Source organism: Bacillus sp. V3B (assembly GCF_024494465.1).
Taxonomy (GTDB): domain Bacteria; phylum Bacillota; class Bacilli; order Bacillales; family Cytobacillaceae; genus Bacillus_BD.
The window spans coordinates 1-230,686 of record NZ_JAETXM010000003.1 but is presented as its reverse complement, the minus strand read 5'-3'; the positions used below and the strand labels follow the sequence as shown (position 1 = coordinate 230,686).

Annotated in this window: 220 protein-coding genes, 4 pseudogenes and 1 riboswitch (1 of these 225 cut by a window edge); of the genes and pseudogenes, 58 read left to right on the top strand and 166 right to left on the bottom strand. The window is 38.0% G+C overall.

Going from position 1 to position 230,686, the window contains the following annotated elements:
- Nucleotides 1-514 carry the 3' portion of a zinc-ribbon domain-containing protein gene (locus JMM81_RS06950; protein WP_256240809.1) on the top strand. 1,007 nt of this gene lie to the left of the window's left edge, so only the last 514 of its 1,521 coding nucleotides appear in the window; its start codon lies beyond the left edge, outside the window; it ends in the stop codon at nucleotides 512-514.
- Nucleotides 515-695: 181 nt separating this feature from the next.
- Here JMM81_RS06950 and JMM81_RS06945 read toward each other — a convergent pair whose 3' ends face one another.
- The 5 genes from JMM81_RS06945 to JMM81_RS06925 form a co-directional block, all read right to left on the bottom strand.
- The gene (locus tag JMM81_RS06945) at nucleotides 696-1,820 is read right to left on the bottom strand and encodes a hypothetical protein (RefSeq protein ID WP_256240806.1); all 1,125 of its coding nucleotides are present in this window, start codon (nucleotides 1,818-1,820) and stop codon (nucleotides 696-698) included.
- Nucleotides 1,810-3,450, bottom strand: a complete 1,641-nt coding sequence (locus tag JMM81_RS06940) for a helicase-associated domain-containing protein (protein WP_256240805.1) — start codon at nucleotides 3,448-3,450, stop codon at nucleotides 1,810-1,812. Before JMM81_RS06940 ends, JMM81_RS06945 begins: the two co-directional genes overlap by 11 nt.
- Nucleotides 3,451-3,462: 12 nt before the next feature.
- On the bottom strand, nucleotides 3,463-4,020 hold the full coding sequence (locus tag JMM81_RS06935) for a metal-dependent hydrolase (protein WP_256240804.1): 558 nt from the start codon (nucleotides 4,018-4,020) through the stop codon (nucleotides 3,463-3,465).
- Between the two features lie 175 nt (nucleotides 4,021-4,195).
- Nucleotides 4,196-4,837 carry a hypothetical protein gene (locus tag JMM81_RS06930; protein WP_256240803.1) on the bottom strand — a complete coding sequence of 214 codons (642 nt, stop codon included), beginning with the start codon at nucleotides 4,835-4,837 and terminating at the stop codon, nucleotides 4,196-4,198.
- Between the two features lie 195 nt (nucleotides 4,838-5,032).
- Nucleotides 5,033-5,944 (bottom strand): recombinase family protein, encoded by a 912-nt coding sequence (locus tag JMM81_RS06925; protein WP_256240802.1) that lies wholly within the window; start codon nucleotides 5,942-5,944, stop codon nucleotides 5,033-5,035.
- A gap of 79 nt (nucleotides 5,945-6,023) precedes the next feature.
- Here JMM81_RS06925 and JMM81_RS06920 point away from each other — a divergent pair, with 79 nt between their 5' ends.
- Together JMM81_RS06920 and JMM81_RS06915 are read left to right on the top strand one after the other, a co-directional pair.
- The gene (locus tag JMM81_RS06920; protein ID WP_256240801.1) at nucleotides 6,024-6,320 is read left to right on the top strand and encodes a transposase; all 297 of its coding nucleotides are present in this window, start codon (nucleotides 6,024-6,026) and stop codon (nucleotides 6,318-6,320) included.
- Complete coding sequence (locus JMM81_RS06915; RefSeq protein WP_256240865.1) at nucleotides 6,271-6,489, top strand: hypothetical protein; 219 nt, start codon at nucleotides 6,271-6,273, stop codon at nucleotides 6,487-6,489. Before JMM81_RS06920 ends, JMM81_RS06915 begins: the two co-directional genes overlap by 50 nt.
- A 44-nt stretch (nucleotides 6,490-6,533) precedes the next feature.
- Here JMM81_RS06915 and JMM81_RS06910 read toward each other — a convergent pair whose 3' ends face one another.
- From JMM81_RS06910 to JMM81_RS06880, 7 genes are all read right to left on the bottom strand, one after another.
- On the bottom strand, nucleotides 6,534-7,250 hold the full coding sequence (locus JMM81_RS06910; RefSeq protein WP_256240800.1) for a hypothetical protein: 717 nt from the start codon (nucleotides 7,248-7,250) through the stop codon (nucleotides 6,534-6,536).
- 204 nt (nucleotides 7,251-7,454) lie between these two features.
- Entirely contained in the window at nucleotides 7,455-8,588 is a 1,134-nt protein-coding gene (locus JMM81_RS06905) for a PDDEXK family nuclease (protein WP_256240799.1), read from the bottom strand.
- Nucleotides 8,589-8,612: 24 nt separating this feature from the next.
- Complete coding sequence (locus JMM81_RS06900) at nucleotides 8,613-9,005, bottom strand: hypothetical protein (RefSeq protein ID WP_256240798.1); 393 nt, start codon at nucleotides 9,003-9,005, stop codon at nucleotides 8,613-8,615.
- A gap of 205 nt (nucleotides 9,006-9,210) precedes the next feature.
- Nucleotides 9,211-10,743 carry a YifB family Mg chelatase-like AAA ATPase gene (locus JMM81_RS06895; protein WP_256240797.1) on the bottom strand — a complete coding sequence of 511 codons (1,533 nt, stop codon included), beginning with the start codon at nucleotides 10,741-10,743 and terminating at the stop codon, nucleotides 9,211-9,213.
- A gap of 52 nt (nucleotides 10,744-10,795) precedes the next feature.
- Nucleotides 10,796-11,371, bottom strand: coding sequence for a transposase (locus JMM81_RS06890; protein ID WP_256240796.1), 576 nt, complete (start codon nucleotides 11,369-11,371; stop codon nucleotides 10,796-10,798).
- Between the two features lie 707 nt (nucleotides 11,372-12,078).
- Nucleotides 12,079-12,702 carry a transposase gene (locus tag JMM81_RS06885; RefSeq protein WP_256240795.1) on the bottom strand — a complete coding sequence of 208 codons (624 nt, stop codon included), beginning with the start codon at nucleotides 12,700-12,702 and terminating at the stop codon, nucleotides 12,079-12,081.
- Entirely contained in the window at nucleotides 12,703-14,244 is a 1,542-nt protein-coding gene (locus JMM81_RS06880; RefSeq protein ID WP_256240794.1) for a YifB family Mg chelatase-like AAA ATPase, read from the bottom strand. It lies immediately after the preceding gene.
- Between the two features lie 603 nt (nucleotides 14,245-14,847).
- Here JMM81_RS06880 and JMM81_RS06875 point away from each other — a divergent pair.
- Entirely contained in the window at nucleotides 14,848-16,557 is a 1,710-nt protein-coding gene (locus JMM81_RS06875; protein ID WP_256240793.1) for a hypothetical protein, read from the top strand.
- Nucleotides 16,558-16,794: 237 nt separating this feature from the next.
- Here JMM81_RS06875 and tnpC (JMM81_RS23285) read toward each other — a convergent pair.
- Nucleotides 16,795-17,659 (bottom strand): annotated as a pseudogene (gene tnpC, locus JMM81_RS23285) (IS66 family transposase); the annotation flags it as partial.
- Nucleotides 17,660-18,036: 377 nt separating this feature from the next.
- Here tnpC (JMM81_RS23285) and JMM81_RS06855 point away from each other — a divergent pair.
- Nucleotides 18,037-18,477 (top strand): hypothetical protein, encoded by a 441-nt coding sequence (locus JMM81_RS06855; RefSeq protein ID WP_256240791.1) that lies wholly within the window; start codon nucleotides 18,037-18,039, stop codon nucleotides 18,475-18,477.
- Nucleotides 18,478-20,079: 1,602 nt separating this feature from the next.
- Here the strand turns inward: JMM81_RS06855 and JMM81_RS06850 are convergent.
- Entirely contained in the window at nucleotides 20,080-20,856 is a 777-nt protein-coding gene (locus JMM81_RS06850; RefSeq protein ID WP_256240790.1) for a DUF3800 domain-containing protein, read from the bottom strand.
- 1,215 nt (nucleotides 20,857-22,071) lie between these two features.
- On the opposite strand from JMM81_RS06850, the gene JMM81_RS06845 reads away from it, so the two are divergent.
- Both JMM81_RS06845 and JMM81_RS06840 read left to right on the top strand, forming a co-directional pair.
- Nucleotides 22,072-22,671, top strand: coding sequence for a competence protein ComK (locus tag JMM81_RS06845; RefSeq protein WP_256240789.1), 600 nt, complete (start codon nucleotides 22,072-22,074; stop codon nucleotides 22,669-22,671).
- 67 nt (nucleotides 22,672-22,738) lie between these two features.
- Nucleotides 22,739-22,978 (top strand): hypothetical protein, encoded by a 240-nt coding sequence (locus JMM81_RS06840; RefSeq protein ID WP_256240788.1) that lies wholly within the window; start codon nucleotides 22,739-22,741, stop codon nucleotides 22,976-22,978.
- A gap of 452 nt (nucleotides 22,979-23,430) precedes the next feature.
- Here JMM81_RS06840 and JMM81_RS06835 read toward each other — a convergent pair whose 3' ends face one another.
- From JMM81_RS06835 to JMM81_RS06820, 5 genes and pseudogenes are all read right to left on the bottom strand, one after another.
- A complete protein-coding gene (locus JMM81_RS06835; RefSeq protein ID WP_256240787.1) occupies nucleotides 23,431-23,592 on the bottom strand; it encodes a LytR family transcriptional regulator in 162 nt (53 codons plus the stop codon).
- Nucleotides 23,593-23,855: 263 nt separating this feature from the next.
- Nucleotides 23,856-23,969: a YwzD family small protein gene (locus JMM81_RS23280; protein ID WP_483862172.1), complete on the bottom strand. Its 114-nt coding sequence runs from the start codon at nucleotides 23,967-23,969 to the stop codon at nucleotides 23,856-23,858.
- 206 nt (nucleotides 23,970-24,175) lie between these two features.
- Nucleotides 24,176-24,529 (bottom strand): annotated as a pseudogene (locus tag JMM81_RS06830) (VanZ family protein).
- A gap of 319 nt (nucleotides 24,530-24,848) precedes the next feature.
- On the bottom strand, nucleotides 24,849-25,814 hold the full coding sequence (locus tag JMM81_RS06825; RefSeq protein ID WP_256240786.1) for a tyrosine-type recombinase/integrase: 966 nt from the start codon (nucleotides 25,812-25,814) through the stop codon (nucleotides 24,849-24,851).
- Nucleotides 25,811-27,070 carry a site-specific integrase gene (locus JMM81_RS06820; RefSeq protein ID WP_256240784.1) on the bottom strand — a complete coding sequence of 420 codons (1,260 nt, stop codon included), beginning with the start codon at nucleotides 27,068-27,070 and terminating at the stop codon, nucleotides 25,811-25,813. The genes JMM81_RS06825 and JMM81_RS06820 overlap by 4 nt, the downstream gene beginning before the upstream one ends.
- 320 nt (nucleotides 27,071-27,390) lie before the next feature.
- Here JMM81_RS06820 and tnpC (JMM81_RS06815) point away from each other — a divergent pair.
- The 4 genes and pseudogenes from tnpC (JMM81_RS06815) to JMM81_RS06795 all read left to right on the top strand — a co-directional run bounded on the left by tnpC (JMM81_RS06815) (nucleotide 27,391) and on the right by JMM81_RS06795 (nucleotide 32,310).
- Nucleotides 27,391-28,962 (top strand): annotated as a pseudogene (gene tnpC, locus JMM81_RS06815) (IS66 family transposase).
- A gap of 453 nt (nucleotides 28,963-29,415) precedes the next feature.
- Nucleotides 29,416-31,356 carry a right-handed parallel beta-helix repeat-containing protein gene (locus tag JMM81_RS06805; protein ID WP_256240783.1) on the top strand — a complete coding sequence of 647 codons (1,941 nt, stop codon included), beginning with the start codon at nucleotides 29,416-29,418 and terminating at the stop codon, nucleotides 31,354-31,356.
- Nucleotides 31,357-31,563: 207 nt separating this feature from the next.
- The gene (locus tag JMM81_RS06800) at nucleotides 31,564-32,031 is read left to right on the top strand and encodes a transposase family protein (RefSeq protein WP_256240782.1); all 468 of its coding nucleotides are present in this window, start codon (nucleotides 31,564-31,566) and stop codon (nucleotides 32,029-32,031) included.
- A 42-nt stretch (nucleotides 32,032-32,073) separates the two neighbouring features.
- Entirely contained in the window at nucleotides 32,074-32,310 is a 237-nt protein-coding gene (locus tag JMM81_RS06795) for a transposase (protein WP_256240781.1), read from the top strand.
- Between the two features lie 416 nt (nucleotides 32,311-32,726).
- Here the strand turns inward: JMM81_RS06795 and JMM81_RS06790 are convergent, their stop codons facing one another.
- From JMM81_RS06790 to JMM81_RS06715, 16 genes are all read right to left on the bottom strand, one after another.
- Nucleotides 32,727-33,893 carry a nucleotide sugar dehydrogenase gene (locus JMM81_RS06790; RefSeq protein WP_256240780.1) on the bottom strand — a complete coding sequence of 389 codons (1,167 nt, stop codon included), beginning with the start codon at nucleotides 33,891-33,893 and terminating at the stop codon, nucleotides 32,727-32,729.
- Nucleotides 33,894-34,223: 330 nt separating this feature from the next.
- Nucleotides 34,224-35,441: a lipopolysaccharide biosynthesis protein gene (locus tag JMM81_RS06785; RefSeq protein WP_256240779.1), complete on the bottom strand. Its 1,218-nt coding sequence runs from the start codon at nucleotides 35,439-35,441 to the stop codon at nucleotides 34,224-34,226.
- A gap of 33 nt (nucleotides 35,442-35,474) precedes the next feature.
- On the bottom strand, nucleotides 35,475-36,761 hold the full coding sequence (locus tag JMM81_RS06780) for a hypothetical protein (RefSeq protein WP_256240778.1): 1,287 nt from the start codon (nucleotides 36,759-36,761) through the stop codon (nucleotides 35,475-35,477).
- 211 nt (nucleotides 36,762-36,972) lie between these two features.
- Nucleotides 36,973-38,136, bottom strand: coding sequence for a glycosyltransferase family 4 protein (locus tag JMM81_RS06775; RefSeq protein ID WP_256240777.1), 1,164 nt, complete (start codon nucleotides 38,134-38,136; stop codon nucleotides 36,973-36,975).
- A gap of 2 nt (nucleotides 38,137-38,138) precedes the next feature.
- Nucleotides 38,139-39,344, bottom strand: coding sequence for a glycosyltransferase (locus tag JMM81_RS06770; protein ID WP_256240776.1), 1,206 nt, complete (start codon nucleotides 39,342-39,344; stop codon nucleotides 38,139-38,141).
- On the bottom strand, nucleotides 39,344-40,471 hold the full coding sequence (wecB, locus tag JMM81_RS06765; RefSeq protein ID WP_256240775.1) for a non-hydrolyzing UDP-N-acetylglucosamine 2-epimerase: 1,128 nt from the start codon (nucleotides 40,469-40,471) through the stop codon (nucleotides 39,344-39,346). Before wecB (JMM81_RS06765) ends, JMM81_RS06770 begins: the two co-directional genes overlap by 1 nt.
- Before the next feature lie 3 nt (nucleotides 40,472-40,474).
- Entirely contained in the window at nucleotides 40,475-41,587 is a 1,113-nt protein-coding gene (locus JMM81_RS06760; RefSeq protein WP_256240861.1) for a capsular polysaccharide biosynthesis protein CapF, read from the bottom strand.
- A gap of 14 nt (nucleotides 41,588-41,601) precedes the next feature.
- A complete protein-coding gene (locus JMM81_RS06755) occupies nucleotides 41,602-42,639 on the bottom strand; it encodes a polysaccharide biosynthesis protein (RefSeq protein WP_256240774.1) in 1,038 nt (345 codons plus the stop codon).
- The gene (locus JMM81_RS06750; RefSeq protein ID WP_256240773.1) at nucleotides 42,632-43,876 is read right to left on the bottom strand and encodes a glycosyltransferase family 4 protein; all 1,245 of its coding nucleotides are present in this window, start codon (nucleotides 43,874-43,876) and stop codon (nucleotides 42,632-42,634) included. The genes JMM81_RS06755 and JMM81_RS06750 overlap by 8 nt, the downstream gene beginning before the upstream one ends.
- Before the next feature lie 21 nt (nucleotides 43,877-43,897).
- Nucleotides 43,898-44,755, bottom strand: a complete 858-nt coding sequence (locus tag JMM81_RS06745) for an NAD-dependent epimerase/dehydratase family protein (protein WP_256240772.1) — start codon at nucleotides 44,753-44,755, stop codon at nucleotides 43,898-43,900.
- A complete protein-coding gene (locus JMM81_RS06740) occupies nucleotides 44,752-45,387 on the bottom strand; it encodes a sugar transferase (protein WP_256240771.1) in 636 nt (211 codons plus the stop codon). The genes JMM81_RS06745 and JMM81_RS06740 overlap by 4 nt, the downstream gene beginning before the upstream one ends.
- Nucleotides 45,388-45,546: 159 nt before the next feature.
- Nucleotides 45,547-45,933: a PglD-related sugar-binding protein gene (locus tag JMM81_RS06735; RefSeq protein ID WP_256240770.1), complete on the bottom strand. Its 387-nt coding sequence runs from the start codon at nucleotides 45,931-45,933 to the stop codon at nucleotides 45,547-45,549.
- A 227-nt stretch (nucleotides 45,934-46,160) separates the two neighbouring features.
- A complete protein-coding gene (locus JMM81_RS06730; RefSeq protein WP_256240769.1) occupies nucleotides 46,161-47,987 on the bottom strand; it encodes a polysaccharide biosynthesis protein in 1,827 nt (608 codons plus the stop codon).
- Between the two features lie 428 nt (nucleotides 47,988-48,415).
- Nucleotides 48,416-49,183 carry a tyrosine-protein phosphatase gene (locus JMM81_RS06725; protein WP_256240767.1) on the bottom strand — a complete coding sequence of 256 codons (768 nt, stop codon included), beginning with the start codon at nucleotides 49,181-49,183 and terminating at the stop codon, nucleotides 48,416-48,418.
- A 96-nt stretch (nucleotides 49,184-49,279) separates the two neighbouring features.
- Entirely contained in the window at nucleotides 49,280-49,984 is a 705-nt protein-coding gene (locus JMM81_RS06720; protein WP_256240766.1) for a CpsD/CapB family tyrosine-protein kinase, read from the bottom strand.
- A complete protein-coding gene (locus JMM81_RS06715) occupies nucleotides 49,974-50,720 on the bottom strand; it encodes a YveK family protein (protein ID WP_256240765.1) in 747 nt (248 codons plus the stop codon). Before JMM81_RS06715 ends, JMM81_RS06720 begins: the two co-directional genes overlap by 11 nt.
- Nucleotides 50,721-51,055: 335 nt before the next feature.
- Here JMM81_RS06715 and JMM81_RS06710 point away from each other — a divergent pair, with 335 nt between their 5' ends.
- A complete protein-coding gene (locus JMM81_RS06710) occupies nucleotides 51,056-51,847 on the top strand; it encodes an SGNH/GDSL hydrolase family protein (RefSeq protein WP_256240764.1) in 792 nt (263 codons plus the stop codon).
- Between the two features lie 343 nt (nucleotides 51,848-52,190).
- Here the strand turns inward: JMM81_RS06710 and JMM81_RS06705 are convergent, their stop codons facing one another.
- Nucleotides 52,191-53,255 carry a radical SAM/SPASM domain-containing protein gene (locus JMM81_RS06705; protein WP_256240763.1) on the bottom strand — a complete coding sequence of 355 codons (1,065 nt, stop codon included), beginning with the start codon at nucleotides 53,253-53,255 and terminating at the stop codon, nucleotides 52,191-52,193.
- 13 nt (nucleotides 53,256-53,268) lie between these two features.
- A complete protein-coding gene (locus JMM81_RS06700; RefSeq protein WP_256240762.1) occupies nucleotides 53,269-54,123 on the bottom strand; it encodes a hypothetical protein in 855 nt (284 codons plus the stop codon).
- A gap of 202 nt (nucleotides 54,124-54,325) precedes the next feature.
- Here JMM81_RS06700 and JMM81_RS06695 point away from each other — a divergent pair, with 202 nt between their 5' ends.
- A complete protein-coding gene (locus JMM81_RS06695; protein ID WP_256240761.1) occupies nucleotides 54,326-54,694 on the top strand; it encodes a hypothetical protein in 369 nt (122 codons plus the stop codon).
- Nucleotides 54,695-55,002: 308 nt separating this feature from the next.
- Here the strand turns inward: JMM81_RS06695 and galU are convergent, their stop codons facing one another.
- From galU to JMM81_RS06680, 3 genes are all read right to left on the bottom strand, one after another.
- The gene (gene galU / locus JMM81_RS06690; RefSeq protein ID WP_256240760.1) at nucleotides 55,003-55,881 is read right to left on the bottom strand and encodes a UTP--glucose-1-phosphate uridylyltransferase GalU; all 879 of its coding nucleotides are present in this window, start codon (nucleotides 55,879-55,881) and stop codon (nucleotides 55,003-55,005) included.
- Nucleotides 55,882-56,094: 213 nt separating this feature from the next.
- Complete coding sequence (locus JMM81_RS06685; RefSeq protein WP_256240759.1) at nucleotides 56,095-58,101, bottom strand: penicillin-binding transpeptidase domain-containing protein; 2,007 nt, start codon at nucleotides 58,099-58,101, stop codon at nucleotides 56,095-56,097.
- Between the two features lie 214 nt (nucleotides 58,102-58,315).
- Entirely contained in the window at nucleotides 58,316-58,468 is a 153-nt protein-coding gene (locus JMM81_RS06680; protein ID WP_256240758.1) for a YwzD family small protein, read from the bottom strand.
- Between the two features lie 243 nt (nucleotides 58,469-58,711).
- Here JMM81_RS06680 and JMM81_RS06675 point away from each other — a divergent pair, with 243 nt between their 5' ends.
- Nucleotides 58,712-59,794, top strand: coding sequence for a C40 family peptidase (locus tag JMM81_RS06675; protein WP_256240757.1), 1,083 nt, complete (start codon nucleotides 58,712-58,714; stop codon nucleotides 59,792-59,794).
- A 171-nt stretch (nucleotides 59,795-59,965) separates the two neighbouring features.
- Here JMM81_RS06675 and JMM81_RS06670 read toward each other — a convergent pair whose 3' ends face one another.
- Together JMM81_RS06670 and JMM81_RS06665 are read right to left on the bottom strand one after the other, a co-directional pair.
- Nucleotides 59,966-61,168, bottom strand: coding sequence for an efflux RND transporter periplasmic adaptor subunit (locus JMM81_RS06670; RefSeq protein WP_256240756.1), 1,203 nt, complete (start codon nucleotides 61,166-61,168; stop codon nucleotides 59,966-59,968).
- 18 nt (nucleotides 61,169-61,186) lie between these two features.
- Nucleotides 61,187-61,846, bottom strand: a complete 660-nt coding sequence (locus tag JMM81_RS06665) for a hypothetical protein (RefSeq protein ID WP_256240755.1) — start codon at nucleotides 61,844-61,846, stop codon at nucleotides 61,187-61,189.
- A gap of 324 nt (nucleotides 61,847-62,170) precedes the next feature.
- On the opposite strand from JMM81_RS06665, the gene JMM81_RS06660 reads away from it, so the two are divergent.
- Nucleotides 62,171-63,787, top strand: coding sequence for an SWIM zinc finger family protein (locus tag JMM81_RS06660; protein WP_256240754.1), 1,617 nt, complete (start codon nucleotides 62,171-62,173; stop codon nucleotides 63,785-63,787).
- On the top strand, nucleotides 63,780-66,599 hold the full coding sequence (locus JMM81_RS06655; protein WP_256240753.1) for a DEAD/DEAH box helicase: 2,820 nt from the start codon (nucleotides 63,780-63,782) through the stop codon (nucleotides 66,597-66,599). Before JMM81_RS06660 ends, JMM81_RS06655 begins: the two co-directional genes overlap by 8 nt.
- 134 nt (nucleotides 66,600-66,733) lie before the next feature.
- On the opposite strand, the gene JMM81_RS06650 is transcribed toward JMM81_RS06655, so the two are convergent.
- Nucleotides 66,734-67,135: a hypothetical protein gene (locus JMM81_RS06650; RefSeq protein WP_256240752.1), complete on the bottom strand. Its 402-nt coding sequence runs from the start codon at nucleotides 67,133-67,135 to the stop codon at nucleotides 66,734-66,736.
- A 472-nt stretch (nucleotides 67,136-67,607) separates the two neighbouring features.
- Here JMM81_RS06650 and JMM81_RS06645 point away from each other — a divergent pair, with 472 nt between their 5' ends.
- Entirely contained in the window at nucleotides 67,608-68,618 is a 1,011-nt protein-coding gene (locus tag JMM81_RS06645) for a DUF1646 family protein (protein WP_256240751.1), read from the top strand.
- Nucleotides 68,619-68,828: 210 nt separating this feature from the next.
- On the opposite strand, the gene JMM81_RS06640 is transcribed toward JMM81_RS06645, so the two are convergent.
- Both JMM81_RS06640 and ssb read right to left on the bottom strand, forming a co-directional pair.
- Nucleotides 68,829-69,053 carry a hypothetical protein gene (locus JMM81_RS06640; protein ID WP_256240750.1) on the bottom strand — a complete coding sequence of 75 codons (225 nt, stop codon included), beginning with the start codon at nucleotides 69,051-69,053 and terminating at the stop codon, nucleotides 68,829-68,831.
- A complete protein-coding gene (gene ssb, locus JMM81_RS06635) occupies nucleotides 69,050-69,442 on the bottom strand; it encodes a single-stranded DNA-binding protein (RefSeq protein ID WP_256240749.1) in 393 nt (130 codons plus the stop codon). The genes JMM81_RS06640 and ssb overlap by 4 nt, the downstream gene beginning before the upstream one ends.
- A 267-nt stretch (nucleotides 69,443-69,709) precedes the next feature.
- Here ssb and JMM81_RS06630 point away from each other — a divergent pair, with 267 nt between their 5' ends.
- Both JMM81_RS06630 and JMM81_RS06625 read left to right on the top strand, forming a co-directional pair.
- Nucleotides 69,710-70,192 carry a YwpF-like family protein gene (locus tag JMM81_RS06630; RefSeq protein ID WP_256240748.1) on the top strand — a complete coding sequence of 161 codons (483 nt, stop codon included), beginning with the start codon at nucleotides 69,710-69,712 and terminating at the stop codon, nucleotides 70,190-70,192.
- A 247-nt stretch (nucleotides 70,193-70,439) separates the two neighbouring features.
- Nucleotides 70,440-70,682 carry a hypothetical protein gene (locus JMM81_RS06625; protein WP_256240747.1) on the top strand — a complete coding sequence of 81 codons (243 nt, stop codon included), beginning with the start codon at nucleotides 70,440-70,442 and terminating at the stop codon, nucleotides 70,680-70,682.
- A 134-nt stretch (nucleotides 70,683-70,816) separates the two neighbouring features.
- Here JMM81_RS06625 and JMM81_RS06620 read toward each other — a convergent pair whose 3' ends face one another.
- From JMM81_RS06620 to spoIIQ, 8 genes are all read right to left on the bottom strand, one after another.
- A complete protein-coding gene (locus JMM81_RS06620; RefSeq protein WP_256240746.1) occupies nucleotides 70,817-71,155 on the bottom strand; it encodes a hypothetical protein in 339 nt (112 codons plus the stop codon).
- Nucleotides 71,156-71,364: 209 nt separating this feature from the next.
- Nucleotides 71,365-71,796: a 3-hydroxyacyl-ACP dehydratase FabZ gene (fabZ, locus tag JMM81_RS06615; RefSeq protein ID WP_256240745.1), complete on the bottom strand. Its 432-nt coding sequence runs from the start codon at nucleotides 71,794-71,796 to the stop codon at nucleotides 71,365-71,367.
- A gap of 94 nt (nucleotides 71,797-71,890) precedes the next feature.
- Nucleotides 71,891-72,166, bottom strand: a complete 276-nt coding sequence (locus JMM81_RS06610; RefSeq protein WP_256240744.1) for a DNA-directed RNA polymerase subunit beta — start codon at nucleotides 72,164-72,166, stop codon at nucleotides 71,891-71,893.
- 15 nt (nucleotides 72,167-72,181) lie between these two features.
- Complete coding sequence (locus JMM81_RS06605) at nucleotides 72,182-73,009, bottom strand: flagellar hook-basal body protein (RefSeq protein WP_256240743.1); 828 nt, start codon at nucleotides 73,007-73,009, stop codon at nucleotides 72,182-72,184.
- Nucleotides 73,010-73,108: 99 nt separating this feature from the next.
- Nucleotides 73,109-73,933, bottom strand: a complete 825-nt coding sequence (locus tag JMM81_RS06600) for a flagellar hook-basal body protein (RefSeq protein WP_256240742.1) — start codon at nucleotides 73,931-73,933, stop codon at nucleotides 73,109-73,111.
- A gap of 287 nt (nucleotides 73,934-74,220) precedes the next feature.
- The gene (gene mreB, locus JMM81_RS06595; protein WP_256240741.1) at nucleotides 74,221-75,222 is read right to left on the bottom strand and encodes a rod shape-determining protein; all 1,002 of its coding nucleotides are present in this window, start codon (nucleotides 75,220-75,222) and stop codon (nucleotides 74,221-74,223) included.
- A gap of 446 nt (nucleotides 75,223-75,668) precedes the next feature.
- The gene (gene spoIIID / locus JMM81_RS06590; RefSeq protein WP_256240740.1) at nucleotides 75,669-75,941 is read right to left on the bottom strand and encodes a sporulation transcriptional regulator SpoIIID; all 273 of its coding nucleotides are present in this window, start codon (nucleotides 75,939-75,941) and stop codon (nucleotides 75,669-75,671) included.
- Nucleotides 75,942-76,446: 505 nt separating this feature from the next.
- Complete coding sequence (gene spoIIQ, locus JMM81_RS06585; protein WP_256240739.1) at nucleotides 76,447-77,349, bottom strand: stage II sporulation protein SpoIIQ; 903 nt, start codon at nucleotides 77,347-77,349, stop codon at nucleotides 76,447-76,449.
- A gap of 321 nt (nucleotides 77,350-77,670) precedes the next feature.
- On the opposite strand from spoIIQ, the gene JMM81_RS06580 reads away from it, so the two are divergent.
- Nucleotides 77,671-78,114 (top strand): VanZ family protein, encoded by a 444-nt coding sequence (locus tag JMM81_RS06580; RefSeq protein WP_309143475.1) that lies wholly within the window; start codon nucleotides 77,671-77,673, stop codon nucleotides 78,112-78,114.
- Nucleotides 78,115-78,614: 500 nt separating this feature from the next.
- Here JMM81_RS06580 and spoIID read toward each other — a convergent pair whose 3' ends face one another.
- The 44 genes and pseudogenes from spoIID to JMM81_RS06360 form a co-directional block, all read right to left on the bottom strand.
- A complete protein-coding gene (spoIID, locus tag JMM81_RS06575; protein WP_256240738.1) occupies nucleotides 78,615-79,643 on the bottom strand; it encodes a stage II sporulation protein D in 1,029 nt (342 codons plus the stop codon).
- A 593-nt stretch (nucleotides 79,644-80,236) separates the two neighbouring features.
- The gene (gene murA / locus JMM81_RS06570) at nucleotides 80,237-81,550 is read right to left on the bottom strand and encodes a UDP-N-acetylglucosamine 1-carboxyvinyltransferase (RefSeq protein ID WP_256240737.1); all 1,314 of its coding nucleotides are present in this window, start codon (nucleotides 81,548-81,550) and stop codon (nucleotides 80,237-80,239) included.
- Nucleotides 81,551-81,581: 31 nt separating this feature from the next.
- Nucleotides 81,582-82,304: a YwmB family TATA-box binding protein gene (locus JMM81_RS06565; RefSeq protein WP_256240735.1), complete on the bottom strand. Its 723-nt coding sequence runs from the start codon at nucleotides 82,302-82,304 to the stop codon at nucleotides 81,582-81,584.
- A gap of 350 nt (nucleotides 82,305-82,654) precedes the next feature.
- Nucleotides 82,655-82,891: a DUF1146 family protein gene (locus JMM81_RS06560; protein WP_256240859.1), complete on the bottom strand. Its 237-nt coding sequence runs from the start codon at nucleotides 82,889-82,891 to the stop codon at nucleotides 82,655-82,657.
- A gap of 231 nt (nucleotides 82,892-83,122) precedes the next feature.
- Nucleotides 83,123-84,637, bottom strand: a complete 1,515-nt coding sequence (gene nuoN / locus JMM81_RS06555; protein ID WP_256240734.1) for an NADH-quinone oxidoreductase subunit NuoN — start codon at nucleotides 84,635-84,637, stop codon at nucleotides 83,123-83,125.
- A 6-nt stretch (nucleotides 84,638-84,643) separates the two neighbouring features.
- On the bottom strand, nucleotides 84,644-86,152 hold the full coding sequence (locus tag JMM81_RS06550) for an NADH-quinone oxidoreductase subunit M (RefSeq protein WP_256240733.1): 1,509 nt from the start codon (nucleotides 86,150-86,152) through the stop codon (nucleotides 84,644-84,646).
- Nucleotides 86,152-88,017 (bottom strand): NADH-quinone oxidoreductase subunit L, encoded by a 1,866-nt coding sequence (gene nuoL, locus JMM81_RS06545; protein ID WP_256240732.1) that lies wholly within the window; start codon nucleotides 88,015-88,017, stop codon nucleotides 86,152-86,154. The genes JMM81_RS06550 and nuoL overlap by 1 nt, the downstream gene beginning before the upstream one ends.
- 189 nt (nucleotides 88,018-88,206) lie before the next feature.
- Complete coding sequence (nuoK, locus tag JMM81_RS06540) at nucleotides 88,207-88,521, bottom strand: NADH-quinone oxidoreductase subunit NuoK (RefSeq protein WP_256240731.1); 315 nt, start codon at nucleotides 88,519-88,521, stop codon at nucleotides 88,207-88,209.
- Nucleotides 88,521-89,033, bottom strand: a complete 513-nt coding sequence (locus JMM81_RS06535) for an NADH-quinone oxidoreductase subunit J (protein WP_256240857.1) — start codon at nucleotides 89,031-89,033, stop codon at nucleotides 88,521-88,523. Before JMM81_RS06535 ends, nuoK begins: the two co-directional genes overlap by 1 nt.
- Nucleotides 89,033-89,452: an NADH-quinone oxidoreductase subunit NuoI gene (gene nuoI / locus JMM81_RS06530; RefSeq protein WP_256240730.1), complete on the bottom strand. Its 420-nt coding sequence runs from the start codon at nucleotides 89,450-89,452 to the stop codon at nucleotides 89,033-89,035. Before nuoI ends, JMM81_RS06535 begins: the two co-directional genes overlap by 1 nt.
- Before the next feature lie 120 nt (nucleotides 89,453-89,572).
- The gene (gene nuoH, locus JMM81_RS06525) at nucleotides 89,573-90,580 is read right to left on the bottom strand and encodes an NADH-quinone oxidoreductase subunit NuoH (RefSeq protein WP_256240729.1); all 1,008 of its coding nucleotides are present in this window, start codon (nucleotides 90,578-90,580) and stop codon (nucleotides 89,573-89,575) included.
- On the bottom strand, nucleotides 90,580-91,680 hold the full coding sequence (locus JMM81_RS06520; protein ID WP_256240727.1) for an NADH-quinone oxidoreductase subunit D: 1,101 nt from the start codon (nucleotides 91,678-91,680) through the stop codon (nucleotides 90,580-90,582). Before JMM81_RS06520 ends, nuoH begins: the two co-directional genes overlap by 1 nt.
- A 3-nt stretch (nucleotides 91,681-91,683) precedes the next feature.
- Nucleotides 91,684-92,394 (bottom strand): annotated as a pseudogene (locus JMM81_RS06515) (NADH-quinone oxidoreductase subunit C); the annotation flags it as partial.
- An 18-nt stretch (nucleotides 92,395-92,412) separates the two neighbouring features.
- The gene (locus JMM81_RS06510) at nucleotides 92,413-92,925 is read right to left on the bottom strand and encodes a NuoB/complex I 20 kDa subunit family protein (RefSeq protein ID WP_256240726.1); all 513 of its coding nucleotides are present in this window, start codon (nucleotides 92,923-92,925) and stop codon (nucleotides 92,413-92,415) included.
- Nucleotides 92,916-93,290 (bottom strand): NADH-quinone oxidoreductase subunit A, encoded by a 375-nt coding sequence (locus JMM81_RS06505; protein ID WP_256240725.1) that lies wholly within the window; start codon nucleotides 93,288-93,290, stop codon nucleotides 92,916-92,918. The genes JMM81_RS06510 and JMM81_RS06505 overlap by 10 nt, the downstream gene beginning before the upstream one ends.
- Nucleotides 93,291-93,831: 541 nt before the next feature.
- The gene (locus JMM81_RS06500; RefSeq protein ID WP_256240724.1) at nucleotides 93,832-94,239 is read right to left on the bottom strand and encodes a F0F1 ATP synthase subunit epsilon; all 408 of its coding nucleotides are present in this window, start codon (nucleotides 94,237-94,239) and stop codon (nucleotides 93,832-93,834) included.
- Between the two features lie 22 nt (nucleotides 94,240-94,261).
- Nucleotides 94,262-95,674: a F0F1 ATP synthase subunit beta gene (gene atpD / locus JMM81_RS06495; RefSeq protein WP_256240723.1), complete on the bottom strand. Its 1,413-nt coding sequence runs from the start codon at nucleotides 95,672-95,674 to the stop codon at nucleotides 94,262-94,264.
- A gap of 75 nt (nucleotides 95,675-95,749) precedes the next feature.
- Nucleotides 95,750-96,607, bottom strand: a complete 858-nt coding sequence (locus JMM81_RS06490) for a F0F1 ATP synthase subunit gamma (RefSeq protein WP_256240722.1) — start codon at nucleotides 96,605-96,607, stop codon at nucleotides 95,750-95,752.
- Between the two features lie 132 nt (nucleotides 96,608-96,739).
- Nucleotides 96,740-98,248 carry a F0F1 ATP synthase subunit alpha gene (atpA, locus tag JMM81_RS06485; RefSeq protein WP_256240721.1) on the bottom strand — a complete coding sequence of 503 codons (1,509 nt, stop codon included), beginning with the start codon at nucleotides 98,246-98,248 and terminating at the stop codon, nucleotides 96,740-96,742.
- Nucleotides 98,249-98,271: 23 nt separating this feature from the next.
- On the bottom strand, nucleotides 98,272-98,808 hold the full coding sequence (locus JMM81_RS06480; protein ID WP_256240720.1) for a F0F1 ATP synthase subunit delta: 537 nt from the start codon (nucleotides 98,806-98,808) through the stop codon (nucleotides 98,272-98,274).
- Nucleotides 98,805-99,329, bottom strand: a complete 525-nt coding sequence (locus JMM81_RS06475) for a F0F1 ATP synthase subunit B (RefSeq protein ID WP_256240719.1) — start codon at nucleotides 99,327-99,329, stop codon at nucleotides 98,805-98,807. The genes JMM81_RS06480 and JMM81_RS06475 overlap by 4 nt, the downstream gene beginning before the upstream one ends.
- Before the next feature lie 201 nt (nucleotides 99,330-99,530).
- Nucleotides 99,531-99,743 (bottom strand): F0F1 ATP synthase subunit C, encoded by a 213-nt coding sequence (gene atpE, locus JMM81_RS06470; protein ID WP_126408150.1) that lies wholly within the window; start codon nucleotides 99,741-99,743, stop codon nucleotides 99,531-99,533.
- Between the two features lie 66 nt (nucleotides 99,744-99,809).
- Nucleotides 99,810-100,520, bottom strand: coding sequence for a F0F1 ATP synthase subunit A (gene atpB, locus JMM81_RS06465; RefSeq protein WP_256240718.1), 711 nt, complete (start codon nucleotides 100,518-100,520; stop codon nucleotides 99,810-99,812).
- Between the two features lie 23 nt (nucleotides 100,521-100,543).
- Entirely contained in the window at nucleotides 100,544-100,918 is a 375-nt protein-coding gene (locus JMM81_RS06460) for an ATP synthase subunit I (protein WP_256240717.1), read from the bottom strand.
- A gap of 531 nt (nucleotides 100,919-101,449) precedes the next feature.
- Nucleotides 101,450-103,675, bottom strand: a complete 2,226-nt coding sequence (locus JMM81_RS06455) for a S8 family serine peptidase (RefSeq protein WP_305367739.1) — start codon at nucleotides 103,673-103,675, stop codon at nucleotides 101,450-101,452.
- 334 nt (nucleotides 103,676-104,009) lie between these two features.
- Nucleotides 104,010-105,152: a non-hydrolyzing UDP-N-acetylglucosamine 2-epimerase gene (gene wecB / locus JMM81_RS06450; protein WP_309143474.1), complete on the bottom strand. Its 1,143-nt coding sequence runs from the start codon at nucleotides 105,150-105,152 to the stop codon at nucleotides 104,010-104,012.
- Nucleotides 105,153-105,356: 204 nt separating this feature from the next.
- Entirely contained in the window at nucleotides 105,357-105,986 is a 630-nt protein-coding gene (upp, locus tag JMM81_RS06445) for a uracil phosphoribosyltransferase (protein WP_256240716.1), read from the bottom strand.
- 233 nt (nucleotides 105,987-106,219) lie between these two features.
- Complete coding sequence (locus JMM81_RS06440; RefSeq protein ID WP_256240715.1) at nucleotides 106,220-107,461, bottom strand: serine hydroxymethyltransferase; 1,242 nt, start codon at nucleotides 107,459-107,461, stop codon at nucleotides 106,220-106,222.
- A gap of 145 nt (nucleotides 107,462-107,606) precedes the next feature.
- Nucleotides 107,607-108,176: a TIGR01440 family protein gene (locus tag JMM81_RS06435; RefSeq protein WP_256240714.1), complete on the bottom strand. Its 570-nt coding sequence runs from the start codon at nucleotides 108,174-108,176 to the stop codon at nucleotides 107,607-107,609.
- A gap of 143 nt (nucleotides 108,177-108,319) precedes the next feature.
- The gene (gene rpiB / locus JMM81_RS06430; protein WP_256240713.1) at nucleotides 108,320-108,760 is read right to left on the bottom strand and encodes a ribose 5-phosphate isomerase B; all 441 of its coding nucleotides are present in this window, start codon (nucleotides 108,758-108,760) and stop codon (nucleotides 108,320-108,322) included.
- Between the two features lie 208 nt (nucleotides 108,761-108,968).
- Nucleotides 108,969-109,415, bottom strand: a complete 447-nt coding sequence (locus tag JMM81_RS06425; protein ID WP_256240712.1) for a low molecular weight protein arginine phosphatase — start codon at nucleotides 109,413-109,415, stop codon at nucleotides 108,969-108,971.
- 188 nt (nucleotides 109,416-109,603) lie between these two features.
- Nucleotides 109,604-110,158 carry a manganese efflux pump MntP gene (locus JMM81_RS06420; protein ID WP_256240711.1) on the bottom strand — a complete coding sequence of 185 codons (555 nt, stop codon included), beginning with the start codon at nucleotides 110,156-110,158 and terminating at the stop codon, nucleotides 109,604-109,606.
- A 229-nt stretch (nucleotides 110,159-110,387) separates the two neighbouring features.
- The gene (locus tag JMM81_RS06415) at nucleotides 110,388-111,431 is read right to left on the bottom strand and encodes an L-threonylcarbamoyladenylate synthase (protein WP_256240854.1); all 1,044 of its coding nucleotides are present in this window, start codon (nucleotides 111,429-111,431) and stop codon (nucleotides 110,388-110,390) included.
- A 153-nt stretch (nucleotides 111,432-111,584) separates the two neighbouring features.
- Nucleotides 111,585-112,028, bottom strand: coding sequence for a GNAT family N-acetyltransferase (locus tag JMM81_RS06410; protein WP_256240710.1), 444 nt, complete (start codon nucleotides 112,026-112,028; stop codon nucleotides 111,585-111,587).
- A gap of 175 nt (nucleotides 112,029-112,203) precedes the next feature.
- Entirely contained in the window at nucleotides 112,204-113,205 is a 1,002-nt protein-coding gene (gene spoIIR, locus JMM81_RS06405) for a stage II sporulation protein R (protein ID WP_256240709.1), read from the bottom strand.
- Between the two features lie 195 nt (nucleotides 113,206-113,400).
- Nucleotides 113,401-114,291, bottom strand: coding sequence for a peptide chain release factor N(5)-glutamine methyltransferase (gene prmC / locus JMM81_RS06400; RefSeq protein ID WP_256240708.1), 891 nt, complete (start codon nucleotides 114,289-114,291; stop codon nucleotides 113,401-113,403).
- A gap of 3 nt (nucleotides 114,292-114,294) precedes the next feature.
- Nucleotides 114,295-115,365: a peptide chain release factor 1 gene (prfA, locus tag JMM81_RS06395; protein ID WP_256240852.1), complete on the bottom strand. Its 1,071-nt coding sequence runs from the start codon at nucleotides 115,363-115,365 to the stop codon at nucleotides 114,295-114,297.
- Between the two features lie 98 nt (nucleotides 115,366-115,463).
- Nucleotides 115,464-115,664 carry a 50S ribosomal protein L31 gene (gene rpmE, locus JMM81_RS06390; protein WP_256240707.1) on the bottom strand — a complete coding sequence of 67 codons (201 nt, stop codon included), beginning with the start codon at nucleotides 115,662-115,664 and terminating at the stop codon, nucleotides 115,464-115,466.
- A gap of 141 nt (nucleotides 115,665-115,805) precedes the next feature.
- Complete coding sequence (rho, locus tag JMM81_RS06385; RefSeq protein WP_305367731.1) at nucleotides 115,806-117,071, bottom strand: transcription termination factor Rho; 1,266 nt, start codon at nucleotides 117,069-117,071, stop codon at nucleotides 115,806-115,808.
- A 381-nt stretch (nucleotides 117,072-117,452) separates the two neighbouring features.
- Nucleotides 117,453-118,415 (bottom strand): class II fructose-bisphosphatase, encoded by a 963-nt coding sequence (gene glpX, locus JMM81_RS06380; protein WP_256240706.1) that lies wholly within the window; start codon nucleotides 118,413-118,415, stop codon nucleotides 117,453-117,455.
- 42 nt (nucleotides 118,416-118,457) lie between these two features.
- Complete coding sequence (locus tag JMM81_RS06375; protein WP_256240705.1) at nucleotides 118,458-119,744, bottom strand: UDP-N-acetylglucosamine 1-carboxyvinyltransferase; 1,287 nt, start codon at nucleotides 119,742-119,744, stop codon at nucleotides 118,458-118,460.
- 518 nt (nucleotides 119,745-120,262) lie between these two features.
- A complete protein-coding gene (gene fsa / locus JMM81_RS06370) occupies nucleotides 120,263-120,907 on the bottom strand; it encodes a fructose-6-phosphate aldolase (RefSeq protein ID WP_256240703.1) in 645 nt (214 codons plus the stop codon).
- Nucleotides 120,908-121,106: 199 nt separating this feature from the next.
- On the bottom strand, nucleotides 121,107-121,964 hold the full coding sequence (locus JMM81_RS06365) for a class II fructose-bisphosphate aldolase (RefSeq protein WP_256240702.1): 858 nt from the start codon (nucleotides 121,962-121,964) through the stop codon (nucleotides 121,107-121,109).
- A gap of 309 nt (nucleotides 121,965-122,273) precedes the next feature.
- On the bottom strand, nucleotides 122,274-122,651 hold the full coding sequence (locus JMM81_RS06360; RefSeq protein ID WP_256240850.1) for a response regulator: 378 nt from the start codon (nucleotides 122,649-122,651) through the stop codon (nucleotides 122,274-122,276).
- 193 nt (nucleotides 122,652-122,844) lie between these two features.
- On the opposite strand from JMM81_RS06360, the gene JMM81_RS06355 reads away from it, so the two are divergent.
- Nucleotides 122,845-123,366, top strand: coding sequence for a DUF2529 domain-containing protein (locus JMM81_RS06355; RefSeq protein WP_375162354.1), 522 nt, complete (start codon nucleotides 122,845-122,847; stop codon nucleotides 123,364-123,366).
- Between the two features lie 69 nt (nucleotides 123,367-123,435).
- Here JMM81_RS06355 and JMM81_RS06350 read toward each other — a convergent pair whose 3' ends face one another.
- The 10 genes from JMM81_RS06350 to JMM81_RS06305 all read right to left on the bottom strand — a co-directional run bounded on the left by JMM81_RS06350 (nucleotide 123,436) and on the right by JMM81_RS06305 (nucleotide 138,367).
- Nucleotides 123,436-125,043, bottom strand: coding sequence for a CTP synthase (locus JMM81_RS06350; protein WP_256240698.1), 1,608 nt, complete (start codon nucleotides 125,041-125,043; stop codon nucleotides 123,436-123,438).
- 304 nt (nucleotides 125,044-125,347) lie between these two features.
- Entirely contained in the window at nucleotides 125,348-125,944 is a 597-nt protein-coding gene (gene rpoE, locus JMM81_RS06345; RefSeq protein WP_305367729.1) for a DNA-directed RNA polymerase subunit delta, read from the bottom strand.
- A gap of 175 nt (nucleotides 125,945-126,119) precedes the next feature.
- The gene (locus JMM81_RS06340) at nucleotides 126,120-126,329 is read right to left on the bottom strand and encodes a hypothetical protein (RefSeq protein WP_256240697.1); all 210 of its coding nucleotides are present in this window, start codon (nucleotides 126,327-126,329) and stop codon (nucleotides 126,120-126,122) included.
- 647 nt (nucleotides 126,330-126,976) lie between these two features.
- Complete coding sequence (gene icmF / locus JMM81_RS06335) at nucleotides 126,977-130,231, bottom strand: fused isobutyryl-CoA mutase/GTPase IcmF (protein ID WP_256240696.1); 3,255 nt, start codon at nucleotides 130,229-130,231, stop codon at nucleotides 126,977-126,979.
- Nucleotides 130,209-130,877: a TetR/AcrR family transcriptional regulator gene (locus JMM81_RS06330; protein WP_256240695.1), complete on the bottom strand. Its 669-nt coding sequence runs from the start codon at nucleotides 130,875-130,877 to the stop codon at nucleotides 130,209-130,211. The genes icmF and JMM81_RS06330 overlap by 23 nt, the downstream gene beginning before the upstream one ends.
- Nucleotides 130,878-131,080: 203 nt before the next feature.
- Nucleotides 131,081-132,214 carry an acyl-CoA dehydrogenase gene (locus JMM81_RS06325; protein WP_256240693.1) on the bottom strand — a complete coding sequence of 378 codons (1,134 nt, stop codon included), beginning with the start codon at nucleotides 132,212-132,214 and terminating at the stop codon, nucleotides 131,081-131,083.
- A gap of 160 nt (nucleotides 132,215-132,374) precedes the next feature.
- On the bottom strand, nucleotides 132,375-133,505 hold the full coding sequence (locus JMM81_RS06320) for an acyl-CoA dehydrogenase (protein ID WP_256240692.1): 1,131 nt from the start codon (nucleotides 133,503-133,505) through the stop codon (nucleotides 132,375-132,377).
- A 110-nt stretch (nucleotides 133,506-133,615) separates the two neighbouring features.
- Nucleotides 133,616-134,461: a 3-hydroxybutyryl-CoA dehydrogenase gene (locus tag JMM81_RS06315; protein WP_305367738.1), complete on the bottom strand. Its 846-nt coding sequence runs from the start codon at nucleotides 134,459-134,461 to the stop codon at nucleotides 133,616-133,618.
- Nucleotides 134,462-134,602: 141 nt separating this feature from the next.
- The gene (locus JMM81_RS06310) at nucleotides 134,603-135,787 is read right to left on the bottom strand and encodes an acetyl-CoA C-acetyltransferase (RefSeq protein WP_256240690.1); all 1,185 of its coding nucleotides are present in this window, start codon (nucleotides 135,785-135,787) and stop codon (nucleotides 134,603-134,605) included.
- Between the two features lie 468 nt (nucleotides 135,788-136,255).
- Nucleotides 136,256-138,367, bottom strand: a complete 2,112-nt coding sequence (locus tag JMM81_RS06305) for a (Fe-S)-binding protein (RefSeq protein ID WP_256240689.1) — start codon at nucleotides 138,365-138,367, stop codon at nucleotides 136,256-136,258.
- Between the two features lie 219 nt (nucleotides 138,368-138,586).
- Here JMM81_RS06305 and cls point away from each other — a divergent pair, with 219 nt between their 5' ends.
- Both cls and uvsE read left to right on the top strand, forming a co-directional pair.
- Nucleotides 138,587-139,789: a cardiolipin synthase gene (cls, locus tag JMM81_RS06300; protein WP_305367728.1), complete on the top strand. Its 1,203-nt coding sequence runs from the start codon at nucleotides 138,587-138,589 to the stop codon at nucleotides 139,787-139,789.
- A 215-nt stretch (nucleotides 139,790-140,004) separates the two neighbouring features.
- Nucleotides 140,005-140,997, top strand: coding sequence for a UV DNA damage repair endonuclease UvsE (gene uvsE / locus JMM81_RS06295; RefSeq protein WP_256240688.1), 993 nt, complete (start codon nucleotides 140,005-140,007; stop codon nucleotides 140,995-140,997).
- A gap of 37 nt (nucleotides 140,998-141,034) precedes the next feature.
- On the opposite strand, the gene argS is transcribed toward uvsE, so the two are convergent.
- The 4 genes from argS to speE form a co-directional block, all read right to left on the bottom strand.
- Nucleotides 141,035-142,705, bottom strand: coding sequence for an arginine--tRNA ligase (argS, locus tag JMM81_RS06290; protein ID WP_256240687.1), 1,671 nt, complete (start codon nucleotides 142,703-142,705; stop codon nucleotides 141,035-141,037).
- Complete coding sequence (locus JMM81_RS06285; RefSeq protein WP_256240686.1) at nucleotides 142,702-143,151, bottom strand: YwiB family protein; 450 nt, start codon at nucleotides 143,149-143,151, stop codon at nucleotides 142,702-142,704. Before JMM81_RS06285 ends, argS begins: the two co-directional genes overlap by 4 nt.
- Before the next feature lie 138 nt (nucleotides 143,152-143,289).
- A complete protein-coding gene (speB, locus tag JMM81_RS06280) occupies nucleotides 143,290-144,162 on the bottom strand; it encodes an agmatinase (protein WP_256240685.1) in 873 nt (290 codons plus the stop codon).
- Between the two features lie 134 nt (nucleotides 144,163-144,296).
- Complete coding sequence (gene speE / locus JMM81_RS06275) at nucleotides 144,297-145,124, bottom strand: spermidine synthase (RefSeq protein ID WP_305367726.1); 828 nt, start codon at nucleotides 145,122-145,124, stop codon at nucleotides 144,297-144,299.
- Between the two features lie 234 nt (nucleotides 145,125-145,358).
- Between speE and JMM81_RS06270 the strand changes: the two genes are divergently transcribed.
- A complete protein-coding gene (locus JMM81_RS06270) occupies nucleotides 145,359-147,443 on the top strand; it encodes a transglycosylase domain-containing protein (protein ID WP_256240684.1) in 2,085 nt (694 codons plus the stop codon).
- A 238-nt stretch (nucleotides 147,444-147,681) separates the two neighbouring features.
- Here the strand turns inward: JMM81_RS06270 and JMM81_RS06265 are convergent, their stop codons facing one another.
- Both JMM81_RS06265 and JMM81_RS06260 read right to left on the bottom strand, forming a co-directional pair.
- Complete coding sequence (locus JMM81_RS06265) at nucleotides 147,682-148,191, bottom strand: YwhD family protein (RefSeq protein WP_256240683.1); 510 nt, start codon at nucleotides 148,189-148,191, stop codon at nucleotides 147,682-147,684.
- Nucleotides 148,192-148,220: 29 nt separating this feature from the next.
- The gene (locus JMM81_RS06260; RefSeq protein WP_256240682.1) at nucleotides 148,221-148,877 is read right to left on the bottom strand and encodes a site-2 protease family protein; all 657 of its coding nucleotides are present in this window, start codon (nucleotides 148,875-148,877) and stop codon (nucleotides 148,221-148,223) included.
- A 200-nt stretch (nucleotides 148,878-149,077) separates the two neighbouring features.
- Here JMM81_RS06260 and JMM81_RS06255 point away from each other — a divergent pair, with 200 nt between their 5' ends.
- Nucleotides 149,078-149,263: a 2-hydroxymuconate tautomerase gene (locus JMM81_RS06255; protein ID WP_256240681.1), complete on the top strand. Its 186-nt coding sequence runs from the start codon at nucleotides 149,078-149,080 to the stop codon at nucleotides 149,261-149,263.
- Nucleotides 149,264-149,387: 124 nt separating this feature from the next.
- Here the strand turns inward: JMM81_RS06255 and JMM81_RS06250 are convergent, their stop codons facing one another.
- The 3 genes from JMM81_RS06250 to JMM81_RS06240 all read right to left on the bottom strand — a co-directional run bounded on the left by JMM81_RS06250 (nucleotide 149,388) and on the right by JMM81_RS06240 (nucleotide 151,742).
- Nucleotides 149,388-149,897 (bottom strand): YwgA family protein, encoded by a 510-nt coding sequence (locus JMM81_RS06250; RefSeq protein WP_256240680.1) that lies wholly within the window; start codon nucleotides 149,895-149,897, stop codon nucleotides 149,388-149,390.
- A gap of 41 nt (nucleotides 149,898-149,938) precedes the next feature.
- Complete coding sequence (locus JMM81_RS06245; RefSeq protein ID WP_256240679.1) at nucleotides 149,939-151,249, bottom strand: HD domain-containing protein; 1,311 nt, start codon at nucleotides 151,247-151,249, stop codon at nucleotides 149,939-149,941.
- Nucleotides 151,250-151,517: 268 nt separating this feature from the next.
- Nucleotides 151,518-151,742: a YuzB family protein gene (locus tag JMM81_RS06240; RefSeq protein ID WP_256240678.1), complete on the bottom strand. Its 225-nt coding sequence runs from the start codon at nucleotides 151,740-151,742 to the stop codon at nucleotides 151,518-151,520.
- A 320-nt stretch (nucleotides 151,743-152,062) separates the two neighbouring features.
- Here JMM81_RS06240 and JMM81_RS06235 point away from each other — a divergent pair, with 320 nt between their 5' ends.
- Nucleotides 152,063-152,818, top strand: coding sequence for an RsfA family transcriptional regulator (locus JMM81_RS06235; protein ID WP_256240677.1), 756 nt, complete (start codon nucleotides 152,063-152,065; stop codon nucleotides 152,816-152,818).
- A gap of 525 nt (nucleotides 152,819-153,343) precedes the next feature.
- On the opposite strand, the gene lipL is transcribed toward JMM81_RS06235, so the two are convergent.
- Together lipL and pta are read right to left on the bottom strand one after the other, a co-directional pair.
- Nucleotides 153,344-154,189 (bottom strand): octanoyl-[GcvH]:protein N-octanoyltransferase, encoded by an 846-nt coding sequence (gene lipL, locus JMM81_RS06230; RefSeq protein WP_256240676.1) that lies wholly within the window; start codon nucleotides 154,187-154,189, stop codon nucleotides 153,344-153,346.
- 365 nt (nucleotides 154,190-154,554) lie between these two features.
- Entirely contained in the window at nucleotides 154,555-155,532 is a 978-nt protein-coding gene (gene pta / locus JMM81_RS06225; protein ID WP_256240675.1) for a phosphate acetyltransferase, read from the bottom strand.
- 286 nt (nucleotides 155,533-155,818) lie between these two features.
- On the opposite strand from pta, the gene hemQ reads away from it, so the two are divergent.
- The gene (gene hemQ / locus JMM81_RS06220) at nucleotides 155,819-156,565 is read left to right on the top strand and encodes a hydrogen peroxide-dependent heme synthase (RefSeq protein WP_256240674.1); all 747 of its coding nucleotides are present in this window, start codon (nucleotides 155,819-155,821) and stop codon (nucleotides 156,563-156,565) included.
- 345 nt (nucleotides 156,566-156,910) lie between these two features.
- Nucleotides 156,911-157,420, top strand: a complete 510-nt coding sequence (gerQ, locus tag JMM81_RS06215; protein WP_256240673.1) for a spore coat protein GerQ — start codon at nucleotides 156,911-156,913, stop codon at nucleotides 157,418-157,420.
- Nucleotides 157,421-157,480: 60 nt separating this feature from the next.
- Here gerQ and JMM81_RS06210 read toward each other — a convergent pair whose 3' ends face one another.
- Together JMM81_RS06210 and JMM81_RS06205 are read right to left on the bottom strand one after the other, a co-directional pair.
- Nucleotides 157,481-157,852 carry a DUF423 domain-containing protein gene (locus JMM81_RS06210; RefSeq protein ID WP_256240672.1) on the bottom strand — a complete coding sequence of 124 codons (372 nt, stop codon included), beginning with the start codon at nucleotides 157,850-157,852 and terminating at the stop codon, nucleotides 157,481-157,483.
- Between the two features lie 131 nt (nucleotides 157,853-157,983).
- Complete coding sequence (locus tag JMM81_RS06205; protein ID WP_256240671.1) at nucleotides 157,984-158,271, bottom strand: YwdI family protein; 288 nt, start codon at nucleotides 158,269-158,271, stop codon at nucleotides 157,984-157,986.
- 385 nt (nucleotides 158,272-158,656) lie between these two features.
- Here JMM81_RS06205 and JMM81_RS06200 point away from each other — a divergent pair, with 385 nt between their 5' ends.
- The 6 genes from JMM81_RS06200 to JMM81_RS06175 all read left to right on the top strand — a co-directional run bounded on the left by JMM81_RS06200 (nucleotide 158,657) and on the right by JMM81_RS06175 (nucleotide 162,449).
- Nucleotides 158,657-158,851, top strand: a complete 195-nt coding sequence (locus tag JMM81_RS06200; protein ID WP_256240670.1) for a hypothetical protein — start codon at nucleotides 158,657-158,659, stop codon at nucleotides 158,849-158,851.
- Between the two features lie 262 nt (nucleotides 158,852-159,113).
- Entirely contained in the window at nucleotides 159,114-160,484 is a 1,371-nt protein-coding gene (locus tag JMM81_RS06195; protein ID WP_256240669.1) for a sensor histidine kinase, read from the top strand.
- Nucleotide 160,485: 1 nt separating this feature from the next.
- Nucleotides 160,486-161,163, top strand: a complete 678-nt coding sequence (locus JMM81_RS06190) for a response regulator transcription factor (RefSeq protein WP_256240668.1) — start codon at nucleotides 160,486-160,488, stop codon at nucleotides 161,161-161,163.
- Nucleotides 161,164-161,234: 71 nt separating this feature from the next.
- On the top strand, nucleotides 161,235-161,513 hold the full coding sequence (locus tag JMM81_RS06185) for a hypothetical protein (protein WP_256240667.1): 279 nt from the start codon (nucleotides 161,235-161,237) through the stop codon (nucleotides 161,511-161,513).
- Nucleotides 161,514-161,900: 387 nt separating this feature from the next.
- Nucleotides 161,901-162,074, top strand: coding sequence for a NusG domain II-containing protein (locus JMM81_RS06180; RefSeq protein WP_256240665.1), 174 nt, complete (start codon nucleotides 161,901-161,903; stop codon nucleotides 162,072-162,074).
- 114 nt (nucleotides 162,075-162,188) lie between these two features.
- Complete coding sequence (locus tag JMM81_RS06175) at nucleotides 162,189-162,449, top strand: hypothetical protein (protein ID WP_256240664.1); 261 nt, start codon at nucleotides 162,189-162,191, stop codon at nucleotides 162,447-162,449.
- A 316-nt stretch (nucleotides 162,450-162,765) separates the two neighbouring features.
- Here the strand turns inward: JMM81_RS06175 and JMM81_RS06170 are convergent, their stop codons facing one another.
- From JMM81_RS06170 to spoIIP, 11 genes are all read right to left on the bottom strand, one after another.
- On the bottom strand, nucleotides 162,766-162,897 hold the full coding sequence (locus tag JMM81_RS06170) for a hypothetical protein (protein WP_256240663.1): 132 nt from the start codon (nucleotides 162,895-162,897) through the stop codon (nucleotides 162,766-162,768).
- A 12-nt stretch (nucleotides 162,898-162,909) separates the two neighbouring features.
- Nucleotides 162,910-165,324: a heavy metal translocating P-type ATPase gene (locus tag JMM81_RS06165; protein ID WP_256240662.1), complete on the bottom strand. Its 2,415-nt coding sequence runs from the start codon at nucleotides 165,322-165,324 to the stop codon at nucleotides 162,910-162,912.
- A gap of 77 nt (nucleotides 165,325-165,401) precedes the next feature.
- Nucleotides 165,402-165,608, bottom strand: coding sequence for a copper chaperone CopZ (gene copZ / locus JMM81_RS06160; protein ID WP_256240661.1), 207 nt, complete (start codon nucleotides 165,606-165,608; stop codon nucleotides 165,402-165,404).
- Between the two features lie 14 nt (nucleotides 165,609-165,622).
- Nucleotides 165,623-165,964 (bottom strand): metal-sensitive transcriptional regulator, encoded by a 342-nt coding sequence (locus JMM81_RS06155; protein WP_256240659.1) that lies wholly within the window; start codon nucleotides 165,962-165,964, stop codon nucleotides 165,623-165,625.
- 262 nt (nucleotides 165,965-166,226) lie between these two features.
- Nucleotides 166,227-166,862, bottom strand: a complete 636-nt coding sequence (locus JMM81_RS06150; RefSeq protein WP_256240658.1) for a YdhK family protein — start codon at nucleotides 166,860-166,862, stop codon at nucleotides 166,227-166,229.
- 199 nt (nucleotides 166,863-167,061) lie between these two features.
- Nucleotides 167,062-167,397, bottom strand: a complete 336-nt coding sequence (locus JMM81_RS06145; protein WP_256240657.1) for a hypothetical protein — start codon at nucleotides 167,395-167,397, stop codon at nucleotides 167,062-167,064.
- A 37-nt stretch (nucleotides 167,398-167,434) separates the two neighbouring features.
- A complete protein-coding gene (locus JMM81_RS06140; protein WP_256240656.1) occupies nucleotides 167,435-167,686 on the bottom strand; it encodes an SHOCT domain-containing protein in 252 nt (83 codons plus the stop codon).
- 157 nt (nucleotides 167,687-167,843) lie between these two features.
- Nucleotides 167,844-168,083, bottom strand: a complete 240-nt coding sequence (locus JMM81_RS06135) for a hypothetical protein (RefSeq protein ID WP_256240655.1) — start codon at nucleotides 168,081-168,083, stop codon at nucleotides 167,844-167,846.
- 10 nt (nucleotides 168,084-168,093) lie between these two features.
- On the bottom strand, nucleotides 168,094-168,777 hold the full coding sequence (locus JMM81_RS06130; RefSeq protein WP_256240654.1) for a response regulator transcription factor: 684 nt from the start codon (nucleotides 168,775-168,777) through the stop codon (nucleotides 168,094-168,096).
- 28 nt (nucleotides 168,778-168,805) lie between these two features.
- Nucleotides 168,806-170,170, bottom strand: coding sequence for a sensor histidine kinase (locus tag JMM81_RS22880; RefSeq protein WP_256240653.1), 1,365 nt, complete (start codon nucleotides 170,168-170,170; stop codon nucleotides 168,806-168,808).
- Between the two features lie 282 nt (nucleotides 170,171-170,452).
- Entirely contained in the window at nucleotides 170,453-171,616 is a 1,164-nt protein-coding gene (gene spoIIP / locus JMM81_RS06120) for a stage II sporulation protein P (protein ID WP_256240652.1), read from the bottom strand.
- Between the two features lie 390 nt (nucleotides 171,617-172,006).
- Here spoIIP and JMM81_RS06115 point away from each other — a divergent pair, with 390 nt between their 5' ends.
- Genes JMM81_RS06115 through JMM81_RS06105 form a run of 3 tightly spaced genes read left to right on the top strand, consistent with a single transcriptional unit; the run spans nucleotide 172,007 to nucleotide 175,266 of the window.
- Nucleotides 172,007-172,867, top strand: a complete 861-nt coding sequence (locus JMM81_RS06115; protein WP_256240651.1) for a putative selenate ABC transporter substrate-binding protein — start codon at nucleotides 172,007-172,009, stop codon at nucleotides 172,865-172,867.
- A 13-nt stretch (nucleotides 172,868-172,880) separates the two neighbouring features.
- Complete coding sequence (locus JMM81_RS06110; protein ID WP_256240650.1) at nucleotides 172,881-173,648, top strand: phosphonate ABC transporter ATP-binding protein; 768 nt, start codon at nucleotides 172,881-172,883, stop codon at nucleotides 173,646-173,648.
- Nucleotides 173,635-175,266 (top strand): PhnE/PtxC family ABC transporter permease, encoded by a 1,632-nt coding sequence (locus JMM81_RS06105; RefSeq protein WP_256240649.1) that lies wholly within the window; start codon nucleotides 173,635-173,637, stop codon nucleotides 175,264-175,266. The genes JMM81_RS06110 and JMM81_RS06105 overlap by 14 nt, the downstream gene beginning before the upstream one ends.
- An 83-nt stretch (nucleotides 175,267-175,349) precedes the next feature.
- On the opposite strand, the gene JMM81_RS06100 is transcribed toward JMM81_RS06105, so the two are convergent.
- The 11 genes from JMM81_RS06100 to JMM81_RS06050 form a co-directional block, all read right to left on the bottom strand.
- Complete coding sequence (locus JMM81_RS06100) at nucleotides 175,350-176,369, bottom strand: thiazole biosynthesis adenylyltransferase ThiF (protein ID WP_256240648.1); 1,020 nt, start codon at nucleotides 176,367-176,369, stop codon at nucleotides 175,350-175,352.
- Complete coding sequence (gene moaD / locus JMM81_RS06095; RefSeq protein WP_256240647.1) at nucleotides 176,370-176,603, bottom strand: molybdopterin converting factor subunit 1; 234 nt, start codon at nucleotides 176,601-176,603, stop codon at nucleotides 176,370-176,372.
- Nucleotides 176,596-177,060: a molybdenum cofactor biosynthesis protein MoaE gene (locus tag JMM81_RS06090; RefSeq protein WP_256240646.1), complete on the bottom strand. Its 465-nt coding sequence runs from the start codon at nucleotides 177,058-177,060 to the stop codon at nucleotides 176,596-176,598. The genes moaD and JMM81_RS06090 overlap by 8 nt, the downstream gene beginning before the upstream one ends.
- A gap of 21 nt (nucleotides 177,061-177,081) precedes the next feature.
- Entirely contained in the window at nucleotides 177,082-179,007 is a 1,926-nt protein-coding gene (locus JMM81_RS06085) for a molybdopterin biosynthesis protein (RefSeq protein WP_256240645.1), read from the bottom strand.
- A gap of 9 nt (nucleotides 179,008-179,016) precedes the next feature.
- Nucleotides 179,017-180,246 (bottom strand): molybdopterin molybdotransferase MoeA, encoded by a 1,230-nt coding sequence (locus JMM81_RS06080; protein ID WP_256240644.1) that lies wholly within the window; start codon nucleotides 180,244-180,246, stop codon nucleotides 179,017-179,019.
- Nucleotides 180,243-180,857: a molybdenum cofactor guanylyltransferase gene (gene mobA / locus JMM81_RS06075; protein ID WP_256240643.1), complete on the bottom strand. Its 615-nt coding sequence runs from the start codon at nucleotides 180,855-180,857 to the stop codon at nucleotides 180,243-180,245. The genes JMM81_RS06080 and mobA overlap by 4 nt, the downstream gene beginning before the upstream one ends.
- An 11-nt stretch (nucleotides 180,858-180,868) precedes the next feature.
- Complete coding sequence (locus JMM81_RS06070) at nucleotides 180,869-181,672, bottom strand: formate dehydrogenase accessory protein FdhE (RefSeq protein WP_256240642.1); 804 nt, start codon at nucleotides 181,670-181,672, stop codon at nucleotides 180,869-180,871.
- 231 nt (nucleotides 181,673-181,903) lie between these two features.
- Entirely contained in the window at nucleotides 181,904-182,602 is a 699-nt protein-coding gene (locus JMM81_RS06065; RefSeq protein ID WP_256240641.1) for a formate dehydrogenase subunit gamma, read from the bottom strand.
- Complete coding sequence (locus JMM81_RS06060) at nucleotides 182,595-183,416, bottom strand: 4Fe-4S dicluster domain-containing protein (RefSeq protein WP_256240640.1); 822 nt, start codon at nucleotides 183,414-183,416, stop codon at nucleotides 182,595-182,597. The genes JMM81_RS06065 and JMM81_RS06060 overlap by 8 nt, the downstream gene beginning before the upstream one ends.
- A gap of 2 nt (nucleotides 183,417-183,418) precedes the next feature.
- The gene (gene fdnG / locus JMM81_RS06055; protein ID WP_483862171.1) at nucleotides 183,419-186,349 is read right to left on the bottom strand and encodes a formate dehydrogenase-N subunit alpha; all 2,931 of its coding nucleotides are present in this window, start codon (nucleotides 186,347-186,349) and stop codon (nucleotides 183,419-183,421) included.
- A gap of 203 nt (nucleotides 186,350-186,552) precedes the next feature.
- Nucleotides 186,553-187,674, bottom strand: a complete 1,122-nt coding sequence (locus JMM81_RS06050) for an RNA-guided endonuclease InsQ/TnpB family protein (RefSeq protein ID WP_256240637.1) — start codon at nucleotides 187,672-187,674, stop codon at nucleotides 186,553-186,555.
- 92 nt (nucleotides 187,675-187,766) lie between these two features.
- On the opposite strand from JMM81_RS06050, the gene JMM81_RS06045 reads away from it, so the two are divergent.
- Nucleotides 187,767-187,934 (top strand): ribbon-helix-helix domain-containing protein, encoded by a 168-nt coding sequence (locus JMM81_RS06045; protein WP_256240636.1) that lies wholly within the window; start codon nucleotides 187,767-187,769, stop codon nucleotides 187,932-187,934.
- 90 nt (nucleotides 187,935-188,024) lie between these two features.
- On the opposite strand, the gene fdhD is transcribed toward JMM81_RS06045, so the two are convergent.
- Nucleotides 188,025-188,804 carry a formate dehydrogenase accessory sulfurtransferase FdhD gene (gene fdhD, locus JMM81_RS06040; RefSeq protein ID WP_256240635.1) on the bottom strand — a complete coding sequence of 260 codons (780 nt, stop codon included), beginning with the start codon at nucleotides 188,802-188,804 and terminating at the stop codon, nucleotides 188,025-188,027.
- 715 nt (nucleotides 188,805-189,519) lie between these two features.
- Between fdhD and JMM81_RS06035 the strand changes: the two genes are divergently transcribed.
- From JMM81_RS06035 to bshB2, 3 genes are all read left to right on the top strand, one after another.
- Entirely contained in the window at nucleotides 189,520-190,518 is a 999-nt protein-coding gene (locus JMM81_RS06035) for an NADPH:quinone oxidoreductase family protein (protein ID WP_256240634.1), read from the top strand.
- Between the two features lie 168 nt (nucleotides 190,519-190,686).
- On the top strand, nucleotides 190,687-191,034 hold the full coding sequence (locus JMM81_RS06030) for a YojF family protein (RefSeq protein WP_256240632.1): 348 nt from the start codon (nucleotides 190,687-190,689) through the stop codon (nucleotides 191,032-191,034).
- A gap of 99 nt (nucleotides 191,035-191,133) precedes the next feature.
- The gene (gene bshB2, locus JMM81_RS06025) at nucleotides 191,134-191,802 is read left to right on the top strand and encodes a bacillithiol biosynthesis deacetylase BshB2 (RefSeq protein ID WP_256240846.1); all 669 of its coding nucleotides are present in this window, start codon (nucleotides 191,134-191,136) and stop codon (nucleotides 191,800-191,802) included.
- A gap of 81 nt (nucleotides 191,803-191,883) precedes the next feature.
- On the opposite strand, the gene JMM81_RS06020 is transcribed toward bshB2, so the two are convergent.
- The 6 genes from JMM81_RS06020 to JMM81_RS05995 all read right to left on the bottom strand — a co-directional run bounded on the left by JMM81_RS06020 (nucleotide 191,884) and on the right by JMM81_RS05995 (nucleotide 196,749).
- Entirely contained in the window at nucleotides 191,884-192,153 is a 270-nt protein-coding gene (locus tag JMM81_RS06020) for a hypothetical protein (RefSeq protein ID WP_256240631.1), read from the bottom strand.
- Between the two features lie 356 nt (nucleotides 192,154-192,509).
- Nucleotides 192,510-193,607, bottom strand: coding sequence for a PRK06851 family protein (locus tag JMM81_RS06015; protein WP_256240630.1), 1,098 nt, complete (start codon nucleotides 193,605-193,607; stop codon nucleotides 192,510-192,512).
- Nucleotides 193,608-193,768: 161 nt separating this feature from the next.
- Entirely contained in the window at nucleotides 193,769-194,668 is a 900-nt protein-coding gene (locus JMM81_RS06010; protein ID WP_256240628.1) for an NAD(P)/FAD-dependent oxidoreductase, read from the bottom strand.
- Between the two features lie 135 nt (nucleotides 194,669-194,803).
- Nucleotides 194,804-195,265, bottom strand: coding sequence for a threonine/serine exporter family protein (locus JMM81_RS06005; protein WP_256240844.1), 462 nt, complete (start codon nucleotides 195,263-195,265; stop codon nucleotides 194,804-194,806).
- A 48-nt stretch (nucleotides 195,266-195,313) separates the two neighbouring features.
- Nucleotides 195,314-196,060 (bottom strand): threonine/serine exporter family protein, encoded by a 747-nt coding sequence (locus JMM81_RS06000; protein WP_256240843.1) that lies wholly within the window; start codon nucleotides 196,058-196,060, stop codon nucleotides 195,314-195,316.
- A 125-nt stretch (nucleotides 196,061-196,185) separates the two neighbouring features.
- Nucleotides 196,186-196,749, bottom strand: a complete 564-nt coding sequence (locus tag JMM81_RS05995; protein ID WP_256240627.1) for an FAD-dependent oxidoreductase — start codon at nucleotides 196,747-196,749, stop codon at nucleotides 196,186-196,188.
- Between the two features lie 253 nt (nucleotides 196,750-197,002).
- On the opposite strand from JMM81_RS05995, the gene pepT reads away from it, so the two are divergent.
- Nucleotides 197,003-198,253, top strand: a complete 1,251-nt coding sequence (gene pepT, locus JMM81_RS05990) for a peptidase T (protein ID WP_256240626.1) — start codon at nucleotides 197,003-197,005, stop codon at nucleotides 198,251-198,253.
- A 111-nt stretch (nucleotides 198,254-198,364) separates the two neighbouring features.
- Here the strand turns inward: pepT and JMM81_RS05985 are convergent, their stop codons facing one another.
- From JMM81_RS05985 to JMM81_RS05970, 4 genes are all read right to left on the bottom strand, one after another.
- Nucleotides 198,365-199,009, bottom strand: coding sequence for a hypothetical protein (locus tag JMM81_RS05985; protein WP_256240625.1), 645 nt, complete (start codon nucleotides 199,007-199,009; stop codon nucleotides 198,365-198,367).
- Nucleotides 199,010-199,389: 380 nt separating this feature from the next.
- Nucleotides 199,390-199,917 (bottom strand): Gx transporter family protein, encoded by a 528-nt coding sequence (locus JMM81_RS05980; protein ID WP_256240624.1) that lies wholly within the window; start codon nucleotides 199,915-199,917, stop codon nucleotides 199,390-199,392.
- 167 nt (nucleotides 199,918-200,084) lie between these two features.
- Complete coding sequence (locus JMM81_RS05975) at nucleotides 200,085-200,516, bottom strand: NusG domain II-containing protein (RefSeq protein ID WP_256240623.1); 432 nt, start codon at nucleotides 200,514-200,516, stop codon at nucleotides 200,085-200,087.
- Nucleotides 200,517-200,607: 91 nt separating this feature from the next.
- Nucleotides 200,608-202,455, bottom strand: coding sequence for an FAD-dependent oxidoreductase (locus JMM81_RS05970; RefSeq protein ID WP_256240622.1), 1,848 nt, complete (start codon nucleotides 202,453-202,455; stop codon nucleotides 200,608-200,610).
- 546 nt (nucleotides 202,456-203,001) lie between these two features.
- Between JMM81_RS05970 and JMM81_RS05965 the strand changes: the two genes are divergently transcribed.
- Genes JMM81_RS05965 through JMM81_RS05945 form a run of 5 tightly spaced genes read left to right on the top strand, consistent with a single transcriptional unit; the run spans nucleotide 203,002 to nucleotide 207,516 of the window.
- Nucleotides 203,002-204,081 carry an FAD:protein FMN transferase gene (locus tag JMM81_RS05965; RefSeq protein ID WP_256240842.1) on the top strand — a complete coding sequence of 360 codons (1,080 nt, stop codon included), beginning with the start codon at nucleotides 203,002-203,004 and terminating at the stop codon, nucleotides 204,079-204,081.
- Between the two features lie 16 nt (nucleotides 204,082-204,097).
- Nucleotides 204,098-205,036 carry a 1,4-dihydroxy-2-naphthoate polyprenyltransferase gene (gene menA / locus JMM81_RS05960; RefSeq protein WP_256240621.1) on the top strand — a complete coding sequence of 313 codons (939 nt, stop codon included), beginning with the start codon at nucleotides 204,098-204,100 and terminating at the stop codon, nucleotides 205,034-205,036.
- Between the two features lie 13 nt (nucleotides 205,037-205,049).
- On the top strand, nucleotides 205,050-205,862 hold the full coding sequence (locus JMM81_RS05955; RefSeq protein WP_256240620.1) for an energy-coupling factor transporter ATPase: 813 nt from the start codon (nucleotides 205,050-205,052) through the stop codon (nucleotides 205,860-205,862).
- Nucleotides 205,853-206,710, top strand: coding sequence for an energy-coupling factor transporter ATPase (locus tag JMM81_RS05950; protein ID WP_256240619.1), 858 nt, complete (start codon nucleotides 205,853-205,855; stop codon nucleotides 206,708-206,710). Before JMM81_RS05955 ends, JMM81_RS05950 begins: the two co-directional genes overlap by 10 nt.
- Nucleotides 206,707-207,516: an energy-coupling factor transporter transmembrane component T family protein gene (locus JMM81_RS05945; protein WP_256240618.1), complete on the top strand. Its 810-nt coding sequence runs from the start codon at nucleotides 206,707-206,709 to the stop codon at nucleotides 207,514-207,516. Before JMM81_RS05950 ends, JMM81_RS05945 begins: the two co-directional genes overlap by 4 nt.
- A gap of 173 nt (nucleotides 207,517-207,689) precedes the next feature.
- Here JMM81_RS05945 and gltC read toward each other — a convergent pair whose 3' ends face one another.
- On the bottom strand, nucleotides 207,690-208,595 hold the full coding sequence (gene gltC, locus JMM81_RS05940; protein WP_256240617.1) for a glutamate biosynthesis transcriptional regulator GltC: 906 nt from the start codon (nucleotides 208,593-208,595) through the stop codon (nucleotides 207,690-207,692).
- A 266-nt stretch (nucleotides 208,596-208,861) separates the two neighbouring features.
- Between gltC and gdhA the strand changes: the two genes are divergently transcribed.
- Nucleotides 208,862-210,241 carry an NADP-specific glutamate dehydrogenase gene (gene gdhA, locus JMM81_RS05935; protein WP_375162351.1) on the top strand — a complete coding sequence of 460 codons (1,380 nt, stop codon included), beginning with the start codon at nucleotides 208,862-208,864 and terminating at the stop codon, nucleotides 210,239-210,241.
- 216 nt (nucleotides 210,242-210,457) lie between these two features.
- Here gdhA and JMM81_RS05930 read toward each other — a convergent pair whose 3' ends face one another.
- From JMM81_RS05930 to JMM81_RS05920, 3 genes are all read right to left on the bottom strand, one after another.
- On the bottom strand, nucleotides 210,458-211,105 hold the full coding sequence (locus tag JMM81_RS05930; protein ID WP_256240615.1) for a hypothetical protein: 648 nt from the start codon (nucleotides 211,103-211,105) through the stop codon (nucleotides 210,458-210,460).
- Nucleotides 211,106-211,116: 11 nt separating this feature from the next.
- Nucleotides 211,117-212,310 carry a ParM/StbA family protein gene (locus tag JMM81_RS05925; protein ID WP_256240614.1) on the bottom strand — a complete coding sequence of 398 codons (1,194 nt, stop codon included), beginning with the start codon at nucleotides 212,308-212,310 and terminating at the stop codon, nucleotides 211,117-211,119.
- 655 nt (nucleotides 212,311-212,965) lie between these two features.
- The gene (locus JMM81_RS05920) at nucleotides 212,966-214,132 is read right to left on the bottom strand and encodes a pyridoxal phosphate-dependent aminotransferase (protein WP_256240613.1); all 1,167 of its coding nucleotides are present in this window, start codon (nucleotides 214,130-214,132) and stop codon (nucleotides 212,966-212,968) included.
- 229 nt (nucleotides 214,133-214,361) lie between these two features.
- Here JMM81_RS05920 and JMM81_RS05915 point away from each other — a divergent pair, with 229 nt between their 5' ends.
- The 5 genes from JMM81_RS05915 to JMM81_RS05895 all read left to right on the top strand — a co-directional run bounded on the left by JMM81_RS05915 (nucleotide 214,362) and on the right by JMM81_RS05895 (nucleotide 219,408).
- On the top strand, nucleotides 214,362-215,141 hold the full coding sequence (locus tag JMM81_RS05915) for a carbon-nitrogen family hydrolase (RefSeq protein WP_256240612.1): 780 nt from the start codon (nucleotides 214,362-214,364) through the stop codon (nucleotides 215,139-215,141).
- Nucleotides 215,142-215,292: 151 nt separating this feature from the next.
- A riboswitch (SAM riboswitch) is annotated at nucleotides 215,293-215,398 on the top strand.
- A gap of 116 nt (nucleotides 215,399-215,514) precedes the next feature.
- Nucleotides 215,515-216,528, top strand: a complete 1,014-nt coding sequence (locus JMM81_RS05910; RefSeq protein WP_256240611.1) for a methionine ABC transporter ATP-binding protein — start codon at nucleotides 215,515-215,517, stop codon at nucleotides 216,526-216,528.
- Nucleotides 216,518-217,189: a methionine ABC transporter permease gene (locus JMM81_RS05905; protein WP_256240610.1), complete on the top strand. Its 672-nt coding sequence runs from the start codon at nucleotides 216,518-216,520 to the stop codon at nucleotides 217,187-217,189. Before JMM81_RS05910 ends, JMM81_RS05905 begins: the two co-directional genes overlap by 11 nt.
- Nucleotides 217,190-217,240: 51 nt before the next feature.
- Nucleotides 217,241-218,080, top strand: coding sequence for a MetQ/NlpA family ABC transporter substrate-binding protein (locus JMM81_RS05900; RefSeq protein WP_256240609.1), 840 nt, complete (start codon nucleotides 217,241-217,243; stop codon nucleotides 218,078-218,080).
- 227 nt (nucleotides 218,081-218,307) lie between these two features.
- Nucleotides 218,308-219,408, top strand: coding sequence for an iron-containing alcohol dehydrogenase family protein (locus JMM81_RS05895; RefSeq protein ID WP_256240608.1), 1,101 nt, complete (start codon nucleotides 218,308-218,310; stop codon nucleotides 219,406-219,408).
- Between the two features lie 70 nt (nucleotides 219,409-219,478).
- Here JMM81_RS05895 and JMM81_RS05890 read toward each other — a convergent pair whose 3' ends face one another.
- Genes JMM81_RS05890 through JMM81_RS05880 form a run of 3 tightly spaced genes read right to left on the bottom strand, consistent with a single transcriptional unit; the run spans nucleotide 219,479 to nucleotide 221,403 of the window.
- On the bottom strand, nucleotides 219,479-219,901 hold the full coding sequence (locus JMM81_RS05890; RefSeq protein ID WP_256240607.1) for a DoxX family protein: 423 nt from the start codon (nucleotides 219,899-219,901) through the stop codon (nucleotides 219,479-219,481).
- Between the two features lie 60 nt (nucleotides 219,902-219,961).
- A complete protein-coding gene (locus tag JMM81_RS05885) occupies nucleotides 219,962-220,744 on the bottom strand; it encodes a dioxygenase family protein (protein WP_256240606.1) in 783 nt (260 codons plus the stop codon).
- Nucleotides 220,745-220,758: 14 nt separating this feature from the next.
- Entirely contained in the window at nucleotides 220,759-221,403 is a 645-nt protein-coding gene (locus JMM81_RS05880) for an alpha/beta hydrolase (protein ID WP_256240605.1), read from the bottom strand.
- A 151-nt stretch (nucleotides 221,404-221,554) separates the two neighbouring features.
- Here JMM81_RS05880 and JMM81_RS05875 point away from each other — a divergent pair, with 151 nt between their 5' ends.
- Nucleotides 221,555-222,094, top strand: a complete 540-nt coding sequence (locus JMM81_RS05875; RefSeq protein WP_256240604.1) for a helix-turn-helix domain-containing protein — start codon at nucleotides 221,555-221,557, stop codon at nucleotides 222,092-222,094.
- 98 nt (nucleotides 222,095-222,192) lie between these two features.
- On the opposite strand, the gene JMM81_RS05870 is transcribed toward JMM81_RS05875, so the two are convergent.
- The gene (locus tag JMM81_RS05870; protein WP_256240603.1) at nucleotides 222,193-222,675 is read right to left on the bottom strand and encodes an alpha/beta hydrolase; all 483 of its coding nucleotides are present in this window, start codon (nucleotides 222,673-222,675) and stop codon (nucleotides 222,193-222,195) included.
- An 87-nt stretch (nucleotides 222,676-222,762) separates the two neighbouring features.
- Here JMM81_RS05870 and JMM81_RS05865 point away from each other — a divergent pair, with 87 nt between their 5' ends.
- Complete coding sequence (locus tag JMM81_RS05865; protein ID WP_256240601.1) at nucleotides 222,763-223,494, top strand: alpha/beta fold hydrolase; 732 nt, start codon at nucleotides 222,763-222,765, stop codon at nucleotides 223,492-223,494.
- A gap of 101 nt (nucleotides 223,495-223,595) precedes the next feature.
- On the opposite strand, the gene phaC is transcribed toward JMM81_RS05865, so the two are convergent.
- The 3 genes from phaC to JMM81_RS05850 form a co-directional block, all read right to left on the bottom strand.
- Nucleotides 223,596-224,696 (bottom strand): class III poly(R)-hydroxyalkanoic acid synthase subunit PhaC, encoded by a 1,101-nt coding sequence (phaC, locus tag JMM81_RS05860; protein WP_375162353.1) that lies wholly within the window; start codon nucleotides 224,694-224,696, stop codon nucleotides 223,596-223,598.
- Between the two features lie 80 nt (nucleotides 224,697-224,776).
- Complete coding sequence (gene phbB / locus JMM81_RS05855; RefSeq protein ID WP_256240599.1) at nucleotides 224,777-225,520, bottom strand: acetoacetyl-CoA reductase; 744 nt, start codon at nucleotides 225,518-225,520, stop codon at nucleotides 224,777-224,779.
- 54 nt (nucleotides 225,521-225,574) lie between these two features.
- A complete protein-coding gene (locus JMM81_RS05850; RefSeq protein ID WP_256240598.1) occupies nucleotides 225,575-226,042 on the bottom strand; it encodes a hypothetical protein in 468 nt (155 codons plus the stop codon).
- A 174-nt stretch (nucleotides 226,043-226,216) separates the two neighbouring features.
- Between JMM81_RS05850 and phaQ the strand changes: the two genes are divergently transcribed.
- The 3 genes from phaQ (at nucleotide 226,217) to fabG (ending at nucleotide 228,134) form a co-directional block, all read left to right on the top strand.
- Nucleotides 226,217-226,651 carry a poly-beta-hydroxybutyrate-responsive repressor gene (gene phaQ, locus JMM81_RS05845; protein ID WP_256240597.1) on the top strand — a complete coding sequence of 145 codons (435 nt, stop codon included), beginning with the start codon at nucleotides 226,217-226,219 and terminating at the stop codon, nucleotides 226,649-226,651.
- A 74-nt stretch (nucleotides 226,652-226,725) separates the two neighbouring features.
- Complete coding sequence (locus JMM81_RS05840) at nucleotides 226,726-227,244, top strand: hypothetical protein (protein ID WP_256240596.1); 519 nt, start codon at nucleotides 226,726-226,728, stop codon at nucleotides 227,242-227,244.
- A 155-nt stretch (nucleotides 227,245-227,399) separates the two neighbouring features.
- Nucleotides 227,400-228,134 carry a 3-oxoacyl-ACP reductase FabG gene (gene fabG, locus JMM81_RS05835; RefSeq protein ID WP_256240595.1) on the top strand — a complete coding sequence of 245 codons (735 nt, stop codon included), beginning with the start codon at nucleotides 227,400-227,402 and terminating at the stop codon, nucleotides 228,132-228,134.
- Nucleotides 228,135-228,293: 159 nt separating this feature from the next.
- Here fabG and JMM81_RS05830 read toward each other — a convergent pair whose 3' ends face one another.
- Nucleotides 228,294-229,490, bottom strand: coding sequence for an acetyl-CoA C-acetyltransferase (locus JMM81_RS05830; protein WP_305367724.1), 1,197 nt, complete (start codon nucleotides 229,488-229,490; stop codon nucleotides 228,294-228,296).
- 436 nt (nucleotides 229,491-229,926) lie between these two features.
- Nucleotides 229,927-230,661 (bottom strand): Crp/Fnr family transcriptional regulator, encoded by a 735-nt coding sequence (locus JMM81_RS05825; RefSeq protein WP_256240593.1) that lies wholly within the window; start codon nucleotides 230,659-230,661, stop codon nucleotides 229,927-229,929.
- Between the last annotated feature and the right edge of the window lie 25 nt (nucleotides 230,662-230,686).

Sequence of the window (230,686 nt, the reverse complement as noted above, 5' to 3'; positions counted from 1 at the left end):
AACATACGATTATATAATTAATTGGAGGACTAGCAAAGGTGAAAATTGCCCTTATTGCGCAGGGAAAAGGGTGAACGAAACCAATTGCCTTGCTACAACACACCCACATCTTTTGAAAGAATGGGATCATGAAAAAAATAAAGAACTAGGACTTACACCTTTTAATGTGACAAAAGGTCAGCACGATAAAGTTTGGTGGATATGTGAGAGAGGTCATAGTCACGATGCTCTCATTTACAGTCGTACAGCTGGAAGAAAGTGTCGTTATTGCTATGAGGAATATGGTCGCTTTAAACCGAGAAAGGTAAAAAAGGAAAAATCATTGGCTGTTAAAAAAACTGAGATAGCTAAACAATGGCATCCTACTGAAAACGGTGATGTTCGTCCTGATGAAGTGGGGCCGTATGCAAGGGAAGAATATATTTGGCATTGTGAGAACGGCCATAAATGGTCTCAAGCACCCAACAGTAGAAGAAGTGCCAAGTGTAGATACTGTAAAAAGAATTCATTATAGATTTAATTCCAAGATAATTGTCTGCTTGTTGGATTCAAGTATTGTTCTTGACGATGTGTTGCAAGATGAAGAGGATATTCCTCATAGCTTTTCTTATTATTAGAATTCACTAAAAAATAAACCCACCAAGTATCCGTATAGAATCCTATGCATTAACTCGGTGGGTTGCTTTGATTGCTCTTTATACTTCTTCTCTTAATTTATCAATTGCGGCTTTAAGTTCATAATTAACTACATCTGGAATGAATGAAGCACATCCCGTCAGAGTATAATGAAACTCTTGTAAAACCTTTTTATTTTTTATTACCTGCCCCAGCTCAATGTCAAACACCAAAAAATAATGAGAATCTTTCATTCTACATACTGGCAATAGTTCAAACAGTATAAAAGGATCATAATGATAAGGTACAAAGATTTCAAATGAAGCAGATACTAACAGTGCTTCTTGATTCCATAAAGGATGAACTTGCTTTTTAGCAAGATACCAGCCCTCCGGCATCAATTGTACATATGTTTTTCCCGATTCCTTATGAACCTGTATTAAGCCTAATTGCCTTGATAGGTCAAATTCTATAGCTGTGTCTGAAATGACAATCATATCAACCCATTCATCAGGACTTTGTTGGTATTTGGAGATTTTTTGTAAAAACAAAATGCCTCTACTTCCAACTTGCGTCTCATAAAAGGTTTCTAAAACCTTGTCTATTGTTTGCTTTTTCCATTTTGTATAAGCAGATACATTAAGTTCATAGAGATTTTTAGTTTTCTTGATCAATCCATAATTAACTAAAGTATTAATTACTTTCCAAACTGTTTCCTTGTCCATGATTAACTTTTCTGTCAAAAGGCGAACATTACGATCATTTTTTCTCTGGGTTAATTTCACATTCTGTTCTCTTTCAAAGTAATTAAGTAATAAAACACATTTCAAGAAAAAGCTATGGTTAGTAACTTCACTAATTGATGAAAAGGTTTTAACAAACATCGACCTTGACCACTGGATTAAACAATCTTTCAAATCATCTGGAAGCTCTCCCTCAACAAGTATTCCATAATCATTAAATAACTGTGCTTGTTCATCATTAATTGGCTTTTGAATATGTGTAAAAAGTAGTAAATCATTTATTGTCTTTTCACCAAAGCTTTGTATTACACGATGAAACTTTTTTGAATCTTGATAAAATGCTGCGATATCCTTAGCAATCCATGTCTTCGTGGCACCCTTAAATGGTTCGATTCTTAGCTTATCCAATATTTCATTTAACTGTTCTTGGCTTAATTGCGAAAGGGCTTCTTTATGATTCAAAAAACTCACCCCTATCCACTAACTCCTCAAATGTAAGAATTCGATAATGAAATCCATAATTGATAAGTCTTCGTCTTCTTTTGGAATAATGTCTTTCCTCATCCGTATTTAATGAAACGAGTGAATACAATACAGCATCTTCTTTCCACTCTTCTGCCGGCAGTAATTTCCCCAGCCGGAGATATTCTTCCCTTACAGACCCTTGCTGATGGGATAAGGCAATCATCACTTCAACCATGGAAAGTGGCATATTTTCAATAAGTTTTGAGGATGTTATTAATTTATCAATCTCTCTACTGTTAAATGAACTTATAAGGTATTTTTGCTTTTCTTCACCTAACTGATTCGTCAATGTATCTATTTCAATTAGTTCACTACATGCTGTTGTAACCTCATTGAAATAAGAAACAACCAATAATCTTTTTGCTTTCTCTTTTTTTAATAAAATGGATAGCGCCTTATATTTGTTAGAATTTAAAGTATCCGGATTTACTTTCTTATTATGATCTCTAGCTATATATTCACGCCACTCATCTGGTGGTAAAGGCATTTTAACTTCTACGCACCTCACTGGAACTTGGTATCCTCGGTTTACCAGGGTTCGATGCAGTACTTCGTACCATCTTGGCCCAATTAATGCTAAAACAAGATGGCCATTGCCATCAGATCTTGCAAGAGTTGATGCTAAAGCTAATTTATTTGTTGCTTGAATATCTGCTGTTCTTTCATGCGTTGGCGTTGGAAGTTTATGAGCATCATCATATATCACAAAACCAAAGCCCTCCAAATCCTCTACGTGATCAGCAAGATTTTCATATGTTCCAATTGTAATTGGTTTTAAGCTTTTGTCTTCCTTACTAAAGATTGTAATATTGCTCTCAGATAGGTCTGTCTTTTCAATGAGTTCACTTTTCCACTTCTCTGCCCTATGTTTATCTTCGACAATTATTAGTGTTGATGTTTTTAGTGCCTCAATAATTTTAATTCCGACTAGGATCTTTCCTGAGTTCGGTGGCATAATTATCGTTCCACCACCTCCACCTTGGTGGTTAAAAGTTAAATACGACTCAACTGCAGCATGCTGGTAATCCAATAGTTGAAGGTTTATGCTGGTAATATCTAATTCCTCTCCAACTTCATATACAATATCTTTTGCAAATAATTCATGCTCAAAGAGTAGTTTCTTAACCTCTTTTCTGTACCTAGCTTTAAACAATAAAGTCTTCGGATCCGGATGACCTACGATTTTACTTTGAATTCCCTCAATGGCTTTAATTTCGCTTATTAACTCTTCCGTTCTTGCCTGTAATTGCAAACGATCATCATCCATGGAAAATTGTAATGCTCCAAAATGGTTCATATTCTTTTTAATAGTCTCTTTTAACGAATCTGGTACTACATTTTGAGATTGTTGCTCTAAGAAGTGAGTAATATAGTCTACTTCTACCCCTTTTGCTTTTGCAGTCCATAACGCGTATGGGGTTAAAGCATATGTATGAACTTGCTCGGGTGCTTGAATTAAATCTGCGAATTCAATTAATTCCTGACCGACTTCTCCTTTTTCATCTAAACCTTCCAACAAATAAATATTCCTGCTGTCAGGATGAATGACCAACGGTTTTCTATACACTTCACCACTTCCTCATTTAGATATTGTCTTTAGGTAATCCATTAATATATGAATAATCCAAGAGACTAACTCTACTGTTGATTGGATCAAATAGGTGTAGAGCTTTCCGAATACAAACACAAAATAGAATAATAGAAAAGTAAAAATGTAGAGTAATATGTCCTCTGTAAAACTACCTGTTTTGTATGTAAAGGGGAGATTCGGACGGACTGGTTTAAATGGGGCAAGAATAGGAATGCTTCGTACTGAAAATAAGTCTCCGATTAAATGAAACAGGTACCCTAATGAAATGCCAACTGTTAAGAAAGATGGGTAGATCAAAAAAACAAATGATACAAGCATCCATGCAAATAAACTATATGTAACACCGCGATGTCCATATCTTTGTTTAACATATTTAGAAAGACCAAAGGATCTACGACCGATGAACGATCGCGGTTCATCGATATCCGGCAGCAAGCTACCAAAACATATCCCAATTACATAGCCAATATGAAAAGGATAATTTAACATAATTGACAAACCAGCACCTGCTGTTAACGAGCTTACGATATGTGTTTTATAACGCAATATAACCAAGCTCCCCATATGATTTTATTTAATAGATATGCTTGGTTATTTATGGATATAACTTTTCACCTATGAAAACATAAATAAAAGCCCATCACCTATAACGGCAATGAGCAATCTGATTATTTCATATCCCCTCTAATAAGAAAAAACGCATCGTTTCACATTTTATATTTTATTGAATGTCATCTGGATAGTGATAATGGACAAAATTATATTCTTTTAAAATCCTTATCGGAATGTAGATATTTATTTTACCATTATCATCTTCGTAGGTTGTGAATGGTATCATTTCTTCATGAATTAACTCAACTAATCTTGTTAAATCTTTAATACATATCCATTCAGTGATAATTTTTTTCTCCTTATCTACATACCCAAACAGGAAGTGTGAAGCTGCCTGTAGCTTAAAAATTTCACCTTTTACTGTGTTAGGATTTCCCACCCCAAAATTAACATCTTTGAAGCATCGATACTTATCATCTCTCCACTTTTCTTGAACATAACTTTCGCAACCTTGCTTCGAAAACTGTGGGAAAGCTTTAGATGATTTTTTGACAATAAAGTCAATTGCACGTTTTCCATCCAGCCTTTTTAGTTGAGGACAAGCATCATCACGATAAATAGCTGTTGGTACAATTTCTAATTCACTTACTTCTTTTACATTAAATAGGACAGGATACACACTTTGTTTAGCTAATTCATGACCCAAGTCTGCTAATTCACAATTCTTTTTGAACTGTTCATCGCTTGATAATAGCTTTTTAATTTCGTTATTTCCTCTGTTTGTTTCATTATTTTCTTTATTTTTATCCATGCAAATGTCTCCTTCCGGTGAACAGAAAAAAGCCGTCACCTTCAGGATGGAGAGCTGCCTGAAAGGTGACAGCTCTCCGTCAACCATATATTATTAAACACTATATGGTATGTTCGATAGAACAGAGATATGACAAAATAAATAATTTATTTTAAAAACGATCTCGATACCCTAACTCTTTAATCGTAGTTATAATCACTTTTTCTTCTTACGAGGCATTCCTTTCTTCCTCAATCGCCATGCCATCTTTTCATTTCCAGTAGCTGTCAGCTTCTTGCCAAACTTCAAATCGTAGACAACCCTACCATCTGGGTGAATAACTCCTTTTTCAACAATTCGGCTGAAAATATCCTGTCGAAATTCTATCCGCTCTTTGTCTGGCTTAAACTCCTGAATGCCTTCTAATTCATCCAAAAACCATTCTAAGTCTTTTTCTGCTTCGAAGCATTTTTGCTCTTTATCTTCAAATTCATATATTTGATTTTGTAACTCCACAATCTGGTCCGCTATAGTCTTCATCTGATTTGGATCGCCACCATGCTTTTCACCATCCTCTACCGCATCGTAGAGCTGATAATATAATTGCTGCATCTCTTCCTTAACTTGTTCTATCCTCTTCCGTTCGTTGTCATCAGGGGCATGGGCTTTGAGTGCTTGTTTAATATTATCCCTAAAACCATCTTCCTTTCTCATTTCTTGTAAAAGTGCTATGAAAGTGTGTTCAATTGATGTTTCTCTAAATCCACGGACTTCACACGTTTCTTCAACATATTTTTTCTCAGCAGTTCTGCAGCGCCAGTAATGAACCCCACCTTTTGAACTTCTTACATGAATAACTGGTGCTCCACATTCAGAGCAATGAAATATGTTAAAAAACTCTTGGCGATCGTGAGGCCTTTTTTTACTTTCTTTTCTATTCTCACTCCGATTGTTCATAATTTGTTGAGCCGCTTCCCAATCTTCCCGACTCACGATTGCTGGATGGTGATCCCTTATTGTGTATTGAGGAAGTTCACCTCTGTTTTCAGTCATTTTCCCGGCTAACGTATCTGTGACATAATATCGCTGGTACACAAAGTCCCCACAGTATATCGGGTTAGTAATCATGCTATCCCTCTCTGTTAGCATAGATGTCGTAGGATACTTTAGTGTTATAGTTAAGTAAATAACACGGAGGTCGATCAATATGACAGAGAGAAATAGAGTACGATATTCGCAGGAACAAAAAGAAGCGATTGTCAAACGTATGATGCCACCAAATAACGAATCAGTGGGACAAATTTCGAAAGAAGAAGGCATCACAGAAGTGACGTTGTACAAGTGGCGTAAGGAAGCACGTGCAGCTGGTGTGGCAACGCCTGGCAATGGACAAACAAGCGACAAATGGAACAGTCAAGATAAGTTTTTAATCGTGATAGAGACGTTCGCGATGAATGAAACGGAACTGGCTGAGTATTGTCGCAAAAAGGGACTGTATCGTTGAACAGATTGAGGAGTGGCGAACGGTATGCCTTCAGGCAAATGGTCAAGTATTTGATCAACCGAAGCAGTTAAAAGGCTCGTTGAAGGAAGAACAGAAATTCTATAGGCTAATTGTTGCTTCAATATTAACTATTTCTGCAGCTAACTTCATATTAGTAAAACAGAGCTAATTAATACACAACCAAAAACTAATAAATTAAGTATTATAATGCTGTTATTTAGGTGAACCATTTTTTTCGCGTTCTATTATGATACCAATACAATCATAAATAAACTCTCGTAAATCAGATGAGATTTTTTCTGAGAATTCATCAATTGAATATAACCAAGATCCGTTTTCTGCTATTAGTTCCTGGATCCGGCTAACATTATCTTTAACATTGCTTAATTTTGGTTCCATTGGGACGCGAATTGAAATGTTTGCATCCACTTCTCCTGAATTTTTATCTGCGTATATATTGGCTCCACCAGCAATTCTATGAATCCACTCATACCGATAGTTTTTTAGATCATAAATAAATTCCCCATGTTTTTCGTAAAAATAGCTAAATGGGTAATGCTTTATTTGAATAGCTTCTTGAAACTTCTGATAATAAAAGCTTTTTGGAATGTCCTTTTTTAAGGAAAAGTAATCGGCTAGCCAGAGTTTAACTACATCAAGAACCGCCTGTGAGTAAAATATCATGCTTGTAGAATGATACCTAGCAGGGACAACATCAGTTGATCCAATTTGACGCCCTTTAGGCAATTTACTTATTTCCATTTTTGCATACTCTACAATAGATACATATTCGAAAATATTTCTCCAATTAGACCAAGGTTCAATATTATTAATTGAATCCTCAGTTTCCCCATAAGAAAGTTTTTCTAAGTACTTTAAATCTTCATTCAATAAATAAATACCTTCTAATTGAGGAGGTAAAATCACCATTACAAAAACACCTCTTTTTTGATAATTTTAACGCTAACTCAGTGGCTTGCTTTATTGCCCCTATTCACTTTTTCTTCTTACGAGCTTTTCATTTCATCCTAAACCGCTAAGTTCTATTGTCATTTCCAACAGCAGTCACTTGAAAAAGGCAATATTTACTCATAGAACACGATAAAAAATTTCTTATCCCCATTCCTATTTACACTAAAACAAACTAAGCTGTTCTGTATTACTTGTTGTTTCGACCTTTTTATGTTTACAACGAGGACACCATGTACCACTTTTAATGTTATTAGCATTTGCCTTCCAAGTGTGCCCGCTAGAACATTCCCATAATAAATGAGTACGACTATTTATATACTCTTTTGAAAGACATCTACCTCCACGTTCTTTAGCAATGGAATGCATATCTTCGATTTTAAGTCTTCGCTTTTTTCCGTTTTCCTTTTTAACACATATCTCACACCAAGTACCTTGTTTAACCATGTCCGGGGCAGCATCCCACTCATGCCCCTTTGTACACCGCCATCTTAGCTTCGTTCTATTATTAATATACGCGATCGAAAGGCATAACCCGTTTCTTTCTCTAGCAATTTGATCCATTTCTTCTATTGTTAGTTTATGGCTTCCATTACAAGTGGGACACCATTGTCCGCTCTTAACATCATTAGGACGCATTTCCCATTGATGCCCGAATTCACATTCCCATACTAGCTTTGTTTTATTATTATGATATCGTTTAGAAAGCAATTTTCCACTTCTAGCTTTAGCAAGATCTGAAAGTTCTTTTATCATGGGTGACTTTCGATAAAATCTCTTAAAATGAAAATCTTTCACTTCGACAATTGGTTTAATACCAACATCATTTAGCTTATTAAAAATAAAGGTTACTAGTTCAGTGTCGTCTGTGATGGTATAGGGAACGACAATCAATTTAATTCCTTTTTCATTACATAGATGATGTTTCTGTTCATCATACTTTTTTCTTTTTAAGAACTCATCATATGTTCTATGAAAAAACTCTATGTATTCATAATGCTGAACGCCATTATATTCGAATGCTACTTCTAACTCACTGTTATATCCATCCAACTCCAACCCATTTAACACTTTCTTCGTGCTCTTGAACCGTTTGCCTGTAAGCTGTTCTAGTATATACCGGCATTTATTTTCATTAAGGTAAAAATGACAATGAGGACACCAATGACCATTTTTCACGTCATTAGCTTTCATATCAAATGTATGTTCATTTGCACATTCCCAGGTAAGCTTTTGGTGAGCATGAATGTATTGATCAGATAGACACTTACCACCTTTTGAGACTGCAATTTCTCTCATTTCTTCAATTGTATTCCTTCTTTTCTATGCACCTCTAAGCCGGCCACAAATAGAACAAAAGCCTCCATTATTAATAGACCGTTTTACTCCTGAATACGATGCTGTAAAATAATGGCCTTTGTCACAAATCCATTCAAGCGGAGTCATATTATTCACATACTCTGTAGAAATACATTTACCATCATACTTTGCTGCCAACTCATACATTTGTTCTATGCTTTTTTTCACGTTTCCTGAGCACTTTTTACACCATTGACCGTATCTAACCTTTGCTGGAACAGCTTCCCATCTATGACCTTCTGAACATTCCCATTCTAGTTTGGTTTGGCTGTTCACATATTGTTCTGATAAACACTTTCCTCCACGTGACGAAGCTAGTAAATGCATATCTTCAATAGTTAGTTTTTTGTTTGCCAAAAGATTCACCCCATAGTCTCCACTTGCTAGTGTTAATTGTACATAATAACCTTTAGCTTTCAAAATTCGTGGTCAGACCCTCACTCAGTTAAAGTTTAAAGCGATAAAGTATGAAGTTAATGCAGAGGGTAAATGCGCTCTGTCTTTTCTAAATATAAAAGTAGAAGGTCATAGCCAGACAATATATCCATCTTACATTTGATTCTTATCCTTTCCCTATCTTCATCTGTTCTTTGTTATGATTCTCACGTCTTAAGGTGATCGCTTTCCAAATCGATTCATCCGTTATCTCTTCACGGTCCGATAAATCAGATATGGTCCTTGCAAGACGTATCATTTTAATTTCAACACGATTACTCCATTTCTGTTTGGACGAGATTTGCCTGATCATATTTCGCTGGTTTTCTTTCAATGGACTTGTTGCTGACAACTTTTCAAATGAAACCTTAGCATTGCAAATTTGTTCTTGATACCGTTCATATTGTCTTTTCCTTGCTCCTTCTACCCTATTGCGGATTTCATCGGATGATGGTCGTGATTGAGAGGATTGATCAAGATTAACTGATTTTAAAGAAAGCAGAATATCGATTCGATCATGGATCGGCCCTGAAATTCTATTTCTATACGACTGGATTTGTTTTGGAGTACAAGTACAGTAATGAGTATTGGAACCAAGAAACCCACAAGGGCATGGATTCATTGCAGCAATGAGAATAAAAGCAGCAGGATACTTAACAGTAGAATGTACTCGACTAATGGTAATCTTCCCCGTTTCAAGCGGTTGTCTTAACATATCCAATGTCTTCTTTGGAAACTCCGCCATTTCATCAAGAAACAAAACTCCCCGATGGGCAAGTGATATCTCCCCAGGTTTTGGATAAGAACCACCACCAATAATGGCAACAGAAGAAGCAGAATGATGTGGGTGACGATAAGGGGGCATTTGTGGCGAAACGAGGGTTTCTTGAGCCAACTGATATAAGCTAATCACTTCAAGCTGCACTTCCTTTGTCAAAGGAGGAAAAATAGAAGGAAACGTTTCGGCCAACAGACTTTTTCCACAGCCGGGTGGACCACTCATTAATACATTATGTTCCCCAGCAGCAGCGATTTCCAATGCCTGCTTTGCTTGTTCATGACCAATGACTTCACTAAAATCTTTTTGATACTCATATGTTTTAGGTACTAGATCGATAGCTAGTGATGGAATAGGAAGTGACAACAACATTTGTCCAGCTAAATGTTGTAGAACATCATTGATATGCCGAACAACGATACATTCCAGATCTTCCAGCATGTCTAATGGAAGCAATGGATCATAGGGTACATAAACCTTCTTAAATCCTAGAGCTTTAGCTGCAATTAGTGCCGGTAACATTCCTTCTATCTTCTCTATGGTGCCATCCAACGACAAAGCCCCGATAAACACCGTATCTTCAGGGATCTTTTCTTTCAGCTCACCTGTTTCTTTCAACACCCCAATCGCCATTGCCAAGTCAAAGAACGGTCCATTTTTCTTTTGCTCCGGTGGCGATAAGTTCACAACAATTTTCTGATCGGTTACATCACAATCCAGATTCCTTATGGCAGACAGCACTCTCTCCTTTGATTCCTTCACAGAGGCATCCGGCAAGCCCACAATCACCATTGACTCCTTTCCTGGTGAAATATGTACCTCGACCTGTACTCGATATCCTTCTAAACCTTTTAGACCAATACTCAAAATTTTGACTGTCAAAGTAAGACCTCCATTCATTGCATGATAAAACTGTCATCTCATTCGACTCCAATTATCTTTCTATATTTTCCATTGATTCTATTAGATTAGCTGAGGAACCTCTTTCAACATATTTACGATAGTTTTCTTTTTGTGGATTGGGAAAATAGGATAGTATTTTATGAGTGGTTACATGGGGATTTGTTTCATTAAAAATATAGGCAACATAACTACTCCAACGATAATTCTCAGCGGATTTTACCATTTTCGCATCAACTGGATTTAAGTGGATATATCTGCTAACTTCTAATTGATAATCTACCGTATCAATGAGTTCTGATCCATAACGGCCTTGAAAAACATGTCCAACTAGTCGATGCCGTTTATTAAAATACATGGCATATCTAGAATTAAGCATTTTCATTATATGCATGGTATGATGATTGATGGTTTCCAATTGGAGATGAATGTGGTTTGTCATGAGGCAATAAGAATGGAGGGTAAAAGGGAAATAGAATCGAACTTCTTCTATTAGTTCTAAGTAGGCCTTTCGATCACTATTATCGTAAAATAGGGCAGCACGTCGATTGCCTCGATTCGTAATATGATACATGGCACCTGGAAACCAAACACGAAGCCGTCTTGCCAATTTTCTTCACTTCTTTCTATATCTATATTTGTTCATGTTCATACTAACAATATTCTACACGATTCGCTATTTTCCTTCTTCCTAAGGAATGGTTTTTATAAAAAACGAAGATATATTCCCTTAGCACGAATGATCCTTACCTTTTTAATCTGCTAGGACAGAGGCCTGTCCCTCAAAAGAAAATGCAGAGAGCGGTTTACTCTCTGCTTTGCTTTCGCACTTTATCACTTTACACTTTAGCTGAGTGGGGGTCTGACCCAGATTTTTACAATCTCTATAATTATCCGACCTATATAAAGTAGAATCATTACTATCTTCATGTATTTTTACAATCAAATTATTGCAGAATGCTATTAAAATGGAGTGCAACCATTCACAGTAGAGTTCTAATTCTATTTCATCTACTAAAGCTGAATGAACAATTCTATTTCTGATTCTATAAAGTCGTGATAACAAATTTTTATAATTAATTTCAAGCAAAGAGATAAACCGCTCCCTCTTATGGTTATTTTTGAACATCTCCATGAATGTGTTAATACGATAAATTAAATATTCATCGGGGCGTCACAGTGACGCAGACTAATGGTGAAGTTGTTCGGTTAACGCTTCATTCTGTTTAATAGCTTTATCTAGCTTTTCCGAAAGATCTTTGTTTTGTTAATTCGTATGAGCCAGTTGCTCTTCAAGCAGTAGAACAATATCTTCTATCAGGTGCTACTACACAATTCTGCGACTTCCAACATAGCTCGAGTGGTCCCTGTGCGTAGATCTATGGTTGTACCTGACGGACCAAATACACTTCTACAGTACTTGTCCCTTTTTTGCTCCATTGTCCCCATATAATAATCGAGTATGCTGTTCAAGTTCATAAACTTTGGTGGTATATAACAAGAGCTCTTGTACAAATAATAGCTACTCCAAGGATAATGTTCTGGCAGTTTGACCATTTTTGCTTCAAATGGATTCAAATGAATGTAGCGGCTTACTTCAAGCATTCCCTCTTTATCCTCAATGATTTTGTCATAAAACCTCTTTTCAAACACATGACCAGTTAAGCAGTATTTTGTATTATAATACCTTGAATAACGTCGATTGATGAAGGCCATCACGTTTGAGATTGATACGTCTTTTGATCGTAATTGTAGATGGAAATGATTCGTCATTAAACAATAGGAGGCTATTTCGAAGGGAATCTTTTCATGAAGTTGATTTAAAATATGGAGAAATGCCTTAAAATCTTCAAAACCCCAGAAAAGTGGATCTCTACGATTCCCACGACAAACAATATGATAGTAGCGATTCGGAATCCAAACTCTTTTCTTACGCGGCATTTATGTTTCCCTCGCTATCACTTGTTGTTTAGGCTTCCCCATTCTCCTTAACGTCATCGCTTCCCAAATAGAAGCGTCAGTAATTTGTTTTTCTTCAGCTAGATCTGATATCGTTCTTGCTAGTCGAATAATTTTGATTTGGACTCGGTTGCTCCAGTTTTCTTTTGACGCTAGTGTCATCAGCAGCTTTTGCTGTTGATCAGTTAAAGGACTTGTTTGAATGATCGTGTCAAAGGGAACTTTTGCATTGGTAATTTCAGACTGATAGCGTTGATATTGGTACTGACGCGCCTTTTCTACCCTTTTCCGGACATCTAGTGAGTTTTCTCGGGACTTTATCGATTGATCTAAATGGACAGATTGGAGTGATAACAGAATATCAATTCGATCATAAATAGGTCCTGACAATCGATTTCGATAGGTTTGAATTTGCTTCCCAGAACATGTACAGTAATGATTATTTGAACCATAGTGCCCACATGGACATGGGTTCATTGCACCAAGGAGAATAAAGGATGATGGATAAGTGACAGTGGAATGTGCTCTACTAATGGTCACTTTTCCTGTTTCTAATGGTTGACGCAGCATATCCAGTGTCTTTTTGGTAAACTCAGCAATCTCATCTAGGAATAGTACCCCTTTATGTGCTAATGAGATTTCTCCCGGTCTAGGATTAGAGCCACCACCAATGATGGCAACAGAGGATGCAGAATGATGGGGATGTCTAAATGGGACCGTCTGAGTAAGCCTGCCATTCTCCCCTGCAAGTTGGTATAAGCTGAGGACTTCTAATTGTGCTTGATTGCTAATAGTTGGTAAGATAGATGGGAAGGTTTCAGCTAGCATGCTTTTGCCACAGCCTGGTGGACCACTCATAAGAACATTATGTTCACCGGCAGCCGCAATTTCTAATGCACGTTTTGCTTGATCATGACCAATCACATGAGAAAAATCTTTTTGATGATGGGGTTCGGTGAATAGTGATGGTTGTTGTTCGGTAGGTTTGTGTTGTTGTAGGAAAGAGAGCTGTTCTTGACCATCTAGATGTTGAACCACTTCTTCAATATGATGAACGAGAATACATTCGATGTCTTGGAACATATGTATTGGGATGGATGGATCATAAGGAAGATAGACTCGATGGAGGCCGAGTACTTTTGCCGAAATGAGAGCTGGCAGCATCCCTTCTACTTTTACAATGGTGCCATCTAAAGATAGTGCTCCCATAAAGGCTGTTTCTGTTCGAATGTCCTCATGGATCACGTTCAGTTCTTTAAGGGTAGCAATGGCGATCGCTAGGTCAAAGATCGGGCCGTTTTTCTTTTGTTCGGATGGGGATAAGTTCACGACAACCTTTTGGTCTGTGACATCGACAGCGAAATGACTAATGGCTGATAGGACTCGTTCTCTCGATTCCTTGACTGATGCATCAGGCAGTCCAACAATCACCATCGATTCTGTGCCTGACGAGATTTTGACTTCTACTTGCACCCGATAGCCTTCAAGTCCTTTTAGTCCAATACTTGAAACTTTTACGGTCATAAAAAACCACCTATTCTATTGTTTATTTTGCCATGTTGGATTGAAAAAATGGTGATGATCGTGCGAAAAACAGAAATATAATAGGGGGAAATACCTTTGTGGAAAGAGGGATTAAAGTGAAATACTTTGATCCTTTTATTATTTTCGACAAGAAGTTCCTAAATCCTTCAAAGAGCATAAAAAAGTTTTGGTGTTGAAATAAAAAGGACCTGCACTTCTACCCTCACAGGTCCGTATTGATACCATTATTCTTTTGGAAATAAATTCGAATATCCACATGTGAAACATCTTTGTGAAACAAGACTTTTCGAGACTTTTCGGGGCGTACCAGGCACCGATCCTAATAGCAATGGAGCGTATATTTGTCATATAATGGCGATAGTATGAATCTTCTGTGTTTAATAACATTACCTAACTATTCACTAAATCTGTATTTTGTGAATAGTTGTAGAACCGCAAATAAAAAGGAGAAATGAAATGATTAAGTAGTTCACTTTCGATGGAGAAAAAATTTCCCCAAACTCCCTGATTTTTCTTTTATAATGATAAAAAAGATGTTTTAGGGGGTAAAAAATGAAACCAAAAGGAGTTGTCTTTACTTTATTGTTTTTGGCTGTATTACTTAGTGGTGGGCTTTATTTCTATTTTGGAAGCGAAACAAAAACAGCCAATAAAATTGACACTTTGGAAGAACACAAAATCATGCAGGAACTCGTTCGTTATGATATGGCAGATTCATTGCTAAAAGATCCAAAAGAACTCGATATCTCTTATAACTCAGTTGAGTTTGAGAATTTACAAGATGATATTTATATTGCAGAGTTTTTGGTGAATGGAGAATATAAAGGAAAACAGTTCACATGGAGGGTGTGGAAAAACACGCAGGAGGAACCGATTTGGGCATATTCCTCGAGAGAATGTGTTAGTGGCTGTCCGGATTCAGAAGTATTTTCTACTAAAGATGAGATGAAAACATTTATGGAACTGCATTGGCTCAAAATGGAGCATAATCGTCTTGTTGATGAGTGTAAGTGTTCTAATGTCGCAATAAAACAACCTGATCTTCCAATAATTGAAGCAACAGATGAAACAAAAGATTATATAAAAGGTGTAAGAGGGCAGGAAGATATACATAGTGCCGAAGAACAGCGTCAAATGATCGATGATAGTATAGAGCTTATCGAAGAAGTCGCAGTTGAGTTACAAATTAATTTATTAAATGAAGAAGCATACACTTACTTCCTAAAGGATTTGTCACGTTATCTACACTTTCACCTAATGAGATATGATGAAGTAGTAAAAACCTATGGAATACACTCTGATGAAATGATTGCTTTAAATAATGAAGCTGAAGTTTATCAATATGACGAGGGTGGCTCTTATGTAGGCATTCTTTCAAATATTGATTATTATGACTATCCGGTAGGTTTTGAAAAAGAACAAAGTGCATATAAAGAACTTCTAGTACATGTATACCGTCTTTATCAATTTTCATGGCTTCATGCCCTTTATCATGACTCAACAAACGAATTCTTAAATGATATTGATACCGAAAAGAAAGCAATTAAATCTGTATATAACAATAATAAATCAATATTTGAAAAATATAATTTAAACAAGTCGTTATTCAATTTTGAAAGTAAAACAAAAGAAATAGAAGAATATGCAATAGAGAAAGAACCAAATACTGAAAAAGAAATACAGAAAAATGAGGATACAGAAGAAGAAACTGATGAAAGTAAAGCTGAAAAACCTGTAGCAGCATGTGGAAACGGTGAAGCATTATTTACAAGATCACTTAATTCACATTCAATCACTGTTCACGCCGATAACGCCAATTTTAGTAATCTTCAAGGCGGTTATGCCGGTGGAAATGAAGGTGACAGAATCGCTGATGGAACTTTTTCGCTTTGTGTTGATTCAACGCAAAAACTATCCATCCCAGTAATGAGCTTCAACTTAGAAAGAGATCATATGGTATATGCTTTAGGTGGAGACGCAGGTCTTTTTGTTATTGAGGAATACGGTACATCAAACGGTAATGTCGCATATCTCTATACCTTTAATGAAGGACTACTCCATTCAGTTAATCTTGAAACTGGTAAACAAGGAGTATTCACTGGAACAAAGCTAAAAAATTCTGGACCGGGAATGTATCAGTATATGTATTATGATAATTCAACATTTAGCTATTTTCTTTATGAAATAAAAATTACTAGGACTCAGGCTAGCGTTGTTCAGTATGCTGAAATGGCTGATCGAACAATCTACGATCAATTTACCCAAGATCCAAATTATATTTATACACCTTAAGATAAACGCTCACTGATTTTCAGTGGGCTTTTTCTTGTATTGAAGATGAAGTTGAAGTGTAAATCCTTTTTCTTAAATCGAATTAAAAACAGATTGATTTTAAAAAATCTACTCCATGAAAAGTAAAATTAAGTAAAAAGTAAACCCGAATTATAAAAAGTAAGCGCACCTTTCCGGTACGCATGACAAATAGCCGTATATCATGATTTTTTTAATCGAATATACGGCTTATCTCATTTATTTGCTACATTCGGCCTGAATCATTTTGGACCAGGGCATGTATTGATCTAAAATTTCTGGGTTTTGATGGACGCCAAGATTCGGTAGATCCGTCAAAAGTTTCTTTATGTATTCGTAGAAATCAACGCCGTTACTTTTGGCTGTTTCTACAATACTCAAACAAATGGCGTTCGCTTTTGCACCGACTTCACTGACGGAAAAGAGCCAATTTTTTCTGCCTAAAACGTTGGGACGGAGGGCATTTTCAGCTGGATTATTATCAATCTCAATGCGACCATCATGCAAGAACGCTTTCAAACCATTTGCTCTATTCAGTGTGTATTCAGCTGCTTTTGCGATGGAATTTTTTCCAAAAAACGGCGATGTTTCGACCCATTCAAGAAACTTCTCTACGATCGGCTTCGAATATTTTTGGCGTTTTTTTCTTCATTTGCTCGGAGACAAATGCTTAAATTGCCTTTCCAGTCGATATAACTCATCGCAATAGTTCACACCGATTTGGCCATTTTTACTATCCACTTTCAGCCAATAACGGCGAACATGAGCCCAACAATTAGCGAAAGTAACTCCTTCTAATTTGTCATAGGCAGAATAACCATCACAAACAATGGTTCCGGTATAACCGTCGGTGAAATGCTCAAGGACAGATCGAGGAGCTTTGAAACAAAATAATCGTCGGTCCTTGGCAGGGTACACTTCGAAAGAGCCAATTGTAGGCATTCGATTGACCAGATTTACCATCGGAGCGATTAATAATTTTTGCATACGTTTCATCGACATGCAAAATGGATTTTGCCATCATCAACACTTTCATTCGTTCGTAAATAGGTAACAGCCAATCGTGCGATGCACGAATGACCCAGGGTTTAAAAAATGGTGATAGTCGTGTGAATATAGGGAGCAGTGCCTTTGTGGGAAGGGAGATGCAAGTTAAATACTTTGATCCTTTTATTATTTTCGACAAGAAGTTCCTAAATCCTTCAAAGAGCATAAAAAAGTTTTGGCGTTGAAATAAAAAGGACCTGCACTTCTACCCTCACAGGTCCGTATTGATACCAATATTCTTTTGGAAATAAACTCGAATATCCACATGTGAAACATCTTTGTGAAACAAGACTTTTCGGGGCGTACCAGGCACCGATCCTATGGAAACTGCCTTTCCTCCTAATCATTATACAGAGTATTTATCCGAAGATGAGGGTTATATTTTTTTAGGAACAATTAAGGAGGTGCGTAGTTGTGAACTTTAAACAAGAAATTGAATTCTACGGTGAAGACCTTCAAGATTTTGAAATGAGTCCCTTTGAAATGATTGAGACATTCCATAGAAGAACATTATTACACCATCATTATCATGAGTTAACAGCTGAGGAAAAGGCATTACTGAAGGAGAAAGATCAGTTTCTTTTAAAAGCAGCTACTAAAGTATACGAACACTTGAAAAAAATTTACGATTTTGAAAATACGAAGCCATTGGAAGAATGGTGGTGGCATCTGGACAAAGTGGTTAACCACCAGCTCTCTGTCGATTTGGACCAAGGAATTGTAGATCAACCATCATTTCTTTCAACAACTGTAGAGTTTAAATCGAAAGAAGCCTATGATCTTTTTCTCGATTGGTCACGTGATAAGCAGATTGTTATCCAAAAAAAAAGGAATGGAGATCAAAAAATTATATAACCTTTATAAGCAAACAGACCCGTTAAGCCTTTATCTTAACGGGTCTTCTGTATATGGACGCATATGTTTTCATTTTACTGTTTTCCTTTCTTTCAGTAGAAGAGGAGAATCAATATCATTATCTCTGCAATAGCTATATTTCCCTCGAGTAATCTAATTTTTGCAAAAGAAGGTATCCTCTCCTTTTCCTTATTATGACCATCTTGTTTAATGTATTTTACGTTTGACCTACCTTCCATAATAAAACCTGAATTTATATTTGTCTGCTTTTCAGATCACACACAGGAACCCAAATTATATTCCCCCTCGGGACATACCAGGCACGAAACCCCATGGATGGTGTCATCAAAACCGTAGTGGACCCTACCCTTCCCGTGAAATATTGTTGTGAAACAAGATTTTTCGGGGCGTACCAGGCACCGATCCAAGTGGCCTATATAACAATGGCAATTGTGAAATTAAGAAGCAGGGTGGATTAGAAACAGTTGAATTAGTGTCACTTTCTGAACTTAAAACCTTCAAAAAAACTACCGAATTCCCCCAATCTGATGATTTTCTGTTTGCTGATACATATTAATTGAATTAAAGTCGATAAACAGAAGAATTGAATGGGAGAAGTAGGAGAGAGTTAGGTTGGAGTGTTACGATCGTTGTATATTCCACATATATGATAAAAATCCTGCAAGCGGATCAAAAAAACGAGAAGAAAATATCGAGTGTTTGCAATGACAAAAACTATTATTATGCCTATAAACCTTCCCTGGAACATCTTGTGAAACAAGATGTTCCAGGGGTCACTGTGGTACGAAATCTAAGCTATCATCTAGTAAATCCTTCTTTAATGGCTATGGGATATGCTTACTGACCCCATAGCCTTCTTTCGATTAACTTGCGATTTCTCCATGTTATATTTTCAGATACATTTCTCGCCTCTTCTTGAGCAATCGTACTTAAATGGTTAATAAAAGCTCACTTTTTTTCGTCCAGAGTGCTGATATTTTCTTTTTCAAAGTAGACCCCATGATTCGAGTTAGATAAAAAACTATATATAAAATTATATCTAACTAAAAAACACTATATATTGTATCTATCCTGCATTTTTTATCTTTATATAATGGTGTTTTTGCAATTTTGAACATTATGCGAGATAGATAGATAGATAGATAGATAGATAGATAGATAGATAGAAAAAGCGCAAAAAAATAGGACCACTACCTAATGAGGTAATGAGCTTTAGGAGACGTGTTTCTTCTATAATATAGAATATTAAAAAAGGACCATTCAGGTAGAATGATCCTTCCGTTTCAAAAAGATTGGATAGTGCAGGTGACCAAGGTTATTCAACCTTGCATGAAATTAATCATGAGTGCAAGTGCACTACACCCCTCAATCCTTTACTTCTATCTTTATTCAAAGATGTTGAATTTATACCTAAAAAGAAAAAAAGGGGTTGCTTAATGCAGACAACGAAAAGTGCCCCCCACCGAAGTGAGAATAACTTCTCCATGAAACTAATCATGTGTGTTTCCACAATGCCCCTCAATCCCTTTCAAAATGAATTATACTATTCTTGTTATCGTTTGTAAACAGAAAAGTACCACATTATGGCATAACTTTTATTCCAAATCTATCTTGTTTTAAGAGACCACCGTCATACCTTGTTCTTCTAAGAGTCTGGTATATATTGAAACGATGCTTCTTTTTATTCAGTGCTTTACGAGCAAAATTGTTAGGAACGAAATCCGCAATTTGAAGACCTGGGTCATTTTCTGTTTTTCCGGGAAATTCAATTTCACCTAGTCTTTTTTGCATTGCAAATGGATTTACATACATAGATCCCATTGCTTTTACATGATTGTAGTGCATCCGAACTTTTGAATCTGGATCTTCATCACGAGATTCATAAAAAACATAACCTTTTCCGTCTACTTCTGATAAATACTTGCAGTAGTTTTCCAAAATGATTTGCATTGCAATAAGATAATTATGGGTTACAATATCTTCACTAAAATGCGATTGCAAATCATCCATCTTAACTACAGCACCAATTACTTTACATGGGATAGACTTAATAATCCCATCTAAACCATTATAAAGTTGGCGAGAATAGTTCCCTCTTCTAAACCTTTGAAACTCAGTCTTAATGCTTGATATGTTATTTCTTGCATTCTGAGCTGCCCTTACATCCTTTTCATGTAAAACAATATCAGTAGGAGATTGGTAGTCACTCCATATTTGTTCTTTAAGTTGGTTTAAGCGGGGCTTTAAATGATTTTCAACATCGCTTTCTTTTATGATAATACCTGCTAGACAAAAAACACGATTTGAGCCATTATCGTGACTTTCACTTTCATCAAGATAAAGATAATACCTTTCCATTTATATTTCCTCTACTTTCTCGTACCAATTTTACATTTGTACATCACATATTAAATATAGTTTAACATAATTCTGGAATATCTTAGTGTACTATTTCTTATGGTTGATAGAATTACAATAAAGAAAACCCACTAAGTAGCAATACGGTAAACTCCATACGCTAACTCAGTGGGTTATTTTATTCTCTCTATTCACTTTTTCTTTTTACGTGGCTTGCCTTTCTTCCTCAACAGCCATGCCATCGTATCATTCCCGGTAGCTGTCAGCTGGATTCCAAACTTTAAATCATAAACAATCCTTCCATCTGGATACACGGTTCCCTTCTCAACAATCCTGCTGAAAATATCTGGCCGGAATTCAATCCGTTCCTTTTCAGGTTTAAATCCCTGAATCTCTTTTAATTCTTCGAGAAACCACGCAAGCTCTTTTTCCAGTTTAACGCTCTGCTGTTCTCAATCCTCAAATTCAAAAATCTGATTTTGCAGCAACACAATCTGATCCGTTATCTCCTTTATTTGGTTAGGATTGAGTGGGGGTATGCTTACTGACCCGGATTTTTAGAAGCCAGAACGATTGAAGAATATTGGAGGATGACAAGGATCGCTGCTTATCGAAATAATCGAGAAAAGGAAAAGGATCAAATGCTATCGACCTCAATCTAAGCCCTTAAGCAGCTAGTCAATAAACTAAAAAACAAGAAGGTTTTAAATCCAATCGCTTATTACTGCGGAATCCTAAATAAAAAGTTTACAGATCTCTATTTCGAGGAGTTATTTGAGATGGAATCTGACTTTCGACAGGAAAACGAATAAGAAATTCCCAGTAATTGAGAAATAGTCCATAATAGTATTTTAGTTCTAAAAAAGTTCAATATATAGACACTTTTATAGATCTATAATACTAGTATATGTGCTATAATTCAGATTGTGAATGTTTTAACATTAAAAGGGTATTACACGAAATGAAGAGGTTGATCGGTAAGGACAACAGATAAAAGACGCTGCTGGGAACAAACAAAACGTAATCACCTTTATGTTAATCCTTATTTTGTAACCGCTATCAATTTTCAGCTTACTATCCATATAAGTTCCAGCAATCAGCCTTGTAAGATTGTATGTCCAATTTTTATGATCTGCTATTTCCATTTCAAAAAGTGAAAATCCAACTATTTACTGGGATAAAACCTAAATTTAAAAGAAGATCGGAGATTGAAAAATGAAAATGTTAAAGACTTATCTTATCACCCCACAAACATCAGCACTTTTTTCTTACTTTCACAACGGCTATGAGTATTCACAAGTTCTAGAGCGAAAAAAGACCTTTCTTGTCAGTCAATCCCCCGAGAAGATCGTTAAAGAGTCTTTCTTTTATGCTGGACGTGACCTCAATGGAGCAACTAAATCAGCTCGTAGAATCTTAAAAAAGAGATATAAGCTTCCTATCGCATTATCCCCACAAAAGAACATTGTCTTAATCAAGTGTAAATCAACCAATCAAAAAGGAATCGTCTGGATCGTCAGCTCCCACATCGATGATATCCAGTGCTATGAAAACAGACAAACCATCGTCCATATCATAGATGGTCATTCACTTACCGTTGATATGAAAACTCATAAACTCCAAACAACACGAACTGAAGCTACGTTCTTACGTGAAACCCTGTTAGAACGAGAAAGCTTCGAAACGGAAAAAAAGATGACCTTTTTATACGAAAAAGACACCGGAATCACGCTTGTGCAGGAAGAAGGCCATTTGAACTATACCGTAAAAAGGAAAGAAGAAGAAGATATAGAAGAGTTAGAGTTAGAGAAATAACGGATCATGATCAATACTTTCATACATATAAGGCTTGTAAGCTCATCAAAAAGGGGGACATTCCGAAATGACCAACTACTTATCAAATTATGTATCAAGAGAAGTTATACAGCTAGTAAATGATGTTGGAGATGAGATCGAATTCGAAATAGTCCGTTATCATGATCACTATTCTGTAACGGCAACGATTTGTCAGGAGGAACCACCCTTTAAAGATTGCATAGCTTTTGGCAAAGATCGCTTTACGAAAAACAGAGCAATGAAAAAGGCACTAGACGATCTTTATATGCAAGCTTATCCCAATTGACATGCTAAACTAATACATATCTAGTGTAGGACGACAATAAAAGCAGTGAGGGGAGACAAACCTATTCGTTTCCCCTCACTGCTTTTATTCCTTTATTTTCATAAAACAACGTCTTCTATCAAATACCACTACCTAATTCTACAAATTTCGACACAAATCAGGTGGTCACAGTGGTTGACCAAAGAAACTAATTTCTGCAGCAAAAGAGGCAACGATTCCTGAAATCAAAAGCTTTATAAAGCATTTATATAGTAATCTTCAAGCCATTCTCTCATCTATTCACCGGGGCGTGCCTGGCACCAATCCTCGAGCTAATTCCCTATGATAAGTTGCTTTGATCATGAGCTTACTTCATGAACTTACTTCGCAATATATCGGGTGGTCACAGTGATGCAGACTAAATTATCACTTTTACTTTTATGATCGATCTCTTGTAAAAACTTCAATAAAAACTAAAGCTCACTTTGTTGCTTTAACAATTGTTGTTTACGCTTATTTATATACTTATTAAGGATTCTCTGTATTTCCTCTAATTTATCAATCGAATGAATATCTTGCAGAATATATCTCACCGTCTTCTTTAAAGACTTAGGTAATTGATCAAAAATATTCAATAGCTAACTCCTCCTATACGATACTTTATTATAAAATGAAAACTCCCTACTATTAAACAGGTATTTCCTGTAACTATAATAGAATTTATGTTCTTATATTTTTTAAAAATGGTAAAGGGATCTGTTGTTGTATGTTCATTTTCTGTGCTGTTAAACACGGTGGAGGAATTAAGATTTGAAGAAAAGGAATCAGAAATAGGATCTCCTAATTCCTTCTAAGCATAACACCTATTTACTACAATCATTATACAGAGATATTAAATTTACTTATCAGAACTCTTTAACATAGACTTTAGTTTAATAGATAGATCCTTTACTAATTGTTCTACCGTCATGCCTTGTTCTTTCTCTCCTTTTTCATAGGCTTCAGAGAGAATTTCAAGAAAAGAATAGTTTTATATCCATCTCCTTTCTGTTCATTTACTTGGTCCTGCTTATTTAAAAAGCAAAAGAATACAAAAACACACCCAAGCTACATAGCTCAATGGGTGTTTCTACTTTTCATTATCATGCTAATAATCAAATACACGCCAACACCAATACTCGCCCCAGCACTATCAATGAGCACATCATTAAGCTGAGCTCATTTGCCAGAAACAACTACCTGATGAATTTCATCAGATACAGCATAAAGAACACAAATTAATAAAAACAGTCCTACAACACTTCAATAACCATGTATTTCACTTCTCCTCAAAGTGTTTATCATAAGTAAACCAAGCAACAAATAAGTAAAGAAATGTGCATTCTTCCTTACAATGTGATTGAAGCTTCCTATATCAAACCCCTTATTAGTATTAACTTTTTCAACCGATTTAACAATAACCTCTGCTATTCCTGTACTCAGCTCATTGGATTCTGTAGCTGGTTGATGGGATAGATAAAAGATTACCATCATCCAAAGAATAACAGCTACCCAAGAAAAAATTTTATACATTTATTAGTTCCTTTTATTTAATCTTATAATAAAGTGATGCCACCGAACTCCTTTTTTCTATTCATTCGTGAAACCTATTGTGAAACAAGATTTTTCGGGCCGTGCCTGGCACCAAATCTAAATAACACCGATGTCTTGAAAAGTTTTAACCTCAATCTTTATCAGTGGAATTTCAAGCTGATTGATAGAGTAATCTAAGAGCAAATTCAAAGAATCCTTGTTAGACTGTATTGTATTTTCACTAAGATTTCTATGTCTTGGCATGAATTCAGTCAGATATTTCCGCACATATTCAAAAAACTTCATAGAAGCACCTCTATTAATCATACGATACCTCCGGTATTAAAGAATTGAATTTATTCCAATCAAAATTTCTGTTCTTTCTCAAATTTTCCGGAAGCAGATGGATGTAGTAGTAAGTGCTTTGAAATTCAACATGTCCCATAAATGAACTAAGATATGGTAAAAGTGCGGTTACATCCTCTCCTGCATCGAACCATTTCATTATGATTCTGGTAGCATAATTATGGCGGAAATCATATACCCTTGGAGATGTTCCTGTTTTTTTATCGAGTCCTGCCTCTTTCCAATATTTTTTGAGTTGGTTTGATATCCATCTTCTCCTATGGCTGTCTTTTACTGACATATGGAAAAACCATTGTCTGTTAGGATATAGTTTATCGGCTAGCTTATCATATTTCCTACATAATTCATTTAAACTTTCCGTCATACTAATCAGACGATCCCTTTTAGTCTTTGAATTGTGAATAAAAATAGTTCCAGTATCTAGATTGATATCAGATCTCCTAAGATCCCGGAGTTCATTAGGACGAAGTCCGCACCCGTAAGCCACCCTAAAAAATACCGGTACTGTATATTCGGTAAACGGTGTACGGTTATTAGGTTTAATATTATCTATGGTGCGGAAGAAAGTTATTACTTCCTCATCAGCAAATATATACGGTGTATAGGGTTCATAGCTTCCAATTAAATCAGAAGGTATTATATATGATTCCTTTCCAGAAAAGTTCATGTACTTTCCTAACTGCCGAATTGTAATCAGCCTGTGCTTATGCATGTTTACACTTTCTGTTTCCCTTCTCATAGCCCATTCCATAACCAGTTCTTTTGTTAAAGTATCCATATTAGGGTATTTCAATGAGCAGAACTGATCAAAGTCGTAAAGTTCAGAAGAATAGGAATAACGGTTATAGCCCATAGATTCCCTGAACTTAAACATATTTGTAATTACAGTAGAAAACTTACTTGTATATTCATAATTCATGATAATCCCTCTTTTAAGACAGGAATATCATCCAAACCAAGGCAGCATTTCCTCATATTTTCTATATTATATGATAGATAGCTTTTAGTAGATTCTGTATTTGTATGACCTAGAAACTCAGCTATGACAGGCAGTGGAGTATATTCTTGGGACATCCACGAACCCACGCTCCTTCGTAATGCATGAAACGACTTGCCAGTGTTCTCGAAATTTTCTCCCATCTTGGTAAGATATCTTTTCAACATGGTATTACCAGACGAATGCCCTTCGAGCCTTGTGTAGGGAGGGAGATTTCTCAGGAATATCCAGTCTTCATCAACATTTGGTCTACCATTCAATATATAATCTGCCAATGCATTGCCGGCAAAAACGCTCAACGGCAATACCAAGGTATTTCCTGTTTTCACTTGTTTCAACTTTATATCATTATTAATCCAGTCTATATCACGTAACTTTAGATTGTAGATATCAGAGGACCGTAGTCCTGTGTAAACAGCAAGAGTAATAATAGCATAGTCACGTTTACCATTTCTGGTTGAAGTATCAATCGATGCGAGTATGTTGGAAATCTCGTCTTGCGAAAAATGTGGGAGTACTGGTTTTCGCCTTCCCGCCGGTTTTAGCATCTCGAAATCCATTTTTAGGTTTATATGTCCTTCTGCATTTAGAAAAGCAAACAATCTTTTTAGCATCAGTATATCCTTATCAATACTATCTTTTTTATTTTTAGCATCAGATAAAAATTCCTCTATACAGGTACGATTAATATCTGTAATATTTAAAACTCTATTTTCCTCCAAATATAACCAAAACTGTCTACTGTTTAACTCATACCTCATTAATGATCGGTGTGACATATGATTTGATAGACCCTGTAAAAATTCTTTGTGAAGCATTTTATAGCATTTAGGAATATACTTATCGTATTTTCTGTGTCTACCTCTGCGTACTAACATACCGAATTGATATAACTCTTCACATAAATCCACTGTATTTTGCATATACAGAAACCGGTCCTGTGATAGTTCACGGACATCAAATCTGGCTTTTTGTATATTAAGCCAATCATATAGTTTTTCTGATGAATACATTTCCTCTTCATCAAGTAATCGTATACTACCTGAGAATGCCCTTCTTATCATTAAAATTCTGTTATAAATAGTACTAGGATAATAATTAAGCTTTTTCATTTCATCCTCAAATAGCGTAATAAAATCACCTATTGAAATTTTGTTTTGGGGATTATAAATATCCATTTAAAATTACCTCTCTTCCAATGTGATTTTCAGGATAATCCTGATACCATACATTTTCCTAAAGAGGTATTTAATATTTATTATTCCGATCAATCTCAACATCATTATTAATAAATGTGTTAGCAGGGAATCAAAAGTCGGAATATTTTTTTAGTCGGAATAAGGCTCCTTGAAGGGTTATCGATCCAGCAGCCAAAGGCGATTCAACGATCATCAAAAGGGGTGTTCTAAATTCGTTAAGCCACTAATTTTATCTTTATTCCGTTGTTCGAACTAGTTATAATAAAAAGAACGAAACCGAACGAAAAGTGGTGAATGATGTGGCGAACGCTTCTTCTATGAATGAAAATCAAAACGAGAAATTAATTCGGCTACTCGAAGAGCAATTGGCTCATTCGAATCAACAAAACAAAAACTTATCAAAACAGATTGAAGCGTTAACCGATCAAGTACGCCATTTAACTAAGCTTTTATATGGATCAAAAACTGAAAAAACGAAATATAACGCACCAGAAGGACAAGGTTCATTATTTGATGATGACCCGTCTTTTAGCGAATCTGAGCACACAGAAGAACAAAGCCAACAGAAAATTTCTTACACTGTTGTACGAACTATTCAAAAGAAAAAACGAAATGATTCATTACGTGACGATATTGAAATAGAAGCAATTCACTATTATCCGGAAAATACGCTATGTGAATGTTGCCAAGGACAAATGATTGAAATTGGCAGTACAATCGTACGTGAAGAGGCCGAATTTATTCCTGCAAAAATGAAGAAAGTTCAACACATTGAACACGCTCTTGAATGTAAAAATTGCAAAAGCGATGCATTTCAAAAAGCACAAATTAAACGAGGTAAAGCACCACAACCTCCTATTCAACGTAGCATCGCAAGTCCTAGCGTACTTGCCAAAGTAATGTATGATAAACTTTCACAATACCTTCCACTTTACCGTCAGGTTAAGGAATGGGATCGTTATGGCCTGAATACCAATGATAAGAACCTTTCGAATTGGGTCATTCGTGCATCACACGATTGGCTATTGCCTATTTACGAACGAATGAAGCATTTGATGATGGCTAAATCGCTTTTACATGTCGACGAAACATATGGACAAATTATCAACCGATCCGATGGGAAATCCGGTCAAACCAATGCCTATAATTGGGTATATCGAAGTGTGCCAAGCCAAGGGCCCATAATGACGCTCTTTCAAAGCTCATTATCACGGGCTCGATCTGTCCTTGAAAGTTTCATAGAAGGCTTTTCTGGTACGATTGTTTGTGATGGCTATTCTGCCTATGATAAGTTGGAAGGTGTTACCTTCGCAAATTGTTGGGCGCATGTTCGTCGTTATTGGCTGAAAGCAGACAGCAAAAATGGGAGAATAGGTGTGAGCTATTGTGACGATTTATATCGACTTGAAAGGAAATTTAAACATTTGTCTCCGAGTAAACGAAGAAAAAAACGTCAAAAATACTCGAAGCCAATTGTAGATAAATTCCTTTAATGGGTTGAAACATCACCATTCTACGGAAAAAATGCCCTTGCGAAAGCAGCTGAATACACATTGAACAGGACAAATGGACTCAAAACATTCTTGAATGATGGGCGCATTGAAATTGATAATAATCCAGCCGAAAATGCCATCCGTCCCAACGTTCTAGGAAGAAAAAATTGGCTTTTTAGTGTTAGTGAAGCCGGTGCAAAAGCGAACGCCATTTGTTTGAGTATTGCAGAAACAGCCAAAAGTAACGGCGTTGATTTCTACGAATACATAAAGAAACTTTTCACGGATCTACCGAATCTCAGCATACATCAAAATCCTGAAATTTTAAATCAATACATGCCCTGGTCAAAAAAGATTCAGCTGGAATGTAGCAAATAAATGAAAATAGCCGTATTTTCGATTAAAAAAATCAGGAAATACGGCTATTTGTGATGCGTACCGGAAAGGTGCGCTTTTTTATAATTCGGGCTTACGTTTGATTTTAGCTATTATACTAATAAAAATCTATTAAAAATACAAACGGAGAACCACTCATTTACTCAACTGATTGGCCCTCCTGTTTTCTTTTTATACGGCTTTCAGTACTAGAGGGACGGCTCCACTTTCCCTCATTATGCTACAATATCAACATAGTTTGGGTAGTCAAATAATGTTCGAGAAATATAATTTCAATATCTATAGGTAGAACTAATTGGCTAGTAGTAGTATAATTTATATATATAAGAAAATTGTTCCTTTATTTTGGGTGCTAGATTGTAGTGACTTCTTTATACCCAATTGGACGACTTTTTGTTTTTTATGCCCTCAAAGGCTATGTAGGAGGAATATTCTTTGAAACGAAGAAATTTTTTACGAAATTTTTTTCTTGTTATTTTCGCTTTCACTTTTGGCTATACAGTTAAAAGAGAAGCTAACAATATGGTATTACAACGAATCGATTCAGGGTCGGTCACTGAACAAATTAAGTTTTTAAACGAACAGTTGGCGGATATTTCAATAAACGTAAAATCAAAAGGTGTAAAAGGTGATGGAATAACAGATGATACAGAGGCAATACAATCTGTTTTAGATTTAGCAAAATCTTTAGAAAGTGCAACAATATATTTACCGAAATCAACCTATATAGTAAGTACGTTGTCTCTTTCGTCAGCTAATAACATTAGGATTGTTTCCAATGGTGCAACGATTAAACAAAATAACTCATCAGAAGATGGCCTTATCTCAATATCATCATGTAATAACATTGAGATAAGTGGACTAAAATTAGAGGGCACAAACACAGCAATTAAAACTAAAACAGGCTATGAATATCATGGAATACGCATAAACAATTGTAATTTTATTACTATTCAGGATTGTGAAATTTACAATATGTCAAGTGGTGGCATTTTAGCAACTGACTCAAGTTATGTAAAAGTGATGAATAATTACTTACACGGAAACTTAGATATGTTTGATATTGCCTATGGTTATGCAGTCCCTAATGTTTCCTTAGAAGGTTTCTGGGCAGATAAAAACATTTGCCATAGTGCTAACAGATATGGGATTTATGTACAAGGATATGGAAAAAATATCAATATTACTGATAATCACATTAAAGATAAACACGAATACGGTATTTTAATTTATAGAATGGATTCGGTAAAAATTGGCGGGAATGTTTGGGAGAATGTTATCATTACGGATAATATTATTGAAAATATATCCGATAACCCTGATACTTCATTAACATATAGAAGTGGTATGGGTATTTATTTACAAACTGCTACAAAAGTTGTATGTAATAATAATGTTCTAAGAAATGTTCTTCAAAACAGAAAAGAAACACCTATTAACAGAACACTAGCACCAGGAGCAATTTCGATCGGTGGTAGTAGAGAGGTTACATGTGTAGGTAATTTGATTGATGGCAGTGGAGTAGATGGTATTGATATTGTCAACGTTGAATTTGAAAGCAAAGGGACAACGGTTGCTGACAATACTATTATTGGAATAAAGCAAGTAGGTATTTACTTAAATGGTGGTAATAATGTTGGAATTACAGGAAATGTAATAAACGGTGATAATGGAAAAACAGGAATTATAGCTAGTTCTGTTACTGCTATCAATAGTACACAGATAGTCATTTCAAACAACAATATTACCAAAGGATTTAATACTGGCATTACGATTGTTAAAGGTAGTGGTACTGTTATAAATGATGTAATTGTTACAAACAACTTAATTACTGATGTACTTTATCAGTTTATTAATGCGAGCGATACAAACGATTTAATAATAGCTAATAACCTTTTAAAAGCATTAACAAAAAGTCCTAACACTACTTCATACGGTATTGTATCAAGTGTTTGTACGAATGTTAATATTAATGGAAATGTCCTAGTTGGTACAGATACCTATAAGATAGGCAGAGGTATTGGTGTAACGAATTCCACCAATGGGTTGATTACTAATAATATTATTAATAAATGTGCTGATACTTTTTATGCACTTTATACAGATGGAAATACAGATGTATTTATTTACAGTAATAAAACAGATCGTCAACAGCTACCAATGTTTGGTGAACATTTAATCGGAAATGATACTGGTAGTGATACCGCTATTAAGGTTATGTATCAAACGACTATTCCTAATGAGTCAGTCGGTTATTGCGCTGTTGGTTCAATATGCCATAACCTATCCCCAGTTGCAGGTGGTAGTGCAGGTTGGATATGTGTATCTAGCGGGACTCCGGGAACGTGGAAAACATTTGGAACAATACAAGCATAATTCACTTTTGGAAGAAACAGTGGCATACCTAAATGTTACTTTTACTAATATACTCTCCTTCTATTCTAGATTTCTAGATTGTGATTGTATGACACAAATTTATTTTTCCAGTTTGTAACCGTCAAGTAGAAATGGTTCTTACGGGAACTTGGGGAGAGACTAATTTTATATTAGACTGATATAATAAAAAGAAAAGGAGTAATTAACATGATCTCCATTTCTTGGTCTCCCCCAGATCCTAATTTTGAACTGCTACATGTTTCTGCCTCTAATGACTCTTTACTTCTAACAGTGAAGAGCATACAGACTTCTTCATCTTGTCCCGTATGCTCAAAGCTAAGTTCTCGTATACACAGCCAATATACACGTAAAGTTCAAGATCTTCCTATTAGTGATAAATCTGTTGGACTGTTAATCCTGACAAAAAGATGGTTTTGTGATCAACCAGATTGCCAAGTTAAAATCTTTACAGAGCGATATGATTGGCTTACATCAAATGGCCGACGTACTGCAAGGACGGAAGAAGTTCTTCGTAAGATAGCTTTTTCAACTAGTTGCCTTTCAGCTGAAAAAGTGGCCAGATCAGCACATATCCCGGTTAGCCACGATACATTATTAGCTTTAGTTCAGCATACTGATATTGAATTGGGGGTATCTCCCTTTTGTGGGTCTTGATGACTTTGCATTTTCTAAAGGTCATACCTACGGCACACTCATTTGCGATCTTCAATTTTACAATGGTTAAAAAAACAACTATCCAGTAAGAAAAATCCCTTTTACTATTATGCTTTTAGACTTCGAAGTGATTTTCAGGCTGTAAAAAATGCATTGATATTGCCATACAGTAATGGCCTGCTTGAAGGACAAGTTAATCGACTAAAGACAATAAAACGGATAACTTATGGTCGCTCTGGATTGAAATTATTAGAAAAGAGAGTTCTATATAGATTGTAATTATTATATTAAAAAAGTAACGATCAGACTAATTACTAGTACATAAATCTTTTCATCAAAATAGCGTAAGAACCATTTCTACTTGACGGTTACAACCAGAACCTGTTCGAGTAGCTGACATTCGAAAAAAACAGAAAAGACATCCAAATCATAAAGAACCATTCTGTAAAGTCCTATTATCGAATAAACTATATCTCTTTATTGACGGTTACATCAAGATTTAACGTATGAAGAAAGATAGGGGATAATGAGAAGAACAAAAAGGATCCAGAGCCTTTCAACTTTGAACCCTCAGTAAAATCCGAATTTATATTGTCTGCTTTTGAGATCACAACGCACTAGTGACCACAATTGCCAATTAATAGTATATCCATCAGACATATTGTATCTCTATTTTTTAACCCATATATACGATATTAATCCCTACTAAACAAATCCCTTGTATACACCTTATCTTCTACTTCTCTTAAATCATCTGATAATCGATTTGCCACGATCACATCTGAAACTTTCTTAAACTCTTCAAAGTCATTAATTACTCTAGAATTATAGAATTTCTCTTCATGGAGTGCTGGCTCATATACAACAACTTCAATACCCTTCGCTTTAATACGCTTCATAACTCCTTGAATGGCTGATTGTCTAAAGTTATCAGAGTTCATTTTCATGGTAAGCCTATAAATACCTACTATCTGAGGATTCCTTTTTATTATCATTTCGGCAATATGATCTTTTCTCGTTCTGTTTGTATCAACAATTGCTGTCATAATATTATTAGGGACATCCGCATAATTGGCTAATAATTGCTTCGTATCTTTAGGCAGACAGTAGCCACCATATCCAAAAGAAGGATTATTGTAATGATTACCTATTCGTGGATCAAGCCCAACTCCATCGATTATTTGTTTAGCATCTAATCCTCTTACCTCTGCGTACGAATCTAACTCATTGAAAAAGGCGACTCTCATCGCTAGATAAGTATTAGCAAATAGTTTAATAGCTTCCGCTTCTGTTGAATTCGTAAACAAAACATCTATACTTTCTTTTAAAGCACCTTCTACTAATAAATTTGCAAATACTCTAGCTCTATCTGATTGCTCACCAACAACAATTCTTGAAGGATACAAGTTATCATAAAGTGCTTTTCCTTCTCTTAAAAACTCTGGTGAAAAAATAATATTATCTGTTTCAAACTTCTCCCTTACCTTCCCTGTATAACCAACCGGAACTGTTGATTTAATCACCATTATAGCTTCTGGATTAATAGATAAAACATTGGCAATCACAGCTTCAACTGTTCTTGTATTAAAATAGTTTTTTTCCGGATCATAGTTTGTTGGAGTCGAAATGATGACATATTCTGCATCCTTAAATGCTTTATAATTATCCGTAGTTGCAGTTAAATTTAGTTCTTTTGCTGCTAAGAACTCTTCAATCTCATTATCTGTAATAGGAGATTTTCTATTATTAATCATATCTACTTTTTCTTGAATAATATCAAGCGCTATTACCTCATTATGTTGGGCTAGTAAGATTGCATTAGATAGGCCCACATAACCAGTTCCTGCAATTGTAATTTTCATTTGATTCTTCCCTCTTCCAGTCTAAAACTTAAACTTATAATATTCTTTAAGGCATTTTACAAACTAACAATCAATCCCTACTTTCCTACTGGAACTTAATTTGAAATCAATTTATTTGTTGAAAATTAATTATTTATACAGAATACCCTAACATCCTATCGTTTCAATTCCATATTAAACTTCCTTTAATCTCATAACAAAGGAGCTCTTTAGAGATTTTCACTGTAGAATTCCATTCCTAAAAAACTTGTTCATCCAACATAATATAAAAAAGTCTGGTAGTGACGGTAGCCCAGTGAAACCATTTGTGTAACAAATTTTTTTGGGTGGTCAAATTTTATGATTAGCATCTACTCTATATAAAGTTACTATTACAACAAATACCATCAGTAAAATTCTAAATAAATTTGCTATTAAAATAGCATAACAAAAACCAATAAGTTCATAATGGATCATCCCAAAGTAACCTAATACTAAGTATAGCAGAAAGTATATACTTTGAATTATAAGTTGCCATTTTGCATCACAGTATCTTAATAAAGATGGCTGGATTGTATTTCCTAAAATAAAGAGAATAGCAGCTAGATTAGCAACATAAAAATAGGGCAATGCACTATTAATAACTGTGGGATAAAGGACTCCTGTTATAGGAATTCCTATTAAAAGTACTATCATATATATAAAAAAAGAAAACAAGGTAAAAATACCTGTACGTTTGCAAAATTGCCTAATTGTCATTTGTCCTTCTTTTATATAGTACGTAAGTAAAACTCCTGCAATTGGATTCAGTATAATTCCAGCCGTTTTCCCTAAAAACGATGCAACAGTATACATAGAAACTTGTTCAGCTCCTAAAAATGGATAAATATAAAAACGATCCATATACATCATTATATTAGTTAAAACTGCAGCAAGCATGATGAGACTGAATTTATTTAAACTTCTTTTAAAAAGAGATGTGATTTGAAATTTATCATGGACAATCTTTGAAGAATAATAAATATATATACATGCAAATAGTTCTCCAAAAATAAAAATAAATACCCATAAATCAGTATATTTTGTAATAATTATCCCAACTATATATCCTAAGAATCCCCAAATATTTGAGTAGAGTATTTTTTTATAATTTATTATTATTCTAAAGCTAGCAGAGTAATAAGAACGAAATAATATTAATATTGTTATAATAATACAACCAATAACAGTTATATCAATCCTTTTTAATAAAATAATTGATAAACCGCCTGTAATAAAAGCTCCAACTAATAAAACTCCTAAAAATATAGGATTATAATCTCCGTTTATTCCTTTCTTATCATACTCTGACTGAAGTAATATTCTAGTATTATTCAAAGAATTCCCAATAGAAACTCCTACAGCATTGACAATACCCATAAAAGTCAATATTAATCCATATTCCGAAATTGTAAATTTTAAAGCCAAATAGGGGTAAGCTAAGATTTGTACTGCAAGTGTTAGAATTAAAGAAGCAATAATATTTAATAGAGAATCCTTAAAAATACCTTTTCTAAAAGAAAACTGCATACTTTAACCTCATTTATAAACTTAATAGAGTACCTAATGATGAATATTCGAGTTTTCTTTACCTATACTAGAATTAAAGAAAAGGAGTAAAATAATCATTAAGCCTATTCCGCCCGTAAGAAATGCTGTAAGAAGGGAATTGTCATTTATTACAAACATCATGTAACTGAAAGAGGCTACTACGAGGTAGGTAGGTACTCTCCTTGTTAGCGAGTCAATCATATAGAGAATAAGTGCGAATAAAACAGCAAAAAAAGCCATAGTGATGAATCCACCATTTGAGTATGCATCTGAGAATATTCCAGTATTAGAGTTTGAAACTACATCTTGATAATACATGGCAATCACAAATGGAACAGGCTGGTCAAATGGGCTCTCAATAGAAAAGATTTTCCCAATAATCCCGTCTGCAAAAAGCATCTTATCTCTATCTACAAAAAATTCATAATACTGGTATTGTATTTGAGCTGGTACAAAAATCATTCTAAAAGGAATACTATTCAAAAGAGTGTTTGAAATATTAAAAACATCTAAAATATAGGACACTATAACTATTCCAGTAAAACTGAAGGTGAAATCACGCTCAAATTTATTTCTTTTCATAACGATCGCAACCATGATTAACATACCTATAGAAAACAAATATGCTTTAAAACCAAAACTTAAATATAATAGTAATTGAAGAACTAACACAAATAGTAGTTTCCATTTCTTTTTTCTATAAAGAAAATATGCGAAAAAGAATGGGCAAAGTACTTTTGCACTCCAGTTTAATAAATATCCCAATATTCCAGAAAAACTAGCTTCAGAACGAATTTTATAAATTGAACTAAGGTCTAGTGCGCGTAAATCTATACCACCTCGTTGAATTATCATGAATACCGTAATTAATATATATATTATAAAAATAATATTTAATAACATATTTGGAGATTTAATTTCTTCAACAATATTTACTGGTTTTAGTTTTAAAAATAAAGCTACAATTAAAGAAGATAAAACTATAAAAGTCGTGTATACTAGACTTTGATTATTCAACCAATAATAGGACAGTGTCGGGATTACTAAAAATAATATGAATATTAAATATAAATATGTTGATGGCCTTGACTTGTCTTTTGGAAAAAGCATTATTATTATAATTAAATATAATAACGATATCCAAAAACCCACAATATTTATATCCAGGGTCAAACCTGTATAATTATATACTGGAGAGATCCTAAAAATATAAACAAATTCTATTACAATTTTATAAATTAATATATATATAAATAATGTGTAACCACTTATTTTACTTTCATTAAATCTTTTTAACATTTGAAATTCTGTTCCTCCCTTCTTATAAGCTTTTCACTACTGTTCAAATTGATTCATGTATATTTGATAAGAGGAACTTATTAAATAAAGTCGAACTAATATTAAATCTATCTCATTAAAACTCTTACTAGAAAGTCTTTTACATTTGAGTATACTTCCATACCTTATCCAACTTTTTAATTACAATCTATATAGACAATCAAAGTATACTCTATTTGTCTTGCAAGCTTTGTTTTGCAATATTTTCATATGAAAATCTATTCATTCCAAAGACTTCTGCACTTTTTTTCATACTAATATACAATGATCGATCATTAAGAATTTCATTAATGCTTTTTTTTATTTCATCTACAGAATCATTATATAAAAATTTACAATTCCCACCAACATCAACATGAGTAGTCCCTTTCCAATATTTAAATATACATGGTAGGCCTGTTCCAACTGCTTGTTCCCATAAAACTGAGTGTCTTCCTGAAAATACTGCTAAATCTGCTGAAGAAAAATATTTATAACTGTCATCTGTAGAAATCCATCCAGTATAAATTATTTTTTCACCATCAATTAAAGTATTAAATTCATCATTCATCTCATTAGATACAGAACCGAAAATAATAAGTTTAACATTGCTTTTTTCAATTTCCTTTACTGCTTTCATTAAAAGTAACGTTTGCTTTTTAGCTGTATCAATCTTTCCACCAGTAATTATTAAAAAATCATCTGGTTTTATTAAAAATTTCTCCCTTATTTCATTATTAGTTGTATTTCTATTACTATCATTAACTTTTTCATCATCTGCACCTAAAACTAACAATTCAATTTTTTTTTCAGGTAGTTTATAAACATCTTTTAGAAAGTTGACTCTTGCAGGTAAAACACCATAAAATTTACTCGTATATGGTTCAATTATCTCTCCACAACGTTTCCAAATAATACCGTGTAGGATTTTTTTCGAAAGCCAATTTGTTGCACTGTTAGAAAAATCAGCATGATTATCTACGTAAACTTTTATAGTTGAATTTTGTTTTAAATACTTAACAACATCTTTGATATCCAAAAATTGCACACCATGAACAAATAAAATATCAGGTTCTTCCTTACATATTGTTTCATATAAATTTTTATATCTCTTAAATTTTGATTGTACGGTTGAACCATATTTTGATTCAAGTCTAATAGTTTTTATACCATATTCATTATAGTATGTGGACCTTCTGTCAATATCTAAATTTCCTTTTTCATTCCATATATATTGTGATGTAATAACACTAACCTCATATCCAATTTTTTTGTGATACTTTGGAAGCAAATTATCCTGATAAGACCAATTATCTGTTACAGGCCCACAAAGGCATATATGTGTAATTTTTTTCATGCTTAATCAACTACCTCATTGTATAAATTTATATAATCTCCAAATCTATCATGTTTGCTATATAAACGTCTTGTACGTTCTAAACACCTATTAGAATAATTTAATTTGCCTTTATCCTTCACTAATTTAATTCTCTCAATTAATTCATCTAAATTACCTTTTCCAACTATAAAACCACAATCTTCATCAACAGTTTCAATACTACCACCAGTATTAAAGGTAATAACAGGAGTTCCACAGGCAAGTGCTTCAACATTTACTAACCCCATTACCTCCTCTACAGTAGGATTCACAAAAACATCTACTAATGAATATATTTCTGCCAACTCTTTAGTACTATCCGTTCGAGTTATACCAATAATATTACTAGGTAAATTATTTACTTGTTTTTCTGTCAACCCTACTAAGACTATTACTTCATCATCTGGTATTCTTGATGATAAATCTAAAAAATACTTATAGCCCTTTCTCATTCCCCAATTAGTTGCAACACCTAGAATAATGAACTTGTTTTGTAATCCAAATTCCTCTCTAAAGTTACTATTAGTTGGTTTAAAAACGTCAAGATCAATTCCGTTATTTATTACTTTCACTGGGTACTCTTCTAAAAATGATTCTTTTACTAAATTTGCAAGCCATTTTGAAGGAGTGACTATAGTCATGTTTTTAAGTCCAGTAAATAGTTCTTTTTTATTTAAAAAATTCTTTTTTGAGTTATCTAATAATGCACTTGCTGGATATTGACTTTTTTGCGGACAATTATAACACCCCGTTTTCCATTTTTCACAACCAACATAATCAAAATGTGAACAATGACCTGTAAACGCCCAACAATCATGTAAAGTCCATATTACTGGTTTATTGACTTTCCTTAAATAAGCAAATAATAATTCTATATTTATATAATACCCATGAATATTATGCAAATGTATGATATCAGGGTTTAACTCATCAATTTTATTAATAAAATCCATTGTTGCTTTTCCAGATCCGAATCCATGTCTATCTAGGAGTCTAGATTTTGCTACATGAATGTAGTTGTCCATATTACTGCCAATTTTTATAACTGTATCACATTCTCTTGCTGTACCTCTTCCATAGGCTATATATCCTTCATGTCCCTCGCTCTTAAGAATCTTATCTATATCTGTGGCAATTCTTCCTGTACTGCCAACGCCACAAACAGAGTTTATTTGTAAAACTCTCACTAACGTTTCCCCCATACAACTCTGTTAACATAATCTGTATATGATAAAATAATTCTTAATACTTTATCCGATACATTAGGTATACTATAGTCTCCAACAACCCTTAATGTAGCTTTCTCTTGTGTTTCTAGAATTTCTAGCCCCTGTAATATTCTTTCTTTCTTTAAACCAACCATCATCGCTGATGCTTCCTCCATCGCTTCTGGTCTTTCGTGAGCTTGTCTTATATTTAGAGCTTTAAATCCTAGAATTGATGATTCTTCGCTTATCGTTCCACTATCACTAAGTACGGCTTTTGCTTTAACTTGTAGTTTTACATAATCATTAAATCCTAAAGGTTTCATTGTTTTCACCAAAGGGTTAAACTCTATTCCTTTAGCATTAATCATATTTCTAGTTCTGGGATGGGTACTTACAATTACAGGCATATTGTATTTTTTAGCAACCGCATTTAAACTATCAACTAAATCTAGGAAATTGGTTTCCGAATTGATATTTTCTTCTCGGTGAGCTGATACTACAAAATATTTTCCTTCTTCAAGTTCCAATCTCTCTAATACATCTGATTTCTCAATGTCATCTTTTCTAGAATTGAGGACTTCAAACATTGGGCTTCCTGTTTTAATAATTCTATCTGCCGGCAGCCCTTCTCTTAACAAATATTCTCTTGCAATATCACTATAAGTTAAATTAATATCAGCTGTATGATCAACAATTTTTCTGTTGGTTTCTTCTGGTACTCTTTGATCAAAACATCTATTGCCTGCTTCCATATGAAAAATAGGAATATGCCCTCTCTTAGCTGCGATAGCACATAAACAGCTATTAGTATCTCCAAGCACCAAAAAGGCATCTGGTTTTACTTCTTCCATAATAGGGTCTATTTTAACTAAGATATTACCAATGGTTTCTACTGCAGTTCCAGTAGCTGCGTTAAGAAAGTAATCTGGTTTCTTTAAATTAAAGTCTTTAAAAAACACTTCATTTAATTCATAATCATAATTCTGACCCGTATGAACAAGAACATGTTCCACAGACTCTGATTCTTCTAATTTATTAATAACTGCTGACAATCTTATAATCTCTGGTCTGGTACCAACGACTGTCATAACTTTTAATTTTCTCATAAATTATACCTCCAAGAAATAAGTATCAGGCTTTTCTGGATCAAAACATTCATTTGCCCACATTACTGTTACAAGATCATTCTCTCCTACATTTACAATGGAGTGTGTATATCCAGTAGGTATATCTACAACCTGTAACTTTTCTCCACTTACTCTATATTCAATAATTTCTTCAGTATCTATCTTTCTAAATCGAATTAAACCTTCTCCGCTCACTACTAAGAACTTTTCATTTTTAGTGTGGTGCCAATGGTTCCCTTTTGTGATCCTGGGTTTTGATACATTTACAGAAACTTGCCCTCTTTCAGGCGTCCTCATAAATTCTGTAAAAGACCCTCTATGATCACAATTCATTTTAAGATCATAAGAAAACTGATCTTCCGGTAAAAAGCTTAAATACGTACTATAAAGCTTTTTAGTTAAAGTATCTTCCATATTAGGAATACTTAAATTTATTCTGCTTTCTTTGAAGCTTTTTATAAGGTCAGCTAATTTTCCAAGTTTAATTGTATGTGATACAGGTACAACACAATAGTCATCCTCCTGCATAGTCGGATTACCCTCTAGAGCTCTTAAGAACTCCTCTAATAAATCATCTATATAACAAAGGTTAAGTTCTGCATCAGGATTGTTAATCTGTATATCTAAGTCTCTAGCTATATTATGACAGTAAGTAGCCACCACTGTATTATAGTTAGGTTTGCTCCACTTTCCAAATAAGTTTGGTAGTCTATACACATAAACTTTTACATCAGTTTCTTTATAATAGTTGAATAATAAATCCTCTCCTGCCTTTTTACTTCTCCCGTAAGGATTATCCTTTTCTGCTTGAATAGAGGAAGTAACAAGAACAGGGGCTTTATTACCATGTTTCTTTAACAGTTCTAGTAATTGAGAGGTTAAACCAAAATTGCCTTCCATAAATTCATTTTCATCTTTCGGTCTGTTTACCCCAGCTAAATGAAATACAAAGTCACATTCTTTTGTATACTTTTCAAGAAGTGAAGGATCACTTTCTCTAGTAAACTCAAGGATATCATTATACCCTTTATTTTTAAGCTCAGCTATAAGGTTTTTTCCTACAAAACCTTTCGCTCCTGTAACAAGAATATTCATCATCCAATTCCCCTTTAGTTCATTACGTGAATCTTTTTATTCCATTCCTTAAGCTCTTTTTGAACATAATCTAGCTCAAGTAATTTCTCTTTAATTTCTTCAACTGTTAGGATTTGTGTATTATCCGAATTATATTCTTCTATGGTAGTAAGCTTTTGATCTCCCTCTGCAAAATACTTATCATAGTTAAGATCTCTTTGATCCGCAGGAACTCTATAGAATTCACCTAAGTCTTCTGCACCTACATATTCTTCCTTAGTAAGAAGAGTTTCATAACGTTTTTCTCCATGACGTGTTCCAATAATTTTAATTTCATTATCTGCATTAAATAATTCCTTTACAGCTTGAGCAAGGTCGCCAATTGTACTAGCCGGAGATTTTTGAACCATGACATCTCCTGCCTCAGCATTGTGAAAAGCAAATACGACTAGCTCAACTGCCTCTTCTAAACTCATAAGAAATCTTGTCATATTTGGATCAGTTACTGTTAGAGGTTGTCCCCCTTTAATCTGGTCAATAAATAGTGGAATAACCGATCCACGTGAGGCCATCACATTACCATATCTTGTACCACAAATAAGTGTTCTATCTGGATCAACAGTTTTAGATTTAGCAACAAAAACCTTTTCCATCATTGCTTTTGAAATTCCCATTGCATTGATTGGATATGCTGCCTTATCAGTTGAGAGACAAATTACTTTTTCTACTCCATAATCAATAGCAGCTGTTAATACATTATCAGTACCCAATATATTCGTTTTGACCGCTTCTAAAGGAAAGAATTCACAAGATGGTACTTGTTTTAATGCAGCTGCATGGAAAATGTAATCTACTCCGTGCATAGCGTTTTTAACACTTGCTAAATCCCTTACATCTCCAAGATAAAATTTAAGTTTATCATTTTTATAAAGCTTTCTCATATCTTCTTGTTTTTTTTCATCACGTGAGAAAATTCGAACTTCTTTTATATCAGTATCTAGAAATCTCTTCATAACTGCATTACCAAAGGAACCTGTGCCACCTGTAATTAATAGTGTCTTATTTTTAAACAATTTGTTTCGCCTCCAAATTTAAGTTATCTCTAAAGTTTACATCCATTCTGTTCAATAGTTCTTCTTTATTAAAGTTTTTATCATAGTAACTTCTAGAATTAAAACCTAATTGTTTTAATTCTTTACTAGATTTAGAAGATAGTTCAATAATAATCTCAGAAAGTTTTTGTGCATCACCAGCAGGACTAGATAAACCTGCATTTGACTCTTTTATTATTTGATTTGTTTCACCTTCAGCAGAAGCAATAATTGGAATTCCACATGCCATATAAGATTGGAGTTTTGCAGGGATTGTCATTGCAAATAATGGACCATCTGTTAAGCATAAAAAAGCAGAATCGCAAGCAGCCATAAATTCTGGAATCCTGTTTGCAGGCTGTTTTGGAATAAAATTAAACATATCCTGTACATTATTTGAATTAACCATTTCAACTAAAGTTTCCTTATATCTTCCATCTCCAACTATATTAAAGCGAATATTTCTATTTAGTTGCTTCTCTTTTATTAGTACAGCTACTTTCGGTAAAATATCTAAACCTTGTGCATTACCAATATTACCAGCAAATACGATATTAAAAGCATCATCATTTGGAATTTCTTTAATACACTTTTTCTCTAATGGTATATAAAAGTCTTCAGCATATTGCGGCCAATATTCTATTACTTCTCTCGGCACATTACGATTTTCTATTGAATCTACAAAACTATTTGAAGTTGCAAAAATTTTAGTACACCGTGCATAGATATAATCAACCATTTTGCCAATAGCACCAATAATATGTTTATTAGTTATCCCTGTTATTATTTCAACATTTTCAGGCCAAAGATCTTGCACGTATAAATAACACGGAATACTTCTTTTTTTCGCATACCATACACCCGGTAAGGCTTGTGTCATTGGCGATACTTCAAAGATAAAAACATAATCAGCTTTTATTTTCGTAAATAGGTTCCAAAAGAAACCAGAAGCTACAAAAGATAAATAGTTTAAAGCAAGCATTATTGAATTATTCCCTCTTGGAATAAGAGGAATTCTAATAATCTCTATACCTTTATACATTTCTTTTCTTTTCTTAAACAGTCCATACCCATCGTAATAATTACCCTGTGGGTAATTTGGAATTCCTGTTATAACTGTTACTTTATATCCCCTTTTAACCCATTCAGTACAAATATCATTAATGCGGAATTGCTCAGGGTAAAAGTATTGCGCTATAACTAAAATGTGTTTTTTCAACTCCATTGCCTCCTTTCGTCTTTATTTTTCCGTCAATTCAATTGTTTTCCGTAAATCCCTTATTTGGTAATTTTCCTTATAGTTACTAATACTTTTTTCATAAACCAAATTGCCGAACACCTTATTAATCAGTCCTAACTTCAAACCTATAACCTTTAATATTGGATTGAACAACTTTGTAAGTATTATTTTCTTACCATGCACATCAGCAATCAATTTGACCATTTCACTTGTCTTAACATACTCACTATTTTGCGGGAAAAATAAACCACTTTCTTCATTGTCAATCATAAGTCTAATAAATTCACAAAGATTATCTATATGAAGCATACTACGCTCATTATCAACATCAGGAAACACAGGTAATTTCTGAGCTACTTTTGCAAGTTTTGGATAATTCCCTTTAGATCCCTTTCCATAAATCATTGGAGGTCTCACAATAGCTACCTTAAATTGATTACTTTCTAGAGATTTTATCCCTTCCTCTGCTTGAAGCTTACTATTACCATAAAAATTACTCGGTGTAGGTACTGTGTTTTTATCAATAACTCTTTTTCCACTGTTGCTATCCCCATAAACAATGATGCTGCTCAAAAAAATGAACTGCTTCACACCTTCAGCTTTAGCCTTCTCAGCAGCCTCAATTGTCAGGTCACGATTTACTTTATAATATAAATCTTCCATCTTCGGATCCGATGAGACATGAGCTATGCCAGCTACGTGTAAAACAACTTCATACTTAGAAAAATCTTTTTCCTTCCATGTATCATTTCGCATACTAATTAAATCTACCAGGTACTTATTAGGGTAATTCCCTAACCATTTTTCAAAGCTTGTACCAACATAACTATTTATTCCGGTAATTAATATATTTTTCACTTCGTTAACTTCTCCTTAGTACCAGTGATTTGTTTCTTTACCATTTTTCCAGTCCCACCTTCAACAACGCCATCACTCTTAGCAATACTCACGATAGTCCCAAAGAAGCACTTAACATCCATCAAAAAACTAATTTTCTCAACGTACTCCCCATCTAACTTTGCTTTAATCTCAATCGGAAGTTCATCTCTACCATTTATCTGTGCCCAACCTGTAAGCCCAGGCGGTACATCATTCGCACCATACTTATCACGTTCTGCTATCAGATCATACTGATTCCATAATGCTGGCCTTGGGCCGATAATACTCATCTCTCCAACAAAAATATTCCAAATTTGTGGTAGCTCGTCTAGAGATGTCTTTCTCAGAAACTTACCTACTTTAGTGATGTACTGTTCTGGATTATCCAATAAATGTGTTGGTGTATCTTTCGGTGTATCTATTCTCATTGTTCGAAACTTTAATATATTAAAATGAGTTTTATTAATTCCTACCCTTTTTTGTTTGAAGAGAATAGGGCCTTTTGAATCTAACTTAATTGCTATAATTAAAATAAAAAATATCGGTGACAATACAATAAGTCCAGTCAAGGAAAGAACAATATCTATTAATCTTTTTATTTTTAAATACATTTTTCTCACACTCCAACCTCAAAACTATATCCTTCTAATTGCTTTTTATTCGAATAAACCATCCCAGCATCAACTTTTTTAAGTCGCTCCACTCTGCAACCCGCTTTAACAATCGCACCAGAATTGATATGTGAGCCCTCACTGACAAAACTGTCGTGATCAACTAACGTTCCTTCCTATACTAATGATGCATCCCTTCTCTATTATTGCGTTGGTATTAACAACCGCCTTTGCACAAACTATGGAACCTATTTCAATCCTTGCTAACGGGCTTATATAAGCTGTAGGGTGGATCAACACTGGGAATTGGAAGCCTGCATCAATTAATTTCACAATATATCTCATTCTCTGCTTATTGTTACCAAAAGCAACAAAGGCATATGAATAATCATTAGAATATTTCTTAAAATCCTCGCATTTGCCAATAGCTATCTCTGAGTTGTCATCTAAAAAATCTACTCTGTCAAAGTCCCCCATTGCCACTGCAGTCTCTTTAACCACTCTCCCATGACCACCACCACCTAATATAAGTAAGTTTTTATTCATAGTATCCAACTCCATTTTTCATTCAAATACTTTTTTAGTCGTTTAGTACTTTACTGGAGTGTCAACTCCAACCAACTACTAACCCACTAAACACTTATTCCATCTAATCCATATACCCATATTATGTTCTCAATTCAATCTTTAAAGTTGAGAAGTTAGTTAGTTCCTAATTGGTTCGAAAAAACTTTCTAACCCACTAATCACTAACTAACTATCCCCTGTTCAAATCATATACTACTCACTAGCGCTTTCTTCTCGCTAAACTTCGTATTAGCAATCTCAACCAAAGTCTCCTTCAACTCAACCGGATCCTTATCAGGCAAAGTCTCTATAACCTCATAAAGTTCTTGTTTCCCCATCGGTACAGCCTTCCCGATAAAAATCTTCGGAAACACTTGCTTATTCTGAACCTCATTATCGTTCAACAACTCTTCAAACAACTTCTCCCCAGGTCGAATCCCAGAAAACTTAATCCCGATCTCTTCTATTGTATAACCCGAAAGCGTAATAAGGTTCTTCGCCAAATCGACAATCTTAACAGGCTCACCCATATCCAACACAAACACCTCACCACCACGAGCCAACGCCCCAGCCTGAATCACCAGCCTCGAAGCCTCAGGGATCGTCATGAAGTATCTAGTCATCTCAGGATCCGTAACTGTCACAGGACCACCTGCCTGAATCTGCTTCTTGAACAGTGGAATCACACTCCCGCGACTCCCAAGCACATTCCCAAACCGGACCGCGACAAACTTCGTCTTACTTTCCTTCGCCAAATTCTGAATCACCATCTCAGCAAACCGCTTCGTTGCCCCCATCACATTCGGAGGATTCACCGCCTTATCCGTCGAAACAAGAACAAAATTCTTCACGCCAAACGCATCCGCAGCCTCAGCCACATTCCTCGTCCCAAAAATATTGTTCTTCACAGCCTCCGCAGGATTATACTCCATCAATGGAACATGCTTATGTGCCGCCGCATGATATACAACATCTGGCTTATATTTAGACATAATATCAAAGATACGACCACGATCCTGAACGTCTGCAATAAGGGGAATGATTTCAAACTCTTCCATATACGTCTTTCTTAACTCCATATCAATACTATAAATACTATTCTCTCCATGACCTAAAAGAAGTAACTTTTCTGGAGAGAACCGAGCAATCTGCCGACAGATCTCCGAACCAATTGATCCACCTGCACCTGTCACAAGCACTGTTTTCCCGGTCAATTTATTCGAAATCGAGCTTATATCCAACTCAATTGGCTCACGACCAAGCAAATCTTTTACTTCCACATCTCGTATTTGACTAACCGACACTTTTCCTGTCACAAGGTCTTCGATCATTGGCATAATCTTTGTCTTTGCCTTCGTCTTGGCACATTCCTCATAAATCTTTTTCATTTCTTGCTTTTCCAACGACGGAATCGCAATCACGATATTATCAATCTTGCACTCTTCGACAATACGAGGAATATCCTGACTATTCCCTTTTACATCGATCCCATATATCTGTAACTTATACTTATTCGGATCATCATCGACAAACGCGATTGGACATAGGTCAGTATCATTATTTTTCAACAGTTGTCTCGCCACCATTGTCCCTGCTGAACCTGCACCGACAATCAGTGTGCGTTTTTTCTTAGGGTTTGGTGAAATGATTCGATCCCGGAAAATCCTCCACGAGAATCGCGATCCACCAATTAAGATGACATGCAGCATCCATGTAATCCCTAAAACGCGAAAATAAATATCCTGAGTCACAGCAAGTTGAACAACTGCCGTCATAATGATTGACAGTGTAACAGCCTTTACAATGGATGTTAACTCCCCAACACTTGCATACGCCCATGCTTTTCGATAAAGGCCATAAATAGAAGCAAATAAATGATGGCAGACTAATAAGGTGATCGAACTGATCCATAGCATCGGTACGGTGTAAAAGTTCATATAAGGGTTTAACACAAGGTATCCGACAAAAATCGCAAATAAAACAATAATTGAATCCAAGATAACTAATAGCGGAACACGCCTTTTATAACTCACTCGCAACCCCTTCTTTGACTTTATTTTGATAAACATAAAATTAGTATTTAATGAGAGAATACATCTACTGATATGTTCTCTCATTAAATACTAACTACTAGTTGGATAGCTGGTTAGGTAGTTAGGTTTTTCCTGTCCAACTAATCACTAACCAACTAACTAAAAACTAAACAGGCATTTAACCCACCCTCACATCACGCTCCTGACAACGGGTGTCTAAGGACCTATAACTTTAGTCCCACAGCGTAACCGAGTGCCTCCATGGATAACGGACAGGAGGCATCGCCGAATGCTATCCAATTGGTTTGAAGGAATAATATATGCGAAGGTGTCAGACACCACAACAAAATATCAATTCTCAAAATAGATTCTACTATTCATGGCTTTTTAGATAAAAAGTATTTGGCGGTGCCAGGCACCATTATGTGCTAGAAAAGCCCTAAAAATTTCTTTCGTTGGACCTTTTCTGGTATCTCTTTATAGACGTTTTTATTTTCTACAAGCAACTCCGCATTCTCCCTAAACAAATAAACCATATCCAGCCCATAACTCTTCTCGATCTGCTCCATCGCCTCGACCATTTTAAAGGTGCGATTACGAACATTGTGGGCATCTGACGCAATAAAATGTGTGAGATTGGCTTCAATTAACTGACGAGAAAACTTCTTAATGTTTTTCCCGAAATAGCCGCACACACTTCCTGCTGTTACTTGTGTTAATGCTCCATTATTCACAAACTTATAGAGAAGATCAGGGTTTTCGTTGATTTCTTGGTTTCTTTCTGGATGGACAATAATTGGAATAAGTCCTTCTGTCTGAAGCTCATATAACAATCTTTCTGCGTAGCGTGGCACACTTCCTGATGGAAATTCAATAAAAAGATAAGAAGATTCTGCTAGAGGAAGTATTTTTCCCCCAGATAGATAGTCTGTAATGATTTCGCCATAAATCCGGTTTTCTTGACCAGGCAAAATCGTCAGCGGGATTCCTTCATTTTCAAGGTATTTATTCAAATGGGATACATGCTCCAAAATGGCTCGTTTTTCATTTTCATATTGATTATTTTTATGATGAGGGGTAGCAATGATTGTATGGATCCCCTCACGAACTGCTTCTTTCGCCATTAGCATTGAATCTTCGATGTTTTTTGCGCCGTCGTCAATTCCCGGCAATATATGACAATGGATATCAATCATTCTACTCACCTCTATCATTCTTATTTTTCCAATAAATCACAATAATAACAATAACATGCTAATCCTAATTGGTAAACATTTCGACAACAAAACATCCTATTTTTCACCATAATAATAGTATTGATCAGAGTTTTGCATTTTCTTATTATTTAAGACAACCCCGATGATATGGCTTTTCGCTGCATCTAATAGTTCTTTCGCCTTCACGACTTGTTCTGCCTCTGCCTTACCGCTACCTACTACTAGAATCACACCATCACATTTACTCGCTAATACTTGACCATCTGTCACAGCTAATAATGGCGGGGCATCAAAGAGGACCATGTCGAATTCTTCGACTACTTCTTTCATGAAATGCTCCATTGCTTTGGAACCTAATAGTTCAGCAGGATTTGGCGGGATCGGGCCACTTGTTAATATATAGAGATTCTTTTCGACCGATTCCTTTACCACTCCGCCTAACTCTGATTGTCTTGTTAGAACATTTGTTAATCCAAATGTATTCATTAAATTAAACGTATAATGAACGGTTGGCTTTCGTAAATCAGCGTCTACAAGGAGGACCTTTTTCCCTTGTTGGGCAAAGACAACCGCCAGATTGGCAACCGTTGTTGATTTCCCTTCACCAGGACCTGATGATGTCACAACCATTGTCTTGAATTCTTGATCAACAGATGAGAACTGGATATTCGTTCTGATCGTTCGATATTGCTCAGAAATAGGTGACTTTGGATCATTGTTTGTAATCAAACTACGTTTCAGCTCAATTGCTTTCTTTTTTGTCTTCTTATTAAGAGCCAAGTGACTCACCCCTTACTTTTGCATGTGTCGCTTTCCCTGATCTTCCTGTCATATTGGCCGAAGACTCAATTGTTGCGATCGCACCTAAGACAGGTAATCCTAATAATTTTTCAATATCTTGTTCATCTTTCACCGTGTTATCCAAATACTCTAACAAGAACGCAACACCGACACCTGCCATTAAACCAACAACAAGAGCGATGGCAATGTTTAATAATGGCTGTGGCTTAATGGGTGATTGGTTTTCTCCCACTGTTGCTTGGGCTAAAATATTTACGTTATCAATGTTCATGAGTGTCACGATCTCTTTTTGAAACACTTCTGCTGTTGTATTGGCAATGTCTGCTGCCATTTGTGGGTTTGGATCTTGAACAACTAGGTTAACTACTTGAGAGTTTTGCTCACTTGAAACAGTGATTTTTTGATTTAGTTGCGCCGCTGTCAAATCACTTCCTAATTGATCGGCGACTTTATCTAAAATCGCTGAGCTTTTAATAATGACGTTATACGTGTTAATTAATTGCAGGTTTGTTTGAACTGAGTTCGTATTGTATTCTGTCTGCTCATTTTTTGCTTGGTTTACTAAGAGTTGGGTTGAAGATTGATAAATTGGGGTGATGATAAAAAAGCTAACAATCCCACTAATGATTACAGCGATTGCTATGATGATGACGATCAAGCTCATTCGTTTCCTTAACGTCTGAAATAGTTCTTTAAGACTAATTGTTTCTTCCATTTTGTCCTCCTAAATGATGGTGAGAGTCACTAGTATATGATTGTCTATTTCAGACATCTGAAATAGACTCATACGATCCTTTGCAGTCATATATGAATCTTGTATACTACTTTCTCATTTTTTTGCAATGAAAACAGTATAATTATAGCATAGGTTATTGCCTTTTTTGTCTAATACTGACATAATTTTAATAAATAACTCGTTTTTTGTTGGAACTCACTTCTTTATTAAACTATGATTCAGCCTAAATGTGAAGGGTAAATTACAAAATGGAACTTATTGCAAGGGAGTTTTATGGAAATAGTCAACTATGAAAAAAGACGGAGGAACTTGATATGAAAACATTGATAAGGCTTACAAGCGTGACATTAGTTCTAGCTTGTGTGGCACTTTTATTTTTCGGTCAAATTCATTGGAATGAAAAGACCGATGTTACTGCTATAAATGATTCCACGCAGGATAAGGCACAAGAGAATAAAGCTACTAATCCTGCTCTATTAGACCATTTACTAGGCTATACAGTGAATTGGCCGGCTGAAAGTGTGGATACGTTCCAAGCGAAGGTGGCAGACGGGAAGACTTTCAACATTGCCTTCTTAGGTTCGAATTCCTTAGGAGAGGGTGAATCGTCTTGGCCGCAACTGGTGAAAGGTGCATTAGAGGAAACGTATGGCGATCATATTGAAGTCACTACTTATCGTTATAACCTTACTTCTCATGAGTATACAAACCAAAATCTACAAGATGAGCTTATTGAGGCTCAACCTGATCTTGTCCTTTTCGAGCCTTTTACGTTAAAGGATAATGGGCTTGTGACGATTGATGATTCTTTAAGGAATGTGTCTTCTGTGATGGAGGCGGTTGAAGAGGAATATCCTGATTCTGTGTTTATTTTGCAGCCGCCACATCCATTGTATAATGCAACGTATTATCCGATTCAGGTAGGAGAGTTAAAGAAGTATGCGGAAGCCCAGGGAATTGTTTATTTGAATCATTGGGAGGCTTGGCCAGATCCTGCTACAGAAGAGATTAAAGAGTATTTAGAAGAAGATTCCTCACAGCCGAGTGCGAAAGGACATGAGTTATGGGCTGAGGTTGTGATTGATTATCTGATTGCTGGGGAATGACAGTGAAAAATACAGTTTTATAGGTGCTGGTCGTGCACCTCAGTTCTCAAAACATTAAGATATCAATGTTTCAAGGCTCTCGAACCTTTTGGTTTGGGGGTCTTTTTTTTGCCTAAAAAGTGCTATTGCCTACATTTTGACCACGAAAATATTTAGCTTCTCATTTAAATAAGCTAATCGCAGTAGAGATTGGTCGTTTATGGTGAACACAATGTTTTAATTTTCAGTCGGATCTCTATATACTAAGTTCTCTTCTATTTAGCCTATACTCCACTTTTTAAGTAAAGCAAGGGTGTTTCTTCATTGAAATAAAAAAGAAATAAAAAAAAGCCTTCCTCTATCATCAAATGGAAGGCGGGAGGCTTACATTGTCTTTTGTATTATAGTGATGCATCAACCATTCAGAAAACAGGACATCCGCAATCTTTTCTTGATGATGATTGCGGATTACCTGACGAACTTTTGGGTCCTTATATAGGCGAAAACAAGCTTGGCATTGATGGGCATACATATCCTCCCATTCAATTTCAGGGTCATGTTCCGCCGCCCAGGCTAATATTTTTTCTGGACCCTCTATTTTGATCCATCTCTTTAAAAAATCTGATTCAGCCTCATTATCTGCTTTGTTTATTTTTGTATCGCGTATATTTCCTAATTTTAATTCTGGAATTTTCCGCATTCCTATACCGCAACACGCAGCAATATTCCCATCTGCCAATATGGTGGTAGTTGATAATACACTATCACATCCTTTGGTGACAGCTAAATTTTTTCTATTTGTAGTTAAACCAAGGGGATATTTATATGATGGTCTTGTCGATATGGGCATCCAAGGACTTTCTATAATATTAATAATGCCATATGGATAATTGTTAATCGCATATTTGAAAATTGCATGGTCTTCAACTACTGATTTAGAAATCGATCTATCTTGAAAAATTTCAACCATGATCGTCGCGGGCATATTATATTCAACTGCAGCAAGTGTAGCATTCATAACATTGTCTAGCGGAACAAACCTAGTATGTTGATCTCCGGTACTAAAATTTATTTCTGACAACCCTGCATCTTGTAATTCGCTTATCATCTTTCGAGCTAAATCAATTGTTTTCCCCCAATGGGCGTTTGTGACTAGTCGTACAGGCAAATTCAGCTCTACTGCTTTCTTTATTCCAGCAATGAGTGCTCTTTTATTAAGCGTTGCCTCTCCACCTGTAAATACGATTAATCTATAATCGAGTTCGGCAGCCTGTTCGATAACGGAGTGAACCTCATCTAAAGAGAGGCGTGTTTTAATATGGGGACTGCTTAGCGTTCCACAATTTTCACATTGTGCAGTACATTGATAAGTTAAAAGAATTGAGAGAGTCTTCATTTCCGGGATGGGCTGTAGATTGAAGTTTTCCAATGTTTCATCACCTCTACTTCATTAAAGATTTATAAATTAAATTTGTAGTAATTTTCAAATCTTGTCTTGTAAGACCTCCCCACTCAACAGTGCTTATTCTAGGAACGGTTGGTGCGAATCTAAGTGAGGCGACAGGTGGTGAGAACCTAAGCGAGGCAACAGGCGGCGAGAACCTCACCGAGACAACAGGCGGTGAGAACCTCACCGAGACAACAGGCTGAGTCATCGTTGCCGATACAGAAATTATTTGTTCTGGACCAGGATGCACAATTTTAACATGAAAAGCGACAACTACTGTGGCAGCTACTGCTGCAACTGCTACTGCTACAAGGGGGACTAAACCTGATTGTGGGCCTGGGCCAGGACCTGGTACTCCATACGGTCCTGGTCCTGGCACTGGTGCTCCGTACGGTCCTGGTCCGGAACCTGGTATTTGTCTACCATCTCGAGCTTCCTTCATTGCTGGTGGTAAAGGTAGACTTTTTCCTAAATCACTAACGGTTAATATTGCATTGATTGTATCTACATATTGACTTGTTTGGTCGAATAATTCCATTGCTTTTTTATGTCTATTATAAAAGGATAAACTGGTTGCCTTTTGTAACTTATCATTAATATTTATTTTATAATCTTCACTCCAAGTCAAAAAATCCCGATCCTTTAACAAATTAAACATCAATAAATTTTCATCGCTTATTTTACCAAAAGATATTGGTTTAGGTGTACCTCGATAAAATTCGTGCAATAGGGTATTCGTTGTATCGCTTATAAATTTGGTTTGAAATTCTGGAGAGTTATTCAACTTATCAAACAATGCTGATTTTACATTGTTCATCCAATCATAATTTAAAATCAGTGATTGATCCATAAATCCTCCATTCAAAGTTATTTTCTTTATTTAACGGGACCCTTAATAAAAGTATTCGAATAAGAAATTTAATATGACAGTTAGCTTGAGTAGGTGAGAGAGTAAGAAGATACTTGGTCGTTAATTTAAGGTCATATTGCTCATTGTAAGCATATATTGGTTTAGATAAGACCATTTATTTAGACTGGAGGTTTGGTATGTTATGAATCATTATATGGAATGGAATCAGCAGCAACATTCTCAGTCTCCCAATTATAATTCGACTCCGTACAATTCAAATTCAAGCCCAGCAACCTATTACCCGCCACATGCCACTAGGCAGCAAAATGCAAATCAAGATGCTGAGGCCTTGAGACTCGCCATTGCGAACTGGAGTGCTTTCCTAAACAGGGTAGCAATGGACCCAAAATTAGCCGTGCAAGTAGTATCATTAATGAACGCAGGGGATGTAACACAGCTAAACGCACTAATCGTTCAATTAGGTTTAGAAGGTCATTGCTATTTCACTCAACATGGATTTTGTTGTAAGGCTGCTGGAAAAACTGTTTGTATGAGAATAACAATTTCATAGAGAAACCCGTACGACCACCATGTTTCACCTACCTACTATTGAATTCGGTAAGAGTACTGAGATTTCACAAGATTCCAAAATAAAAACATACCGTGGTCCGCAATTAAGATGATTAATGGTGGATTGCTTTTAAAACATTCAACAAGGGGGAAAAGTCACTCTAACCTCTTGTTTATTTTGTATGCAGGCATCAAAAATTGACAACTCAAGAAATGGGTAACTAAAATGAGTGTTCTCTCCATTTAATATATCAATTAAAGATAGAGAAAGACGGACGGTGCCATTACTGACACCATCCGTCTTTTTTGTTATTCTTGTGCGTTATCTAATTTCTTTGCCATGAATCGTAATAAATCTTCTCGTAAGTCTTCGTGTTGAAGAGCGAATTCGATCGTGGTTTCGATGAAGCCTAGTTTTTCTCCTACGTCGTATCGGTTTCCTTCGAATTCCAGTGCGAATACGCGCTGGATGGCGTTTAGTTGTTGAATCGCATCGGTCAGTTGGATTTCTCCACCGGCTCCGACTTCTTGTTTGTCTAGGAACAGGAAGATCTCTGGTGTGAAGATGTATCTTCCGATGATCGCTAGGTTGGATGGTGCTGTTCCTTTTGCTGGCTTCTCGACGAAGTTCCGTACTTGGTAGCTACGTCCATAGCTTTCGAGTGGGTCAATGACTCCGTAACGATGGGTTTCGGTTTCGGGAACTCTTTGGACGCCGATGGCAGATGAAAGGGTTTGGTTGTATTGGTCTATTAGTTGTTTGAGACACGGTGTTTCGGCTTGGACGATGTCGTCTCCTAGCAGGACGGCGAATGGTTCGTTACCGATGAATTTGCGTGCGCACCAGACAGCATGTCCGAGTCCTTTTGGTTCTTTTTGACGGATGTAGTGGATATCGACCATGTTGGAGATGTTTTGGATTTCTTCGAGCATCTCGTATTTTTCTTTGCTCATGAGGTTTTGTTCGAGTTCTACGGCATGGTCGAAGTGGTCTTCGATGGATCGTTTGCCTTTTCCGGTTACGATGATGATGTCTTCGATGCCGGATTCGATGGCTTCTTCGACGATGTATTGGATGGTTGGTTTGTCGACGATGGGTAGCATTTCTTTTGGCATGGCTTTTGTTGCTGGTAGGAATCGTGTGCCGAGTCCCGCTGCCGGGATGATGGCTTTTCTTACTTTTTTCAAGTTGATCTCTCCTTGGGTCTGTTTTTTTCTGTAGTTTACCATACCTTGTGGGTGCCAGGCATCTGGTTTGGTTCTTCGGTTTTTTGTATGGATTAGAATGATCTTTTTCTTTTTTATTCTATTTAGTGCTGAACGAGGAGCCAGGCACCGGTTTCTGCACTATCCGTTTGTGCTGTGGAATACCAGGTACCTGGTCTTTGCTCGTTCTGGTTTTTATTGTTGTTGGAATACATTTTTTACTTTTTCGACTACGAATGTTGAGCCGCCTTTGTCTTGGACCTCTTCTACCATCATTGAGATGAGGAGGGATGGGTTTTCGGTGTTGTAGGCGACGAACCAGCCGTTTTCGTTTCCTCTTTCTCCTTGTTTCTCTTTCAGTTCCGCGGTACCTGTTTTCCCCGCTAACGGAAGGCCTTCGATTTTAGCTTTGTTCGCTGTTCCTCGTGGATCATTGACGACTTTTTGTAGCATCGTATTGATTTTGCTTGCTTGCTCCGCACTCATCACGTTTTCCTTCCACGGTTTTCCTTTCTCGCCTTCAAGAAATAAAGTCGGTGTGAGGAGTGTTCCTTCATTGATAAAAGGTGTGTATGTTGCTGCGAGATGCAGGATGTTCATTTCAGTCTCTGCTTGGCCATAGCCGGAATTCGCTACAAGGAGTTCGCTATCCATTGAACCGGTTACCGATGATTCTAGTGGATAAGGATACGGAATCTCTTCTTCAAACCCAAAGCCTTTTAGACCATTGATGAAGGCATCCTTCCCGAGTGCGAGTGCTGCTTGGGCAAAGTAAATATTGTCTGAATAGAGTAAGGCTTTTTCCAAATCAACCGCTGTTTTTGGATCGGTCACTCTTGTGACATAGTAGTTGCCCCATGAAGAATCCTTTCGCCATTTCAGACCATCGACTTGAATCGTCGTTTGGTCATCAATGGCTCCCTCACTTAAGCCAATGGATGCGGTGAGTGGTTTAATGACCGACCCTGGTGCATAGCTGGCTGAAAAACGATTGAGGAGCGGTTTTTGCGGGTCTTCTTCCAAAGCTGCCCACACATCGGCTGTTGCGCCTAACGATAAAATATTCGGATCAAAGCTCGGGGCACTCACCAAGCCCAATGTTTCACCTGTTTGCGGATGGATAGCTGCCGCTGTTCCTGCTTGATCGGCTAATTCTTGTTGCAGCTTCGTTTGGATGTTCATATCAATCGTGAGTTGAACATTTTCACCATGTACGACTTCTTTTTCAGCCAATACTTCTGCTGTATGATCTTCTTTGTTCACCGTAATTTTTACTCCGTTTTTCCCTTTTAACCGTTCATCTAATACTTGCTCCAGGCCTCTTTTTCCGATACGGTCTGTGCTGCTATAACCCTTATCCTTTCGGGCTTCGAGTTCTTCCGCTGTGATCGGTCCGACATAACCGACTAAATGGGCGCCCGTCTCTTTATACGGATAGACTCTTGCTGGTATTTGTCTTGATTGAACAGCATCCAACTCTGTTACACTTGCAACGAGTTCCTGTTCCTCAAGCGGTAGTTTTTTTATCGGAACAAATAGATCGGGTTGTACCCATGAGGCATCAAGCGCTTGATTGATGCTTTCCGTACTAATCTCAAGAAGGTCTGATACTTTCTCGATGATCGCCTCTTTTTGATCGCCTAACCCACTAGGGACGATTCCAACTTCGTACACATTGCCGTTTAAGGCCATCCCCTTTCCGCTTCGGTCTTGAATCTCGCCTCTTTTCGCAGGAATGGCGGAAAGGCCGATGGTGTCTCCTTGTTCGAGTTGTGGGAATATGTAGGTTGTATTCCAATCCAGATACCAATTCTCACCGTCATCTTGCGTTTCTTTTTTGAGGGTAGCCTGATGATCAAAGGTGATGGGTCCTGCTAGACTGTCCATTTCAGCGGAAAACGGGTAGCTCACTGTTTCCCCTTCTACTTTTTCTTCGTCTTCTGGCTTCTCAAACTCAACGCTTAGTTTACTGATTTGTAGATCCTTGTATATTTTCTCATAACGATTGACAAATTCTTCTTTTGTAACGGTTTCTTGTGCTGTTGAGGTTAAAAGTCCGTACATGTCTTCGAATTTTTGTTCATTCCAAAGCTTTATGTATTGGGATAGTCGATCTGACGGCTGTGATTCATTGTTACAGCCTGCTAATAATCCAATAAATAATAATAGTATACCGATGAATCTAATGTGACTTTTTTTCATTTTTGCTGAACGCCTCCTCTTCTCTATTTTATCATGGCCCATGAATATATCCAGAAATCTGGTAGAATTTGTTTGGAAATTCATTGGGATTCACAAATCATGACGGTAAGAGTGTTTTCTGCATTAAAAATGCCACTTTCGATTTGAAGTGGCCAACGGAGGTGTAGCTTATTTTTTTGTCTGTCGTTTCTATCAGATTAGGTTGCCCTATACATTATTTTGCTGAGAGGATGCTGCGCAATTCAACTTCCATGTCTTGAATGATGTCTTTTGTTGAGACTTCTTTCTCCATCTCACCTTTTTCATACATCTTTTCTAATAAGTTTTTGAACAATCTTTTTTGTTTATAATCTTGTTCCTCCATCATGCTCACCTTTCTTTTAAAGACATAATAATCAAATATATGGGTAGCGTTTGTCAATTTATGTCGTATTTTATCTGCCGTTTATTGGTAATTGTCATTTCACGCATGTACTTATTTTACTCATTATCTAGTAATAATGCAATATGTGTCAAAATGTTCTAACTTCTTCCAAAATAATTGTTTTTTAGTAGATATATTATGATAGAATGTGAGTATACTATGCGAATTTTAGGAGTGAATGGTTATATGAAAAAAACAGTTGCAACGCTCGCCACTGCAGCGATCTTGTCTGCTACCTTCTCGACAACTGCATCCGCGGACACACACAAGGTTCAAAAAGGAGATACACTTTCTCAACTTGCGAAAAAGTATAATACAACTGTTAATCATTTGAAAAAGTGGAATCAACTTTCTTCGGATCGGATCTTTATCAGTCAAACCCTTACCGTCACGAATCCAGAAGATGAATCTACACCACCTTCATCAACGACTTCAACCGATATCACTACCGTAACACCTATAACACAAGTAGCAACTGCTACAACGGTTACAAAAACGTATAAGGTTGTTTCAGGGGATACACTGATTGGAATAGCCAATAAACATGGAATCTCACTTACTGAATTGAGAAGTTGGAATAGTATAGAAGGTCATTTAATCTATCCTGGCCAGGTATTTCATGTATCGAAACCATCTAATACTAGCTCACAACCGGCGATTACGACTCCTTCTCTAACAGAGAATGCAACCGCTACCGAATATGTGATTAAAAGTGGGGATACATTAAGTAAAATTGGAAGTACGTACGGATTAACGGTCCAACAATTAAAATCATACAATAACTTGACATCGGATTTGATTTTCCCAGGTCAAAAGCTGAAGCTTAAGGCACAGGCCGGTAGCACTCAGGTTTCCAGCAGCAAGCAACTTAATGTTGTTCAGACGTCTGCTCCCGCTGAAGTTTCTCCTGCGATTACGTCGGTTGTGAATGTAGCAAAAGGTTTGGTTGGTACTCCGTATGTATGGGGTGGGACAACGACAGCTGGATTTGATTGTAGTGGCTTTATTTATTATGTGTTTAATCAAGCAGGGAAATCGATGAGTCGCTATTCTTCGCAAGGATATTATGATCGTTCCTTTGATGTGAGTAACCCACAGGTTGGAGATCTTGTATTTTTTGAGAATACATATAAGCAAGGGATTTCTCATCTTGGCGTGTATCTTGGTAATAATCAATTTGTTCACGCTGGTTCAGATGGGGTTGAGGTGAATACTTTGGATAATTCTTATTGGGGTAAACATTTCGAGAGCTTTAAGCGTTTTTATTAAGTGACAGAATGAAGGCAGGACAACCTTGTGGGGTGTTCTGTTTTTTTGTGCTTGTTTGGGTGTTGAGTGGGATGCTTTTTGCTTTTTTATGAAACTTTGATCTGAATGAGGAGCCAGGCACCGGTTTCAAATCAAAAACCGTGCTCGGCACGGTTTTCGCGGTTTTGGCTTTTAGAAGGATAGGAATCCTTTTCCTAGTTGTTTGAGCATTTCTTTTTTTCTCATATTCTTATACATGCCTCGTTCCCATTGTTTGATTTTTAATGGGGTGTAGAAGGTGGGTTTTCCTTTTCCGTAGAGCAGTGTTTTCTGTGAGATGATTTCTCCTGGCTCTAGGCCTGCTTCGATTTGCTTCGTGTTGCTGACTTGTAAACCTGTTGTGACTTCGCGTTTTTCTATTTTTCCTTTATGCAGGATATAGAGTTGATTCTTTTTATTTGTTTTCTTGATGCTTTCCTTCGGGACCGTGATAGCGTTCGCGATCTCGTTCGTAATAATAGTGACGTCTACATGTGTCCCGTGTGCCATTCTGTCGATTGGTTCATCGAGAACAACGGTGAATGGGTACTGGCTTTCACTTGCGACTGCTGGTTCCTTTTCAGGGAACAAGGAGACTTCCTGGATCGCTCCTTTGTAGGTTTGATTACGATTTTTCAAAGAGATGATGACGTTCATTCTCGGTTGTATTAAGGCTTGTTCGTTTTCTGTGAGCACGCCTTTCACTCTGTTTTCCGTTGAGGCAATCGTGATGATCGGATTGGAAAGATCGTGGTTGATTTCTTTCACGAATCCGTTGATGTCACTAATGGCTTGGAGGTATGGGAGTCTTTCGTCAATTGAACTCATTTGGTTATCATATTTCTCGATTTCGCTTTCTAAGCGATGCATTTCGGCTTCTGTTTGATAAAGATCGATTTCAACGGCGACTTCCCTTGTTGGCGATGCCAGTTCCTCATTCAGAAGTGACAAGGATAGGTTTGACTGAAGGTCGATGAGATTGTCCCATTTGGCTTGGAGCCCGTCTAGCTGTTGCTGTAAGCTGTCCCTTTCCGATTGTAGTTTGCGGATGGCTTCTTCATAGGAATCGGTTGAATAGAAGAATAGGGATTTCCCTAACCCGACTGCATCTCCTTTTTCGACCGAAAATCCGGCAAAGCTTCCTTTGCTATGGTCATAGTAAATATGTTGTTCTTCTAGTGGCTCTGTGACCCCATCGGTTTGTATCGTTTCCATGATCGTTTGTTCTTTTGCACTTGTCCATTTTTCGACATAGACGGATCTTGCCACTGGACTGTCTTCTTTGAAAATCAGATAGAAATTGGTGATGACAAGCAAGACGGCAACGACGATTGTGATTGTAGATATCCATTTCAACTTCAGCTTGACCATCCCCTATAATAATTTTTCAAGATCCATGATCGCTAGAAATACGGTGATCACTAGGATGATGAGATTAAATCCAATGACGATCAGTGTGGCTTGTTTTGCTGTTTTTTCGGCTAACACTTTTATGTATTTGATTTGCAGAACGATGGCCCAGATTTTAAAGATCGTGATTTCGGTTAAAAGCTGCAAGATGATGTCGTTGGATGTAAGGGATTGGCCAATGGCTCCGAGTGAAAATGGATTCGAGATTTCTGGCAATCCAATCAAAATCGCAAATGGGATCGTGATGATGGTTTCGATCAATAGGATCGTTAAGATGAAACTTTGCACGACGATGTATTTCTTCCATTCAATATCTGAGATGGCCCAGAAGAATACGGAAGGGATCGTGATGGTTGTGATCGCAACAAGTATCGACCAGATGATTTGACCGCCTGCAAATAAGCTTTTTGCGGCTTCGAATTCTGTGCTTGATGTGGTGTTAAGTTCTTTTGATAAGAGTTCGTTTCCGATGCCGTAGTAGGCGGTTATGGTTGATAGGAGAAAGGTTAGGAATAAGAGCAGGAAGAGTTTTTTCCAGAATCCTCCTATGTATTCGGCTTTTATGAGTTGGTGTGCCGTTATATAGGGTTCTCTCAGTCCTTTAAAAAGCCGCACTTCGTACATGTCGATCGATCCCCCAATGAGTTTTATAATCTATTAAATGTATTAAATTATCTTTCTATTAAGTTTATTTTAACTCATTCACGGGAGTGTCACCATATATTTAGTCGAAGGTTGGATGAAAAAATTGGGATATAATGTTAAAGTACGGATATAGACCGATTATGGATACCGTTTTTTTGTTTTTTTGCTGGTTTTTTGGAGCCTAACATCCTATTTGTCCGTTCAAAATAAAAGCCTCCAGTTAACAAACTGTCCGGGGGAATTTACTCTCACCCCAAAACACATGTATAATAAAAGAATATGTTTTTTTGGGGGGAATGGATTTTGGGTCTGATTCCAGAGAGTTACGTCGAACCATTGCAATGGTTTTCGGAGCAAACAAAGGACTCACTGAAGTCTGAATCACCTGCAGATGCGCAGATTGTACAAAAGGGGTTACTCCTCTACCGACAAGGATCGGTTTCACAAATAAAGCTTGAACACAATGCCATTTCGGCAGTCGTTCAAGATGTCACACCTGTAAACGTCACACTGGATTTAAGCCTTCCTTATTTGAGCGAATGTTCCTGTCCCATCGAAGGAATGTGTCGTCATCAAATGGCAGCCTTTTTTCAAATCCTTTCCTATGATAGCAGTGTGTCTAACTGGGTAGACGACTGGCGCAAGCCGTTACGTGAACAAGAACAAACCAAAACGCTCCATATTCAACGGGCGAAAGATTTACTCCAATCAACTGGACACTTAAAACCAGACTACACGAACTGGACAGAAGCCTTCCGCTTGAGCTTTGATGCCATTATGAAGGAGGACGGGCAGCCAAAACCGTATCAGATTGGTGAACGCTTTGCCCTCTATACTCGTCGCTTAAAAGCCGGGGCACCTTTTGAACAAGAATGGAAAAGTCTCTATTTACTCGTGGCTGCTGTCGTTACGTTTGAGGAAATGCTCGAACTCAGCCTTGAGCTTGAACATAATGAAGACACGATCAATCGTTATTATCGTTATTTATATACAGATCTACTAGAAGATATCGAAAACTTGTCTTCCAAACTGGCGGTTCAATCCCTGCCGTTTGCCTTTGATGATTTTATCGAACAGTTAAAAGATGATACATTTGAACTGCTGCGGATCCATTTTGTCCTTGAATATGACCGTACCCATTTATTTCGCCTCTTGTGGACCGGTTTATTTAAAAAGAAAAACTGGCGTGAGGAAGCAAAAGAAACGTTCGCTGCTATGCCAACTAAGAATCGACCTACCACCGTTGGTCTCATTCACCTACATCTATTACTTCGGGAAGATGAAAAGGCACTCGCACTCATCCACAAATGTGATGAAGAGATCTCGCCGTACTTTTTTTATTGGCTAAAAATTCTCGCCTCGCATAAAGAGTGGAAGCGAATGGAACCCTATGTCATCGAAGCGATTTCCCGGATCAAAGTGTATTTGAGCTCGTACAATGATTATTATGCGTGCAGGGAATTCATGAAACTCGTCACCCAAGCCATCACACCTTTTTGTGTGGAAACGAACCGGCTTGACTTATATGAAAAAGCACTCTTTCAAATGCTTCCATATAGTTTCCATGACTATGAGTTCTTTCTTTTTGAGAAAAAAGAATATGATAAATGGTTGGAGCTGCAAACCTATGCAAGCTTTAACTTTGAGTCGATTTCAAATGACCGAATTAAATTGCTGAAATCAGAGGCACCGCACATCTTACTCCCGCTTTATCATCAAGCCGTTCAAGCGGATATCGAAGGGAAAAACCGGGAACATTATCGTCTCGCTGTTCGTAAGTTAAAGAAATTACGAACGCTTTATAAAAAAATGAAACGCATGGACGACTGGAATTCGTTTCTTGACGCACTTTTAACCCGGACAAAGCGGCTTCGTGCCTTCCATGAAGAATGTAAAAGGGGAAAACTGATCGATGCTTAAAACAAGATATATCAAAATTAAAGTAACTGATTTAGATGAAGACCGTTATTTCCTTCTGGCACAGGATGAAGAAGAACGGGTTTATCCCCCTTCTGTTTGGCAGTATCTTCTTTTTAACCATCATCAAGAAAGTTATTTCGGCACCATGGTTCAGACGGAAAACATTGAAGGACTAGAGGGCATTGTGTTGAACGGTTGGCAGCTTTCGACCCTTTTTGCTCAATCCCAATTTAACCGCATGATTGATTGGGATTGGGATGAAACGGCCCAACTTTGTCTTGCCTCTGCCCATACCGTCCATGATGCGATCGTCGAAAAAGAATGGATGCCTGACTTCACCTCTTGGGAACAGGATGAATTCCGTTGGATTTTGCCTGATCGTGTGTTGGATGAGTTTAACCCTTCTTTCTGGGAACAAGAAGACGTTCTTACGTTTATGCGAAAATGGTTTAATCGTTCACTTGATGGCTACATGAATCAAAATCAGGCACTAAAAGCCAAATTTGGTGAAAAACTGAAGACGCTTCGTGATGCAACGATTGCCCCCCATCAACTGGCTGCTTTTTTCGATGAAGAAAGTTTCCGGGAGTGGATCGGGATTATTGAAAGCAAGGTTCCGTTTACACTTGGACTAAAGCTTGAGGAACCAGCAGAAGCGGATGATGTATGGGAGCTTTCTATTTTTCTGCGTGACAAAAAAAAGCCGGACCTTGTTGTCGATCGGGAGGATGAAGCGAATTTCCCTCGTGGTTGGCGTCCTTTTATTGATGGTATCGAACACGAACAACAGCGTTGGGTTCGTCTTTTCCCATGGCTTGCGGTCTCAGAGGAGCACAAGGGTTTAACTAACAAATTAACCGAAGAGGAAGCCTGGTTATTCCTAACCGATGCGAGTGAAACCTTGTTGGCACTTGGAGTCGATATTCTCTTGCCTTCTTGGTGGCAAGCAATGAAGAGTGCAAGCTTGAAAGTGAAGGCAAAGGTAAAAGGAAACTCACAAAATCACCGTCCATCCTTTGTTGGCTTACAGGCAATGCTTGATTATGACTGGCGCTTTTCGATGAATGGAGTGGATTTGTCAGAAGATGAATTCAGTCAGCTTGTCGAGGAGAAACGGCGTCTTGTCTATATTCGGGGGCGTTGGGTTAAGCTGGATCCACAATTTATTCAGCACATTCAAGCGTTAATGAAGAAAGCGGAAGAAGAAGGATTACAAGTTCGGGATATCCTTGAACAGGAGCTGTTTGCTGCAGAAGAGACGGGGAACGATGATCTTGAGAACCCGAAGGCTTTTGCGAAAATCCAAATTGAGTTGAACCGAAATTGGAAGCAAATGGTCAAAGGCTTACGTGACCTGAAACAACTTCCACTTGAAACGGTGCCTGACACGTTCCAAGGTGAGCTCCGTCCGTATCAACAGCTTGGGATGAGTTGGCTCTTATTCTTACGGAGGTACGGATTTGGTGGCTGCCTTGCTGATGATATGGGGCTTGGAAAAACGGTACAGTTGATTTCTTATCTATTGCAGGTAAAAGAAGCAGAAAAACCGGAAGGGCCTGCGCTGATTATTTGTCCGACGTCTGTCCTCGGCAACTGGCAAAAGGAATTAGAGCGGTTCGCACCTGATTTAGCCGTTCATCTTCATTATGGATCGAACCGTTTGAAAGGTGAGAAGTTTACGGAAAAAGTAGCTACAGCCGATGTCGTGTTAACTTCCTATGGGCTAACTCCGCTTGATCTTGATGAGTTTGAGTCACTTATCTGGAGTTCGATTGCGATTGATGAAGCACAAAACATCAAAAATTCAGGAACAAAGCAATCGCGGGCTGTCCGAAAGCTGAAAGGCTTGCACCATATTGCTTTGACGGGTACGCCGATGGAAAACCGATTAACGGAGCTTTGGTCGATTTTTGATTTTACAAACCATGGCTATCTTGGGAGTCTTGGTCAGTTTCAAAAGCGGTTTGTGTTGCCGATTGAACGAGATGATGAGAAGGATCGCATCCATCAGCTTCAAGCACTGATTCGTCCATTTTTGTTGAGACGAACGAAAAAGGATGAGGATGTGGCCTTGAATTTACCGGATAAGCTGGAGCAAAAGGAATATTGCCCACTGACCGCTGAGCAGGCTTCGCTTTATGAACAGCTTGTTCAAGATACATTAGCAGATATTGACAAGTTATCTTCTTTTGAGCGAAAGGGTCTTATTTTACAGATGCTGAGCCGTTTGAAACAGTTGTGTAACCATCCTGCCCTTTATTTAAAAGAAGAACAGCCTTCTTCTTTAATTGAACGGTCGGCTAAGCTTGAGAAGCTTCAGGAGCTTGTTAGTTCGGTGATCGATCAAGATGAGAGTTGCTTGATCTTCACGCAATATATTGGCATGGGACAGATGATTCAAACGATGATCCAAGAAGAATTTGGGCTTGACGTACCTTTCTTAAATGGCAGTGTCCCAAAGCAACAGCGTGATGGAATGATTACTCGCTTCCAGAATCGAGAATTCCCTATTTTCCTCCTATCCTTGAAAGCAGGCGGAACAGGGCTTAATTTAACGGCTGCGAATCATGTGATCCATTATGATCGCTGGTGGAATCCTGCTGTTGAGAATCAAGCAACGGACCGTGCTTATCGTATCGGACAAAAACGGTTTGTACATGTGCATAAGCTGATTTGTACGGGCACGCTAGAAGAAAAAATTGATTTGATGCTTGATAAAAAACAAGCATTGAATGATGAAGTGATCCAAAGCGATAGCTGGATCACCGAACTATCGACCGATGAACTCAAAGACTTAGTATTGTTACGGTAAACCGGGACTAGAAAAATGAACACACGCGTTTCCATACAGCGTGAATAGAAAGAAGACTTCTCGTTAAGACGGGAGAAATGGTGTCAGGTACCGCAAAAGGACAGTTGTCCAGTTGTCGTGCCCGACACCATTTTTTAGTGACGAACGAGTTCATACGGTTTCTTTGGTTCTTTGATGGCTTTATTCATCTGTTTCGGTGGTTGTTGGTAGAGAAAGGTCACTTTTTCTCCTTGTTTTAATAAGAAATAATTAAGGATACGGCTCGATCTGTTTTCACAACAGTCTGTATTATATTCTTTCACGCTCATGAACGCTGGCGAATGGACTGTACAATTAATGGCTTTATGCGTGTTGTTTTCTATGACAAGAAAGGTATGAACGGTCCCTCGATTCAGTTTTATTTCTTCAAATGTATCTTTGTATTTCACAAGCTGTAGTGCATCAAAGAAGCTTAGAGTTTGTTCCAGATAGATTCCCTGCCTCTTCCCTTTCTTTCCTTTGTAGTGCAAAGAATAGTACTCTTGTTTTTTATTCAAGTAGATTCCCCCAGTTTGAAATTGTAGGCTCTATTTTCTAACAATCAATCGTCTACAATTTGTCAAATAATAATGATTCGTCTGTTGCAACACTAATTGTTCTCCCTCTCTCTTTCAAAATCCTTTCTATCTTCTCCCTTTTCATAAAACTGTCATAAATATTGAAGTGTATTATTTTAGCCTATGTAAACGTTTTCAATTTTAGCGTGATTCCTGTAGGGTTTCCTGCGTTTCTTTCCTAAATGAAAAAATCTTAGCGAGTATGATTTTTTTCCTCATGTGATATTAATTACAATCATGAATGTTCTCTGTTTACCATACTATTTTAATAGCCACCTTTATTAATATATACAATATTGCAATCTATTGATATTTACACCAGGCTCATGTTAATGCCCCACACTTCTTAGGCACGGTTCAGGCAATCGTCATTAACATAGCTCCTACAAAACACAGAAAAGGACTTGGTAAAGTGATTGGATTGTTTATTATTTTAATTTTGGTCTTATTTTTACCCTTTACGGTGAAAAAGATCGAACACAATTTGGAAGTCTTCTTATTTATCATGGGGATTGCGGCCGCTACTGTCAGCGGCATGATGAGTGACCGTCTTATTGCCAAGGCTGTTTCCGATCCCATTACGATTACGTTAGCGGTTTTGGTTGCGGGCTTAGTCACGAAATGGGCGCATCATCCGTTAGAAAGAGCGATCTTAGCAACGAGCAAAGCGTTGACGCCTCGAATTTTTCTTGCTTTAATGGTGATTTTTTTAGGACTAGCTTCTAGTATTATTACAGCCATTATTGCAGCGATTATTCTTGTGTTGATTGTCAATGTGCTGCCACTTGAGCGGCAATCTGAAATTCACTTTACGGTTTTGGCGTGTTTCTCGATTGGTCTTGGGGCTGCCTTAACACCCATTGGTGAACCCCTTTCAACGATTGTCGTCAGTAGAACGGATCAAGACTTCGACTATTTATTTGACTTAATTGGGATTGAGGTCACCTTTACGGTTATTGTGCTAGGCTTACTTTCGATGTTTTTGGTTAAAACAAGGACGGGTTCCAATCGTTTGGGCTCCAAACAACCGGCAGAGACCTATAGTGAAATTATCATTCGTGCAGCTAAAATTTACTTATTTGTGATGGGGTTGACCTTCCTCGGGAATGGATTTAGCCCGCTAATTGAGACATATATTCTTGGCCTAAGACCGGAGCTCTTGTATTGGATCAATATGATTTCGTCTGTATTGGATAATGCGACACTTGCAGCTGCTGAAGTGAGCCCATCGATGGATCGGGATACGATTCGTGCGATTTTACTGGGTCTTCTGATCGCGGGCGGCATGTTGATTCCAGGAAATATCCCTAATATTATTGCAGCCGGGAAGTTAAATATTACGAGTAAAGAATGGGCCGTTTTTGGTCTCCCCATCGGAACCATCGCCATGACCGTATTCTTTGTGATCTTGTTTATCTTTTAAATAGCCAAGCTTCTCTTTTCGTGTAGGACAAAATAAAGAGGACTTCCAGATAAAATCCCTTTCCTAAAGGATATTTATGCAGGATTTAAAAAAGCCGGCGGGGGGATCCGTCGGCTTTTTGTTTGGAGAAAAGAACGGGGAAGCTTTTGATTTTAGCTAAAGAGGGAATAATGGAAGGTATTACAATTATATTCAGAAGAAACGGTTTTACTATATATATAGCTTTCCTTTCTTGCTATTTTTCGAATGCGGATCACTTTTACATAAGAAGGACATGGGGAGTGGTTCCTGTTGTGTTGTTTGTTGGAGCGTCTCTTCTACTTGACTCATCTGATGACTCAAACGATCCACCTTTTGAATGAGCTTTCCTTGGATTCGAATCATATCCGCAAGAAGCAGCTCGAAGTTTTGTTCCTTGCTCTTGGATGTCGTCATCTGTTCTGTACTGTGACGGGTTCATGATTTTGTATGATCGATTCGAGATGTTGGGCATGTTCTTCAGGTCGCTTTGTATCAATGAATCTGACTGTTTCTGCTACAACTTCTGTCATATAAACCCTGCGTCCTTCTTGATTATCATAATGACGTGTATGAATTTTCCCAGTGATTCCAATTAGTGACCCTTTACGGCAATATTGAACCGTATTCTCGGCTGTTTTTTTCCAAAGGGTACATTGAACAAAATCAGCTCCGATCTCACCTTGTTGATTACGATACTGGCGATTCACCGCTAGCGTAACATTTGTAACCGATGTGCCTTCAGGTGTTAGCCGCAATTCCGGGTCTTTTGTCAACCTGCCGACAAGTGTGACTTGATTGATCATAATGGCTTCTCCTTTCATTTGATGGCCTTATCATACCTTACGAAACAATCGAAAGTAAAATGAGCAAAAGTCCATTTTCGAAGGGCATACTTTTCAAAAAACAACCTTTTTCCCAGTCAATTTTGATATTTATGGTCACTTTCAAGAGAAAAATTCATTTTTTATGATATTCACTATTTTTTTTGCTTTTTGTAAACCCGATTCCCGCTATCACTGTGTTATAATTTTTAATGAATGTACAAAAAAAGAATAACGGGAGGTTGATCGATGAAAACGTTTAAGCTCATCTCGTTGCAGGTTGTCGAAAAATGTGGACTGATCGATATCAAACTAGAAGATGGCCTCGTTATTAATAAAGAAGATGAAAGTCAAACATGGTTACTAGAAGCTTCTGTCTCTACCACGTATGAAAGTTATTTCCAATCACTCCTAGATGCGGGAAACGATGTTACTTTACAAGTGATTATTTCTCAAAAAGAGAATGATCCCGCCTACTTCCAAGCAACACCACTACTGATCAAAAAATTAAGCGAAGATCATATGAGTTTACTTTTCAGGGGGAACATTAATCGCTCCAACAATTACCCCGAGCTTTTGTTAATCAATCTGATTAACCAAGGTTTGTCCGGACCCGATCTTTTAGCTCAATTCAAAGAGAAAATGATTACAAAACCAATCTTATCACCTGTTACAGATCTTCCGAACGAGAAAGCCCATGCAGGTCGCAGACCGTCTTTAGACATGGGATGATAGTGAGGTCAGATTATCCCACGGTTTCTGCTAGAATAAACTGATTTTTCAATCTTCTATTATATTCCCTTATTTGAATACAGCTAGGGAGCTGTCCTAAAAGCAGAGGTGTCAGGCACCTTATGGGACAGCTCCTCTTTTTGTTCTGTCCAGCCTATCGATTTAAGGCATCACGCATGTTTTTTTTTGCATATGGAAACGATATACAGTGATTGGTCACGTTAATCGATTAGAAAGGAAGATGTCCATGAAGAGAAAATGGTTTCTGATGCTAGCGAGTCTATTCTTATCTACAACGATTGTTGCTGGCTGTAATGCTGAGGGGGATCCTGCACCTCCTGTTGACGAAGATATCAGGGTGAAAGATCCATTCCAGAAGGCAGACGAGATAGAAGAAGATGGCGAACAGAGAAGTGAGGCTGAGGAAAACAGAGACGAAGAAATGGAAGAAGATTTTGAGGAAACGGTTGAAGACTTAGAGCATGAATAAATGATGAACCTGTAAAAGATTTTTTTTATAAAAAAAGGATAGATGGAGCAGAACTTCTTTGCTCTTTCTATCCTTTTTGCTTATTTAATGTAATAGAAGATTACATATGGATTTGTCGGAAAAAATGTATGTGATTATCTATCTTTGTTGTCTTCGTCATTCCTGTCAACTTCATCTTCGATTATCTCTTCTTGCGGTGTATTGTCATCAACCGCCGGATCATCATCGTTGTTAAGATTAATATCATTGTTCTCATCATCACCTAGGCCATTATTGTCATTGTTGTCAATGATATCTCCATCATTGCCATTGCCATCCATGAGACCTCCATTGTTGTCACCGACGTTTCCATCGTTTTCCTCAATGTTCAAATCATCTTCCGGAGGAGGGTCTTGTTCGTCATTGTTACAACCGCCTAACAACATGAGTGATAACACAGACCCACCAATTAATGCTAAAAGCTTTTTGTTCAATTTAAAAACTCCTTCCATAAAGTGTATTGGTAAGACCCTTCTATTGGTCTTTTGTTAGGTTACCCAAATCGATACCAAACTTGCATCATTTTTAACTAAAATTGTGTAAAAATCTATTTTTTTTACTATATCGTCTGTTATATGTTATTTTTCATCAAAAAAAGAACTCGGTCATGGACCAGAGCTCTTTGTATTCTGTATGTTTCGTATTAGTTTGCATCGCCTAGGGCAAACATAATTTCTGCTTCACAGGCTAATTCACCATCAACTGTCGCTATTGCTTTTCCTTTGCCAAATGATCCCCGTAATCGAACCATTTCCACTTCTAGTCGCAATTGATCACCTGGTCTTACTTGTCTTTTGAAACGGCAGTTATCGATCCCCGCGAAAAAGGCCAACTTGCCTTTGTTTTCTTCTTTCTTCAGCATCGCTACCCCACCCACTTGGGCTAGAGCTTCGACAATTAACACGCCTGGCATAACAGGATAATCTGGAAAATGGCCGTTGAAAAACTCTTCATTGGCTGTTACATTCTTAATCCCAACTGCTCTTTTTCCTTCTTCCACTTCCACTATGCGATCGACTAACAAGAAAGGATAACGATGTGGCAGAATTTCTTTAATTTGCGTAATATCTAACATAACTAAATAACCTCCAAATGGTCAGGGGCTGAGCCTCTTTCGTTGAACGTCGTTACGACCTGTCCCCTGTTTATTTAACATAGGGGTTTTTCCCCTATTCCTTACCTACTAACTTAATAATATGTGTCCAAGTTGACTTTTGCAAAATGTCACTTGTATTTCCATTTCCGAGGACTCCGTATCCGACTGCTGCTCCTGTCAAAGCACTTAAGCTGATCAGTAGCATCACAATTAAGACACGTAGCCAAATAGGGATTAACCTCAAACGGATCCCTTTCCATTTTGTGACCACCGATTGTTCCTTCTCTTCCTTTGCCTCTAGCTTCTTTTGCGCCTGTATAGCTTCACGGCTATTTTCGTTTACAGCCATTCTTTTTTTCCCCTTTTAGCGAATTCCATTGATTAGACCCATCATCTGATCAGCAAGATTGATCGAGCGTGATTGAAATTGATAGGAGCGCTGAGCACTGATCAAGTCTGTCATTTCTTTTGATAATTCTACATTGGATTGCTCAAGTGCACCTTGTTGAATCGAAATTTGATTTCGCAATGCTCCATCCAAATCCGTCACAACGTCCTCTCCTCCCACATCTTCCGGAAGACTGAGTCGATTATTTCCTTCTTGCTCTAAAAATTGTGGCTTATTAGCAAGCGTTACACCAAGATTAATGGTTTGCTGTTGACCATCATCCATCTGAATGACCATGCTTCCAGTCTCTGTTATTTGATATTCCTTAACTTGTCCATTTATATAAATCGGATTATTATTTTCATCTAATACCGAATCGCCATTGCTTGTGACAAGCATCATTTCATTTGGTGAAAGGGGGGATAAATAAAAAGCCCCATCTCTTGTGTATTGAATCTCAGAACCATCTGGATGATCAACAAGAACACGATACAATTGTCCTTCTGCTGTAAAAGCTGTATCAAGTTCCCGGTTTGTTGTTTTTAAACTGCCTTGTGTTAAAACCATTTGAATTTGACCAAGCTTGGCACCTGAACCTTGACGAATGCCATTTGGCGTTAATCGGCCGATTTCACTGTTAGCATCACTCTGGTTATTAAATTGCTGAACAAGCAAGTCTGTAAACGTCGCTTCTCTCCGCTTAAAACCGGTTGTCTCTACGTTTGCTATATTGTGTCCCATCACGTCCATTTGCTTTTGCAATTGGGTTAACGTATTGGTCGCTGTAAGCATTGTTCTATTCATTATTTTCCTCCCACTTCGGAGTTTTCAATCATTGGATTGATGTGTATGATCCTCATTTAAGTTTCGTGATAGACATGTGATTCTTAGTCCAATGATGAATTAGCCAATTCTTCCGACTTCATTGACTGTCTTTTGCAGGCTTGTGTCATAGGCCTGCAATACCTTTTGGTTGGCTTCGAAAGCTCGATAAGCTGTCATCATTTCCGTCATGGTTTGTGAGGCATCCACATTCGATTGCTCGAGGAAGCCTTGTTGCAGTTTAAACTGGACGCCATTCGTGTTATAAGCATCCGCAAGAGCACCTGCTTCAGACCGGAAGAGTCCGTCGCCTTCCTTCACCATCGACATGGAGTCTTCTGAATAGCCGATCCCCAGTCTCGCCGTTTCACCCGCACTGCCGGTTAAATAGCCCTCTTCGTTGATTGAAAATTGATCATTGGTGAGTTGAATCCGATTGCCTTCTTGATCCAGAATGTACATGCCACTGGCTGTCGTTACATAACCCGCTCCATCTAGTGTGAAGTTTCCATTCCGGGTATAGCGCGGTTCACCATCAACGTTTTCTACTGTAAAAAAGACTGAACCGGCTACTCCTGTTTCAGGATCAGCTGGAAGATTGATATCTAATAAAGCCACATCCGTTTTCAAATCTGTTTGTTTTATGTCTCCTTGACGAAACAGAGGAATGGCTTCTTGCATATATACACCTGTATTTAGAGAGCCAATGGTTTTTTGAACGGTTCTAGGTAAGCCATTTTCCCCTGCATCCATCCTTTGCAGCAACATCTCTGGAAAGGCACGAAGGGAGGCTTGGTCTCCTTTAAAGCCTGGTGTATTGATATTGGCCATATTATTTGATAACATTTCGGTTTTACGCTGTTGAGTCAGCATTCCCGAAGCGGCCGTATAAAAACCTCTTAACATGATTCCACCTCTGTTTTCCACTATTCTAATGAAAATCGTAAATTTATTTATTTTTTGCTATATGTCAACTTTTTATAATACTCCACCTTCTATTATAAGTAAAAATATGAAAATATACAGTAAGTTTTTAAAGGAAAGTCCTTACATTCCCTAAGAAAACTACCTAAAGGGATGCCCGCCTTTTTTCAATATATATCGATCTTTTTCCTTTTAGCCTCAAATAAAGGTAATCTCCATGTAAAAAAAGCCTGTTGAAAGAGCGCGTTCTCTTTGCAACAAGCCTCGTTTTAATTTAATCTTCTTCTTGGTAATCGATCAATATTATCGAGCATAATACCCGTTCCGATCGCAACACAATCCATTGGGCTTTCTGCTACTAATACTGGTACTTTTAACTCTTCAGCAAGAAGCTGGTCAATGCCATGAAGCAATGCCCCACCGCCTGTTAAAATGACACCACGATCAATAATGTCAGCAGAAAGTTCAGGTGGTGTGCGTTCTAACACGCTTTTCGCTGCCTGTGTAATAACGGTAACGGATTCACGAAGCGCTTTCTCCACTTCAACCGATGACACGGAAATTGTGCGTGGAAGTCCTGAAACCATATCACGACCTCTAATATCCATTTCTTCTTGTCTTCCCTCAGGAAAAACCGTTCCAATCGTTATTTTAATATTTTCAGCCGTTCTCTCTCCGATTAAAAGCTTATATTGTTTTTTAATATAAGAAAGAATTTCAGCATCGAACTTATCTCCAGCCATTTTGATCGAATTGGCGGTTACAATGTCTCCCATTGATAAAACAGCTACATCTGTCGTTCCGCCACCGATGTCTACCACCATATTTCCACTTGGTTGGAAGATGTCCATTCCTGCTCCGATTGCCGCAACCTTTGGTTCTTCTTCTAGATAGATTTTCTTACCGCCACTTTTCTCAGCTGCTTCTTTAATAGCCTTTTGCTCAACGCTTGTAATATTCGTTGGGCAACAAATGAGAATACGTGGTTTTGAAAGAAACCCTTTTACATTTAGCTTGTTGATAAAATACTTGAGCATCGATTCGGTCACATCAAAATCAGCGATGACCCCGTCCTTTAACGGGCGAATCGCCACAATGTTCCCTGGTGTCCGTCCAACCATTCGACGCGCTTCTTCTCCTACTGCTAATACTCGGTTTGTATTTTTGTCAATCGCCACAACGGATGGTTCATTCAATACAATCCCACGGCCTTTTACATGAATTAATACGTTAGCTGTTCCTAAGTCTATTCCGATATCCCTTGCGAACATTCTGAGCTTTTCCTCCTTGTGGTATTGGCCGGATGCTTTTATTTTATCTCGTCAACATGCATGACTTTCGATTGACGTAAATGATCTTTCCCTATGCATTTAAACGATCGATGTCAGCACCGGTGTTCCTGGTTTTATTCGGATTCCCTGATGCTCTATGTGTACGGCTGATGTTAACCTTTTTCTATACATCTTTCAACGAATGATTAGCATCGCCTAACAACTTCTTTGTATTTTTCCTCGAACCAAGTTCTTTCCCAATTGCTTATTCTATCATATTTACAGACAACAAGGTACTTTTTATCTAGAAATCCTGTGGTTTTTTGTGCGGATTTGTCTAATTTTCTTGTTTTGTCAAAAATAAAACATATACACCTCTTTATACATACATAAGAGACCCTTTTTCCACCTCATCATCATACACATAATCGAATAAAAAAAACCGGTTATTTCACCGGCTCTTCTTCGAACTCTTCTTTTTTATACTTTAGTTTGGTTGCTTCTCCTCCCCGTAGATGGCGGATGGATTTATGATAATCTAATATTTCCTTTACTTCGTTAGCAAGCTCTGCATTAATTTCAGGAAGTCTTTCCGTTAGATCTTTATGGACTGTACTTTTGGATACGCCAAACTCCTTCGCAATCACGCGAACTGTTTTCTTCGTCTCCACGATATACTTCCCAATCTTGATAGTTCTCTCTTTGATGTAATCGTGCACACCACTCGCCCTCCCCAATTTGGATGTGAGAAGTGTGAAATGAGACTCGTTTTTTAGTTCGTGAATTATTGGATATCCGCATGATCTAATGGGCTTCATACGGCAGAAAGCAATGGCTTTCTGAAATTACAATGAATAAACAGGTTCTAGAGCTATATCTATGTTCATCACAAACGACTCATCACCTCAAACACTCTCTTTGTAAGGTTTGTAACAGTTTATTAGCTTGAATTGAGGAATATGCACAAATTAAATAATTGAGTCAAAAAACTGGGAATATTTTTACGATATGTGATGAAACACCGTTTGCTTGAATACGAGGTAAATGGCTTTGCTAGAAAATCCTTTTTCTACTTTAAAGGCATTTAATGTACGAGAGGATTAAGTTATTCACGGGGTAAAACGCATGCTGAGCATACAAAAGGCCATTTGTAACCATCATCATGCTTACAAATAAAAAAGGTGTCAGGCACCAAATTGGGTGCCTGACACCTTTTTTTACACTTTATGCATCTTGATTTTCTGTATTGTTTGTTTCTTTGTCTTTGCTATCATCGGCTGGTGTCTCTTCTTCAGTAGATTCTTCTTCTGTAGAATCCGTATCTTCCTTCATAGAGTCCTCTTCCTCTGTAGCTTCTTCTTCACTTACACCGTTATCTGCTGATTCTTCTTTCGAATCTGCAGCTTCTGTCGTTTCTGTACCTTCAGCTTCTATATCGCTTAACGGTTTATCTAAATAGCTTTCAGGATTCACAGGTACACCATTTTTACGAATTTCAAAATGAACATGCGTGCCTGCTCCTTCATTAAATTGGCTTTGTCCAGCTGTAGCAAGAGCTTGCCCTTGCTCAATTTCATCGCCGATTTCCACTTTCATGTCCTTGATTGATGAGTAATGTGTGATCACATTATCTTCGTGCTCAATCTCGATGACATTTCCTAGAAGTGAATCTTCTTGGACTTTTATAACGGTACCACTCAATGCTGCAACAACATCAAATGCGTCGCTTTCTTCTACCGTAATATCAATTCCTGTATTTGGATGATATTGGTTTTTGTAAACGACAAGAGCCGCTTCTTGTTCTTCTGCCTTAGCATTATCATCATAGAATTTCTTTTGAATTACTGCATTGTCGCGATCTTTTCCGTTTAGGGGAAGGACCACACTTTCCATTGAACGGTTTACTTCAACTGCTGGTTCTTTGAAATCATCACCTGGGACATCGATTGCACTGTAGTCGAACTCGTCAGAATCGATTGCATTGTCCGTGCTGCTGTTTTGGTACCATAGAACCGCGGTTAGAATAAGGGCTGCACTCGCAATATAAACAGCTGGAAATACCCAACGCTTTTTGAAAAAGCGTTTTAACTTTGAACCTCGAGAAGGTTGTTTTTCTTCCTCTCTCATTTATCATCACCTCAGCAATCATTCTGATCAAATTGCTGAGATTATATACCTTTTTTTAAAAAAATTTTTACTGCTTATTTTTCGACAAAACGTTTATAATTATTCATAATTATGATAAAAACATTTTCTGACCCTATTTTTCTATCATCCTTCCCCACATCAAGCGGTTCTGTTCGACTAGTAACACAGTGGATTCTACTAGGGAATAGGGGGAGAAATGGTTCGGGTCTTAACCTTTCCGCATCATCTATAAAGCGCTTTGTCGAACTTTTTTAGGAAAAATCCTTTTTACTAGAAAAAAACGTTCATCATAGAAAGAAGGTGATTACGATATCCATAGTCAAACTAGTGTTACGGTTACTCCCCTTCTTTTATATGATCGCCATTTGGATCATGTCCAGCAGGCCTGCTAATGCGTTAGTAGAGTTGCCAGATTTAGATTGGGATGCCTTTATCAAAGAATCGCTCCATTTAGTAGAGTTTGCGATTCTTTATGTGCTACTTGTGCTTGCTTTGTTAACGGTGAGGGGGCTTTCGCCTACACTGAATCTTGTTTGTCTCCTTATCGCTTCGTTATATGGGATCATAGATGAGATTCATCAATCCTTTGTTCCTTACCGTTCCGCCACGATGATTGATGTCGTCAAAGATATTATAGGTGTGCTCGTCGCTTCTTGGGTTGTATATGGTGCTTATCAAAACAAGCGTTTCCCAAAGCTCGGAAAACAGTTGCAGAAATTAGAAGCTGCTTCAAAAAGAAAATAAACCCCCCATGTAAACTAGATCGCTTTGCACATATAAGGGACAGTTCCACTTCGCTATTAGCGGTGCGGAACTGTCCCTCGTATTTATCATTTTAGGCGAGAAGACTCCCACTTCAATTTTGTGAAGGGCAATGCCCAAAAATAAGTGGGAGATGAATCGTCTTTTTGCGTAGCGAAACATGTGTTTGTGTGGTATAATATACCTGTACAAGTTGTTCTTTGAAAACTGAAGATAGGAGGTTCTAGCAGGAAAAACGTCTGCTAGGTAAAATCTTCAACGTTCTTTCGTCCCACACGTACCGAAGTTGCTAATCCTTAGCTAAAGTAGGACGTGTGGCGAGCCAACGTACAAGTTTGCATGACCGGCAGGAGGCTAAATTAGTCGTTTGTACTGCTAACCGTCGGTGCGACGGGGCTAGCCTGCTCAATATCTGTTCGATAGAACGGAGTTCGCAGGAATCCCCCACTTCAAATTTCATCAGAAATTAAGTGGTGGGTAGTTCAATTCTTCGCTGTTATCGTTGTGATAAACGGATCTGAATTGGTGATCTCAATCCCTTGATAATAGTACTGAACGATGTCTTGATATTTCTTTCCTTCTTCAGCCATTCCATTTGCTCCGTATTGACTCATCCCGACCCCATGACCATAGCCTCTCGTTGTAATCACAATATTATTTCCCTTGCGTTCCCATGTAAAATCGGTTGACATCAACTCTAATTTTTCACGAATATCTTTCCCTGTTACTTCTTTTCCATTAATATTTACTTTTCCCACTCGTTTACCAGCGGTCCGTTCGGTTATCTGCCCAATTGTTTCATCATTTGGTAGCTTCACACCTAGTTTTGCTTCGAACTCTTTAATCGGGATTACTTTTTGACCTATAAATTTAGGAGACTGTTTATCCCACGGACTTTCAACACTCTTTAAATAAGGAAGAGGATTTAACCAAATGGCTTCTGAGTTTTCTGTAAAACCATTACTTGTCGAGAAAAAAGTGGCATCAATCGGTGTACCTTCATACGTCAAAATTTGACCTTCTGTTTCCTGAACGGCTTCTTTAATTTTTTCGATTTTCCAACTATAATCAGGTCCCCAAATTTCCTTCAATTCTTCATCACTTTTATACACTTGATAAAACTCCGTATCCGCTACATTCGCATCCTTTGGAAGATCTAGTTTCTGATCACTCATCATCTGCTTCACAATATATGTTCGGGCTGTTAGGGATTGCGCTTTTAAAGCTTCTTTTGCAAAATCAGCTGGCATTTCTGACGCGACAACGCCCCTCACATATTCTTCAAGAGCTAGCTTCTCGACATCTTGTTTCTCGGTCCGGTAGACGGCCACCTCCATGGATAGAGATCCTGTAGCATTACCGTCAGACTTTGAATTTGATTCTTCCACTTTCTCGCCCAGCTTTCCGATTACTTTTTCTTCACCAAATGGGAGTACAAGTATCGTTGGAATCATCAGTGTGACAATGAATAGTAGTGCCCCTAGTAGTACGACCGGTTTGAATTTCTTCATGATTATCCTCCATACTGAATGAAATATGCCCTGTTAAACGATCCGGTTGGTTTCTGATTCCAAAAAGATACGCTACGACGGTAAGAATAATGGCTCTCCTACATTCATGAACGCTTGTCAGCCAGATCTGTTTTCTACCTGTCATTGTTGATTCGAGTCATGATCCGGCGACCTTCCTTTCACGCAAAAATCTATTACTCAATTCATTCATATGGAATTGGACAAGCGTTTATGACAAAAATTCTACCCTTGTATATTTTTCGTATAAAAGGAAAAGATAGATATGGCGGAGAAATAGTTGGATTAAATGGTGGGAGTTGGAAGTTTTTTAAAAAAATTTCTTTCACAAATCATGTTGCTATTTGCTCGAAAGGATCAGTAAGGGATAAATGGGTTTATGATCGAAAGCGGGGAATTTATGGTCGATAATCGGGATGTATCGACGAAAATGGCTACTGTATATGTGAAATTCTCGATTGATCAATGATTCGACACAAAGCGATAATCATTCAGAAGAGCCTAAAGCGAAGGAATTGTTTTTTTACATGAAAAAACCGCATTTGGCTGAACATGCGGTCTTTTACAATATGTTTTTAAGCATTAAGATCAGAGACATACGGCTGTTCGTATGAAGCATCTTCAACCTCTTCTTGAACTCTTTCGATATCCGCACCAAGAGAAGCTAATTTCTCATGGAAATTGACATACCCACGATCTAAATGCTTTAATTCAGTGACACGTGTAATCCCATCGGCTACAAGACCTGAAAGGATTAACGCAGCTGCCGCACGAAGATCGGTTGCAGCGACTTCTGCACCTTGTATATCAGATGGTCCGTTTATGATAACCGAACGACCTTCAATTTTAATATCCGCATTCATCCGACGGAATTCTTCCGCATGCATAAAACGGTTTTCGAATACGGTTTCTGTAATCATCGATGTCCCTTTTGCCTGAAGCATGAGAGCCATCATTTGTGATTGCATATCTGTCGGGAATCCAGGATGTGGCATTGTTTTAATATCAACCGCTTTTAAATCCTTTGAACCAATGACACGAAGCCCGTCTTCTTCTTCAAGGACCTTAACACCCATCTCTTCCATTTTTGCGACAAGAGAGGTTAAATGTTCCGGTACTGCTCCTTTGACAAGCACGTCCCCACCTGTAATGGCAGCAGCTACCATAAATGTACCGGCTTCGATTCGATCAGGGATGATATGGTGTTCCGTTCCAAATAAAACAGCCACACCTTCAATTTTGATCGTTCCTGTACCAGCACCTTTTACTTTTGCACCCATCTTATTAAGGAAATTCGCTAAATCTACAATCTCAGGTTCTTTTGCTACGTTATCGATAACCGTCGTTCCTTTTGCAAGAACGGCTGCCATCATGATATTTTCTGTTGCACCAACACTTGGGAAATCCAAATAAATTTTAGCTCCATGTAAGCGTCCATTTTGTGCTTCGGCCTCAATAAACCCATTTCCTACTTTCACTACTGCACCCATGGCCTCAAAGCCTTTTAAGTGCTGATCAATCGGACGAGATCCAATTGCACAACCGCCTGGTAATGCTACTCTCGCACGGCCATTTCTTGCTAATAGTGAGCCCATCACTAAAACAGATGCTCTCATTTTGCGTACATATTCAAATGGTGCCTCTACCTTTAACTCTTTTGATGCATCCACGATTACACAATTATCTTTGAATGCCACCTCGGCATTTAAGAAACGTAAAACTTCATTGATAGTATATACATCGGAGAGCGTAGGCACATCTCGAATGATACTTTTCCCATCACTTGCTAACAGTGTTGCGGCGATAACAGGTAAAACAGCGTTTTTTGCCCCCTCTACTTTAACGGTTCCGCTTAACCTTTTTCCGCCACGGACGATGATATTATCCAAAGTATTCCCCTCCGCGTCCATTTTCTTTATATTAATATTCAATCGTAATGATTGGTGTGCCAACTACAAGGGTAGTTTCACCGCCCAATCCTTGTTTTCTAACGCCAAGTTGCAAATTCATTTCTTCTGTCGGTCCTTTAATCATCCCAGCAAACAGCGGTGAATAGGCTGTTGTAGCGATAAAGGTATTCTCTTCTAACGTTTCAATTTCCTGAGCTTGAAAAGCCTTTAATAAGTCTTTTACCCTGCTAGGCAAAGCCTTATTCATCTTATCACCGAATTCGCTATATACACAAGAGAAAATAGTAGGTTTTCCATGAAATACGTCGTTTATTTTTTCAAAAACAGAGGCTTGAAGTAATTCCTTTGTTTCCTCACCCCAACCTTCTCCCAAAACCTCGTAAATCATATAGGTTTGAGCTTGGTTTTCTGTCTTCGTGGAAATAATACGAATGGTTTCACTTACACCCTTTTCCATTGGAGAAAAGGCTGTCGTTTCCCATTTTTCTTCGTCTTCTGTTATTTCCCAGTCCCACTCAGGAAACTGTTCCATTAATTGATCTACTTTCTGTTCAATTTGAACGGTTTCCAGCTTTTCCCTTGCATGTAAAGACCATTCATTGATGATCATATTCTCATGTTCTAAAATAGAAGCCATTTCAAATAGATCAGGTGACTCTTTAGCACTCGCTATATTCAGTAGGATGCAACCAACCACCGATAAACTTAGTAATACGTATAAGATCTTTTTCATTGTATACTCCACTCCCCTTATTACCATTGTTACCAAGGGAGGAAGTAACATACTTATGAATTATCGTCACTTTTTGACATTCGGCATTGCAAAAAATGAATGATAATAGATCTATGTATCATTTATTTTTTGTGGTCTTCGTAAACTTTTCTATATCTTATCTAAGGTGTCCATCGTACTTAACTTTACGTTAAGTAATCGGGTATCTCCTAATTTATACTTTCTGCCCATAGTAATCAGAACTTTCTGTATTCTGATTTCGAAAAAACAGATTCCATACCTTATTGAATTCTACTAAAAAATGCCCAACTTGGGAACATGTACGAAGACCTAAGTTTTTACCATTTTTCCTAATCCATGATAAATGGGAGTTGCTGAGACCATACTAAATAATCAAGAAAAAAGTTACTCACAATCGATCCAATGACAATCGATAATAAGATATACAGCAACCTTGCTTGAAAGACCCGATTTACACGTAATAATTTTTCGAAATTTAGTGCTTGTAATGCCCACCACGCAACCGCAATAAAGGCAAGATGTGAGATGATACTTAATAATGCCTGTTGTCCATATCCCGCTAAAATAGTATTCTCCCTCCTTTTCCTGAAAAGCTGTTAGTCATTTGATCCATTTCGTTTCTAATAGAAAACAAAGGTGTCCTTCTTATTAAACGAATGAGAGGAGCAAAAGGTTTCAAATGTTACATAATTATGTCAAATATATTTCAAAGAACTTCAAAGAAAGAGCAATGTCTCAGATTCTCTACACTAAAAAAGAAGGAGCAATGTCCTACTCCTTCTTAGTATAGCAATCCTTTACCGTAAAAAGTCCCCAAATTCGTAAAACTGTGCTTGTAAAAAGTCAAATGCGATGTTGGGAAAAATTCCGAGTAAAACCGTAGCTACTGCACAGACCCCAATCACGATGCCCGTCCCTACAGGAATTTTGATCGGATCTTTCACCTTCGCTTTTCGGAAAAACATTTGAACCATAATTCCAAAATAAAATACGTAAGAAATGACTGTCGTCGCAATCATCACCGACACTAGAACATAGTTCGCCTGTTCACGTACCAAGGCTCCTGTAATAATATTTAACTTACCGATAAAGCCGGCCGTACCTGGAATTCCGGCAAGAGATAAGATCATTACAGCCATTGCTACAGCGAGTATCGGAGCTCGGGTGTAAAGTCCCGAAAAATGACTAGAATCCTCTGAATCCGACTTTTCTGTTAACGTTTGAATAATCGCAAAGGCTCCCAAATTCATGAACAAGTAGGCGATTAAATAAAACCATAAGGAATCAAACATGAACAGTGAAAGCGAAGCAATCGCTACCAAAATATAACCCGCATGGGCGATGCTTGAGTAAGCAAAAAGCCGTTTCATATTCTTCTGTTGTAACGCAACAACATTCCCGACCACCATTGTCACACCTGCGATAAAGGCGATCGTATCCTCCATCGTTAATAAAATAGAGGTTGAGTTCGGCCCATCTGTCACAGCGTTGGCAAAAATGGACAGCATGACTCGAACAAGAAGGACAAAGCCCGCTATTTTCGAAACGACGCTTAAAAAGGCGGTAACAGGTGTTGGTGCACCTTCGTACACATCAGGTGCCCACATATGGAATGGAGCAGCGGCAATTTTAAACGATAAACCAACGAAAATCATAAGAAAACTAATAACAAGTAAATAAACCGATTGAGAATCATTTAGGGCCAGTAGTATTTCACGCATCGCAGCGATATTGGTCGTACCGGTTAAACCGTATACATAGCTCACCCCAAATAATGTGATCGCTGTTGAGATGCTGCCGTTCACCACATATTTCATTGCGGCCTCATTGGATCTACGATTTTCCTTCCGTAAACCAGCTAAAATATAGGAAGAAAGGGATAGAAGCTCAAGCCCTACGTATAACGTAATCAAGTCCCCACTTGACGTCACGATCATGGCTCCTAAAAGAGCCGTCAAAAACAGATAGAAAAACTCACTTCTATATTCTGTCAAACCTTCCTTCGGTTCATAGCTGATCGCAAGTAGCATCACCAGCGCCGCACCAACGAGTAAAATCAATTTAAATGCTTTGGCAAAGCTATCAAGCCTAAAAGTATCGAATAAAATAGTTGTTACAGGATAATCAAGCAATCCGATTAACGACACAATCGCAGCCAAAATACCCGCAAAACCAATCCAACCAAGGATTTTTCTTTTTAGACCTTTTGGCATAAATAAATCAAGTAACGTCATAACGGTTGCGACCCCAAGGATGATGAACTCCGGCATCATGATTCCCCATTCAAACGATAACAATGTTTCAAGATCCATCCTTCATCACCCTCCTATCCTAAGCATCATCAGATCAATCGTTGCTTGTAACGGTTCACCTAGTACCTGAGGATATACACCAATCAAAACGATTAACCCTGTTAATACAAGTGCTGGAATATATTCAACCTTACGAAGGTCGCTCACTCCAGTCCACTCAGGTTTTGCTTTTCCATACGTAATCCCAAGTACCTTTGTAAGAATATACACAGCCGTCATAATAATTCCCATTGTCCCGACTGCAGCGAGCACCGGCATTTCTTCAAACAAACCAAGGAAAGCCATAAACTCACTAATGAAACCTGACATTCCTGGTAATCCGAGCATTGCCATGGCTGCGACCAAGAAGAACCCTGACGTAACAGGCATGACCTTTGCCATTCCACCAAGCTCTGGAATCTTGGTTGTTGCGGTTCGTTCGTAAAGCACCCCCACAAGGAAGAAAAACAAAGCGGAAATTAATCCGTGTGATACGACTTGAAACATCGCTCCTTGTATGCCTGCTTCATTTAAGGAACCTAACCCCATCAACACAATTCCCATATGTGAAATCGAGGAATACGCAAGCACCATCTTGAAATCTTTCTGGTTTAACGCAAGATAGGCGCCGTACAATAAATTAATGACCCCAAGAAAGGCTAGAAAAGGTGCAAAGTCTTGAAAAGGTTCAGGGAAAATACCTAGTCCAAAGCGGATTAACCCATAGGCACCAATTTTTAATAGGATTCCTGAGTGAAGCATAACAATGGCTGGCGGAGCCTCGACGTGAACTCGTACCATCCATCTATGCAATGGAAAAGTTGGTAGCTTAATCCCAAAGGCAATAAACAAGGCGATAAACAGTCCATACTTCAGCTGCTCAGAAATCCCTGATACAAGATCTGGATGATCGCTTGTCATAATCGCTTGTAATGCTTCAATATTGGATGTTCCTGTTCGAGCAAACAAGACGATGATAACAATGAGAAGGATCGCTGAACCTAAGCCATTATAAATTAAGAAACTATATGCTGCTTTCTCCCTTTCCAGATACCCCCATTTTCCAATTAAGAAAAAGGTAGAAACGAGTGTCAGTTCAAAGAAAAGGAAAAACAAAATCAAGTTTTCAGCTGCAAATACTCCAAGCATTCCGATCTCAAGAAGCAAAAACAGGATGAAATAGCCTTTCCATTCTTGCTTGATCTGAATCGAAGCAATGGAAGCAAGTGTAGCAATGATCGCCGTCAACACGATCATCAAGAGTGATAAACCATCGACACCCAATTCATATTGAATCGAAAATAAATCTCCGTATTGAATCGGGTTTTTAAAGGAAATCCAGTTAAGCTGCTCATCCCATTTTGTCAAACTAGCACCTGAACGATATTGGAAAAAGGCGCTTAATGAAAGGACAAGAGCAGGTAATGTCGCAAATAATCCGATCCCTTTCAGCCAATACTCCTTCGTTTTTGGCATACATAGTAAGACCAATATTCCTAAAAGAGGGGAGAAAACTAAGATAGATAGTAGATTCATTATAAATACCCCCCTGTTAAGGCATAAATGACAACAAGTAAGGCTAAACCAACAAAGGCAACCATTCCATACATCTGTATTTGCCCATTTTGCAGTGTTGATCCTAGTTTGGCTAAACCTTTTACCGTAATGGTAATCATTTTGGCCGTTCCTTCCACAAGGAACCATTCAATAAACTGAAGAAAGAGGATGAACACCCTTGTCACATATACGACCGTATACTGATAAAACTCGTCAATATAGTACTTATTGTATAAAACGTTATAGGCGAGTGGCATTTTGCTTGATAGCCAGTCACGTGATAACGATCGTTTTCCGTACATAAGCCAGGCGAGATAAATACCGAGCAAGGAAAGAACCGTCACGACAATCATGATCCAAACAGGACCTTCAACATGGCCAGATCCTAATGAACTCGTGCCTTCTGTCAACCAATCTCCCAAAAATGTTCCAAACCATGGTGTTTGCATATAGCCTGCTACAACGGCTAACACAGCCAACACGATCATCGGTAACATCATAATGGACGGTGATTCATGAACATCCTTCACTTCTCCTCTTGTCTCTCCTGTAAAAATCATGAAGAATAAGCGGAACATATAGAAGGCGGTTAAGAAAGCCGTGATCACTGCTAATGTGAATAGTACAGGATGTCCGGCATTCCAAGTACTAATGAGGATTTCCTCTTTACTAAAAAATCCTGAAAGCAGTGGAACCCCGCTTATCGCCATTGTCCCGATTAAAAAGAGAAGACTTGTCATCGGTAATTTCTTCCGCAGTCCGCCCAATTTCTCGATATCCTGCATCTGAACGGCATGGATGACGCTTCCTGCCGCTAAGAATAAGAGTGCTTTAAAGAAGGCATGTGTCGTTAAATGGAAGACTCCTGCGACATAACCAGCAGACCCAAGGGCAAGCATCATGTAACCAAGCTGGCTTACCGTTGAATAGGCCAACACTCGTTTAATATCTGTTTGAACAAGCGCAATACTAGCTGCAAAAATCGCCGTAATCGCCCCGACAATGGCAATGGTCAGAAGCGCTGTTTCACTTGCTGCAAAGAGCGGAAATAATGAAGCGACTAAATAAACACCCGCTGCCACCATTGTTGCGGCATGAATCAATGCTGATACAGGTGTGGGACCTTCCATCGCATCAGGTAGCCATGTGTGAAGTGGAAATTGACCTGATTTCCCCATTGCCCCAATAAAAATCAGAATCGCAATTAAAGTAATCATTCCCCCCGAAATCACACCTTGATCAACAGCCTGAAAAATTTCGTCGTATTCAAAGCTACCGACTTGCCAGAATAATAGAAGGATCCCAATGAATAAGCCAACATCACCAATTCGAGTCATAATGAAGGCTTTTTTTGCGGCCTGTTTGGCCTCTTCATGGTAAAAATAAAACCCAATTAATAAGAAGGAACCGACTCCAACTAGTTCCCAGAAAATATAGGTTTGCAATAAATTCGGCGAGAGTACAAGACCAAGCATCGCGAAGGTGAATAAGCCTAAATAGGCATAGTACACCGAAAATCGGTCTTCTCCTTTCATATAGCCTGCCGAATACGTATGTACAAGAAAGCTGACAAGCGATACGATAACTAACATTAATGCGTTTAATTGATTGACTTCAAATCCGGCGGTTAATTCTATTTCTCCTATGTTCAACCAAACGGCTTCCGCCTTATAGGTTGGAGCCGTAAGTCGCTCAACTAACACAATTAATGAATAGACAAGAGAAGCCAATGTTAAGAAAATAGCAATCTTGAAACTTGCCTCTTTTAACCGCTTCCCGAAAACGATTAGAACGAGAAACGATAATAGCGGAAATAGCGGTATGATCCATGCGCTCTCCATCAATTTTTGACCCCCCTTTTTGAACGTGGTCTGAGGTGTTAACCTAAGTTAATCTATATTTGACCTTTTATAAAATGATGAAGCTTCCTACTTTTACAGCTATCGTAAATAGCCTAATAGGATATTTAATGGTTTCTATTATTCATATCAAACCTTTTCTCACATAGTTGAATCTTTCGTATTTCATCACACTCAATGCTTCATCGTATCCATTTCGTCTATATTGACTGTTTTACGATTACGATATAAGGCGATCAAAATCGCTAATCCAATAGCAGCTTCTGCGGCTGCTACCGCCATCCCAAACAGGGCAAATATTTGACCATCAATCGATGGCGCTATCCCCAATTTACTAAAAGCCACAAAATTAATATTCACTGCATTTAACATTAACTCAATCGAGATTAACACAATCACCATATTTCGCTTTGTTAAGGCACCGTACAAGCCAATGCAAAATAGGATTAAGGCGAGAGCAAGATAGGCAGAAATCGGAACGGAATTCATTATTTATCTACCTCCTCTTCTTCATCCTTTTTCGCTAGTATAATCGCTCCAATCAAGGCCACTAACAGGATCACCGATGTTAATTCAAAGGGAATGATATATTTTGCATAAAGGGCCATCCCGATTTGTTCTGTATTGTTCTCATGAAGCGTTTGTGCCATTTGTGGAAAATCAAGGTTGTAAATTCCTACATAAACAACTGCAGCAAACCCTGCAACACCGAGGAAAAGAATGAGTCTTTTTCCCCAACCGTCTCGCTTCTCTTCGCTATCATCGTGACGCGTTAACATGATGCCAAAAAGCATGATAATGGTGATGGCACCTGAATAGATGAGAATTTGGACAATGGCGAGAAATTCGGCAGACAAAAGAATATAAATTCCTGCGATACTAATAAAAGTTGCGACTAAGGCCAAGACCATGTGAATGACCTTCGTCAAATTTAATAAGAGTACACCGCCTGTTACCGCGATTAAGGCCAGTAATAAGAAGGCGATAAATTCTCCAGACATCATGGCTTATTCACCTGCCGAATATTCTCATCATTTTCATCCAGCCATTCGAGATTTTTGAAAAGATCGTCACGACTATAGGTTGCTAATTCAAAGTTATTGGTCATGATAATCGCCTCAGTCGGACAAACCTCTGTACATAAATCACATAAGATACAAATTTCGAAGTTAATATCATAGGTGTCGATCACTTTTCCTTTTTTTGCCGGATCGGGATGTTTTTTCCCAATCAATTGAATGCAGTCTGTTGGACAAATATTAGCACATTGGTTACAGACGATACACTTTTCCGGATAAAATTTTTGTATCCCACGAAATCGATCTGGAAGTGGTAGCGGCTCATCTGGGTATTTATAAGTTACTTTTTCTCGTGCCAGATTTTTCAGCGTATATTTTAAACCTTTCAGTAATCCAAGCATCTTATCACCTCTTGATTTCCTCATTTACAATCCAGGAAAAACAGTAAAGTTCTATTCCTCTAAATCATTCACAATGGATTTCTTCTTTTACACATTCGTTCGACTAGAAACGGTTCGCTCTTACAAAAAGTTGAATAACTCTTTCAGGATGGCCGTTAAGAAAATATTGGCTAAGGAAACAGGTAACAGGACCTTCCAACCGAACTCCATTAATTGATCGGCACGAACACGTGGAAAGGTAGCACGCATCCAAAGTAAAACAAACACAACAACGCTAAACTTCAAGGAGAACCATACCGCACCTGGAATAAAGCCAAGGAAAGGTAATGGCATCCAACCACCTAAGAACAACACCGTAATTAAAGCAGACATCGCAAACATATACACATATTCGGTAAGCATGAAGAAGGCAAATCGAAAGCCGGAGTATTCGACATAATAGCCTGCTACTAACTCAGATTCTGATTCCGGAAGGTCAAATGGGATCCTGTTCAATTCAGCAACCGCCGCGATAAAGAAGACGATAAAAGCGATTGGCTGAAGGACAATAAACCAAACCTTTTCCTGTGCTAGGACAATATCGTTCAAATTCAAACTTCCTGTTAATAAAATGACTCCCACTACTGACATGACAAGGGGGATCTCGTATGAAATCATTTGTGCTGCGCCCCGCATGGCTCCAAGCAGAGCATATTTATTATTGGATGCCCAGCCTGCTGTCACAATTGCTAACGTTGTCAAACCTGAAATTGCGATATAGTACAGCAGTCCAACGCTAATGTCTGCAAATTGAAAGTGCTCCGTAAAGGGAATAACAGCCAGTACCATAAAGGCTGGAGCAAAAGCCAGGATCGGTGCCAGAATAAATAATGGACGATCCGCAAGTTTTGGGATCGTGTCTTCCTTTAGTAAAAGCTTCAGTACATCGGTTACCGTCTGTAATAGCCCCCATGAGCCTCCTACCTGATCTGGACCTTTGCGAAGCTGGATAAATCCTAGTACTTTTCGTTCGGCCAAAATGACATAGGTCACAAACCCTAGTACGACAAAAAGAAAGAGGACAGCCAATAAAAAGAAGTACCCAAAATGAAGAAGACTTGGGCTCGCATGTAAAAGATCATTGATCATTATCCATCGACCTCCCCGAGGACAATATCAATAGCCCCCAAAATGACGATTAAGTTTGATATATTCTCACCTACTAATAGTTTAGGGAGAATCTGAAGGTTATAGAATGATGGCCGCCTAAATTTCAGTCGATACGGTTCTTTTTTTCCATCGCTCGCAATATAGCAACCTATTTCTCCCCTCGGAGACTCAATTCGGACGTATGCTTCCCCTTTTGGTGCCTTAATGATTTTTGGCACTTTGGCTAGGATCGGTCCGTCGTTTGGAGTTTGTTCCACTGCTTGTTCCAAGATTTTCAATGACTCTTCGATTTCAGCAAATCGAACTTGATAGCGGGCCCAGGCATCACCACTTTTTTGAACAGGAATATCAAAATCGAAACGATTATAAATCGAATAGGGTTCATTTTTACGTAAATCCCATTTGACTCCCGTGCAGCGAAGGTTGGCTCCACTTAATGAATATTCGAGAGCTTCTTCTTTTGTGTAGGTTCCAACATCTTTTACCCGGCTAAGAAAAATTTCATTTCCTGTTACGAGTTCATGGTAGCCTTCGAGCTGTTCTCTCATATAAGGAACGAATTCTTTTACTTTTTCGACCCAGCCTTCAGGGGCATCCCATTTGACTCCTCCAACACGCATATAGTTGAAGGTTAGCCGTCCACCCGAAATTTCATTTAAGAGATTAATGATCATTTCGCGGTCACGGAAAGCATAGAGGAATGGGCTTGTCGCTCCAAGGTCTAATAAAAAGGTTCCCCACCAGACGAGGTGGCTGGCAATGCGCCCTAGCTCCATTGTGATGATACGTAAATATTCCGCTCGCTCAGGTATTTCTGTGTCCATCATTGTTTCTACTGCATGACAAAGGACATAATTGTTTGTCATGGCCGCCAGATAATCCATTCGGTCTGTATACGGAATGATTTGTGTATACTGAAGATTTTCGGCTAATTTTTCGGTTCCACGATGTAAATAACCAATGACCGGTTTCGCTTCTCGAATGATTTCTCCATCGATTTTTAACACAATTCGGAATACTCCGTGTGTACTTGGATGTTGAGGTCCAACGTTTAATAGCATTTCCTCTGTCCTTAACATCGCCTATACCTCCACATCATAAGGTTCATAATCTTTTCTGAGAGGGTGACCAATCCAATCATCCCCCAGCATAATCCGATAGAGGCTCGGGTGCCCACTAAACCTAATTCCTAATAAGTCGTATGCTTCACATTCGGGCCAATTTGCTCCAGCCCAAAGTGGCGCAAGGGAGTCAATTTCAGGTTGATCCCGATCTATTTTCACTTTAATGGCAAGGGACTGTTGGTTTATATAGGAGTATAGATGTACGTATACTTCCATATGTGTTTCAAAGTCCGTACCATGTAGTTCTGATAGGTAATCAAATTGGAGTTGCTCATTGTATTTGAGAAATTGAGCTACTTTATAGTAAGCTTTCCTTTTGATGACAAGAGTCGGTACGTCTTTTGAAAGACTATTAATATAGTAGTCTTCTATTACTTCTCGCCCTATATGTTCTTCGATGACTTTCATATATTTGTCTAAGTATGGTTGATTGACAGATGGTTTTTGTTCTTTGGCTTCTGGTTCAGCGGCTTTTCCACTTGCTGCCGTCGCTTTGGCCTTTGCTGCTGCGGCGGCCTTTGCTTTTGCTGCTGCTGCTGCTTTTTGTTTCGCTAGGTCATCGGACGGGGCCGATTCTCCTTCAGCCTTTTCGGCTGCTTTCTTTTTCGCTAATGCGGCGGCTTTTGCCTTCGCTGCTGCTGCCGCTTTTTGTTTCGCTAGGTCTGTATCCTTTTCATCGCTCATTTGTTACATCACCCTCTTCCCGGTTTTTGCTTCATAACGGATTTTCTCTCTCAATTTATTTACTCCATAAATAAGCGCGGCCGGATTTGGTGGGCAACCAGGTATGTATACATCAACAGGGACAATTTGATCGACCCCTTTTACTACTGAATATGATTTCACATAGGGACCACCTGCTGTTGCACAAGATCCCATCGCAATGACCCATTTCGGTTCAGGCATTTGATCGTACAAACGGCGTACAATAGGTGCCATTTTTTTCGTTACCGTTCCAGAAACAATCATGACATCAGAGTGCCGTGGTGAGGTCCGAAAAATCGTACCAAAGCGGTCGAAGTCATAGTGTGCTCCACCAACCCCCATCATTTCAATCGCACAACAGGCAAGACCAAAAGTCATTGGCCATAGGGAATTGCTTCGTGCCCAGCCTTTGATTTGCTCGAGTGTTGCTACAAATACGTTGCGTCTCAATTCTTCCATTTCCTCTGGGGAAATATTCTCTACCTTTAACTCCATTTCAACACCTTCTTTTTCCATGCGTATATGAGTCCAATGATCAGCATGACAACAAAGATCAACATTTCGATTAGGGCGAAGATTCCGAGTTTTTCGTATGCAACAGCCCAAGGATATAAAAATACTGTTTCAACATCAAAAATAACAAACATGAGGGCGAAAATATAATAGCGAATATGAAATTGTACCCGTGAATCACTAAATGGCTCAATTCCACTTTCATAGGTTGTATATTTTGTATCGTAAGGCTTATGTGGTCTCAATAATTTTCCCAGAAATAATGCCACAATTGGTAGCAATACCCCTAGACATAGAAATATAAATACAATCAAGTAGTTATTCTGATATAAATTCATTAAATCCATGTCTCATCCCCCTTTGTTATCTGAAAATTTTATATAAGTAAAATTTTGTAATCGATATCATTATAGCACTGTTATATTTTGCTGTCGACCAAGCTATCTTGTATTATTAGATTACTTTAACAAAGCCTTATAAAAGGAGAATTTTTTGATACACGAGGGGGTCACCAGAAGCCATTCCCTCTTATTAAACGGTATTCAAAAATTTTGTTTTCATACCCTTATGTTCACTTTCTATATGAATAGCGTATGAAAAAATGAGGTTCGTTGAAGATGTATGAGCTACTCTTTCAATTTATGAATCATCTTCTCCTCCATTGAAGACCCTTTTCGATAGAAATAAACAAAACCCTTCTTTTTTTCAGTGAATTTTATTAAATTAGGAGTTTATTTTGATATTTCCCGGGAAAATAGTCGAAATTAAGCGGAATATCTGCATATCCTAAAAGAATATTTATGGTTTTCGATAGGCTATCCCTATTTTTCTCCAAAATAAAAAGCACCCTACTTCGTCATTTCAACAAAGTGAGGTGCTCTTCTTCTATTAAAAGTCTTTATTTGAAACAGTGATACGGTTGATGGCACGTCTTAGTGCTAATTCAGCTCTTCTGAGATCAATATTATCTTTCTTTTGCTCTTGAAGGCGTTGCTCTGCACGTTCCTTCGCTTTCAAAGCACGTTCTTTATCAATCTCGTCAGATGTTTCAGCAGCTTGTGCTAAAATCGTTACTTGGTCCGGGCGAACCTCTAACATTCCGCCAGTTACCGCTACGAAATCCGTTTTACCCCCATTTTTCAGACGAACAGCTCCGATTTTTAATGGGGCAACCATTGGGATATGGCCAGGTAGAATTCCAAGCTCACCGCTTTGAGCCTTCGTACTAATCATCTCTACATCTGACTCATAAACCGGGCCATCGGGAGTAACAACATTGACTTTAACCGTCTTCATTTTTTACCCTCCTGGTCCGAAATTATACCTCTACACCCATGCTTTTCGCTTTTTCAATAACATCTTCAATTCTACCAACAAGACGGAAAGCATCTTCTGGAAGATGATCATATTTACCGTCAAGAATTTCCTTGAAGCCTTTAACCGTTTCTTTAACCGGAACATAAGATCCAGGTTGTCCAGTAAACTGTTCAGCTACGTGGAAGTTTTGTGATAAGAAGTTCTGAATACGACGTGCACGTGCTACAGTAAGCTTATCCTCATCAGAAAGCTCATCCATACCTAGCATGGCAATGATATCTTGAAGTTCTCTGTACTTCTGTAATGTTTGTTGTACTTGACGAGAAACCTCATAATGCTCTTCTCCAACAATCTCCGGTGCTAATGCACGAGATGTTGAAGCCAGTGGATCCACCGCAGGGTAAATACCCATTTCAGATAATTTACGCTCAAGGTTTGTTGTTGCATCTAAGTGAGCGAAAGTTGTTGCCGGAGCCGGATCTGTATAGTCATCGGCTGGAACATAAATTGCTTGAATAGAAGTAACAGAACCTTTGTTAGTTGATGTAATCCGTTCTTGTAATCTACCCATTTCCGTTGCAAGAGTTGGTTGGTAACCAACGGCAGATGGCATACGGCCAAGTAACGCGGAAACCTCTGAACCTGCTTGTGTGAAACGGAAAATGTTATCGATAAAGAATAACACGTCTTGTCCTTGTTCATCACGGAAATATTCCGCCATTGTCAAACCAGTTAGTGCAACACGCATACGTGCTCCAGGTGGCTCGTTCATCTGACCGAATACCATCGCTGTTTTCTTGATAACGCCAGAGTCTGACATTTCATAGTAAAGGTCATTCCCTTCACGAGTACGCTCACCAACACCAGCGAACACAGAAATACCACCATGCTCTTGGGCGATATTATTAATCAATTCTTGGATAAGGACGGTTTTACCTACTCCCGCACCACCAAATAGACCAATTTTTCCACCTTTAATATATGGAGCAAGAAGGTCTACGACTTTAATTCCTGTTTCAAGGATTTCTACTTCTGTTGATAACTGTTCAAAAGTTGGGGCTTCTCTATGAATGGAGTCATGGCGAATCCCTTCAGGAAGTGCTGCATCGAGGTCGATTGATTCTCCTAATACATTAAATACACGACCAAGTGTTACATCACCTACAGGAACAGAAATCGGTGCACCTGTATCGATCACTTCAACACCACGAGTTAGTCCGTCAGATGAAGACATCGCAATCGTACGAACTGCATCATCACCTAAATGAAGGGCAACTTCAAGTGTTAAGTTGATCTCAACATTATTTTCGCTACTTGCGATTACCAATGCGTTATTGATCTGTGGAAGCTGACCGCTTTCAAACTTAACGTCAACAACTGGACCCATAACTTGAATAACGCGTCCTTTGTTCATCTTTTTCCCTCCTACCGTTCTATTAAAACTTGAGGCATAGAGATTTTGATTATCTCTAAAGCCTCCTTTATTTTCTTATTCGAGAGCGGCAGCTCCGCCTACGATTTCTGTTATTTCTTGTGTAATAGCAGCTTGACGTGCTCGGTTGTAACTCAAACTTAACGAATTAATAATATCATTTGCGTTATCCGTAGCACTCTTCATTGCTGTCATTCGAGCAGCATGTTCACTTGCTTTACTTTCTAAAACAGCTCCATAAATCAAGCTTTCAGCATATTGAGGCAGCAATACTTCCAATATTTCTTCAGCAGATGGTTCGAACTCGTAAGAAGTCAGTTTTGTAGAAGACCCCATATCTGAAAATGGAAGCAGCTTTTTCTCGGTCACATCATACTTAATCGCATTGACGTAATGACTGTAATAAACATAAAGCTCATCAAATGTCCCATCGGAAAACATGCTAACTGCTTTATTCGTAAAATCCTTTATATCAGAAAAGGAAGGTTGGTCATGAAGGCCAATAATATCTAGAATGACATTCATTCCTCTTTTAGCAAAAAAGTCTCGACCTACACGACCAAGTGCAATAATCGCATATTCATCATTTGATTGATGACGCTTTTGAATCGTTTGGTTCACTTGGCGTAGTACGTTACTGTTATAGGAGCCTGCTAGTCCACGATCTCCTGTAATAACAATGTAGCCAGTCTTCTTTACTGGTCGAGATTTTAACATAGGGTGATTTGCATCCCCAGAGCTAAGTGCTACAGAGGTTGTAACTTCCTGAATCTTTTCCATATAAGGTACAAAAGATTTAGCATTTAGTTCGGCACGGCTCATTTTTGCTGCCGAAACCATTTGCATCGCTTTTGTAATTTTACCCATATTTTTCGTTGAATTAATTCTTTGTTTTATGTCGCGTAAAGATGCCACAGAATCTCACCACCCTTGATCAACCTTTATCAGGTTGCATTTCTTATCATAGTGTCAGAAAGTATAACTTTCCTGAACTTAGATAACTGTCCAGCTCCAGGCACCTGGAGCTTTTCGTATAACGAATTACTTTTATTCTGAAACCGCGAAAGTCTTTTTAAACTCGTTAATCGCAGCTGCGAAGTCATCGTCAGAAGGTAGTTCTTTCGTTGTTACAATATGATCTAACAATTCTTTATGGTTAGTATCTAACCAAGCAAAATAGTCAGATTCAAAACGACGGATGTCACGAACTGGAATATCATCTAAGAAACCGCGAGTTAAGGCATAAAGAATCGCCACTTGCTTTTCTACTTTTATTGGTTTGTTCAAATCTTGCTTCAGTACTTCAACCGTACGAGCACCACGGTCTAACTTTGCTTTTGTAGACGCATCAAGGTCTGATCCGAATTGAGCAAACGACTCAAGCTCACGGAATGATGCAAGGTCAAGACGAAGTGTTCCAGCAACCTTCTTCATCGCCTTAATTTGCGCAGATCCACCAACACGGGATACCGATAAACCAGCATTGATCGCTGGACGCACACCAGAGAAGAATAAGTCTGATTGCAAGAAGATTTGTCCATCCGTAATCGAAATTACGTTTGTTGGGATATATGCAGAAACGTCCCCTGCTTGTGTTTCAATAAACGGAAGCGCTGTGATTGAACCAGCACCTTTAGCATCACTTAATTTTGCTGCACGTTCTAATAGACGGGAGTGCAAGTAGAATACATCCCCTGGATAGGCTTCACGACCTGGAGGACGACGAAGTAGTAATGATAATTCACGGTAAGCAGATGCTTGTTTTGTTAAATCATCATACACAATTAAAACGTGTTTGCCGTTATACATGAATTCTTCACCCATGGAAACGCCGGCATATGGAGCTAAGTATAACATTGGAGCTGGTTGTGATGCAGATGCAGTGACAACGATTGTATAATCTAATGCTCCAAATTTACGTAATGTTTCTACTGCGCCACGTACAGTTGATTCTTTTTGTCCGATCGCAACATAGATACAGACCATGTCTTGATCTTTTTGATTGATAATCGTATCGATCGCAACAGATGTTTTACCTGTTTGACGGTCACCGATAATTAATTCACGTTGACCACGTCCAATCGGCACAAGAGCATCAATGGCTTTAATACCTGTTTGTAATGGTTCATGAACGGATTTACGATCCATAACACCTGATGCTGGATTTTCAATCGGACGAGTTTTTGTTGTGTTAATAGGACCTAACCCATCAACAGGTTGTCCAAGTGGATTTACAACACGACCAATCAGTTCATCACCGACTGGAACTTCCATAATACGACCTGTACGACGAACTTCATCGCCTTCACGGATATCTGTATATGGTCCTAAAATAATAATACCAACGTTATTTTCTTCCAGGTTTTGAGCTAAACCCATAACGCCATTTGAAAATTCAAGGAGTTCTCCAGCCATGGCATTATCGAGACCATGAGCACGAGCGATACCATCACCAATTGAGATAACCGTACCTACATCACTCACTTTAATTTCCGATTGATAATTTTCAATCTGCTTTTTTATCAGCGCACTGATTTCTTCAGCTTTGATGCTCATGAATTTCACCCCTATCTACGAACTTAACTTAACAATTGACGTTCCATACGCTCGAGTTTGCCTTGGAGGCTACCATCATAAATGCGGTTTCCGATACGGAGTTTAATTCCGCCGAGCAAATTGGAATCGACTATATTTTCAATACGAAGAGATTTTTTTCCTGTTTTAGCGGCAAATACGGAAGAAATAGCTTGACTCTCCTCATCTGTTAACGGACGCACAGAAGTCACTTTTGCATCAGCAATTCCTCTTTCAATATTAGCCAATTCAATAAATTGATCTGCCACATGAACAATTTGATCTTCTCTGTGGCGTTCAACTAGTAGTATAAGTGTATTTTGCAAGTATGGATTGACGGTTGAAAAAGCCTGCTTAATAAGCTTCTTTTTCTCCCCCATTATAATTTTTTGAGATTTTAATACTGCGTCTAACTCTTTATTTTCGCTTACTACTTCTCTCACTACACGAATCTCATCTTCCAATTGATTAAGAAGCTTTTGTTCTTTCGCAAGTTGGAAAAGAGCGAATGCGTAGCGATTAGCAACTGCAGAAACACTCATCGCTTTTCTCCTACCTCTTGAATATAATCGTTAATTAGCTTCTGTTGGTCTTTCTCATTTAATTCTTTTTCAATCACTTTAGAAGCAATCAACACAGATAGTGAAGATACTTGTTCGCGAATAGCCGTAACAGCTTTTTCTTTTTGCTGCTCAATTTCAACCTTCGCATTTTCTTTTAAGCGTACTGCTTCAGAACGTGCAGTCGTAATAATTTCTTCACGCTGTACATCGCCTTGCTTTTTCGCATTCTCAACTAATTCTTGAGCCTCTGTACGAGCTTGTTTTAAAAGGTTACGTTGTTCTTCTAATAATTGAGCCGCTTCTTTACGACTTTTCTCAGCACTTTCGATTTCGCTAGCGATTAATTCTTCACGTTGTTTCATGATGCCCATTAATGGACCCCAAGCGAATTTTTTCACCAACCACATTAAGATAATGAACATCAAAAGTTGGAATACAACGTCTCCACTGTTAAATCCACTATGTGCGGCTGCACCTAATACTAGACTATTTGTTAACACCCTCGATTCACTCCCTTCAAGAGTCTGCCACTGCATATGAGTAACGAAGTTCTTCTATGGAAATTTCGAATTATAAACAATAAAAAAATAGAACCTTATAAAGTAATGCTTTCTTTCAATGATTGTTTCCAATCTGTGAATAAAGGAAAGGCGAAGGTACATGTATATATCTTCGCCATTTCTAACGACCTTTAACAGTTATTAACCACCAATAACCATGAACGCGATAACAACCGCGATAATAGGAATCGCTTCAACTAACGCAACCCCGATAAACATTGTTGTTTGAAGCATACCTCTTGCTTCTGGTTGACGGGCAATCCCCTCAACTGTACGAGATACGATAAGACCATTACCAATACCAGCACCTAGTGCCGCTAAACCAATTGCTATTGCTGCTGCTATAACACCCATTATAAATTTCCTCCTTTAATGTGTATAAAAAGTAAATTGTTTTTGTCCATAATGAACAAGGTATATTTAATGGTCTGAATTCACTTTATGTGATAGATAAACCATTGTTAACATGGTAAAAATAAATGCCTGGATGGCACCAATAAAGACTGAAAATCCTTGCCATACAAGTGTTGGAAGAATCGCTGCGATATGACCCCAAAATCCTGTTGCCAAACCACCTGCTAAAAGCCCAAGCAAGATTTCTCCTGCAAAAATATTACCGTAAAGACGAAGACCTAACGTTAATGTATTTGCAAATTCTTCAATGATCTTAATTGGAAACATAAACCAAAATGGTTTGAAGAATTCTTTCCCGTATGCTCCAACGCCTCTAAGTTTGACGCCATAATAATGTGAAAGTCCAACAACCATGGCAGCTAAACTTAGTGTAACAGCAGGGTCAGCTGTTGGTGATTTCCACCATAGTACTCCATCATATGTTACGGCAAATGGAAGCCCTAACATATTAGAAACAAAGACATACATCATAATGGTGATTCCTAGTACATGGAATCGGCCGCCTTCTTTCCAATCCATGTTACTATTAACAATACCCTTGACAAAGTCCATAACCCATTCCATAAAGTTTTGCATTCCGGATGGATACATAGCCAATTGTCTAGTAGAAACGGCTGCAATGATAAATACAATTAAACTTGCAACTGTAATCATCAACACATTCGATAAATTAAAATTCAACCCTAGAAACTCATACATAGGAGCTTCATGATTCATCAGTTTTCACCTCTCTTCCCCCGCTATTTATGTAAATGAAAAAGTTGAAAAAAACTATCTATCATAATGACAATATAGGATGTCATTAATCCAATAACCACACTTATAAGATGGAAATACTCGGGATATTCTAAAGAAAGCATCACTGCAAAGATTGCTGCCGCTATTCTGGATAAAAATCCTAGCGATCGCATTTTCCCGCCCTTTTCCACCACATCTCCAAATTGATCTGTTTTTCTAACTAACAGCCATAAATTAAAAAGGCTTAGGCTTGTACCAAGTATAAGTCCTAAAAAAATTGATTGATAAGATGTGAAACCCCAACCAATTGCATAAACAGCTAACAAATTAACTATGTATTTACGTGATCGGATAAAGATCATGTTATATTCCGACATACCTGTATATTCTCCTATGCTGAATTGTTGGGTCGTATGAATGTGCCCCTCACCTCATTATGGCTAATCATGAACAATCATGGTTTCGCTTTATTAAGATGACCGAATGCTAGAGAATAGCAGACATGATTTGAAATGGTAATATTTTCACATAGGAAGACATTCCTTTAACCTTCAAAATGCTCCATTGTAAACATAAAAATATTGTTACCTCAAAACACTATTTTTATTATAATCAAAAATCGCATTATTTTACAAGCACTTATAACGATTAAAGCATCGTTAGCTTAATTGAATGAAAATAATATAGCGGACTGGAGGAATATATAATAGTATTTTATTGAACTGAAAGAGGTGGTTCATTTGCTCTTGGAAGCCCTCCCATTTTACCCTTTGTAAGCATACAATAGCCATTTATCTATGTCAATGTGTTAACACGCAATTTTTTTTCAATTTTGACTTCGTTCACACTTTTTTCACATTTTTCGCTATATTAACCATCGTTAACTTATTTATTATTGTCGTATTTTGTCATTTTCTACTTGTTTCGATTTGAAGATACGTTTCAATCCAGTCTTCTTGTCCCGCTTTTCTAGCAAATACCTTTGCTACATACAATCCGTCCGTTGGAAGCTTATCCTCAGATATCTCTTGTTGAATGAGGCCTTTATCTATATTTCTTTTCCAATCTATAAATTGTATGAATTGATACGTATCGACATCAAAGAGGGCAATTCCAAACTCATCTGCCCCTCCCGGTAGATACACTTCATAGCGAAAGGTTCCTTTTTCATCCCCAGCTCCAAAGTCAAACCCCATGACTCGTGGATAATCTGGTTCTTCTAACACAAATAAATACGGAACTTGAATGTTTTTTCCATCACTACGAATCGTTAGCATGCCATCTTGTATTTTCTTCTTAAAGATTTTTGGGTCAGCCGACATACTTATTGTAACATCTCTTTTTTCTCCTGCCCTTAGTAAAGAAGACATTGGTATATCCCAATTTATTCCTGGTTCCTGTTTTGGATTCTCAAACGTGAGTTTCTTTGTTTTTGAAGTTGTATTTTCAACTGTTACAATCGCTTCATGTTCATGGATACGATCTGAAAACTGAAACTTGCCAAACTGTAAAGAAGCTGGGTACACCAACACTTCTGCTTCAATTGACTCCTTTAATTGTATTCTTCCAGCTCCTTGCTCATATGTTTTGTAGTATTTTCCTTCTTTGTTGCGAAGGGGCTTCGCATAGTTCATAAGAGCCGCTTTGATTTTTTCCGGACCCCATTCTGGATGTGCTTGTTTAATTAGCGCACACGCACCTGCCACATGGGGGGATGACATACTTGTACCTTGAAGTGAAAGATATCCTCTTGGAACGGTGCTCGTGATCGCTACACCTGGTGCAAGGATGTCGGGCTTGATTTCCCAAGTGGATGTAACAGGTCCTCTTGAACTAAAGTCAGCGAGAATATCTTTTTCTTCTATTATTAGAGTCTTTACCTGTGTAACTCCTTTGTCTATTTTCTTTTTCAGTTTTTCTCCTTCTTTTTTTGTCATACTCATGACAGGAATGGTGCTCGTTTGATCAAGGTTTCCTCTAAAGGGTCCACTTGTATTATTATAAATGATTACGGCTATTGCACCTGCGCTCTTTGCGTTATTTACTTTTTCTGAAAAAGTAAGTTCGCCTCGTTCAATTAAGGCAATTTTCCCCTGAACGTTTTTTAGTTGCTCCACTTTTCCAATACCACCGTTCTTCAGTTCGTACGTTCGATCTAAATCCCATTCGACTGAGCCTTGTAAAGGTTCTAATCGAATCCTTTCACCACCTATTTCAATATAAGGGATTTTCATCGTTGGGGTCGAGGCACCTACTGAAATGGCTTTAGAAGCCGTTCCAGGTGTACCAACGGTCCAGATGTTTGGCCCAGAATTTCCAGATGATGTGACAGCTGTGATCCCATGGTCAACCGCATTATTGAGCGCTACACTTAACGGCAAATCAGGTCCGTTCACATTATTTCCAAGTGATAAATTTAGTATATCTACCTTGTCGTCGATGGCTTGATCGATTGCTTCAATCACCTGCTCTGTTGTGCCTGCTCCTCCTGGACCTAGGGCACGGTAAGCTAAAATGGTGGCTTCTGGTGCTACTCCTTTCATGCGACCATTCGCCGCGATAACACCAGCCACATGGGTCCCATGTAGAGTATTCACGCCGTTTACATCATTTGTCTCCATTGGGTCGCCATCCCCATCGACGACATCATATCCACCTCCATAACTTTTTCGTAAATCCTCGTGACGATAATCGATGCCTGTATCAATTACCCCTATTTTGATGCCTTTCCCTGTTAAACGTCTGTTTTGTTTGTCAAATATTCCTCTTACTTGTTCACCGCCAATAATTTTGATGTTATCCCCTTGCTGATAGGTGGTAGCGGAAACTTTATAATGGTTCACGACTGATAGTTTTGAAATCGGCTCTTCTTTTGCTAGCTGTTCCAGACTTTTTTGAGATCCTATGGCCGAGAAACCGTTTAACGCATATTTAAAAGTTTTCCGTAGTTGAATATGGGGATATTTTTGCAGTAGATGGAGGATTTCATCTTCTGTAAGTTCTTGGTTGATCATAAAAATAGCGATTTGTTCTGAATATTGATCCAATGCTGGTAGCGGAGGTATGTTAGAAGATGGTCTTGCCGTGACTGCTTGTGTAGTAAAAAGGAAAAATAACAATAACATTATGCTCATTTTTTTCACAGATAGCCCTCCTTTTTTTATAGGATTTGCTTATGAAGGAGTTTGTATGCGGTAGAGGGGGACCCCGATAAAAAAACGACCTATTTAAACATTTCTCTTATTCCTTTCATTAATTTTTCCTTTAGAGCTTTATGAAGGACTTTTTTTCTTGAGACCCTATCTGATTTTGCCCTTTAAAGCCTTTTTAGATGAAAAAAGCTGAATGTAACCAATAAAAATGCACATGAGAGTTCATATATGAACTCTCATGTGCATTGCTTTGATATGTAATTGTTTGCACTTTTGATGTGAACCCGTTACAAATGCAGCTGGTTTTTCAACTAACCTACTTGTATTCGTCCGGACGTTGATCGGTTTGATTAAAATGAAAGCGGATGGCTTCACAAATTCGACGGGAGGCCTCTCCATCTCCGTATGGGTTTGCGGCTTTAGTCATTCTTTCATATTCATTCGAATTGGTCAGTAATTCTTTTGCTAGTGAATAAATCGTTTCTTCTTCGATTCCAGCGAGTTTTAATGTACCTGCTTCGATTCCCTCTGGTCTTTCCGTTGTATCTCGCAGGACGAGGACTGGAACACCGAGAGATGGCGCTTCTTCTTGCACACCGCCTGAATCCGTTAAGATGAGATGGGCTCTGCTAGCGAAGTTATGAAAATCAATAACATCAAGCGGCTCGATTAATTGAATACGCGAGTCATTTCCGAGAATTTCATCGGCTACTTCTCTTACCGCTGGATTCATATGGACTGGATAAACAACTTTAATATCACTATGTTCTTCAACAATCCGTTTAATCGCACGGAACATATTTCTCATCGGTTCACCTAAGTTTTCACGACGATGGGCCGTTAGTAGAATTAACCGGTCGTCTCCAACCGAATCTAGAACTTCATGACTATATTCTTCTTTAACGGTTGTTTTCAAGGCATCAATGGCTGTATTTCCAGTAATGAAAATACGGTCTTTTTGTTTATTTTCCTGAATGAGATTATCAGCTGACTTTGAAGTTGGTGAAAAATGCAGATCCGCTATCACACCTGTTAGTTGGCGATTCATCTCCTCTGGAAACGGCGAATATTTATTCCATGTTCGAAGACCTGCTTCTACATGACCGACAGTAATTTGATTATAGAAGGCTGCAAGACTAGCTACAAAGGTTGTCGATGTATCACCATGAACTAACACGATATCTGGTTTTACTTCTTTCATGACTTTATCCAGTCCTTCAAGTGCACGTGTGGTCACACCGATTAAGGTTTGTCGATCCTTCATAATATTTAAGTCATAGTCAGGAACAATCTCAAAAATGCTTAATACTTGATCAAGCATTTGTCGGTGTTGAGCCGTTACGGTTACGATGGATTCAAAATGCTCAGGGTGTTTTTGCAATTCGAGTACGAGCGGAGCCATTTTGATTGCTTCTGGTCTTGTCCCAAAAATGGTCATCACTTTTATTGGGCGATTCACTAATAACACCCTCTCTTTATCTTATTAAAAATTGGCTGACGTCAACATTCCTCCGTCAAGCCACTTCCGCTTTTCGTTTATCCAGCTCCTGTGGCTAGGGACTCGAGGTCTTAAGCTGTTTCGGATGTGAAGGTTAAAAAACAACCTTCCCCCCGAACCATCTTAAGCATGTCGTCCCTGGGCGAGCCACTTCCGCTTTTCGTTTTACTTCGTGCCAAATAAGCGGTCACCGGCGTCGCCTAGACCTGGAATGATATAGCCGTGATCATTTAATTTCTCATCAAGAGCAGCGATATAAATATCGACATCAGGATGAGCTTCTTTTAATGCTTCTACGCCTTCTGGAGCAGCAATCAAGCACATGAACTTAATGCTTTTCCCACCGCGACTCTTTAACGAGTTAATCGCTGCAATCGCAGACCCTCCTGTCGCAAGCATTGGATCTACCACAATGAAGTCTCTTTCTTCTACATCGCTTGGAAGTTTCACATAATATTCAACGGGTGTTAATGTCTCTGGATCGCGATATAAACCGACATGCCCTACTTTTGCCGCCGGAATTAATTTTAGAACCCCATCAACCATACCGATTCCTGCACGCAAGATCGGAACAATCCCGATTTTCTTACCAGAAAGCACTTTTGACTTTGTTACGGTTACCGGTGTTTCAATTTCAATTTCTTCTAAAGACATGTCACGAGTAATTTCGAAAGCCATCAAAGTAGCCACTTCGTCAACCAATTCTCTGAATTCCTTTGTCCCTGTATTCTTTTGTCGAATATATGTAAGTTTATGCTGAATAAGTGGATGATCAAAAACAAATACTTTTGCCACTAGAATCGCTCCTTTATGAAGGCTATCTAATTTGTAAAATCATAGCCTATTTTCACTTCGTCTCATTTTACAGAAAAAAAACGCTAAGAGCAACTCGATCGGTAAAGTGTAAAAATGAAGAAAAGTGGAGACGCCGTGATCAGCTGCGAAATGCTTAAGGCGTGACTTCTTCATCTACAAGTAAAAGGTCCGATCAAAAAAGAAGCTGACCCATGAGGCCAGCATTCTATTTATTAATACTCTGGATACAAAGAGAACTTGCTTGTTAGATCTTCAACACGTTGTGCTGCTTCTTTTAACTTCGCTTCATCCTCATGATTTTTCAAAGTAAAACCAATAATGGATGCAATTTCGTTCATTTCTTCCGCTCCGAAGCCGCGAGAAGTAACAGCCGCCGTTCCGATACGAACACCACTTGTGACAAATGGTTTTTCTGGATCATAAGGAATCGTATTTTTATTTACCGTGATGCCCACTTCATCAAGCACTTTCTCAGCTACTTTACCTGTTAAACCAAGAGAGCGAACATCCACTAATAATAGATGATTGTCTGTTCCGCCAGAAACAAGTTCTAATCCTTCTTTTTGTAATCCTTCTGCTAATTGTTTTGCATTTGCGATGATATTCTTCGCATATTCTTTAAAGCTATCTTCTTGAACTTCACCAAGAGCCACTGCTTTTGCTGCAATTACATGCATCAATGGGCCACCTTGAATTCCAGGGAAAATAGACTTGTCAATTTTCTTTGCAAACTCTTCTTTACATAGGATCATACCACCACGTGGACCACGTAATGTTTTATGCGTAGTCGTTGTCACGAAATCAGCATAAGGAACTGGATTTTGATGTTGACCAGCTGCAACAAGACCAGCGATATGGGCCATATCAACCATTAAATAAGCTCCTACTTCATCAGCGATTTCACGGAACTTTTTGAAGTCAATCTCACGAGGATAGGCACTTGCACCAGCAACGATCAATTTTGGTTTATGTTCACGTGCTTTCTCTAATACATCCTCGTAATTAATACGCTGACCTTCTTTATCCACACCATAATCAACAAAATTGTATTGAACGCCACTAAAGTTTACTGGGCTACCATGCGTTAAGTGACCACCATGAGAAAGGTTCATTCCTAAAACAGTGTCACCTGGCTCTAAAATCGTAAAATAAACAGCCATATTCGCTTGAGCACCAGAGTGAGGTTGTACATTGACGTGCTCAGCACCAAAGATTTCCTTCGCGCGATCACGAGCAATATCTTCAACGATATCTACATATTCGCAGCCACCATAATAGCGCTTTGCTGGATATCCTTCAGCATATTTATTGGTTAAAACGGAACCTTGTGCTTCCATAACGGCTTCGCTCACAAAGTTTTCCGATGCAATGAGTTCGATTTTTGAACGTTGACGACCAAGCTCTTGTTGTATCGCTTGGTAAACTTTCCCATCCTGCTGAGCTACGTGTTTCATTAATATCCTCCTCTTTCAATCCCGAAAAAATTTATACTTATTAAAAATAATCACTATTTCAATCTTAACACGTTTTACAAGAACAATGAATAAACATTCTTAAAAAAACTGTTAATTCTACTTTTTTCGACTTATTTCACTTGTCCTAATAGCAAGATTGATTGAATTTTGTCACTTCATACACTGCCCGCTCGCCACCAATTAGTTTCGACCGCACTTTAGCCATTGTCACATGAGCCTTTCCAATCGAATGGGTAGACGTACGAATCGGAACAGCTACATGTTTTAAGTGCATCCCAATCAAGGTGTCACCAATATCAATCCCTGCGTCTGCTTTAATAAATTCCACCACAACAGGATCGACCATATGTTCAAAAGCATAGGTAGCCATCGCACCACCTGCTTTACGGACAGGCACTACCGATACGATTTCCAGAAAATATTTTTCAGCTGTTTCTCTTTCCACTACTAATGCTCGATTTAAATGTTCACAGCATTGAAAAGCAAGAGCCACACCATAATCCTTATGAAATTTCTGCAGCTCTGTAAACAGAACTTCGGCTACCTCACTGGTACCAGATGTTCCAATTTTCCCACCACACACTTCACTTGTACTACAGCCTATGACAAGAACATGCTGCTTTCCTAATCCTGCTTGCTGCCCAAACTCAGTAAGAATTTGGGCTGTTTGTTCTTTAATGGTGTTTGTATTCATTTAAACATCTCCCTTTAGTCTTACAGATGTTTATCATGGTTACTCGTAGAATGGAATCTTTACCATTCATACAATTAAAATATGTACATCATTGTTTCTCATAGACTCTTGTATATTTTCTCGTAAACCTTTCAAGCTTATCCCTATTTACTTTCATACTCCGTTATTTTTCCAACTCGGTTTGCGTGACGTCCGCCTTCAAATTCACTTGTTAACCATATTTGCGCAATTTCTCGTGCGAGACCCGGTCCAATGACACGCTCTCCCATAGCAAGAATATTGCTATCATTATGTTCACGCGTTACTTTAGCGGTGAAACAATCATGTACAAGGGCACAACGGATTCCCTGTACTTTATTGGCTGCGATACTCATGCCAATGCCTGTCCCACAAATCAAGATTCCTCTATCAAATTCGCCACTTGCTACCTTTTCCGCTACTGGTAAAGCATAATCAGGATAGTCTACAGACTCGCCACATTCACAGCCAAAGTCTTGATATTCCATTCCTAATTCATCCATTAGTTTTTTGATTTCTTCACGAATGTTCACGCCGCCATGATCTGATGCAATTGCTATTTTCATAAAATAACCCCCCATTATTGAGTATCATTTGACCTTATCTTTATATTGCCATATTCACAGCGAATAAAAAAGACTTCTTCATTCTTCTAAAAAAATAATAATCAGTGTCCCATAAAAAACACAGACATCTGTACGATATCTGCGCTTACATACTATTCTTATATCTTAAATCTTGCAATCGTACGTTTTAACTTTTCAGCTTGTTCTTTTATGTATTTTCCTTTAATCTTTCCACTATTTTTTCAATAGCCTCCTTGATTTCAGAAAAAGCGGCTCGATACATGTCTTCTGATCCACCGAATGGATCGGCAATATCTTGATTCCCATTTAATTGGGCAAATTCCTTTAGTGTAAACGTTTTAAGGTGAGCGTTTGGAAATCTGTTCATGACTGCTGATTTATGTCCTAGTGTCATGGTTAAGATATAATCAGCCCCCTCTACCAGCTTGTCCGTTAACATCGAAGATTGATGATCATGAGGGATCGCTTGCTTATCCAGTACCTTTTTCGCATTCGTTGAAGCGGCACTCCCATTTTCAGCATAGATTCCTGCAGAACAAACCTCAATTCCTGGAAGCTCCATACTTTTGAGTAATGCTTCCGCCATCGGACTTCTACACGTATTGCCCGTACAAACAAATAAAACACGAGTCATTTAAAACATCTCCCTTTATTTCATTATATGATAATTTAAGCTAGTTCCATAGACATCGTTTGAATCTTTTTCTAATTTTTACAACTTGAAATCACTTCTTCTAAAATACGAATGGAAAGAAGCAGGCACTACCTTCTACTCCTAAAAAAACACCCATTAACAGGTGTCTTTTAACTTAATTACTTAGGTTAGAGCGGGAATAGTAACTTAATCCCAAAGAAAAGCAGTATCGCTCCGCCAAATACTTCACTATATTTGCCAAGCAATGCATGAACTCTTCGTCCAATCATGAGTCCAAGCCAAGATAAAAGGGTCGCACCTGCTCCAAAGCAAATAAGGACAAGAACGGTTTGTGCGCCATATATACCTAAAGATAATCCAACAGAGAAGCTATCAAGGCTGACACTTAGCGCAAAAACAAATAGGCCGTATCCAACTGGTGTCATTAGGCTCCCTTCCTGTTTTCCGAGGCTTGACCATATCATTTGCACGCCTAGTATTAGCAATAGAGCCCCACCGATATATGCAGCAATATGGCCAAATTGTTCCGATAAAAATCGACCCGCAATGATTCCAAAGAGCGGCATAAAAATATGAAAGATTCCGATCGTTACTCCAATTTTGAAAACTTGTCTTAGACCTAGCCTATACATCCCCATTCCTAAACTAATAGAAAAGGCATCCATTCCAAGTGCAAAGGCCATTATAATAATTGTGACGATTTCCCCAATGACTTCAGGCATCTTGATTCCCCCTCGGACGTGCTATTTCAACTTATGCATGTCCGAAGGTTTTTAGAAGCACTCATTTACGCGATACTTTCCCATTTAATATTAACTAACGGATACCTCTCTGATTTTTACGGATAACTTGAAAATCAGCTATCTTTCAAAAAAATACCAGGAACACGTCTGTTTCCTGGTCCAATCTTACATCTCAACAACTCTTAATTGAGACTTTCCCTTAAAAAAGTTATCCTTTTATCACTCGTTGACCTGCAGCTTTTAACAAACGATTCATAATGGCATTTCCTACCCCTTCATTTGGAAACATTTCACTATAAATAAGATCGACTTCTTGCTTATCAAAACTTCGTAATGCTTCATAAATCGAACTGGCCACCGTCTCGAGATATCTACGTTCCCCACATACGAAAACATAATCCGCATCATAGTAGGATTCATTTTCTTTTGTTGTCAGAACCCCTACCTTTAGACCTTCCTTCTTCCGCTCACGAATCAATGACTGAATCTGCTCCTTCGTCCCCTCTACAAGAGAGAGCGGCGCATCTGGTGCATAGTGTCGATATTTCATCCCAGGTGATTTTGGCGCTTCCGTTGCATCCGTTAATGCAGGGTCAGAATGGACCTCACCGATAACGGCTTCCATCTGCTCTTTCGTCACTCCACCTGGACGAAGAATGACCGGAATACTCGCTGTACAATCAATGACAGTCGATTCCACTCCAACACCTGTCGCTCCGCCGTCCACAATCCCAGCGATTCTTCCGTCTAGGTCTTCCTTTACATGACTCGCCGTTGTTGGGCTCGGCTTACCTGAACGATTCGCACTTGGTGCAGCAATCGGCAGCCCGCATCTTTTCAAAATCGCCATCGCAACCGGATGATCTGGCATTCTGACGGCAACAGTTTTCAATCCAGCTGTTGCTTTTTTGGAAAGAGAACCTTTTTTATAATTAAAAATAACCGTCAATGGTCCCGGCCAAAAATGATCCATTAATGTTTGAGCTTTATCTGAGACACGCTCAACAAATTCATCCAGTTGACTTTGTTGAGCAATATGGACAATTAAAGGATTATCACTCGGTCTTCCTTTTGCGACAAATATTTTCTCAACAGCTTGATCACTTTTCGCATTTCCTCCAAGGCCGTAAACTGTTTCAGTCGGAAAAGCAACGACCTCATTTTCTCTTAAAAGATCAGCAGCCTGTTTAATTTGTGGATTGTTTTCCAGACTATCCACAACTTTATCCACCGACCAATAATTTGTGTTCATCATCTTCCACCTTCAAAAGTTCTAAAATATGTTGTCCATTAAGCTATTTTCCTTTGAAAGTATAAAAGAAGATCATTCACAACTCAAGTCTTATCCACAAATTGTGGACAATAAAGTTGATTTTGTGGATAACTTTGTGGATATTCACAAAAATCAGAAAGTTAACTTCAAAAATTCAGAGTTATCCACAGTAAGAATATGTTGGACATGTTCAGATTGGCAAAGAACATTTGGTAAGTCTGTTTTATTTACTTGTTGAAAACCAAGAAGCTCGACTAGTTTCATCGCTCCTAATTTGTTTGTAGCCATAAAAATCTCTTTCATCCCTTTATCTTTTGCTAATAAGAACATTTGCTCAAACAATAGGAATAAATCGTTTTCTGAAGCTTGAGTCGTCATCACAAGAGAACGTAATAGACCCACGTCACCAAATGGCTCCATGCCGATGGTAGCTTCTATTCTCCCACTCTCATCCTCCATAATTAAAAAGGAATCAATCGTTTCCGCTATACCATCTGTATTTAACCCTACCTGTTTTAAAAAAGCCACTAAGCTTTGTGTATCTTCAATCTCTGCACGACGAATAACTGAGTTCATTTTCCTTCCCCCTATTTTCAACTATTAATCTATGAATATGAAAAGATAGAGAAAGTAGAACCTGATTTTCCTTTATTTTTACGGTTGGAGTAAAATGGAGTTACGTTTCACTTAGCCGACCCGGAATAAAATAAGGAAGAAGAGGTCACTTTCTACCTTCTTCTTCCCTATTCGTTTAACCAAATATTTCATCCCATATTTCTTTTATAAAAAATTTTACTTCTACAGGCCCTTCGTCTTCTTTTATATAAACGGGAGGTTGTTCTATTTTCTGATTAGCTACCTGTTTTTTATTGCTTTCTTTAACTGCCTCTACTGATTCCTTTTGTTCCTCTGCTTCCTTTTCTTCTACCTCTTCAAACCCTTCACTTACTGCCACTGTCTCTTGTTCATTGCCTTCTTCAACCGTCTCTACTGGTTCCCTTTGTTCCTCTGCTTCCTTTTCTTCTGCCTCTTCAAACCCTTCACTTACTGCCACTGTCTCTTGTTCATTGCTTTCTTCAATCGTCTCTACTGATTCCTTTTGTTCCTCTGCTTCCTTTTCTTCTGCCTCTTCGAATCCTTCTTCACTTACTGCCACTGTCTCTTGTTCATTGCTTTCTTCAACCGTCTCTACTGGTTCCCTTTGTTCCTCTGCTTCCTTTTCCTCTGCCTCATCAAATCCTTCACTTACTGCCACACCGTTTGAGAAATCAAGGAAGCATAGAGGTGGGAATAAGACGCACCACCAATTTGCACCTACTCCTTCTCCAAGCGTAATGAGAATAGCTTCATACTCACCGGCAGGGTATAAAAACTGTCCATATAACTTAGTCGGGAATTCTACTTTTCCAAACTCAACTTTCACTGTTTGGTTTACGTTTTCTTTTTCAAGAACTTGTTCTGCAATCTGTTGAAGCTCTGGTAAGCCAGATTGCATGATCTTTTTTGCTTTTTCTTTTGACGCGATAGCTGAAACCCATTTGGTAATTTCTTTATTCACTTCATCTCTAACCAACCTTTTGATTTCTTGATCTTGCACACTATCACTGTTGGCCAGTATTCGAAGGCGAATCGCATCATTTGGTATAATAAGCGCGTCATTCGCGGTTACTTCATTTTTAGGAATATATAAGCTGAAAATAGTACCGATTGATAGGAATAATAAATAAATGATTGCTAGATATTGCCTTTTCATCTCTGACACCGTCCCTTCACTAACCCATTGTGGACACAATGCCAGGTTTTTAAACTAGTAAAAATAAAAAATATGAATTTAACAAGAGCAAACGGAAGATCAGGTGCACCCTATCCCCGAAATAAGTGGATTTATCATTAATAAATGATAAAAAAAAGGTCCATTTACGGTGCCTGGCACCGCAGATGGACACTTTTAGCTATTCTGTCTTTTTGCGGTGTCAGGCACCGATCCTATTGTGGCGAAGACGATGCGGTCTTTGCCATTAATATCGTAGACGGTTTCTATTTTGGCGGTTGGTAATGCCTGCTGCAGTAGACCTGTGACGGCTTCGCTTTGTCCAGCACCGACCTCAAAGCCAACGAGCGCTTTTTCCTTTAAAACGAAAGGAAGCTCTTCTGCTAGCCTTCGATACAAATCAAGTCCATCTTCTCCAGCAAAAAGGGCCCCATGTGGTTCATGATCTGTGACGACGACAGACATACTCCTCTTGTCTTCAAGCGGGATATAAGGTGGATTAGAGATCACTACAGCAAATTTTTTCCCTTTCTCTAGAAAAGGCTGTAGTAAATCTCCTGTTTCAAATTGAACATCTGCAGAAAGGTGTGCAGCATTTTCAGAAGCCACTCTAAGAGCAGCTTCCGAAATATCACTTGCTGTTACGTTAAGCTGGGGTCTCTCCAATTTAAGTGTTAACGCAATCGCACCGCTTCCTGTTCCAACATCAACTACATCCACAACCTCATTCTTCCCAAATAACTCTTCGATACGTTGTATAGCTCCCAATACAAGCTCCTCTGTTTCAGGACGTGGAATCAACACATGTTCATTTACAGCAAACGACCTCCCGTAAAACTCTTCAAACCCCATGATATACTGAACAGGCTTCCCTTCAGCATGAAGAATGACAGCGTCTTGAAAGCGAAAGAACACATCCTGATCAAGCTCCTCACGCAAATTCGCTAGTAACGTCGAACGATCCATATGTAAGAAAAAACGCAGCAATAGTTCTCCAGCGTTTTCATCACGTTTATGCTCACTAAAAAAAGAAGAAGCCCATTGAAGAGCTTCGTACACTTTACCCATTGCTTAATCCTCTGCACTTTCCAAGTTACTTGACTGCTCTTCCATAATAAGAGCATTAACCACATCATCAAGCTTTCCTTGCAGGATTTGATCCAGTTTCTGAATCGTTAAACCAATACGGTGGTCTGTTACACGATTTTGTGGGAAATTATAAGTTCGAATACGTTCTGAACGGTCACCCGTTCCAACTGCCGATTTTCGTTGTTGATCAACCTCTGCCTGTGCTTCCCGTTGAAACTTATCATACACACGGGCACGAAGAACCTTCATCGCTTTTGCTTTATTTTTGATTTGTGACTTCTCATCTTGACAAGAAACAACCGTACCTGTTGGTAAATGTGTAAGACGAACCGCTGACATGGTCGTGTTTACACTTTGTCCACCTGGTCCGCTTGAGGCAAACGTATCGACACGGATATCCTTTTCATGAATCTCAATTTCTACTTCCTCTGTTTCAGGAAGACAGGCAACCGTTGCTGTTGACGTATGAATGCGTCCACCTGATTCCGTTTCCGGAACGCGCTGAACCCGGTGTGCACCATTTTCAAATTTCAACTTTGAATAGGCACCACGACCATTAATCATAAAGATAATCTCTTTATAGCCACCAACACCAGATGAGCTTGCATCAATGACCTCAATCTTCCAACCTTGTGTTTCTGCAAACTTACTATACATACGATATAAGTCAGCAGCAAATAGAGCGGCTTCATCTCCACCAGCAGCACCACGAATCTCCATGATTACGTTTTTATCATCATTCGGGTCTTTCGGAATTAATAGAATTCTTAATCGAGCCTCAAGTTCTTCTACTTGATCTTCCAACTCGTGCATTTCTTCTTTCACCATTTCCCGCATGTCCGGGTCAAGCTTTTCATCTAACATTTCTTTTGCTTCTTTTAACTGTTCATGTACCTCTTTGTATTCACGATAAGCATGAACCGTCTCTTGTATATCGGATTGCTCCTTGGAGTAATCACGTAACTTCTTTGAGTCATTTACAATCGATGGATCACTTAATAGCTCGTTTAGCCTATCATAGCGATCTTCAACTGCTTGCAGACGATCAAACATTTGCATTCATATTCACCTCTTTTTTTATATTACCCTATATTAAGACATTAAAAAACAGGCAAGAATAAAAATCTGCCTGTTTTGCATTGCGTTTTACATTACTTAATGCCGTATTTTTTATTGAAACGATCGACACGACCGCCTGCTTCAGCAAACTTTTGACGTCCTGTGTAGAATGGGTGACATTCTGAACATGTCTCAACACGGATGCTTTCTTTCGCTGATACGGTTTCAAATTCATTACCACATGAACATTTCACCGTGGCTTTTGTATAATTTGGATGAATTCCTGATTTCATACCTTTCATCTCCTTCCGCCCTGAATCTTTCGAAACAGAGTTATATGTGACAGCGCAAATAATATACGCTCTAGTACTGAAAAACACTCTTCATATTATAGCAAGGTCTATTTCCAATTGCAACTTCATATTTTTCCCTGATTAAGATCTTTTTGCTTTCACTTCATCTTTTAATTGAGCAAAGAAGTCTTCATTTGACTTTGACTGCTTTAATTTACGGAGGAACTTTTCCCCAAAGTCTGAGGAATCTGACATCGATTTACGAATCGCCCATAATAAATCAAGCTGATCTTTCGGAATAAGAAGTTCTTCTTTCCTTGTACCCGAACGACGAATGTCGATTGCAGGGAAAATTCTTCTTTCTGCTAGAGAGCGATCGAGATGAAGTTCGAGATTTCCTGTTCCTTTAAACTCTTCATAAATGACGTCATCCATCCTTGAGCCTGTATCCACAAGAGCAGTGGCTAATATCGTTAAGCTACCACCTTCTTCAATATTACGGGCAGCCCCGAAAAAGCGTTTTGGACGGTGGAAAGCAGCGGGGTCAATTCCTCCTGATAGTGTACGTCCACTTGGCGGAATGACGAGATTGTATGCACGCGCCAGCCTTGTGATACTATCCATTAAAATGACCACATCACGCTTATGCTCAACAAGACGCATCGCACGCTCCAACACTAATTCAGCCACTTTAATATGGTTCTCAGGCACTTCATCAAATGTTGAACTAACAACATCTCCAGCAACGGAACGTTCAATATCTGTTACTTCTTCTGGTCGCTCATCAATGAGGAGAACAATTAATTCGGCTTCTGGATGGTTCGTTGTGACGCTGTTAGCAATCTCTTTAATAAGCATCGTTTTACCTGCTTTTGGCGGCGCCACAATCAACCCACGCTGACCAAACCCAACAGGTGCAACCACATCCATGATTCGTGTGGAAATATTTCCATGTGACGTTTCTAGTTTCATTTGACGGTCCGGATATAAAGGTGTTAAACCTGGAAAATGAACACGTTCCTTCGAGGTCTCTGGATCAGCTCCATTCACCGCCTCCACTTGAAGCAAGCCAAAATAACGTTCATTTTCTTTTGGTGGCCGTACCTTTCCTGATACTTTATCTCCATTGCGCAAATCGAAGCGGCGGATTTGTGAAGCAGAAATATAAATATCTTCGGAACTTGGTGAGTAATTGATCGGTCTTAAAAAACCGAAACCTTCTGATTGAATAATTTCGAGGACACCTTCCATAAAAAAGTACCCTTCTTGTTCAGCACGTGCTTTTAAGATGGCAAAAATTAATTCTTTTTTCGTGAGCTTACTGTAGTATGATACTTTATATTCTCTAGCTAATTCATAAAGTTCTTTCAACTTCATATTTTCTAAAATTGATATATTTAATCCCATGATTACACCACTCTTTTGAATTTTCTATCATTCCCGGAACCAGCAGAATCCTCTGGCATGACATTATGAAAGGCAAAGGAAAGATTATATTTATATTGAGGTACTATTAAAAATTGAAGAATGTCTTTTACGTGAGTATTGATCAAGCGAAGACAAAAATATTCTCTATTTTACCCTCTAAGGTGAAAATAAATCAATCTATTTTTTAAAAAAGGGAATGAATTGAATTGTTATCTTTCTAGAACTGGGGCTGACTCAAGGAAAGATATCAGACACTACTAGTCAATACCTAGTGCAAACAATGAGGATGGAGCATCTAAATATTGGTTTGTCAGTAGTGTCGGACACTTTATGAGTTACTCTAGTTATGTTTCTCTTTCATTATTTCATGACTAAATGAGGTTTCTTTTCTAAGCTATGTCGACCTTCGATAAAACGAACTGTACCTGATTTTGCACGCATAACAACAGAATGGGTTGTTGCATATCCATGTGTGAATTGGACTCCACGTAATAATTCTCCATCTGTTATACCTGTTGCAGCAAAAATAGCGTCATCACCTTTTACTAGATCTTCCATAAGCAAGACTTTATTTGGGTCTACGCCCATTTCCTTACAACGTGCAAGTTCTTCGTCATTTTGCGGAAGTAACTTCCCTTGTAACTCTCCACCTAGACATTTCAAAGCAACGGCTGCAAGTACACCCTCTGGTGCCCCACCTGATCCTAATAATAAGTCAACTCCAGTATGATCGAATGCCGTGTTGATCGCTCCTGCTACGTCACCAGCTTCAATTAACTTAATCCGAGCACCTGATTCACGAACTTGACTAATAATATCTTGATGACGTTCACGGTTTAATATCGTCACGACAACATTTTCGATTGGCTTATTTTTTGCTTTGGCAACGGCTTTAATATTATCAATAACCGGTGCATCAATATCGATCATCCCAACAGATTCAGGTCCTACAGCAATTTTATCCATATACATATCTGGAGCATGAAGAAGATTTCCTTGATCGGCAATCGCAAGCACGGCAAGGGCATTCCATCCACCTGCTGCGACGATTTCTGTCCCTTCAACTGGATCGACAGCCACATCAACCGCTGGTCCGACCCCTGTTCCTAATTTCTCACCGATATAAAGCATCGGTGCCTCATCCATTTCGCCTTCACCAATTACAACAACACCTTGCATCGGTACCGTATCAAATACATCACGCATAGCAGTTGTTGCAGCATCATCGGCTTCATCTTTTTTTCCTCTACCCATCCAGCGAGCTGATTCCTGTGCTGCACCTTCTGTTACACGAACTAATTCCATTGTTAAACTTCTTTCCATTTTTCTTCCTCCCAAAATTCTAGCTTTTCATGTTTTCCTTCGTTAAGCATTTTTCGTTTGTTCTATTTCTTGGTGAGATAGGCTCTCACGCCAAACGGTCGCACCCAATCCATTTAATTTCTCTACCATATGACTATAACCTCTATCAATATGTTCAAGACCTGTTACTTCTGTTACCCCATTAGCTATTAGTCCAGCAATCACAAGCGCAGCACCTGCTCGTAAATCACTCGCTTTCACTTTTGCTCCTTCTAGCTGAATCGGTCCACTAATAACGGCAGAGCGTCCTTCTACTTTGATTTTTGCATTCATTCTTCTTAATTCATCAATATGTTTAAAACGAGCTCCATAAATGGTATCAGTTACCATACTTGTTCCCTCTGCCCTTGTTAATAGAGAAGTAAGAGGTTGCTGCAAGTCTGTTGGAAAACCTGGATAGACAAGCGTTTTAATATCGACGGCTTTCATTTTTGGAACAGAACGAACAAAGATTTGGTCATCCTTTATATCAATTTGGACGCCCATTTCACGAAGTTTTGCAATTAAGGATTCCAAATGTTGTGGAATCACATTATCAATGAGGATACCCTCTCCCGCTGCTGCCCCAAGAATGATATAGGTACCTGCTTCAATGCGGTCAGGAATAATCGTATGGCGGCAACCATGTAGCTTGTCTACACCATCGATTCGAATGACATCTGTACCTGCCCCTTTGATTTTTGCTCCCATATTTGTCAAAAGGGTTGCAACATCAATGATTTCAGGTTCCTTTGCCGCATTTTCAATAACTGTACGTCCTTTTGCACGAACAGCTGCTAGCATAATATTAATGGTAGCTCCAACACTGACAACATCCAAGTAAATACGTGCACCCTTTAGTTGTTCTGCACGTAAATAGATGGCACCTTGTTCATTGCTTACACTTGCACCAAGTGCTTCAAAACCTTTTATATGCTGATCGATGGGTCTTGGCCCGAGATGACACCCACCAGGCAAACCAATGGCAGCTTTATTAAAACGACCCAGCATCGCTCCCATTAAATAATAGGAAGCACGAAGCATCTTGACTTTTCCGTTTGGCAAGGGCATGGAAATCATGGAAGAGGGGTCTACGGTCATGTCATGATCTGAAATGGCTACTCTCCCACCTACTTCTTCTAGCAATCCTTTTAAAATCTGGACATCAGAAATATCAGGTAGTCCTTCAATCGTTACAGGAGAATCAGCTAAAATAGTTGCTGGAATTAAGGCAACTGCACTATTTTTTGCACCACTAATCCGAACGGTTCCTTTTAACGAGTAGCCACCTGCAATCATTAATTTTTCCATTTTCTACTCCCTTCCAATTCATGTTGTACGAAAAACGTTTCCTTCTACTAAGAAAAGCGCAAGAGTCTTCGGAACAAGACAAGCCTGTGACCTCAAGGGGGATAGGCTACTTACTTACGCTAAACAGGAATCAACGGTCAAAATTCACACTTTCTTTTGTACAAATAATCCTATTGACCCTTTTTCCAAAGCATATATTCATAGTCATTTTTCTATTAATAAGCCAAATGATCTTTACCTTTCTATTTTACACAAAAAAGAGGTTACATCTATCAAATCGGAAAAACTTTCCCTTTTTTATTCATTTTTTAAAAAATAATATGTTGGAATAATAAAATGGCTATGGTCATTCGAGGGTTAAAGATGACTTAAACAATAATCAATCAGCTTTTCTTATTTGTTTAGTTGCGGCTCCTAGCAACTCGGGTCATAAGTCAATCCGGCAGAAAGGGTAAAGAACAACCTTCCCACCAGCTCGCCTTATGCCTGTCGTTCCTGAACAGTCGCCTTCACTTTTCTTATGAAAGTGTTTTCCAGTCAGCAAGGAATGCTTCAATTCCTTTGTCTGTTAACGGATGGCTAAATAATTGTTTAATGATTTTGTATGGAATCGTTGCGATATGTGCACCTCTTAAAGCGGCATCCGTTACATGTTGAGGATGTCTAATGGAAGCTGCAATAATTTCTGTTTCAATTCCATGAATGGTAAAAATGTCAGCAATCGTTGAAATAAGATCAAGCCCATTATGTCCGATATCATCTAATCTTCCTAGGAAAGGCGATACATATGTAGCACCGGCTCTTGCAGCTAGCAATGCTTGATTGGCACTGAAAATAAGCGTTACATTTGTTTTAATGCCTTCTTTTGATAAGGCTGCAACTGCAGTCATCCCATCTGGAGTCATTGGGATTTTCACGGTCAGATTTGGAGCAATTGCTGCCAACTCTTTTCCTTCCCTAATCATCCCTTCCGCATCAAGCGCAATCACTTCTCCACTAACTGAACCAGGAACAAGTGATGTAATCTCACGAAGGCGATCATGGAAGGAGATATTTTTCTCTTTTGCCACTAATGAAGGATTTGTCGTTACACCTGAGATAAACCCTAATTCATAAGCTTCTTTAATTTCTTCCATATTTGCAGTATCGATAAAAAACTTCATCCGTATACCTCTTTCATTTTAAAATTTTTTACATCTTTTAAATTTTTCCCATCTATTGTTCATTCTACCACGCTTAATTAAAAATCTTACACAAAATGTCGATTTCATAGGACAGTTGTATGATCAACGAGTTGAAAAATACGCTGAAACCGCCCTGTCAAAAGGCGGTTTCACTATATACTTAAAAAATTAAAATGATTTAAGCTTTACCTGCAGAACCAAACTCGCGAATTTTACCAATAACCGTTTCTTTAATGGCTTCACGTGCAGGCCCTAAATATTTACGTGGATCGTACATACTAGGATTATCTGCCAATACTTCACGAATACGTTTCGCTGAAGAAATTTGATTTTCCGTATTGACATTGATTTTTGCTGTTCCTAACGATATCGCCTTTTTAATATCCTTCGTTGGAATCCCTGTTCCACCATGAAGAACGAGCGGAACATCCGCAAGGTTTCCGATTTCTTCCATCTCTTTAAAACCTAAGTTTGGCTCCCCTTTATATGGACCATGAACAGATCCGAGTGCAGGAGCTAAACAATCAATTCCTGTACGTTTGACAAGTTCATCACATTCTTTGGCATCTGCATAAATAACGCCATTTGCTACTACGTCATCTTCTTGTCCGCCAACCGTACCTAATTCAGCTTCAACAGAAATCCCTTTTGCATGAGCATATTCGACTACTTTTGAAGTAAGTTCAATATTCTCTTCAAATGGATGATGAGAAGCATCTATCATAACAGATGTAAAGCCAGCCTCAATCGCTTCTTTACATTTTTCAAAACTAGAGCCATGATCTAAATGAATCGCAACTGGAACCGTTACCTTAAGATCCTCTAACAAACCTTCAATCATTTTTACAACGGTTTTGAACCCGCTCATATAACGCCCTGCGCCTTCAGAAACCCCTAAAATAACCGGTGATTTCTCTTCTTCAGAAGCCTGAAGAATCGCTTGGGCAAATTCAAGATTATTTACATTAAATTGGCCGACTGCATAACCTTCTGCCTTTGCCTTTTTCAACATATCAGTCATAGAAACTAACGGCATCTGTGTTCCCCCTTACTGTTATCTGGTTTATTCCATTAGGATAGGTTCGCAACTATTGTAAGTTTCTCTCTACCGCTAAAAATATGTAATCATTCAGTTCCACTTATCCATTGGAATTCCATTTGTATCATATCAAAATAATAATAGAAATGCTAATATTCCTGATCAGTTTTATACACTATCAGGAATAAATGGAAGAAATATTATACGTGTTCTAATCGGAATTTTTTCAGCAAATAGCTAGCGTCTCCATATACTTCCCCCTCCTAAAATCCTAAGATATTTTCCGGAAAGGGGACTTATGGACTATTAAGCCGATGGAAATTCAGCTAAGTACTTTTTTACGGTTACCCGAATATCTTCAATATCAAAAGGTTTAGCAAAATGAGTGATCGCACCTAAATCGATTGCTTCTTGAATCATATCCAATTCACCATACGCCGTCATGATAATGGCTTTAATATTCGGTTCGATTTTCTTCATTCGCTTTAAAATTTCAATGCCATCCATACCTGGGATTTTCATATCAAGTAAAACAAGGTCTGGTACATTTTCATTCACTATTTCCAATGCCTGGAGACCATTTGCCGCTTGATAGGTATCATAGCCTTCCTTTTGCAGTACTTCATTCAGTAAAATTCGGATTCCGAACTGATCATCTACTATAAGAATCTTCTTTTTCATTATGACACCTCTTCCCCTTTATTTAATACGTTTAATTGACATGTTCATTTATATTCAGTATTTAATTCTATATCCCCTTGTAAAATCCCTTCCTTTTTTGTCAGATTTAACATAGCCGCTGTTAAAGTTTATTTTACCTTTACTCTGTAAACTTTTATAATAGAACAACAAATGGAGGCGATTTAATTTGTTAAAAATGTTTACCACACAATTACATGGTTTATTTCAACGCATCCAAGAGAAACAATCGGAATGGATTGAAGATGGCGCTCGTTTACTTGCACAGGCGGCTATTGCAGATCATACGATTTACGTATATGGGACAGCTGAAATGGATGCTGTTGTGTGTGAAGCACTAAAAGGTGCTGAGCCCCTTAGCCATACAACCTCTTTACATTCTGTTGATGACTTGGGACAACTCACAATGATGGATCGTGTACTGCTTGTTTCTCGCTATTCCACTGATTCAGAAGCACTTCAATTGGCTAAAAAACTCTCTGAAAAGGGAATTCCTTTTGTTGCTATAGCTTCTCACATCGAATCAAACAAAGAAACCATCGTTGATCTGGCTGATGTTCACATTGATTTACAGTTAAAAAAGGGATTGATACCCAATGACGATGGGGGACGCAGTGGATATCCTTTTTCAATGGCTGCTTTATTTGTTTATTATGCCTTAAAATTGACCATTGAGGAAATTTTAGTGGAATATGAATAAATATTTTTCAAAAAAGAGCTTTGTTTCAAATGAAACAAGGCTCTTTTTTGATTGTCCGCGAAGGGATCCTTACTTTTCTTCTCTATGTTTTAAAGATGCTCCGATAAATTCACGGAATAATGGTTGCGGACGGTTTGGTCTTGATATAAACTCTGGATGGAATTGTGACGCTACAAACCATGGGTGATCAGCGAGTTCAACGACTTCAACTAAACGGCTATCAGGGCTTGTTCCAGAGAAAATAAAGCCTTCCTTCTCCATCATTTGACGATAATGATTATTGAACTCATAACGATGACGATGACGTTCATATACCACTTCATCTTGATAGGCTTCATACGCCTTTGTACCTTCCGTCAACTTACAAGGATATAAACCTAGGCGGAGCGTACCACCAAGATCTTCAACATCCTTTTGTTCTGGAAGCAAATCAATGATTGGGTGTGATGTTTCAGGATTAATTTCAGCCGAATGCGCTCCCTGTAAAGAAAGGACATTTCGTGCAAATTCAATCGATGCCAATTGCATACCAAGACAAATTCCAAAGAATGGTCTCTTTTGTTCACGAGCATATTGAATGGCCGCGATCTTTCCTTCAATTCCACGGTCACCGAATCCACCTGGAACAAGAACTCCGTCTACATTTTCTAACTGTTCAGCGACATTCTCCACATTTAAATCCTCAGAATTAATCCATTTAATATCAATGTCTGAATCAAACGAATAACCTGCATGTTTTAATGCTTCTACAACAGAAAGGTATGCATCTTGTAGTTCAACATACTTACCAACAAGACCAATCGTTGTCTTTTTAGAAAGATTACGCACTTTCTCAAGAAGCGCTGTCCATTCTGTCATGTCAGCTTCACGGCAATTTAGTTTAAGATGATTGCAGACAATTGAATCCATTTTTTGTTCTTGTAGTGCTGGTGGTATGGCTAGTAGATGGTCTGCGTCTTGACATTCAATAACTGATTTTTTATCGATATCACAGAAAAGGGCAATCTTATCTTTCATATCTTGTGTAATCGGCATTTCCGTACGAACAACAATAATATTCGGTTGAATACCAAGGCTACGTAATTCTTTTACGCTATGTTGAGTGGGTTTTGTTTTCATTTCACCTGCTGCTTTAATGTATGGTACAAGCGTACAGTGAATATACATCACGTTTTCAGAACCAATATCACTTTTCACTTGACGGATGGCTTCTAAAAATGGAAGTGATTCGATATCTCCAACGGTACCACCAATTTCTGTAATAACAACATCGGCGTTTGTTTCACTGCCTGAACGGAATAAACGCTCTTTAATTTCGTTCGTAATATGAGGAATAACTTGGACCGTTCCTCCTAAATAATCACCACGACGTTCTTTTTTCAAAACAGCTGAATATACTTTACCTGTTGTAACGTTACTGTATTTATTAAGATTAATATCAATAAAGCGTTCATAGTGTCCTAAGTCTAGATCCGTTTCAGCACCATCGTCTGTTACGAATACTTCACCGTGCTGGTAAGGACTCATTGTACCAGGGTCCACGTTAATATATGGATCAAACTTCTGAATCGTTACGCTAACACCACGGTTTTTTAATAGTCGTCCTAATGAGGCCGCTGTAATTCCCTTTCCAAGTGACGATACAACGCCACCTGTTACAAAAATATATTTTGTCATGGTTTATTTTCCCCCTCAATAACAGTTTGTACAGATTTTCTTCTGTTTAAAGACAAATAATTGATTCAATATTATTATGATCTAGCTTCTCGCTTCTAAGCACCAAGTAACTCTTTTTCAAATGATTTCAAAGAAATAAGTTCACTTTGGTCCACAGGAACTTACGCTTTTCTTATAAAAAAATAAAAACGCTCCACTTACTTAAATAAAGTAAGGGAGCGCTACTCTCGTTTATTTTATCGTTCTTCTTAAAAGAGCCCAAAAATGATTCTACAAGTAGAGTATCAAAAAGTCAAGACGATTTTCACTTATCTTCTTTATCAGCTGAATCGGAATCTTCGTCTAATTCTTCTTCCTCTTCGTCATCATCATCAAATTCTTCTTTTAAATCCTCATCCAAATCCTCATCCAAATCTTCATCATCATCGTCATCGTCGTCATCATCTAGTAAATCCTCATCTAGCAAGTCAATATCATCGTCGTCATCATCTTCTTCTTCAACAAATACCTCTAATTCCTCTAGTTCTACTTCGACAGGATCATCAAAGCCAGCGTCCAAATCAATTTCTTTATCGACCGCTTTTTTCTTTGCCTTTTTCTTCTTTTTCGCTTTAACAGGATTGACAATTTCTTCTACAACTTGATCAACCGGATACCAAACCCTTAAACCCCATTGATTATCACCAATCGCTAAAAAGCGACCATCAATATTTAAATCTGTATAAAATTGAGCAATTTTCTCTTTCATTTCTTTTTCTGTTAACCCTTTTAACTTGGCAGTTTCATCTACTATTTCTTTAAAAGATAAGGCTTGTTTTTTATCAGTTAGTAATTCATATGCAATCTCTATTAAAGACATTTCTTGTACTTCTTCTTTTGAGTATTCTTGTAATAAACTCAAGGTCCGCACTTCCTTTCTATCTCACACTATTCATCATTAAGGATCATGGCAAAATCAATCATTTTAATAAAGCAATGGTAAGTATTGGTCAATCTCAAATTACGTATTCTCCATTATAAACAAATTTTCGGGGTTTATGCTAGCTCTAGCTGTAGAATCTAGTATATTTTCACGCTTATTTCCTTAGTCCCTCTATTTTTTTCCTGGCTAGTTGCTTTCTTTCTTTAGCATCCCGTTCAGATTTTTTTGATAATTCCTTTTTGGCTAGTTTAAAAAAATAAAAAGATAATAAAAAGAATGGAATAGCTCCGAGCTGCCATTTATATAGATAATATGAAATAGCCAATGCTCCCGCCCAAATGAGTAAAGATAATAACGGTTTCAAGCCTCTCACATCCTGAATACAAATTATGGATCGCTGTGTTAATGATATCTTCGTTATCGTTCTTACAGACTATTATTGATTCAAATAAAAGTAAACCCGTATATCCTGTAAATCATTTTTCAGCGATCATCAGAACGAAAATAGTAAAGATCAAATTCGCCCCGCCGAATTTGCGCCCGGATTTTTATCACGCTTCAGAAAGCCACATCCTGTGGCTTTCGCCTGACTAGGACGTCCTGTCCGTCGTCGAGCTCGCTCGATAAATGACCTTTAAAAATCCGAGGCATCCGCCGGAGGCTTAACTTCATTCAGCTGGGGTTTGAACCCCCACTGAATCAGAGAGCTTTTTGCATTCATCCCCCACTTACAGAAGTGGAGGACTTCTGTACCTGTCGCAAGCTTTCGGTACAAAAAGCATTTGCTGAATGAAGTTACATTCATCCTGCCCCATTCTAGAGTATTCTAAAAAGATTATACTATTATTATGTAAATTTGTTGTAACAAATCCAATAAGTTTCTTATTATGACAAAAAATTGCAAGGAAAGTGCCCTGCCCAATGGACAAGGCTGTTTCTGGTGACCCGTTTTTCCGTGTTCCATCATTTTCAGGCATGATCATTCCGCTAAAGGTCGTTCAGCATACCAACTTACATATTTCTTCTATATTGGCCTCCTACTTCATACAAAGCACGGGTGATTTGGCCGAGACTCGCTACTTTAACCGTTTCCATTAGCTCCCTAAAAATATTGCCTCCATTTATCGCTGTTTCTTTTAACCGATTCAAAGCCTCCTCTACCCTATCTTTATTCCGAGCCTGAAAGCTTCTTAAGTTTCGAATTTGCGTCTCCTTCTCTTCCTTTGAAGCCCGAGCCAATTCCATCTGATCCAATTGGGCTCCCGCTTTCGAATTCGGATTCGTATACATATTCACGCCAACAATCGGCAGTTCCCCCATATGCTTCAATGTTTCATAATACATAGACTCATCTTGAATTTTGGCACGCTGATACTGACTTTCCATCGCCCCGAGAACACCGCCCCGATCATCGAGTCGTTCAAACTCCTGCAACACCGCTTCCTCCACTAAGTCTGTCAATTCCTCCACAATAAAAGAACCTTGAAGCGGATTTTCATTTTTCGTCAAACCATGTTCCTTCGTAATAATCATTTGAATGGCCATCGCCCGACGAACTGACTCTTCCGTTGGTGTTGTAATCGCCTCATCGTATGCATTCGTATGCAGGGAATTACAATTATCCTGCAAGGCCATCAAAGCCTGTAACGTTGTTCGAATATCATTGAAATCGATTTCTTGTGCATGCAGGGAACGTCCCGATGTTTGAATATGATATTTCAGCTTTTGACTCCGCTCGTTCGCCCCATATTTCTCACGCATCACGATGGCCCAAATCCGCCGAGCCACCCTTCCGATCACCGTATATTCTGGATCCAATCCATTTGAAAAAAAGAAAGATAAATTCGGCGCAAAATCATTAATAGGCATCCCTCTACTTAAATAATACTCCACATACGTAAATCCATTGGCCAATGTAAAAGCAAGCTGGGAAATCGGGTTTGCACCTGCTTCCGCAATATGATAACCCGAAATCGAAACCGAATAATAATGACGAACACAATGGTCCATAAAATATTGCTGAATATCCCCCATCATCCGTAAGGCGAACTCAGTCGAGAAAATACACGTATTCTGACCTTGATCTTCCTTTAAAATATCAGCCTGAACCGTCCCTCTCACCATTTGCAACGTCACAGCCTTTACTTCAGCCATTTCTTTTTCCTTTAAAAGCCGGCCTAGCTCCACTTCTTTCTTTTTCACTTGCTGGTCAATTGCCGTATTCATAAACATCGCCAAAATAATTGGTGCCGGCCCGTTAATCGTCATCGATACAGAGGTTAAAGGATGACATAAATCAAAACCATCATATAACTTTTTCATATCATCTAACGAACAAATACTAACGCCACTTTCACCGACCTTCCCATAAATATCTGGGCGCTCATCTGGATCTTCTCCATACAGTGTTACAGAATCAAAGGCCGTACTCAGGCGCTTTGCTGCGTCATCCTTTGATAAATAATGAAAACGGCGATTTGTTCTTTCTGGCGTTCCTTCACCAGCAAATTGACGTTTCGGATCTTCTCCTTCTCGTTTAAAAGGAAAAACACCAGCCGTATAAGGAAAATATCCTGGGATATTTTCACGATAGACCCAACGGATAATTTCTCCATAATCCTTGTATTTGGGCATCATCACCTTTGGAATCAAAAGCCCTGATAAACTCTTTGTTTTTAAAACAGTGACGATTTCTTTATCACGAATCCTTGTGATAAACTCTTCACCCTCATACCGTTCTTTCATCTTTTCCCATTCATTCAAAATCCGCACCGATTCAGGGGATAACTTCTCCACCGTCTTCTGCTTGACCCTTTCAAGTTCTGCAATTACTTCATCTGAAGCCGCCCGCTCTTTAACGGCCTGAATCGCTCCTTCAAGCTGAAAGAGCTTCCGGGCGATAGCCACTTGTTCATCTGCTCTACGATGGTAATTACGCACCGTTTCTGCCACCTCACGCAAATAATACCGCTGATCATTGGGAATGATGACATTTTGTTTCTCCACTTTCCCCACTGTTGAAAAAGAAGTACGCCAATCCAACCCCATTTTTTGATTAATCGTTTGAACGAGAGCAGCAAATAAAGCATTTGTCCCACTATCATTAAATTGACTGGCAATCGTTCCGTACACGGGCATCTCTTCCAAGCTTTTTTCAAACAGCATATGGCTCCGTTGATACTGCTTTTGAACTTGATGCAAAGCATCCTCTGAGCCCTTTCGCTCAAATTTATTGATGACAATTAAATCGGCATAATCAATCATATCAATCTTCTCGAGCTGGGAAGGCGCACCATATTCACTTGTCATCACGTACATGGATATATCACATATATCCGTAATAGCCGCGTCTCCTTGGCCAATTCCACTTGTCTCAATCACAATGAGATCAAACTGAGCGGCTTTCACCACAGAGATGGCATCTTGAATCGCTAAAGATAATTCCGATTTGGACCCTCTTGTCGCTAGACTTCGCATATATACTTGCGGCGAAAAGATCGCATTCATTCGAATCCGATCTCCTAAGAGTGCTCCACCTGTTTTTTGTTTTGTTGGATCAACGGCTAGCACAGCTACCTTTTTTTTCGGAAATCCGTGAATAAAACGACGAATCAGTTCATCTGTTAAAGAACTCTTCCCCGCACCACCTGTTCCAGTGATCCCTAAAATAGGAACGTCTTTTTCTAATGCTTTTATTTTTTCAAAAACAGAATCAAGCCGTAATTCTCCATGTATATGTTGCTCGGCAAGGGAAATCATCTGAGCAATGGATTTAATCTGTCCAGATGCTAGTTTCTTGATTTGCTGTTCGAAGTGCCCAGTCACAAGAGGGAGATCACATTCCTTTAGCATGAGATTAATCATTCCTTGCAGACCGTCACGCCGACCATCTTCAGGTGAAAAAATTCGTGCTACGCCATACTCGTGAAGCTCCTTTATTTCACGCGGGACGATAACACCGCCACCACCTCCATAAATCCGGATGTCGGTAGCACCCTTTTCTTTTAGTAAATCAACCATATATTTAAAATACTCTACATGCCCACCCTGGTAGGAAGATACAGCGATTCCTTGGACATCTTCCTGGATCGCTGCACTGACCACCTCTTCAACCGATCGATTATGCCCTAGGTGAATGACCTCTGCCCCACTGGCTTGCAAAATTCGCCGCATGATATTGATAGAAGCATCATGACCATCATACAAGCTTGATGCTGTCACAAAACGAATATGATTCTTTGGTCTATAGAGCTTTTGTTTGCTCATTAGGACCCTCCTCTATTTTCTTTACCCCCTTAGCACCCTCTATTAAAAACTCTGTTTGTAGTTCAATATATTCTTCAAGCGTATACATTTTTTTCAAGGCCCAGCGACGAAATGCCCACATCTGGCCCTGCACATAAATATTATGGGACATCATTTTGATTTGATTGTCCGATAATATTAATTCTTTATTTTCAACACAGCCTTCAATCATTTGTGTAAATAAGTTCACCATCTCTAACTCTTTTCCCAATACATAGGGAAGAGCATCTTTTGTTAAAGATTTTACCTCCTGATACATCACGAGAACCTCGTTTTGCATATCATCTATGACCCGAAAATAGTCAGATATCCCTTTTCTGAGCGCTTCAAGGGTTGCTTGTTGTGTATTCAGAATTTGTTGTAGCCGCTCCCTTACTTGATCATAGATTCGATCACAAACAAGGTAGAGAACATCTTCTTTTGTGCGAATATATTCGTACAGCGTCCCAATACTGAAGCCAGCCGCCCGCGCAATTTCCCTTGTTGTTGTTCGATGAAATCCTTTTTCGATAAAAAGTGCTACTGCCCCATTAATCATCTGGTCACGCCGTTTTTGTACGAGGCGTTCATCTTTTACTGATGCATGTATCTCACGTTTTTTTTCCATTATTGTATCTACCGCCTATCAGAGTCATAATTAAAGATCAGAAAGAATATGCTGTTAAAATCAGAAAACGGTCTAACTTCAGGTACTGTTAGCTATTTGATGTACAGCGTGTCTAATTGCGTGGAAGATAAATGAAGATGTGTGGGCCTGCCCTGACAATTCTAGTCTGTACTTCTCTTTAGCCCCTGCCATACATACATTTCTTATAGCATTCGCGAAATAACCAATCGCTGGATTTCCTGTGTACCTTCATAAATTTGGGTGATTTTCGCATCACGCATAAATCGTTCAACTGGGTAATGCTTTGTATACCCGTAGCCGCCAAATACTTGAACGGCTTCTGTTGTCACTTTCATTGCGGTATCACCAGCAAACAGCTTAGACATAGCGGATTCCTTCCCATAAGGTAAGCCAACAGATTCCCGCCATGCGGCTTGATAGGTGAGTAATCTTGCTGCTTCTACACTTGTCGCCATATCTGCAAGCTTAAAAGCAATGCCTTGTTGTTGTGCGATCGGCTTTCCAAATTGTTGACGCTGTTTTGCATAATCAACAGCCGCATCTAAAGCACCTTGTGCAATTCCGACTGCCTGAGCTGCAATCCCGTTCCTTCCCCCGTCTAACGTCATCATAGCTATTGTGAAACCTTGACCCACTTCACCGAGAACATTCTCCTTTGGCACTTTGCATTCTGTGAAAATAATTTCTGTTGTCGGGGATGAACGAATACCTAGCTTCTTTTCCTTTTTACCAACAGTAAAACCGGGAAAATCTTTTTCCACAATAAAAGCTGTCGTTCCCTTATGCTTGTTAGCTGAATCTGTTAAAGCAAAAGCAATATAAAGATCAGCAACTCCACCATTTGTAATAAAAACCTTTGAGCCATTTAAAACATAATGATTCTCTTCAAGTCGAGCGGTTGTTCTCATGGCCCCTGCATCTGACCCGCTTCCAGATTCAGTGAGAGCATAAGCACCGATTTTTTCTCCTAAGGCCATCGGTTTTAAATACTTTTGCTTTTGCTCTTCGTTGCCAAATTTATAGATCGGCCACCCTGCAAGTGAGGTGTGTGCCGATAATGTGACACCTGTTGAGGCACAAACACGAGATAATTCTTCAACCACTAGACAATACGCTACATAATCACTAGCAATCCCGCCATATGCCTCAGGCCATGGAATACCCGTTAAGCCCAATTCTGCCATTTTATCAAAGATCGCACGATCAAACCGTTCTTCTTCATCACGCTGGGCAGCTGTTGGTGCTACTTCGTTTTCGGCAAAGTCCCGTACCATTTTTTGAATCATCCTATGTTCATCCGATAATTTAAACATCATCCTCATTACCCCTTTTTCGAATATCCTTGTACTCGATTGAATAGGATGGCTAATGTATCATTTATCTTTAGTAGCTCAATGCTTTGAGGGCGGCCTCACTGTATCGACTTCTCATTTTGAATTGTTTTCTTCTATCTATTATTTCTACCATCCCACTAGTTTAAAGATTCTTATGGATTACAATCCGTTGAATTTCACTTGTACCTTCATATATTTCTGTTATTTTGGCGTCACGGAAAAAGCGTTCGACTGGGTAGTCCTCTGTATAGCCATAGCCCCCAAATACTTGAATGGCCTCTGTTGCTACTTCGACTGCTGTTTTCGAAGCATACAGTTTAGCGATTGAAGCTTCATTTCTACAAGGCAATCCTCGCTGTTTCAAATCCGCTGCACGATAAACTAACAGTTTGGCTGCTTCTACACTTGTCGCCATGTCTGCTAGTTTAAAAGCAATACCTTGTTGTGAGAGGATTGATTTTCCAAATTGTTGACGCCCTTTTGCATAAGCTACGGCCGCTTCGAGGGCGGCCTCAGCGATTCCGAGTGCTTGTGCAGCAATCCCGATCCGGCCAAATTCTAGATTAGCTAGGGCAATCTTAAAGCCTTCTCCTTCATTTCCTAGGAGATTGTCTAAGGGAATTTTCATCTTTTCAAAATGGAGTTGTAATGTTCTTGAGCCATGGAGACCCATTTTATGTTCGTCTTTCCCAAAAATTAAGCCCGGGGTATTCTTTTCGACAATGAAAGCGGAAATCCCTCTGTTGCCAAGCAACGGATCTGTTACGGCAAAAACAATATAGATATCTGCTTCTCCGCCATTTGTGATAAATAGCTTGGAACCGTTTATTACATAGTGGTTATCCTTTTTTACGGCTTTTGTTTTTATATTGCTTGCATCAGATCCTGCCCCTTCCTCCGTCAGGCAGAAAGCTCCTAAGTACTGACCTGTTGCAAGTTTGGGGATATACTTTTTCTTTTGTTCTTCTGTCCCGTAATAAAGGATCGGATTGGTTCCGACAGATGTGTGGACAGATAGGATGACACCGATTGTTGCACTCACTTTCGAAAGTTCATAAATGGCGATAATATAGGAGGTAAAGTCCATTTCTGAGCCACCATATTTTTCAGGAACAGGGATCCCCATCAATCCGAGGTTCCCCATTTTCCCCAGAATCTCTTTTGGAAATTCCCCTTGTTCCATTCGGTTAATAAATGGTTGGACTTCCTTTCTTGCAAAATCAATGACCAATTTTCTCATCATTTCCTGTTCTTTTGTAAAATGCAGGTTCATAGGATCCCTACTTTCTACTTTCAACTGATGACTTTTCTTTTATCCAGTTACACCGCCTGCCCTCTCGAGGTCTTAAGCTTGTCGGGGCTGACCAAGGTGGTGCCGCTTTTTTAGTTATATTCATAAAATCCTCGGCCGGTTTTTTTGCCGAGCCAGCCTGCTTTGACATATTTTCTGAGTAGCGGACATGGTCGGTATTTATCCTCGCCCAGTCCTTGGTGGAGCGTTTCCATGATATATAAACAAGTATCAAGCCCAATGAAATCAGCGAGGGTTAACGGCCCCATCGGGTGATTCATCCCCAGTTTCATCACCTCATCAATTGCCTCTTTGCCGGCAACCCCTTCGTACAATGTAAAAATCGCTTCATTGATCATCGGTAACAAGATTCGATTCGAGACAAAACCAGGAAAATCATTCACTTCCACCGGTACCTTGCCTAAAGTTTTCGTGACGGCTTCAACCGTTTCGTACACAGCATCAGCAGTGGCTAAACCACGAATAATCTCAACTAATTTCATGACAGGGACTGGATTCATAAAATGCATACCAATGACTTTTTCTGGTCGCTTTGTCGCAGCGGCAATTTCTGTTATCGGTAAGGATGAAGTATTACTGGCAAGAATCGTATGTTGCGGAGTGATTTCGTCTAACTGGCGAAAAATCTCTGTTTTGATTTCCATCTTCTCCACCGCTGCCTCAATCACCAAATCTACTTCTTTCGCATCTGATAAATCGGTAGAAACTGAAATACAGGATAGAATGTTTTCCATTTCCTCTTCTGTTATTCTTTGTTTGCTAACTTGACGAGAGAGGTTATTCCTAATCCTATTCTTCCCTCGTTCTGTCCATTCTGCTTTTAGATCATTTAATACAACATAGTATCCAGCTTGGGCACATACTTGGGCAATTCCTAAACCCATTTGCCCTGCTCCAACAACCATTATTTTCTCCATTTTCACGAAACACCTCCAACTTCTGCTTTTATTCTTTTTCTTTATATTGAGCCTAGAAACACCTCTGACTTGATTTTCTTAATCATCGTTCGTAGACGTCTCTACGCCGAATAGCTGGACAAATCTAGTAGACTTTCACACTCATCCCTCCACTTCAATCATAATCGCGTCTCCTTGCCCTCCACCGCTACAGATGGCGGCAATTCCAATACCTCCACCTCGCCGCTTTAATTCATGCATGAGCGTGATAATAATTCTGGCCCCACTTGCCCCAATCGGATGACCGAGGGCGACCGCACCGCCATTCACATTCACTTTCTCCTCATCTAACCCCGCTACTTCAATACTGGCTAAAGAAACAGCGGAAAAGGCTTCATTAATTTCGAACAAATCGATTTCTGCCAATGTCTTTCCCGTTTTCTTTAAAAGCTCTTTTATCACAAGTCCCGGTGTTAGCGGAAAATCCTTCGCTGCAACAGCTAAAGCTGCATGGCCAAGGATCATCGCTTCGGGCTTTCTATTTTCTTTTTTCGCTCGAGTTGCACTCATTAATACTAACGCTCCAGCACCATCATTCACACCTGGCGCATTACCAGCCGTAATCGTCCCTTCATTCCCGAAAACAGGCGTTAAACGAGCCAGCTTTTCAATCGTTGTATCCCTTCGTGGTGATTCATCATCTCGAACAACAAGTGGGTATCCTTTTCGCTGTGGAACCGCTACAGGAACCATTTCATCAGAAAAAACACCTGATTGGGTGGCTGCTAGGGCACGTTTATGGCTTCTCAAGGCCCATCTATCCTGTGCTTGGCGACTAATATTCATTTCTTCTGCCGTATCGTTTCCATAAAAGCCCATATGAACACCCGTAAAACTACAGGTTAATCCATCGTAGACCATTAAATCCGTCAGAGAGCCATCTCCCATCCGCAACCCTGAGCGTGCGTTAAAGATGAAATAGGGTGCGTTACTCATGGATTCCATTCCACCTGCGACAATCAGGCTTTCATCACCAGAACGAATAATCTGATCTCCTAACGTCACACTTCGTAAGCCTGATGCACAAACCTTATTAATCGTTTCTGTCTTAATATCCCATGGTAATCCCGCTTTTCGCGCAGCCTGTCTGGAGGGAATTTGCCCTTGCCCACCTTGTAGAACGGTTCCGACTATAACTTCCCCTACATCGCAAGGAGCAATATTCGCACGTTTTATAGCCTCTTTTATCGCGATAGCCCCAAGATCTGATGCTGAAAGACTACTTAATGTTCCACCAAATTTTCCAAAAGGTGTTCGAACCCCGCTCAAAATCACCGTTTTATTCATAAGAATCATTACCTCTCTTTATCCTAGGAATGTAAGTTTTGATCAGATTCCGAAGAAAAAATCAGCCTATTAGATGAATGAATACAGCAGAAATAACGAACGAACGCTCACTCACTGTTCAATAAGGAAATGAGGCAAGAGAACCCATTCATCTATATACAAGTCCCGGATGTCCTTTGTTTTTATCCTTACGATCCTTCCAATGAAATGATTCTTATATCGATAAGATCCAGACCCCATTGTAAGCGTTTGCTTTATTCTATTTTACTATAAAAATAGAATAATAGACATAATATTTCTAAATATTCTTATAACTTAATTTTCCATTCCTACATATTTATCCTTATAACGTAAAGGGGCTATCTTATAAGGTAACGAACATCCACAAAACCACCACGATCTAGGTACTAGATATTGTTTTGTAGTGTCCGATACCTTACCTTTAGGATCACCCATTCAATCAGTCCATTAGGATTCCACTTCCTCTTTCCTACCAAAAACAGCTTTTTCCAATAGTTCTGCGACATCATACGTTTGAACATTTTCTTCTACTTCTTTTGCCTTCGTTCCATCAGAAAGCATCGTTAAACAATAAGGACATCCTGAACTAATGACAGATGGACGAACGGCCAATGCTTGTTCCGTTCGAGCCACATTAATGCGCTGGCCTGTTTCTTCCTCCATCCACATTAAACCCCCACCCGCACCACAACACATTCCCGTCTCTCGATTTCGCTCCATCTCCACAAGGGTTACACCCGGAATGGATATTAAAATTTCACGGGGTGCATCATACACCTCGTTGTAGCGACCTAAATAGCAGGAATCGTGAAACGTAATCTTTTCATTCACAGCATGCTGTGGTTTTAACCTGCCGTCCTTGACGAGTTGAGCCAATAATTCAGTATGGTGATATACGCTAGCTTGTAAACCGAAATCAGGATATTCATTTTTAAACGTATTATACGCATGCGGATCAATCGTAATGATTTTTTCCACATCATATTTTTCAAACTGAGCTATATTTTTTGTCGCAAGCTCTTGGAATAAAAATTCATTTCCAAGCCTTCTCACTGTATCACCCGAGTTTTTCTCGTTATTCCCAAGAATCGCGAATTTTACACCTGCTTCATTTAATAATTTGGAGAATGATAAAGCGATTTTCTGGCTTCGATTATCAAATGATCCCATGGCACCAACCCAGAAGAGATATTCGAACTCTTCACCCTCTTTGGCTAGCTCTTTAACGGTCGGAACATATACGTCTTCTCTAGCCTTACGCCAGTTCTCTCTTTCTTTCCGATTTAATCCCCACGGATTTCCTTGGCGTTCAATACTGGTCATCGCTCTTTGTGCATCTGAATCTAATTTCCCTTCTGTTAAAACAAGATAACGGCGAAGATCAATAATTTTATCCACATGCTCATTCATAACCGGACATTGGTCTTCACAGTTTCGGCATGTCGTACAAGCCCAAATTTCTTCTTCTGTAATGACATCACCGATCAAACTTTTGTTATCTATAAGATCTGTAGCAGCTTCTCCCGCTCCCTGGCTTGCTGATGCTAAAGCCATTCTGTTCCCTTCTGTATGTGCGAAGACAAAAGTGGGTACCCATGGCTGCTTAGACGTGACGGCTGCCCCGTGGTTTGTCAGATGATCCCGCATTTTCACAATCAAGTCCATCGGTGATAGCCTTTTTCCTGTTCCTGTTGCTGGACACATATGGGTACAGCGTCCACATTCCACACAAGCATATAAATCAACCAATTGATGCTGGGTAAATTCTTCAATTTTCCCCACACCAAAGGTTTCCTGACTTTCATCTTCAAAATCAATCTTGGTTAACTTCCCAGGCTTTTCTAACCGATTCAAATAAACATTGATAGGTCCAGCAATTAAATGGGCATGTTTAGATTGTGGCACATAGACTAGGAAAGTAAGGAGGATGAGTAAATGAATCCACCAAGAAACATAGAAAGCAACCATTGCAGCGATTTCACCTATCCAAGAGAAAATAAGCGCTATTCCCGAGGCAATAGGCTCTGTCCAGGTTGCTTCATGGCCATGCCAAATGATGTTCATTCCATTTCCAAGCAATACGGATAACATCAGCCCACCAATAAAAATAAGGACAAGCCCTGCTTTAACATTTCTTTTTAACCGTACAAGTTTTTCAATATAACGGCGGTAAAAGGCACCAAAAACAGCTATTAAAATAAGAAGGGTAACGATTTCTTGAAAAAAAGTAAATCCCGGATAAAACGACCCTAATGGCAAATGGGCACCAGGTTTGATTCCCTTTATAATAAAATCAATTGCCCCGAACTGAACAAGGATAAATCCATAGAAAAAAAGTATATGGATGATTCCACTCTTTTTATCCTTTAGTAGTTTTTTTTGTCCAAATACATTGACCCAAATCTTGTTGAGTCTCTCCTTTACGTTATGATCGAATTCCACCTTTTTGCCAAGTTTAATATAGGAGATCCTCGTCTTGATTAAATAAACAAACAAACTAACAGCGTAAGCGGTTACAACTAGAAACGCTATAAAGTTTATCCATAAAATATTATTCATTCATATGTCCTCTCCCCCTTTTTTTATCCATATTATCTATTTTTATTTAATATGCTAAATATTCTCATTACTATATAGTTCTATCACATATCAAGGGGTCAATCAGTTATTGAACTACTAAATGATAAATTTATTTTCTTGCTCGAGAAAACATAGGAAAAGCTTCTAGAGAACATACTATTAAAAAGTTATGTCAATGCTCGAGGGAGGCAACTATTTTTGGAAATAATCTCAACGATCTTCGTCCTTTTCGTTTTATTCATCTTGTTATTATTTGTGGACTATTCCCTTGGCAGAAAAACACATCTAAAAAGTTTAAAGCGTAAATCCTATTCTTTTCGTAGTAGTAATATAGAAGTGTTCACGACAGGTCCAGAATTATTTACTGACTTTTTTGCTGAGCTTAGAGAGGCTAAAAAGCATATCCATATTTTATTTTATATTGTAAAAGATGATCGAATTAGCACAGACTTCCTATCGATCCTAAAAGAGAAAGCAAAAGAGGGTGTCGAGGTACGCCTTCTGCTTGATTGGCTAGGCAGCCTAAAAGTTAAAAAGCATATCATCCGTCAGCTTGAAAACAATGGGGTTGATTTTGCTTTTTGCAAAGTTCCAAAACCTCCTTTTTTCTTTTATTCTTCTCAAGTACGGAATCATCGTAAGATTACCGTAATAGATGGAAAAGTTGGTTATCTTGGCGGATTTAATATGGGCAAGGAATACATTAATTTAGAGCCTAAGTTAAGTCCTTGGCGTGACTACCACCTGAAAATTCAAGGTGAGGGCGTTCAAGATTTACAGCAGGTGTTTTTGCAGGATTGGCACGAAGCAGAGCAAGTGGATTTAACCCATAATAGCATTTATTTCCCACCCCTTTTGAAGGGACAATATCGCCACCAGCTTATTCCTTATGAAGGTTTTTATCTTGAGGAAACCTTTTCTGCCTTAATTAGAAATGCCGAGCATTCGATTATGATCGGGACCCCTTACTTTATTCCAGCAAAAAGGGTATTCCTTGATTTACAGTCTGCTTTAAAAAGGGGTGTAATCTTAGAGATTCTTATTCCTTTTACGTCAGATCATGCGCTTGTAAAAGAAGCGTCTTACAAGTATTTACGGAAGTTGTTGAAATTGGGTGCAACCGTTTATCAATATAAAAAGGGGTTTTATCATGCGAAGACCCTTTTAATTGATGATAAAGTCTGTGATGTAGGGACAGCTAATTTCGATAAGAGGAGTTTTTTTTTAAATCATGAAATGAATTGCTATACGTATGATAAACAGTATATTGAACATGTTCGAAGTATAGTGCAAAACGATCAAAAGGATGCCACAGAGGTGACCTTAAAAGATCTTCGGAGCCTGAACCCATGGATTTATTGTAAAGAAATCATTTCCGGGGCCATCTCGATGTTTTTGTAGCTTGCAATAATTCATGATCGGTGCCTGACACCATGAAAAGGCCTTTCTCCTTTTTGTCATGCTAAGCAGCAAAATTTCGTTGAACAAAAATCGGCTGAATGTCTAAAGAGGTTGGCAGTAGAACCCATGGATAGTTTTGAACTACCCACCACTTAATTTCTGACGAAATTTGAAGTGGGAGTCTTCTCGCTTAAAATGATAAAGGAGTCATAACCATGAAGATTCGATTTGGCTATGTGTCCCAGTCTATGAGTTTGTGGGATGCATCTCCTTCTAAGACAATCACGTATACTCGCTATAAGGAATTAAGTTCGTCTGACAGAAAAGAAAAGCTACTAGCTGTTACGGCTGCCAATCTTGATCATACAGAAAGGATGCTCCACTATAATATTGCTCACCAAATTGAATTGTACCGTTTTTCTAGCTCGTTAGTTCCGCTTGCGACCCACCCAGAGATTCGTTGGGATTTCCTTTCCCCTTTCCAGGATAAATGGCGGGAAATAGGGGGGCTAGTCAAGAAACATCGGTTACGAGTTAGTTTTCATCCCAATCAATTTACCTTGTTTACTTCTCCGCGTGAGAAAGTGACAAAAAATGCAGTGATCGATATGGACTACCACTTTCAAATGCTAGAAGCAATGGGCCTTGAAAAAGAGAGTTTGATTAATATTCATATTGGTGGGTCTTATGGGGATAAAGAAAGTGCCCTTGGGCGATTTCGGGTTAATTTAAAAACTCTGCCAAGCAAAATCAAAGCGATCATGACACTTGAGAATGACGATAAGACCTATACAGCCCATGAGACACTTCGCATATGTCAGAAGGAAGGGATTCCGCTTGTGTTTGATTATCATCACCACATGGCAAATCAGGGAGAGGATGAGGCGTCATTAGAGGCTCTACTGCCCGAGATTTTTAACACATGGGAAGCAAGGGACGTTATCCCGAAAATCCATATTTCAGCACCTAAATCATCATCCGCCTTTCGCTCACATGCCGATTATGTTGATCTTGAATTTATCAAGCCGTTACTTGACATTCTCCGTTCGATTAATCAGGACGTAGATTTTATGATTGAAGCCAAACGGAAGGATTATGCAGCATTGAAACTGGTTGAAGATATAAGCCGAATTCGAGGCGTCAAACGAATCAGTGGAGCTTCCATTGAATGGTGCCAGGCACCATCCAGAATTAGGGAAACCAAATAAAAATAGAGGCTTCCACAAATCGGAAGCCTCTTCTCTATTACATTTTTTCTGGTGCAGATACGCCGATTAAGGCTAGAGCATTTTTCAATGTTGTTTGTACAGCCTTTATAAGGGCAAGGCGAGCAGTTGTTTTCTCTACCTGCTCCAAGTCAAGAACCTTTTCCGCATTATAAAAACTATGGAAAACAGACGCCAATTCAAAAATATAATTCGTAATTCGATGAGGCATTCTTTTCTGTGCCGCTTCCCCAACTGCTTCTGGGAATTCACCAAGCTTTTTCAAGACATCGATTTCCTTTTCTGATTGGATGACAGAGAAGTCACCTTGCGCAGCTGCTGCTAAATTCTGCTCCTCAGCTTGGCGCAAAATACTAGAAATCCTTGCATGTGCATATTGAGCATAATACACTGGATTTTCGTTCGATTGTGACACAGCCAGATCAAGATCAAAATCCAAATGAGTATCCGCACTTCTCATCGCAAAGAAATAACGTGTTGCATCAAGTCCTACTTCTTCGACAAGATCTCTCATTGTGACCGCTTTTCCTGTCCGTTTACTCATCTTCATTTTCTCGCCATTTTTATACAAGTGAACAAGCTGAATAATTTCAACTTCAAGTGTATCAGCATTGTTACCTAATGCTTGAATCGCTGCTTTCATACGTGGGATATAGCCATGATGATCAGCACCCCATACGTTGATCAACTTCTCAAACCCACGTTCAAGCTTGTCCCGATGGTACGCAATATCAGGCGTCAAATACGTATAAGAACCGTCCTGCTTAATGAGCACACGATCTTTATCATCGCCAAACTCTGTTGAGCGGAACCATGTTGCTCCATCCTGTTCATAAATATAGCCATTATCGCGTAAGTTTTGTAACGCCGCATCAATTTTTCCATTATGGTAAAGAGAGGTTTCTGAATACCAGACATCAAATGACACACGGAAATCCTCTAAGTCTTGCTTCAATTTCGCCATTTCATATTTCATCCCGTATTCACGGAATTGATCAAAACGCTCTTTTTCATCCATTTCAACAAATTTATCGCCGAATTCTTCAGCTAGTTTCTTTCCAATCCCGATAATGTCCTCACCATGGTAGCCGGATTCTGGCATCGACTTGTCCATGCCAAGGGCTTGGAAATAACGAGCTTCTACAGAAAGGGCAAGGTTATTGATTTGATTTCCAGCATCATTAATATAGTATTCGCGCGAAACATCATAACCCGCTTTTGCTAGAACATTACAGAGGGAATCACCGACAGCCGCGCCACGAGCATGACCTAGATGCAAGTCTCCTGTTGGATTGGCTGAAACAAACTCGACTTGGACTTTCTCTTGATTGCCAATACTTGTTTCTCCGTATTGATCACCAGCATCTAAAATAGCTGGAATTAAATCCGTTAAATAGCTGTTATTCATGTAAAAATTAATAAAGCCAGGTCCAGCGATTTCAATTTTTTCAATTGATGCCTTTGAGTTGTCAAAATGAGCCACTAATTCCTCGGCAATCATTCTTGGTGCCTTTTTTGCCACTCGGGCTAGTTGCATCGCCATATTGGTTGAATAATCCCCGTTTACTTTATCCTTTGGAATTTCTAAAACGACATCGGGAATTTGTTCTTCCGTCGCCAAATTAGCTTTGATAACGGCCGCAGCAATTTCTTGCTTTAGTTTACTTTTTACTTGCTCGACTATGTTCATTTTCCATCCTCCTCGAAAGTAATCAATAAATGATATGTACCTGCGTGTGATCCTTGCATCTTTAAATCGTACAAGAGATCGATCTCGCCTTTTCTAAATTCTTCATCAAACCTATGGCTGATTCTCGTTGTTAAAGTTTTCATCTCTAGAACCCCATACGGACTATCATACCTGCCTCTAAGAGATTTATTTTTATAAAAAGGAAGTCGCATATTAACGGCTCCATTTCGTAAAATAGACCCTTCCTGACCAGATATTTTGACAACAGTTTTAATCGCACCTTCCTCCATATGTTCCTCATAGCGAAGAAAGATGGAGTTTGTTTTTTTATAATATTGACCAAATGTAGTGAGCTCGTACGTCTCTTTTTCTTGACCGTTTCGAATCGTTGTATTTACTGTTATTTTAACAGGCATTTGTTCCGTTGGGTAGCCAGTCAACGGCACACACCCCTTTTCTTTGTATATAACCTATTAATTATAAATTTTTTATCCTCTTGTTTCAAGTTGACAAATGATTGGTGCCTGACACCACAAAAAGACAAATGTCTTTTTGTGGTGTCAGGCACCGTTTTTTTATCTATTTCATTTTACAAATCCGAGCAACATTTCACGCAGTAGCTTGCTTGCTGTGTTTGCCGTTTGTTCGGAATGATCATAAACAGGTGCCACCTCAACAAGGTCAGCGCCTACTACTTTCACATCTGAGCGAGAAATTTCATGAATCGATGCCAAAAGCTCTCTTGATGTAATGCCTCCCGCATCCACTGTACCTGTACCAGGTGCATGTGCAGGATCTAGTACATCAATGTCAATCGTTACATAGACAGGACGTCCAGCTAGTTTCGGTAGCACTTCTTGAAGTGGTTTATGCACATCAAATTTATAAATTTGCAGTCCGACTTCTTTCGCCCATTCGAATTCTTCTTTCATTCCAGAACGAATTCCAAAAGAAAAAATATTTTGTGGTCCGATTAAGCCTGCTGCTTTTCTGATCGGTGTGGAGTGGGATAACGGCTCACCCTCATAATCTTCTCGTAAATCAGTATGAGCGTCCATATGAATAATAGCGAGATCTGGGTATTTTTTATACATGGCTTTGATTACCGGCCATGATACTAAATGTTCTCCACCCATTCCTAACGGGAATTTATCTTCAGCAAGTAGCCCATCAACATAGTCTTCAATGAGATGGATGCTTTTTTCTGGGTTCCCAAATGGAAGTGGAATATCTCCAGCATCAAAATATTTCACTTCATCTAATTCTCTATCTAAATAGGGGCTATATTCTTCAAGCCCAATAGACACTTCACGAATACGTGATGGACCGAAGCGTGATCCTGGTCGATAGCTAACCGTCCAATCCATTGGCATTCCATAAATCACGACTTGGCTTTCGTCATACACTGGATGGCTTTTGATAAATACATTCCCTGAGTAGGCCTCATCAAAACGCATAAGTATTCCTCCTTTTTGACTTACTTGGTACCGACTATCGCTTTATAGTGACCACTATCATCATTTTCTACTAAGTTTGGGCACTATTCATTCACCAAAAGTCAATTCTAATCATTAATCCTATGGCACAAGATTTATTCTACTAAATCTTGTACAAACTTAGGTAGTACAAAAGCTGCTTTATGAAGTTCTTTCGTGTAATATTTTGTTTCGATCTCATGGAAACGACCTTCGCTCACTTCCAATGGATCATATTTTTTCGAGCCTAATGTAAACGCCCATAGGCCACTTGGATATGTTGGAATATTAGCTGTATATAAACGAGTGATTGGAAAGATTTCTTTTACATCCTTCTGAACGCTACGAATTAAGTCCGCTTTAAACCACGGGTTGTCCGATTGAGCAACAAAAATCCCGTCTTCTTTTAATGCTTTTGAAATCCCCGCATAAAACCCTTTTGTAAAAAGATTCACGGCTGGTCCAACTGGTTCTGTTGAATCGACCATAATCACGTCATATTCATTTTCACTTTCAGCGATATGCATAAAGCCATCGTCCACTTTCACGTCAACTCGTGCATCATCAAGCATTCCAGCAATTTCTGGTAAGTATTTCTTTGAATACTCAATCACTTTTCCGTCAATATCCACTAATGTTGCTTTTTTGACACTAGGATGTTTGAGGATTTCACGAATGACTCCACCATCTCCACCACCAACAACCAATACATTCTCTGGATTCGGATGGGTAAACAATGGGATATGTGCGACCATTTCATGGTACACAAACTCATCTCTGACAGATGTCATAACCATATCATCTAATAACAGCATATTTCCCCATTCTTCTGTTTCCACCATATCAAGCTTTTGAAATTCTGTTTGTTCTGTATGTAATGTACGATTTACTTTCATCGTGATCCCAAAATTTTCTGTTTGCTTTTCTGTAAACCAAATGCTCATCACATTCATCCTTTCATCCTGAATGAAAAGCAGGTGCCTGACACCGCTATTCCCATCCGCCTTTTATCTATATTTTTATATTGCCCTTCTCATTAAAAAGCAAACACGGAAAAAGTATAGTAGAATCCAGTCTAAATGAAAAGAAAAATTTACTGTTTACTCCAAAAAATGTTTAAAATCCTGTTTATATTTCAATACTGATGATATATGTGTATATATTAGGGGGTGACACTTATGGAAATTATGACAGATCAACGATTTCGTAAAACGATGAAATATATTCGAGCCTTCCTTTTTCTTAGTCTTTTTACTGCCATTATTATGCTTTTATTTTTCATAGGAATCATCACATATGCCAAAATACTAGGACCTCCCCCACTTGCCGTTCCGCAGTCTACACTTTACTATGCGAATGATGGAAGTGTCATCGGTGAAAGTCATAATGGGCAAAAACGCTATTGGGTAAATTTAGATCAGATTAACCCTTATTTGGTTGATGCCACACTCTCCATTGAGGATCAGAACTTTTATGAGCATAACGGCTTTGATTATAAAAGAATCGCTGGAGCTGCCTTAGCCGACTTAAGAGCAATGGCGAAAGTTCAAGGTGCCAGTACGATTAGCCAACAATATGCTCGAAATTTATTTCTCGAACACGACAAAACATGGAAACGTAAATTGTCTGAAGCCTTTTATACGATTCGTCTCGAAATGAATTATACAAAAGAAGAAATTATCGAAGGGTATTTAAATACGATCTATTACGGCTATGGTGCCTATGGAGTACAAGCCGCTAGCCAATTTTACTTTGGAAAAGATGCGGTAGATTTAACGCTCGCAGAAGCTTCTATGTTAGCGGGGATTCCGAAAGGGCCAAGTATCTACTCTCCACTCGCTTCCCTTGAAAAAGCAGAGCAGCGTCAGAAGGTTATTTTAACATCCATGAAAGAAAACGGGGTAATTAACGATCAAGAAGCAAAAGCAGCTGAACAACAGCCACTCACCATCGTGGGAGAACATCCGCATACGAAGCTAGTAAACGCGCCTTATTTTCAAGATGCGGTTATACAAGAGTTAAAAACGAAGCTACAGCTTGATGAAAGAACAATTGAGCTTGGCGGATTAAAAGTGTTTACCACCCTTGATCTTGATCAACAAAAGGTTGCGGAAGAAACGATTGCCACACAAATATCAGAGGACTCTGATATCCAAATCGGCTTTATCGCCATGGACCCGAAGAATGGGTATGTAAAAGCGCTTGTCGGGGGAAGGGATTATACAGAAAGTTCCTTTAATCGAGCCATTCAAGCAGTACGCCAACCTGGTTCAACGATCAAACCACTGCTCTATTATGCAGCATTTGAAAATGGCTTTACGCCCGCCTCAAGGATGCGAAGCGAACAGACTACCTTCCGCTTTGATGATAACCGACCGGACTATACACCGAAAAATTTTAATAGTCAGTATGCAGAAGACGATATTACAATGGCTCAAGCACTTGCCGTATCAGATAATATATTTGCTGTTAAAACGCATCTTTTTCTCGGTGAAGAGACATTAGTCGAAACAGCCAAACGGTTTGGCATCACGACTAGTATGCAGAAGGTTCCTTCTCTCGCCCTTGGAACAGCTGGCGTTCGAGTTATTGAAATGGCAAATGCCTATAGTCTGTTTGCCAATGGAGGGAAACAGGTTACGCCGATCATGATCAAACGAGTTGAAAACCAAAAAGGTGAAGTCATTTATGAGAAAAAAGCAGATCCAGAGGTTATTCTACGTCCTGATTTAGCCTTTGTTATGTCTCAAATGATGACGGGTATGTTTGATAAAAAGTTAAATGGCTATGCAAGCGTCACAGGTAGTGCCATCATTAATCAGATGACCCGAACCTATGCCGGAAAGTCAGGCTCGACTAATTCTGATAGCTGGATGATCGGCTTTTCACCTGAGCTTGTCTCAGCTGTTTGGACCGGCTATGATGATGGTCAACCGATTGAGCTTACGAGAGATAAGAGGTACGCCAAAAACATTTGGGTACAGTTTATGGAAAAAGCATTGGATGGAACAACCGCTAAATCGTTTAAAGCACCAAAAGGTACGGTCGGTGTCTACGTCGACCCTCATAATGGACATCTTGCGACTGAGGACTGTCCGGTAAAGAGATTTACTTATTTCGCAGCTGGAACGGAGCCAACGGAATATTGTACAGATCATGTATCTGAGCACGAAGATCCATCTCACGAGAAGAAAGATCCTTCTCCTGATAAAAAAGAAAAACAATCGGTTCCTTGGTACAAAAAAATTCTCCCGTGGACCTAATGAAAAAGTCGCATGTGAAATCTTTTTAAGATTCCTCATAGGCGACTTTTTTATAAAAGCCTACTCTTTCTTTTTAAAAAGTAGCGGTTTAATTGGAGGAAAAAGTTAAAATACAGATATATACCGAAAAAGTACGGATATCTTTTATACGAAAAAAATGACGTGGCTTCCAGGCACACGTCATTTTTCTATATTATTTTGTTGTTTTATCCTTAAAAAACGTAACCTTTCGACCGTTTTACGCTTGTAAACCATCTTTCAATTTCTGTTCCGATCGTTCCCACATGCCTGCATCATGATTTTTCAGAAATTCTTGTAGGATCCCTTTTGATTTGTCATCCATATGATCGACGATAATATGGCGCTTAATCGACTTATCCATCCGGTTCACATGCTCTGGCAACGACTTATAACCCCTTCTGATTTCACGATCCACCATCATTTCACAAGCTGTCACACCTGCATAATATGGACCACTCTCAGCGCGGTCAATCGTCACCCAAACAAGCCAATGGAGCTTCGCATTCGGGACTTCCTCTTTTGTTTTTAAAAATTTAATCCCCTTCTCCACACTACTCCTCGCGTGCATCGCCCCTACATCAATCGCCGCATCACCTTCCTCGACATCAATAATTACAGGCGATACATTGTCGAGACTTAAAGCACCTTTTCCAAAGCCTTTATGTCCATCCATTGGATCATTTTTGATAATATTAAATTCAAGTTTCTTCTTCTTTTTTTCTCCCATCTTTAAAATCTCCTTTCATTCACATTCTATTAGAAAAACCAACCATAGAAAAATTCATTTAATCCCGATACCAACCATGGTAACACAGTATTGAAAATTGGCTGAATCGTATATTGATCAAGTGGAGTAATGACTAAAATTAGAAAAGTGAGCATTCCATACGATTCATATTGTTTCATGCGTGGTCGCCAATCTCTTGGAACGAGATCCTCTACAATTCGGTAGCCATCAAGAGGTGGCATCGGAAGCAGATTAAAAATAAATAACACCGCATTTAATTGAATAAAGATATCGAGAAAATCCGGGATAAACATCGGCAAACTCACAGCTAACCCAGTCGCTACCAGTGCATACCAAAGTATAAAAGCAAGACAAGCCATCACCAAATTGCTGAGTGGCCCAGCAAACGACACTGTTACCCCGGCCACCCTTGGCTTTTTAAAGAAAAAACGATTGACAGGTACAGGACGTGCCCAACCAAATCCGGCAATAAAAATCAAGATTGTCCCAAGCGGATCTAAATGCTGCATCGGATTTAAGGTAAGTCTGCCTTGATTTTTAGCTGTATCATCGCCAAACTTCCACGCGGTAAACGCATGAGCAAACTCATGGACAGAAAACGCAATAATAAGTGTGATCGCCACATAAGGGATTTTTTCCAACGGATATGCCAAAAATTGTTCCAACCACTCGAGCTCCTTTTTTATCTCTTTGATTTAAAATTATACATCATTACTGTGCTTATGTGAAAAATGAAGCTATAGGTATTCCTTTTCGCTTGCATCTTAAAAATAAATAGGGAAAAATAAGAAGACAATAGGTAATTGACATATGATTACTTACTCAATAATTCCCATCCAAAACCAAACTACTGGAGGACAATCAAATGCCCTATGTAACAGTTAAAATGCTTGAAGGCCGCACAGAAGATCAAAAAAGAGCTCTTGTTGAAAAAGTAACAGATGCTGTTGTTGAAACAACAGGTGCTTCAAAAGAAGCAGTCACTGTCTTCATTGAAGAAATGCAAAAAAACCATTATGCTGTAGCCGGTAAACGACTTAGCGATCAATAATGAAAAGCGCAAGGCGCCCGCTTATCGGCTTGTGACCTCGAGCCGATGGCGCCTGCCTGGAGCCAGACCATTATCTTAGTTCAAAAAAGTTAAATTCCTGTATGATAAGGAAAAAGCCAGGCCTCTAATAAAGCTTGGCTTTCCCTTTTAATGTTTCGATATATTGGTAGGCGCTGTCTACTTCTTCTACTGTATAACGCTGTTTGCTTTTTAACGTAAAGACCTTTTCTTGTACTTCCTCTTGCGGTAAATTCTCAAAATATAACACCGTAGAAACTAGTTCAAGAAATCTCGCATTCTGGCTATTCATATCAGCTAAACAATCTTTAAGATAGGGAAGGTCCATTTTATTTTCTTGCAAAAACTCCTCACCATCTTCTGTTAACGTATAACGATATTGAAAATAACCACCCTTTTTTTCTTTTACTTCATCTAGAAACCCCATATTATAAAGCTCTTCCACTCGAATCGTCAACTCCTCTGAGTATGGTCCGTAAAAATGAAATTGAAACTTTTCCCCGAATGGAAACGCTAATTTTTTCGCAATAAAAATCATTTTTTGCAGTTTTTTTCTTCCTATTACTTCATCGGACGCTGCAATGGCCTGCATGATTTTCGCATGATCTTTTAACAAAATGATTCATCTCCTACTCATACATCACGTGTACAGTCTATTTAATAACACTCATCTAAATCCAATAGTTGACGAATTTGTTTTTTAATCGTCTTTTTCGAACGATCGTCACAAATTAAATCAAGTGGATAATAGAGCTTATGGTCAGTTCTCCTTTTTCCAGAAATTGCATCTACAATCTCAGACTCTCGTGAAAGTTCGCGAATATCTTCATTTTTCATGACCAATTGAATCGGCAATCGTTCCTCTTCTTCACCTGGACGGTAGAAATCATAAGGTAAATCCGATGACGAATCAACAACAAGATAATATTCGGGATCGATTCCAGCTTTTTCAAACAGCAAGGAAAGCTCCCCTAGCTTTTTATACTCCTTTGCCGGATCAAACTCAGCATATTTAAATAAATTTCGATTCATAAATCGGCGGCAAAGATCACTAAGAATGGGGTCTTCTTCCTCCTGCCACATTTGAAAATAATAAAGAATAATAGCCTCATCTAATTTCAGATAATCCTCTAATGTTACTTCATTCTCAAACATGGAATAAAAATGAACAGGATGCGATTTAAAAGCATAATATTGTTCATGGAGAGCTTTGGCACGATGCAATATTTTCGTTAAAATGACCTCTGCACTACGGGTCACAGGGTGAAAATAGACTTGCCAATACATTTGATAGCGACTCATAATATAATCTTCAACCGCATGCATCCCGCTTTTCTTAATCACCACTTGATCCTCGCGCGGACGCATGACGCGTAAAATCCGTTCCATATCAAATTGACCGTAGCTTACCCCAGTAAAGTAAGCATCGCGCTGTAAGTAATCCATCCGATCCGCATCAATTTGACTTGAAATCAAGCTAACAACTAATTTATTTTTATATGTTTTTGCAATCACTTCAGCGACTTTTTTTGGAAAATCGGGTGCGACTTTTTGCAAGACTTCGTTTACTTCTGTATCCCCTAGAATGATCGCTCTCGTAAAAGATTCATGGTCAAGCTCAAATACTTTTTCGAAGGAGTGGGAAAACGGTCCATGCCCTAAATCGTGAAGCAATGCAGCACAGAGGGACAGCAATCGTTCGCCATGATTCCAATCAGGTCTACCTTCGAATACATCATCCACAATACGGCGAATGATTTCGTATACTCCAAGAGAATGGTTAAAACGACTATGTTCCGCCCCGTGGAAGGTCAAATAGGTCGTTCCAAGCTGCTTAATCCTTCTTAAGCGCTGGAATTCCTTTGTCCCGACCAGATCCCAGATGACTCGATCACGTACATGGATATAGCGATGAACTGGATCCTTGAATACCTTTTCTTCCTTCAGCTTTTCCTCTGAATAGACCATTTTCTTCCCTCTTTTCCATCAAGCATTTTTGCTTTTCTATATTGTCTGGCTTTGGCTCCTAGGTGCTCGAGGTCTTAAGCTATGCCGATGAGAAGGTTAAAGAACTACCTTCTCCCCGTCCTATCTTAAGCTTGTCGCACCTGGGCAGTCGCCTCCGCTTTTCTATATTATACTCATTTCTTCTGTTTGTTCTCTACCACTTTCTACAAAAGACATTCTTTTATTCGACAAAATGAAACAAGAAAAAGCCCCTAAGTCAAAGGAGCTTTTATTTTTTTAGTTTTTTATTAATTTTTGCCTCTAGCTCTTCTTCCGATAATCCTGCTAATGGCCGATTATTGACAAAAGCAAACGTTTTTTTTCTTCCTGGTCCGCAGTATGACTGGCAACCGATTTCAATTTTTGCCTCAGGATCAATCTTCTCCAATAACGGTATCAATGTTTTTAAATTCACTGCCTGACAATCATCACAGACACGGAATTCATTTGCCATATCCCATTACATCCCCTTTAAACGTTTTCCTATATAAGTTAAGAAAGCCAGTATATCCGCCCTCTACTTTTAAAAAATAACTTCTATTTATCCATCGATTAAATCACTATACCTATTTTTCACTATGAGGTATTTTACAGCTTCTTATCATATATTGCAAGTTGCAAAAAACAACGCTTTTCCTCTCAAAACCTTCTACAAACTAGTGATTTATTTAATCTACTATCCTTTTAATTATCTTGTATAAGATCCGAATATATTGGACATCATGAAACTAACGCAATATAAAAAATTGAAAATAAAGATAGGGAGCTGAAGAAATGAAAGTTCGTCAAGATGCATGGACAGATGAAGATGATTTATTGCTTGCCGAAACCGTTCTACGTCATGTGAGGGAAGGAAGTACCCAATTAAACGCTTTTGAAGAAGTAGGTGATAAGCTTAATAGAACATCTGCTGCTTGTGGTTTCCGCTGGAATGCTGTAGTGCGCCATAACTATGAAAAAGCGCTTCAACTTGCAAAAAAACAACGAAAACAAAGACAACGTATATTGGGAAAAGACCAAGGTGGCAAGAAAAAGCTATTATATGCACCGCCACAACCGAGTGTAGAAGAAATAGAAATATTAACATCTCAACCTGAGATACCCGTATACAGTGAAAATATGGAAATAGAAACAGAAACAGATATTGAAATGAATGCTGAAATGGCAGAAGAATTGACTCCTATCCCAGCTAACGCTAATACATTAGGAGTTCAAAGAAGCGAATTTACTCTCGATCATGTCATTTCATATTTACAAAATATGAAAAACTCGAATTTTCAAGTTGATATATTAAAAAGTGAGAATGAAAGATTAAAACGAGAAATGGCGGAACTAAAGGGTAGAAATAAAGAACTTGAAGAAAAAGTTGGAGAAATGGAACAAAATACTGTCACCATTCAAGAAGATTACGAGACGTTGATGAAAATCATGAATCGGGCACGTAAATTAGCCTTATTTGAAGAAGAAGACCGTTCAGCTACAACATTCAAAATGGACCGAAATGGAAACCTTGAGAAATTAGCTGAGTAATAGAGACTGCACAATATCAAATTCGCCCCGCCGAATTTGCGCCCGGATTTTTATCGAGCTCGCTCGATAAATGACCTTTAAAAAATCCGAGGCATCCGCCGGAGGCTTAACTTCATTCAGTCGCGGTTTGAACCACCACTGAATCAGAGAGCTTTTTGCATTCATCCCCCACTTACAGAAGTGGAGGACTTCTGCTGAATGAAGTTAAAGAGAAAATAGAGTGAATAGAGCCGTAGCCTTGTAGCTAACGGCTTTTGTTTTGTCTTATAACTAAGCTATTTTTGCATAGATGGTTGTTTTCCGAATGAATATATAACCCCGTATTCACCAAGATGTCGGGGCATCTTTTCGTCACAATTGTTATGTGTTCCATATCAAAATGAGTATTTAGTTTCTATTTATAGTATGAAAAGCAACAAAGTTTACGAAAAGAGCCTATAACTACTAGATTGTTACTTTTACATATTAGAACAAACCTCGGTGACGGCATCCCATTCATCATTAATGGATCTTCCCGTTCCACATCTAGAGTGGGGTTCCGATCACTTTACGATTTCGTTCCACTACCCTTTCATAGTAGCTTTGAAACAAGGGAATCTCTTCCGCTGACAAGGAACCTGTAAAAAGATGTCCTGACTTTGATTGTAATACTTTTAAAAAGCGTAACATCACATCTTGAATCGTCAAATCTGTATGAAGCAGTTCTGCTAGCGATGACATGACCGTTGGCACCATTTGTGGATACACATACTTTGTTTCTTCACCTTTTTTACTCTGCTCATAAAATTGTTTAATCGTTTCTGCCCTTTGACTGCCACTCCCATTCACGCAAAGATAGATTTGCACCGCAACCCCTTTTCGTATTCTTCGTTGTGAAATCCCAGCAAACTTCTGACCATTTATACTAAGGTCATAGCTCCCCGGACAATAGGAACCCACAATTTCTCTTGCCTCTATTTCCTGATTATAATCAGCGAACATGTCCTTTACTAATTCCCACATCGCATCATAGCCACGATTAATATCAATACCTTTTTTCACTTCAGAGAAAATGAGAGATAGATTTAATACGCCTTCATCCAGAACAACGGCTAACCCACCAGAGTTTCTAACAATCACACCATAGCCTTTTTCTTTTAAAAGGGTTATTCCCTCATCCAAATAAGGGAGCTTTGTATCTTGAATCCCAAGTACAATCGTCTGCTGATGAACCCATGCTCTCGCAGTTGCTGGAACATCACCAGAACCGACAGAAGCACAAAGCGTATCATCCATCCCAAATGATTGTAGAGCACTTGTATAAAGACCTGACACCGACTGATCGATCACCCTCCACCGCTCCTGAACTAATAAATCATAAGTCTTCTTCATATTCCTTCTCCTTGTCCCTGTACGTTATCCTCATTATAACATGCCTACCTTTTTAACTTCATTCAGCAAATGCTTTTTGTACTGAAAGCTTGCGACAGGTACAGAAGTCCTCCACTTCTGTAAGTGGGGGATGAATGCAAAAAGCTTTCTGATTCAGTGGGGGTTCAAACCCCAGCTGAATGAAGTTAAGCCTCCGGCGGATGCCTCTCGATTTTTTAAAGGTAATTGATCGAGCGAGCTCGATCAAAATCCGGGCGCAAATTCGGCGGGGCGAATTTGATCAAAAAAGCACTTACCCATTAAGTAAGTGCTCTTTCCTATCTTTTCTTCAAAAATGAGATCACTCATTTTCGTTTTTGAGTAGCTTATTGATTTAAAGCTTGTCCAGCTGTAATTAATGCTAATTTATAGACATCCTCTTCATTACAACCACGAGAAAGATCATTTACTGGACGATTAAGTCCTTGTAAAATCGGACCAACTGCCTCAAAATTACCTAAACGTTGCGCAATTTTGTAGCCAATATTTCCTGCTTCAAGACTAGGGAATATAAATACATTCGCATCACCTTGGAGCGGTGAATCTGGTGCTTTACTTTTTGCAACAGACGGTACGAAAGCTGCATCAAATTGGAACTCTCCATCTACGATTAATAGAGGGTCACGTTGCTTTGCCGCTTCAACAGCAGTAGCCACCTTATCTGTTTCCGGTGATTTGGCAGAACCCTTCGTTGAGAAGCTTAACATCGCTACACGTGGTTCCATATCAAACATTTTAGCTGTCTTCGCACTTTCAACAGCAATTTCAGCTAAATCGTTGCTATCCGGTGCAATATTAATCGCACAATCAGCAAACACATATTTTTCATCTTCACGAACCATGATGAAAACGCCAGAAGTTTTGCTAACACCTTCTTTTGTTTTAATAATTTGTAGAGCAGGGCGAACGGTATCCGCTGTTGAATGTGCTGCTCCACTTACAAGTCCATCTGCTTTATTTGTATACACAAGCATTGTTCCAAAGTAGTTTTCATCTAATAAGATTTTGCGAGCTTGTTCTTCTGTTGCTTTTCCTTTTCGACGCTCTACAAATGCTGCAACAAGCTCATCCATCGCGACATAATTCGTTGGATCATAGATTTCAACAGACTCTAAAGAAACATTTAATTCTTTCGCCTTTGCTTCAACTTGTTCAATATTTCCTACTATAATAGGCGTTAATACTTTATCTTCAGCTAAACGTCCTGCTGCTGCCAAAACTCTTTCATCAAGTCCTTCTGGAAAAACAATTTTCATTTTTTGACCCGATAGCTTTTCTTTGATTCCTGTAAATAAATCACTCATATATGTACCTCCTCAAATCTTTTCCTTTAACTAGAATACTCTTCTACCATGAAATTTCAAGAAATCGAACAAAAAATTACGAGGTTTAGCTAATGTTCCACTATTCAAAAATATTTTAATAATGAGTTACCTTTTGGAGAACATTCTCTTATTACTATTTACATCTTTTGAAATAATATCCTAAAATGAGGATAATCTCCATTTCTAATGTTTCATCCATGAGTATATGGGAAAACTATGCTATAGTAGTTTATGAAAATGATTGTCACAATGAGGAGTGAAATAAATGAGTCAAGCAGCAAAAACGCTCGATGGTTGGTATTGCTTACACGATTTCCGTACCATTGATTGGACCACGTGGAAAATGTTATCCAGTGATGAAAGAGAATCCGCTATTCATGAATTTCAGAGTCTTTTGAACAAATGGAGTGGAACACAAAATGAGCAAAAAGGGAGCCATGCCGTTTATACAGTTGTTGGTCAAAAAGCTGATTTTATGATGATGATCCTTCGACCAACAATGGAAGAATTAAACCAAATTGAAAACGAATTCAATAAAACAAAGCTTGCTGAGTTTACGGTACCGACCTATTCTTATGTTTCCGTTGTTGAATTGAGTAATTATTTATCTTCTGATGAGGACCCTTACCAAAATCCAGCTATCCGAGCTCGACTTTACCCGACTTTACCACAGTCTAAGTACGTTTGCTTCTATCCAATGGACAAGCGTCGTCAAGGCAATGATAACTGGTATATGCTACCGATGGAAGAACGCTCTAATTTGATGCGCAGTCATGGAATGATCGGTCGCCAATACGCTGGTCTAGTGAAACAGATTATTACAGGATCTGTAGGCTTTGATGATTATGAGTGGGGCGTTACCCTTTTCTCAGATGATGTCCTACAATTTAAAAAGCTTGTCTATGAAATGCGTTTTGATGAAGTAAGTGCACGATACGGTGAGTTCGGTACTTTCTTTGTTGGAAATATTCTTTCAGACGAACAGATTCGTCCATTTCTTCATGTAAATTAATGATTCCTAGTCTCTGGTCTATACCAGGGGCTATTTTTATTGAAAGTGAACGAACCCACTGATTTTTTCACTAACAGCCTGCCCAGAGAAACCTCTACTGTTTTAACACGATTGCCTTTCATGAACGTTTTGAGCATTTTTCAACTTCGATTTTTAGGCATATTCGATTCCCTTTTCCCATATCCATTAGAGAGTGAGTTTCATTTATGACTTTGTCATCATCTTTTTTTGCTCTCAAACTCGCAATTTAGTAACCAAGGATCCAGGAATGGATAAAGTCTTACATTCTACATCAAATTAGTTTATAAACACTAATTTGCTATTAGAGGATTAGGAGGGAATTGAATGACTTACAATAACCCATATGGTAGTTACAAAGCACAGCCTTATTACGGAAAATCACAGCCTTATTATGGGGCTGCACAACCTTATTATGGGGCTTCTGGTCCTATGCAACCAGCAGTTTTTCCACAAGCCACACCTATGCCACAAGCTGCACCAAGCCCTACTTTTCCACCAGTAGGCATGGCACCTAGTCCAGCAGCTGGAGTACAAGTACCAGGAATGCTCCCAGTTGAACAATCCTATATTGAGAACATATTACGCTTAAACAAAGGGAAGCTTGCAAACGTTTATGCAACGTTTGAAAACAATACGGAATGGAATGCAAAAATCTTTACAGGGATCATTGAAGCTGCTGGAAGAGACCATTTAATCTTAAGCGACCCACAAACTGGCGAAAGAATATTGCTTCCAATGGTTTATCTTGACTACGTTACATTTGATGAAGAACTTGAATATGAATATCCATTTGCCGGCGCAGCACCTGATCTTTCTACGTATCCTCCACGTTAAATAGAAAAGGGAGCCTGACAAATGTCGGCTCCCTTTTCATTTTTACTATACCATTGAGAATTATAAATATTTAACAGCCGCAATAACGATTAACACCCAAGCAGCAATAAACGCGACTCCACCAAGTGGTGTGACCGCTCCTAGCATACTAATCTTTGTTATGCTTAATACATACAAGCTTCCAGAAAAGAGAATAATCCCCGTAAACATTAGCCATCCGGACCATGACAATAAGGAGTTGGCTGGCAGTCTGCCAAGCAATATGCCGACAATTAACAAGCCGACAGCGTGAAGCATTTGATATGTAACCCCTTTTCCCCAAGTATCAAGATACTTCGGTTCGAGCCTGCCTTCAAGTATATGGGCACCAAACGCCCCTAAAGCAACAGATAAACCAGCATGAATAGCCCCTAATATAATAAATAATTTCATGTCTTCCGCTCCTCCCCTTCTATCGAAAGTTTCTATTTACATTTTTGACTTATTAAAAAATCATATCGCTGCTCTAAAAACCTTTGACATAACCATATTTTTTAGCCATTTATTTAATAATTACTCAACTTTTAAAAATCAAATAACGATTCCCCATTCGCGCCATCCTCTGTTTTTATCCGATTTTGTTGTGGCGTTTCTACAACTTTTATAGGCTGTACAAACGCGGGTGGTGGTGTGGGTGATACGACCTTACTTATTTCTTTATTTGTTGTAAAGGATGATTCTTCTAAAATCAGTTCGCAGATGGCTTTAATGGCATATGTACGCTCTCGAATTTTTGCATCAGAACTCATCTTTTTCGCTTCCCTTAACTCTTCTTCCATTTTATCAAACAGCTTGTTCACTGAAATATTCATATTACCTCCAGGTCAACCCATTATTTTTCCTGTTACGCTTTATCAAACAATAACTCATTTCATGTTCATTTTACATGAAAACGCATGAAAATACAGCAGAAAGGTATTCTAAATAACAATACACTTAAAACTTCGCTAACAGATCATTTTAATTGAATTACCTAAAAAAAGCGACTCCTAAAGAATGGAATTTATTCTTTTGTAAATTATTTTTAATTTGCATTGACAAAAACATGAATTGGACATTATGATAGCTCAATAATACATACAAATACAAATTAAACATATGTTTGATCCAACTGAAAAAACATGCTTAAAACGGTCAAATGAACTTCGTATAATAAGTTGAATTTTAATACACTATATTCATAAAAGGGTGGGAATTATGGGGAAAACCACTTGTAGATATGTTGTTAATGCTGTAGGCAAAGGTGGACAAACGTACTTAACTCATTGTCAGGATAAAGTTGAGCTAAAGAAATGGTTGGCCGATCATGAAAACGATTTGGTAATAGATGAAATAAAAATAACAGATAAGAAAATGAATCCACTTCTGAAGTTACTTTCACAAAGAAGATAATACGATAAAGTATCCTTATGCCATTCTCATGTGAATGGCATATTTTATGTACTTATTTTGCTTCCAACTAAAATTGAGGAAGATGACCATTGCCATTACAATGATCATCTTGTTTTTGAAATTCTTGACTATCTTCCTCTAAAAAATCCTCCCGTACAAATTTATTTTAAGGAAATTTCTGTCCTCTATCCAAAAATCTGCATAAATTCTTCAAACTATTAGAGTATACTAACCATAATCCAATAAAAATAGGTGAAATCTGTTGAAAAAACTATCAGTGAAACTTGGCATTTTATTTTTTTTGATTATTTTTGGTTTGATTACGTTTATGTTTTTCTTTTTGCATAATGGGATCGTTGATTCAAGAATAGAAGAGGAACTGAATGCCCTTCAAGCGAGAGGAAATTCGCACAGAGCCATTCTTGAAAAACATTTCGATGTTGATACGATCGCTCATGTCGTTTTAATGGAATCTGAATCAAATACAGATGTTGTCATTACAGATGTAACTGGAACGATCCTTGACTCTTCAACTCAAAATAACATCTTCCAAAAGTATTTAATGGATTCTAGTTCTTCCATTCCAAGTGACGGCCAGATCGTAGAAGAAGAATGGGACAGAGAACCTTATATTGCTACAGTTAGTCCTGTTCAAACAGGTGAGAAGGTTGTCGGGTATGTCTATATGTTTCAAGACACAGCATCTGTTCGTTCCTTGATTCAACGATTAAATGAGCACTTTCTCATATCAGGTTGGATTTCGATTATTTTCACTGTTGTTATCATTATCTTTCTTTCAAAAGGAATTACCAAACCACTTCTGCAAATGAAAGAAGCGACATCTCAGATTAGTAAAGGAAATTTCACTGTTTCCTTACCTAAAACAGCAGATGATGAGTTAGGAGATTTAGCAAGATCGATTGAATTATTAGCTACTGATTTAAATTATTTAAAACAAGAGCGAAATGAATTTCTTGCAAGTATTTCCCATGAACTTCGAACACCATTGACTTATATAAAAGGCTATGCAGACATTGTGAGGAAACGAAATTTATCGAAAGAAGAGAATGAAAAATATTTGACCATTATCGTAGAAGAAACAAATCAATTAGCCCATTTAATAAAGGAACTATTTGAACTCGCAAAACTTGATCAAAATTCCTTTGATATTGAAAAAGAATCAATCGATTTACATCCATTTTTAACAAGACTGGAGAAAAAATCCTATCCTATTTTTCAAGAGAAACAGATGAATTTAAAGATCATTTGTCAGTCAAACCTCTTTTTAAACGCAGATCGATTAAGACTTGAACAAATTATTTTAAACTTATTAGACAATGCAATGAAATACTCTTCAAGCGGAGCACAAATCCTATTAAACGTGTCAAAAAATAAAAATGATATTCATATAACCATTCAAGATAATGGAAAAGGGATTCCAGAAAAAGATCTTCCTTATATTTTTAACCGTTTTTATCGTGTTGATAAATCTCGAACTCGTTCTCTTGGTGGAACAGGACTCGGTCTTGCGATTGTAAAAGAACTTGTTCACGCCCATGGAGCAGAAATCACTGTTAAGAGTGAAGAAAATGTTGGGACAGAATTTGAATTGATTTTTAAAGGAGGACCATAAAATGAAATCGATTTTATTAGTGGATGATGAACCGATGATGCTTGATTTGTTATCGTTATATTTGTCCCCTCTCGGATATAACTGTATAAAAAAAGAATCTGCATTGGACGCGATTGACTATTTGGAATCGCATTCGATCGAACTCATTTTATTAGATATCATGATGCCTAACATGGACGGTTTAGAAGCATGCCAAGAAATACGAAAACATTGGGACATTCCGATCATCATGCTTACAGCCATGAGTGAAAAAGCAGATATTGTAAGAGGGTTAAATATGGGGGCTGATGACTATATCTCTAAACCATTTGATGAGGAAGAACTAGTGGCTAGAATTGAAGCGGTTTCACGAAGAAGGACAAAGCAATCAGAGAGTATTTCGTTTAAAGGACTCACCCTAAACCAAGATTCCTATCAGCTCCTCTATCATGCTAAACAAATTTCGTTAACTCCGAAAGAGTTTGGGATGATGAGCCTATTTCTAAGTAATCCAAATAAAGTGTTTACTAGGGATCATTTAATTAACTCTATTTGGGGGTATAACGTTTCAACTGAAGATAGGACGATCGACTCCCATGTTAGAAATTTACGTGAAAAGCTTAGAAAAGCAGGATTCCCTGCTGATGATCACTTGCTCACTGTCTGGGGAATCGGCTATAAATGGGATAGACGAGAGTAAAAGATTAAAACCATACAATCACTTTGTATGCTGCTACATTTCAATTATGTAGTGAAGGAGTGAAATAAAATTTGAAGGCTACTTACCATATGATCAAACGGTGGGATGTCATCATCACGATCGCACTTATCCTGCTTTCATTTATCCCCTTTGTCATTTTTAGCTACCAGCAAGCTAAAGTAGAGGCTCAATCAGATAACATTGAATACGTCGCTGTCATTGCAAGTAAAAACCAGGAAGTGGCACGTGTCCCGTTAACTGGACATACAGGAACAGAAATAGTAGATATTTCTGAGATTGATTGTGACCCCAATACAGTAGAATTGAACTACCCACCACTTAATTTCTGACGAAATTTGAAGTGGGGGATTCCTGCGAACTCCGTTCTATCGAACAGATATTGAGCAGGCTAACCCCGTCGCACCGACGGTTAGCAGTACAAACGACTAATTTAGCCTCCTGCCAGTCATGCAAACTTGTACGTTGACTCGCCACACGTCCTACTTTAGCTAAGGATTAGCAACTTCGGTACGTGTGGGACGAAAGAACGTTGAAGATTTTACCTAGCAGACGTTTTTCCTGCTAGAACCTCCTATCTTCAGTTTTCAAAGAACAACTTGTACAGGTATATTATACCACGCAAACACATGTTTCGCTACGCAAAAAGACGATTCATCTCCCACTTATTTTTGGGCGTTGCCCTTCACAAAATTGAAGTGGGAGTCTTCTCGCCTAAAATGATAAAAGATGAAGAGATCCGCATCAGATCTTCTACTTGTCCCGAACAAATTTGCGTCAATACGAGCTATATTTCCAAACCTGGTCCAGCTATTATTTGTTTGCCGCATATGGTCATCATCAATATTGAAGCGGTTGGTGGACAAAATGACGACCTTATCATTAGTACATAAGAATATTTATAGTAGAAAGAGGGATCGTGACAACCTTAACAACTTCCTCAAAGTTTCTGCATAGGATCTGCAAATGTTCACGCTATAATAGAAATATGAAAGGAGATGGAGGAAATGAAAAAGAAATTAGCCATCGGAGTTTTAACAGGAGCCATTCTTTTAGGCGGAACAGGAACATTTGCTTTCGCACAAGCAAATGAGGATGCAAATGGTGAAGGATTATTAAATTTCGGACAGATGAAACCCTATATGGAAGAAATGCACCCTGACCTATCCATACAAGAACTAAAACAAATGTATGATTCCTGCCATGGAGAAGGTGGCATGATGGAAGGAAATCAAGCAAAAATGGAAAATATGATGAATAATTTTTAGTTTGAATACAATCCTTGTTAGAAAAACCTGTCCACAAGTGAGACAGGTTTTTCTTATTTATTCATAAAAATGTCTAAAATCGAATAATTACTTTTTAATATGGCTTTGTTACACAATATTGTTAGTTAATGCTTTAAATGCCTTTGGTACACGCGTCCATTACGTTATTCAATGGAATAACACACATGGCCACATACACCAAAGATAAATTTTCAACATGAATCATTAACATAGCCTTTAATATAAAGACGGTCCCTAGTTTCTACTAGGAACCATCTTAAATAAGTAATCTACCAGAACGGTTCATGATCAAAGTCTATTGATCATGTTGTTCTGTATTCGAATGCTCAATATCTTCAGCAGGAGCCCCTGATATTGACGTGTAGGCGTAATACGAACCGACAACAACTACCAAATAAATAAGCGCGGAAATCATCCATTTTTTCATAAGACCGTCTCCTTAGAGTTTTACTTTTTGCAAACGAAGTGCATTGAGCACAACGGATACTGAACTAAATGCCATCGCAGCCCCTGCAAGCCAAGGAGCTAAAAATCCAAGTGCAGCAATTGGAATGCCGATTGTGTTATAAGCAAGTGCCCAGAAAAGGTTTTGTTTAATATTACGCATCGTTTTATGACTCATTAAGAGGGAATCCGGAATACTATTCAAATCGCCACGGATCAATGTAATATCTGCTGCTTCCATCGCAACATCTGTACCTGTTCCAATTGCCATTCCGATATCTGCAGTGGCAAGGGCTGGTGCATCATTAATCCCATCTCCAACCATGGCTACTTTCTTCCCTTGTGCCTGAAGTTTCTTCACCTCTTCTGCTTTTCCTTCTGGCAAGACTTCAGCAATGACATGGTCGACCCCTGCCTGTTTGGCAATCGCACTCGCTGTCTGTTTGTTATCACCTGTAATCATAATCACTTCAAGTCCCATTTCTTTCATACGCTTGATCGCCGCGGTGGACGTTTCTTTAATCGTGTCAGCGACAGCAACAAGACCCGCATAGACGCCATCGACAGAAGCCAGCATAGCTGTTTTCCCGGATCTTTCAAGGCCCTCCATCTCTTCTAATACATGCTCGATATCGACATTGTACTTTTTCATAAGACGGCGTGTACCCACAAGAACCTCTTTTCCATTAACATTTGCTTTAATCCCATATCCAGGGATATTTTCAAACTCAGAAACCTCTTTGAACTCAATTGATTTCTCCTTAATCCCCTCAACAATAGCCTGTGCGAGCGGATGCTCGGATTGCTTTTCAGCAGATCCAACGAGGGATAAGAATTCTGCTTCATTCTCGTCTGTTATCACATCTGTCAGAACAGGAGTCCCGTTCGTAATTGTTCCGGTTTTATCTAAAATAACGGTATTTACCCCGTGTGTCATTTCAAGATGCTCGCCGCCTTTAAATAGAATGCCATATTCTGCGGCCCGACCGGAACCAGCCATAATGGATGTTGGCGTTGCAAGACCGAGAGCACATGGACAAGCAATAACGAGAATAGCAATTAATTTTTCTAGAGCTTCAGCGAAGTTTCCTGGATCTGCCCATAAATACCAAATAAAAAACGTAATAACGGCAATAACGACAACAATTGGTACAAATATTCCAGAGATGGAATCCGCTAAACGCTGAATCGGTGCCTTTGATCCTTGTGCTTCTTCAACTATTTTAATAATTTGTGATAGAGCTGTTTCTTTCCCTACCTTAGTGGCTTTTATTTTAATAAATCCATTTTTATTGATCGTAGCACCAATGACATTATCTCCAACTGTTTTATCAACCGGGACACTTTCTCCCGTTATCATCGACTCATCAAGTGCAGAACTACCTTCAAGAACTTCCCCATCAACAGGAATTTTCTCCCCTGGTTTGACTACTAAAATATCTCCAGAAATAACATCTTCCAATGGGATATTAGCTTCTTCTCCATTACGAATGACGGTTGCCGTTTTCGCTTGCAATCCCATCAATTTCTTAATCGCTTCAGAGGATCTACCCTTTGCTTTCGCTTCAAACAGTTTTCCAAGAATAATTAATGTAATGAGAACAGCACTTGTTTCAAAATAAAGCCCTTCCAAATGAGCATTGTTTCCGATCGTTTGTATAGACAAATATACACTGTAAAAATAAGCGGCAGATGTACCAAGAGCCACTAAAACATCCATGTTGGCACTTTTATTTTTGAGTGCTTTATAGGCTCCTACATAAAATTGCTTCCCGATATAAAATTGAACAGGTGTTGCAAGGGCCATTTGCACCCAAGGGTTCATGAAAGCCTCTGGAACATAAAGAGAGGATGTAAAGCCAAAGTGTCCAAACATTGCCCAAAGAAGTGGCAATGATAAAATGGCCGAGAAAATAAACTTACCTTGCTGTTTTTCGATCTCTTTTTGGCGGTAATCAACGGATTCTTTTTCATTCTCATCACTTTTTACGATTGCCCCATAACCGAGATTTTCCACCTTTTGAATCATATCTTTCGGTGAAATAACGGATGGATTGTATTCTACAGATGCTTTTTCAAGAGCGAGATTGACATTGGCACTAATCATTCCATCCATTTTATTAAGCCCTTTTTCAATTCTTGTTGAGCATGCTGCACATGTCATACCAGTTAGAACCAGTTCTTTTTTCTCTGTCACAACATCATAACCAAGATCTCTTACTTTCTTTTGAATATCACCGAGACCCATAGCTGCAGAATCATATTTCACCATAGCTGTTTCAAGGGCAAGATTGACGTTCGCATCTTGGACACCTTCCATTTTTTTCAACCCTTTTTCAACTCGTGTCGAACATGCCGCACATGTCATGCCGGTAACCTGAAATTGACTTTCGACTATTTTTTCATTCATTTTTACCACCTCATACCTATATAGGGTATATTCATTTGAAAAAGAGAACGTGCTAGTTCAAGCACGTCTACTTATCATTATTTTACATCGTACCCTTGATCATCGATCGTTTCTTTGATTGCTTCTAATTTCACTTCATCAGCATTATATTCAACGTCTACCGTCTTGCTTTCAAGATTTACTTTTACACTGGAAACTCCATTAAGTCCCCCAACGCTTCCTTCTACTGCTTTGACGCAATGACCACAAGACATTCCTTCTACATTAAGTGTTACTTTTTCCATTACGATCAACTCCTTTATTTTTTCATTAATTTTTGTATGGTGATAAGCACTTCATCTAAGACTTCCATGTCTCCTTCTTTAATTCGATCGGCCACACATTCTTTCATATGTGCTTCAAGAAGGATTTTTGCGACACCGTTTAAAGCCGCCTGAGAAGCAGCAATCTGAGTGATGACATCATCACAATAAGTATCCGTTTCAATTAACCTCTTTATGCCCCGAATTTGACCCTCAATCCGGTTCAGTCGGGTCACAAGATTTTTTTTCGTTTTCTCAGAATGATGACTCGTTCGTCCATGTGTATGGGAGCAACAACTTTCCTCTGAGACCACATCATTTTCTAATTCGGGTTCCATCTTACTCCCCTCCCCTTAACTGTATTATATTATACCCCGGTACCCTATGTAAAGTGTCTTAAATGTGACAATATCTTTATCATACGTTCCACCGTTGGATAAAATTCGGATGAAGTCAGAAATTCCTCAAATAAATTACCCACTTCAAAACCTTTCCTTTTCGACTCTTTTAAAAAGAAAACGAGCATATCCTTTTAAGGAATAGCTCGTTTGATGGATTAAAAATTGATTCATTTTATTACAGATTTTCCGAGTTATCAGTTTATTCAGCAGGTGATAATTCACTTTCTGTCACCCATTTATGATTTTTAACTTCTTCACCATCCGTTGTTCTGAAATCAACCATATACACAGTCGTTTCTTCGGCTGAATCAATTTCAAGAGTCACACCTACCATTCCTTCCATGTGTGATGCCTCTGTCGTCACTTCCGTACCAGATTGTAACGGTGCATCTCCAGCATCTATCAGCTCTTCATGAATCACCCATTTATGATTTTCCACTCTTTCTCCACCAGTTGTTGGAGTGTATGAAACTGCATAAGCGGTAGTGTCATAAGCACCTACAATCGTTGCTTCAGCACCCTTCATCCCCTCCATGTGATCTGATTCGATTATCACTTTACTCCCAGCTTTATAGGTTGGATTTTCTGCTACTTTCAAACCTTCGGGAACTTCACCTGAGCTAGACATGTCCATATTACTATGATCCGTTCCTTCCATGTCTTCTTCAGAGCTAGAATCTGTATCCGTATTTTCCTCGTCTACATTTGGATTTCCCTGATTATTTTCTTGATCTGTATTCTCTGTTTCTTCATTATCATTAGCACAAGCACCTAACACTAATAATAACGCTGCAAGTAAGGTTAATAAAATCATTTTTCCATTTTTTATCTTCATTTCCTTATTCCTCCTTTTATGGTTAGTAGTATATCCAAAAAATTTGCAGAATTTGTGCATTAACATATATTAACCATACAAAAGATGAAAAAGACCCAAATAAGCCTAAGTGTCCATTCGTCCTCAATTGATTTATTTGAAAAATAGGCCGGAATCATCCGGCCTATTCACCTGTTTCTGCATAGAAACTTTCATCTATTTATTGGAAATTACGGTTTTGATATCCATCACCTGTTCCATGCATACTTTTATACAATTCCTCTAACTCCTGGTTATCCAAATAAGGATGCATTTCGCTCATATGCCCCTTCATTTGGCCAAAGTTCATATTTCCCTCTTCCATGAATTCTTGCATATCATCAAAATTCCCTGTTTCCATCATATTTGTCATCTGATCATAATCAACTTTCTGCTCTTGCATAAATGTCACTGGATTTACAGGTTTTTCCTTTGCAGACGCCATGTATAAACCTGTTCCACCTGATACAATAAGGGCCGCAGCCAATACTCCAGTCATAATTGTCTTTTTCATCATAAAACACTCCTTATTTATAATAGATTTACTTTCATTCTTATAGTAATTTTTTCTTGATTTGCTCGAACTCTTCTACCGTAATTTCACCGCGTGCAAATCTTGATTTTACAATTTCAATCGCTTCTGAATTTGGTGTTGGCTGTGAAATCTTATTGTTTCCATTACCTGTGTTTTGTTTGTTCAACACCATATATACAAAGATCCCAATAATCAAAATGACTACGATCATCATGAATGATCCACCTCCCATTCCAAATCCTCCATAGTGTCCATATCCAGGTCCCATCATCCCTTTTCCCTCCTTCTATTTCCTCTACACTTTTAATATAACTTCTAAAAGTAAAGAAAGTATGAAGAAAAATTAACATTAAAAAAGGTACAGGAATCGATTGATTCACTGTACCCTCTTCAGTATAGAAGCTATGATTAAGCCGCTTCATACTACTTTATTTCTTCCTTTTTTTACTTAAAACAAGCCAAATAAGTATCATGATACCTATGATAATGAGTAAAATCCAAAACATTTGACTAAACCAGAACGACATATGATTATACATCATATGTGGTCCCATCATCATCCCCATTGATCCGGGCGTAAACCAAGTCATCCTTAGCACAAAAGCCAGAAATAAAAGCCCTAATATAATGGAGATCATTAATATGATTATCGGCAATAATCGTTTCATCTTCTCACCTTTATTCTACTTTATATCCAATACCCCAAACAGTTTTAATTAATAACTGATCAATCCCTAAAGTTTTAAGCTTTACACGCAAATTCTTAATGTGTACATCAACCGTTCGATCTTCTCCTGTAAACTCAATCCCCCAAATCTGTTCCACAAGTTGCTCTCTCGATAATACCTTTCCCCTATGTTTAATCAAAACCTCTAAAAGATCAAATTCAGTTGGAGTTAGATTAAGCTTTTCATCTTCATAACTAGCCTCTCTCGCTGTTAAATTCAAAATAACACCTTCATATTTTAATACTTCATCATGGTCAATATTTTTCTCTTGACTATTTGCCCTACGCAGTAAAGCCTTGATTCTTACCAACAATTCCGCTTCATCAAACGGTTTTACTAAATAATCATCCGCTCCTGTAGACAATCCAGTTACTTTATCCTGGATCGAGCCTTTGGCTGTCAGCATAATGATCGGAATTTCTGATATTTTCCTCACTTGTTCAATCGTCTGCCATCCGTCCATTAATGGCATCATGACATCAAGAACCATGAGATCATAATCATTTTTTTTAACTTTCTCGTACGCATCCTGTCCGTTTTCTGCTTCATCCACTTGATAATTATCCTGTCGCAAATAAATCCGCAATAGCTGTCGCATTTCAAATTCATCATCAACAATTAATATTTTCTTCATGGTTTTCTCCTAGGTTTGTTTTCTAGATCTATTTTAAAAAAACCGTAAAAACAGATCCTTCGTTTTCTTTACTTTTTACGGTAATATGACCACCATGCGATTCGATAATTTGCTTAGCAACATATAATCCTAAACCAGTGCCCCCAGTTTTTCTTGTTCGAGACTGATCAACACGATAAAACCGTTCCCAAATTTTAACTAGATCTTGCTCAGGGATTCCTATACCAGTATCTTTTATTTCAATTACGACAAACTCGTTTTTTGAAAAAGAGTGGACCGTAATCTCACCACTATTCGTATACTTAATTCCATTCTCAATAAGGTTATAGAATACTTGTTCCATTCTTCGCACATCAATTTGGAGAGGAGACAAATTCCATTTATATTCACTTTTTAACACTAATCCCTTTTTTTCAGCTGCAGGCTTAAGACTCGTGATGGTTTTTTCAATAATACTATTGATCTCGACCCACTCTTTATTTAATTCAAATTGACCAACCTGAAGTTTACTCATCTCAAACAAATCATTTACCAAAAAAGAGAGCCGATCGGCTTCTTTATTAATAATTTTTAAGTATTCTTCCTGTTCTTCTCTACTATCTATGATTCCTTTACTCAAAACATCACTATATCCTTTAATGTAGGTTAATGGAGTCCGAATTTCATGCGACACAGCTGCCAAAAATTCGTTTCTGTTATCTTCATAATACTGAAGCTGCTCACCTAGTGTTTGAATTGAATGTCCAAGTTGAGCGATTTCATCATTTCCGTTAACCGGAACTTTTTGCTTATATGCCCCATTTGTCATTTTAATGGTTGCCTCTTTCATTGTAAGAAGGGGCTTAGTAAATATTCGCGATAAAATTCCGATGAGACCAAACGCTACTAACATAATGCCTAAACTTGTAATAAAGCTTAGTAGACTCATTGCGAAAATAATATCCTTTATTATTGAAGAAGGATAGTACATATACACATACCCAGAATCTTCACCCATAGGAGAGACAGACACAATATACTTATGCTTTCGCCAATCATTCTCTAAAATCCGTCCTGTTCTGATCGGTTTCTCAAATAAAATGTGCTCTTTCATATCTTCATCCAATTCTACCGATGAACCAAGAATTTGATGATTAAAATCTGTAATGACAATTCCGGTTGTAACACCTTGCTCCATTCCAATTGCATGGTTTATAGTTCCCTTAGTAAATTGTCCCTCTAGATTTCTTGCATGGTTATTCCCCCTTGCCAATAAATCCTGTTCGATGTAATCAGTAAAAAAATTCGTAAAAACTCCATACAAAATTGCACCCAAAATAAAAAGTAATGTGATAAAAATTGCACTAAACCATAATCCTAACTTGAGGGAAATACTTTTAAATTTAATCTTCACTTTAAATAAATACTCCTTCGTTAAACATCTTCTAAAGAAAAGGATTCCGCTTAACCTTATTATATACTTAACTATATGGAGAAATTGTGAAGATACATAAATCCATTAAAAAAACTCTTCCATGTTGAAAGAGTTAACAGTCCCATATTTTTAATAAGGCTATGTTAAAACTTATTGTATAACATAGCCTTTATTAAAGAAAAATGGAAAATACTTTTACTAGACTCGAAAAATAATAAGATTGAGAAAGTGTGTATAAAATTCAACTTGCCCATCCATATTCTATTCAGGATTCCCACTAACCTCTTCTGCGTTCCAATAATATTCACTAAATACTTCAGCAAAGGCTTCAATAGAATGATTGAGCTCTTCCATGTTATTTTCTACTCCACCGAACTCTAGCAACATAGATTTATCCGTTAGGTCTTGGTTATAAACACCATTTCCCTCATCCTTACCTTTTATAAATACTCCCCTACTTATTCCTGGATACTTTTCTTCCAATTTTTGGTGTAATTCTTTTGCAAGATGTACATTTGCTTCATAATTTTTGTTTTCCTTTCCTACTATAAAAAACAATCTAGCAAAAGACTCTCCATTAATCGTAGTTGTTGTTATCTTTTTAGGCTGTGAGTCTCTATGAATATCTATTAAATAGTTGATCGTGTCTTCCGTTGCTATGGCTTCTTGTACTAAGCCTCTTGAGAGTTCATAAGAATGGTTGTAGTTCCAATTCTTTTTCTGTAACTCCTCTGTTACATTGGCTGTACTTTGACTTGTTCCTATCCCTCTCTTAATTAATTCCTCTTGTAGTCTCTTACCAACCACAATAATATTTTTATCCTCATTAATACTAACAGCTTCATCTGGGTTATTTATACCATTTAACAATGGTGCAAATGCTTCCCAACTATGAGAGTGATAAACAAATACTACATTTTCCCCTGTTTTTGGTGTTGGTGGAGATTCCTGACCACTATTTGAATCTGGTTTAGAACTTAGTTCTTTTTCTGATCCTTCTATCTCCTTTAACAATACCTCTAGTGGTGGTGCAGACTCTACAGGTAAGTTAGTGAGATTTGTTCCATATCCTGCGACTGCTATTTCTGTATTATATGATGAGAAACCAGGTAGTTCTCCCCCTAGAAACGTTCGAATGTCGTCAGGCCAAATATTGGTCATCGAAGTAAAAAGAATACGAGGAATAGATGGTATATTCTCTTCATCATTCACAGCTTTAAGTTGCCCTATTTCACTAGACATCAGATAAAGAAAAAAGTTTGAAGACATCTTTTCACCTGTATTATGAATAAAACTCGAAGTAAATTTATGCTTAAAATCCATAAAGTTAACAGTGAACGCTATACCAAATATTAAAATAAATAGAGCGATGTTAATCGTATTAAGTCGAATAAAGAGTATAAGCCTACTATTCTTTTCTCTCATATTTTTACACCTCTTCAATTAGTATTTCTACTATTTTATGAAAGATAAGTAAAAGTAAGACCGCTTAATTTCTATCATTATTATAGAAGGGTTGACTGAGCACATTACTGATTTGGCTAAAGAACTCTTATATTTTTTATCCTCCCTGTTATTAAAACATCTCCATCTATCCCTATATTTGCTAGATTCATCTTCCTTTATTGAAGAGATATGTAGATTTTATGAACTAGATCCGCTATTTACACAATATTATCTAGAAAACCAATCACTTCCCCATTGTTCTATCGATTAAATGAATCAATTATAATTGAAAAAATCAATTATTACGCAACATAATCCTATATAATGACAAAGGATGTACTATTTATTATCACAATAGGAGGATACATTATGAAGAAACTACTTCCATTAAGCTTTACCCTACTCTTATTGCTTTTGCTTTCCGCTTGCTCTGGAGAAAAAGAAGTATTTAAAATTGGGGCTATCCCTGACCAGGATGCCGCTGATATGAATAGAAGCTTAAACAAGTTCGCTGATTATTTAAGTGAAGAAACCGACCTAGTAGTGGAATATGTTCCATCTGTAGATTACGCTGCCCTTGTAACAGCTTTTGAACGGGGTGAAATTCAATTAGCTTGGTTTGGTGGGTTAACAGGTGTTCAGGCAAGAAATGTTGTACCAGAAGCTGAAGCCATTGTGCAAAGACCAATGGATGAGGAATTCCATTCTGTTTTTATCGCAGGTGCTGATACGAATATAAACAGTCTTGAAGACTTAAAAGGGAAAAGTTTTACCTTTGGAAGTGAAAGCTCAACGTCCGGTCACTTAATGCCACGTTATTTCTTAATGGAAGAAGGCATTAATCCTGAACAAGACTTTGGTGGTCAACCGAATTATTCTGGTTCACATGACAAAACCTACAAATTAATTGAATCCGGCTCTTTTGAAGCAGGTGCCTTAAACGTATCCGTTTGGGATGCTGCCGTTGCTGATAAAAAAGTGGACACAAGTAAAGTAAAAGTATTCTACACAACTCCAAGCTATTACGACTATCATTGGACTATTAATAAGGTTGATGAACATTTCGGCGAAGGAACCCAACAAAAAGTAACAGACGTTCTTCTTTCCATCAACAGTACAGATCAACCAGAAATTATGGAACTATTCCAATCGGATACATTCATCGAAACAAACAATGATAACTATAAAGCCATCGAACGAGTAGCGAAAGAAGTTGGCATTATTAAATAGAAGGTGAAGATAAGTGTCATCACAAGATATACTAGAAGTAAAAAACCTATCGAAATATTATGAGCGGAAGATAGCCTTGTCTTCCCTTTCTTTTTCGATCAAAAAGGGAGAAATGGTCGCATTAATCGGGCCAAGTGGTGCTGGAAAAACGACCCTCCTCAATACATTTGCCACACTCGTCAAACCAGATGAAGGAACACTGACCATCTCTGGAATCCCAGCACAAAAATTAACAAACCGCAAACTTCTAGCCAAAAAAGTGGGGATGATCCGACAACAATTTGATCTTGTCGGTGGGTTACCTGTCATGCATAACGTCCTTGCTGGTCGTTTAGCCGATTGGAGTTTTTTCAAATCACTACTTTCACTCCTTTTCCCACAAGAAAAAAGAGCTGCTTATGGAGCCTTGAATCGAGTCGGTCTCGCTGATAAATTATCCGACCAAACCGCAAACTTATCTGGTGGGGAACAACAACGGGTAGCGCTAGCTCGACTCTTATTACAGCAGCCAGAAATCATTCTAGCTGACGAGCCTGTCGCTTCATTAGATCCTGCTCGGGCCGAAGACATTCTCTCCATGTTAACCAAACTTGTAAAAGAAGAAAATCAAACATTGATTACTAGCTTACACTCTGTTGAATATGCAAGAAGATACTTTACAAGAATCATTGCGATTAAAAATGGTCATGTCTTTTTTGATTTACCCGTAAATAACGTAACGGATGCATTATTGTTAAAGCTTTATAGGTTAGAGGAGACATCCCATCATGACCAAGCTTAAACATTCTCTTCAGCTTCAACGAAAAAATATATTGACCCTCTTCTTAATTGTTGTTTTTATTTGGAGTTTATTTGCTGTTACATGGAGTGATGATCTTATTCACGCTGGTGGTCTTGCCACCATCGGGCAAGTTCTCGAAGGACTCTTTCAACCTAATTTTTCACCAGAGATTTTGTCCTTAGCAATCGAATCAACTTGGATCACGTTTGCTTACGCAGTTGCTGGGATGTCACTAGCGATTGTGATTGCTTTTTTCCTTGGCCTTTTTGCATCGGGCATTTTAAACAATAGCCGTGGAATGAAGCTTGCTTCAAAAGGATTTTTTCGTGCTGTATTGGGGTTTTTACGAGCTATTCATGAACTGGTTTGGGCGTTAATCTTTGTCGCTATGTTTGGTCTCACCCCACTTTCAGCTGTTCTTGCCCTGGCCATTCCTTATGGAGGGATACTAGGTCGAATATTTGCGGACATGTTAAATGATGTTCCAGAAGAACCCATTCAGGCACTGCGCTCATCAGGTGCTTCCAAACTCCAATGCCTCCTTTACGGATATTTTCCAATTGTCCGTTCTAATATCATCAGCTACACGATGTATCGTTTTGAATGTGCGATTCGTTCTTCCGCGATTATGAGTTTTGTAGGCTTAGGAGGACTTGGTTTTCAAATTCAGTTATCACTAAATGATTTAAACTATGATGAAGTATGGACATTTATCTTTTTTCTCATTGGAATCGTCGTCCTTGTTGATATTTGGAGCAGTCAACTAAGAAAAGGATTAAATAAACCGAAACAAGGGTTTTCCGTTAAGACTTTTTCAATTCTACTTGTCACCGTTTTTCTCACCATCTCTTGGTGGTTTATTTTTGTAGTTGAGAATGCAAGTCTAACGGATTTATTTTCCGAAAAAAATGCTTACTATGCACAAAAGTTTTTTCGTGGTCTATTTGGTGTTGCTGTGGAAGAACCGGCTTTCTTAAATCGTGATAGTTGGCTAGAGGCACTTCAACTGACCTATGAAACACTGCGTATGAGTATTATGGCGATTGGTTTCTCTACAATTGCCATGTTCTTAACGGTTATTCCTGCCGCACGGAATATCGCCAATGGTTCTCTTACATTGACTGCGAAATGGTACAATTGGTTGTTTTTTGGCTTCATACGAATCCTATACATTTTTAGCCGTGCGATCCCTGAGCTCGTTTGGGCGATGATCATTGTGTTTATTTTCAAACCAGGGGTTTTACCTGGTGCCATTGCCCTTGCACTCCATAATTTTGGTATTTTAGGGAAGCTATGTGCAGAGGTGATTGAAAACGCCGATGAGCGTCCAGTGCGAAACCTTGCTTCAAGTGGGGCATCCCAAAGTCAGATGCTCCTTTACGGTGTGTTGCCTTCTGTCATGCCACAGTTTTTAACCTATATTTTATACCGTTGGGAAGTGATTATGCGGACAACGATCGTCGTAGGTTTCGTCGGTGCTGGCGGGCTTGGTCTACAATTTAAAATGAGCCTAAGTTTCTTCCACTACACTGACATTACGTTATTGTTAATCTGTTACTGTCTCCTCGTTGTGATTGCAGACTTCATTTCAGAAGCTGCAAGGAAAACAGCTAAATAAATACAAGAGGGCTATACCTTATTAAAACGCTAAGGTATAGCCCTCTTTATATTCTTGCTTTTGTAATGCGTCCTTTGTTTCTATTATCCCAAAATTCGATTATATAATGCTTTCGCGGCCATCATATCTTTCGTACCATGAACGAGTGCTCTACCATCCTTGAAAATAACCATTCGTTCATGACCTGTTTCAATGGATAGTAGATAAGGATTTCCTTTTACTCTATACCCAATAGCGTTTAATTGCTTTGATAACTCGTCCAGTTGAATATCAAGTGGTTTAGGTGGTCGAACTTGAACCGTGTCTCTGCCACAAAGAACCGTTGACTTTGTCAGGTTATCCATTTCAAGAAATGGATAAGTCCGATTCGTTCCACAGGACAGACAAGACTCATCCTTTGCTTTTGTCATTTTCATATTGGAATATTGATTTCGCCATAAATCAAAGCTGACAAAAGAAGTACGAACGGCTTCCCAATCTTCCACAAGGATTTTGAGCGTCTCTGCCGTTTGATGAGCGACCACCATCCCCACAGCAGGAGAAATAATCCCCACTGTATCACAAGTCATTCCTTGTAGCGGCATCGCTTTCAATAGGCAATTTAAACATGGTGTTACTCCTGGAATAATCGTAAAGCTCATTCCGTAGCTTCCAACACAAGCACCGTAAATCCACGGAATGTTCATTTTTTGTGAAATATCATTGATCGCTAAACGCGTTTCAAAGTTATCGGTTGAATCAATAATTAAGTCTTTCCCTTGCGCTAATTGGGCAAGCTTCTCAGGGTTGGCATCGCCAATAAAGGACTCAATGGCAACATCTGAATTAATCTCTTTTAGACGTTTTTCAGCAGCTGCTGCTTTTGGGAGCTTTTGTTCAACATCACTTTCCGTGTAGAGCTGTTGGCGTTGAAGATTACTTTCTTCTACATAGTCTCGATCCACAATCGTTAACTTGCCCACACCTGCTCTCGTCAGCATTTCTGCATTAGCTGAACCGAGTGCACCTGCACCAATAATTAGTACATGCTTTGAACCTATTTTGTCTTGCCCCTCTTTGCCTATTGGGGAAAATAAAACCTGGCGGGAATAACGATTAGACATTTAGCCACCACTAACTGGAGGAACAAAAGCAATGGTGTCACCGTCTTCGATGATGTCATCGTTTGCTGCAAACTCTTCATTGACGGCTGTCATGACGGTATCTAGCTTTTGAATATCGTAGTCTTTTGCTATCTGTTGCTTTAACTCTGCAACAGTTTTTCCCTTCGCATCGATTTCGATGCTTTCTTCTCCGACAGCATCACGTAAATGAGCAAAAAATAAAATTTTATTCATGAATATCACTCTCCTCTGGTTTTCCCGTTGGATAGGCAACTGTCTCTTTCTGATTTCCAATCCATTCTTGACCATCTTCCCAATGCTCTTTTTTCCAGATTGGTACGATTTCCTTAATTCGTTCAATCGCATAGCGGTTCGCTTCGTATGAATCTGCACGGTGAGGTGTAGAAACGGCAATGACTACCGCAATATCCGTAATATCAAGCTTACCGACACGATGTGTAATCGCTACTTTCGATCCTTCCCACTTTTCCTCAATTTCTCGCCCAATCTGTTCGAGCTTTTTGACAGCCATTGATTCATAGGCCTCATAAATGAGATACAGGGTCTTCTTCCCATGTGTCAACTCTCGTACGGTACCGATAAAAGTTGTAATAGCCCCTGCTTCACGCTGAACTACCTTATCAATCACAGACTGAGTATTAATCGGCTCTTTCGAAATTTCATAATTCATATTCAGTACCCTCCTGCTGCATTATTCATTAAAATAAACAGGTTCCGGATGATCGATAACCTTGTAGCCTCCAATGCTATGAACATCTTGTTTAAAGGCATCGCTTTGAATCACGGTGATCAACTGTTTCCCTTGTTCACTTTCAAAAAATTCCTTCGTCATCAATAAATCATAGCTCTCATCCGAAACAGGAACAAAATCGATTCCCATTGTTTTGGCAACAGAATAAATTCCTAGCCCAACAGCATTTTCATCTACCTTGACTTCTGCTGCAACACTTAGATGGGAGAACATTTCCCTCCTGTAACCAACGATATCTTCGGCAGACACCCCTTCTTCTTTTAAGAGCAAATCAAAAAGAATTCTCGTGCCTGCTCCTTTTTGCCGATTCACAAAATGAGCCTGTTTTTCGACAATATCCTTAACGGTTTCGATCTGCAAAGGATTCCCCTTCGGAACAAACCAACCTTGTTTTCGCTTCAAAAACGGATAAAGCACCACTTCAACATCCGCTAAGAACCGTTTAATATAAGGGATATTATACGTATTGGTTTCTGGATCAAGCAGATGGGTACCTGCGACATGTGCTTCACCTTTCTTGATCGCCATAAGGCCTGCCATACTCCCTACATGAGATGAAATAATCTTTGAATGAACATCCCGTTCTTTTAAGCGCGATGACAATAAATCAATCGTTAAATCATGGCTTCCGTTAAACACGATCGCATGCTTAATCTCTTCTCTTGGCCGTAACAATTCAATCTCTACCGATTCTCCTTGTTCAAACCCTAGTGAATGAGAGGGAATCAACAGCATCCCATCCGCTTTCACTAGCGACATGGTAACACCAGCTGCTCTTGGTAGTGGATTGGCAATATATTCACCATTCACAAAACCAATACTCATACGAATAAAGTCTTCCGCTCCCATCGTTCCAACAACTCTTCGCCCAAGCTTTACGTTTAATGTTTCACGCTTTGGTACAGGAATTTGCAAATAGTCACATACTAAAGGTTGCACAAACCATTCAAGATCCAAATAAGCAGAAACGGGATAACCAGGCACCCCAATGACAACTTTATCCTTGATCTTTCCTAATATCACAGGTTTTCCTGGTCTTGTTGCGACTCCATGTGTGAATACTTCGCCAAGTTCCTCGATAATATGGACCGTATAATCTTCAGATCCTGCAGAAGACCCCGCATTGATGATGACAATATCAGACTTCTCAACCGCATCTAGTAATGCCGCTTTAATATCCTCTGGACGGTCTTTTACAATCGAAGAAAGCTGTGGATGTCCACCCCATTCTCGAATATAATTTGCCATCACGGTGCCATTGAACTCGACTAATTTTCCTGGTGGCGTCTCTCCATCAGGGAAAACTAATTCATCCCCGGTTGGAATAACACTCACAATTGGTTTTCCGATGACAGATACTTCGATCCGTTGTGATGCTAAAAGAACACCAATATCAACTGGTCGAATTTTGTGGCCTTGTGGGAAAAGCATTTCTTCTTGGACAATGTCTTCTCCGATCGGACGAATATGCTGCCAAGGTGAAGCTGGTTCAATGATTTCCACGGTATCCTCATCAAGCTCATCCACATATTCAATCATGATGACTGCATTATAGGGAGCGGGAATTTCATTTCCTGTATTCACATAAACAAAACTTTCATTTTGTTTAAGCCTAACAGGGTTTTGTTCATGCGCTGAGAAGGTTTCCTCTGCTTTTACAGCAATTCCATCCATTGCCGATGCATGGTAGTGCGGACTCGACATTTTAGCAAATACCGGTTGTGCCGTTACTCGACCTAATGATTCTGTACTTGGGATGGTTTCCATTTTTCTTTCATAGGAAAAATGACGTAACAGTTCATTTAAGGCTTCTTCTCTCGGTGTATCTTGCAAATATATTTTTCTTTTATAATTCGCTTTATTCATCTTTATCACCTACCCAAATAGTCTTACTGATACAAGATCACCTTTTTGAACACCTTCGCTTCGTGATGGAATTTCAATCATTCCTTCACTTTTTACAAGGGTCGAAATCAAGCTTGATTTTCCGATGATTGGTTCAGCAAACCACTGATTGTCTTGATAAATGAGGCGTGCACGAATATAATCGGTACGTCCAGGTGTGGAAGGGAGGTTTTTGGTCACAATGGCCCTAGAAAGATTCTTTTCGTCCGTCTTCCAGCCCTGAAGCTTGTGCACGATCACCTGACCAAATAAATAGAAAATAATCATCGCTGAAGCTGGATGCCCCGGTAGACCGATGATTGGTTTGTTATTTGCCGATGCTAAAATGGTCGGTTTACCTGGTTTAATCGATACGCCGTGGACAAAGACTCCTGGATCTCCAAGTGAATTGATCACCTCAACTGAGTAATCCTTCGTTCCAACTGAGCTTCCCCCTGAAAGAATAAGGCAATCCGTTTTGTCTAGCATTTCTTTTGCTTGCTTTTCAAGCTCTTCACGACTATCTTCCACGATTCCACCATAAAGAAATTCACAACCCCATTCAGAAACGAGGGAACCGATGGTAATTCCATTCATATCACGAACTTGTCCAATGCCGAGTTGTTTTGTTTCAATCGGAACAATTTCATCACCAGTAGAAAGATAACCGATCACTGGTTTACGATAAACACTCACCTCTGTTATTCCTTGCGAGGACAAGGCCCCTAATTCTTGTGAACGTAATTTCGTTCCCATTGTTAACAACGACTCTCCTTCTTTCAAGTCCTCACCAATGGAAATGACATTTTCACCTGGTGCCACTTGTCGATAGAGATTGAGCAGTCCACTCAAATCCTCGCAATGCTCGATCATAATCACAGCATCACTTTCCTCTGGAAGCATCCCCCCAGTTGGGACATACATGGCTTCTCCGTCACCAAGAGCTTTATCTGGCTCTTCCCCCATCTTCACTTCACCTATTACCGTTAAAAAACCTGGCATATTTTCAGAGGAACCAAAGGTATCTTTTGCTTTTACCGCATAGCCATCCACTGTGGAACGCCTGAAACCTGGTACATTTTCTTTGACCACAATATCTTCAGCCAGTATGTAATGAAGGGCATTGAAAAGAGGTTTTGTCACTTTCTCTGTTAACGGTTGTATCATTTCTTCAATCAAAGAGTATGTTTCCTCTACTGATTTCACTTGAAAAAATTTCATCGTTGATCCGTACCACCTTTATCTTTTGACATATTGAAAGCCTTCTGATATTCATCACGGTCATTCATATTAAAAAAGTAAATCTCTTCATTTGGTAATCCAAGTGATTGTAATAATTCTTCCTTTACTATTTTAACATGAATACTATGTAAAAGGTGTCTAATACGGAGTTGATTTTGTTCGAGTGATTGTGTAACAGCCCCATGAACTTCTTTTCGATAGGAGGCAAATAGAGGATGCAGCTGGCCAGAAACCTCTGGCACAGCTGCTTGATAATCTTCCAAACAAGAGAGTAAATACGTTCCTAATTCCGTCGAGATAAAAGGCATATCACATGCAATAATAAGGTTCCGATCCGTTTTAGAAGCAGACAAACCTGCTTCAATCCCAGCAAGAGGTCCCATGCCTTTCCATTTATCTTCTATCATAGGAAGCTGTAAAAATTCATATTCTTCAAATGTATTGGTCACAATAATCATGTCATCAACGATTGGTTCTATTTTTTCGACCATTCCTTCAATGACGGTTTTTCCTTCTATTGTGAGTAAAGCTTTATTCGTACCCATTCTGCTTGATTTACCACCAGCCAAAATGACTGCTGTTGTATTCATTGCCATCACCTCTAATGAGTGTCTACACCCTCTGATACTCCATACCCCTTTTCTTGGGCAATGTAATCTAAATGGAGTGTTTTTAAATCCAGTAACTCTGGGGAAGAGACGTTAATCCATTTTCTCGTATCGATCACTTTAGTATACCCCTTACATGTTTTACATGCATAGATTTCAGCACGATCATCTTCTTCAACCTTTAATACAATCACTTGGCCCTGTTCCTCTGTGCCGCAATGTGCGCAACTAAGTTTCTTTTCTTCCCATGTATAATGACAGCGAGGACAAGTGATTTCCTTTTTCCCTTCTTTATTCATTACAGCCAGACGGGAAGGCTCACCACATACAGGACAGCCTCCTTTATGGTCTTCTTTTTCCGATATCTCTCCAGCTAACTCTATTGCAGCCTTTCGCAAGTAAGGACGAGTTGCATGTTCAGCAGCAAATAACGGTAACCACTCAGGAAGTTGATTCTTCTCGGCATATTGGGCAAAATAATACGTATTCACCATAATGGCTTCTTCAAACCATTCTGTTAATGTTTCATCATCTAGTAATTCTTCTACTTTCTGCAAAGCTTCATTTAAATGAGCGTTATTTTTTTTCAAAACGGTAAAAAGATCACTTAAAAATCTATGGTAATCCTTTAGATCTATTTGCCATTCTATTTGTGGGAGAAGAGGATATGTACTCACTTCTACTTCTTCCTTTTTCACAATTGTTTGTGGAGATAAAGTTTCCATCCAATTATCATATAAAGCGTAAATGCTTTTTTGTAATTCCATGTATTCTGAACTTATTACATTTGTTGTCATTATAGTCACCTCACGGATAGTGTTAAATTATGATGAAAGAAGGCTGACTCATTAGAAGTCTGACTCCTACAATACAATATCCAGATGGCTAATCCATCTTTCAATATTGTATTGTAGGGTCTGACACTTTTCTGTTGAGCCAGCCTCTCTTTCTGTTTAAATAATAAGATATAAACTTTTAAAGTTAGAAAATAATCTAGCTCCTGAGCACAGCGCTTGCGCTTTTCTTCGTTATGCGCCTTTATTTTGATTTTTATCTTGTTCTTGTTTTTTCTTCTCTTCTTCTTTTAATTCATCATACCAGCGTCCGTGATGATGTTCTGCAAATTTTTCTGGGACCATACCAGTTGTCATACCCTCGATTGAAACACGAGAGTTAGGATGTCCGACTGATAAGTAAATATGTCCAACTACAACCATTGTTGACATCGCTACAGCAATGGAGTGAATGGGATAAGACCAATCAATAATCCAGCCTGCAAAGTATTGTGGGAACCACATAACAATACCTGATGCAACAAACAAGAAGAATGATACAATTTGCATTGCTGAATTTAACTTTTCTCCACCATTATAGAAATCCTGCTTAGGAGCATCTGCTTTTCCAAAGAATAATTCTTTTGGGAAACTCAAAAGGAATAGGATATCGTCTTTACGCCAGGTCACTACTTGCTTAATCCAATGTCCAAAGCTTTTACGGTCAAAGATTAATAAGTAGATTGGGCTGAGGATAAATAGGACTGCCGAAATTCGGTGAATCAATCGAGCCATGGCTGATCCGCCAAACATTACATACATCCAATCAAAGAATTCTGTGTACATGGCTAGACCTGTCAAATAAAGGATCAAGAATGCAAGTGCATATGCCCAGTGAAAGATAATGAACTGAACGGTAAAACGTCTAATCTTTTTAGGTTGTCCATTACTCATGATGATCTCCACCTTCCTTTCCTCTGTTTTTCAGAGCCACTACACTATTAGTAATAATAGCTGTAAGAATGGCCATAGAAGTTGCCCCTACTGCTAATTTCCCTAGTGGTTGAGCATAGTCTTTCCAAACCACTTGAGAAAGTTTTGCCTTCGGATCTTCTGGAAGTCCATAAACAGATGGATTTTCAGCTAACAAATAAACAGTTGCTGTCCCATCAATCCCTGGTGGGTTATAAATATTTGCATTTGGAAAACGCTCTCTAACCTTTGCTAAACGAGCTTCTGCATCACGTAATACATCTGCTTTTCTACCAAAGACTAGGCAATCTGTGTGACAAGCTGTAACACATGCAGGTTGTAGTCCATTCTCAAGACGGCTTGTACAAAGATCACATTTTTGCGCTAAGCGATATTCTTTACCCTTCTTGTCTTTATAAGTTGCAAGTTGGATGACATCAAAATAACAACCTTGTACACAGTACCCACAGCCAACACATTTATCATTATCAATGATTACAGAGCCAAACCCTGTATGGCTAATGGCATCTTCAGGACATGCTAACTCACAGCCAGCTGTTGCACAGTGTAAGCAGGCAGCATGGCGGAAAAGCCAATCAAATCCGCCATCCTTTGTTTCATGCTCATCATACGTAATAATATTCCAAGTATTAGCTGTCAAAGCTTTATGGGATTGTATACTTCCATGGAACTCTTCCGGCTCATTCGGAAGATCGTTCCAGTTTTTACACGCTACCATACAAGCACGGCAACCATCACATTTCGTCACGTCAACAAATTTCACAAAGTCTGCCATTCCTATGCCCTCCTTACATCGCATAGGAATGCTTTGTATTCAGGAATAAACGAGTTTGCATCCCCTATATGCGGTGTTAAACGGTTTGCGGTAGAACCTGTAGCAATTCCTTTATAACCAAAATGCCATGGCATACCGATATGATGAACCGTTTTATCTTTCAATGTAAATGGCTTAAATCGTTTCGTAACCATTGCATATGCTTCAATTTCATCACGAATGGTTGAAACAATAATTTTATCTTTATTTTGAATTCCTTTTTCCTTAGCCAATTCTTCACTAACCTCAATGAACATATGTGGCGCTAATTCAGCTAAGCCAGGAACATTACGTGTCATGATTCCTGATTGCCAGTGTTCAGACATACGATAGGTCGTAGCGACAATTGGATAATCAGAAGATTCACCTTTTATTGATAGAGCTTTTTCTCCAAACTGTACAGCTGGATTAAATTGAGTACTTGAAAGCTGATTATCTAATGGATATTCATATGGCTCATAGTGTTCAGGGAATGGTCCTTCATTTAGTTTGGCTGAGAATAATGCTCCCTTTCCGCCATCCAGCATAATGAACGGATCTATAAAGGTTGGATCTTCTGGTCCTTTTGTTGCTGCGAAGTCGGGAACATCGTAACCTACCCACTTGGCTTGAACTGCATCCCACTGAATTCCAACACGATTCTTGCTCCATGCTTTACCGTTTAAATCTGCGCTTGCACGGTTGTAAAGAACACGGCGGTTCATTGGCCATGCATAAGACCAATTTAAGAAGTTACCCATACCTTCATTTGTATTATCACGGCGTTTTGATAAGTTGCCTTGTTCTGGATAGAACCCACAGTAAATCCAGTTACCACTACATGTTGAACCATCATCTTTTAAGTTTCCAAAGCCGTCAATTTGTTGTTTCGTTTTCATATCATAACCATTAATTTCGCGACAAACTAAGTCAATATCAGGGTGATCACCGATACCATAATCCCAAGTCATCGCTTTCATTGGAGCATCTGCAGCTTTTATGCTGTTCGCATATGCTTCTTTTAAACGAGTCGCAATCATATGCGTGATTTCTAAGTCCGCTTTTGATTGACCTTTAGGTTCTAAGGCTTTCCAGCGATATTGCATCCAGCGACCTGAGTTTGTTATAGAGCCATCTTTTTCAAATGAAGAACATGCTGGTAAGAAAATGACTTCTGTCTGAATAGCAGCTGGGTCTGACCCCGCTTCTTTTTGCCAGAATGAAGCTGTTTCTGTTTCGAAAAGATCAACCGCAACAACCCATTTTAAATTAGCTAAAGATTTTAACGTTTCACTAGCATGCGGACCACCAACAACTGAGTTTGCTCCAGCTAAAAATAAACCCTCAAGCTCTTTGCGGTACATGGCATCAAATAATCGTAAATAAGAATAGTTTTTACCAGCTTCAAGTTTTGGAATGAAGTTATAACCAAATTCATTATCTTTCGTTGCGTTTTCACCATAACAAGACTTTAAGAAACTTGTATAGAACTTCGGTTTATTAGACCAATATCCACCTTTAGGGGTGATACGCTCTAAGAATTGTTTATACACCTTATCCGTATTTACTGGTACTTCCATGTACCCTGGAACATTATGATAAAGAAGGCCAAAGTCAGTTGAACCTTGAACGTTTGACTCACCGCGTAATGCGTTAACACCACCACCAGAAATACCAATATTTCCTAAAAGCATTTGAATGATCGCATATGAACGAACATTTTCTGTTCCAACTGTATGTTGTGTTCCACCCATTGCATAAAGAATGGTACCTGCTTTACCTACTTCACTAGTGGATGTAAATGTTTTACAAACTTCCAAGTAGGTATCTTTGGCTGTACCTGTTACTCCAATTACAGTATCGACATCATAACGAGAATAGTGCTTCTTCATTAGTTGGAATACACATCTTGGATCTTTTAAGCTTGGATCTGTAAGAACATTGCCTTCTTCATCTGTTTGATATGACCATTTTGATTTATCGTATGTTCTTGTTGCTTCATCGTATCCACTAAACATACCATCTTCAAAGGAATACGTATCTACAACAAGATAAGCTGCATTCGTGTAATTCACTACATATTCTTTATGATAAAGTTCATTTTCAAGGGCATAGTTAATCATACCGCCAACAAACGCAATATCTGTTCCTGAACGTAATTGTCCATAAACATCTGACATTTGTGCAGTTCTTGTATAACGCGGATCAATTGTAATTAGTTTTGCTCCATGATCTTGTGCTTTTGTAATCCATCTGAAACTAATTGGATGATTCTCAGCAGGGTTTGAACCAAGTACAAGTACTACATTAGCATGCTGAAGATCGTTCCAGTGATTTGTCATTGCTCCTCGACCGAATGTAGGTGCCAGACCGGCAACCGTTGAACTGTGTCATATTCGGGCCTGGTGCTCTAAATAGGATACCCCTAAGCCAGCACGGAACAATTTATGATTTAAATAACACTCTTCATTATCAAGTGCTGCACCACCAATATAAGCAATGGAATCGGTTCTATTTACAGTGACGCCGTTTTCTTTATTGATAACTGTGCGATCACGTGTTTCTTTAATATTTTTAACGACTTTATCAAGTGCAAAATCCCAACTTACCTCTTCCCATTTATCGCTTCCTGGAGCACGATACAATGGAGTTTCAACACGCTTTTCCGTTGTGTAAAGCTGACGTAATGTCGTACCTTTACTACAAAGTGTACCTTCATTGATTGGATGATCTGGATCACCTTCTGTGTAAACGACATCACTGCCGCTTGCATAAACTAGAATTCCACAACCAACCGAGCAATAAGGACAAATAGTTGGTGTTGGTGTTAATTCAGCAATCTTGAATGTACTTGATTTCGCTTTTGCTTTATTATCATCAAAACCAAGCTCAACAACTGCTAACGTAGCTGCCATGGCACCAGATATTTTCAGAAACTTTCTTCTGGTAACTTCCATATTTCTTCCGTTGCCAAAAACCTATAAAAATCTATAAGTCTTGTTTATTTCTTGCTTCTACCTGTCCGATTTTGCCGAGGCTACTTTCGTTTCGTATGACAGTCCACAAGCGTAAATTCGGATACAACGAATCCTACACATTAACAGTGCCTTTTGGGTGACTAGACTGTTAATTTTCCAAAGTTAGCTAAGTTAATCGATGCGTTCAAATCACGATCCATCTTCAATCCACACCCACATGAGTAAATACGATCAGAAAGTTTTAAGTCTTTCTTGATTTCACCGCATGAAGAACAGGTTTTAGACGATGGATAGAAACGACCCACTTGAACAAATTCAATGTCGTATGTTTCACACTTATATTTTATTTGGCGAATGAATTCATACAGTTTTTGATTAGCAATTGCTTTAGATAAATGGCGATTTTTCATCATGTCACTTACATTCAAATCTTCCATGACTACTTTGCAAGGCTTGGTTTTCACGATTGCATTCGTAGCTTGGTGAATGTGATTGTCACGAATATTTTTTAACCGTCTGTGTAGGTGTTGTATTTGCTTTTCGATTTTTATAAGGTTGCTTGTTTTGACGAAACGGCTTCCCTCCTTATTCATTTCGTATTTACGAGAAACTTTACGTTGCAACCTACGCAAACGCTTCTCGGTCTTTCTGACTGCCTCTTTTTTATTAATATTTCGGAATACTTGACCATCTGAACAAATAGCTAATTCTTTAATCCCTAGATCAATTCCTATGACGTTATTCGTTAATTCAATCTGCTCAACAGCTTCTTCAACTCCCACAGAAATATACCAGTACTTTTTGTCAAAACTAATTCTTGGATTGGTGTACTTCACATTCATAGGTAGTTGTTCATTCGTTTTGACCCATCCAACTTTTTCAATCAAGACAAGGTTCTTCTTTACTTTTAATTTAGAAGTATCATTGTAGAACGATGCTTTTGATTTTCTTCTGCTTTTAAATTTAGGAAGTTTGGATTGACCTTTAAAGAACTTTTGGTAAGCGTCACAGGCATCTTTCACAGCTTGTTCGGCAATATTGTTCGATACATCTGATAACCATTTGAATTCATCTGTTTGTTTGAGTTGTGTAATTTCTTTGCGTAAGTCATTGTTAGAAATGAATTTGTTTCCTTGCTTATAGTTCTCTTGCTGTCTGTTTAATGTCCAGTTGTATGTCCATCGAGCAGTACCAACAGACTTCCATAACTGTTTTTCTTGTTCTTTGGTTGGTTTTAATCTAACTTTCTTTGCCAGTATCATTCTTTTCACCACCTTGCTTTTATCATACATTCATTTGAATGTAGTTGCAAGTATATGCAATTAAATATATACTTGTTTAGAGGTGATGAAAAATGAATAATAATCGTGGACTTAAAACAAGAAAAGCGCTGTCTAATGCTGTCCGTATGGATTTGTATGAACAACTAAAAAAGTTATCAGATGACACGAAGATTCCCATGAGCAAGCTATTAGATGAAGCTATTGAAGATCTGCTTCTTAAACGAAAACCTGCAAAATAATTGTAGGTTTTTATAATATTTTATAGATTTCTTTTAACTGTTAATGCCCCCCTAACATGTAGTAGTTTCTTTTTTAATGAATAGAACTTTTTATGGTAAAATCCTCAAATTTGGATGAGCCCCCGATTGTGAATCGCTTACATCATTTATGACCCTTCCCCTAGATGTATAGGTTAAAGCCATTTTTCCTCGTAGATAACCAACTACTTCAATGTTTAAATATTTGGCTAGTTGAATCGCTTGCTTTGTTGCGGCTGTTCTAGATCCAATCACAGAAAAACCAAATTTAGCTACCTTTGAAAGCATTTCATATGAAACTCTTCCTGTTGTAAGCAGAACAAGCGTATCTGGATTCAAGCCTTGCCTAACAGCGTGACCGATTACTTTATCAACGGCATTATGACGGCCAATATCCTCTCTTATCACCATTTCGCCAGCTTCATTTAGAAGACAGGCACCATGCATACCGCCTGTTTCAAGATAAAGAGGAGAGTTTTTTGCGAATTCAGCACGCTTTTTCAATAAAAAACTGAGCTTATATGTTTTATTACTCGTAACCTTATTAAATGCTTTTACATCTGTCATAGAAAAGAAGGTCACGCCTCTTCCGCAACCTGCTGTATAATGCTTTTTTTTGTTAAGCATTTTCTCCGTATCTATAGCTTCGTTCAAAACCACTTGAATTTCTCCATACTCATTATCAATCTTGAGGGATTGGATATCTTCCCTTTGTTCAATCAATCCTTCAGAAAACAAATAACCGTATGCCCAGTCTTCCAAATCTTGATTAGTTAACTGAAATACAGCTACTTCATATCCATTCACGATCAGTGTAATCGGATATTCCTCTGGACAACTCTTTCTGTGCATCTATAACACCGCTTTCATTTAAAAAATGAAATGAGTAGCATTTTACCATCGTTAATTGGTAATATATTAAATTCCTATTATTGAAAACGCTACCATATCTTCACACTATTGTTAAGAAATCATCTATTAGTAATAGATACTTTCTATTTTGATAAAATGATATGGAAACCCTATCTAACAATTTATCGATAGTGAAAAAATCAATTATTGGTTTTCCATATGCCTATATGTTAATGCCTAATCCAGTTTGTTACAGTAACATAAATCACATATAAAAAGGTAAATATGACCATAAAGTGAATATTGCTAGAATAAAAAAGGATTGTTTTTTTATTCTAGCTAGTACAAAAGGCATGCTAAGAATTGTTTCAGAACAAAATATTGATATAATGATATAGGCAAAAAATTAACTTATAAGTTTCATTTTTTATATTTAGACTATGTTAAACAATCAATTATTAACATAGCCTATATTTAAAGCAGTGGAGCAGGTCGTTTAGAAACAGAACAAATCTTAAGTTCGTAAGGTGAACATATACCTTCTTAATTAAAATAAGGGCCGATCACGTCTACTTCTAGACAATTTGTTAAATTATAGTGAACAAGACCAAAGCACTTGCTTTGGTCTTGTTCGTTATTTAAGATAAAGTGGCATCGCTGTACATAGATTTTTATTAATACAGCCAATAAGATAAGGACAAGGAGCTATTTTAATATGAATGAAACCTTCAAGGCTTTAATGGTGAATAAAACAGATGATGATTTCAGCGTTAAAATCGAAAAGCTAACTGTACATGATTTGCCTACAGCAGAGGTATTAATTAAAGTTGCCTATTCAAGTATTAATTACAAAGACGGCTTAGCTTCCATTCCTGATGGAAAAATTGTTCGTTCCTATCCCTTTGTACCCGGAATTGATTTAGCTGGGGTAGTCGTCTCATCCGAGGATCCTCGCTTTCATGAGGGAGATGAAGTCATTGCTACAAGCTATGAAATTGGCGTTTCCCATTATGGTGGCTATAGTGAGTATGCCCGTATTCCAGGCGATTGGATTGTCCCACTACCAAAAAACCTTACATTAAGGGAAGCCATGATTTTTGGAACAGCAGGTTTTACAGCTGCCCTATCGATACAACGGCTAGAAGATAACGGAATCACTCCTGATAAAGGCAATGTACTTGTCACAGGTGCTACCGGTGGCGTTGGTAGCTTAGCTATATCTATGCTCGCTAAAGCTGGGTATAAGGTTGTTGCAAGTACTGGAAAAGCTGCCGAACATGATTTCTTGCAAAAGTTAGGTGCTTCAGAAATCATTTCACGTGAGGATGTCCATAGTGGAAAAATCAAAGCACTTGATAAACAGCTCTGGGCAGGTGCTGTTGACCCCGTTGGTGGTGAAACACTTGCCGCTATATTAAGTAAAGTTCACTATAATGGATCTGTTGCTGTAAGTGGCTTAACGGGTGGAGCTCAAGTTCCTACCGCTGTCTTTCCTTTCATTCTACGTGGGATCAATTTACTTGGGATTGATTCCGTTCATTGTCCAATGGACGTTCGACAAACAGTTTGGAATCGAATGGCCAATGATTTAAAGCCAACAAATCTTTTAGATTTGATCCAAAAAGAAATTATGCTCGAAGAATTGTCTGAAACATTTCCTACTCTATTAAAAGGGCAAGCACGTGGGAGAATTATTGTGAAACTAGAAGATTAGGGACTGTGCAACTGTACTGTCCTTTTTCATGGATGTGTATGTCTTTATCCATTTATCCATAAAAATAACGAAAAGACTTTAACTTCGCTTTTCTAACGCTTTTTTAGTAAGATAAGAATATCTTTTTTATATTAACATTGGAAAAAATTGAAGGGGGGTTTAATAACAATGGAACCCGTGATCGTTGAAACCGTACAACAGGAGCTTGAAAGATTTGTCCATCAAGATGTTTATATTCATCTTGAAACAACAAACGGTGCATATGCTTCCCATATGGATGAGAGCTTTTTCTCTTCTGGAGCCTATATTCGTAATGCGCTTGTTCAGTATGAAAGAGGAAAAATTACTGGAAAAGGTCCTTATCGAGTTGGTCTAAAAATGCCGATTGGTTGGATTTATGCAGAAGGAATTACTCATTTTGAGATAGATTCAGCCGGTAGACTATTATTAGCTGGACATGATTACCAAGGAAGACTTGCCGTTTGCCTTGAGATTAGTCTTAGCCCATTCGAATAAGAAAAACTCAATCGTCTTTGGAACAAGTAGAGCTTATTCCTGTGAATCATTTTCTGACGAAATATAAAATATAGTAAGGAGCTAGTTAGTCATATGGAAATCGAAAAAGAACAGCATCTACTCGTTGTTTTTCCCCATCCTGATGATGAAGCATTTGGAGTGTCTGGAACCATCTCTGCTCATATTGCAAATGGAACACCTGTCACCTATGCCTGTCTAACATTAGGTGAAATGGGCCGCAATATGGGTGATCCCCCTTTTGCTACTCGAGAAACATTATCTTTAATTCGGAAAGAAGAACTAAAGAATGCAGCTAAAACAATGGGAATACAGGACCTTAGAATGCTCGGATACCGAGATAAAACAATTGAATTTGAAGATGAAGAGAAGCTTATAAAAGATATTACATCCATTATTGATGAAGTAAATCCCTCATTAATCATTTCTTTTTATCCAGGATATGCCGTGCATCCAGATCACGATGCTTGTGGAGAGGCTGTTGTCAAAGCAGTTCAACGTATCGCTGAAAACAAACGACCTAAGCTACATTGTGTTGCTTTTGCCAATCGTTGTGAAGAGGAGATTGGCCAAGCTGACATTTTTTACGATATTACTCCATTTGCTGAGAAAAAAATTGCTGCCATTCAAGCACATGAATCACAAGCACAACTGATGATGGCTGACTTAGAGGAAAGATATAGACAAGGCGATCCACTTGTATTGGCTCGGATCAATAATGAACGCTTTTGGACATACAAACTTTCCTAACCATAAACAAAGAGGCTAACATTTTGCGTTAGCCTCTTTTACCTATTTCTTTTTACACCTTTCATTTATCTTATGCATACGCTATGGGTGGATCCTTTGCAAATGTTGGTTCAGTTGGTTAAGCTCTTGTTTGATGGGTGCCAATGTAATGGAGGCCAAGAAAATAATCAGTCTTTCAATCGCCATCTTATCTTGTGGCTTTCCGACTAACGCCTCAGTCTCAAGTCGGTCCAGGATTTCAAAGCTTTTCATGATCTTACTATTTCGTACAGGCAACGTCTCAAGCTTTACTCTTATTGCATTTAACAATTTGCCTACTGCTTCTGTTTCATGTTTGTGTGTTTCCATCATGGACTCTTCTCCCTCCCGAATCAAGACAACCTTTAGTAGTGTAAAGCGTAAAACAGGAAATGAATCTACTTAAGTTTACACTACCTTAACTTCCATTATACCGAAAGGACCTCAAAATATTCCATTCGAAAGTCCCCATTTTGTGAAAAATTTTTAAACGATGTAGTGGTAGATTGTATAAGCGAGGGAATCCTCCAATATGGGTTCATAATACTATTAAGATGGGCAACCTATTCTAAATATTTACTACCTTCTCGCGCACTTAAGGCAAATAACGAATGTGTTTCTATAAAAAAGCAGAGGACAGCCCTTATAATAGTGCCGTCCTCTACTTAAAATATATTCTGCTTACATTATTATTGTAACTCAGATAGACGAAGGATTTCCTTTTGAATCTTTTCTTTATGCTTATCAACAATCGTAAAGTCCATTGACCTAACATAGATTGCTTCTAGTTCATCACGCAAGCTCTTTGCCTTTGCAAGAAAGCCTATTGCTTTATCCATCTTTGCTTTATATGCGGAACGGACTTCCTCAATTTGATCAGCAAAGATTTCATCTGTTCCCGCATCAATAACCGTTCCATACATATCAATAATCTCATCACCATCTCTACTTGGAAAATACTCATGTGGAGCCGTACTGTCAAATATGGCCAAACTTAGTTCCCGAATGATAATCATATCAAGGCTATGTGGATCAAAGCCACAATGATAGACTTCTAAATCAAATCCGTGCTTCTCACCTTCAGCTGCTATTTTCTTTAACATCGTTGATTTCCCTGATCCTGGACGTCCTTTAATAAAATAACGTTTATGCAAATCTGAAGTCAGATTAGGCACAAAGTCTACCGCTCCAATTGGTGTAGCCGCTCCTAGGAAACGATGGTAGATTTTCGATTGCTTATTTAATGTCACTTTTCCGTAAAAAGATCCAATCAATTGATTTGTCAGTTCATCTGCTTTTTCAAAATCCATACTTTCGATATAAATCTTTTCCCATTTATCATGTACCCTTAGAGCCTCAGCAAATGTGTTGTATGCCATCTGAAAGGCATCACTAATCTCCTGGGATAAATCACTCACTCTATTTTTTTGAGATGCAAGTTCTTCAGAATTCCAAGCCTCACCCAGATTGACATACTCTTCGACCGCTCCTGGAATTTTCGGTTCAATCACATGTGGTGCAGTCCCATCAACGACTCCAACACATAAGGACGGAATAATGACACCGTCAATGGAGTCTGGATCAGATGAACAGTGTAAGTATTCAATGTTATATCCTTTTTCACACCACCCTTTACCTATCTCTTTCATCAATGTTGACTTTCCTGTACCAGGTCCGCCTTTTAAGATAAATATCCGATCTAACTTTTGTAAGTTGGAGTCAAATAAGCTATAAAATCCACGCGCCGTATTACCGCCAGCAAAGTATTGGATTATTTTCCCTGACACAAAACTTCCTCCCTTTAGTGTCCTGCCACTTTCAATTGCGGCCGACCTCATACTCTCTGCTTTTCTTATTGTCATTTCTCTTTACAATATGCAGATGAAGGTTAATGGGTGAGTGCCTAAGCTTATTGACTTTCTTCTATAAAGCCCGAGTACTGTTTTAATTAAGAACCTTTAATGATATCCTTATGAATCCATATGGCAGCCTGTAAACCTTCTCCCATGGCAATCGTTACTTGCTCAGAGTGGGCCACAACATCACCGGCTGCCCAGACACCTTGAACATTTGTCATCTTCGTGCGAGGATCCACAAGCATATGTTTATTCTCAAGCAACTCTACTCCTAGCTGTTTGGCTAACTGTGACCTCACTTCATTTCCACCAAAGGCAACAAAAGCATGGTTTCCCTTAATGGTTTGACCATTTTCTAGTAAGAAACCTTCCAACTGAGATTCATTTGCTAACACACTCTCTACCTTTGCCTCTATGTACTCAATTTGATTTGCTTCCATCGTTTGCAAATCTTCTTCGTTAATCGGCTTTTTTTCATGATTGATATAAATCAATTCCTTCGTCCAGTACAATAGTGTTTTTGCCATATTAACCCCCGTAGGGCCGGCCCCAATCACAATGGTTCTTTTTCCCTTTACTTCGTATCCATCACAATCAGGGCAAACATATACGCTAATACCTAGACATGGATGCAAAGAAGAAAAAGGTGGAATTCGGTCCATGATACCTGTTGCCAACAACACACGCTTACCTGTAAAGGTATCCCCATTTGTGACGGTAACGTGGAACTCTTCTCCTACTTTATTAGCCGATTCAACTTTTCCCTGCAAAAATTGTATTCCTAATTGTTCAGCTTGTCTTTTACCTACTTCACGAAGTTGCTGCCCACTCACTCCATCAGGATAACCTAAAATATTATGGTAATTTCGACACAGCGTTGAACGGCCATCATCCGAATCAATAACAAGCACTTTATGCATATATCGCCCTAACTGAATAGCCGCTTGCAACCCGGCAATTCCTCCACCAATAATCAAACAATCGAACGTCATTTCCATACTCCTCCCAAATAATGATTTTCATTAGCTTATCCAAAAGAGAGAATACTTAAAGAAATTCAAGTCAATTATATCTGAATAAAATGCATAAAGGATGGATAGGATACTGACTCAGACTTTACCCATAGATCATTTTTTTAGCGGCTTCGTCTTAAAAATGACCTGATTTAGTACTTCAGACAGCACGAGTCCAGCCGCAATAGCACCCGAAGTAAGAAAGGCCTTTGCAGCCAGCTGTAAGGCCACATTATAATCATTAATAACAAAATGTCGCATCGCGTCATACGCCAAACCACCAGGAACCAATGGGATAATACCGGAAACATTGAAAATAATGACAGGTGTTTTATACTTTTTCGCAAAAAATTGACCAATTACGCCTATAATAATCGCCGCAAGCACAGATGCTACAACGGAGTCTATTCCTTTTTCAACAAGTATAAAATAACAAATCCAACCGACCATACCGGATACTCCACCTTGAATCACGTAATTTTTTGGTGCATTGAAAAGTAAGCCAAAGCCCGCCGAGGCCATAAAACTAGTGATCAACTGTTGTACCATTAAAACCCCCCCTTTTTGCTTCGTTATAGAATAATAGAAAACCCTATCATTGTCCTTACATATAATTGGGTTTTTTTAAGAAAAGAAAAATACAATGGCAATGCCAGTACCGATCGCAAGGGCTGTTAAAAAGGCATCTGCTCCCTTTGAAAGTGCGGATACTAAATGACCGTCCATTAAATCACGAACAGCATTTGTAATTAAAAGACCTGGAACAAGCGGCATCACTGAGCCAATAATAATTTTATCCATTCCAGAGCCCAAGCCTGTTTTTACAGCTAATAAAGCGAGCACCCCAATAACGAAAGCTGCTACACATTCAGAAAAGAATCTTATTTTTATAATCCCCTGTATATATATATATATATAATAACCGATTCCTCCCGCTATCATTGCAGGAATAAAGTCTCCCCATACACCCTTAAACATGATTAAGAAACCGCCACCAACGATTGAAGCTGCAGATATTTGAACCCATAACGGATAGGCAAGATTAGCATTGGCTACTTTTTTCAATTCAGCAATCGCCTGCTCTACCGTTAGTTCTCCTCTACTTATTTTTCGGGAAATATCATTCACAATCGCTACTTTATACAAATCAGTTGATCGCTCTTCTACTCGAATTAATTTTGCTTGATCCAATTGATTAAGAGAAAAGATAATTCCAGTCGGAATCACATAACTCTGCGAGTGGGGAATACCGAAAGAGCTCGCTATTCGATTCATTGTATCTTCCACACGATGAGTTTCTGCACCGCTTTTTAACATGATCTCACCAGCAAGTAGACAAAGTCTGACAATCCTTTTGGGTTGATTATTCATTTGATCCAATTTTATCTCCTCTTCTTTATAAATGTATATGTCTCATATATACCACAAAAAAGAACCTCGTCAATAGTAGGACAAGGCTTTTTAGAATTTATAGGTATTTAAATAGTCACAATCACTTATTTTTTCAAAACATCATGATCAACATAGCGTTCGCCATTGATGTCACTAATCACATTGATCGCAACGCGAGCACCATCACCAGCCGTAACGATGGTATGTACACTCACGCCTGCAACAGCACCAGCTGCATAAATTCCTTTTTTACTTGTTTCTCCATCTTCATTCACTGCAATAGCTGTTTTAAATCTTGGTTCTCTATGATCTTTCGTTTCAATCCCGATCGCTTCAGCAAGATTCGTTAAAGCACCTGTTGCGATAATAACATAGGCTGCTTCGTATGAGCCATTTTCTGTTTCAATCACAAAAGATCCTGCTTCACCTTTAATATTTGTAACGGTTTCTTCCTTTCGTTCTGCACCAAACTTAACCGCTTGCTTATGACCAATTGCCACAAGTTCTGGCCCTTCCATTGCTTCTACACCATAGTGATTTTCCATCCAAGCTCTCGCTGTCATGCTTTTATTTGAATCAAGTAAAAGTGTTTTCTTTCCAGCCTTTGCTGTAAATAAAGCAGCACTTGCACCTGCTGCACCAGCACCAATAATGGCGATTTCGTACATAAGTAATCATCCTTTCAAAATGAAGATCATTTCCGTAGTTTAACCATAAATCTTCACATCTAAAATGTAAAATAAAAAGCCTTATCATCGGTGTTAGGCACCACCAAAGGACAACTTTAACTATATAGAAGAAACTAGGGGTTTTTTCTACTAGAAGAGAACAAACGTCCATATTGAGTGCATCATACTAGTATGGGGTTATAGGAAAAGTGTTATGATACTCATAGGATGAATGAAAGGAGTTGGACTATGAATGAAAGATGAAATCATGAAACGGTTTACTTCATATGTTAAAGTGGATACACAATCAAATGCTGAAAGTGAAACATGTCCTTCAACACCTGGACAACTAACTCTCGCCAACATATTGGTTGAGGAATTAAAGGAAGTAGGCTTACAAGAGGTAACAATCGATGAAAATGGATATGTAATGGCAACTCTTCCATCCAATACGGAAAAAGACGTTCCGACAATCGGTTTTTTAGCTCATGTCGATACAGCAACTGATTTTACTGGGAAAAATGTAAAACCTCAAATAGTTGAACATTACGATGGACAAGAAATCGTATTAAATGAAGCATCGCAAGTCATACTTTCTCCTAAAAGCTTTCCTGAATTAAAGAATTACAAAGGGCATACCCTTATCACTACAGATGGCACAACCCTTCTCGGAGCAGATAATAAAGCGGGTATCGCTGAAATTATGACCGCCATGAATTACTTAGTTAACCATCCAGAAGTTAAGCATGGCAAAATTAGAGTCGCTTTTACACCTGATGAAGAAATTGGAAGAGGACCACATAAATTTGATGTTGCTGCTTTCAACGCCTCATTTGCTTATACAATGGATGGTGGCCCACTAGGCGAACTTGAATATGAAAGCTTTAATGCAGCTTCAGCAAAGGTTACCTTCAATGGTACAAACGTTCACCCTGGAACAGCTAAAGGGAAAATGGTTAATTCCATGAAAATAGCAATGGAATTTAATACGCGACTTCCGGCAGATGAGGTGCCTGAGAAAACGGAAGGCTATGAAGGCTTTTACCACCTTCTCTCTTTCCAAGGAGATGTCGAACAAACCGTACTGGACTATATTATTCGTGACTTCGACCGTGAAAAATTTCAAGCAAGAAAAGATCTCTTCACCCATATCATTAATGATTTACAAAAGGAATATGGAAAAGATAGCATCCTCCTAGAGATGAAGGATCAATATTATAATATGAGAGAAAAAATTGAACCGGTTAAAGAGATTGTTGATATGGCCTATGAGGCAATGAAAAATATTGGAATAGAACCGAAAGTTGAACCTATTCGTGGTGGCACAGATGGCTCACAGTTATCCTATATGGGGCTTCCAACTCCTAATATTTTCACTGGTGGAGAAAACTATCATGGAAAATACGAATATATTTCCGTCGACAACATGATCAAAGCAACGAATGTCATCATCGAAATCGCCAAACTTGTGGTGTCAGGCATAGAAAAAAGACAAAACGTCTAAAAAACACCTCACACATAGACAAAAGAGGGCTGTCCCATAAGATGTCAGACACCTTATGGGACAGCCCTCCTTGATTCTCTAATCCGTTTACAGTCACTATTTCTTCAATCATCAACTTGCTTGATTCTTGTAATTACCCGACTGTCTCCCGTTCCACTTTTTATCTAAGAATTTTCCGATAGCAGGCATGATAAAGTAATCTAAACCTAGAAATCTTCCAGAACCACTCATTAATGCAATCGATGCAGGTAATGCCCAGAACTTATCCCAACCAAGCATTGCGCTTAAGGTGAACATGGCTAACATACTCACACTTACAAAATTGAATAACCAAGTGAATAAACCTAATACGATAGCTATACCTAGAAGTAATTCGACCCATGGAACCATTTTTTGCATCAAAACAGCTACTTCAGGTGTTGGCATCATCAATTTCATAATTGCTTCAAACAAGCCTGGCATTGAATCTAAAATCGGTGGAGCTATTTCTGTAGCACCTTCAGCAGCTACACTGGCACCACTTGTTTCTGTTTGTAACCATTCAAAAGGCATTTTAACAGAATCACTAACAACCCATGAATCATCGCCAAGACCGGAATTTAAATCTCTAGCTCCCCATTTCGTTTCTCCCCAAATTTTTGCTCCTGCTTCATCAATCCAGAACCAACCAACTAATAAGCGTAATGGGAAACTCCAAAGGACACTTCCATAGCGTTTGATTGAATTCAGTATCATATTTTTAATATTATTAAGCATCTCCTAATCCGCTCCTTAACGTTTATTTAATAACAGTCTAGTATAAGAACAAGTCTATCTCATAAAATCACCACTACTTCATTATTGGTAAAGGATATCTATTAAATCATTACATTTTCTCTGAATAAAAATATACCAAAAGAAATTGTTTGCGATTTTAACAGTTTCTATTATGACTTATACTTATAGAAATATCTGTGACTAATGTAACGTGTATTAAGTGAAAATGAGTCCAAATTAAGAATAGTGTAGAGCGCTTGGAACTAGACTATTATCCTAGTTCAGAAAAGTTACCTTTCTTAATCTATAAACCAAAAAAGCTATCCCATAAAGAGAAGATACCTTCTTTTAGGACAGCCATTCGTTAGCAATCAACTTCTCTATTCTTCTTTTAAATACTTATAATAAACCAATTTTTCAACATGAGTTAGTAAGTAATTTGCCATAATTCCAATTGCAATCCCAGATAAAATACCGAGAAACGATAGAACCGGTAAGTAGAGAAGGACTGTCCATGTTTGGGCAATCCAACTAGCTATCGCTAATTGTCCTATATTATGCATGATTGCACCTGCAACGCTCACACCAATCAAACTAATCCGTGAAGGCCCTAATTGTTTTACGGCGAGCATCCCCAATAAGCTCAAGATCGATCCAGCTGCACTATACATAAAAGAGGATAAATTCCCACCTAATAGTGTAGCGAGTATCAGACGAATAGCCACTACTTTGCTAACATCTCTTACCGATAGAGTATATAACGCCATACATGTAATGATATTGGCCAACCCTAACTTTGCACCAGGTGCAAAAGCAAAAGGAAAGGGGATGGCTCGTTCAAGTATGCTAATGATGACAGCTTGGGCCGCTAGTAAAGCAATATAGACAAGCCGCTGGTTTTTTGTCATACTTTTTACTCCCAATCTTTCTGTTTATGATGAAAAGCGCAAGCCCCCTGCCCACCCTCAATTAACTTATGAATTCGAGGAAGAGGTATGCGCTATTCGGGGCTGAAAATCGCCATATCCGTATAGTTGTACGTTTTTTAGTGAAGCTAGCTAATCAAAAAAGTACTTTAGGAGCTGATAATGAGATCGTCATCTATTTCTCCACGCACTGTTTCAATTTCAATAATAAACTTATGTGGCAGACAAACAGCTGTTTCACCAGGTTTTGAAAGAAAACCAAATTGCACACAAACTTGATCTGAGCAATTAGCCCCTTTAATACGAATTTGCTCATCCTTCACTTCAACCGTATTATAGTCATGAGCTGAACTATGAATATCAAACACATCCGTTCCTTCATTCCCGGTAAGTGTCACACGTCTTACTTTTTCATTATTAACGGAAATGACTGCCACATTTACTGAATTATCACTTTCGACACCGCTCATTTTTCCAGCTTGTTGATAACTAAATATAGCTACAGGAAGAAAAGAAAGCAACACAAGTAAGAGCGTAATAATAATGTCCCAGCGTTTAATCATGTTTGAAAAACCAAGCATTGCTTTTCTCTCTCCTTTATTTGTACAAAGTAAAGTAAATAATAATAAAGCGTGAAACTGATAGCCTCACGCCTTATTATTGATATCATCATTATTTTTTATCTTTATAAATTGCTCGTTCTTTTCCATACCACCAGTTCCCTAAACTTTTACCAAGAGCTGGTAATACATAATAATCTAATCCAAGGAATCTACCTGACCCGTTCATTAATGCAATTGATGCAGGTAATGCCCAGAACTTATCCCAACCAAGCATTGCGCTTAATGTGAACATCGCAAGCATACTTACACTTATAAGGTTAAATAACCAGGTGAACAAACCAAGTAAAATACCTACACCGAGAATTAATTCAACCCATGGAACCATTTGTTGCATCATGACCGCTACTTCAGGTGTTGGCATCATCAATTTCATAATTGCTTCAAACCAACCTGGCATAGAGTCTAAAATCGGTGGAGCTATTTCTGTAGTAGCTTCAGCAGCTGGAGTTGCGCTACTTGTTGCTGTTTGTAACCATTCAAAAGGCATTTTAACAGAATCACTAACAACCCATGAATCGTCGCCAAGACCGGAATTTAAATCTCTAGCCCCCCATTTCGTTTCTCCCCAAATTTTAGCACCTGCTTCATCAATCCAGAACCAACCAACTAATAGACGTAAAGGGAAACTCCAAAGGACATTACCATAACGGGATGTAACATCACGGAAAATATTCCGTTTATCTCGTGTATGGAAGATTTCATGCTTAAGATATTGAACGATATAATATCCACTGCTAATTGTTAGGAAATAATAGATATTAACAATATGTTTCATAAAGTTAGCAAACCAACCACTTAGGCTGACACCACCAAGATTTGCGACACCGTATCTAGCACCGATTGAAACCAGCGTACCATGATATTTACCACTGAATGCTTTCTTTTCTCCACCACTAATTTCAGCAATAATACTTGTTGCTGCTGTCGAACCTGTTTGTTCAGCTGCTTCAACAATTTGTGGAGTTGGCTTTCCATCTTCCTCGAAATAAGCTAAGTCACCGATAACATACGTGTCCTCAAAACCTTCTGCTTCCATATACTCATTGACTTTTAATCGCCCAGCACGAGCAGTAGGAATGCCATAATCTTCTGTATCAGAATTCGCTTTAACACCAGCTGTCCAAATTAAAGTATGTGTTTCAATTTCTTCACCCGATTTTAAGACGATCGAATCAGCTTTTACTTCAGTGATTGGCGAATCTTTTAGAATCTTAACTCCTTGTTTCACCAAATAAGCTTCTGCTTTATCAGCATCTTTTCTTTCAAGCGTATTTAAGATCGTAGGTGCTGCTTCAATAACATATAAAGTAATATCATCTGCATCTATTTTATTATTTTTCGCTAAGCGAATTTTCCATTCAATAAGTTCCCCTACCATTTCAATTCCTGTAAAGCCGGAACCACAAACGGCAAATGTTAGCATCGCACGTCGTTTGGCTTCATCATGAGTACCAGATGCCCGATGCACGGTTTTTTCAATATGCTCACGTAATTTAACAGCATCTTCCCATGACCAAAGTGTAAAACCATTTTCTTTTACGCCAGGAGTTCCAAAGTCGTTTGGTTCTCCCCCCATCCCTAAGATTAAATAATCATATGAATAAGACCCATGTTCAGTTATTACTACTTTTTCCTCATTATCAACATTTGTTACATTATCCGTTACTAAGTTTACTTTCGTTCGATTAAAAAGCCTTCGTAAATCAAATTGAATATCAGTTGGTTCTACACGATGTGCCGCTACTTCATGTAGCTCTGTCATCATGGTATGATAAGAGTGTCGATCAATTAAGGTAATCGAAACTGATTCATCTTTTTTATACTTTTTAGCAAGTTTCTTAGCTGCATGAACACCAGCATAACCTGCACCGATAATGACGATTTTTTTATCTGCCAATGTATTTCATTCCCCTCTGTAAATATTATCTTACCCCTATTTGTTTGTTATGATTGTGAAAGACTGAACAACCTAATCAATATATTACATATGTTGGTACAAATTGTCTATCCTTTTCAATAAAACTTAACAGTTTTCGACATGTTCACTAAATGTTTAAAAACCCTTAAAAAGGCTCGTATTGCCATTCATAAAATCTATATCTCAGTTAGTATGACAAGGTTTCTCTCTATCGTTCGCGAGCGGTATTACTGGTTTTGCATCATTACCTCCTATAGACATTCTATAGACATTGGTTAAAAAAAAAGTTAATATGAGTTTGATCATTTTGGTGATTACTTATACATTTTCTTAAGCCATGCTCTCGTAACTGAGAAGCTTAAACATTATGCAAATGACTTAATAGTTACCATACAAAATAGAGATACTATACCTAAGAAATTCAGACTACACATGATTACTGTTTGACAGATCAGTTAAAGACTTTAGAGGCTGCTCTAAAGTCTTTTTTAGCTAAATCTTTTTAGAAGAAAGGTTTTGAATAACATGAAAAGAAAAGGGATACTACCTGCACTATTGATGATCATGGTTTTATTGGCCGGCTGTGGAAAAGACACAGAAACAGTAAAGCCAGAATTAACGACAAATCCTTATAAAAAAACAGAGTTTCTAATGGGAACCATTGTCACAGTAAAAGTTTATGATACAGAAAAAGAAGCTGTTCTAGAACCTGTTTTGGATCGTATTAAAACCTTGGCTGATCAGATTACAGTAAGCGAAGAGGAATCGGGTTTAAATATTGAATCAGAAATTAAAAAAGTAAACGATAAAGCTGGGATTGAACCTGTGAAAGTATCAGAAGACATTTATAAGCTTATTGATGCAGGTATGGAATATAGTATTAAGTCTAACGGCTCCTATGATGTTTCTATTGGCCCACTAACTTCCCTCTGGCATATAGGTTATGATGATGCACGTAAACCTGCTCAGTCGGAAATTGACGCTGTTTTACCTCTCATTGATTATGAACAAGTTGAATTAAATAAAAAAGAACAAACGGTATTTTTACAAAAAAAGGACATGGAATTGGATTTAGGTTCGATTGCCAAAGGCTTTATTGCAGATGAAGTAGTTGACATTCTGAAAGAAAATAATGTGACAACAGCCATCATTGACTTAGGTGGAAATATCATCGTCATGGGGAACCATCCATCTGGAAAAGAATGGACAGTTGGTATCCAAAACCCCTTTTCTTCACGCGGTGAAACAATCGGTAAAATTTCTGAATCTAACCAATCAATTGTAACATCTGGTATTTACGAACGATTTCTAGAAGTAGATGGCGAGACCTACCATCACTTATTAAACCCAGAGGATGGCTATCCATTTCATAATGATATTGCTGGGGTATCCATTGTTTCTGATAAATCAATTGATGGCGATGGACTTTCTACATCTATTTTTTCAAAAGGAATTGAAGATGGAATTAAGTTTATCGAGCAATTTAAAGGAGCAGAAGCGATTTTTGTCAGTCAAGATAAAAAAGTGTATATCACCTCTGGTTTGAAAGAGACTTTCGAATTAACGAACGATGAATTTAAGATAGCAAAGATAGCACCATCTTAAAAGGGGAGGAAGTTTTATGTCATTACGCACATTTTTAAAATTCGTTGAAATTCAAACAAAAGTGGCTAGTTTATTCCCGTTTTTAGTTGGACTACTATTTGTTATTTATCGCTTTGATATATTTAACCCTATTAATACACTAATATTTTTTGCATCCATGCTTATTTTTGATTTAACTACAACCGCGATCAATAATTATATGGATTATCAAAAAGCAACAACAGATGAATATCGAAAAAGAGAGAACATCATTGGCCAAGCCAATATTCCCGTGAATTTAGCAAAGCTCACCATCATTACAATGTTGCTCATAGCTATCCTATTAGGGATTTGGCTTGTCTTACGCACTGATCTATTAGTTCTTTTCATTGGAATCCTTTGCTTTATTATCGGTATATTTTATACGTACGGTCCGGTCCCTATCTCCCGTATCCCACTTGGCGAAGTATTTTCTGGTGTAACAATGGGATTTGGGATATTGTTCCTAGTTGTGTACGTCAATGCATATGACCAAGGAATTGCAAACCTACTTGTGAATGGAAGCACAATGAGTTTACAAGTGGATCTCTTATTATTAACTGAAATTAGTTGGGTTTCATTACCATGTGTATTTACAATTGCAAATATTATGTTATCGAATAATATATGTGATCTAAAAGACGATATTATCAATAACAGGTATACATTACCCTACTATATAGGGAAAAAGCGCGCCGTTATCTTGTATAACGTACTTTATGTAGCTACATTCGTTGCCATTTTAACAGCTATATTATTTGATATATTCCCAACCATCATGTTACTTTCATTACTCATTATTTTACCCGTATATAAACATATTTCTCTCTTTAATCAAAAACAAGTGAAGTCAGAAACCTTCCCTCTTGCGATAAAGAATTTAATCCTAGTGAATGGATCGATTATCACCATGATGGTGATATCATTCATTATTTAAGGAGGAACCGTACATGCCAACACCTATTATTGAAGTGGAAAACCTTACATTTCGATATGATAAACGGTTGGAAACAGAAACATTGTCTGACGTTTCATTTACGATTGAAAAAGGTGAATGGGTGGCAGTTGTCGGAAATAACGGCTCTGGAAAATCTACTTTAGCGAAAACTTTAGTAGGCTTGTTAGTGCCTCAAAGTGGACGTATCTCTATAGCTGGGCAAGAGTTGAACGATGAATCAAAATGGGACTTAAGGCGTCGTATTGGTATGGTGTTTCAAAACCCTGATAACCAATTTATTGGAACAACCGTTCAGGATGATGTAGCTTTTAGTTTAGAAAATTTGAATATGCCCTACGATGAAATGAAGGTAAGAATCGATCAAGCACTTGAAGTGGTTGGTTTGTCGGCATTCCGTTCGCATGACCCTTCTCGTTTATCAGGTGGTCAAAAGCAGCGTGTGGCCATCGCAGGTGTTCTTGCATTAAAACCAGATGTATTAGTCTTAGATGAAGCCTTTGTCATGCTCGATCCCATGAGTCGTCGCGAACTCCTCACAACGTTGCAACAGTTGAACAATACGAAAGAGATTACCATTATTTCTATTACACATGATATGAATGAAGCTGCCGCAGCGGATCGCCTCTTACTGATGAAAGCTGGCCAAATTGTAAATAGTGGTTCTCCTAAAGACGTTTTTATGGTTGAGCCAGAATTAACGCCCTCTTTTACTGAACAGTTAAGACGAATACTTATGAAACGCAACCGTGAAGTTCCAAAAGAATACATGACAGAAGAAGAAATGGTAGGCTGGTTATGGAAGTGAAATTTGAAAATGTTTCAGCAGATTATCAATTAGGACCCATTCGAAGCCCCTTAGTGCTTCAATCTGTTGACATTGCCATTCGATCTGGGTCTTTTACGGCTGTAGTTGGTTACACTGGTGCTGGAAAATCTAGTTTATTAAAAGCCATGAATGGCCTTCTTATTCCAACTCAAGGACAAGTTAGTATTGGTGACCTTGTTCTTACACCTAAAAAAAGTAAGCAAGTATTAAATTCAATTCGAAAACGTGTTGGAATGGTTTTTCAGTTCCCAGAATCACAACTATTTGCTGAAACGGTTGAAAAGGATATATGCTTTGGTCCAATTAATTTTGGTGTACCCGCAGAAGAAGCAAAAGAGATAGCAAAGGAAGTATTAGAACAAGTAGGTTTACCACCAGATATTTCATCAAAATCACCTTTCTCCTTATCCGGTGGTCAAAAAAGGCGGGTTGCCATTGCAGGAATTCTAGCTATGAAACCAGATATTCTTGTCTTAGATGAACCTGGGGCAGGACTTGACCCGACTGGAAAAAAAGATATTCTGAACTTAATCTCATCCTGGCATCGTGAACGAGAAATGACGACGGTATTAGTTACACATGATATGGAGGATGTTGTCACATATGCAGAAAATGTGATCGTCATGGAAAAAGGACGTGTTGTCTTACATGACGAGGTCAAACACGTTTTCGCTGATCATGAACAATTAGAAAAATGGCACCTTGATGTACCTGATGCACGTCGATTTCAGTTAAATTTCGAGCAGCAATCAGGAATTAAATTGCCCAAGGTCTGCTTAACTCTTGATGAGTTGGCCGATGCCTTAATTGAGGTGGGACTTGTATGAATAAGCTGATTTTAGGTCGCTATTTCCCTGGTGACTCTTGGATTCACCGTCTTGATCCAAGGTCAAAGCTACTCTCCTGTATTTATTTTATTTTTGTCTTATTTATAGCTAATAACTGGAAAACCTATATGTTGCTCTGGATATTTACCTTATTTGTTATGTATTTATCCCGTGTGAGTTTTCGTACATATATACGCGGTGTGAAGCCATTAATCTGGCTCATTTTATTCACCGTTTTTTTACAAGTATTATTTACATCTGGTGGAACCATTTATGTTAATTGGGGACCGATTACAATATCACAGTTTGGATTAACAAATGGTGTTTATATCTTTTGCCGTTTTGTCATGATTATTTTCATATCTACTGTTGTCACTTTAACAACAAAACCAATTGATCTAACAGATGGCATTAATTCACTATTGCGTCCATTACGTTCTTTAAAAGTTCCTGTTGATGAATTTTCATTAATGCTCTCCATTTCCTTACGTTTTATCCCAAACTTACTGGATGAAACACAAAAAGTGATGGATGCACAACGAGCGAGAGGTACACAGTTTGGTGAAGGCTCTCTATTTAAACAAATGAAGACATTAATCCCTGTATTTCTCCCTCTATTTGTTAGTTCATTAAACCGAGCAGAGGAATTAGCTAATGTGATGGAAATAAGAGGATACCAATCAGGAGAAAAAAGATCCACGTTTCGTCAATTACAATGGCAAAAACGGGATACAGTCTGTTTGTTATTGATGTTCGTATTAACAATTGGTTTAACTTTTCTCAGATCAGAAGGGGGATTACATTAACATATCTATAAAATAATGTGTTATGTATCCCCTATTTTTTATCTTTTGGCTTTGTTAAACAGTAGTACCGGTACTCTAATGGCCTTCGGTGTATACTTCCATTGAATCACTTAATGAACGTGTACACCGAAGGCCATTTATCAACAAACCCTATCTTTTAGTGCAATCTATAATTATTGCTGAAATTGATCCATACGTGTAAAAAAGTCCATCAAAAAAAGATAAAAAAGATTTTGTGTTGGAAGAAGTTGACGATCCCTTGGAATAATGACACCAACTGTACGAGTAACATTCGGTTCAATAATAGGAATTTTTACAGTTGACCGTGGCAAACTATCAATAATAGTAATCTCAGGAATAATTGTCACACCAAGTCCCGCAGAAACAAGCCCTTTTATCGCATCAATATCTTCACCCTCGAACGATACCTCTGGTTTGAAGCCAAGCTGTCCACAAGCATTTACAATGATTTCTCGTAAAATAAACCCCTCTGGAAAAAGAATAAATGATTCATCTCGTAATTGATCCAATGTCAATGTAGCTTTACCAGCAAATGGATGATTGCTTGGAAGTAAGGCGACAAGATTTTCTTTAAAAAAGATACTTCCCTTTACCTTTTTTTCGTTCATAGGCACAGGTCCAAGTAGCGCCATATCAATTTCACCCTTGGCCACTCCATCAATTAAATTATAGTACGCTCCCTGCTTTAATTGAAATTTAACACGAGGGTAACGTTCACGAAAAATGGAAATAGCCGTTGGCATCGTATGAGTAGCCAAGCTACTCGGGAACCCAATCCGAATCGTTCCTTGACCTGGATCTAAATACTCTGTAATTTCGCGTTGTGCATTTTCTATAATAGTAACTGCCTGTTCCAGATGTTCAAGAAACATCCTCCCAATTGGAGTTAACTTTACATTTCGTCCCTCTCGAATAAATAAATCCACACCTAGTTCAGCCTCTAAATTAAATATTTGTCGACTTACAGCTGATTGGGCTACATGTAAATGGACGGCAGCCTCTGTCACATGTTCTCGTTTAGCTACTTCAATAAAATAATAAATTTGCCTAAGTTCCAAAATACCCCACTCCTTTCTCTATCAATATCAATTGACATTAATTACTTTTTTTATATAACATCTCATTTTAGCATTAATTGATTCATTTTTTGCATACTCTTGAGATAATATATCAATTTAGCATTAGTTATATCACTATTATATATTGTTTCGATAACTTATAAATTATAAAATGAACTCGAGAATAAATATAGTAGTAAAAAACTTTTGTAATAAAGCTTTCATATTTTATTTATACTACTACATAAGTAGTTGAACTCGAAAGGATGATCATTATGGTAACAACCGTACAGACAGTAACAAAAGGCGCACAATATGTAACGGACGTATTTGAGAAAGTAAAAAAACGTAATCCTCATGAAGTTGAATTTCATCAAGCTGTTAAAGAAATATTAGAATCACTTATTCCTGTTTTTGATAAATATCCTCATTATATGGAACAAGGTGTCTTAGAGCGTATTGTAGAACCTGAAAGACAAATTATCTTTAGAGTACCATGGGTTGATGACGAAGGAAAAGCACAAGTTAACCGTGGATTCCGTATTGAGTTCAATAGTGCCATTGGACCTTACAAAGGGGGCTTACGTTTCCACCCATCCGTAAATACAAGTATTATTAAATTCTTAGGTTTTGAACAAATTTTCAAAAACTCTTTAACAGGACAACCTATCGGCGGTGGTAAAGGTGGATCTGATTTTGATCCTAAAGGCAAATCAGATGCAGAAGTTATGCGCTTTTGTCAAAGTTTTATGACAGAACTTAGCAAACATATTGGACCTGATACAGATGTTCCTGCCGGTGATATCGGTGTTGGCGGAAGAGAAATCGGTTATATGTTTGGACAATACAAAAGACTTCGCAACGCTTTCCACGCAGGCGTACTAACTGGAAAAGCTGTTGGTTTCGGCGGAAGTTTAGCACGTACAGAAGCTACAGGTTATGGAACGGTCTATTTCGTACAAGAAATGTTAAAAGATAACGGTCTTGATTTTAAAGATAAAACGGTCGTCGTATCTGGTTCAGGAAACGTGTCTATCTATGCAATGAAAAAAGCAATGGAATTAGGCGCAAAAGTTGTAGCTTGCAGTGATTCAAACGGATATATTTATGATAAAAATGGGATTGACCTTGCTACCGTTAAGCGTCTTAAGGAAGTTGAAAGAAAAAGAATTAGTGAATATGTAAACGAGCATCCAAGTGCTGATTACTTTGATGGTTGTGACAATATTTGGCTTATTCCATGTGATATTGCTTTACCATGTGCAACACAAAATGAAATTGATGAAACATCAGCAAAGATTCTTGTTACGAATGGCGTTAAAGCTGTCGGCGAAGGAGCTAATATGCCTTCTTCATTAGAAGCTATTGATATATTCCTTAGCAATGGTGTCCTATTCGGACCTGCAAAAGCAGCTAATGCTGGAGGTGTAGCAGTTTCTGCCTTAGAAATGGCTCAAAACAGCGCTAGAATTTCTTGGACATTTGAAGAAGTGGATTCAAAATTACATGAGATCATGGTTAACATTTATCGTAATAGCGTGAAGGCCTCTGAAGAATTTGGTCAACCAGGCAACCTAGTTGTTGGATCTAATATTGCCGGATTCCTAAAAGTAGCAGATGCTATGATTGCTCAAGGAGTTATTTAAATAAAGAAAATCGAAGGGTGGCCTTAGCCATCCTTCTAGATACTTATACGATAAACTCTAATCAGGTGTCTGACAGGACAGCCTCACCATAGAGTTAAAAGGGAAGGTCTATCTTCGCTCCTATGCGCTGATAGACCTTCCCTTTGTTTTTTACTTGTATTTATAAAAGAACAGGCCCTACGATGCTCTTATGCACCGTGAGGCCTGTTCCTTCTATCACTTATTCATACTCGAAAGGAAACCACCCAGAAGGTCATCAACATCGACGACCTCCTCGGCAACTTCACCCTCTTCTATATCCTTATTCTGCTCTTTGACACTTTCCCAATCGAAAGCATTTAAATCATCTTCAAAGCTATCTAACGGGGCATCAAAGCTGTCTAATGAGGCATTAGATACGGATACAGACTCCTCTATTTCTTCTTGATTGTCATTTTGACTAAAGTTTTCATTCCTACGCTCTTTCCCTGTAGATAACACTTCTTCTTCTTGGAGGTATAACGCCTCGTCAATATCGAGTGCATTGCTGTTAAGAGATGCCATCAACGAGGTAGCACGTAGCGGATCTGCAATGAGTTGAAAGAAAATACTGCCTAACAAAGCCTCTGAATGCTCATGTTTCAACCAATCACGTTGCGCTTTACTTATTTTTTTAGGAAGAGGAATCGTAATCATCTCACGCTCACTCACATACGTATTCCTAACACCCTCTACAACAAATTCTGCTATTTTACTCGAAAAATTTCTTCGCTCCGATTCCTTTAATCTTTGTAGTTGTTTTAATATATGATCTGGAGTATCAGATGGAATACGAAAGGAAATCGTTTGTCCCCTCGTAACTTCATTTGCTGAAGACTTTTTCATAACATCACCTTTTATTTAGCATTTATAGGCTTTTTCACGTCATTTTTCACTTCGCCCACCTTTTGCTTCTCCTGCTTTCTTATAAAGTCGGTGACGAGCTTATAATAAGCATTTGCCATCATCCAGATGCTTTCCTTTTCATCCTCAAAGAAATCAATATTGTAACCGTCTAAACCATTATTTAAGGTTTTAAGATAGTCCTTTAATACATTTGCTCCTCCACCTACAAAGTAGCAAATTTCTGTTTGTGAATTTTTTTGCCAAGTATTTCGCAATAAACGGTATTGTTTTTTCGCTAAGTCTAGTAAAATGCGGTCTGTAATATCATGGACGCTTGTTCGGCTCCCTTTGACCATAATATGATTACGATCATGTTTTTTCGTTAGGATTTCAACAACATCTCTGCGACTGTCGAGTTCAACGCCATGTTTTTTTCTGATCTCTTCTCTAATTGCTTCTAATGATTCAGAAACACCAAGGTTAAACCCTTGTGCTTTATCATCATCTACATTTCGATTTTTAATAACAGCGATATCGGTAGATAACCCTCCAATATCTTGGATAATGATGCTCTTATCAATTAAATCCTTATTAATAACATTTAATTTATTATCCATTACTAGGTTAATATAGGCAGCAAATCCTTCAGGATATACCTTTACTTCGTCAAATTTTATATTTATCTTTAATCCTTGGTACTTTGGAGTAATTAAAAATTCAACTTGGTGTACGGATCCTAGTAATTTAGAGCGATAGCCCGCATCTTTGCCTTCCTTTACTTCACGTAATGGCAAACCTGTTCCTAGTGTATATTTAGCATCTATAATATTTCCAGATCTACGGAAGATCGGTGCATTTTGTTCCCTTACAGCGTCTAAAGCCAAAGTGGTAAAAAGCATCACTAGCGTTTGATCTTCTTCTGATTTACTACTTCCTGGGTCTAATTCTGTCGCACTATTACTCTTAGTGGCCAAATTCCCAACACGATAAATAGCATTATTATCTTTCAGGGCAGGGGAGTGGACTCTAATGTGAATTCCGTCCAATGGATTCTTTGTATCAAGTTCTTCAATTCCGATAACCGGACGGTCCTCAACGTCTATTGCCATAATATTAGGTATATTCAACTCGTAATCTAATTCTCCAAAAATAGCTTTAATAGAATCATTTCCTACATCGACAGCTGCAACTCTTTTATTACTCATTAATCTACTTCCTCTCCTTTTCCTATATATCAATGACACTCATGAAGCTACACTATGAATCTAGTATGTATAGTTAAGATTATAATAATGAGGAATATATTTCAATATAAACCATCTAAATGAAATATATTAGAAATAATGTATACATTTTGGCAAACTTTACCCTAATGTACACTTACTTGTAAACATTGCAAACAAAGTTGTATACATTGTAAACAAAGTTGCACACTTGTTGATACACCAGTATGTTTGCAATTTTGTTTACATGTCTGCAAAATAAACGTATATTGCTTACGTTTTTGTATACACGTAAACATAAAACGTAAACAATAGTTACTAAGTTGTAAACTTGTATGCATATTTGTATACTTCTCTTTTTTATTAGGTGTGTTCAACTATCTTGTTGATACTTCAATGTCCTTTGATATATATGCCCATTAAGTGATTCATGCTGAGTCACACGCATACCGGCATACACCAAAGAATATTTATTAATAATTATTATTAACACAGCCATTAAATAAGGGACATTCCTTCATCCTTACTATGATGAGCGAATGTCCCTTACTTTCTATATTCTAATAAAAACATATATTTCATAAAAGTATCTCTTTTATTTACTTCGATTTTTAAACAATAGTCATTAACGAAACCTTTACTTAAAAAGATTCAGCTTTTCAATTCGTTTTACAGCCTCTTCTAAACGATCTTCCTCCATTAATAAACCGATCCGTATATAGCCTTCACCATATTCACCAAAGCCCTTACCCGCTGCAACGACTACATCCGCTTTATCTAGTAAATAATCAGCAAATTCCTCACTTGTAAAACCCTCTGGAACAGGAAGCCAAGCGAAGAATGATCCTGTTGGTGCTTCAATATCCCATCCTATATTACGACAGGCCGTAATAAACACATTTCGACGTTTTTCATATCGATCAACAAGCTCTTCGACACATTTTTGATCCTCTGTTAACGCTGCAATAGCTGCTTTCTGCACAGCAGGGAACAAACTACAATATAAATGATCTTGGATTAGATTGATGGCTTCAATAATTTTTGCATTTCCAACAGCAAAACCAACTCGCCAACCTGCCATATTGTAGGTTTTCGACAATGTGTACATCTCTACACCGATATCCTTTGCTCCTTCTATCTCAAGAAAACTAAGTGGTCTTTTACCATCAAAGCCGATCGCACCATAGGCAAAATCATGTAAAATAGTCATTTGGTTCTTTTTCGCAAACTCAACAGTTTCTTCAAAAAAAGCTCGATTTGCTGTTGCTCCAGTAGGGTTGTTTGGATAGTTAAGATACATTAACTTCGCTGCTTCTTTTTGACGATCCGAGAAAGTACTGTAATCAGGTAAGAAATGATTATCTGCTTTAAGTGGAAAGGTCTCGTATTCAACATTGGCCAACACCGTGCCCGATAAATAATCAGGATATCCTGGATCAGGCAGTAACATTAGTTCACCTTCATTTAACAAACACATTGGCAATTCAACAAGACCTGTTTTCGTTCCAAAAACAATTGCCACTTCTGTCTCAGGATCTAGTTGGACACCGTATTGTTTTTCATAAAATTGAGCAGCTGCCTCTTTCAACTCAGGAAGCCCACGAAATAGAGAATACTTATGTGTCTGTGGGTCTTCTGCTGCTGTTTGCAACGCTTTAACAATATGGGGAGGTGTCGGATGATCAGGGTTCCCTTGCCCTAAATTGATGATATCTCGCCCTTCAGCAACCGCTTTGTTTACTTTATTCACAAGCGTTGAAAAAAATTGAACGGGTAAATTTTTTAATCGATCTGAATATTCCATGATGGCCACCTTTATTTAAATTATACTAATTTATAACCTTTTTGAACTGAGATAGCGGTCTAGCTCCAGGTACCATCGGCTCGAGGTCATAAGCCAATCTGTCAAGAAGGTTAAACAAACAACCTCCTTGTCGCCGATAGGCAGGTGCCTTCCGCTTTTCTTAAATGTTTGCGATTTTAACTAAAATTCTATAATCTTTAGATAAACTTGTCTAGCGGTGGTGGGAAAAATGAAGATTGCTTGTGTACAAATGGATATTCATTATGGAGAACCAGAAAAAAACTTTGTGGCTATTGAAAAATATATAAAAGAAGCGGCATTGTCAAATGTTGATACGATCGTATTCCCAGAAATGTGGAATATAGGCTATGCCCTTACCCAACTGAATAATCTAGCCGATGAAAATGGAGAAAAAACAAAAGAACTATTTGCAAAACTAGCAAAGGAATACAATATGAATATTGTTGGTGGTTCTGTAGCAACGAAAAGAGAAGATGGCTTCTTTAATACGATGTATGTAGCAAATCGAACAGGAAAAATTATTGCAGAATATGATAAAGCCCATCTTTTTAAGTTAATGGATGAACACTTATTTATGAACGCTGGGCAAAGTATCAATACGTTTGAATTAGATGGCACAGCGTGTGGCGGCGTTATTTGCTATGATTTGCGTTTCCCCGAATGGATTCGCTCTCACGTCTTAAACGGAGCAAAAGTCATGTTTGTTCCAGCGGAGTGGCCAACGAAACGAATTGACCATTGGCAGTTACTATTACAGGCAAGAGCGATTGAAAATCAGTGCTTTATTGTCGCTGTTAACCGTACTGGGTCTGATCCAAACAATGAATTTAATGGCCATTCAATGGTCATTGCGCCTTGGGGTGAACTTCTTATTAGCGGTCAAAGTGATGAAGGGATCTTTATCACAGAACTAGACCTACAGGAAGTCGATCATGTACGGAAAACAATTCCTGTTTTTCAAGATAGAAGAACCGATTTATATCGCTAAACATACAGATTGATTCATTCTAAAAAAAATTATACAACTTGTTTACTTGATTTTATAGGGGTAAAAGCGCTTTCGTAGATAAAAGCAAACATTTTTCAATTGACAGACATCCAATCAATTAGTAATATTTTAATATAATAATTAAATAGATTACTTATCCAGAGCGACCGAGGGAATAGGCCCTATGACGTCCGGCAACCCCCTTTATGGGAAGGTGCCAATTCCGGCAGAATGACTTTCATTCTGAAAGATAAGTCGAAATTGTAGATCGTATTTCGATGCTTCTTTCAATTGAGAGAAGCATTTTTTATTAGAGATGGAAAAGAACATTCATTTAAATCGTGAACATTTTAGATGAAAAGGAGGTACCTTTATGATTGAGATCCAACATCTTTCCAAGATTTATAAAACTAAAAGTGGCACTGTAAAAGGGGTCGATGATGTTTCAATATCGATTCAAGAAGGAGAAATTTACGGAATTGTCGGCTATTCAGGTGCTGGAAAAAGCTCACTTCTTCGTTGTATTAATCTATTAGAGCGACCCTCTTCTGGGAGTATAAAGGTAAATGGGAATGATCTAACCTCCTTAACGAGCGAAAACTTGCGACAAGCCCGCTTAAAAATCGGCATGATCTTTCAACACTTTTACTTAATTAGTCAAAAAACGGTTTATGAAAATATTGCTTTTTCCTTAAAAGCAGCCAAATTACCATCAAACCGAATGAAAGAACGAGTAGAAGAATTACTTGAAATGGTCGGTCTTTCTGACAAAAGAGATGTTTATCCTGCACAACTCAGCGGAGGTCAAAAACAGCGTGTCGGTATTGCGCGAGCCCTTGCCAATAATCCAACCGTGCTGTTATGTGATGAGGCAACATCAGCATTAGATCCAACTACAACAAGATCGATTTTAAATCTACTCAAAAAAATCAATAAAGAACTCAATATCACGATTGTGTTAATTACCCATGAAATGACGGTTGTGAAAGAAATTTGTCATCGAATGGCGATTATGCAAACAGGAAGAGTCATTGAAGAAGGACCCGTTTATGATATTTTCTCTAATCCACAAACGGATCTTTCCAAAGAGTTTATAAAAAGTGTTGTTTCCTATGAGGTTCCAAAGGTTATTTTACAAACATGTAAAGGAACGATTGTGAAGGTCACATTTAAAGGTGAGGTTGCTGGTGAAGGTGTCATTTCTGACACACTACAGCAGTTTAACGTGAAAGGTAATTTCCTTCACGGTTCGATTGAATACATCGGAGAAGCACCACTAGGTATCTTTGTGATGGAGCTGACTGGACAAAGAGAAGAAATTGATAAAGCCCTTCAGTTTATCGACCAGCGAACAGCACAAGTGGAGGTGTTACGTAATGGGCTTTGATTTAACTCATCTCATTGAACTTATACCTGATATTAATGCAGCTTTCTTCCAAACGATCTATATGATTGCTATTTCTCTAGTCGTAGCGGTTGTCATTGGTCTTCCCCTCGGCGTCCTTTTATTTGTAACGGATAGAGGATTATTTTGGGAGAACCGCACCGTCCAAAGCGTGTTAGGTTTTGTTGTCAATATGGTTCGTTCCATTCCATTTATCATTTTGCTTGTCGCTTTGATTCCGTTAACGAAAGCTTTAGTCGGTTCAACAATTGGTCCGACAGCAGCAAGTGTTTCCCTCTCCGTTGCAGCGATTCCCTTTTTCGCTCGAATTGTAGAATCTGCTCTTCGAGAAATTGATAAAGGAGTCATTGAGGCCGCTATTGCCGCTGGGGCCACACCATGGATGATCATCAAAGATGTCTTGTTACTGGAAGCGAAGTCTGGGATTATTTCAGGGCTTACGTTAACCCTTATCAGTTTAATCGGATTTTCCGCTATGGCTGGAACAGTTGGTGGCGGGGGTATCGGTGACTTAGCCATTCGCTTTGGCTATTATCGCTATGATAATACGATCATGATTGCAACAGTCGTTATTTTAATTGTGTTAGTTCAGCTTGTCCAACTTCTTGGTGATCTTCTCTCCAAAGCGGTTGATAAAAGATAAATAGTTGGAAAATAATAAGAAAGAAAAATAATAAGAAAGAAGGAAAATTCTATGAAAAAGTGGTTCATCGGATTTATTCTATTAATAGCTGTAGCTGTATTGGCTGCATGCGGAGGCAATGACAATGAAGAAAGCGGCGATACAACAGATCAAGGTACAGAAACAAAGGAAATTCAGTTTGGTGCTACAGCTGGACCTTATAGTGACATGATTACAAAAGCAATTAAACCCGGTTTAGAAGCAAAAGGCTACACAGTAAAAGTAGTCGAATTTAGTGATTATATTCAACCAAACAATGCATTAGACAATGGTGATATTGATGCCAACCTATTCCAACATACAATTTATCTTGAAAACTTTGCTAAACAAAATAATATGGATTTAACAGCCTTAATTTCTGTACCAACAGCTCCAATGGGTATTTATTCTGAAAAATATACTTCATTAAATGAAGTAGAAGACGGAGCAACAATTGCGATTCCAAATGATCCAACAAATGCAGCACGTGCCTTTAATACCCTTCAAGATGAAGGCTTAATTACAATTAGTGAAAGTGCAGACCCACTAACAGTTTCTGAAAAAGATATTGTGGCAAACAAGAAAAACTTAGAGTTTCAACCAATTGAAGCTGGTCAATTGCCTCGTGCTATCGAAAGTGCTGATTTATCAGCTGTACCTGGAAACTTTGCCTTAGCCGCTAGCATGGACCTCCTTAGTGCACTAGCTCTTGAAAATATGCTTGATCCATACCGTAATATTGTAGCCGTAAAAGCAGAAAACGAAGATTCTCAATTGGCCCAAGATATTCAAGCTGTTGTCGAATCAGATGAATTTGAAAAGATCATTGACGAAGAATTTGCAGGTTTTGGAAAACCTACTTGGATGAAATAATTATACAGAAGTACAAGATGATAACTCCTCTCCTAAATGGAAAGGGGTTATCTCTTTAGGCTTTGTTATGCAACAGTGTTCGTGTTTTAAAAACCTTTGGTGTACGCGAGCATTAAGTTATTCGCGGAATAAAACACATGCTCATGTACACCAAAGGCCATTTTTTAAAATGATTCATAGATATCGTTATAAATCAAAATGAAACTAATTAAAAAGAGGGATGAAAAATGGAAACCATTTCTGTGCATGGGGCACCAAGTGAGTATATTTTAGAAGAAAGAGTTTTAGACAAGCTAGAGGCTAAGCTATTAGAGCGTGGCTTTCAGAAGGTTCTTATTATTCACGGCCAAAAGTCATGGCAAGCCACTAAACCATTTTGGCCCGTATTGACAGGGCTTACATACGAAGAATATACCTATCATGGCGAGAATTCACTAATTGAAATAGACGCCCTCTCAGATCTTGTGACCAGAGAATCATTTGATGCCGTTATCGGTGTTGGTGGAGGAAAAGTATTGGATCTCACAAAATCCGTCAGCCATGTCACACATCGGCAAGCTGTGCTGATTCCTACACTCCCCTCAAACTGTTCCCCATGGACTCCCGTAAGTGTTGTGTATGATGATTCTGGTACATTTATTCGTTTTGATGTTTATCCAGTAGGTGCTAGCCTTGTGTTAGTGGAGCCACAAATTTTGTTAGATGCTCCTGTCGATATGTTAATCGCTGGTATTGCTGACACGCTTGCCAAATGGTATGAAGCAGATGTACAAATAGCTCATATAAAAAATAAACCCGTTCCACTCGAAATTTGCTACTACACAGCTAAGCAATGTAAAGAGGTATTGCTTCAATACTCAGAAGGTGCTGTACAAGCCGCTAAAGCTGGTACACTGAATGATGACTTTGTAAAAGTTGTTGAAACCATTATTATGCTTGGTGGAATGGTTGGTGGATTTGGAGATCATTATGGAAGGGTTGCTGGTGCCCATTCGATTCACAATGGATTAACGGTTTTAGAAGAAACACATCATGCCTTACATGGTGAAAAAGTAGCTTATGGTATTCTTGTTCAATTAGTGTTGGAGGATAAATGGACTGAAATCGGGCAACTCTTACCTTTCTATCAGCAACTCAGCTTGCCAGTTTCACTTAAAGATTTAGGTGTAAAGGTCATTAGCGACGAAATCCTTTCAGATATCGCAGCAAAATCAACGATACCTGAAGAATCCATTCACGTCATGCCAGGCGAGATGACAACCACAACTGTCAGCAAGGCCTTAACAGATTTAGAAAACTACATTCACTCTGAAAACCTCATTGGATAAATATACAGTAAACGGGCTTACCAAAGGATACAAGATCCTAAAGTAAGCCCGTTTACTATTTAAGATATACTTAGAGGTTTTCACTTACTGACTCTTGTTTTTTGAAAATCAATTGATCGATCGCAAACATCTTACTACCGTTAATAGCGATAAATACTGCCATTGCTAATAGTGCTAAATCTAATTCATATCCAGCACCCTGACCAGTTCCTAAAAAGCCACCTGCTAATTTTACCTTTAATGTAGCTCCGATCATTAATAGAGCAAGAAGAACAGAAACAATTTTGCTACCCAGACCGATAATTAAGGCAATTCCACCAACTAATTCCACTAAAGCCACAACATAAGCCAATGCCCCTGGCAAACCGATACTGTCAAACCAACCGACCGTATTTTCAATACCACCTTGAAACTTAACTAAACCATGAATAAAAAAGGTAATCCCCAGTACTACGCGTAAAATTAATGCACCTATTTCATATTTCTTCAACATTTTTCTCCTCCTATTTTTCCCTTTAATTATTTATTTTCTATTTTTTTAATGATATAGCCATTAACCAAATTGCCATACACTGTGGCTAAGGTTTCCATAACGATAACTGCGGTGAAGCAATTTAGCCTGTTTTTTATCATCCGCTGCTCCCATCGCATAAAAGAGCGGAATAAAGTGCTCTTTTCCGTATGGTGGAACGGCCAACTGAACATTTGGTGCTAAAGAATAATAGTCGAAAAGAGAGGTTACATTCCAATCTTTCAAATGTTCTTCCAGCCACTGATCAAAATCAACTGCCCATTGATCATTACCTTTCCCATCTTTTTCCCAGTTTACCGCACGAAGGTTATGCACGGTTCCACCGCTCCCTATAATCAAAACGTCCTGTTCTCTTAACAAAGATAGGGACTTCCCAATTTGGTACTGTTGCTCAGGTGTCAAATGTTGATTGACTGACATAGAAATCACAGGGATATCAGCATTCGGATACAGCATCCTCAACACAACCCATGCCCCATGATCTAATCCACGACTTGTATCCACTTCAAAAGGAATCCCTTGCTTACTAAACAACCCTTTGATTTCTTCCGTAATGTCTTTATTCCCTTTCGCAGGATATTGAATGCGATATAAGGCTTCAGGAAATCCACCAAAGTCATAAATAGTCTCAAACTCGTCTACAAGGCTTACTTGTTGATTCGCTGCCTCCCAATGGGCTGAAAACAAAATAATGGCTTTAGGTTTTGGTAGATCTTTCCCTAATTGATTAACAAATTGTGTGTACTCATTATTTTCAATAGCAAGGAGTGGTGCTCCATGGGCGATAAAAAGTGAAGGTAACATCTATTTTCCTCCTTTTAGTTCTCAAGACGATCGAGAATCCATTTTTTAAAATCCTGCTGATTCTGTAAAGAAACGGTGTGTCCTTCTTGATACGTTTGAAAGGATACATTTGCACCCAATTGCTTAAAATATTCCTGAGCTTGAACGCCCCATTGGTATGGCAAAATTTGATCCATTTCACCATGTGAGATAAATGCAGAAAGTTCATTAACCGGTTTTACATCGTAATCTTCCGTTACAATATTAGGAATATACCCACTGAGTGCCACAATACCTTTAATTCGACTTCCCATAGTCAAGGCAAGTGACATCGAAAGAATCGCTCCCTGGCTAAAGCCAAGTAAGTATAACTGATTACGATCTAATGAATACTGTTCAGAAGCATAATCAATAAAACTTGTTAGCTTACTCACCGCTTGCTTAAATACATCCCGATGAGGTTTTCCATATCCCTCAATTGTAAAATAAGCAAAGCCCGGTGGTTGCGTCAAAGGCCCACGAATACTAAAAATATAAAACTGTTCTTCTAATCCTTCTGCCAACGGAAACATATTTTGTTCATTGCTCCCTATTCCATGTATTAAAAATAAGGCTGGATATGTTTTATTGGGATCAATTTGTTTTGGCTTCCGAAGACTATAGATCATTGGCGCTTCCATTTATCATCATCCCCTATAATCGTATTTATAAAGTTTTCTAATATGAATATTTGTTGTTTATAAAGTAACAAATGTTTGTATAGATTGTCAACCATTAATTTGCTAATATAGATATAAGTTGTTTATTAAGAAACATTTCGAGGTGGTCAAAGTGGATATTGGCTCAAAAATTCGTACGATACGAAAAAGAAAACAGATTACAATTGCCCAAATGTGCGAGGGAACTGGGCTTTCAAAAGGATTTGTCAGCAATATCGAAAACAATCATACTTCACCTTCTATTAGTACCTTACAAACCATTTCAAATTTTCTTGAAGTTCCATTGCCTTATTTATTGCTTGAAAAGCAGCAACATATGCGTGTTGTCAAAAAAAAGGAAAGAACTTATTCTACTTTTAATAATTTAAAGATTGAACATATTTCGTCCAAAGATGGATTGCGTATGATGATAGTTGAATTTCCTCCTGAAGCCTCTATGGGAGAAGCACATGCCCATGACGGTAAAGAAAGCCATTTAGTATTAGAAGGAAAAGTACTAGCTGAACAAGGAGAGGATTCTATCATTGTAGAAGAAGGAGATTCTTTCAGTTGGAATGCCTGTGTACCACATCACGTTAAAAATATTGGAGATGAAAAGGCCGTTATATTAATTTCCATCTATTCAGACGCTAAGTCAGAAGATCTCTTTTAAATCATTCATTTTATCAAATATAAAAAGCTTACCAAAGGTCTTATTGGTAAGCTTTTTGTATTTGAATATACGCTGTAAAGGCTCAATTAAAAATTTTTTTAATTTTTGCAGTCACTTATTAACCACTCTTTAAAGTCTTGTTGATTCTCAAAAGAGACAGTATGCCCTTCTTGATAAGTATGGAACGATATAGAAGCACCCCTACTATTAAAATATTCCTGAGCGGAGACACCCCACTCATATGGTAAAACCTGATCCAATCTACCATGCGCAATAAATGCCGATAGCTGATCAACCGATTTTATTCTATATTCTTCTTTTGCGAATGTTGGAATATACCCACTAAGAGCAACAATTCCTTTTATTCGATTACCTAAAGTCAAAGCTAGTGTCATAGACATAACCGCTCCTTGGCTAAAACCGAGTAAGAAAAACTGACTTTTATCAAGTGGATATTGTTCTGAAGCGTAGTCAATAAAGTTCGTCAGTAAACCTACACCTTGATTAAATCCCTTTTTATGAAATTTTCTAAAGCTAATTGTTTGAATAGTTACATTTCTGTCCATACTACTAGTATTCATTACTTTCACACGTGCACGAGTCTTGAATTTCATAAAGACTTAATGGCTTAAATACTGATCAGGAAACCAAATGAGAGGTAGTTGATCATGTTAATATACAACGATCTAGGCAAGGGAACACCGATTGTCTTTATACATGGTCTTGGTAGTAGGAAAGAGGCCTGGGTCCCTCAACATGAGCTAGCAAACCACTATAGATTAGTGATTCCAGATTTAAGAGGCCATGGAGAAACAGTCCTAAATAAAGATTTTACAATTAAAAACTTCGCATTAGATATCATACACCTATTAGAATGCTTAAACATCCCAGTAGCCTTCATATGTGGATTATCATTAGGTGGAATTGTTGCCCAGGAAATATATAAGCAGAAGCCTGAGATGGTAAAAGGACTCATCCTATCTAACACAACCTCTTATATGCCAGTTATGATTGCAACAAGCATCATCCATTTATCTAATCAACTCTTTCAAAGAGACCAGCAAAAGCTAGTTGAGCATATTATAAAAACATCGTTGTATGATCAATCCTATAAGGAGGAAGCGAGGAATGCTTTCCAAATTCGGGATACCTATATAGAGTCAGCTAAAGCTCCTACTGGGATCAATTACTTTCCTATTCTTCCTACGATAAAGATACCTGTTTTGTTAATTGGGAGCACACATGATAAAGTCACGCCTGCTTTAAACATCTATCTTATGAGGTCCTTTATAAGGAGTGCCCAGACAGTCATGTTGAGGAACACCGGACACTTGAGTAATATCGAAAATAGAGATCTTTTTAACGACTATATTAGGGTTTTTTTAAGAGAGAGTGCCTAATTCTCTGTGGGACTAAAAGCGAATATAAAAAGAGTGCCCCAAAAGTAACAATTTGGGAACACTCTTTTAACTAGTTATTAATTATACTTCAAATATTATGATTAGTTTGAACGTTCTTCTAACCAATCGCCAATGGTTGGATACGTAATCTTTGTAGCTTTACTACCAAACGTGATTGACGTATGTCCAAGTGGAAGATTCTTATAGGTTTTATCTTTACTAGATACAACATCCATCAATGCTTCAACTTGATGCGGTTGGGCAATGATATCTGATTCACCTGATAAGTTAAGAATATTAGCCTTGATATCTTCTAGATTGACCTTACGACCACGGATCACTAATTCGCCTTTAATCAGCTTGTTCTGTTGATAAAATTCTCTAATCCATTGACGGTAAGCTTCACCTGGAAATGGAATTCCATCATTTAACCATTTTTGCAATAGTTTAAAGCTATGGATAAAACGATCATTATCAGCACGATCAACTAGACTTACAAATGGACCATAGAAGTTTGACATTGGTTTGATCATTTTGTTTCCAAAGTCAATCATTTCAGGTGGAATAACCCCAAGTGTATCAACCACTTTATCGATATTAAAATAGCGTTCATCTAGCATTGCTCCGTAAAGACCCGTATCTTCAAAATCAAACGGACTTGTCATGAAGACAAGATTTTTAATTGGTAATTCAGGGTGTAGTGCTGCAAACATAGACGTCATTGTACCACCCATGCAATAACCAAGAATAGATACGTCATCACTATTCGATTTTCGCATTACTTTACGAACTGCGCGTGGAATATAGTCTAACACGTAATCATCAAACTTCATGTGTCTATCTTCGATACTTGGTGTACCCCAGTCAAGAAGATAAACATCAAAACCACGATCAACGAGATATTCTACTAAACTTCCACCTTTTGTTAAATCTAATATATAAGGTTTATTGATTAAAGCATAAACCATTAAAAGTGGTGTTTTATGTTTTTTCGGCGTATCTGAAATATAATGATACAACTTTGTTTTATTTTTAGTCCAAATCACTTCTTTCGGTGTTGGACCTACTTCTGGCTCGGACTCAGTTGTTAACACCTGATTGGCTCTTTTCACACGTGTATACATTTGTTGATATTCCTCGGGCATCATTTCAGGCATCTTCTCAGTAAATTCTTTCCACTCTTCTGTAATCAGAACGCTAATGATTACTCACTCCCTACATAATTAATTCACTTTATATAATCTATACAAGCAATCTTGTGTTCATGACAATTACATTAAAATTACATGTAAAGTCCGCCGTTAATATTTAACTGTTGACCCGTAATATAGTCACCATCTTTACATAAGAACACAACTCCACGTGCAATTTCTTCTGGTTTTCCTAAACGTTTTTGTGGCACTTTACCAACAATTGTTTCTAGAACTTTTTCAGGCATTGCTGCAACCATTTCTGTTCCGATAAATCCTGGGCAAATAGCGTTAACTGTTACATTTCCTTTAGCAAGTTCTAATGCAAGAGATTTTGTGTAACCAATTAATCCTGCTTTTGCTGCAGCATAATTTGTTTGTCCAAAGCCACCAGCTTGACCAATGATAGAAGAAATATTAATAATACGTCCTGCATCTGATTCAAGAAGATGTGGTAAAGCTTTTGAAGTTGTATTATAAACACTGTTTAAATTAACATCAATTACTTTTCTCCAGTCTTCTTCACTAAGCTTTTTAAATGTGCTGTCTCTTGTAATTCCAGCATTATTGACAAGAATATCAACGCTACCAAAATGTTTAACTGCTTCATTTACAAGGTTTTCTGCATCTTTGCTAACTGAAACGTCTGCTTGTACTGCGTAAGCATCTCCGCCAATTTCCTTGATTTCTGCTACCATTTGATCTGCAGCTGCACTGTTACTGTTATAGTTAATCACGATTTTTACACCATTTTTAGCTAATTCTAATGCAATTGCTGATCCGATTCCTCTGCTTCCACCTGTTACGATCGCTACTTTGTTTTGTAATTCTGCCATTTTGTCTACACTCCATTTACTATAGTATATTTTTAAATTAGATTTTCACTTTAATTAATTCGTTTTTTGCTGTGTCTTTTGAGCTGTTGCACTCGTATTTGTACTCTTATTCACATTTGTTTTCGTTTCTTTTGATTCCTTTAACATAGAAAGAACCTCATTAAGTTTAGTATCAAGATTCTTCATATCTCTTTTTAAAGTTGTTAATTCACGTTGTACTGATGATTGATCAACTTGATTAGTTTTTGTATCTTCCACTAATTCTTCTAAATCATCAATTTTTGCATCTACATTTACAATTAGAGATGAGATGTTAGCCAAATCATTTCTAGTTGGCATATTCACTTGTTCTAAATATTGTTCTGTTGTTTCATTTAAGAACTTTTTAAATTGAAGATTCATCTCCAAAATCTGTCCCATCCCTTGAGAAGGGAAATCTTCCTTCACCTTATCATCAACAAGGTTACTAGATTGGAAGTAGAAATCTTTCCACATATCGTACATGTTAAATTCTCGAGTCATCTTTTCTCCTCCATAGTTACTTATTCACTTTGTTATTATACTAAGTTTTCTGACGAATTAAAAGAGAAAAGATTTAAAATTACTGAAATATTTTAAAAAATTAATTTATGTTTGACAAATCTATCACTTAGGTGTAAATTACACATATGGACTTCAACTTAGGAGTGATACATTGTGACAACAAATAACAACGAGTCTAATAAGAACCAACAACCTAAAGATGAGAGAGTCATGACATCCATGCCGAAAAACTTAATGATACCCGTCCTTTTGTTAAGTCTACGTAATTGGAATTTACATGGTTATAAGCTTATTCAAGAGTTATCTCGATTTGGTTTCTCATCTATTGATCAAGGAAATGTCTATCGAATACTTAGACAATTAGAAAAAGATGATTTGGTCAAATCTGAATGGGATACAACAACAGGGGGACCAGCAAAGCGAATTTATTCGATAACAGAAGCTGGAGAAGCCTACCTAAAGACATGCACTGGTGCACTAGAACAGTATCAATCTATTATTAACCGCTTCTTTACAATTTATATGGACATGTTCTTACCAATGTCTTCATTAATGCAGCGGGATGATAAAGATGAAGATAATAACTAACGTTTTACCCATTTCATAATAGTGATTCTGCAGGTTACCTGCAATCATAATAAATTTTATTAGGAGGATTTAACATGGCAGTAGCAACAAAAACTCAAGAAACAGTAAATTTAGGGGAATCTTTATTCTCAACATGGACAAATAGTTTAGACAGAGTGTGCGCAGCACAAAAGGAAGCAGAAGAACTTTTACTTCAAACATTAGAAAGCCAAAAAGAAACATGGGAAAAAGTAACAAGTGACATTACTCGAATTGAAGAAGAACAAAAAAAATTAACTGATGAGCTTCGCGAATCCGTTAAACTAAACATTCAAAAAGTTTTCGGTGCTCAAGCAAGCAAAGCTTTTGAACAATGGAATGCTCAATTTGATGATGTAAGCAATCGCGTTCAACAATTAACTGCAACACCTTATAAAGAAAGCTTAAATTTAGTTAATCAATCTCAAGATCAATTCCAACAATCAGTAAAAAGTGGTATTGACCAACAACAAAAATTCCGTGAAGATGTTACAAGCCAATTAAAAGCTTCACAAAAAGTATTGATTGATCTATACCAAACAAACTCAAAATTAACTTTAGGTTTATTTAAATAAGACAGTGGATTTTCCACTGTTCTTTTTTTTTGACTATTAGAATAGGATAAAATAGCAATTGGAAAATTGTGAGATATCTATGTTCAAGGGATAATGGATATCAACTATCTGCTGGATTAACCTTTACTAAATCTAGTTCAAAAGAGGTGGTATTTTTGAAGTTAACGAACAAAGTAACTTTAATTACCGGTGGGGCACAAGGAATTGGAAAAGAAACAGCTAGCAAATTTCTTCAAGAAGGTGCGAGAGTAGTTATTTGTGATTATGATGAGCGTGCAGGACGTAATACATTAGAAGAGTTCGCAAGTGACAAAGTAGATTTTTTCAAGGTGGATGTGACAAATAGTGCTCAGATAGAAGACGTGGTTCAATCAACAGTAGATAAACATGGAAGAATTGATGTACTAGTGAACAATGCGGGGATTACGCTTGATGGATTTCTCACAAAGATGGATGAATCCGATTGGGAAAAGGTGATTTCTGTAAACTTATCAGGTGTTTTTAAATGTACGAAGGCTGTAGCCCCTGTTATGTTAAAACAAGGATCTGGTGTGATTCTGAATGCCTCTTCTGTCGTTGGTTTATATGGAAATATCGGCCAAACTAATTATGCTGCGACAAAGGCCGGAGTTATTGGATTGACCAAAAGTTGGGCAAAAGAATTTGGTCCAAAAGGAATAAGAGTTAATGCAGTAGCTCCCGGTTTTATTGAAACAGGTATGACGGCAGCAGTACCACAAAAGATACTTGACTCCATGAAAGATAAGACTCCACTTAAAAGACTCGGAAAACCAGAAGATATTGCCGCTGCCTATTTATTCTTAGCTTCAGACGATGCAAATTATGTAAACGGGACCATTTTAAGTGTTGATGGTGGCTTAGTTATTTAAACAAGAAAGTACTTAATCGTTACTTTACCATGATCCCTTATTCAATATAGCGCATATGTCTTTTAGTCTACCAATCTCTAAGGATTGGTGATGAACGATCGCTCAACTCAAAAAAGAAAAACGAGACTTCATTTCAGAAGTCTCGTTTTTTTAATCATTTTATTTAGATTCTACATTTTCTATGATCGTTGCAACACCTTGTCCGCCACCAACACATAACGTAGCTAGACCATGGCGAGCATCTGTTTTCTTCATTTCATGAATTAAAGAAACAAGAATTCTCGCTCCACTAGCACCAATTGGATGACCAAGTGCAATTGCACCACCATTTACATTTAATTTTTCTTTATTGAAATGAAGTTCACGATCTACAGCAATTGATTGTGCAGCAAATGCTTCGTTTGCTTCAATTAAATCAATATCTTCTAATGGTAAAGCTGCTTTTTCAAGAGCTTTTTTCACAGCAGGAACAGGACCAATCCCCATAATACTTGGATCCACACCAGCACTCGCATTTGCTTTTACTGTTACTAATGGTTTAATTCCTAATTCTTCAGCTTTTTTACGGCTCATAACAACAAATGCTGCAGCACCATCATTAATTCCGGATGCGTTACCAGCTGTTACCGATCCATCCTTTTTGAATGCAGGACGAAGCTTTCCTAATCCTTCTGCAGTTGTACCGAAACGTGGAAATTCATCTTGGTTGAATACAGTAACTTGTCCTTTACGACCAGGAATTTCTACAGGGATAATTTCATCAGCAAAGCGATTAGATTCAATTGCCGCTTGTGCTTTTTGTTGACTCCAAGCAGAAAACTCATCTTGTTCTTCACGTGAAATTTCATACTTTTCAGCAAGATTTTCAGCTGTAACTCCCATATGATAGTCATTCATCGCGCACCATAATCCATCTTGAATCATCGTGTCAGTGATTTTTTGATCTCCCATTTTAAATCCATTACGAGCATTGTTTAATACATATGCAGCACGGCTCATATTTTCCATTCCACCTGCAACGACTACTTCTGCATCTCCTGCAAGAATAGCTTGTGTTGCTGAATGAACTGCTTGTAAACCTGAACCACATACTTTATTGATCGTAATAGCAGATGCTTCTTGAGGTATACCTGCAGCTAAAGCAGCTTTTCTTGCTGGGTTTTGCCCAAGTCCTGCTTGTAGTACGTTCCCCATAATAACATCGTCTACTTCATTAGGATTAACTCCAGCTTTTTCAAGAGCTCCTTTGATAACGATTGCTCCTAGTTGAGCTGCCTCAACATTTTGTAATCCTCCAAGAAAACTTCCAATAGGTGTTCTAACTGCGCTTACGATAACAACTTCATTTGATGACAATAGTATCTCTCCCAACATATATTTATATATTCAAAATATTCTAGGATTATAATACTACAATTATTAGTATTTTCAATCACAAATCATTCGACAAATTCCGAGTATTAAAATAATTATTTATTCTCACTTAATTGTATTCATGAGCATACTACTTTCGATTATTCATTTAAAATTTACATGGGAAATCGAGGAATGGAAGGATCTATATGGGTTTTTATTGCCCTTTTAAATTATTTGAATAAGGCATGAGGACATGCTTTATCCTAAAAAATGGATCAAAATCTAATGTGAATTTCATAGGATAAAGGCGAATTATGTTGAAAAGTTTTTGAAGACAAACGGTATAAAGTGAAAATAAAGTGAACAAATAACGAATATAATGTGAACATGAATCAAAAAAGACACACAACGACAGCTGAGGTTGTGTGTCTAATTATTATTCTAGATAATCTTTTAAAGCTATACGATTCTTAACAAGAATTTGTTTAGTCCCCGTGATAGAAATCAATCCCATATCCTCGAATTTACTCAATTTACGGCTAATGGTTTCACGTGTAACACCCACGTAGCTAGCAATTTCTTCTCGTGTAATGGGTAAGTGAATAAGAATGCCATCATTTAGTTTTGTTCCGAACTTTTGGCAGAATTCCAAAATCATATGAGCAATTCTTACTTCAGGATCTTTCGTTGCTAAATTTTGTGCTAAATTTTCTGTGTGAGCCAATCGTTTTGTTAAAGATTTTAATAGTTTTAAGGAAATTTCCGGATTTTCCAACATAATGAGGTCAATATCGGCTTTCGTTAATTGACAAATTTCTGTATTTTCAATAGCAAATACACTAAAGTTGCTTACTTCATCTTCATTAAAGAGATTCAATTCCCCAAAAAAATCACCTGTTGTCAGGATATATAAAATTTGTTCTTTTCCATCAACAGTAAATTTAGATAACTTTACTTTCCCTCTATTAATAATAAATAAAGTATCTGATGTTTCTCCCTCTTGTATAAGCATTTGCCCCTTGTGATAATGAATATGTTTTGTCATCTTAGCTACTTTTAAAATTTCTTCACTAGATAATGAACCAAAGATGGGAACCTTTGTTGGGCATGGTTTCTTTTTGTTATCACTCACGTGGTTACAAATAGTATGATTACAAATATGTTCTGTCATTTCACATCATCCAATCTAGAATTGA

Bases quoted from the DNA above. Each gene is read 5' to 3' on its own strand.
- JMM81_RS06930 (WP_256240803.1), bottom strand. From the start codon at position 4,837: ATGGATAAAAATAAAGAAAATAATGAAACAAACAGAGGAAATAACGAA.
- JMM81_RS06925 (WP_256240802.1), bottom strand. From the start codon at position 5,944: ATGATTACTAACCCGATATACTGTGGGGACTTTGTGTACCAGCGATAT.
- JMM81_RS06920 (WP_256240801.1), top strand. From the start codon at position 6,024: ATGACAGAGAGAAATAGAGTACGATATTCGCAGGAACAAAAAGAAGCG.
- JMM81_RS06915 (WP_256240865.1), top strand. From the start codon at position 6,271: ATGAAACGGAACTGGCTGAGTATTGTCGCAAAAAGGGACTGTATCGTT.
- JMM81_RS06910 (WP_256240800.1), bottom strand. From the start codon at position 7,250: ATGGTGATTTTACCTCCTCAATTAGAAGGTATTTATTTATTGAATGAA.
- JMM81_RS06905 (WP_256240799.1), bottom strand. From the start codon at position 8,588: ATGAGAGAAATTGCAGTCTCAAAAGGTGGTAAGTGTCTATCTGATCAA.
- JMM81_RS06885 (WP_256240795.1), bottom strand. From the start codon at position 12,702: ATGCCGCGTAAGAAAAGAGTTTGGATTCCGAATCGCTACTATCATATT.
- JMM81_RS06880 (WP_256240794.1), bottom strand. From the start codon at position 14,244: ATGACCGTAAAAGTTTCAAGTATTGGACTAAAAGGACTTGAAGGCTAT.
- JMM81_RS06850 (WP_256240790.1), bottom strand. From the start codon at position 20,856: ATGGAAAGGTATTATCTTTATCTTGATGAAAGTGAAAGTCACGATAAT.
- JMM81_RS06845 (WP_256240789.1), top strand. From the start codon at position 22,072: ATGAAAATGTTAAAGACTTATCTTATCACCCCACAAACATCAGCACTT.
- JMM81_RS06840 (WP_256240788.1), top strand. From the start codon at position 22,739: ATGACCAACTACTTATCAAATTATGTATCAAGAGAAGTTATACAGCTA.
- JMM81_RS06825 (WP_256240786.1), bottom strand. From the start codon at position 25,814: ATGAATTATGAATATACAAGTAAGTTTTCTACTGTAATTACAAATATG.
- JMM81_RS06820 (WP_256240784.1), bottom strand. From the start codon at position 27,070: ATGGATATTTATAATCCCCAAAACAAAATTTCAATAGGTGATTTTATT.
- JMM81_RS06800 (WP_256240782.1), top strand. From the start codon at position 31,564: ATGATCTCCATTTCTTGGTCTCCCCCAGATCCTAATTTTGAACTGCTA.
- JMM81_RS06790 (WP_256240780.1), bottom strand. From the start codon at position 33,893: ATGAAAATTACAATTGCAGGAACTGGTTATGTGGGCCTATCTAATGCA.
- JMM81_RS06785 (WP_256240779.1), bottom strand. From the start codon at position 35,441: ATGCAGTTTTCTTTTAGAAAAGGTATTTTTAAGGATTCTCTATTAAAT.
- JMM81_RS06780 (WP_256240778.1), bottom strand. From the start codon at position 36,761: ATGTTAAAAAGATTTAATGAAAGTAAAATAAGTGGTTACACATTATTT.
- JMM81_RS06775 (WP_256240777.1), bottom strand. From the start codon at position 38,136: ATGAAAAAAATTACACATATATGCCTTTGTGGGCCTGTAACAGATAAT.
- wecB (WP_256240775.1), bottom strand. From the start codon at position 40,471: ATGAGAAAATTAAAAGTTATGACAGTCGTTGGTACCAGACCAGAGATT.
- JMM81_RS06760 (WP_256240861.1), bottom strand. From the start codon at position 41,587: ATGAATATTCTTGTTACAGGAGCGAAAGGTTTTGTAGGAAAAAACCTT.
- JMM81_RS06740 (WP_256240771.1), bottom strand. From the start codon at position 45,387: ATGTATTTAAAAATAAAAAGATTAATAGATATTGTTCTTTCCTTGACT.
- JMM81_RS06735 (WP_256240770.1), bottom strand. From the start codon at position 45,933: ATGAATAAAAACTTACTTATATTAGGTGGTGGTGGTCATGGGAGAGTG.
- JMM81_RS06725 (WP_256240767.1), bottom strand. From the start codon at position 49,183: ATGATTGATATCCATTGTCATATATTGCCGGGAATTGACGACGGCGCA.
- JMM81_RS06715 (WP_256240765.1), bottom strand. From the start codon at position 50,720: ATGGAAGAAACAATTAGTCTTAAAGAACTATTTCAGACGTTAAGGAAA.
- JMM81_RS06710 (WP_256240764.1), top strand. From the start codon at position 51,056: ATGAAAACATTGATAAGGCTTACAAGCGTGACATTAGTTCTAGCTTGT.
- JMM81_RS06700 (WP_256240762.1), bottom strand. From the start codon at position 54,123: ATGGATCAATCACTGATTTTAAATTATGATTGGATGAACAATGTAAAA.
- JMM81_RS06695 (WP_256240761.1), top strand. From the start codon at position 54,326: ATGAATCATTATATGGAATGGAATCAGCAGCAACATTCTCAGTCTCCC.
- JMM81_RS06685 (WP_256240759.1), bottom strand. From the start codon at position 58,101: ATGAAAAAAAGTCACATTAGATTCATCGGTATACTATTATTATTTATT.
- JMM81_RS06680 (WP_256240758.1), bottom strand. From the start codon at position 58,468: ATGATGGAGGAACAAGATTATAAACAAAAAAGATTGTTCAAAAACTTA.
- JMM81_RS06675 (WP_256240757.1), top strand. From the start codon at position 58,712: ATGAAAAAAACAGTTGCAACGCTCGCCACTGCAGCGATCTTGTCTGCT.
- JMM81_RS06665 (WP_256240755.1), bottom strand. From the start codon at position 61,846: ATGTACGAAGTGCGGCTTTTTAAAGGACTGAGAGAACCCTATATAACG.
- JMM81_RS06655 (WP_256240753.1), top strand. From the start codon at position 63,780: ATGCTTAAAACAAGATATATCAAAATTAAAGTAACTGATTTAGATGAA.
- JMM81_RS06640 (WP_256240750.1), bottom strand. From the start codon at position 69,053: ATGACGACATCCAAGAGCAAGGAACAAAACTTCGAGCTGCTTCTTGCG.
- ssb (WP_256240749.1), bottom strand. From the start codon at position 69,442: ATGATCAATCAAGTCACACTTGTCGGCAGGTTGACAAAAGACCCGGAA.
- JMM81_RS06630 (WP_256240748.1), top strand. From the start codon at position 69,710: ATGAAAACGTTTAAGCTCATCTCGTTGCAGGTTGTCGAAAAATGTGGA.
- JMM81_RS06625 (WP_256240747.1), top strand. From the start codon at position 70,440: ATGAAGAGAAAATGGTTTCTGATGCTAGCGAGTCTATTCTTATCTACA.
- fabZ (WP_256240745.1), bottom strand. From the start codon at position 71,796: ATGTTAGATATTACGCAAATTAAAGAAATTCTGCCACATCGTTATCCT.
- JMM81_RS06610 (WP_256240744.1), bottom strand. From the start codon at position 72,166: ATGGCTGTAAACGAAAATAGCCGTGAAGCTATACAGGCGCAAAAGAAG.
- JMM81_RS06605 (WP_256240743.1), bottom strand. From the start codon at position 73,009: ATGAATAGAACAATGCTTACAGCGACCAATACGTTAACCCAATTGCAA.
- JMM81_RS06600 (WP_256240742.1), bottom strand. From the start codon at position 73,933: ATGTTAAGAGGTTTTTATACGGCCGCTTCGGGAATGCTGACTCAACAG.
- mreB (WP_256240741.1), bottom strand. From the start codon at position 75,222: ATGTTCGCAAGGGATATCGGAATAGACTTAGGAACAGCTAACGTATTA.
- spoIIQ (WP_256240739.1), bottom strand. From the start codon at position 77,349: ATGAGAGAGGAAGAAAAACAACCTTCTCGAGGTTCAAAGTTAAAACGC.
- spoIID (WP_256240738.1), bottom strand. From the start codon at position 79,643: ATGAAGAAATTCAAACCGGTCGTACTACTAGGGGCACTACTATTCATT.
- JMM81_RS06565 (WP_256240735.1), bottom strand. From the start codon at position 82,304: ATGAAAAAGATCTTATACGTATTACTAAGTTTATCGGTGGTTGGTTGC.
- nuoN (WP_256240734.1), bottom strand. From the start codon at position 84,637: ATGGATCTTGAAACATTGTTATCGTTTGAATGGGGAATCATGATGCCG.
- JMM81_RS06550 (WP_256240733.1), bottom strand. From the start codon at position 86,152: ATGAATCTACTATCTATCTTAGTTTTCTCCCCTCTTTTAGGAATATTG.
- nuoK (WP_256240731.1), bottom strand. From the start codon at position 88,521: ATGAATTCCGTTCCGATTTCTGCCTATCTTGCTCTCGCCTTAATCCTA.
- JMM81_RS06535 (WP_256240857.1), bottom strand. From the start codon at position 89,033: ATGTCTGGAGAATTTATCGCCTTCTTATTACTGGCCTTAATCGCGGTA.
- nuoI (WP_256240730.1), bottom strand. From the start codon at position 89,452: ATGCTTGGATTACTGAAAGGTTTAAAATATACGCTGAAAAATCTGGCA.
- nuoH (WP_256240729.1), bottom strand. From the start codon at position 90,580: ATGATCAATGATCTTTTACATGCGAGCCCAAGTCTTCTTCATTTTGGG.
- JMM81_RS06520 (WP_256240727.1), bottom strand. From the start codon at position 91,680: ATGTTAAGGACAGAGGAAATGCTATTAAACGTTGGACCTCAACATCCA.
- JMM81_RS06510 (WP_256240726.1), bottom strand. From the start codon at position 92,925: ATGGAGTTAAAGGTAGAGAATATTTCCCCAGAGGAAATGGAAGAATTG.
- JMM81_RS06505 (WP_256240725.1), bottom strand. From the start codon at position 93,290: ATGGATTTAATGAATTTATATCAGAATAACTACTTGATTGTATTTATA.
- JMM81_RS06500 (WP_256240724.1), bottom strand. From the start codon at position 94,239: ATGAAGACGGTTAAAGTCAATGTTGTTACTCCCGATGGCCCGGTTTAT.
- atpD (WP_256240723.1), bottom strand. From the start codon at position 95,674: ATGAACAAAGGACGCGTTATTCAAGTTATGGGTCCAGTTGTTGACGTT.
- atpA (WP_256240721.1), bottom strand. From the start codon at position 98,248: ATGAGCATCAAAGCTGAAGAAATCAGTGCGCTGATAAAAAAGCAGATT.
- JMM81_RS06480 (WP_256240720.1), bottom strand. From the start codon at position 98,808: ATGAGTGTTTCTGCAGTTGCTAATCGCTACGCATTCGCTCTTTTCCAA.
- atpE (WP_126408150.1), bottom strand. From the start codon at position 99,743: ATGGGTGTTATAGCAGCAGCAATAGCAATTGGTTTAGCGGCACTAGGT.
- atpB (WP_256240718.1), bottom strand. From the start codon at position 100,520: ATGAATCATGAAGCTCCTATGTATGAGTTTCTAGGGTTGAATTTTAAT.
- JMM81_RS06460 (WP_256240717.1), bottom strand. From the start codon at position 100,918: ATGTCGGAATATAACATGATCTTTATCCGATCACGTAAATACATAGTT.
- JMM81_RS06455 (WP_305367739.1), bottom strand. From the start codon at position 103,675: ATGAGCATAATGTTATTGTTATTTTTCCTTTTTACTACACAAGCAGTC.
- JMM81_RS06440 (WP_256240715.1), bottom strand. From the start codon at position 107,461: ATGAAACACGTAGCTCAGCAGGATGGGAAAGTTTACCAAGCGATACAA.
- JMM81_RS06435 (WP_256240714.1), bottom strand. From the start codon at position 108,176: ATGAATACAAACACCATTAAAGAACAAACAGCCCAAATTCTTACTGAG.
- rpiB (WP_256240713.1), bottom strand. From the start codon at position 108,760: ATGAAAATAGCAATTGCATCAGATCATGGCGGCGTGAACATTCGTGAA.
- JMM81_RS06425 (WP_256240712.1), bottom strand. From the start codon at position 109,415: ATGACTCGTGTTTTATTTGTTTGTACGGGCAATACGTGTAGAAGTCCG.
- JMM81_RS06420 (WP_256240711.1), bottom strand. From the start codon at position 110,158: ATGCCTGAAGTCATTGGGGAAATCGTCACAATTATTATAATGGCCTTT.
- JMM81_RS06415 (WP_256240854.1), bottom strand. From the start codon at position 111,431: ATGAACACAAATTATTGGTCGGTGGATAAAGTTGTGGATAGTCTGGAA.
- JMM81_RS06410 (WP_256240710.1), bottom strand. From the start codon at position 112,028: ATGAACTCAGTTATTCGTCGTGCAGAGATTGAAGATACACAAAGCTTA.
- spoIIR (WP_256240709.1), bottom strand. From the start codon at position 113,205: ATGAAAAGGCAATATCTAGCAATCATTTATTTATTATTCCTATCAATC.
- prmC (WP_256240708.1), bottom strand. From the start codon at position 114,291: ATGGGTAAAGTGTACGAAGCTCTTCAATGGGCTTCTTCTTTTTTTAGT.
- prfA (WP_256240852.1), bottom strand. From the start codon at position 115,365: ATGTTTGATCGTCTGCAAGCAGTTGAAGATCGCTATGATAGGCTAAAC.
- rpmE (WP_256240707.1), bottom strand. From the start codon at position 115,664: ATGAAATCAGGAATTCATCCAAATTATACAAAAGCCACGGTGAAATGT.
- rho (WP_305367731.1), bottom strand. From the start codon at position 117,071: ATGGGATTAAATATATCAATTTTAGAAAATATGAAGTTGAAAGAACTT.
- glpX (WP_256240706.1), bottom strand. From the start codon at position 118,415: ATGGAAAGAAGTTTAACAATGGAATTAGTTCGTGTAACAGAAGGTGCA.
- JMM81_RS06375 (WP_256240705.1), bottom strand. From the start codon at position 119,744: ATGGAAAAATTAATGATTGCAGGTGGCTACTCGTTAAAAGGAACCGTT.
- fsa (WP_256240703.1), bottom strand. From the start codon at position 120,907: ATGAAGTTTTTTATCGATACTGCAAATATGGAAGAAATTAAAGAAGCT.
- JMM81_RS06365 (WP_256240702.1), bottom strand. From the start codon at position 121,964: ATGCCGTTAGTTTCTATGACTGATATGTTGAAAAAGGCAAAGGCAGAA.
- JMM81_RS06355 (WP_375162354.1), top strand. From the start codon at position 122,845: ATGTTTACCACACAATTACATGGTTTATTTCAACGCATCCAAGAGAAA.
- JMM81_RS06350 (WP_256240698.1), bottom strand. From the start codon at position 125,043: ATGACAAAATATATTTTTGTAACAGGTGGCGTTGTATCGTCACTTGGA.
- icmF (WP_256240696.1), bottom strand. From the start codon at position 130,231: ATGAGCAAACAAAAGCTCTATAGACCAAAGAATCATATTCGTTTTGTG.
- JMM81_RS06330 (WP_256240695.1), bottom strand. From the start codon at position 130,877: ATGGAAAAAAAACGTGAGATACATGCATCAGTAAAAGATGAACGCCTC.
- JMM81_RS06325 (WP_256240693.1), bottom strand. From the start codon at position 132,214: ATGATGTTTAAATTATCGGATGAACATAGGATGATTCAAAAAATGGTA.
- JMM81_RS06320 (WP_256240692.1), bottom strand. From the start codon at position 133,505: ATGAACCTGCATTTTACAAAAGAACAGGAAATGATGAGAAAATTGGTC.
- JMM81_RS06315 (WP_305367738.1), bottom strand. From the start codon at position 134,461: ATGGAGAAAATAATGGTTGTTGGAGCAGGGCAAATGGGTTTAGGAATT.
- JMM81_RS06310 (WP_256240690.1), bottom strand. From the start codon at position 135,787: ATGAATAAAACGGTGATTTTGAGCGGGGTTCGAACACCTTTTGGAAAA.
- JMM81_RS06305 (WP_256240689.1), bottom strand. From the start codon at position 138,367: ATGAATAATATTTTATGGATAAACTTTATAGCGTTTCTAGTTGTAACC.
- uvsE (WP_256240688.1), top strand. From the start codon at position 140,005: ATGAAGATTCGATTTGGCTATGTGTCCCAGTCTATGAGTTTGTGGGAT.
- argS (WP_256240687.1), bottom strand. From the start codon at position 142,705: ATGAACATAGTCGAGCAAGTAAAAAGTAAACTAAAGCAAGAAATTGCT.
- speB (WP_256240685.1), bottom strand. From the start codon at position 144,162: ATGCGTTTTGATGAGGCCTACTCAGGGAATGTATTTATCAAAAGCCAT.
- speE (WP_305367726.1), bottom strand. From the start codon at position 145,124: ATGAGCATTTGGTTTACAGAAAAGCAAACAGAAAATTTTGGGATCACG.
- JMM81_RS06270 (WP_256240684.1), top strand. From the start codon at position 145,359: ATGGAAATTATGACAGATCAACGATTTCGTAAAACGATGAAATATATT.
- JMM81_RS06265 (WP_256240683.1), bottom strand. From the start codon at position 148,191: ATGGGAGAAAAAAAGAAGAAGAAACTTGAATTTAATATTATCAAAAAT.
- JMM81_RS06255 (WP_256240681.1), top strand. From the start codon at position 149,078: ATGCCCTATGTAACAGTTAAAATGCTTGAAGGCCGCACAGAAGATCAA.
- JMM81_RS06245 (WP_256240679.1), bottom strand. From the start codon at position 151,249: ATGGTCTATTCAGAGGAAAAGCTGAAGGAAGAAAAGGTATTCAAGGAT.
- JMM81_RS06240 (WP_256240678.1), bottom strand. From the start codon at position 151,742: ATGGCAAATGAATTCCGTGTCTGTGATGATTGTCAGGCAGTGAATTTA.
- JMM81_RS06235 (WP_256240677.1), top strand. From the start codon at position 152,063: ATGAAAGTTCGTCAAGATGCATGGACAGATGAAGATGATTTATTGCTT.
- lipL (WP_256240676.1), bottom strand. From the start codon at position 154,189: ATGAAGAAGACTTATGATTTATTAGTTCAGGAGCGGTGGAGGGTGATC.
- pta (WP_256240675.1), bottom strand. From the start codon at position 155,532: ATGAGTGATTTATTTACAGGAATCAAAGAAAAGCTATCGGGTCAAAAA.
- hemQ (WP_256240674.1), top strand. From the start codon at position 155,819: ATGAGTCAAGCAGCAAAAACGCTCGATGGTTGGTATTGCTTACACGAT.
- gerQ (WP_256240673.1), top strand. From the start codon at position 156,911: ATGACTTACAATAACCCATATGGTAGTTACAAAGCACAGCCTTATTAC.
- JMM81_RS06210 (WP_256240672.1), bottom strand. From the start codon at position 157,852: ATGAAATTATTTATTATATTAGGGGCTATTCATGCTGGTTTATCTGTT.
- JMM81_RS06205 (WP_256240671.1), bottom strand. From the start codon at position 158,271: ATGAATATTTCAGTGAACAAGCTGTTTGATAAAATGGAAGAAGAGTTA.
- JMM81_RS06200 (WP_256240670.1), top strand. From the start codon at position 158,657: ATGGGGAAAACCACTTGTAGATATGTTGTTAATGCTGTAGGCAAAGGT.
- JMM81_RS06190 (WP_256240668.1), top strand. From the start codon at position 160,486: ATGAAATCGATTTTATTAGTGGATGATGAACCGATGATGCTTGATTTG.
- JMM81_RS06180 (WP_256240665.1), top strand. From the start codon at position 161,901: ATGATAAAAGATGAAGAGATCCGCATCAGATCTTCTACTTGTCCCGAA.
- JMM81_RS06175 (WP_256240664.1), top strand. From the start codon at position 162,189: ATGAAAAAGAAATTAGCCATCGGAGTTTTAACAGGAGCCATTCTTTTA.
- JMM81_RS06170 (WP_256240663.1), bottom strand. From the start codon at position 162,897: ATGAAAAAATGGATGATTTCCGCGCTTATTTATTTGGTAGTTGTTGTC.
- JMM81_RS06165 (WP_256240662.1), bottom strand. From the start codon at position 165,324: ATGAATGAAAAAATAGTCGAAAGTCAATTTCAGGTTACCGGCATGACA.
- copZ (WP_256240661.1), bottom strand. From the start codon at position 165,608: ATGGAAAAAGTAACACTTAATGTAGAAGGAATGTCTTGTGGTCATTGC.
- JMM81_RS06155 (WP_256240659.1), bottom strand. From the start codon at position 165,964: ATGGAACCCGAATTAGAAAATGATGTGGTCTCAGAGGAAAGTTGTTGC.
- JMM81_RS06150 (WP_256240658.1), bottom strand. From the start codon at position 166,862: ATGAAGATAAAAAATGGAAAAATGATTTTATTAACCTTACTTGCAGCG.
- JMM81_RS06145 (WP_256240657.1), bottom strand. From the start codon at position 167,397: ATGATGAAAAAGACAATTATGACTGGAGTATTGGCTGCGGCCCTTATT.
- JMM81_RS06140 (WP_256240656.1), bottom strand. From the start codon at position 167,686: ATGATGGGACCTGGATATGGACACTATGGAGGATTTGGAATGGGAGGT.
- JMM81_RS06135 (WP_256240655.1), bottom strand. From the start codon at position 168,083: ATGAAACGATTATTGCCGATAATCATATTAATGATCTCCATTATATTA.
- JMM81_RS06130 (WP_256240654.1), bottom strand. From the start codon at position 168,777: ATGAAGAAAATATTAATTGTTGATGATGAATTTGAAATGCGACAGCTA.
- spoIIP (WP_256240652.1), bottom strand. From the start codon at position 171,616: ATGAGAGAAAAGAATAGTAGGCTTATACTCTTTATTCGACTTAATACG.
- JMM81_RS06115 (WP_256240651.1), top strand. From the start codon at position 172,007: ATGAAGAAACTACTTCCATTAAGCTTTACCCTACTCTTATTGCTTTTG.
- JMM81_RS06105 (WP_256240649.1), top strand. From the start codon at position 173,635: ATGACCAAGCTTAAACATTCTCTTCAGCTTCAACGAAAAAATATATTG.
- JMM81_RS06100 (WP_256240648.1), bottom strand. From the start codon at position 176,369: ATGTCTAATCGTTATTCCCGCCAGGTTTTATTTTCCCCAATAGGCAAA.
- moaD (WP_256240647.1), bottom strand. From the start codon at position 176,603: ATGAATAAAATTTTATTTTTTGCTCATTTACGTGATGCTGTCGGAGAA.
- JMM81_RS06090 (WP_256240646.1), bottom strand. From the start codon at position 177,060: ATGAATTATGAAATTTCGAAAGAGCCGATTAATACTCAGTCTGTGATT.
- JMM81_RS06085 (WP_256240645.1), bottom strand. From the start codon at position 179,007: ATGAATAAAGCGAATTATAAAAGAAAAATATATTTGCAAGATACACCG.
- JMM81_RS06080 (WP_256240644.1), bottom strand. From the start codon at position 180,246: ATGAAATTTTTTCAAGTGAAATCAGTAGAGGAAACATACTCTTTGATT.
- mobA (WP_256240643.1), bottom strand. From the start codon at position 180,857: ATGAATACAACAGCAGTCATTTTGGCTGGTGGTAAATCAAGCAGAATG.
- JMM81_RS06070 (WP_256240642.1), bottom strand. From the start codon at position 181,672: ATGACAACAAATGTAATAAGTTCAGAATACATGGAATTACAAAAAAGC.
- JMM81_RS06065 (WP_256240641.1), bottom strand. From the start codon at position 182,602: ATGAGTAATGGACAACCTAAAAAGATTAGACGTTTTACCGTTCAGTTC.
- JMM81_RS06060 (WP_256240640.1), bottom strand. From the start codon at position 183,416: ATGGCAGACTTTGTGAAATTTGTTGACGTGACGAAATGTGATGGTTGC.
- JMM81_RS06050 (WP_256240637.1), bottom strand. From the start codon at position 187,674: ATGATACTGGCAAAGAAAGTTAGATTAAAACCAACCAAAGAACAAGAA.
- JMM81_RS06045 (WP_256240636.1), top strand. From the start codon at position 187,767: ATGAATAATAATCGTGGACTTAAAACAAGAAAAGCGCTGTCTAATGCT.
- fdhD (WP_256240635.1), bottom strand. From the start codon at position 188,804: ATGCACAGAAAGAGTTGTCCAGAGGAATATCCGATTACACTGATCGTG.
- JMM81_RS06035 (WP_256240634.1), top strand. From the start codon at position 189,520: ATGAATGAAACCTTCAAGGCTTTAATGGTGAATAAAACAGATGATGAT.
- JMM81_RS06030 (WP_256240632.1), top strand. From the start codon at position 190,687: ATGGAACCCGTGATCGTTGAAACCGTACAACAGGAGCTTGAAAGATTT.
- JMM81_RS06020 (WP_256240631.1), bottom strand. From the start codon at position 192,153: ATGATGGAAACACACAAACATGAAACAGAAGCAGTAGGCAAATTGTTA.
- JMM81_RS06010 (WP_256240628.1), bottom strand. From the start codon at position 194,668: ATGACGTTCGATTGTTTGATTATTGGTGGAGGAATTGCCGGGTTGCAA.
- JMM81_RS06000 (WP_256240843.1), bottom strand. From the start codon at position 196,060: ATGAATAATCAACCCAAAAGGATTGTCAGACTTTGTCTACTTGCTGGT.
- JMM81_RS05995 (WP_256240627.1), bottom strand. From the start codon at position 196,749: ATGTACGAAATCGCCATTATTGGTGCTGGTGCAGCAGGTGCAAGTGCT.
- pepT (WP_256240626.1), top strand. From the start codon at position 197,003: ATGAAAGATGAAATCATGAAACGGTTTACTTCATATGTTAAAGTGGAT.
- JMM81_RS05985 (WP_256240625.1), bottom strand. From the start codon at position 199,009: ATGCTTAATAATATTAAAAATATGATACTGAATTCAATCAAACGCTAT.
- JMM81_RS05980 (WP_256240624.1), bottom strand. From the start codon at position 199,917: ATGACAAAAAACCAGCGGCTTGTCTATATTGCTTTACTAGCGGCCCAA.
- JMM81_RS05975 (WP_256240623.1), bottom strand. From the start codon at position 200,516: ATGCTTGGTTTTTCAAACATGATTAAACGCTGGGACATTATTATTACG.
- JMM81_RS05965 (WP_256240842.1), top strand. From the start codon at position 203,002: ATGAAAAGAAAAGGGATACTACCTGCACTATTGATGATCATGGTTTTA.
- menA (WP_256240621.1), top strand. From the start codon at position 204,098: ATGTCATTACGCACATTTTTAAAATTCGTTGAAATTCAAACAAAAGTG.
- JMM81_RS05955 (WP_256240620.1), top strand. From the start codon at position 205,050: ATGCCAACACCTATTATTGAAGTGGAAAACCTTACATTTCGATATGAT.
- JMM81_RS05950 (WP_256240619.1), top strand. From the start codon at position 205,853: ATGGAAGTGAAATTTGAAAATGTTTCAGCAGATTATCAATTAGGACCC.
- JMM81_RS05945 (WP_256240618.1), top strand. From the start codon at position 206,707: ATGAATAAGCTGATTTTAGGTCGCTATTTCCCTGGTGACTCTTGGATT.
- gdhA (WP_375162351.1), top strand. From the start codon at position 208,862: ATGATCATTATGGTAACAACCGTACAGACAGTAACAAAAGGCGCACAA.
- JMM81_RS05930 (WP_256240615.1), bottom strand. From the start codon at position 211,105: ATGAAAAAGTCTTCAGCAAATGAAGTTACGAGGGGACAAACGATTTCC.
- JMM81_RS05925 (WP_256240614.1), bottom strand. From the start codon at position 212,310: ATGAGTAATAAAAGAGTTGCAGCTGTCGATGTAGGAAATGATTCTATT.
- JMM81_RS05920 (WP_256240613.1), bottom strand. From the start codon at position 214,132: ATGGAATATTCAGATCGATTAAAAAATTTACCCGTTCAATTTTTTTCA.
- JMM81_RS05915 (WP_256240612.1), top strand. From the start codon at position 214,362: ATGAAGATTGCTTGTGTACAAATGGATATTCATTATGGAGAACCAGAA.
- JMM81_RS05910 (WP_256240611.1), top strand. From the start codon at position 215,515: ATGATTGAGATCCAACATCTTTCCAAGATTTATAAAACTAAAAGTGGC.
- JMM81_RS05905 (WP_256240610.1), top strand. From the start codon at position 216,518: ATGGGCTTTGATTTAACTCATCTCATTGAACTTATACCTGATATTAAT.
- JMM81_RS05900 (WP_256240609.1), top strand. From the start codon at position 217,241: ATGAAAAAGTGGTTCATCGGATTTATTCTATTAATAGCTGTAGCTGTA.
- JMM81_RS05895 (WP_256240608.1), top strand. From the start codon at position 218,308: ATGGAAACCATTTCTGTGCATGGGGCACCAAGTGAGTATATTTTAGAA.
- JMM81_RS05890 (WP_256240607.1), bottom strand. From the start codon at position 219,901: ATGTTGAAGAAATATGAAATAGGTGCATTAATTTTACGCGTAGTACTG.
- JMM81_RS05885 (WP_256240606.1), bottom strand. From the start codon at position 220,744: ATGTTACCTTCACTTTTTATCGCCCATGGAGCACCACTCCTTGCTATT.
- JMM81_RS05880 (WP_256240605.1), bottom strand. From the start codon at position 221,403: ATGGAAGCGCCAATGATCTATAGTCTTCGGAAGCCAAAACAAATTGAT.
- JMM81_RS05870 (WP_256240603.1), bottom strand. From the start codon at position 222,675: ATGAATACTAGTAGTATGGACAGAAATGTAACTATTCAAACAATTAGC.
- JMM81_RS05865 (WP_256240601.1), top strand. From the start codon at position 222,763: ATGTTAATATACAACGATCTAGGCAAGGGAACACCGATTGTCTTTATA.
- phbB (WP_256240599.1), bottom strand. From the start codon at position 225,520: ATGGCAGAATTACAAAACAAAGTAGCGATCGTAACAGGTGGAAGCAGA.
- JMM81_RS05850 (WP_256240598.1), bottom strand. From the start codon at position 226,042: ATGACTCGAGAATTTAACATGTACGATATGTGGAAAGATTTCTACTTC.
- JMM81_RS05840 (WP_256240596.1), top strand. From the start codon at position 226,726: ATGGCAGTAGCAACAAAAACTCAAGAAACAGTAAATTTAGGGGAATCT.
- JMM81_RS05825 (WP_256240593.1), bottom strand. From the start codon at position 230,661: ATGACAGAACATATTTGTAATCATACTATTTGTAACCACGTGAGTGAT.